We start from the raw sequence: 229,419 nt of genomic DNA, 5'->3' as shown, positions 1-229,419 counted from the left end.
AGCGGGACGGACACCGTGCCGCACTGCACGCTCGCCGGCAGTTCCAGCTTCTTGGGGCAGGGGGCGAAGGTGAGGCCGGCCGCCGCGGCGCGTTCGGCGGCCACCGCCGTGCCGTGTCTTTCGTCCGCGCCGGGCGCGGCGACGGCGCTGCCGGCCGGGGTGGCGGAGAGGGTGGTCAGGAGCATGGCCCCGGCGACCGAGTAGGCGGCGGCTCTCATCGCGTGTCCCTTCAGTGCACGGCAGCAACAAAAGGGATATTTGGTTCGTCTGTTGATGAAGGCAAGCACCGCCTGCCGGTGTCGGCGTCAATGCCCCCTATGCGTCACCGACTCCGGGGCGGTCGGTCCTGTCCGCGGGACGCCTGGTGGTGCGGCTCGCGGTGCCCGAAGGCCGCGCGTAGTTCCGGCTCACCGATCGCGCGCACGCCCCGTACGGCGACGGACGTCAGGTATCTGCGGTCGCCCTCGCCCCCGGAGTGCCGGACCAGGGCGCTGAGCATCCGCTGCCCGGCCGGGGAGGCCCACCGCGCGTAGGGATGGACCTCGATACGGGCGATGGCGAGGCAGCTCAGGGTGAGGACGAAGGGGAGCGCGAACCAGAGGGCGACCAGATGTGCCGGCATGTCCGACTGAATGGGTGTCAGCAGGGCGGCCGCCCCCAGCGCCAGGACGACCGCCCCGGCGAGCTGCACCTGCCGGATCGCCGCGGTGACACCACTGCGTGCTCCGTCCGGTACGGCGAGCCCCGCGCTGACCAGCCGGTCGGCGAGCGTGCCGACCGCGTCGGCGGCGGCCGCGGCGTCACGCACCGGCTCGATCCGGGACTGGCCCTCCGGCCCGATGGCCCCTATCACCGAGCGTTCCATCTCGTCGCGGCCACGCGGATCGACGACCGTCGCCCACCCGGTGTGCGCGAGCAGCAGCCGTCGCTGCCGTGCCATGGAGACGAGGGTCAGATCGGCGACCCGTCGCGGGCCGCCGGAGAGGAACGCCGCTTCGTACAGCGTCAGATCACGTCCTCGGCCTGCCATCGCCGCTCTCGTGTCCACGGCCGCGGCGCGGACGGCGGCCAGGCATAGCCGCGTGCACGCCGTGCCGGTGACGGCCCAGGCCAGCAGCAGAAGAAGCACCCAGAACATGCCGCGTTTCTATGCCAATGACTCCCGGAAACGCCATGCCTCGTTCACGATCCGGACGGAGCGTTGCCGGGACGTGACGTTCCGGATGGGTATGCGCAGGGTGTCAGGAGGCCGTCGACCGATCGGCGACGGCGGCGTCGTCCTCGGGGCGCGGGCTGGAGGCGGCCGGTGGCAGCGTGTAAGTGGGCGACGGGGGCGGGGTCATGGGCACCGCCGGAGCCGGATCGGCGGTCGGGCCGGGCGGCGCGGGGGCGGGCGTGAGCGGCGGCGTGCTGTCGGCGGCCAAGTCCCGTGCCAGGGCCTCGTAGTCGACGTAGCCGGTGGCCTCCAGGACCGTGATGTGGTCCAGCACGGTGGTGTTGGCGTCGTCGGCGAGCGCGCGGACCAGGGAGTTGCGGGTGCCGGCCCGCACCTGGGCCACGACGGAGAAGACCTTGCCGTGCGCGAGCCGCAGGATGTTGGCGAACTGCCGGTCGTACTCGACGCCCTGGGCGGCGTCCAGGGTCGCCAGCCACTCCTGCTGCTGCTCGGTCGGCTCGTTGGGCAGTTCGAGACTGAGCTTGGCCGCTACGTCGCGCACCCGCTCGTCGAGGAACGCGTGCCCCTCGATGAGGTGCTGCCCCGCGGTCCGCACGGCCGGCGTCGTGCCCTTGTGCTGCGCCTGCCGCCCGGCCGGCAGTTCCCACAGACCGGCCAGCCGGACCTTGGTGAGGAAGTCGCGGTCGAGACCGGACAGCGGACCGTATTCGGTCGACACGGTCTGGGCGCTGAGCACGTCGTAGCCGGTCCCGGAGCGGTCGGCGTACGACCAGATCGGGAAGATCATGGCCAGCAGCGTCGCGGTCAGACCCGTGATGATGAGTCCGGTGCCGCTGAAGATGCCTCGGCCGTCGACCGGGGGTCTCGGTCGCATGGTGCCTCCTGTCACGGCACCGCACGTCAGTGCGCTTCGTCGGGTCGGGTTGGCATATTACTTCGGCGTACTCCGACGCCTGCAGCAACTGCCGTACCCGGGCCGACGCGTGCCGTGCGGTCGAGGTGTCAATCCCGGCACCCGCGCGCCGGCCGTCGCGCGTACACCTCGATCTCCATCTTCATACGCGGGTCGGCGAGGCCGCACATGAGCATCGTGGCGGCCGGCCGGACCTCGCCGAAGCAGCGCCGCAGGACGGGCCAGCAGGGCTCGAAGTCCTCGCGGTCGGGCAGCAGGTAACGCACCCGCACCACGTCGGCGAAGGCGCACCCCGCCTCGGCCAGCGCGGCCGCGATGTTGCGCAGGCACTGCTCGGCCTGCTCCACCACGTCGTCCGAGATCGTCATGGTGGTGTAGTCGAACCCGGTGGTCCCCGACACGTGCACCCAGTCACCGTCGACCACGGCGCGGGCGTAGCCGATCTGCTCCTCGAAGGTCGAACCGCTGAGGATCGCACGTCGCTCCGTCATGCGTGGAACGCTAAGTGACCAGCATCGATACGTCCAATACGAAATGAGGGAGGGTCTGATATCTCTGTGCGTATGGAGCGCCCCGAACTCCCCCTGCCGCAGCTGTACGCGTTCGTCGTACTCGCCGAGGAACTCCACTTCGGCCACGCGGCCGCCCGCCTGGGCATCGCCCAGCCGCCGCTGAGCCAGCAGATCCGCCGCCTGGAGGACAGGGTCGGCCACGCCCTGTTCAGCCGCGCACCGGGACGGATAGCCCTCACTGCGGCGGGGCGGGAACTGCTGCCCGCCGCGCGAGGTGCCCTCACCGATCTGGCCGACGGCCTGGCCGCGGCCCGGGCCGTCGGCGGTGGCCGGGCCGGACGTCTGCGGATCGGCTTCGCCGCCTCCCTGGCACTGACCGTCCTGCCGGGCCTGCTGCGCACCTTCCGGGAACGGTTCCCCCGCGTGCGTCTGGACATCCGCGAGATGACCACGGCGCCGCAACTGGCCGCCCTGCGCGACCGGACCATCGACATCGGCCTGCTGCGCGAACCCCCCGCCGAGGAGACGGACCTGGGCTTGCGCACGGTGCTGAGCGAGCCGTTCGTGGCCGTGCTGCCGTCCACCCACCCTCTGGCCGTGCAACGGGTGGTACGACTGGAACAGCTGGCGGACTCCCCTTTCGTGCTGTTGCCGCGCGCGGAGGGCCCGCAGCTTCACGACCGGATCACGGCACTGTGCGCCGCGGCGGGTTTCACGCCCCGGGTGACCCAGCGCGCCGTGGAGTGGCAGACCGTGTGCGCCCTGGTGGAGACCGGTCTCGGCGTTTCCCTGGCCCCGGCGAGCATCCGGCGCATCCGCCTGAAGGGCGTCGCCTTCCGCGGGATCGAGCCCGGCGCCGCCCGCACCCGGGTCGCCGTCGCCTGGCGCAGGGACGATCAGAACCCCCTGGTCGCCCAGCTGTTGGCGGCCATCGGCCAGGACCCGTCGGACGGCCCCGGCCCGGGCGGCGGCTGACGACGCACCCGCCGCCCGCTCACCGGCGCAGCAGCACCCGGCGGGTGGCCCGGGCCAGCCGTACCCCCGGCCGCCGAGAGCGCGGCTTCGGCCCCGACCGCTCCAGCCACCACTCCCGCACCTGCGCCCGCACCCGGGCGTCCTCCAGCCGCCCCTCGGCCAGCAGGTACCCCGCGAAGTCCAACGCGTCGCGCCGATAGCCGTCGGTCATCGGGTGCCCGTGACCGTAGGCGAGGAAGGCCCGGCGATACCCGTCTCCGAGGATGACCGGCAGCTCGGGCGCGACCTTCGCCACGACGTCCGCCCGCTTCCCAGCGAGCGCCCGTGCCTGCACTCCCAGCCGCACCCGGTCGAAGCCCTCCGGCACCGGCGTCCCGGCGACCAGCGCGGACAGCAGGGCGGCCTGGGCGAGCGCGAGACGCTGGCGGGCGGGCTCGCCGGCCGGATGGACGGTCGACCGCTCGGCGCCCTGCGTCGGCCGCCTCCGAGGCGAGCTCGTACCCGCCGGCTCCGCGACCTCCGAGGACCCCGTGACCCACGAAGCCCCAGCGGGCTCCCCGGCCTTCGAAGGCTCCCCGGCCGCCCGCTGGACCGCCCCCTTCTCCAGCGCTTCCCGGATCGCCCCCAACTCCCGCTCCAGCTCGCCCGGTTCGGGGAAGTTCTCGTCCCGTTCCAACAGGACACCGGACGGGCGGACCCGGGAGGCGAGGTCGGTCAGGACGTCGAGGACCGGCTGCGGGACCGGGTGGGCGTGGCTGTCGTGCCAGACGCCGTCCCGCTCGAAACCGCCCGCGACATGGACGTACGCGATGGCCTCCAGCGGCAGTTCGGCGAGCGCCTTGGCCGGGTCCTCGCCCCGGTTGACGTGGTTGGTGTGCAGGTTGGCCACGTCGATGAGCAGCCGTACCCCCGTCCGGTCGGCCAGCTCGTACAGGAACTGCCCCTCGGTCATCTCCTCGCCGGGCCAGGAGATGAGCGCGGCGATGTTCTCCACGGCGAGCGGCACGGGCAGCGCGTCCTGGGCGACACGGACGTTCTCGCACAGCACGTCCAGGGCGTCCCGGGTGCGCGGCACGGGCAGCAGATGCCCCGCCTCAAGACGCGGTGACGCGGTGAGCGGCCCGCCCGCCCGTACGAACGCGATGTGCTCGGTGACCAGCGGCGCCCCCAGCGCCTCCACCCGCTCGGCGAGCGCGGCCAGCCGCCCGGCGTCGGGCCGGTCGGCGCCGCCCAGCCCGAGCGAGACGCCGTGCGGGATCACGGTGACACCGCGCTCCCGCAGCCGTACCAAAGACTCCGGAAGGTGTCCGGGGCAGACGTTCTCGGCGACCGTCTCGACCCAGTCGATGCCCGGCATGCGCTCCACGGCGTCCGCGATCTCCGGACGCCATCCGATCCCCGTGCCCAGTGGCTGCATCGTCCCCTCCCGGCCTCTTCCGTACCCGCTGTCGCGTCTCCTCGGACGTGTCGGACGTGACGGGGGTATGGCCCCGCGGGCTCCGCCCGAACCCCCGGGCGAGAACCTTCAGAGCAACATTTGAGGTTGGGGCCCGCGCTCCCGCCCCGCACGCCCGACCACGCTCCGCACACCGTGAAACGGTCACCGCCAGGTCGTACGCACGGGACGCCGGGGATGTTCACCCGCGCAGCGCGGGATGGTCGGCCACCACGGTGCAGGACCCGGGTGCGATCTCCGTGAACCCCGCGTCCCGCACCAACGGCAGCCCACCGCTCGTCAGCTCCCGCCAGCGCCCCGCGTCCGCGGTCCGCACGGCGAGCGGGAACCCCGCCTCCCGCCAGGCGTCCCGCTGCGCGTCCGACAGCTCCCACCAGGCGAGTTGGGCCGCATGTCCCGCCTGTGCCATCGCCTTGCCCGCGGACATGCCGAGTTCGGGGTTCATCCAGAGCACCGGCGCCGACGGATCTGCCGCCACCGGCGGCTCCGGGTCGTCGAGGTCGGTACCGGACACCTGGAGCTTCGCCAGTTCCTTGGGCCACCCGTCCAACGGCACGGGCACGAACACCCGCACCTCGGCCGACTTACCGGTGACGGTGACGCCCGGCAGCCCCTCGGCACGCCGCCACTCGGCCCCACGAGCCCGTCGCACGACCTTCCGGATCCTGGCGTCCTGCCAGTCCCGCACCGCCTGCGCCCACTCCCCGTCGCCGACGGACCGCTCGTCGCTCAGCATCACGAGCACCGCCCGGGCGGCGGTCTCCAGGGCGTCGGTGCGGGCCGGGGGAGCGGACCGCTCGATCCGCACGACGAGCGGCAGCACGAACTGGGGCGCCGCGTCGCGAGCGCCGGGCTCGGACCGGAAGGGGCTGTCACCGCTGGACGTCGCATCATGGCTCACGACAGCACCCTAAAGGGCGCGGGCCTGAGCCGGTTCTCGGGCTCCCGCGCCCGGCGGGCACGCCCGGCCCCGCCGGCCCCTGACCGCCGTAGGACAAGATGTCGCCCATGCGAAGTGATCTCCGCCTGGACGACGTGGGCCGTCGCTACGGCCTGCGCGGTCCATGGGTCTTACGAGGCATCCACCTCACCGTGCACCCCGGCACCCTGATCCGTGTCGAGGGACCGAACGGCACCGGGAAGTCGACCCTGCTGCGCCTCCTCGCCCGCCTGGACGCCCCCACGGAAGGCCGCATCACCGGCCGCCCGCGCACGGCCTACGTCCCCGAGCGCTTCCCCACCGCCCTGCCGTTCACCGCCCTCGGCTACCTCACCCACCTCGGCACGGTCCACGGCCTGTCCCGGCCGGCCGCGATACGCGCCGCGGGCGAATGCCTGGAACGCTTCGGTGCCGCCGCCCACGCCCGTACGCCGATGGCGCAGCTCTCCAAGGGCAGCAGCCAGAAGGTCGCCGTCGCGCAGGCGCTGCTCGCCGACCCGGAACTGCTCGTGCTGGACGAGGCATGGACCGGACTGGACGCCGCCGCGCGCACGGAGCTGGAGCGTGCCGTGGCCGAACGGACCGCGGCCGGCACCGCGGTGGTCTTCGTCGACCACGACCCGCGCCGCCTCGCCGGGGCGCCCGACGCCACGTACACCGTGCGCGCCGGCGGCCTCGACCGCCGCACCGCCCCCACGACTCCGTCCGCCGCCGGCCCGCGCGCGACCGTCGTCGTCCGAGGTCCGGACGGCGCGGACCTGCCCGCCGAGGCGAGCCGTGTCGTCACGAGCGTGGACGAGCCCGACCCCGGCACCCACCGCCTCACCGTCCCCGCCTCCCACTCGGACGTCCTGCTGCGTGCCCTGCTGACCGCCCGTCCGGCGTGGCACGTGGTGAGCGTGTGCCAGGAGGAGTCCACCCCCGACGAAGCCGAGAGCCGCCGATGACCGCCCTCTTCCGTTACCAGGCCGCGCTCCTTGCGCGCTCGCAGCGCTGGCTGCCGCCGGTCATCCTGTACGCCGTCTTCCTCGCCGTCGGCGTACAGGTCGGCCAGCCGGTGCTCGACTCCCTCGGCTACGCCGCCGCGGCCCTGCTGCCCGTCGCCGCCTGGCTGGTGCGGATCTGCGTCACCAACGAACCGCCCGCCGCCCGCACTTGCGTCGCCGCGGCGGCCGGCCCGGGGCGGGCACACCTCGCCACGCTGCTGGTGGCGCTGGCCGCGTCGGCGGCACTCGGTACGGCGGCGATCGTCGTCGTCACCCTGATCAGCGACCCGGTCAGTGCCGACCACCAGATCCGGGTGGCCCGGCTGCCCGCGGGCGCCGCCGGGCTGCTCGCCGCGCTGGTCTGTGCCCTGCTCGGCACCGCCGTCGGCGCGCTCACCAACTGGCCGCTGCTGCGCTCGACCGGCCGCGCGGTCCCGACGATGCTGCTCGCGGCCCTGCTGTCCGTGGTGGCGACCGGCTCCCCGGCCCAGGCGGCGGTCAGCGACCTGGTCAGCGGCTCCCGCTCGGGCACGGTCGCCCTGCCGCTGCTTCCCCTGGTGGCGGCGGCACTGCTCGCGGCGGCGGCGATCGCCGCGGCCTGTGCGCTGACCTCCCGCAGATCACCCTGAGCAGGCGGTGCGCTGCGCCTCCTGCCACTCGCACACCGGGCAGAGCGTGATCCCCTTGTACGACTCCGGATACTCCGTCGGTTCCCGGCACAGCACGCACTCGGCGTACGGCGGCCCGTCGGCCTTCGGCGGCCTGGTCGCGTCGATCAGGCAGTAGTCCTCGCTCATGACTCCAGCCTAGGTCGTGTCCGCAAAGTCCCGTCGTCCGCCCGCGGGGCAGGCGGGACTTTGCGGACACGACCTAGGACGTTCAGGCGCGGCGGGCCGCGGCCCCGATCAGCTCGGACACCTTCACGAACCGGAAGCCCTTGCGGCGCAGCTCGGGCACGATGCTGCGGACCGCCCGCTCGGTCGCCGGAGCGGCGCTGAGCGTGCAGTGCATGACGACCACGGACCCCGGCCGCACCCCGCGCAGCACCTGCCGGGCGACCGCGTCGGCGTCCGTCGCGAACGCGTCCCCGCTCACCACGTCCCACTGCACGGCCGTGACACCGACCGGGGTGAGAGCCTTCAGGGCGCGGCGGTCGTAGCAGCCGCCCGGAAACCGGAAGTACGGCATGGCGTCGCGCACCCCCACCTCGCGGAACGCGGCGTACGCCCGTTCCACGTCCGACCGCATCCGGCGCTCGGGGAGGTTCGGCAGGCCGTAGCAGTCGTCGGTGAAGGCGTAGTGGCTGTAGGAGTGGTTGGCGACCTCGAAGAGCGGGTTCCGCCCGATGGCCCGGGCCTGCGCGGGATACTCCTCGGCCCATCGGCCCGTCATGAACACGGTCGCCGGCACCCGCAGCTTCCGCAGCGCGGCGACGAGCCGCGGATTGTCGAACCGCTCGCCGCGATCCGCCCGTGGCCCCTGGCCGGCGGTCATGTCGGCGTCGAAGGTCAGCGCGACCGCCTTGTCCCGGGTGCGGGGGCCGTGCTCGAAGACGGGGGTCAGGCCGCCGGGCCCGGGAGCGAGGGTCGGTGGCCCGGCGGCGGGGGAGAAGGGGGAGGCTGCGGAGGCGCTCGGCGCGGGGCGGGGCGCGCGGGGCGCACCGGCTTCCTCGGTCGCCGCGCACGCGGCGAGAGCACTGAGCGCCGCCATCAGGGCGCAGACGGCGGTGGCGCGGCGGGCAAGAGTGATCACCGACCGAAGATATGGGGGTCATACGGGCATTTCACCCCGGCGGGGGGTGTGCTGGGCCGGTGTCACCCGCCCGGCGGTGCCTCCTCAGTCGTCCCGGGTGCAGCGGCCCGTCGGCGCGGCGGCCGGCGGTCGGCACTGGAGGGGGAAGTCGGCGGCGTCGGTGCTCAGATAGCGGCCGATGCAGGCGGTCGCCGTCGTCCGGCCGTGCGCGGCGCAGAAGGTCAGGGCGGCGCGGCCGTCGGCGAACGGGCCGGGGGCGTAGAAGACCCAGTAGCCGGGGCGCAGGGACGCGTAGTCACCGCTGCGCAGGACCGCCGCCTGCGGCACCGACCGCCGGATCGTCGCGAGGCGCTGGTCCCGGGCCGCGGCGCCGGTCCCGACCGGCTCCGAGTGCAGCTGGGCGATCCACCGGCCGGCCTCCGGTACGGGCGGCGGCGCGCTCGTCGGCGGCGAGGTCTTCGGGGTCGGAGTCGGCGACGGGTCCGGCCGCCGCGTCGCCGGGCCGGAGCCGGCCGTGGTGTCCGCCGGGCTCGTCGCGGCACCGGCCTTGTCGTCACGTCCTGCGGTGTCCCGGCCGTCGCCGCCGGGGCGCAGCGCGAGTGCCAGAGCCGTCGCCGCCGCGACGACCAGGACCGCGGTCGCCGCCGCCAGCAGCGGCGTACGGCGCCGGCCCCCGGGCGCCTGCTGCGGAGCCGTCGGGCGGGGGGTGTCCCTCTGGGTGGGGAACGGCGGCGCCGGCAACGGGTGCGGTGCCACGGCGGTCTGCGTCGGCCGCTCCCAGTAGGGTGCGGCCCCCGCCTCCACCTGCGCCAGCATCGCGTCCAGCCGCTCGGCGTCCGGGCGCGCCGCCGGGTCCCGGACCAGCAGGGCGTCCAGCACCGGCGTCAGCGGGCCGGAGCGGGCCGGGGGCGGCAGCGGGTCGTCGAGTACGGCGGCCAGGGTGGCGAGGGTGGTGGGGCGGCGCAACGGACTGACGCCCTCCACGCACACGTACAGCACCACCCCCAGGGACCACAGGTCGGCGGCCGGGTCGTCGGCGCGACCCCGGATCCGCTCCGGGGCCATGTACTCGGGGGAGCCGACGAGCTCGCCGGTCGCCGTGAGGGCCGTCGTGCCCTGGAGCGCCGCGATGCCGAAGTCGGTGAGGACGGCGTCGCCGTCGGGGCGCAGCAGGATGTTGGCGGGCTTGACGTCCCGGTGGTGGATGCCCGCCGCGTGCGCGGCCCGCAGTGCGGCGAGCACCTGACGGCCGGTCCGGGCCGCCGCTGCCGGGGCCAACGGACCGTCGTCCAGCCGCCGTTGCAGTGAGATGCCCGGGACGAGCTCCATCACGATCCATGGATGCGGGGCCGCGTCCACGATCTGATGGACCGTCACCACGTGCGGATGGCTGAGCCGGGCCAGCGCCCGCGCCTCGCGCATCACCCGCTCGCGCACCACCCCGACGGTGTCCGCGTCGGACCGGACCGCCTTGAGCGCGACCTCGCGCTGCAGCACCGTGTCCCGGGCCCGCCACACGGTGCCCATTCCTCCGCTGCCGAGCCGTTCGACCAGCTCGAACCGGCCGTCGACGAGGTCCCCCGGTGCGTTCATGCCGCACAGGTTAGAGGACGCGCCGGAGAGAGGGCTTCCGCTCGCGGGCCCGGGACGGCGGGCGTCACCTGCGCCAGGGCCCGGTTACCGCGAAAGTCGTACCCGGCGTGTAGCAGTTGACGTACATCGTCTCGCCGTCGGGCGAGAACGCGACCCCCGCGAACTCGCCCCACTCCGGCTCCTCGGGGGTGCCGATGTTCTGGGCGTTGCGCGCCATCGCGTAGACCTGGCCGCGTCGCGTCACGCCGTAGACGTGCTGGGCGCCGTTGCCGTCCTCGCACACCATCAGGCCGCCGCTGGGGGCGAGGCAGATGTTGTCCGGGGACTCGCCGGGCAGTTGCACGTCCGTGTCCGGGCCGAAGACGATCACCAGCGTGAGGCGGCGGGCGGCGGGGTCGTAGCGCCAGATCTGCCCGTAGTGGTCCGCCGCGGAACCCTCCGCGCTGCGGGCGAAGGAGGAGACGAAGTAGACGCAGCGACCGCCCCAGTAGCAGCCCTCCAGTTTCTGCGCGTGTGTGATGCCCTTCGCCCCGAAGTCCTGGAGACGGATGGGGGTCTGCACGGCGAGCGGGTCCGGCACGTCGACCCACTCCACCTTGTCGAAGCTCGCGCCCGTCTCCTGGATCGAGGACAGGTCGGGGACGCCCGGAACCCGCATGGCCTGGAGCCGGCCGCCCGCGCGCAGGGAGCCCAGGCCCCCGCGCGGCCGCTCCGGCAGGAAGCGGTAGAAGAGGCCGAACGGCTTCTGGAAGGCGTCCTCGGTCTCGTAGACGATGCCGCTGCGCGGGTCCACCGCGATCGCCTCGTGCTGGAAGCGGCCCATCGCGGTCAGCGGGACCGCGCCGGAGCGGTGCGGGTCGTCCGGGTCGACCTCGAAGATGAAGCCGTGGTCCTTGGTGTAGCCGTTGGTGCCCGCCTTGTCCTCGGTCTCCTCGCAGGTCAGCCAGGTCCCCCAAGGGGTCGGCCCGCCCGCGCAGTTGACGGCCGTACCCGCGATGGCGACACGCTCGGACAGCACGCGGTTGCGGGAGTCCAGCGTCAGCGCCGTGCAGCCGCCCTTGCCCGCCGGGTCGTAGGTGAGGCCGGGGACGGCCGGGACGGGGCGTGTGGCGGTGGTGCGGTTCTCGTGGTTGCGCACCAGGTGGACGCGGCGGCCGTGTCTGGGGGAGGGGCGCCCGGCGAAGGCGGCCATGCCGTCGTGGTTGGAGGGGACCGGCCCCTCCCCGGAGCGCAGCTGGTCGCCCTCGCGGGACAGGACCCGGTAGGAGAAGCCCCGGGGCAGGTCGAGCAGGCCGTTCGGGTCGGGGACCAGCGGGCCGTATCCGGAGTGGCCCAGGTTGTGCGCGGCGGCGGTGCCCGTGAAGAGCTGGGTGAGATCGCCGGCGAAGGCGATCGAGACGCCCAGGGCGCCGGTACGGGCCAGGACCTGACGGCGCGTCGAGCCGCCACCGGATGCCGGGGCGGTGTCGGACGCGGTGTCGGACGCGGTGTCGGACATGGGGAAACCTTCCTGCTGGCGGACAGGAACTGTGACCCCGCCGTGTCTATCACCTGTGACGAGCCGCGGGAACCACGCGCGTAGCACGTGTCACTTCTGGTCGGCGTCGTCGATGATGTCCTCGATCGTCCGCTCGACCGCACGCTCGGCCGGCGGTACGAGGGCGCGATCGGCGTCCCGGTCGCCCGAGCCCTGCGGGCCGCGATCCGCGAGTTCCCGCCGGGTGTCCTCCTCGCCCGGTTCCGAAGCCGTGTCCTGGCCCCGTTCCAGGAAGCGGAGCAGTTCCACCGGGATGGGCAGGACCAGGGTGGAGTTCTTCTCCGCCGCCACCGCCATCACCGTCTGCAGCAGCCGCAGTTGGAGCGCCGAGGGCGCGTCGGCCATCTGGTGGGCGGCCTCGGCCAGCTTCTTGGAGGCCTGCAGTTCGGCGTCCGCGTTGATGATCCGGGCCCGCCGCTCCCGGTCGGCCTCCGCCTGCCGTGCCATGGAGCGCTTCATCGTGTCCGGCAGCGACACGTCCTTGATCTCGACGCGGTCGACCTGGACGCCCCAGCCGACGGCGGGACTGTCGATCATCAGCTCCAGGCCCTGGTTGAGCTTCTCGCGGTTGGACAGCAGGTCGTCCAGGTCGCTCTTGCCGATGATCGAGCGCAGGGACGTCTGCGCCATCTGCGAGACGGCGTACTTGTAGTCCTCCACCGTGATGAGCGCGCTCGCCGCGTCGATCACCTTGAAGTACACGACCGCGTCCACCCGCACCGTCACGTTGTCCCGGGTGATGCCCTCCTGGGCCGGGACCGGCATCGTCACGATCTGCATGTTGACCTTGTGCAACCGGTCCACGACCGGAACGATCAACGTGAACCCGGGCGGTCGTACGTCTCCCGTCAGCCGCCCGAGCCTCAGGACCACCCCGCGCTCGTACTGCTTGACGACGCGGGCCGCCGCGACCAGGTAGACGGCGCCCGCGGAACCCGCGGCGACGAGCGCGGTCAGCAGGGCTTCGAGCATGACGACCTCCTCTGTCAGAGGTCCCTTACGTCTGTTCCTGCAACGATATGCCCGAGGTCCGGCCCGGGGCCATGGTGAGGCCCCGGGCCGGACCGCTCATCCGCGTGTGCCGGGTCCGGTCAGGACGCCGTGACCCGCTCCGGCTCGGGCTCGGCCTCGGTGACCCGAACCGGCTCCGTGCCCACCGCGCTGTGCCGCTCGGCCCAGTTCTCCAGAGCCGTACGACAGGCGTGGTCGAGGTGGTGCAGCCCGGACAGGTCCACCTCCACCGGGCGGTCCTGCGGCAGGTTCTCCAGGCTGTCGAGGATCTTCGGCAGCCTGAGGAAGGTCGCGTTGCCCGACAGGTACGCCTGGATCGGGCCGGCGCCCTTGTCGATGATCTCCAGCTTCACGTGCGAGGCCTCCCAGGCGGTCTTGACGACCGACAGGGCCAGACCGATCAGCACGCCCTCGAACATGTTCACCGCGACGATCGAGACGGCGGTGACGACGAGGATCAGCGCCTCGCCCCGGTGGCTGCGCCACAGCGAGACGACGCCCCGGAAGGGGATCAGCTTGAAGCCCGCGTGGACCAGGATGCCCGCCAGCGCGGGAAGCGGGATCAGTGCCAGCGCGGCGGGCAGCAGCGCCGCGAACAGCAGCAGCCATACGCCGTGCATGACACGGGACGCCTTGGTCTTCGCGCCCGCCTGGACGTTGGCGGAGCTGCGCACGATGACCGCGGTCATCGGCAGCGCGCCGAGCACACCGCACACCGTGTTGCCCGCGCCCTGCGCCATCAGCTCCTTGTCGTACTCGGTGCGCGGCCCGTCGTGCAGCCGGTCCACGGCCGCGGCGCTGAACAGCGACTCGGCCGACGCTATGAGCGTGAAGGCGACGATCGTGGTGAGCACGCCGACGCTCGCGAGTTCACCGAAGGCGTCCATGGACGGCGGCTGGACGGATCCCAGCAGGCCCTTGACCTCGACGGTGGCCACCGGCAGGGAGAACACGGCGGTCACCGCCGTCGCCAGACCGACCGCGGCGAGCGGACCGGGAACCGTGCGCACCCGGCGCGGCATCCGCTGCCACAGCAGGAGAACGGCGATGGTGCCCGCGCCGAGTCCGATCGACGCCAGTGCCTCGGCGTTCCCGGCGGCCTGGGCGAGCGCGCCGGGCAGTCCGGCTATCTTCTCCAGGCCCGAGGCGGGCGCCTTGGCGTCGGCGACCGCGTAGAGCTGCCCGGCGATGAGGACAAGGCCGATTCCGGCCAGCATGCCCTCGACGACCGAGACCGAGATGGCCCGGAACCAGCGCCCCATCCTCAGGGCGCCCATGAGGAGCTGGAGCAGCCCGGTGGCGAGCACGATCACACCGAGCACGGGCAGCCCGAACTCCTGGACGGCCTCGAAGACCAGCACCGTCAGACCGGCGGCGGGCCCGGAGACCTGAAGGCTGCTGCCGCGCATCATGCCGGTGACGATGCCGCCCACGATGCCGGTGACCAGCCCGACCTCGGCCGGGACTCCGGAGGCGACGGCCACACCGACACACAGCGGCAGCGCGACGAGGAAGACGACCAACGAGGCGGCGAAGTCCTGCCGCAGGTGGGGGAACTTGGTCATCATGGCGGTCACAGCGCCTCGAACGCGTCGGTCTCGGCGTCGTGGACGCGCACGGCGCCCTTGTGGACCTCGTAGTACCAGGCGTGCAAGGACAGCTGACGGTCCTTCAGCTTCTTTTCGATGAACGGGTACGAGCGCAGGCGCAGCACCTGTGTGAGCACATGCGCCTGGACACCCTCGGCGACCTCCGGATCCTCGGCGGCGCCGGTCGGGCGGGGGGTGGCGTGCGAGAGCCAGTCACGCACGGCCGGTACGGCGTCGAGGTCGTCGCCGCGCACCAGCGCGCCGACGGCGCCGCAGTGCGAGTGGCCGCAGACCACGATGTCACTGACGCCGAGGACCTCCACGGCGTACTCGATGGTGGCCGCCTCGCTGGTGGGGTGCTCGGAGGCGTACGGCGGGACGATGTTGCCCGCGGTGCGCAGCTCGAAGAGCTCGCCGGGGCGGGCGCCCGTGATCAGGGCCGGCACGACCCGGGAGTCGGAGCAGGTGATGAACAGGACCTGCGGGGACTGCCCGTCGGCCAGCTTGGCGAACTCCTCAGGGCGCTGTCCGAACATGCGGGCGTTGTCGATGAGGGGCTGCATATGTGGTGACTCCTCCTGGCGCGCCGCACTGGCGCGTCGGGGTTTACATGACAGAGGTGGGGGGACTGCTCTGCTCTCTCAGCAGCGGAAGACCTGAAGTGCGGCCGGGGTGTGGGACGTCCACGATCTCGGCCCGCTCTGCGCGGCGCCGGGTCTGGACGGCTCGTGCGAGGACGCGGGGTCCCGGGTCGGCAACGGTCGGTCGGGCGCCTGAGGCGCGGAGTCGGCGGGGCGCGGACGATCACGGTTGCCGAGCGGTCCGGTCGGGTCCCCATGGCCCGACGGAACGCAGTGGCGGGACGTGAAGATCTCGTCGCGCAACGCCTTCCCGGAGATCTTGCTTCCGGGATGGGCTTTGGCCTCTGCCTGACTGACCGTATGCGCGTGTGCGAAGGACGCGGTGAGTGCGAAGAACTGGAGGGCGAGCAGGACGGCGGTCAGCGCGGAAACCGCCGCGCGGGCCGTCGTACCTCGGAACATACGCCTCCCTCCAGCCCGTTCACACATCTAGCGCGCACCAACACTTGGTCAACCGTTGGTCAAGAAACACATTAGCCCGGCAAAGTTGTTTGCAGGGTTAACTTAACGTTTCGAGCTGAAGAGAGCCTGAAACCCGAGGGTGGCGTGGCGTGAACTGGCCCTTGACCCAAAGACGTTGGGTCGGGTAGCGCGCGTCAGTGCGACACGAGGCCCTTGGCGTCGCGGGCCAGGGCGGTGAGGCGCGAGATGGCGCGGAAGTACTTCTTGCGGTAGCCGCCCTTCAGCATCTCCTCGCTGAAGAGCCGGTCGAAGGGCAGACCTGAGGCCAGGACCGGGACTTCACGGTCGTAGAGCCGGTCGGCGAGCACCACCAGGCGCAGGGCGGTCGACTGGTCCGGCACCGGCTGCACGTCGGTCAGGCAGACCGCCGTGAGCCCGTCGGTGAGCGCGCCGTAGCGGCTGGGGTGGACGCGGGCGAGGTGGTCCAGCAGGTGCGGGAAGTCGTCGAGCGAGGCGCCCGCGGTGGCGTACGCCGCCTTCGTCACCTGCTCGTCGGAGAACGGCGCCGGGGCCTCGGGCAGGCCGCGGTGACGATAGTCCTCGCCGTCGATGCGCAACGCGCGGAAGTGGGCCGACAGGCCCTGGATCTCCCGCAGGAAGTCGGCCGCCGCGAAACGGCCCTCACCGAGCTTGCCGGGGAGGGTGTTGGAGGTCGCGGCCAGCGCGACGCCCGCGTCGACGAGCTTGCCGAGCAGGGTGGAGACGAGGACGGTGTCGCCCGGGTCGTCCAGCTCGAACTCGTCGATGCACAGCAGGCGGTGCCCGGAGAGGGTCTGCACGGTCTGCTGGAAGCCGAGGGCGCCGACCAGGTTCGTCAGCTCCACGAAGGTGCCGAACGCCTTGAGGGACGGCTCGGCCGGGGTGGCGTGCCACAGGGAGGCGAGCAGATGGGTCTTGCCGACGCCGTAGCCGCCGTCGAGGTAGACGCCGCGCGGTCCTGCCGGAGTCTTGGGCGCCTTGGGCCTGCCGAACCCGAGGAAACCGCGCCGGGCCTTCCCCGCGCCGCTCGCGTGCGCCCCGCCGAGTCCGCCCGCGAAGTCCTCCAGCACCCGGACCGCCTCGGTCTGGCTGGGCTGGTTCGGGTCCGGGATGTAGGTGCTGAAGCGGACCGCGTCGAACCGCGGCGGCGGCACCATCTCGGCGACCAGCCGGTCCGCGGGGACGTGCGGCTCACGGGCGCACAGGGACAGCGGGCTCGCTTCGGCTATCGGGTGCACACCGGAGGCTGCGGAGGAGGACGACACGGTTCACCATGCTAAACGCCGTGCCACACTCCATGACATGCGACGCCTGTTCCCTGTGACCGACGAGACAACATCGAGGGCCGCCGGCGGTGCCGCCGGGGAGGACGCGCTCGAAGGTGCCGGTGAGGGGGGTGTGGCCGGCGCATCCGCTGGTGTGCGTGATCTGAACGGCCGGGAGTGGAGTCTCGCCGAGCTCTCCGCCGCCTACGCCTACCCCGAGCTCGGCCCCGGCGGGCCGCAGGCCTGGCTGCGCGGGAACATGGTGTCCACGCTGGACGGGGCGGCCCAGCACGACGGCCGCTCCCAGCCCATCTCCAGCGCGGCCGACATGCGGGTCTTCGGCACGCTGCGGGGGCTGGCGGACGTCGTGGTCGTCGGTGCCGAAACGGTCCGTCGGGAGGGGTACCGCCCGGCACGCGCGCGTGCGGAGTTCGCCGAGGCGCGCGAGGCGGCCGGGCAGGCGCCCGCGCCGGCCATCGCGGTGGTCAGCGCGAGCCTGGACCTGGACTACGGCCTGCCGCTCTTCACCTCGCCCGTCGTACCCACCATGGTCCTCACCGGCGCCGCCGCGGCCCCGGACCGGGTCGCGACCGCCGAGAAGGCCGGTGCCCGGGTGGTGATCGCCGGTGACGGCGTCGGCGTGGACCCGGTACGCGCCGTCCAGGCACTCGCCGAGCTCGGGCACACCCGCCTGCTGACCGAGGGCGGACCCCGGCTGCTCGGGCAGCTGGTGGCCGCCGGGGTGCTCGACGAACTGTGCCTCACGATCTCCCCGATGCTGACCGCCGGGGACGCCCAGCGCATCGCCGGGGGGCCCTCGGTGGCCGTCCCCGAACGGTTCGAGCTGGTCTCCCTGCTGGAGGAGGAGGGCTTTTTGTTCGGGCGGTACCGGCGGACGTGAGATCGGCCCGGAAATGGGTTCTCTGAGAGCTGTGCCCCCGGAAATGGCGGAATCTATCGTTCCGGTTAGCTTCCGCCGGGCACACTGAAACTCGCAGTCCCCGTATGAGAGCGGGGCAGGATGGTTTCCGCAGAAGGGGCGCCCGGTGTTCACAAGCGTTTTGATGATCGAGAAGGCCCTGACGTCCGCAGACGTGGAGTTCGTCACCACGTTGCACGGGGAGGAGCGGGTCTCCTTCCACGTGCTGCTCCAGCCACGCGGTGAGCAGGCCGACAGACTGTTGCGCGCCATCGACGACATCGCCCTCGGTGAACTGGACGAGGCCGTCCGGGAGGGCAAGACCCCGGAGGGCGAGGAGGCGATGAGCACCGGGGAGCGGGCGCTGGAGGTGTCGCTGACCGCGTTGCGCGGGGCCGGGGCACAGGCCGAGGGGCGGCTGCTGGAGGACCATCCGCTCGACGCGCTGAAGGCCGTGGTGGACGAGGTGGGCGCTGACGAGGTGATCGTGCTGACCGACCCGCACTACGTGGAGGAGTTCTTCCACCGCGACTGGGCTTCGAGGGCCCGGCACAAGGTGGGGGTGCCGGTGCTGAAACTGTTCTCGCACAGCAAGGCGTAGGGCCTGATCCCCGCGCCCCTCGGGCCGGCCCGGCCGCGTACCCAATAGGCTGGGGCCTCACCGTCGTATCGCACTCCTGGGAGAACACGCATGGCACCCGGCATTCCCACCGCCATGGACCGACCGCACTTCATCGGCATCGGCGGGGCCGGGATGTCGGGGATCGCGAAGATCCTCGCGCAGCGTGGGGCCAAGGTGGCCGGCAGCGATGCCAGGGAGTCCGCGACCGCCGAGGCGCTGCGGGCGCTCGGCGTGACCGTGCACATCGGGCACGCGGCGGAGCACCTCGCCGACGACGCCAGCTGTGTCGTGGTGTCGTCGGCGATCCGGCAGGACAATCCCGAGCTGGCCCGCGCGGCCGAGCTGGGCATCCCGGTGGTGCACCGCTCCGACGCGCTCGCCTCGCTGATGACGGGGCTGCGCCCGATCGCCGTGGCCGGCACGCACGGCAAGACGACCACCACGTCGATGCTGGCGGTCTCCCTGTCCGAGCTGGGCCTTCAGCCCTCGTACGCCATCGGCGGCGACCTGGACGCCCCCGGCTCCAACGCCCTGCACGGCGACGGCGACATCTTCGTGGCCGAGGCGGACGAATCGGACCGCAGCTTCCACAAGTACGCGCCCGAGGTCGCCATCGTCCTCAACGTCGAGCTCGACCACCACGCCAACTACGCCTCGATGGACGAGATCTACGAGTCCTTCGTGACGTTCGCCGACCGCATCACCGAGGGCGGCACCCTGGTGATCTCGGCCGACCAGGACGGGGCGCGGGAGCTGACCCGGCTCGTCGCGGCCCGCGATGTGCGGGTGGTGACGTACGGCGAGGCGGAAGACGCCGACGTGCGCGTGCTGTCGGTGGTGGCGCAGGGCCTCAAGAGCGAGGTGACCGTCCTTCTCGACGGCGAGGAGCGCACCTTCACGGTGTCCGTCCCCGGCCGCCACTACGCGCTCAACGCCGTGGCCGCGCTGACCGCCGGCGTCGCCCTGGGCGTCCCGGCCGGCGAGCTGGCCCCGGCGATCGCGGCCTACACCGGAGTGAAGCGGCGCCTCCAGCTGAAGGGTGAGGCCGCGGGCGTCCAGGTGATCGACTCCTACGCCCACCACCCGACCGAGATGACGGCGGACCTGGAGGCCATGCGCGCGGCCGCCGGCGACGCCCGGATCCTGGTCGTCTACCAGCCCCACCTGTTCTCGCGCACCCAGGAGCTGGGCAAGGAGATGGGCGAGGCCCTCACCCTGGCGGACGCCTCGCTCGTCCTGGACGTCTACCCGGCCCGTGAGGACCCGATCCCGGGCGTCACCAGCGAGCTGGTCCTCGACGCGGCCCGGGCAGCCGGCGCCGAGGTGACGGCCGTGCACGACAAGGGCGAGGTGCCCTCGCTGGTCGCGGGAATGGCGAAGCCCGGTGATCTCGTTCTCACCATGGGCGCGGGCGATGTCACCGACCTCGGCCCGGCCATCCTGGACCGCCTGTCGAAGTGAGGGGCAAGGACTCATGTCGTACGACGTCGAAAAGCCGGACGAGCAGTGGCGCGCGGAGCTGACCCCGGCCGAGTACGCCGTTCTGCGCCAGGCCGGCACGGAGCCCGCCTTCACCGGTGAGTACACCAACACCAAGACGACGGGCGTCTACTCCTGCCGCGCCTGCGGGGCCGAACTGTTCACGTCCACCACGAAGTTCGAGTCGCACTGCGGCTGGCCGTCCTTCTACGACCCGAAGGACAGCGACGCCGTCGAACTCATCGAGGACCGCTCCCACGGGATGGTGCGCACCGAGGTGCGGTGCGCCCGGTGCGGGTCGCATCTCGGGCATGTCTTCGAGGGCGAGGGGTATCCGACACCGACGGATCAGCGGTACTGCATCAACAGCATCTCGCTGCGGCTGACGCCGGACGAGGGCTGACGCGGGAGGCGGCGCGGCCGGCGGGGACCCGGCCGCGCTGGCACGCCGGACGCCACCGTTCCTAGACTCGTAGGGGAGATCCGGCCCCGGCGGCACGTCCGGTGCGGGAAGGCGGTGGCGCTGCATGTCGTACGTCGCTGTGAGCGCGATCAGCCACCCCGGACTGCTGCGCGAGCGCAACGAGGACAGCCTCGTCGTCGGCCCCTGGACGCTGTGCGCGACCGTCACCGAGAACCCGCAGACCCTGATCTTCCCGCTCGGTACGCCCCTCGTCGTGGCCGTCGCCGACGGGCTCGGCGGGCATCCCGGCGGGGACGTGGCCAGTGCCCTGGTCGCCCGCAGGATCGCCTCGCTCGGTCCGGCCCTGAGCAGTGAGGTCGCCGTCCGTGACGCCCTGAACGTCTGCAACCGGGCCGTCCACCGGGCGGCCGGCGGTGATGAGGGGGGCGAGCTCGCCGGCATGGGCACGACGGTCGCCGGTGTCGTCGTGCGGCCCGACTCGCTGCTGGTGTTCAACGTGGGCGACAGCCAGGTCTTCGCGGTCTCCGCCGAAGGGCTGCGCCAGCTCAGCGTCGACGACAGCCCGCCGCATCCGGCCTGGCGCACCACGTCCCTCGTCACCCAGTGCCTGGGCGGCTCGCTCGCCTTCCGGGCCGTCGAGCCGCATGTCACGGCTGAGACCGTGGTCCCGGGCGAGCGCTTTCTCATCTGCTCGGACGGACTGACGGACCCGGTGCCCAGGGACGTCCTGGCGGAGATCCTCCAGGAGCACGACGACGGCAGGGCGGCCTTCGAGTGCTGGAAGGCGGCCATCGAGGCGGGCGGGCCCGACAACATCACGGTGGCGGTGGTACGGCTCGCGCAGGAGTAGGGCGCGGGCGGTGGGCCGCTCGCCGGCAGGGGCCGGGCTGCCGGTGCGTCAGTCCGACGCCAGGGGGTCGCGGTGGTCCGCCTCGTCGAGTTTCCAGTAGCCCTTCGCGTAGGCGTGCAGGCGGTCCAGGCCGAGGTTCTCCGTGAGGTGGCGGCGGATGTCCCGTACGGCGCCGGACTCGCCGGCCGCCCACGCCGCGAGCCCCTGCCGGGGAACGTCCGCCGCGAGCACGGCGTCCCGCAGCGCCTGGCCCTTGGGCCGGCCGGCCTCCCGGTGGACCCATATGACGTCCAGTCCGGCATGCCGGGGCACCGGGATCTCGGCCTCGGGGCCGGCGACCTCCAGATAGACGGCGCCGCGCGCCGTGGGCGGCAGGTGCTCGGCGATGGTGAGCACGGCGGGCTGGGCGCTCTCGTCGCCGGCGAGGAGGTGGAAGTCGGCGCCGGGGACCGGTCGGAAGGACCCCTTGGGGCCGCCGAAGGAGACCTCCTGTCCCGGACGCGCGGTCTCGGCCCAGCGCGCGGCCGGGCCCTTTCCGTGCAGGACGACGTCGATGTCGATGCATGGCCGTGACGGGGACTGGTGGCGGACGGTGTAGGCGCGGCCGGCCGTGCGGCCGTCGAGCGGGTCGGTGACGAACAGCTTCACCCACTGCGTCGGTTCGTCGCAGCGGAAGGCCGACATCCCCGGCCCTCCCAGGGTGATGCGCGCCATCCGTGGGGCGATACGGGTGACCGCCTCCACCGTGGCGGTGTAACGGGTTCGGCGTGCGCGGAACATGGGGCGACAACCTTTCAGGGGGTGGGGCCGGCGGTCGGCGCCCCGTCGGCGGGGGTGGCCTGTCGGCAGGTCAGGAGGGTGGAGACCAGGCGCTCGGCGATCCGTGGGTCGGTCGGCCGCCCCGTCATGAAGGCGCGGTGGAAGACGGGGCCGGCCAGCAGATCGAGAAGCCGGTCGGCCCCGTCCCGCGGCAGGGCGCCGGGGGAGCCGCAGGCCAGGGCGTCCAGCAGTCGTGCGCGGGAGTGGTCGCGCCGTCCCTTGAGCACCTGTTCCCGCAGCGGGGCCGCGGTCGTGGCGTCCTGGAGGGCGTGACCGATGAGCGCGAACAGGACGCGGCCCGTGTCGGACCGGGTGAAGACCCGGTCCAGATGCGTCACGTGCCCGGTCAGAGCCTCCTGCGCGCATCCCGTCCGGGGCGGCCAGGACGCCATGTCCCGCAGATCCTCCTCCAGGACGTCGAGGAGGATGTCGATCTTCGATCTCCACCAGCGGTAGATCGTCTGCTTGGAGACCCCGGCCCGCTCGGCGATCGAACCGACCGTCACGGCCTGGAACCCGGTCTCGGCCAGCAGGTCGTCCGCGGCTCTCAGGACGGCGACACGGGCCGCCTCACTGCGCCTCGGGCCGTTCCTGATGCGTCGTGGCGCGTCCATGGCGGGCCCTCCTCGATCCTCGATCGCCCGCGTCAGACTAGACGCAACGGTGCGTGTAGTCAAAGTGGAGCCGAGTGGGCGGACATCACCCGTTCCACCCGTTCCTCCTCGGGCAGGGGGAGGCCCGAGGAGGAACGGGCGTCCGGCCGCGGCGTCGGCTCAGCTCGGCTCGGACGCCGCCCGGTGCGCGGCGTCGACCGGGCGGGCGCAGGCGAACAGCAGCCGTGTACGCATCCGGTACACCGCCGTGCCCTCCTGGTTGACCGCCTCGACGAGGAAGCGGACCGTCCCCGTGTCAGGGCGCCGAGGATGCGGCGCGGCCTCTTCCACCGTGGCCCGCCCGCGCAGTTCGTCGCCGGGGCGTACCGGAGCGAGGAAGCGGACCTCGTCCATGCCGTAGGAGCCCTGGCAGGCGGAGTCCGCGAGCAGTGCGCGCACGAACTGCCCCATCACCACGGCACCGGTGTGCCAGCCACTGGCCACCAGCCCCCCGAACGGAGAGCGGCGGGCCGCCTCCGGGTCCAGGTGGAAGGGCATGGGGTCCCAGGCGCGCGCGTACTCGATGATGTCGTCGCCGGTCAGCAGGGTGGCGCCCAGCTCGTAGGCGGTGCCTGGGGGGAAGTGCTCGAAGTGCCGCACGTGGCTGTCCTCCGTAGATGAACCCGGGGCGGGGGCAGGGGTGGTGGTGCTCAGCCGGCGGTCGCCGCGTAGTCCGCATGCCGGGACGCGTCCGCCGGGCGGGCGGGCACGGGCCGGGGTCCGGGGCCGCGCAGACGGCCCTTCTCCGCGCCGTACCACTCGGCGATCCGGAAGGCGAGGTCCATCGACTGCGCCCGGTTCAGCCGGGGATCGCAGGCCGTCTCGTACCGCAGGTGCAGGTCGTCGGAGAGGACCTCCCTGCTGCCGCCCAGGCACTCGGTGACGTCCTCGCCCGTCAGCTCCACATGGACACCGCCGGGATGCGTGCCCAGTGCCCGGTGCACCTCGAAGAATCCGGTGACCTCGTCGAGGACGTCGTCGAAGCGCCGCGTCTTGTGGCCGCTCGGTGCGGTGCAGGTGTTGCCGTGCATGGGATCGCAGGCCCAGACCACCCGGGCGCCCTCCGCGCGTACGGCCTCGACCAGGGCGGGCAGCCGGTCGCGCACCAGGCTCCGCCCCATGCGGGCCACCAACGTCAGCCGGCCGGGCGTGCGCTGCGGATCGAGCCGGTCCAGCAGGCGCAGCACATCGTCGACCTGGGCGTGCGGACCGAGCTTGACGCCGAGGGGGTTGTGGACACCGGCGGCGAACGCGATGTGCGCGCCGTCGAGTTGGCGGGTGCGCTCGCCGATCCAGAGCATGTGCCCGGACAGGGCGTAACGCCGCCCGGTGTCGGGGTCGGTGCGCACCAGGGCGGACTCGTAGTCGAGCAGCAGGGCCTCGTGGCTGGCGAACACCTCCGTGGTGCGCAGCGTCGAGGCGCTCATCCCGCAGGCTCGGATGAAGGCGAGGGCTGCGTCGATCTCGTCCGCGAGCCGCTCGTACCGGCGTCCCGCGCCGGACAGGGCCACGAAGTCACGGTTCCACTCGTGCACCCGGGCGAGGTCCGCGTGCCCTCCCGCGGTCAGTGCCCGCAGCAGGTTCAGCGTCGTGGCCGACGCCTCGTACACGCGCCGCAACCGCGCCGGATCGGGGGTGCGGGCCTCGGCGGTGAACTCCAGCCCGTTGACCGCGTCGCCCCGGTACGAGGGCAGGGTCACGCCGTCCCGGGTCTCGGTGGCACGCGAACGGGGCTTGGCGTACTGGCCGGCGATACGGCCGACCTTGACCACGGGCACACCCGCCGCGTACGTCAGGACGGCGGCCATCTGGAGCAGGACTTCCAGCTTGCCGCGCACGGACTCGGCGCTCACCGCGTCCAGGGTCTCCGCGCAGTCGCCGCCCTGGAGCAGGAAGGCCCTGCCGAGAGCCACCTCGCCGAGCCGGTCGAGCAGGACGTCGCATTCGCGCGCGAACACCAGGGGCGGTGCGCAGGACAGGGCATCCACGGCGGCGCGCAGCGCGGCGGGGTCGGGCCAGTCCGGCTGCTGCGCCGCGGGGAGCGCGCGCCACGCTTCCCAAGCGGGTTCGGGGCCTGCGTTCCCGGCGTCCGCAAACGGCACGGGATTCGCCGGCGCATCCACTGCGGGATGCGCTGCGGGAGCCGCACAGGGATGTGCGACGGGATTCTCTCTGGCTTCCACAGAATTCACGGCGACAACCTCAACGCCTTCCGCCGACGACGGCAGGTGGGGGCAGATGGTGGGCGCAGCCTGTCATGCGCCGAGCCGGCGTGTGCAGTGCGTCATTGGGGCTAGAAGGGCGGATCTACTACCCGAGTACTAGCCCCAGTGGCCGACTGTCGGCGGAAGTCGCACTCCTGGAGCATTTCGGCAGGCGCAAACGTCCGCTCGAAAGGTGATCCCGTATGAGCCACACCGTCAACCCGTCCGGATCCGTGTCCCGCCCACAGACCGGGGACGAATACCTGGAGAGCCTCCGCGACGGCCGCGAGGTGCGGATCAACGGCGAGCGGGTGCAGGACGTCACCAGCCACCCGGCCTTCCGCAACAACTCCCGGATGGTTGCCCGGCTGTACGACGCGCTGCACGACCCCGAGCGCAACAGCGCCCTGGTCGTCCCCACCGACACCGGCAACGGCGGCTTCACCCACCCCTACTTCAAGGCCCCTCACACCACCGGCGACCTGCGCGCCGCCGCGCGGGCCATGACGGAGTGGGCCCGCATGACGTACGGCTGGATGGGCCGCACACCCGACTTCAAGGCCGCTTTCCTGTCCACTCTGGGATCGAACCGGGAGCACTACGCGCCCTTCGAGGACAACGCCGCCACCTGGTACCGCAAGGCCCAGGAGAACGTGCTGTTCATCGGCCACGGCATCGTCAACCCGCCGATCGACCGCAACCGGGGCCTCACCGAGCTCAAGGACGTGATGCTGACCGTCGACCGGGAGACCGACGCCGGCCTCGTCGTGTCCGGGGCCAAGGTCGTCGGCACCGGCGCCGCGCTCACCCAGCACATCTTCATCGGCAGCTACGGCGTGATACCGAAGGGCGCGAAGGAATTCTCCGCCTACTTCATCGTGCCGACGAACAGCCCCGGCCTGAAGGTCATCTCCCGGCCGTCGTACGAATTCGCGGCGGCCACCGTCAGCAGCCCTTTCGACCAACCGCTGAGCAGCCGCCTGGACGAGAACGACGGAATTCTCGTTTTCGACCAGGTGCTGATTCCCTGGGAAAACGTCTTCTGCTACGACGTCGACAAGGCCAACAACTTCTTCTACGGCTCCGGATTCTTCTACCGGGCCATGTTCCACGCGTGTGTCCGCTTCTCCGTGAAGATGGACTTCCTGACCGGCCTGCTGGCCAAGTGCCTGGAGACGACGGGCACGTCCGAGTTCCGCGGGGTGCAGAGCCGGCTCGGTGAGGTGCTCGCCTACCGCAACATGTTCTGGGCCCTGGTGGACTCCATGGCCGAGAACCCGACCAGGTGGCCCGACGGCACGGTCACCCCCAACGGCGAGACCGCGCTGGCGTTCCGGGTCCTGTCCTCCTCGATCTTCCCCAAGGTCCGCGAGATCTTCCTGCGCGACCTCGGCAGCGCCCTGATCTACAACAACTCCCACGCGCTCGACTGGTCCGACCCCGAGGTCCGGCCCCATCTCGACAAGTACGTCCGGGGCCTCGGCGTGGAGGCGGTCGACCGGGTCAAGCTGATGAAGCTCGCCTGGGACGCGGTCGGCACCGAGTTCGGCGCCCGCTGGGAGCTGTACGAGATGAACTACGCCGGCAACCACGAGCAGATCCGCTTCGAGGCGCTGCACGCCCAGCAGGCGTCGGGGAAGTTCGAGGACTACAAGCAACTCGTCGACCGCTGCCTGTCGGAGTACGACGAGAACGGCTGGACGGTCCCCGACCTGATCAACCCCAAGGACACGACCGTCATCGGCGGCGGGAGCCCCACCGAGGCCGCGCGGTGAGCAGCCGCGCCCTGTCGGAGCAGACCCAGCTGCGAAGCGTGCTCGGACAGTTCGTGACCGGCGTGTGCGCGGTGTCGACCCGGTTCGACACCCCGTCCGGAGTGCGGCACGACGCCATCGCGGTGAACTCGTTCACCTCCGTCTCCCTCGACCCGCCGCTGGTGTCCATGTACCTGCGGGACGACTCCACCTTCCTGGCACGGGTGCGCACGTCAGGCCAGTGGGCCGTGTCGTTCCTCGGCGACCGGGCGCGTGCCCTGGTCGGTGTCCTCACCGCACCCGCCGCCCGGCGCCCCGCCGTGGAGGACGCCGCCGACTGGACGGTCGGACCGCACACCGGCTGCCTGGTCCTGTCGGACGGGCCCGGAACGCTCGAATGCGCCCTGCACCTCACCCAGCCCCTCGGCGACCACGTGCTCGTCGTGGGGCGGGTGCTGGGCGCCGTGGCCCGCGACCACGAACCCCTGGTCTTCCACCGGGGCACCTTCACCGGAATCACACCGGCGCACTGATCGCGCCCCGCACACCGAACAGGAGGAGGCGCCATGGCGCCCAAGCGCCCGTACGTGGCCGTCGTCGGCGGTGGCATCGGCGGACTGGCCGTCGCCATCGGACTGCGGCGGCAGGGCATCGAGGCCGTCGTCCACGAACAGGCACGTGCACTGGACCACCAGGGCGCCGGGATCGCCATCGGCGCCAACGGTCATCGCGCCCTGCGCCACCTCGGTGTCGCGGGCCGGCTGGCCGGGGCGGCCGTCGAGCCGGTGCGCGCCGACTTCCGGCACTGGCGCACCGGGCGGTCCATGGTGACGCACACGCTGGCCGGTGGGTACGCGGACAGGTTCGGGGCGCCCTTCTGGACCGTGGAGCGGGCGGCCGTGCAGCAGGCCCTGCTCGCCGAGCTGGGGCCCGGCGCGGTCCGGCTCGGCGCGCGCTGCACCGAGGTGACGCAGACCGGCGCCGGCGCCGTCATCCGCTTCGCCGACGGCGCCGAGACCGAGGCCGACGCGGTCATCGGGGCGGACGGCATCCACTCCGCCGTACGCCACAGCGTGTTCGGGCCCGACGAGGCCGTGTTCTCCGGCACCAGCGGCTACCGCGCCCTCGTCCCCATGGACCGGCTCGGGCACATCCCCGAACTCGCCGAACGGGTGCTGTGGCTGTGGCTCGGTCCGGGCCGGCACTTCATCGCCTACCCGGTGGCCGACGGCGCGGCGCTGAACTTCCTCGCCGTCGTCCCCGACGCCGAGTGGACGGTCGAGTCCTGGTCCACCGAGGGCGAGGGCGCCGACCTGCTCGCCGCCTTCGAGGGCTGGCACCCGTTCGTCACCGAGATCCTCGCCGCCTGCGAACGGCCCGGCCGCTGGGCGCTGTACGACCGCGAACCGCGGCGCGTGTGGAGCACGGACCGGGTCACCCTGCTCGGCGACGCGGCACACGCGATGCTGCCGCACCACGGGCAGGGCGCGAACCAGTCGCTGGAGGACGCGGTGGTGCTGGCGCACCTCCTCGGCCGTGCCGGAGCCGACGGGGTCGCGGAGGCCCTGCGGTCCTACGAGCGGGTGCGCCGGCCGCGCACCCGTCTGCTCCAGGCGGGCTCCCGCAAGAACGCCGCCTGCTTCCAGCTGCCGGACGGCCCCGAGGCGCGGGCCCGCGACGAGCGGCTGACCCGGCTGCCCGACGACCTCGCCTGGATCCACGGACACGACGCCCTCGGTGCGCTGCGGGAGCAGACCGCGCCCGTCTGATCCCGGCGGCCGTGCCGACCCGCCCGACTCGACGAACGGTGAGAAAGACCATGGCAAGGACCTACTCCTTCGAAGGCAACGTCCCCGTCGTGCACCCCACGGCATACGTCCACCCCGACGCCGTACTGATCGGCTCGGTCGATGTCGGGCCCGGGTGCTACGTCGGCCCGCTGGCCAGCCTGCGCGGAGACTTCGGGCGTATCGAGCTGCGCGCGGGCTCCAATGTGCAGGACGGCTGTGTCCTGCACTGCTTCCCGGGCGCCGACACGGTCGTCGAGGAGGACGGCCACGTCGGCCACGGCAGCGTGCTGCACGGCTGCCGGGTCGGGCGCGACAGCCTCATCGGCATGAAGTCCGTCCTGATGGACGGGGTGGTCGTGGGCCGGCAGGCGTTCGTCGGCGCGGGCAGCTTCGTCAAGTCCCGCTTTCACGTGCCGGAACGGCACCTCGTGGCCGGCAGCCCGGCCAAGGTGATCCGGGAACTCACGGCCGACGAGATCGCCTGGAAGGGCAACGGGACGCTCCAGTACCAGAAGCTGGCCCAGCGCTGCCTCGCCGCTCTGCACCCGGCCGAACCCGCCACCGAGCCGGCCACCGACACGCCCCGTGCCCGCTCCGGCGAACCCGAGCACGTGACCCTGCACGAGTACCGGACCCGCTGAGGCGCGTCCCCGACCTCACCCGCACCCACTCCCGCGGCAGCGACCGCGGTTCCCACCCAGTCTGGAGGCAGTCCATGACCAGCACAGCCACCTCCCGCCTCGTCGTCGGCGACCGGTTCCGCGACTTCGCCGACGCCGTCGGGGCCGACACCCTCTCGGCCCTCACCCACGCGCTCGACTCCGGTGACCTGGACACCGTGGAAGGGCCGGTGCACGTGGTCACCGGCCAGGGGATAGGCGAGTTCGAGCTCTCCTATCTCAGGGACGCGATCACCCGCCGGCAGCTGGACGACCGGATCGTCCTGGTGCACTCCGCCGGGCGGCCGGCCCCCCGCCAGGAGCTGCACAAGGCCCGCGAGGACAACGTGCTCGTCGCCGGCCTCACCCGGGTCGACGACAGCACCTACGAGGCCGGGCTGCGGCTGCACGACCACAACGAACTCCTCGCCGACGTGCAGGACCGCGTCCATGTGCAGGGCATGGTGGCCATCGAGGCCGCACGCCAGATGTTCCTCGCGGTGATCGAGCACTACTTCACGTCGCGCTGGCCGCAGCAGCGCTACTACATCGTGCTCAACTCCATGAACACCTCGTTCTCCAACTTCCTCTTCCCCGTCGGCGCCACCCTGCGCCTGACCGTGGACGAGTCCGACCTGTCCGAGCCCAGCAGGCTCACGGTCCGTACGACGGTGCAGGTGGAGCAGGCCGGCAGGGTCGCCGCCGCCGTGACCATCGACGCAGCCGCCTTCGCACCGGGCCTGCTGGAGGAGAAGGAGCTGCGGCGGGCCAAGAGCGCCGTGGCGAGCACGGTGGACGCGGCTCTCGCGGCCGTCTGACGTGACACCGCCGGTGCAGGACCCACGGGCACGGCCCGCCACGGGCCGACTCCAGCGCCCGGGCCCGCTCCCCGACCCCGCCCGACTCCCGCTTCTGGAGCGCCGGTTCGCCTATCTGGGACCGCGGGGCACCTTCACCGAGCGGGCGCTGCGCTCGCTTCCCGAGGCCGCGGGCGCCCGGATGACGCCGGCCGGCACGGCCGCGCAAGCCCTGACGCTGGCGGTGCGGGGGGACGTCGACGCCGCCATGCTCCCCGTGCACAACACCGTCGCGGGGATGGTCCCGGACACCTTGCGGGCCATGGCCCAGTCGCCCGCGCTGACCGTGCTGCGCGAGGTCGTCCTCGGTATCGAGTTCGCCGTGCTGGTGCGTCCCGGCACCGAACTCCCGCGGGTTCGTACCGTGAGCGGGCACCCGCACGCGCTGCGGCAGGTCGGCGGCTGGCTCGGCCGCCGTGTCCCCCTGGCGCACCGGGTGCCCGCGGCGTCCAACGCCGAGGCGGCGCGCCGGGTCCGCGACGGGGAGTGCGACGCGGCGGTGGCCGGCGAGTTCACCGCGCCCCTCTACGGCTTGCGGGTCGCCGCCTCGGGGATACAGGACACCGCCGGTGCCACCACCCGGTTCCTGCTGTGCGCCCGCTCCGGCGGGCCCGGCCTGCCCGCCACCGCGCCGGCCGACCGCACCTCGCTGATCGGGCGGCTCCACGGACGGCCGGAGGACGTCGGCGAGCTGCTGGCGGAGCTGCGGCGGCACCCGTTTCTGCGGGCCGTCTCCCTGCAGCTGGTACCCGACGGCCTCAGGAGCTCGCTGCTGCTGGCCGACTGCCCGGGCCGGTCGGACCAGCAGTCCACGGCACGTGCCGTCGGCCTGCTGCGGCTGCGCGTCCCAGGACTGAGATCCCTCGGGTCGTACACCGCGGCCCACCAGCCGTGCCGCCCCACCGACCTCTGTCCCCCCACCGACCTTTGCCACCCCACCGACCTCTGCCACCCCCAAGACCTCTTCCACGCCCACGACTTGTGTCATCCGTACGACTCGTACGAAGGGAGCAGGACGATGAACACCGAGGCAGCCTCCGAGCCCACCACCGGGGCCGACGGCTCCGCGGAACCCGCACCCGAGGTCATCGAAGGCCTGCGGGAGCAGATCGACGAGCTGGACGGCTTCATCATCGGCACGCTCAAGGAGCGGCTGCGAACGTCCCGGGAGATCCAGCGCCTGCGCACGGGCGGTGGCGGCGCGCCGACGGACTCGGGGCGCGAGCACACCATACGGGGCCGGTACGCCGAGGAACTGGGTGAAGGCGGCGCCGGACTGGCCGAGGCGCTGCTCCAGTTGTGCCGGGGGCGGTCGGCACGGTGAGCGCACCCCGCAGGGCGGCGCCGCCCGCTCCCCGTCGTCGCGGTCGTGAGTTCGTCCTCGCGGCCGCGACGGCGCTGTTCCACGAGCGTGGCTACGACGCGACCAGCATGAGCGACCTCGCCGACCGCCTCGGCGTCACCAAGGCCGCGCTGTACCGCCATGTGAAGAGCAAGGAGGAGTTGCTGCACGCGGTGACCGCACCGGTGAGGAAAACCGTGCCGGAGCTGCTCTCGGCGAGCGCCCCCTCGCACGGCCGGCCGGTGGAGACCCTCGCCGCGCTGCTGCACCGGCTGGCCGAGGCGGTGGCGGGCGACCCGGCACGGCATGCCCTCTTCTGGGGGAGGCGCGGCGGGACGGGCCAGGACGGCCCCGACGCGCTCTGCCGTCAGGCCGTGGTCCGACGGCTGACGGAACTGCTGCAACTGGCCGCCGCCCAGGGCGACGTACGCGCCGACATCGAACCCGCTCTCGCCGCGCGGCTGCTTCTCGGCGCCGTCATCGGGCTCGGTGCCCCGGCGGACGGGCCGGGGGCGCCGCCCCCGCCCTCAGTCATCGGCCTCCTGCTCGACGGACCGGTCCGGGTCACGCTCGCCCGGGCCTCCTGAGACGTCCCGGCAGGCAGGACCGTGGGGTGTGGACCGGTCGAGCGCCGTGCGCACGGCGTCCCTGAGCCACAGGTGCACCGGCTCGGTGTCGTGGCGCGGATGCCATGCCTGACAGATGCTGATGGGGTCGGTCTCGACCGGGAGGTCGAACACCTCGATGCCCAGGGCCCCACGGGCGCTGCCGGCCAGTGAACGGGGCATCGCCGTCACGAAGTCGCCGGCGGGGATCATCAACAGCGCCTCGCCGTAGCTCGGCACGGCGGCGACGACGTCCCGGCTCAGCCCCCTGGCGCGCAGGGCGACGTCGATCGGACCTGTCATACGGCCCTTGCGGGAGACGCTGACGTGCCGCACCGACGCGAACGCCTGCGCCGTCACCTCGCCGTCGAGGAGGGGATGACCGGCCCGCGCCACTCCCACGAACCGGTCGTCGAAGAGCGGTTCGATGCGCAGCTCGGGACTGGGCTCGTCGATGATGCCCACCTCCAGGTCGACCGCGCCCTCCCGCAGGGGCGCGCTGCCATGGGAGCTCTCCACGGTGAAGGTGAACCGGGCGAGAGGCACCTCCGTGCGCGCCCGATTCAGCAGCACCGGTGCCAGGACCGCCGCGTACGCCTCGTCGGCGACGACGGTCAGCGTCCTGTCGACCCGGGTGAGGTCCTCCTGTCTGCTCGGCGCGAGCAGCATCTCGGCCTCCCGCATCAGGGCGCGGACCTTCGGCTGGAGTTCCAGCGCCCTCGGGGTGGGCACCAGACCGCGTCCGGCACGGACGAGGACGGGGTCACCGAGGGCGCGGCGGATCTTGGACAGGGCACGGCTCATGGCGGGCGGGGACAGCGCCAGTCGCTCGGCCGCTCCGGTCACGCTGCCCTCCTGGAGCAGGGCGTCCAGGGCCGGCAGCAGACGCATGTCCACGGCCGGCGAACAGGGGCCCGACAGCCCGTCGGTCCAGTCCCGGTCGTGACCGGGGTCTTCGGCACCGGTGGCGGTCAATGCTTCTCCCGAGAGGTGTTGCGGTGGGCGTCGTACGGTCGCAGCCACGCGATGACCAGCAGCGCCGCCAGCAGCCGGACGCCGATCACCCGCAGCGACTCGGCCATGCCGGTGCTGAACGCCTCGCGCACCTGAGCGGCGAGCCGCGCGCCGTCGCCGGAGCCGGGGTGCCCGGCTTCGCGCAGTGCGGTGCCCAGGGCCTGACCGCCGGCCGAGTCGTCCTTGAGGTGCCGCAGCCCGGCGGGGAGTGCGTCGGCGAACCGGATGTTGAGCAGCGTGCCGAAGACGGCGAATCCGAGCGCTCCGCCGATCTCCCGGCTGAAGCTGTTGACACCCGAGCCGACCCCGGCCTGATGCGCCGGCACGGAGGTCAGGACGGCGTGGGACAGAGGCGGATCCGACAGCCCCGAGCCGATGCCGACCACGACCACGCACCCGGCGGCCGTGCGTGAACCGGGACGGGCACCGCCCCGCGCGGCCGTGGACCGCGCGGGGCCGGCCGACGGGGTGGCGGTCATGAGACGGCCTGTGCGGACGGGCCCGTGTACGCGGAGAGTTCGAAGCCCTGCCCGTCGCTGACCCCGAGGGAGACGAAGCCGTTGGCGGGATCGCGGACGTGGTCGAGATAGGGGCGGGCTCCGGCCGCGAACCTCCCGGTGTCGTCCGCGTGCACCAGGGCACCTTCGCGGAGGTGGGGTTCGGCGGCCCGGACGACGTCGAGATAGAAATCCACCCAGCCGTCCAGATACAGGAAGTCGATCGGACGGGAGAACGAGGACGCCACGGCCACCGCCTCACCGGCGATGACTTCGGCGTATTCGCCGAGTCCGGCGGCCTTGAGATTGTCCCGGGCCGCCAGGCACTTTCCCGCGTGCAGGTCCACCGTGTAGAGCTTTCCCGATCCGTTGTCCCGCAGGGCGGCCGCGATATGGATGGCGGTGAATCCGTACGCGGTGCCGAACTCGAAGACGGTGCGCGGGCGTACGGCGCGGACACAGGCGTACAGCATCCGGCCGATGGCCGCCGGAGCGGCGTAGTAGCCGCCGGCACACGCGGCGACGAGTTCCTCGGGGGTCCAGGCGGCTTCGCGCCGCCTTATCTTTTCGAGCAGTTTCGGCTGCTCGGTCTCGTCCACCCGCTGTTGCTCGGAAGCGATGCGGTTCAGTACGTCCTGAATCTGCGGGGAGAAAAGAGATGAGGTCAATCTTCACACTTCCTTGAATGGGATCCGGCGGCGTGCGGAGCTATGGCTCCGAATGATCGGCGGGCGGGCTTATCAGAGTTCTCGGGAAGTGCGCCGCTGGGAATCCTGAACGTCTTCGAATGGACTTTCATAAAGGGCTGGATGAGTAGATCGACACCCATCAGAAAGCAGTTCGTGCCGATTTTCAGGGGGCTCCCATAAGAAATCCGAGGGTCATGAGAGAGATCTCGATGAGTCCTTTGGCGGCCCAGAACGGCCAACGCCATCTGCTGGTCATGGTGCGGGCGAGCAGATCGATGGCCCGGATTCCGAAGCCGCTCATGATGATGAGGGCCGAGCCGTACGCGCAGAGGAGCACCGCGCATGCGAGGGTCGCGGGGGCGGGGGATCGGCAGCCGGTGGGCCGGGTCCGACCAGCGGAGCAGGTCGATGACGCTGCCGCAGAAGAAAGAAGGTGAACAGAGGGGAGGGCAGGGGTCCGGTCCGGGTCCAGGCCGCCACGACGGCCAGGCAGAGCGCGGCCACCGTCGCCTGGGAGAGGCCCACGGTGACGGGTATGTGTTCCAGCAGGCCGAGCGCGAACACGTCGAGGGGATCGGTGCCCAGCTGCGAGTGGATGAAGGGATAGGCGCCCCCGGAGAAGACGAGGCACCCCGCGAGATAAAACGAGTGATTGTTTCGCCGTGCGCGGTGAATGAGCATCGCTCACCTCCGAGCTTCACTCTATTGACCGCGCGGTTATTAATCCAGTGCGTTGCGTGCAACCTACACTTTCACTGATGGGAATTACTTCGAGGCTAAGAAATTCAAGCCGCAACTTCACGTGTGAGGTAAGCCACGTTTAATGGCGTGATTGAATCCCGGCCATATAATTGTTTCGCGACGCGCAATCGTTGCCTTGGGGATAGATGACCATTGCATGACAGGGGGAACACATGTCTCGCGTATCCCGTCCGGGGATCGATGGGTTAGTGCCGAGGTCCGCTTCGGTGCTCACGCCGCGCGAGTGCCAGGTCCTTGACGGCATCAAGGAGGGATACTCCAACCGGATGGTGGGGAGGGTGCTGGGAATTTCCGAGCGCACCGTCAAGGTCCATCTGCACTCGATCTTCATCAAGCTCGGCGCCGCCTCGCGTACCGAGGCCGTCATCGAGGGAATCAGGAACGGTTGTATCAGCCTGCACTGAGCGTTGTGTGCGAGTGGCCCCCGGCGCAGCGCCGGGGGCCACTCGCACAACGGTCTGTCAGGACGATGTCGACGACGACTCGCGAGCGAGGGCCACGACGAGCCGGGTCGTGGAGTCCAGAAGTTCCTTGTCGCTGGGCGCGCCGAACACGAGCACCCGGTAGTACAGCGGGCCGAGCAGAACGTCCACCAGGTGGTCGAGGGTCCGGTCGTCCACGGTGATGTCGTCGCGCCCCAGGAGTGCGCGCAGGCCGGCCACGTCGCGTTCGCGTTGCTCCTTCAGGAAGCCCTCACGCAGCGAGGCGGCCGTCTCGCTGTCGAGTTGGGCCTGGCCGAGCAGCGCCTGCAGCACCTGACCCGCCGGCTCGTCGAAGAAGTCGGCCACGCGCCGCAGGTGGGACGCGAGGTTCTCCTCGGTGCTCGCGGCGTCGTCCGTCCGCCAGTCGAGGGCCTCGCGGGCGTCGTCGATGAGGGTGTCCAGGAGGATGTCGACCTTCGACTTCCACCAGCGGTAGATCGTCTGCTTGGCCACGCCGGCGCGCTGGGCGATGCCCTCGATGGTCAGGCCGGTGAACCCCCGCTCGACGAGGAGGTCGTCGGCGGCGTGCAGCACCGCGAGCCGGACGCTCTCACTGCGGCGTGGGCCGGTTCGGCTGATGACCGCGGTCTGTTCACAGGCCGGTCGTGGCTTCCGCGTGGCGCTGATGGTTCCGTCAACCTTTCGAGTCGTGCGTGTGGGGAGATTCTGGCACACGGGTCCAGGGGTCCACCGGTGTGCGGCGGGCCGGACTCAGGCGGTCTTCCTGCCGGTTCGCACCAGGCTGAGCAGAACGCCGAGGGAGAGCGCGGCGACCACCGCGCTGAACGTCTCCCCGGCGGGGCGCAGGCTGGTCTCGCGGATCAGGACGCCCACGCCGATCGCGGGTACCGCGAGCATCGAGTACAGGATGGCGAAGAAGGTCGACACCGACGCGCCGCGGTGCTGGGGGGCGCTGCGGGTGGTGATGCTGCCGATGCCGTGGCCGACGGCGATGCCGGTCGCCAGCCCGTTGACGGCGGCGCCGACGAGCAGCGGCGCCAGGGTGCCGGTGGCCATCGACGTGGCGATCAGGGCGGCGGCGACGATCAGCCCCAGGCAGGACGCCGGCAGCGCGGTGGCCGGTTTGAGGGTGCGGACCAGGAGCTGACCGAAGGCGGTGCAGGCGAAGGCGACGAAGACCACGAGGCCGGTCAGTGCGTGGCTGGTCTCGTGCAGCACCGTGCCCAGGAACAGGCCGGTCACGGCGGTCAGTACGCCGAGCACCGCGAAGCCCGAACCGGCCGCCATCGCGGAGCGCAGGAAGTCCGACCGGATCTCGCTCGGCACGTGCAGCGGCTGGAACTGGAGGGAGAAGCCGGACCGGTGTGCGGAGCTCTCCCCGTTCACCATGACCCCGAGCATGCCGATGGCGGCCAGGGCGAGCATGACGACCCAGGGCGTGCGCAGCGGGGACGGGGCGAGGTCGGCCAGGATGCCGGCCAGCAGGGTGCCGCACGCCAGGCCCCCCATGTTCGCGAACAGCGCGATCGTGGCGGGCTTCACGCGGGCGTCCGGCCCGAGTCGTTCGGCCAGTGAGGCGGTGGCGGCACCCGTCACCAGGGCCGCGGAGAAACCGGAGATGACTCGGGCGACCAGCATGGCGCCGACGTTCTCGGCGATGAGGAACACGGCCGCGGCGCACACGGACAGCAGTGTGGCCGCGATCAGGACGGGACGGCGGCCCACCTGGTCCGAGAGCCGGCCGAAGACCAGGAGGCCGAGGACGACGCCGAGCGCGTACACGGCGAACACCACGGTCACGGTGAAGGGTGTGAAGCCGAACTCCGCGCCGTAGAGCGGGTAGAGGGGGGTGGGCGCCGTGGTGCCCGCCATGGTGATCCATAAGGCGAAGGCCACGCTGAACACGGCGAGCCCACCGCCTTTCGCCCCCGCTGGTGTGCTGGTCCGGTCCATGGCCCGGACGGTCGGGTTCCCCACTGCTGTGGCCTCTCATGAGCGGTCGTGAAGACGTAGGACGCGGCATCGAGACAAGACTTACCGTTGCGTCTACCCTGAGACTAGACTAGTCGTCGCGTCTATTCAATGGGTCATGGCTGCCCCAGGCTCGTCGACCGTTCCGGTGCCGCCGCCCGGCGCGGCAGGTTCCGGGCAGCGGCCCGGGGAGATCGCCGAGCGGCGAAGGGGGACTACGGCACCGTGCCCGCCCGGCGTGACGTCGCGGTGTCCGCGAGCCGAAAGGGGACCGTCGGGCGGGCGACGCGACCGTTCACGCCGCGCGGCTGCCGCTCGGATGGGCGCCGAGGAACCGCCTGAGCGGCGCCGGCCTCGTCCGGGTGCGGCGGCGGGTCATCGAGTGTGACCGGATCCTGCGCGGCCCATGGCAGGTTGGCGCACACTGGAAGTGGTGCTGTCGGTGCTCAAGGGGGTGTCGGCATGGCTGCGTCGGAGTGCCCGAGGGTGCGGCTGTGGCGGTGGCGGAGCAGCCCGCTGAGGCGGCGCAGCGATGTCATCGAAGGCTGGGTCGTGCTGTGCGGATGGCTGTTCGCGTTGGTCGGGGCCGTGTGCGGAGGCTTGCTCGCGGCGGACGCGGTGGTCGCCTCCGCGGAGCGGCAACGGTCCGAGAGCCGCGAGGTGTCGGCCGTCCTGGTGAAGGACGCGGAGGATCCGGGTGCCTCGCGGGTCACCACCGACCACCTCGTCTGGGCGACCGTGCGCTGGACCGACGCCGAGGGCGACACCCGCACCGACGAGGCCCGGGTGTCGCCCCACACCCGGGCGGGCAGCAGGGTCGATGTGTGGACGGACCGCCACGGCGCCGTCGTCAACGAGCCGCTGTCCGAGAACGAGATGATGCTCCACTCGATCGCCGGAGGCGTCCTGGCCGCGGCCGGCGCCGGTGGCGTCGTGCTGGGGTGCACCTGGGTCGTGCGCCTGGGCCTGGAACGACGGCGGTTGGAGCAGTGGGGCGCTGAATGGGAGCGGATGGACACGCCCTGGGGGTGGAAGACCGGCTGACCCGGCGTCCTCCTCCGGCCGGCAGGGCACCGCGCCTCAGTCGCGGCCCACGGCTCGCGTCACTTGACGTCCGCGCTCGGCAGCGCCGTCGGGGAAGCGGTGTTCAGGTCCTCCAGACCCTTCGGAACGGCGAGCGTGAGCACCGGCGCGCCGGGCTGCGGCGCGGGCGGTGTGAGCTGCTCCTTCGGCAGCTTCGGCGGCGTGGTCTGCTGGAAGTTGTTCGTGTCGAAGTTCACCAGGCCGGTCTTCTCCAGGACCGTGATGTGGTCCAGCACCGTGTCGTTGGCCAGGTCGGCCAGCTGGCGGACCATGGTGTTCTGCGTGTTGGCCCGGATCTTGGCGATGGCCGGGAAGATCTGCCCGTGGGTCACCCGCATGATGGCGACACCGGTGGCGTCGAACTCCTTCCCGGTCTTGGAGTCCACGGTCGCCACGAACTGCTCCTGCTGCGGACTGGCCTGGTTCGGCAGCGTGATGTTCAGCTCGGTCGCGATCTTGCGGCACGCGAGGTCGAGCCGGGCGTGTCCGACGACCAGGTGCTGGCCCGCTTCCTTCATCTCCGGCGTCGTGCCCCGCTCCATCGCCATCAGGCCGAGCGGGTGCTCCCACAGACCGGCCGCGCGGACCTTGACGACGAAGTCCCGGTCGGCCTCGGTCAGCGGCCCGTACTGGGTGTTGGCGATGACACGGTCCTGCGTGGTGGACGTGTTCTCCACGCCGAGCATGGCGGGGTAGGCGAGAGCGGAGAGGGTGAGGACGAGGGCGCCTCCCACGAAGACGGTGCCTACCATGCGGCGCGAGACGGGCATCGTGCCTCCTGACGTGAACGACTTGGTCCCCAGGAGGTACGTACGGAACACCGGAAACAATCACCGCGGCACGCAAAAAGTTGAGGACCTGCTGTGCGGCGTACGTCACACTCGCGGGCTCAGCGCAGGTGGCGCTCGAAGAAGGCCATGGTGACCTCCATGGAATCCGGCCACCGCGGTCCGAAGGTGTGCCCCTCGCCCGGGTACGTCCGCAGCTCCACGTCCTTGCCGGCCGCCTCGAACGCGGCGGCGGTCCGCTTCGACCAGGCCAGGGGGCAGCTCGTGTCGGCGGTGCCGTGGTGGATCTGCAACGGCTCGGTGACCCGGTCGGCGTAGGTGACCGGTGAGACCTGCCGCCAGAACTCCGGATTCTGCTCGGGCGTGCCGTGCGCGGCCTCGATCTCGGCGACGATCGGATCGTCCTCGGGCCGCTGGAACCGGTCGATGTTCTCCTCGGGGCGCGAGCTGACCGGCGCGAAGACGACGGCGGCGTCGAACAGTCCGGGCGCGACGACCAGCGTGTTGTAGACGACCCCGCCGCCCATGGACCGTCCCATCAGGCCGATCCGCTCGTCGTCCACGTGCGGGCGGGCGGCGGAGCGCAGCGCGTGTGCGGCCGCAATGACGTCCTCGGTGTAGCCCAGTCGCAGGTTGACGTCGTTGTCCGGATCGTCGTCGGATCCCGCGTGGTTGCGGTAGTCGGTGTGCAGGACCACGTAGCCGTTGCGGGCGAGCAGGTCCTGTTCCCGGGGCATGCCCTGGCCGGTGGTGTAGACGTCCGGGTCGATGTAGCCGTGTGCCAGGACCAGTGCCGGGAACGGGCCGTCGCCTCGGGGGACGTTCATGATCCCCGAGATGGTCAGGCCGTTGGACTCGTAGGTGACGGCGTACTGGGTGTATGCCGCGGTGCGCAGGCGTACGGCGCCGAGGCGGAGGTCGCTGCCACGGTGCTCGCGCTGGATCAGGGCCGGGATCGAGACCGGATCGGCGGGAGAGGGGGAGGGGGGCGTCGAGGCGGGGGGTTCGGTCGCGGTCCGGGCCGAGGCCGCCGGGGTGCCGGTGCGCGCGGCGTCCCGGCCGCCGTCGCCCCCCGTGCAGCCGACGGCCGCCACCAGCATGAGCCCGGCGGCGAGGCAGGACATGCCGCGCAGTGAGCGCATGCCGTCAGTATCCCGCCGTCGGGCGTGGTCCGCGGGGTCGCCGGGCGCAGGTCGCGACCCGCCGCGCAGGGACCCGCCCCAGGTCATTGCCGCTCGGATCAGGTACGGCAACGCGGCAGATGCGCGTGCCGGGGCCCGCGCCGCCGGCATGACACGACCTAGGGGTGCTGTTCGGGGACGTTGGTGACGGGCCGGGCGGTGGCCTCGGCGAGCAGCGCGTGGATCTGGCGCACCGCCTCTCCGGGGTGCGAGGCCGGGGTGCCGAACGGCAGGCGGGTGTCGGCGTGGGAGTCCGGCGTCTGCGCGCGGAGCACCAGTCCGTACCGGTCGAGCCGCAATGGCCGTACGTCCCTCGTGCCGAGCCGCTGCCGGGCCGGGAGCAGACGGGCCAGCGGTGCCACGGTGTGGGCGTGGGCCGCGTCCAGCCGGGCCAGCATCTCCGCCTCGTGGGTGGCCAGGGGGTCGGGGGCGGCCTGGGTCAGTTCGTCGAGGTCGAGGAGGGTCGTCCCGTCGTGGTCGGTGAGCACGGCCCGGGCCGGGGCGAACACCAGCGCCTTCGGGCCGAGCGCGGTGAGCCGGCCTCCCAGCGTCACCCGGGCGCGCACCCGTTCCCGTACGGCGACCGGGGCCACGTCGGTGAGTTCCACGAGGGCGGTCAGGGCGCCCCGGGGCGCCACGGCGAGTTCTGCGGCGAGGTGCGCGTCCGGCGGGTTCTGCAGAAGCAGCCGTGCGGCGGCGTCGACGGTGTGCAGGCCGATCAGCTCGACCCGGTGGCCGTGCGTGGTGACGGTCAGCGAGCCGGCCGCCGCGAGCACCGAGCGGGCGCGCTCGGCGGGCGTCGGCTCAGGGCAGGTGACAGCAGACATGACGACCTCTCAACTTAGGTAAGCCTAACCTTAGCCTCTCTCCGTGTCCTGTCCACCAAGGCCAGCGGAATCGTCACCGTGAACACCGTCGCCCCCGGCTCACTGGTCACCTCGATCAGGCCCCCGTGAGCCTCGATGAGGGACCGGGCGACAGCCAGGCCCAGGCCGCTGCCGCCGCGGTCACGGCTGCGGGCCTTGTCGACCCGGTAGAAGCGGTCGAAGACCCGTTCCCGGTCGGCGGGCGGGATGCCGGGACCGGCGTCCGCGATCCGGACCTGTGCCGTGCCGTTCGCCACCGACACCGCCAGCGACACCGGTGTCCCGGCCGGAGTGTGCATCGCCGCGTTGGTCAGCAGGTTGTCCAGGACCTGCCGCACGCGCTGCGGGTCCAGGCGCAGCCTCAGGGAGGAGGGGCCGGGGGCCACCGTCAGGGGGTGGTCGGCGTGGGTGGCGCGGAACGCGTCCACGGCCTGCTCGGCGAGCTCCACCAGGTCCGCCTCCCGCAGGCGCAGCGGCGTCTCGACCTCGGCCGCGTCCAGACGGGCGAGCAGCAGCAGGTCGTCGAGGAGGAAGCCCATCCGGGCGGCCTCGGCGCGCAGCCGGGCCAGATGCCGGTCGCGCTCCTGAGGCGCGTTGGCGGCCGCGTACTGGAACAGATCCGCATAACCGCGTACCGACATCAACGGCGTACGCAGCTCGTGCGAGGCGTCCGCCACGAACCGGCGCAGCCGCTGCTCGGCCTCCGCGCGCACCGCGAGGGAGTCGTCGATGTGCTCCAGCATGGTGTTGAACGCGGTGCGCAGCTCCTCCACCTCGGGCCCGCCGCCGCGCGCGTCGTGCCGCACCGGCAGCCGCCCCGAGTCCGTCAGGTCGTGCGAGGTGATGTCGCGGGCCGTGTGCGCCATCTCGCTCAGCGGCTTCAGGCCGCGCCGCAGCATCGCCCGGCCGAACACCACGAGCGCCAGCAGCGCGAGCCCGAAGGTCACGACCTGGATCGTGACGAGCTGCCGCATGGTGTCGGAGATCTCGTCCATGGGCGCCGCGCTGACGAGGATCACGCCGGGCTCCACCTCGCAGGCGCGCAGCCGGTACAGGCCCGCGTCCCCGAGACGCTCGGTGGTCACCAGTTCCTTGTGCGCTGTGGTCTGCGCCCTGGCCAGCTCGGTGAAGTCGTCGACGTCCTTCGGCAGGTCGGCGGCGTCCTCGGGCCTGCGCAGCACGGGCGTGCCGTCCGCCACGTCGTACACGGCGTAGAACCAGCTGTAGTACTTCTTTCCCGTGAGCGTGCCGTAGTCCGAGATGCTCTTGGACTGGGCGATCTGGGCCTGCGCCAGCTGGGTGTCCAGCTGCGCCGACAGGTAGTCCCGCATGTACGTGGTCAGGGCCGTGCCGACGACCGCGAACACCACCAGCGACAGCGCGCCGAGACCCAGCGCGAGCCTGGTGCCCAGCCGCAGCCTGCCGTACGTCCGCCGCAGCCGCCCTCTCACTCGGCCGCCTGCCGGATCACGTACCCGAAGCCGCGCACGGTGTGGATCAGCGGTGCCCTGCCGTCGCCGGGCTCGTCGGGCTCGTCGAGCTTGCGGCGCAACCGGCTGACGACCAGCTCGACCACGTTCGAACGCCCGCCGAAGCCGTACTCCCACACATGGTCCAGGATCTGCGCCTTGGTCAGCACCGTCGGCGACTTGCGCATCAGATAGCGCAGCACCTCGTACTCGGTCGGCGTGAGCGTCAGCAGCCTGTCGCCGCGGCGGACCTCGCGGGTGTCCTCGTCCATCGTCAGGTCGCCCACCCGCAGCACGGAGCGCTGGAAACCGGGGCCGGCGGCGCGGCGCAGCACCGTGCGCAGCCGCGCCATCAGCTCCTCCACCGCGAACGGCTTGACCAGGTAGTCGTCACCGCCCCGGGTCAGCCCGGCCACCCGGTCGGCCACTCCGTCGCGCGCGGTCAGGAAGACCACCGGCACCATGGTCCCGGCACGGCGCAGCCGGTCCAGGACGCCGAAGCCGTCCACGTCGGGCAGCATCAGGTCCAGCACCACGATGTCCGGACGGAACTCGGCGGCCAGCCGCAGCGCCTCCTCGCCGGAGTTCGCGGTGACCGCCTCCCAGCCCTCGTAGCGGGCGACCGTCGCGACGAGGTCGGCGATGGGCGGGTCGTCGTCCACCACCAGAAGGCGTACTTTCTCCACCCGTTCATACTGCGGCACCCGGCACCCCTCCCCGGCAGCGGGGAGGGGCGCCGCGACCACATCGATAACCACTTGAAAGAAGTACGACAGCTTTTCGACAGCCTCCGCCGGACAAGCTCGGTGTCCCAGACGAGATCAAGGAGCTGCCGCCCGTGACGACGACCGTCCCATCGCCCCCAGCGCCGCCCAGGGCTGTACGCCCCAGGGTGGTCGCCCGCACGGGCCTGTACGCCGTGCTCGCCGCGAACGTGGCCGTGGTGCTCTACTTCTTCTTCGCCGCCGGCTTCGCCTCGAACGCGCTCATCGTGCTCGGCCGGCTGGCCGGCCTGTTCGGCGCCCTGCTCATGGCGTTCCAACTGCTGCTGGTGGCCCGGCTGCCCTGGCTGGACCGCCGGATCGGCATGGACCGGCTGACCTCCTGGCACCGCTGGACCGGGTTCAGCGTCCTGTGGGCCCTGCTCGCGCACGCCGTGTTCATCACCTTCGGCTACGCCCGATCCTCTTCGCTGGACCCGGTGAACCAGCTGATCGACCTCGCCGAGACGATCGAGGGCGTACTGCGCGCAGTCGTCGCACTGGGGATCATCCTCGTCATCGGGGTCGTCTCCGCCCGGTTCGCGCGGCGCCGGCTGGCGTACGAGACATGGCACTTCATCCACCTGTACACCTACGTCGCGGTGGTCCTGGCCTTCACGCACCAGGTCGCGGTCGGAACGTCCTTCACCTCGTCCTCCGCCGCCACGGCTTACTGGTACGGGGTCTGGGGGGTGGCGCTCGGCGCGGTGTTCGTGGGCCGCCTGGTCCTCCCGTTCCGGCGCAACCAACGCCACCGGCTGCGCGTGTCGGCGGTCGTCCCCGAGTCCGACAACGTGGTCTCGATCTACATCACCGGCCGCGACCTGGACAAGCTCCCGGCGCGGGCCGGCCAGTTCTTCCTGTGGCGGTTCCTGACGAAGGACCGCTGGTGGCAGGCCAACCCCTTCTCCCTGTCGGCCGCGCCCGACGGCACCCAGCTCCGGCTCACCGCCAAGGCGGCCGGCGACGGCTCCGCGGCTCTGCGGCACGTGGAGGTCGGCACCCGCGTCTTCGCCGAGGGCCCGTACGGCGCCTTCACCGCACTGCACCGCACCCGGCCGGAGGCCGTCCTCATCGCCGGCGGCGTCGGCGTCACCCCGATCCGGGCGCTGCTGGAGGAACTGCACGGCCACGCCGTCGTGATCTACCGGGTGGCGACCGAGCGGGACGCCGTCCTCTACGGCGAGCTGACGGAACTCGCCCACGCCAAGGGCGCCGAGCTGCACCTGGTGACCGGACCGTCGGTCCCCGACAAGCTGGGCCCGGCCGAACTGGCGCGGCTGGTGCCGGACATCACCGACCGGGACGTCTTCCTGTGCGGACCGCCGCCCATGATGAACGCCGTCATCGGCGGCCTGCGCGAGCTGGGAGTGCCCAAGCAGCAGGTTCACTTCGAGCGCTTCAGCCTGGCCGGCTGAGAGGACGAGGAAGACACCATGAAGCGAGCGATACCCGTCCTGGTCCTGAGCGTCGCGGGCCTCATCCCCGTCTGGCGCTACGAGCCCTCCCTCGGCACCCCCGCGACGCAGGCCGCGGCCCCCACCCCCGCACCGTCCTCGCCGGCCTCCGCCCCCGCCCCGGGCGGCACGGTCGTCAAGGGCCCGACGGTGCAGACGGACAAGGGCCCCGTGCAGGTCGAGGTGACCTTCGAGGGATCCAGGATCGCGTCGGTGAGGATGCTGCAGCAGCCGAACCATCCGCAGACGACGGCCGCGGTGCCGAAGTTGATCGCGGGGACCCTGGAGGCGCAGAGCGCGGACGTCGACTCGGTGTCGGGGGCGACGATCACGAGCGAGGGCTACAAGGAGTCCCTCCAGGCCGCCATCGACGCGAAGGGCGCCTGACGTGCACCGCGTGGAGCACGTGATGGGGTTCCCGGTGTCGTTGCGGGTCGACGACGAGCACATCGGGGCGGCGAGGGCGGACGCGGTGTTCGCGTGGCTGCGTGAAGTCGACGCCCGGTTCAGCCCGTTCAGGGCGGACAGCGAGGTGTGCCGACTGGACCGGGGCGAGCTGTCACCCGGTGACATCAGCGCGGACCTGCGTGAAGTCCTCGACCTGTGCGAGGAGTACCGGATCGCCACGGGCGGTGCCTTCGACGTACGGCTGCCCGGGCGCGGGCTGGATCCGTGCGCGGTGGTCAAGGGCTGGTCCGTGCAGCAGGCCGCCGAACTGCTGAAGGCGGCGGGCGTGCGGCGCTTCGTCCTCAACGCCGGGGGAGACGTGGTCGCTTCCGGCGGCCCCTGGCGGGTGGGGGTACGCCACCCCGAGCAGGCCGACAAGGTCTGCACGGTGGCCGAACTGACCGACCAGGCGATCGCGACGTCCGCCCGCTACGAGCGCGGCGACCACATCCTCGACGGCCGCACCGGCCGCCCGGCGACCGGCCTGCTCTCCCTGACCGTCGTGGCCCCGTCCCTGACGCTCGCGGACACGACGGCCACCGCCGCCTTCGCGATGGGCACGGAAGGCGTCGAGTGGGCCGCCGCACGGGCGGGCTGCGAGGTCTTCGCGGTGGACGCCGAGCGGCGGGTGCTGCGCACCGAGGGGTTTCCGGTGGCGGGGGCGCAGGTGCGGGCGGCGTGACCGACGCCTGACGAGGCGCTCGAACAGCGGCGGTCTAGACTCGGCCGGACGGCCCGCTCGGCCGACCGGAAGCGCGCCATGTCTGTCAGCCGCGAAGGGTGTTCGGCGTTTTGATACGGATAGAGTCAGTCACCAAGCGGTACCCGGACGGCACGGTGGCGGTCGACCGGCTCTCGCTGGAGATACCCGACCGCTCGATCACCGTTCTCGTGGGGCCCTCGGGCTGTGGCAAGACCACCACGCTGCGCATGATCAACCGGATGGTCGAACCCAGCGAGGGCACCATCCTCATCGACGGCGTGGACAGCCGGCAGCAACCCGTCAACACCCTGCGCCGGTCCATGGGTTACGTCATCCAGAACGCCGGCCTCTTCCAGCACCGCACGATCCTGGACAACATCGCCACCGTGCCCCGCCTGCTCGGCTGGGGCAAGGAGAAGTCCCGGGCGAGGGCGCGCGAGCTGATGGAACGGGTGGGCCTCGACGGGGCGCTCGCCAAGCGGTATCCGTACCAGCTGTCCGGGGGCCAGCAGCAGCGTGTCGGCGTGGCTCGGGCGCTGGCGGCGGACCCTCCGGTGCTGCTGATGGACGAGCCGTTCTCGGCTGTCGACCCCGTGGTGCGCAAGGGCCTCCAGGATGAACTTCTGCGTATCCAGGCGGAGCTGGGAAAGACCATCGTCTTCGTCACGCACGACATCGACGAGGCCGTCAAGCTCGGCACGATGGTCGCGGTGATGCGCACCGGCGGCCGGCTCGCCCAGTTCGCCCCGCCCGCCGAACTGCTGTCCCACCCCGCCGACGCCTTCGTGGAGGACTTCCTCGGCGCCGACCGCGGCATCCGACGGCTGTCCTTCTTCCCCTCGACGGGCCTGGAGCTGCTGACCGCGCCGATCGTGGCCGTCGACGCCACCGCCGAGCAGATCGCCGCCGCCGGCACGGACGACGCCCCCTGTCTCCTCGTCACCGACCCGGACGGCAGGCCCCTCGGCTGGAGCGAGCCGCACGACCTGGGCACGGGCGGGATCCGGACGGACCGACTGCTGCCGTACGGACGCCCGTTCGTCGCCGGCACCGACTCGCTGCGGGCCGCCCTGGACTGCGCCGTACTCTCGCCCACCGGATGGGCCGTCGCCGTGGACGACGAGGGCCGGGTCACCGGCGTCGTCTCCCAGCAGAGCATCGGCGAGGCCGTCCGCGGGGCGCACGCCGAGCGGCGACGTACGGACGACGACGTCCGGAAGGTCGCTCCGTGACCGAGTTCTTCGACATGCCGAGCTACCTGGAGCACAGCTACCTCGGCCTGGTCGCGCTGCACCTGCGCGAGGGCCTGCTCCCGGTGCTCGCCGGGCTGGTCGTGGCCCTGCCGGTGGCCCAGTTGTGCGTCCGCTTCCGCTGGCTGTACCCGCCGGTGCTGTGGGTGACGACCGTCCTGTACGCCATCCCGTCGCTCGCCTTCTTCGTCGTGCTCATCGACTACACCGGCCTCAGCGAGCTCACGGTGATGATCCCGCTGGCCGTCTACAGCCTGGTGGTGCTGGTCCCGGCCATCGTGGACGGCGTGCGCTCGGTGCCGCAGGAGACGCTGGCCGCCGCCACCGCCATGGGCTTCGGACCGGTACGGCGCTACGTCCAGGTGCAGTTGCCGATCGCGGCGCCCGCGATCCTCGCCGGGCTGCGGGTGGCCTCCGTGTCGAGCATCTCCCTCGTCAGCGTCGGCATGCTGATCGGCAACGAGGGCGCCCTCGGCAACATGCTCGACGCCGGCATGAGGTACGGTCAGCCGCGCCTGGTGTGGCTCTCGGTGGTGGGTACGGCCGTCCTCGCGATCCTCGTGGACGCCCTGCTGATCGGCGTGCGCACCCTGCTCACGCCCTGGATGCCGCGCGGCACCCGCACCTCCTCGCGTACCCGCGTCGCGAAGGAGGGCGCCCGGTGAACGTCCTCAGTCACATCACTGCCTTCTTCAGCGACAGCGCCCACTGGCAGGGCTACGACGGCATACCGTCGCGTGTCGGCGAGCACGTCGAGTACACGCTGATGGCGCTCGGCATCGCCGCCGCCGTCGCACTGCCCGTCGGCCTGCTCACCGGCCACACGGGGCGCGGCGGCAACACGCTCGCCCTCATCGCCACCTCGGCGCGGGCGCTGCCCAGCTTCGGCCTGATGGTGCTGATGTTCATCCTGCTGGGCCTCGGCATGGCCCCCGTGATGATCCCCTTGGTCGTGCTGGCCGTCCCGCCCATCCTGGTCACCACCAACGAGGCCATGCGCTCGGTCGACCCGGCACCGGTGGACGCCGCCCGCGGCATGGGCATGGCCGAGACCGGCATCCTGTTCCGGGTCGAACTGCCCGTCGCCCTCCCGCTGATCCTCAGCGGCCTGCGCTCGGCCGCCATCCAGATCGTCTCGACGGCCACCATCGCCGCGTACGTCAGCTTCGGCGGTCTCGGCCGCTACATCATCGACGGCCTCTACCAGCGCGACTACGAGAAGGTCGTGGGCGGCGCCACCCTGGTCGCCCTGATGGCCCTGGTGACCCTCGCGGTCTTCTGGCTGCTGGGACGGCTGGCGACGTCGCCGGGGGTGCGCAGGCGCACCTGAGGGGGACCACCGGGCCGTACGGGCCGCACGGTGAGACAGGACGGCGGGCGGGCTTCAGGCCTGTGCGCGGGCCAGCGCCAGTTCCAGTACGACGAGCAGGGCGTCCCGCACCGACCCGGTCTCGCGGGCGTCGAAGACGACGACCGGGATGCCGTCGCTGACGTCGAGCGCCCAGCGGACCTCCTCCAGCGTGTGCTCGACCCTGCCGTCGAAGGCGTTGACGGCGACGGCGAAGGGGATGCCCTTGTGCTCGAAGTAGTCGACGGCGGCGTAGCAGTCGTCGAGGCGGCGGGTGTCGACGATGACGAGCCCGCCGACCGCGCCCTCGACGATGTCGTCCCACATGAAGCCGAACCGCTCCTGACCGGGCGTGCCGAACAGGTACAGCTTCAGGGAGGGGTCGATGGTGATGCAGCCGAAGTCCATGGCCACGGTGGTCGTCGTCTTGCGCGGCGTGTGCGAGAGATCGTCCACGCCCGCCGCGACCTCCGTGATGGCGGCCTCCGTGGTGAGCGGCTCTATCTCGGATATCGAGCCCACGGCCGTGGTCTTGCCCACGCCGAAGCCACCCGAGACCACCATCTTCACCGGCAGCGGCGGTCGTACGGTGGCCGGTTCGGTCGGTGTCACTGGATACCTCGTGCGTCGGGGATGGCGCGCAGTCCGTCGATGACCCTGCGCAGTACGGAAGCGTCATGAACGAGACCGGCGTCGGGCACGTGCACCGTCAACTGCCCCGCGTCGCGCAGATCCTCGGCGAGGACACGCACCACGTTCAGGTGCAGCCGCAGCCGGGCCGCGATCTCCGCGATGGACTGCGGCAGCCGGCACTCGGCCACGATGTCGTGTTGTTCGAAGGCGAGCCGGTCGAGCGCGTCGAGTCCCTCGGCGGTGGCCACCAGCTGGGTCTCGACGGGCATCGACCGGCCGTCGGCGCCGTCCGCCACCCGGCCGGCGGTCAGCAGGAACGGCCGTACGGCGGAGGCGGGACCCACCGGGTCCGGGCCGCCGCCCGAATCCGGTGCTTCGGTGCCGTCCGCCATGGGGAGTCCTGTCGTCCGTACGGGGTCAGCGGGACGACGAGGCGCCGACGCTGTTCTTCAGCTCCAGCACGAGCTGCGGGCTGAGGGCGGCGCCGACACGGTTGGCGAACACGGTCATCTCGTAGGCGATGTTGCCCAGCTTGGCCTCCTTGTCGGTGACCACGCCGAGCACGGCGCCGCTGCCGATCGCGGAAACCAGGACATGTCCGCCCTCCAGGTCGATGATGACCTTGTTGAGGGCGCCGAGGCCGTAGTTGCCGGAGGCGCCGGCGGCCAGGCTGGTGATGCCGGAGACGATCGCCGCGAGCCGCTCGCAGTCCGCCTGCTCGCGCAGCTCGGACACGGCGATGAGCAGCCCGTCCGACGAGACGGCGATCGCGTCCACGACACCGGCCGTCTCGGTCGCGAAGCGGTTCAGCAGCCAGGTGAAGTCGGCTGCGGCGGCCTGCAGTTCGGCCGGTGTGACGCCTTCCGCCGGGGTGCCACCTGTCGACGTGCTCACTGCTGCGCTCCTTCCGGGAGGTCGTTCTGGTCGTGCGTACGGGGGGTCGGGTGGGGGACTGCGGTGGAATGGTCTGTGGTGGAACGGTCTGCGGTGCCGCCGTCGCGGCAGTCGCGGTGTGCGCGCTCCACGGCCGCTTCGAACTCCTCGATCGCGGCCCGCACGGCCTCCGCGTCCATGGTGCGCCCACCCTGCCGCCGCGCCGCCTGCGAGGCGGAGTCCCCGGCGTCGGCACGCAGGGTCGCGCCGCGGACGCGGCGCCGCAGGGGACGGGTGGCGGACGCTTCGCCGGAGGCCGGGGAGGCCGGGGAGGCCGGGGAGGCCGGGGGCGTCGTGCCGGCGCCGACCTGCCGCTGGGACACCCGGCGGGGGAGGGGCCGCGATGCGTTCGGGTCGGCCCGTACGGGGTCCGTGGGCGCGGCGGCCGACGTGCGAGGCCCGGACACCGGGCGCGACGGGGGCGTGCCGTGGGGCAGCGGGCCGCCCGGTGCGACGCTCGGGGAGGCTGTGTCTGCGTCCGCGTCCGCGTCCGCCCCGGCCTCCGCGGCGACCGCCGTGCCGCGGCCCGCGCCCCCGGCCACCGCCGCCAGCGCCGCCGTGGGCGTCCCCTCGGTCACGCTGTCCGTCACCAGCAGCTTCGACGGCACCGAAACCTCGGCGGTCACACCGCCGCCCGGCGTGCGCGACAGTGTGACCGCGATGTCCCAGCGGCGCGCCAGGGTGCCGACCACGAACAGGCCCAGGACCTTCGTCGGTACGAGGTCCAGGCGCTCCCGGCGGATCAGGCGGGCGTTCTCCTCGTCGAGGCGTTCGGGGCTCATGCCCAGGCCGTGGTCGGCGACGACGATCACCGCGTCCTTGCGCTCGCCGTCCGCAACCGTCACCTCGACCGGGCTGCCCTGCGGTGAGAACGACACCGCGTTCTCCACGAGTTCGGCCACCATCAGCGTCAGGTCGCCGATGACCTCCGGCTCCACCACGGCTCCGGTGCGGGCCCGCAGCTCCACGCGCCGGTAGCCCTCGATCTGCCCGAGTGAGGCGCGCACGACGTTGGTGAGCGCGGCGGGCCCTGCGTCGAAGTCCGCCTCGTGGATACCGGCGAGCAGCATCAGGCTGTCGGCGTTGCGACGCAGACGTACCGCGATGTGGTCGATGGAGTAGAGGCGCTCCAGGAGCGCGGGGTCCGTCTCGCCCCGCTCCACCGAGTCGATCAGCGCGAGCTGACGTGTCGTCAGGTTGCTGACCCTGCGGCCCACGTTGCCGAACATCTCCGCGATGTTGCGGCGGCTGAGCACCTGCCGCTCCAGCAGCGCGGCCGCCATCGCCTGCACCTGGTTGAAGGTCTCCGCGAGTTCGCCGATCTCGTCGCGTGCCGTGACCGGCATCGCGCGCAGCCGCGGCGGACCGTCGTCCTCGGCGTCGTCGTCGGCCACCCGGGCCAACTCGCGCTCGGCGACCTCGGCGACCTGCCGCGCGGCTCCCGTCAGGGCCTGCACGGGACGTACCACCGAGCGCCGCACCAGCATCGCCAGGACCAGCCAGACGGCGAAGCCGAACACGGCGAGCCCCAGCAGCAGCACGGCACGCCACGCCGCCTCCTCGGAGGCGTGGTCCGCCCGGTCGGCGATCTGGCCGATGAGCGAGGTGGTGATGGCCAGACGGGTGTCGGCCTGGTCGCGGTAGGCGGGGTAGGAGTCGAGCGCCGCCTTCAGCGACTCGCGGATCTCGGCGGCCGAACGGCCCTGCACGGAGCCGGGGTCGATCTTCAGCTCCGCGTACTGGCGGCTGATGGCGGCCTGCGCGGCCGTGTACTTGATCCCGTTGAGCTGGGCGGTCTGTGCCTCGGTGGCGAACCGGGCGAAACGGTCGGCCTGGTGGGTGTACTCGTCGTAGGAGCCGATCGCGCCGATGAACTCGATGAGCGCGTTGGAGTCCCCGGTCGACGCGGAGAAGACACCGGTCTCGAAGGCGCTGTGCGCGGCGCCCGCGCGCAGCAGGGAGTCCAGCAGATTGCCGGTGAAGGTGGTCGCGAGATCGGGGTTGCGGTCCAGCGCCAGGCCGTCGATCAGCCCCTGCGCGGCGTGGGTGTACGCGGGGTCGATGTTCTCGGCGGGCACATACCCCTGCTCGACGGTGTCGCGCAGGCTGCTCAGCCCCTCGACGGCCCGCAGCGCGTTCGCCTCGCTCTGCGGCAGGCGATCCCCGAACGCCTCACGCACCCGCTCGACCTGGGCGTTCACCAGGGACTGCGCGGTACGGAAGGCGGCGCTGGAGGGCCGGCTGCTCTCGGTCGCCTCGTGCCGTACGGAGAGCAGGACCGCCTGCTGGTGCTCGGCGGCCAGCTCGTCGACCAGGGTCGCGACCTCGGCGCTCTCGCGGACCAGCCAGGCGGCGTCCGCCGCGTTGCGCGACTGCACCGTCTGCTCGGCGATGAGGTAGGCGAGCAGCACCGCGACCGCGGTCAGCGGTACACCGACGAGCAGATTGAGCTTGCGCCGGAAGGGCCAGCGGTCGGCGAGACCGCGCAGACGACGCGGGCGGGGCGCGCCCGCCTCGTTCGTGGCCACCGAGTTGCCTCCTTCGTGGGCGTCGCACGGCGCGCGAGGTCTCACGTGACCGCAGTTGTTCGAGTAGGGTTCGGCTCTTTTCGGGGACAGTACCGCCCGTTGATCACCGTGACCGGAACTGTACGTCAAGATTCCGTCAAGGCCCCGCGCGCCTCCACCGGCCGCCTTCGCCCGGGAACACAACTGCCCGTTACCTTCCCATTTTTGAGGCCAATCGGTGACCTACATGCTCTTGACTGACAGAGAACCAGCTGGATTGGATCAGTTGAAGAGCTCTCCCAACCCCCTGAAATCGGAACGGGAATCGTGACTTTCACCGCCCCACGCAGCAGGTCCCTCAGGAACCATCCCGGCGCGGCCGCCGTCGCGCTCGCCGCCACGGCGGCGCTGCTGGCGGGATGTTCCTCCTCCGACAAGTCCGATCCGCTCGCCGAGGGCGAGGCGAGCGCGGACACGGTCGTCGTCGGCTCGAACAACTTCGCCGAGAGCGTCCTGCTCGCCGACATCTACGGCGAGGCTCTCAAGGCCAAGGGCATCAAGGTCAGCTACAAGCCCAACATCGGCAGCCGGGAGACGACCTACGGTCTGCTCAAGAACGGCTCCGTCACCGTTCTGCCGGAGTACAACGGCTCGTTGCTCGCCTACCTGGACCCGAAGGCGGAGCAGAAGTCGGCCGAGGCCGTGGACACCGCGGTGAAGGCAGCGCTGGACAAGAAGCTGACGATCCTGCAGTCCTCACCGGCCGAGAACAAGGACTCCGTCAGCCTCAACGCCGAGACGGCGAAGAAGTACGACCTGACCGCCGACTCCACCCTCGCCGACCTCAAGGACATCGCTCCGGACCTGGTCATCGGCGGTTCGCCGGAGTTCCAGACGCGTCACCAGGGCCTGAAGGGCCTGGAGACCGAGTACGGCCTGAAGTTCAAGTCGTTCAAGGCGCTGGACGCGGGCGGCCCGCTGACCCAGGCGGCGCTGACGAAGAACACCGTCCAGGCGGCGGACATCTTCACCACGGACCCGACCATCACCAAGGAGGGCTTCGTCGTCCTGAAGGACCCGAAGAACCTCTTCGGCTACGCCAACGTGACTCCGCTGGTCCACAAGAGCGGCCTCTCCCAGAAGGGCGTCGACGCGCTCGACGCGGTCTCGGCCAAGCTGGACACCAAGACGCTCCTGGAGCTGGACTCACAGGTCCAGCTGGAGAACAAGGACCCGCTCGACGTGGCCAAGGCCTGGCTGAAGTCGGCCGGCCTGGACTGACACCCGCCGCGTGTCGGGGTCGTGTCCGGCGGGTGCCGCCACGCCCCCGACGGGCGGCCGCCCAGTAGCCGCCGTGGAAGGTGGCGTCCTGCCGGTCGCTGGCCGTGAGACCGGGTCGATGCGCAGGGCGTGGTTCGCGTGCCTGATGTCGCGGGCCGGGTTGTTGTGCGCGCGCAACGACGCCCAGGAGGCGTCGGCGAGCCCGGCCGTGCGGTGGAAGGTGGCGTCCGCTTCGGATGCCGGTGTCTCGATGCCGCTCATACGTCAAGCCCCTCGGCCATCTGATGCCGTCCGGCGGCGATCAGCCGGGCCACGGAGAGCGGCTTGCACAGCGTCGCTGCCGACGGCATCGGCACCGACCAGTACGAGGCCACGGCGGTCGGGTTGAACTCGTCGCGGTACAGGGGAGGGATCCCGAGAATGGTGCCGCTGCCGAGGCAGTCCACGTCCATCTCCCGCCAGTCCTCAGCGGCCTGCCGCCAGGTCCGGGGCATACTGCCCGGGACGAGAGCGTAGTAGCGGTGATGGCGCGGGTCGCAGACGACCGGGCCGCCGTCGAGAGCTTCAGCGAGGAACTGGTCAACTTCTGCCGGGTTCCAACTGCTACAGGCGGCGGCGAGGACAAGGTCACCGGGAAGACGGACGGCGGAGAACCGGACCCCAAGGGGAAGCATGGCCACGCCGAACTGTCGCCACTCGACGCGGGCGCGGTCTCGGCCTTGCGCGTTCAGGTCGGCGAGGAGCCAGTGTTCGACGGCGAGCCGGCGGTCGGCGGTGGGGTGGACGAGTACGCCGGGTGCAATCTGGACGGGCCGTAGGGCCTGCTGACTGCGGTCGATGGTCATGCTCACGCCACCGCCGTCGTCTGGCATCCGCAGGTGACGATCGCCCATTCACGTCCGTTTTCGCCGAACTTGACCGTTCTGGCGGGCGTCAGGTCCTTGGCAACGGCGCCACAGCCCCAGCGCGCCCGGCAATGCAGTCGTGCAATGCTCACCGGCCCATCGAGGCGGACCGGTGAGGCGGTGCTTGTGTCGCTCATGCCCAGTTCCCATCTGCCTGTTTGCACGGACAGACAGATCATGGGACGCAGCAAGGGCGACAAGGGACACAAGCTGTGTCCCCCTGTGTCCCTCGGCTGGGTGGGTCAGACGGCGCCGACCCACTCGGCAAATGAGGTGAGCGTCTCGGCGTCCGCCCGCTTGAGGCGGCGCAGCGTGGCGGCGGTATCGCGGGCCCACGGGTGTTCACGCGTGTGCTGCGGAGCGATCAGCCGGGCGACCTTCAGCGACTCGAACGAGTCGTCGGCCAGCCCTGCCCAGAGCTGAGCACGCGCCAGTTCGATCCAGAATCCGGACTGCCGTTCCGCAGGTAGATCGGCTGGCGGTGACCACTCCTGGGCTACGTCCAGCGCGCGGGAGACGCGGTCGCTGCCCAAGCTGACCGCCACCGAGACTTCGTGGGCGCGGACCGAGTCCGGGCCGAATGCCGTCCCGTGATAATCCCCTTCGGGGATTCGGTCGCCGAGTCGGCGGGCCTCGCCCAGGTGGAGGTCTGCCGCGTCGCCGTCTCCGGCCCGCCCGGCGATGACCGCCGCCCGCATGTGCAAGGCACCGAGTGACGCGATGGTCTCCCTGCCGCGGGGGCTCGGGCTCGCGTCGATCGCGTGCTGGAGGGCGCGTAATCCCGCTGTGTGGGCGCGGGCCGCGAAGAACGTCTCCGTGCGTACGTAGGCCGCGGTTGCTTCAGTGAGCGGGTCTTCAGCCTGGCGGGCGGCCCACCGCATCAGCTCGATCAGCCGGGCGGAGAGGTCGTGGTGGCCGTACTTGTAGGCGGCGGCATCCGCGGTGCGGGCGGTGGAGGCCAGGAGCTGGGCGGCTTGGAGCCGTTGGGCTCCTGCGTTGTGGTGCAAGGTGCGCAATGTCTGGTCGAGCAGCGTGGGAATGTGTTTGGCGATGCGTGCGTACTGGGCGCCGAGGCGCCAGTTGACCGCTTCATGGACGGCGGAATGGAGCTCGTCGAGCGATAGGGCGGGCGGGTTTGTGGGGATGTCGTAGGCGGCGATCGCGGAGCTGATGGAGGGGATTGCTGCGTGTACGCGGCTGTCGGTGCGTGCGTTGCCGTTGACGATGTGGCTGGGGTCTACGGCTAGTGCTGCGGCGATGGAGTCGATGGCCTCGTCGCTCGGGTTCCGGGCCCCGCGCTCAATGGCTTTGACAGCGGAAAGGGACAGGAAGGCGGCGCGGGCGAGGTCGGCCTGCGTGAGCCGGCGGGCGTGCCGGATGGTGGCGATGCTCTTGCCGACATCGCGGGTGCTGGAGGCGGGCATACGGGCTCCCCGTTCGGTACGTCCACTGCGCACCGTACTCGCGTCGTAACTGCGTGGGTACGCGAACGGCCCCAACTGCAAGCTGCGGGTGGGGCCGTGCGGTTGACGATCAGTCCGCGATGATCGATGTGAGCTGGGTGAGGCCGTCGATCCGCCAGTCCGCGGCGGCCGCCACCTCTGGGTCGTCAGCCCACAGGTGGCCCCATGGGCCCCGGCGGATGTGCGCCGTCCGCAGGCCTGCGGCCTTCGCTGGGAACACGTCGTTGGCCGGGTGGTCGCCGACGTACACGGTCTCGCTCGGGGGGGCCTGTGCCACGTCCAGCACCCGGCGGAAGAAGTCGGGGTGCGGCTTGGCCACACCCCATTCTCCGGAGGTGACGATGAGGTCGGCCGGCAGGTCCAGGCCACGCAGCAGCTCGCCCGCCTGGGACGTCTGGTTCCCGGCGATGACGACTCGGACGCCGAGCTTGCGGAGGTCGGACAGGGCGGGGCGGACGTCGTCGTAGAGGTCGCTCTCGTCGATCACCTCACCGCGGCCGGCGGCTGTACGCGCTCGGTACTCGGCGCCGAGGTCGATGTCCGGGCGGGCGAGGCGCAGGGCGTCCGCGTTGTCGCGGCCCTGGGCGACGACGGCGCCGACAAGAGCGGAGAGTGTGTGCCGGGGGACGTCGAGCCAGTCGGCCCACGATCCCCAGTAACGGTCGTCGCGGGTGATGGTTTCGCCGACGTCGAAGACTGCAGCCCGAATCATGAGGGCACCGTATCCAGCGTGGTGCGGCTGCCCGTGCGCGCCCATAGGTTTGTGCTCTGTCCCCCGCCTCCCTGGCTTCTGGCCCTTCGCGGGCTGCTGCGGTCGTGAATGAGGCGATCCGCGCGCTGGCGCGGTCGTCGTGGGGCCGGCCGTTCACTGGCGTGCAGCGGGCCGCAGTCCTGCGTACGGCCACGGGGTCCCCTTCGTGTGCGAAAGCCCGGCCGCGCACGGGCGCGGCCGGGCCGGTCAGCGGGGTGTCGGTCAGCAGGCCTCGCCGTCCTTGACCGCGAACAGCGTCACGGGGGTGTCCGTGGGGTGCGTCCCGGGCGCGGGCTCCTGACTGCACACGACCCAGTTGCGGTCGAAGACCTGCAGGCGCTTCTGCCCGCTGGCGTCCTGGTCGTCCAGGACGAAGAACCCGGCAGCCTGAGCCTCGTCCTGTGCGGCCTGCAGGTCCTGCCCGACGAGGTCGGGCAGGACCGCCGTTTCCGCCTCGGGCTCAGCGGCGCCGGCGTCGTCCGCGGGCGGGTCCGTGTCGGCCTCAGTGGGAGCGGTGTCCTGCTTCGTCCGGTCGTTGGTGTCCTCAGCGGTGGGGCCCGGCTTGTTGGAGCTGCTGTCGTTGGTGCCTTCACAGGCGGTGAGCATGAGCAGCGAGGCGGCAGCGAGTGCCGCGGCGATGGCTCGGGTGCGCATGGTGTCCCCCAGGGTGGTGCGTGAGTTGAGAGAGCATCATGCGCCGTGAGGGGAAAGCGTGGAGGCGGAGTGATGTTCCTGTGACACGAACGGGTGGCTGGCGCGACTTGTCCGCGTCCGCGTAGCGGACGCGACCGTCAGTGGTCGACATGTCTGACCAACCGGGGAGACGGCTCCCGCTCAGTTCGCCTCGCTGGCGTCCGCGATCAGCTGGTCGATCAGGGCGATCAGTACGTCCCGGCACGACTCGCGCTCCCGCGCGTCGCACAGCAGCACCCGTACATGCGCCGGGAGCGCGAGGGCGTCCCGGATGTCCTCGGCGGGGTAAGGGTGTTCACCGTGGAAGCCGTTGACGGCGACGACGAAGGGGATGCCTCTGCGCTCGAAGAAGTCGATCGCCGCGAAGCTGCACCGCGGCCGCCGCACGTCCACCAGGACGACGGCCCCGAGCGCGCCGATCGCCAGGTCGTTCCACATGAACCAGAACCGCTGCTGCCCGGGCGTGCCGAACAGGTACAGCACCAGTTCCCGGCTGATGGTGATCCGGCCGAAGTCCAGGGCCACGGTCGTGGCCCGTTTCTCCTCGATGCCGTCGAGGTCGTCGATGCCCAGCCCGGCGGCGGTCAGCGGCTCCTCGGTGCGCAGCGGGGCGATCTCGCTGACCGACCCGACCAGGGTGGTCTTGCCGACCCCGAAGCCGCCGGCGATGAGGATCTTGACCGTGTCGGGCGGCGCGAGGGCCGTCGCGGTGGTGTCAGAGCCGGCCAAGGCCGTCCCTCACTTTCTGCAGCAGGTCCGGGTCCGGGGTGCGCGGGGTGACGGGGTGCGGTGGATGCACGGTGATCAGGCCCGCCTCCAGCAGATCGCAGAGCATGATCGCCACGACGCTCACCGGGAGGTCGAGGTGGGCCGCCAGCTCCGCCACGGCGAGCGGCCGGGCGCAGCGCCGCAGGATCCGCGTCTGCTCCGGCTGCGGACGCGGCGCCCGCTCCGGCGGCGGGTCCACCGCCGTCACCGTCGTGATGAGCGTGAAGTCGGTGCGGCTGGGCCGGGTCCGGCCGCCGGTCAGGGTGAAGGGACGTACCAGGCGGCCCGCCGTATCGTCAGCGCTCACCTCACGCGCCCGGGCCGACATTGGCCCGCGGCGCCGCCGACAGATGCTCGCCGATCTTCTTCACCAGCATGTTCATCTGGTACGCCACCACACCGACGTCCGCGCCCTGGTTGGTGAGCACGACGAGATGGGCGCCGGGCCCGGCGGAGGTGAGGATCAGATAGCTGTGGGCCATCTCGATCAGCGCCTGGCGCACCGGGCCGCCCCGGAAGTCCAGGCTGACGCCCTTGCTGAGGCTCATCAGGCCGGACGCGGTCGCGGCCAGCCGCTCGGCGTCGTCGCGCAGGAACCCGGTGGACTTGCTGACCACCAGCCCGTCCTCGGAGAGCACCACGGCGTGGTTGACGTCGGCGACCCGCTCCACGAGTCCGGTGAGCAACTGGTCGAGCTGGGTGTCCGTGGCGGGGGTGGGGCGTGTCATGGCGATGTCCTTCATGAACGGTCGGCGGGCGGGGTGCAGGACGTGGGGGAGGAGGCGGAGACCGAGCCGGACGCCGGGGGCTCCGCAGGGGTTCCGTCGGCACGCGCCCCCCGACCGGCCGGGAGCCCCGGGCCCGCGGCCTCGGTCGCGTCCGGCGCCCCGGTGTCACCGTCGCCGCTCTCGTCGCGGGCCTTGAGCGTGCCCCGCTGGAAGCAGGCCAGGGAGGAGGCGGCACGTTCGGCGGTGAAGTCGTCGGCGCCGTCGTCCGCTTCGGCGAGCGGCGCCTCCTCACGCAGTTCGGCGGCCAGGCAGGTCTGCGGCACCCGGCGCGGCAGCGGGGTCAGCCCGTCGGGCCGCGGCGCGGGCACGGGCGCGGCGGTCGGCTCGGGGACGGTGCGGGCCGGGACGACGGGGCGGGGCTCCCGTACGGGCTCCTCCGGCTCGGCGGCCCCGGCGTGCTCCGCCTCGTCGTGGTCCGGGGCGGGCATGTCCCGGACCACGATGTCGTGCGGGATCAGCACGATCGCCGTCGTGCCGCCGTACGGCGAGGAGCGCAGCGTGACCGTGATGCCGTGCCGGTGCGCGAGCCGGCCGATGACGAACATGCCCAGGCGCAGGTCGTCGGCGAGGGCCACCACGTCGAACTGCGGGGGCTCGGCCAGTTGGGCGTTGAAGGACTCGTAGTCCTCCTCGGACATGCCCAGGCCGCGGTCCTCGACCTCGACGGCCAGCCCCTTGGCCACCATCGAGGCCCGCACTCCGACCGGTGCGGGCGCGGGCGAGTACAGGGTGGCGTTCTCGATCAGCTCGGCCAGCAGATGGATCACGTCGGCCACCGCGGGCGGCGCGAGGTGCACCTCCTCCTCGGTGTCCACCTCCACCCGCTGGTACTCGGCGACCTCGCCGACCGCGCTGCGCAGGATGTCGATCAGCGCGACCGGCTCGCTCCAGCTGCGGCCGGGGCGCTCACCGCTGATGATGACCAGGTTCTCCTCGTAGCGGCGCAACTGGCTCGCCGTGGAGTCCAGTTCGTACAGGCCCTTGAGGACCTCGGGGTCCTGGTGCACGCGCTCCAGCGCGTCGAGCTTGGTGAGCTGGAGGTTGACCAGGTTCTGGCTCTGCCGGGCGATGCCCAGGATGATCTTCTGGAAGCCGCGCCGGGTGTCGGCGAGTTCGACGGCGGTGTGCACGGCCGTGCGCTGGGCGGTGTTGAACGCCTCGGCGACCTGGCCGAGTTCGTCGTGGCCGTAGTCCAGCGGCGGGGTCGCGAGTTCCACGTCCACCTTCTCGCCCCGCTCCAGCCGGGTCACCACGTCGGGCAGCCGCTCCTGAGCCAGGCTCAGGGTGGCCTCGCGCAGGCCGCGCAGCCGGCGGGACAGCGAGCGGGTGATCCGCCAGGACATCCACACGCACAGCAGCAGCGCGACCAGACCGCCCGCGCTCAGGGACGCGGCCTTGATCAGCAGGCTGCGCGATTCGTCGGCGCTGTGCTGCAGCAACGCCGCCGTCTGCCGCCGGATCAGCACCGAGTACGCGTCCGAGACCTCGATCAGCGCGGCCCGCCACTGCTTCTGCAGGTCCGGGATCACGATGTTCCCGGAGTCACCGGCCGCCGCCCGAGCCGCGAGCACCCGGTCCTCGACGGACTCCAGGGCGCGCCAGTGCGGGCTGCGCAGGATCCGTTCGGTCTGCGATTTCGCGCTCCCCGTGAGCGAGGGCAGGATCTGGTCCTCGACGAGCCAGCGATGCGTGTTCACCGACTTCGCGAACTCGCCCCAGGTCTTCTCGTCCATCCTGCCCTTCGGCCCCGCCAGGGTCAGCAGCGCGTCCTCCTGGGACACCAGCTCGGCCGCGTGCTCCAGCGAGACGAGCGGACCCGCCTGCGAGGTCAGGTCGCCGTCGTCGACCTGGGAGAGCTCCTGGAACGCGTGGATCTGGTCGTCGATGATCGACGTGTACTGGCCGAGGGCCTGCACGGCCGTGATGTCGGTGGGCTTGTCCACCTGGCCCCGGTAGTACTCCAGGCTGCTCACCGACGCGACGACCGAGTACAGCCGGTCCTTGATGCGGGGCGGCGCCTGCTGGATCTCGTCCGACCGGCGGAGGAGCTTCGCGACCGCCTCGTCGGTCTCGCGGCGCTGCGCCTCCAGCGCGGCGCGGGCCCCCTCCTCGCGGGAGGCGAGCCAGACGGCCGAGAAGCTGCGCTCCCGCTGGAGCGCGAGTGTGGCCTCCGTGCCCATGGCGCCCGTGGACCTGCTCAGCGCGGTCTGATCGCGCAGCCGCAGTCCCTCCGAGAACATCTGGATCGTCGTCACGCTCCAGACGGCGGCGAGCATGACGCTGGGCACCAGCGCGAGGAGGATCAGCGAGAGACGTATGGAGCCGAGGCGGCGCCGGGGACCTGTCCGTGCAGACATCGTCGTCCTAGGGCGATCAGCGGAGAGGGAGCGGATGGGGGACGGGCGCCGGGGGTGGCGGCGTGTCCGGTACGTCACCGGGGGTGCGCAGGATGCTAGCCGCACGAGTGAGCGCGCGCGTCATACGTGACCGAATCTTTGGGGACACGTTGGGGCGAAGCGACCCCGTCAACGGGTACCGGCGGCGGCCCGCTTCGCCACCGCGGCCACGTTCGCCTTGGTGACGAACGCCGGGCCGGTGAGGACGGGTTCCTCGCCGCCGCCGAGCGTGTTGCCGTTGGTCCGGTACAGCCACAGGGAGTCCACCGCGAGATAGCCCTGCAGATACGGCTGCTGGTCGACCGCGAACTGCACGTCCCCGTCCCGGACCGCCTTGACCAGGTCCTTGTTGAGGTCGAAGGTCGCGACCCGGGCCTTGCCGCCGGCCTCCCGGGCCGCCTTCGCGGCGACCAGCGCGAACTGCGCCCCGTTCGTGACCACTTCGTCGATGCTGGAGTCCTGCGACAGCCGGGCGGCGACGGCGTCGGTCACCGCGTCCATGTCGGTGCCGTCCACGTACAGGTTCTCGGTCCTGCCGCCGAACGCCTTCTTCACACCCGCACAGCGCGCCTCCAGGGAGACGTTGCCGCGCTCGTGGATGACGCACAGGGTGTGCCGGGCCCCGAGGCCGTCCAGTTTGTCGCCGACGGCCCGGCCCGCGACGCTCTCGTCCTGGCCGAAGTACCCCAGCAGCCCCGCGGACCGCCATGCGTCTATACCGGAGTTGAGACCGACCACGGGAATGCCGGCCGCCCGGGCCGCTCTGACCGGACCCGCCATCGCCGACGGCTTGGCGAGGGTCACGGCGATGCCGTCGACCCGCCGCTCGACGGCGTCCCGCACCAACTCGGCCTGACCCGCGGGGTCGGAGTCGTTCGCGAAGGTCAGGTCGATGCCGTCCTTGGCGGCCGCGGCCTGCGCGCCCCTGTGCACCAGCTCCCAGAAGGCGTCGCCCTTGCCGCCGTGAGTGATCAGCGCGATCTTCCATCGCGGGCCGCCTGCCTCCGCCCCCGATGCCTCCTCGGCCCCGCCGCCGGCGGAGCAACCGGTCAGCAGCAGACAGGTGGCGGCCGTCAGGGCCGCGACGCGAGCGCAGGCGGAGGAGGGGGATGGAGTCTTCATGAGGGTGCGGCACCTCGCTGTGCGGCCGAGCCGGAGGAACGAACGAGAGTACGGCCAAAACCGTACGCGAGTGCGCCGACCTGGTGAACTCCCGCTGGGGCGGAGCCAATCGTGTGTGACCAGCGGTAGTCAAGTGCGCAACCACGCCGTGTGAGTTGCCGCTGCCACATCGTGATGAACCGCTGGCGGGAAGGCGGACCGGAGTCGGCTCGTCCGCATCGCTTGCGCTCGCAAACCGGATCAACTCGGCGTGCGTACCACCCCCTGCGCACATCGCGATGTCCGCCTCCCGGAGCATCGCGGTGCCGGTGCCGGTGCCGGTGCCGGTGCCGGTGGCGGTGGCGGTGCGGGTGGCGGTGGCGGTGCGGGTGCGGGTGCCGTCCGGACGTCACGTGCGGGTCTGGACGGCTCCTGGTCCGACGAGGTCCAGACCGGTGAAGAAGTTCTCGGCCCCGGCGGGATCACGCGTCCGCATCGGCACGCCCCGCGCCGCGTACTCCCGGGCGACCCGGCCTGCCGCGTCCGGCGCGGAGTCGGCGCCGGCGGACGTCACGGGACAGCTGCGGCCCCCGGGCAGCGGGTCGAGCGGTCGCCGCACGAGCCCGACCGCGTCGTGCTCGTCCAGCGGGACGTGCACGACAGCGATGGCGGTCAGCGCGACCGGCTCACCGGGATCGCGCGTCCCGCGGAACGCCGGCGCGTCCAGCACGGCCACCGGGTCGCGCGGGTCGGCCTCGGCGTACGCCGACCCGCCCTCGGCTCCGCCGGACGGAGGAACCTCCTGGCGCGGGCGGGGCGTCCGCCCCGGGGTGCGGGGTGCGGGGTGCGGGGTGCGGGGTGCGGGGTGCGGGGTGCGGTCGTCGGCAGGGGCTCGGTCTCCCCGGCCCGCACGGACTGAGCCGAGTGGACGCGACCAGCGGTCTCGCATGTGCGCCCCGCTGTGCTCAACCAGCTCCCAGGGCGCTTCTGCGACGCTCCCGCCGGCTCCTGCGAGGTTCCTGGTCCGGCAGCCACCCGAAAGCGAGTGAACTCCCCACCACGCCCAGCAGCATCCCGACGAAGAACCCGCCCAGGTTCGACGTGGGCCAGGTCCCCAGCGAGACCAGGACCCCGGTGATCGAGTAGAAGAGCCTCTGCGTCGGATGGAACAGCGTCAGCAGTCCCAGCAATACCATCAGCGTCGGCAGCAGATAGCCCGCCAACCCCTGCATCCCGACATGAAGCACGACCTTCAGCGACGCCTTCATCGTGAGCAGGATCTCCGCCCCGCCCAGAGTGAGCAGCACCCCGCCCCAGAACGGCCGGTCGGCCCTCCAGCGCCGGAAGGCCGACCGCGCATCGGTACCCGCGCGCATCAGCAACCCGATTCGCTGAAGCGCAGCTTGAGGCCGGGGAGCTTGAACACGCCCGCCGTCGTGGCGTAGTTGGTCTGCCGCAGATTCGCGATGTACACCGTGTCCGCCTGCTGGCTGAACACACCGATCGGCCCCTTCACCCCGGCCTTGGTCAAGGTGCTCGCGTCATTGCCGATCTCGATGCCGCCGAACGCCGCGTCACCCGACAGCTCGGTGGAGTCGGTGGTCAGATCGGTGGCCGTCACCTTCTCCCTCCCGCCGCCCGCGGTGATGTGCAGGTTCGTGCCGCCGAGGTCGACGCTCTGGCACAGCTTGGTGAGTGTCGCGTTCTTGATCGCGGAGGTGACGACCAGTACCTGGCCGCCGGTGTCCCCCTCGTTGGGGCTGCCCGGCGCCATGTGGTCGAGCCCGCCGAACTGCTCGAACCCGGTGCCCTTGAGCTCGGTCGCGGTGACCGTGAAGGGCATGCCGGAGATCGCGAACTGCACGCCGAGCGCACCCTCGGCGGTGAGGACCGCGAGGGCGCCGGCCGCCAGGGCGGCGGGAACCGCCATCACGGCGGCCCGGCGCGCCCGGACCCGACCCCGTCTCGCGGGCCCGTCGGGGGCGCCGGAGGCTTCGGGGGCGGAACCGCTTTCCGGGTTCTCAGGGGTATGGGTGATGTCCGAGGACGAGGCCATGACTGCTCCCAGTGCAGGAAAGTGCGGGTAGGGCATCAGCGGCACGTTGTCCTGGCGCGGACAGCGCCCGCGGCGCACGCCCCTTGCCACTCCCGGCGGGGGCAAGGGCTTTCTCGTACTCCGCAGTAGCCGAGCCCGGAAGTTACCGGTGGTTACAGCCGAGGGTCAAGATGGTTGTGGAAAAAGGGTGTTGATTGTGTGCCGCCTGCGCGTCGCGCGTCACCGTGCCCCTGAAAAAGTGTCGTCGGGGCAGCAACTCCCTTGCCGGTCCTTGACGTTGACTGACACTCAGGTCTACAACTCTCCCTGGCTCCCCCCTGGATCCGTGGCGCCGGATCCGCCGCCGCGTGGCCTTCGCCCGCGTTCCCGGACCTGATGTCCTTCACGTCCCGCGAGTTCTCTCCCCGGCGCCGTCACGGTCGTTTCCCCCCTCGGTCCGTGCCGGGGCCCCCACCCGGTCCGGCCGGGATCCCCCCATGGTTCCGGCCGGTCACCGTCCGGCCGTCGTTGCCGGTCCGTGTCGTACGGAGAAGGCGTCACGGACCGGCAACGGCGCCCGTCGACCCACGGCCGCCACCCCCGAACCCCCTGATCCCCTCAGGGCACACCCCCGCAACGAAAGCCGAGGTAACCCGCATGCGTACGCGCACCCTCCTCACCCTCGCCGGCACCGTCGCCGCCCTCACCCTCCCCTTGGCCGGCCCCGCCTCCGCGGCCGACGGGGCCGTCCTGACCACCGGATCCGTCGGCGGTACGGCCGTCGCGGCCGGGGAGGTCCTCACGGCGCCGCTGGCCGGCGGCACGGCCGCCACCTTCTACTCCAGCGCGACCGGCACCAGCGGCATCTCCTGCACGAAGTCGCAGTTCACGGCCACCGTCACCGACAACCCCGGTGCGCCCGGCACCGCCACGGAGTCGGTCACCGCGCACACCTTCGACCCCGCCAGCTGCACCACCAACGTCCTCGGCGTGCTCGGCGTCACCAGCATCACCGTCAACAACCTGCCCTACAGCGCCGCCGTGTCCTCCGACGGCGCCGTCACCGTGACCCCGGCCGCGGGCTCCACCATCCAGACGACGGTCGTCCTGCGTACCCTGCTGGGCAGCATCAACTGCGTCTACCAGGCGCCGAGCCTGAGCGGCACGGCGAGCAACGCCGACAACAGCATCAACTTCACCGGCCAGCAGTTCGCGAAGGTCTCCGGCTCGTCCCTCTGCTTCGCCAACGGCTACTTCACCGCCAAGTACGCCCCGGTGACGGGCAGCGGCGAGGCCGTGTACGTCAACTGACGCCCGACCGGCCGGAGTTCACCTACGGCGCAGCCGCAGCGCCAGGGCGGCGCCCCCGGTGAGCACCAGCACCGCGGCGGCGCCGCCCGCCAGCAGTGGCGCAGAGACCCCCGTACCGGTACCGCCGGTGGACGCCACCGGCGTGCCGTCGGGGGTGTCCGCGCTCCGGGAGCGCGGCGTCCTCGCGCCGGCCGGCGCGGAGGGCGTCGGCGAGGAGGGCGCGCCGGCGTCGTCCGCCGCCGCCGGGCCGGCGGTCCGGCCGCCGGCGTCCCGGTCGGACTTTTCGGCCGGCGAGGCCGTACGGCCGCCGCCGTCCTCCTCGCCGCGCCCGCCGTCGTTGCCGTCCGCCGGGAACACCACGTCCGAGCAGGAGTAGTAGGTGTCCGGCGTGCTGCTGTTCTGCCAGATCGTGTACAGCACATGGCGCCCCGACCGGTCGGACGGGAGCCGCACCGTGAACCGGTACGCCCCGTCCCTCAACGCCGGGTCCTTGACCTCGGCGAACGGCCGCTCCGGCAGGTCGGACCAGGCCAGTGGTCTCGTCGGGTCGTACCCGGGCCTGGTCAGGTACATCCGGAAGGTGCCGGTGTGCGGGATCGTCGACACGTACCGCATCGTCAGGGCCGAGCCCGGCGCCAACCGGGTCGACGGCCAGTCGGCACGGGCGAGGTCGAGACCCCGGTAGGCGGGCAGTCCACCGCTGCACAGCCGACCGTCGGGGACCACCTGACGATCGCGTCCGTTCACATTCGCGATTCTGAGGTTGTCCCAGGCCGTGAAGGGCGCGCCGTTCGAGGTGACCGCCGCCCGGCACGCCGCCGAGCCGGAGGCACCGCCGCCTTCGGGGGAGCACGCGTACACGCGGCTGACCGGATCCGTCGGCGCGCCGTGCGCGCGGGCAGGGCTCGCCGTCCACACCGTGAGCAGCAGGGGCGTGACGGCGACGGCCGCCAGCGCGGTGCGATGCGATCTCATCCAGGGCATCCGGGACATCCGGAACGTCTCCTCGGCCGGCTCGGGAAGGGTCCTCGTGCAGTACGGGAGACGGGCCCGGCGCGTTCACCACGTGACGAGCCGGGTGAAGTCGGGTATAACCGGTCAACCCTGCGTCGTAGAGGGTGGTTTTCCAGCCGGATCGAGGGTTTCCCCTGTATCCCGCTGACCTTCTCTTTGCCTATCGTTCGACCACAGCCAACCCACGGGTAACCCCCAACGGGTCAGGTTCGCGCCAGGCCGGCCGCCGCGCCCCCGCACTTCGTAAGGCCCCCACCCGCCCTGGGCGGGGTCCGACCGCTCCCGCCTGCCCGGCGACGTCTGGCACGCACGCTCGCCCCACCGGACGCCGCCGAGCCCGCCCTCCGGACGGACAGGAACGGCCGGAAACCACCCGGTGGCGACACCCCCCTCCGCTTCGAGGACGAAGCGACATCGACCGCCGCTCCGCTCTGCACCGGAGTACGGCCGGCTACGAAAGGCAAGCCCTTGCGTACCTCCCCATCCTCCAGACGGAAGCTGATATCCGTCGCCGCGGCCTCCGCCGCCCTCCTCACCGCCGCCACCACGGTCGCCGTGGCCCAGGAGACCGCTCCCCAGGAAGCCGCCTCCGTCCCGGCGGCACAGACCGAGGCCGCTCCCGGCGCCCCGGCCGAGCGCCTGATCGTCGGCTACAAGTCCCAGGCCGCCGAGGCCAAGTCGAACAAGGCCGCGGAGGCCGACGCCGCGGCCAAGGGCAAGGAGGCCGGCGAGGACCTCGACTTCCGGCGCCGCCTCGGCTCCGGCGCGGCCCTCGTCGACCTGGGCGAGGACCTCACCAAGGCGGACGTCGCCGATGTCGTGGCCGAGTACCAGGCCGACCCGCAGGTCGCCTACGTCGTACCGGACCGGCTGAACAAGCCGCTGGCCACGCCCAACGACACCGAGTACGCCAAGCAGTGGGACCTGTTCGAGACCACGGCGGGCATGCGGGTGCCGGGCGCCTGGGACGTCGCGACCGGCACCGGCGTGACCGTGGCCGTCATCGACACCGGTTACGTCAGCCACTCCGACCTCGCCGCCAACATGGTCGCGGGCTACGACTTCATCTCCGACGCCACGGTCGGGAACGACGGCGACGGCCGCGACAGCAACCCGGCCGACCCCGGCGACTGGACCGCCGCGAGCGAGTGCCAGGCGGGCGACCCCGCCTCCTCGTCCTCCTGGCACGGCACCCACGTCGCGGGCACCATCGCCGCCGCCACCAACAACAGCAAGGGCGTCGCGGGCATCGCGTACGGCGCGAAGATCTCCCCGCTGCGTGTGCTCGGCAAGTGCGGCGGCTACGACTCCGACATCGTCGACGCCATCACCTGGGCGTCCGGCGGCACCGTCTCCGGGGTCCCGGCGAACACCAACGTCGCCAAGGTCATCAACATGAGCCTCGGTGGTGGCGGCGCGTGCTCCGCCGCGACCCAGAGCGCCATCAACGGCGCCGTGAACCGCGGCACCACGGTCGTCGTCGCGGCGGGCAACAGCAACGCCAACGCCGCCAACTACTCGCCGGCCAGCTGCAACAACGTCATCAGCGTCGCCGCGTCCGACCGCCAGGGGAACCGCTCCTACTACTCCAACTACGGCACGGTCGTCGACATCGCCGCCCCCGGCGGAGAGACCAACTCCGTCACCACGAACGGCATCCTGTCCACGCTGAACTCCGGCGCACAGGGCCCGTCCTCCGAGAACTACGACTACTACCAGGGCACCAGCATGGCCGCCCCGCACGTCGCGGGCCTCGCCGCGCTGATGAAGTCGGCCAACGCGTCCCTGACCCCGGCGCAGATCGAGTCGGCGATCAAGACCAACGCCCGTGCGCTGCCCGGGACCTGCTCGGGCGGCTGCGGTGCGGGCCTGGCGGACGCGGCCAAGACGGTGCAGGCGGTGAGCGGCTCCGGCGGCTCCACGGGGGGCACCACCTTCGCCAGCACGTCCGCCGTCTCCATCCCGGACAACGGCTCCGCGGTCGAGTCCCCGATCACCGTCAGCGGCCGCAGCGGCAACGCCCCTTCGGCGCTCCAGGTCGGCGTGGACATCACCCACACCTACCGCGGGGACCTGGTCATCGACCTCGTCGCCCCGGACGGAACGAGCTTCCGCCTGAAGGCCGCCAGCTCCTCGGACTCCGCGGACAACGTGATCACCACCTACTCCGTGAACGCCTCCGCCGAGAGCGCCAACGGCACCTGGAAGCTGCGGGTCCAGGACACCGCGGCCCAGGACACGGGCAGGATCAACAGCTGGAAGCTGACCTTCTGAGAAGAAGGTGAGCGCGTGCCCTGAGCGGGCGCGCACCACAGACGGGCGGGCCGGCCGGTGCGGATGGGGCATCGGCCGGCCCGTCATGTTTTCGCCGGCCGAACGCCCACCGAAACCGACTTCCCGGTCGGTCCCACGTGCTCAGCGCGCCGACAGGCGCACCCCGGCCTGTTCGTCGTCCCCGGCTTCCAACGCGGCCAGCACCCGGACGCCGCGGTCGGGATCCCGGTCGATGGCGGTCAGCATGCCCGGCACCGCGATGCTCGGCAGGAAGTGTCCCCACAGCACCGATATCCGCTGCGCCAGATCGCTGCGGTCGGTCAGCGCCCGGGACATCAGCTGCACACCGGCGAACGCACCGACCAGCAGCTCCACCGTCTGCCTCGCGTTCACGCTCGGCAGCAACTCACCCTGTGCAGCGGCCTGTTCGAGCACCTCGGTGAGATGGTCCGCCCACTGCCGGAACGGCCCGGCATGGTCGACACCGGGCGGCGCGCTCTGGTCCACCGCCAGTCGCACACTGCCCTTGAGCAGCGGGTTGTCGAGCAGTCGCTGCCCGAACACGAAGGTGATGTCGACGAGTTCCTGCAGCTTGCAGGGCTGCGGAGGGACCGCACCGAGCGAGAGCTGCTCGTCCAGCACGGCCTGGGCCAGGGATTCCTTGGAGGGGAAGTGGAAGTACAGGGCCCCTTTGGTCACTTCGGCCCGCTCCAGGACCATCGCGATGGTGGTCGCGGTGTACCCGTGTTCGTCGAAGACCGCGCCCGCGGCCTCCAGGATCAGCCTTCGCGTTCTGATGGCGCGCTCCTGCATCGCCACAACAGCCCCTCCGCCGCGCTGAGTCGACCCGGGTGCCCGGCGTGCGCCGGAGCGGCTTCGGGCACGGCCGGGCGACCCGAGGCCGCATTGAAAACAAACCGGTCGCCTCGTACTCTATCGCTCGCGGCACGGGAACCTCGCCGTCTGTCAACGCACACACGGGGGACCCAAGGAGGGGGACATGCCTCACTCGCAGCAGCTCGCCACGGCCCTGCTGGCCGACCCTGCGATCGGGGTGGAAGACCTGACCGCCACCGTACCGCGCCAGTTGGTGCATCGCGCCTCGGTGGCCGAAACACTGCTCGTAGGGGCCGCCCGCGACGGCACCGACCGGTACACGGTCTTCGCCCAGTGGCCGCGCGCTCACCAGTTACACGTGTCGCCGGACCGGTCGGCCTACGAACCGCTGCTCGTCGCGGAGACGGTCCGCCAGTGCGGCGCACTGCTCGCGCACACCGCGTACGGCGTCCCGCTCGGCCATCGGTTCGTACTCAAGGAACTGTCCCTGACCACCCGTCCCGAGCGACTGGCCGTCGGCGCCGCCCCCGCCGAAGCCGTCCTGCACATCACGGTCTCCGACCTCGACCACCGCGGCGGCCGCCTGGCCGGGTTCGGCTACGACGCCGACATACGGCTCGACGGGGAGCGCGTGGCGACCGCGCGCATAGTCACCACCTGGACGAGCGCGGCCGTGTACGGCCGGCTGCGCGGCGGCCGTACCGCGGACACGGTGGCCGCGCTGCCCGTGCCGCCCGGACTGCCGCCCGCCGTGGTCGACCGCGCCCTGCCCGCGGACGTCGTCCTCGCCCCGACCGGCCGAACCGACCGCTGGCAGTTGCGTGTCGATACCGCCCACGCTGTTTTCTTCGACCATCCGCTCGACCACGTGCCCGGGATGCTCCTCCTGGAGGCGGTGCGCCAGGCGATACGGGCCCGCAGCCCGCACGACCGCCGGGCACCTGTCTCGTTCCGTTCGGTCTTCCACCAGTACGCCGAACTCGACCAGCCCACCTGGATCGAGGCGGCCGACAGGCCGGGAGCGCGTGGCACCGAGACGCAAGTCGTGGCACGACAAGGGGGATCGACGGTCTTCGAGTGTGTCGCCGGAACCGAAGGGGAGTGAGTTATCGTGTACAGGGAGTAAAAAACAAACGGCATGACCCGTTCTTTTAAGTCCCCAGGAGTGTCCAGCCGATGGTGAGGCAGTTACGCGCCGAACAGACCCGCACCACGATCCTCACAGCCGCCGCCGAACTGTTCGACCGCCAGGGCTATGAGTGCACCAGCCTCAGCGACATAGTCGAGCAGGCCCAGGTGACCAAGGGCGCCCTGTACTTCCACTTCGCGGCCAAGGAGGACCTCGCCCAGGCCATCATGGAACTGCAGGCCAGGGCGTCGCGGCAGGTGGCGAGCGAGATGGACGTCAAGGGCCACTCCTGCCTGGAGAGCCTGATACGCACGACGTTCGGCATCACCCGTCTCTCCGTCGAGGGCCCGATCCCCCGGGCCGGTCTGCGCCTGGCCATCGGGGGAGTGGCGATTCGACCGCCCTTGCGGCACCCCTACCTCGAACTGCTGGAGCTCACCACCCGCAAACTCCTGGGCGCCGCCAAGGAGTCCGACATCCATCCGGACGTCGACATCGAGGCCGCCGCCCACTCCCTGGTCTGCTTCTTCGTCGGCACCCGCGTCGTGGGCCGCTCCCTCGAATCCGTCGCACGCCAGCCCCGCAGAGTGGCCGAGATGTGGCACATCACGATCCGCGGCCTGGTCCCGGTACCCCGCCGACCGCGCTACCTCGCGCTCGCGACACAGCTGGAGCGGGAGATCGGCCGTGTGGCGCCCGCGCTACCGTGAGCCGTATGCCCGACAGGCCCCACACCCCGATCGCGCCCGTACTCCTCGGCGACGAGCCCGGCTCGTTCCCGCACAGCGTCCTCGCCGAACGCCATCCCGCGATCATCCGGCAGGTGCGGGAGTCCTTCCCCTACGGCCCCGAGCAGCAGCGCGCGCTGGACGCGCTGCTCGCGAGCTGCGCCGAGGGCGTCATCGAACCGCTCCCCGTCGACGCGCACGACCATGACCGCTGGCAGGCCTGGGGCGCCGACGCCCACACCGGCCGGTCCTGGTTCGACGTACCGTGGCTGTGGTCGGAGAGCTACTTCTACCGCCGACTCCTCCAGGCCGTCGGCTACTTCACCGCCGGTCCCTGGCAGGGCATCGACCCCTTCCGGCCCGCCAAGCTGGCCGAACTCGACGCCCCGGAGACGGATCGGGAACTGGCCGCCCTCGACGTCCTGGACGGCCGCCCGGCCGACGAGCAGGACCGGGCGCTGCTGCACGGCTCCCTGTGGGGCAACCGCGCGGACCTCGGCTTCCGGTTGTCGGCCACGCACGGCGAGACCCCCTCGGACAGCCCGCCGCTGGTCGCCGACGACAGCGCGACCCTGTGGTCCCTGCTCCCGCCCGCGGGCACGGCCACCCTGTGCCTGATCGCCGACAACGCGGGCCGCGAACTCGTCCCCGACCTACTCCTCATCGCGCGTCTGCTCGCCCAGGGGCGCGTCGGGCGGGCGATCCTGCACGTCAAGCCGTACCCCTACTACGTCTCCGACGCCACGCACGCCGACGTCCTCGACGCCCTGCGCCGGCTGACGGCGGCGCAGGGAGCCGCCGCGACGTACGGGCGCGTCCTGTGGTCGGCCATGACCGACGGCCGTCTCGCCGTCCGCGCCCATCCCTTCTCCAGTGCGCCGCTGCCGTTCGCGGCGATGCCCGACGACCTGCGCGAGGAAGTCGCCTCCGCCACCCTGACCGTCGTCAAGGGCGACCTCAACTACCGCCGCCTCGTCGGTGACCGGCGCTGGCCGCCGACCACGCCGTTCGCCGAGGTCACCGCCTATTTCCCGGGCCCCGTCGCCGCTCTGCGCACCCTGAAGTCCGATGTGATCACCGGACTGGACGCGGGCACGGAGGCGGCACTGGTCGAGGCGGAGGGACACAAGTGGCGGACCGGTGGGACGCATGCCCTGATCCAGGTGCGGACGTGACGACCGCGCACCCCCGCCCGTACATCACATCAGCCGCACGGGCAGCGACTTCAGACCGTTGATGAAGTTCGACACCAGCCGCTCAGGGGACCCGGTGAGCCGCAGCACCGGCAGCGCCCGCAGAGCCTCCCGGTAGAGGACGCGCAACTGCAGCCGGGCGAAGTGCGCGCCCAGGCACACGTGCGGGCCGTCCCCGAAGGAGACATGCGGATTCGGGCTGCGGGACAGGTCCAGCCGGTCCGGGGCGGCGAAGACACGCTCGTCGCGATTGGCGGAGGCGTGGAAGACGACGACCTTGTCTCCGGCGCGGATGAGCCGCCCCGCCAGCACGGTGTCGTACGCGGCGGTGCGGCGGAAGGTGAGGACCGGCGGATGCCAGCGCATCAACTCCTCCACCGCCGGGCCGAGTTCCACGTCACCGGCACGCAGCCGCGCGTACACCTCCGGACGCTCGGCCAGCGCCAGCAGGCCGCCCGGCGCGGCGCTGCGGACGGTGTCGTTGCCCGCGACCGTGAGCAGGAAGAAGAACATCTCCAGCTCGGGGCAGCCGAGTTCGGCGTCCGGGGTGCCTCCCGGTTCGGACGAAGCCGGCGACCGGGAGTGCGCGAGGACGGTCATGACGTCGTCGTCGGGGAACCGCCTTTTGTGCGCGGCCAGTTGGCGCGCGTAGTCGAACATGTCCCGCAGCATCGCCGGTGAACGAGGATTGACGGGCCTGCCCTGCGCGTCGAGTACGGGGGAGCCCGCTTCGTCGGGGTCCTGGTAGCCGATGACCCGCTGCGTCCAGTGCAGCAGCAGTCCGCGGTCGGCCACCGGCACACCCAGCAGGTCGGCCAGGTTGAGCAGCGCGTAGTCGTCGGTCACGGCGGTGACCAGGTCGACGGTGCCGTCGGTGGCGCGAGCGGTGTCCACGGCTCGCGCGAGGAGCGTACGCGCCCGCCGCTGGGCGATCCGGGCGAAGCGCTCGACTCGGCCGGGGGTGAAGGCCCGGCTGATCAGCCGTCTCGACCGGCCGTGGTCCGGTGGGTCCTGGTTGAGCATCATGCGCCGCATGAACGGCAGGTCGTCCGGGTCCGGGTCGCGGATCTGGGTCGCGCCGAGGTGCGAGGAGTACGTGGTGGAGTCCTTGAGCACCCGCACCACATCCGCGTGCCGGGTGACCGCCCAGAACCCGGGCCCGCCCGGCCAGCCCAGCACCTCGGGCTCCTCCTGCCGGGCCACGGGGTGGTGGTCGCGCAGGACGCGATAGGCGTCGTAGGGCACGCCGGTGGCGTAACGCCGGGGGTCGAAGACGTCGGGGACCGCGGGAGCGTCGTGGACGCTCACTGCTCGCCCCCGGCCGCGTCGTCCGCGCGCAGGAAGTCCTCGACCACCCGGATCAGCTCCAGCGGTGTCTCGTCCATCGCGTAATGGCCCGCGGCGGGCAGTTCACACAACTCGGCCCGGGGGTACCAGGTCATCCACGTGCGGCGCAGCAGATCGGCCGAGAGGGCGGGGTCCAAGGCGCCGGCGACGGCGAGCGCGGGTACCGGGGAGCCCTCGACCCGGCCGTGGAAGTCCTCCGTGGCCCAGGAGTCCAGCCAGGCGCGGAACGCCTTCTGGTCGCTGACCGCGAGCGAACGGGCGACCATGCGGTCGAGCCAGGCGGCGGGGCGTCGGCCACCCGTGGTGACGTCGATGATGGCGCGCCGGTTCTCCGGCTTGTGCGCGGCGTCCGCGAACAGCTCCCACTGCTTGGGCGGCAGCGCCAGCCCCGACGCCGGCACCGGTGACACCCCGACCAGCCTGCGCAGCCGGTGCGGGGCGACCGCGAGGAGGCGCTGCCCGACGGCACCGCCCATGGAGTGCCCGACCACCGAGAACCGCTCCCAGCCGAGGCGGTCTGCCAGCTCCACCAGGTCGTGAGCGGCTTCGGCGGTGGTGCAGGCACCCGCCGCGTCCTTGGCGCCGCCGTAGCCGCGCAGATCGACGAGGACGTAGGTGAAGTCCGTACGGTCGAGGTCGGGGAGGACGGCGGCGTACGCGGACCGGTCGGCGAACCAGCCGTGCACGGCGAACACCTTGTGGGCGCCCTCACCGTGCACCTCGTGCGGAAGCGAGAAGGAGGTCATGCGACCAAGGTGGCGTACATCGGTGCGGACCGACAGATTGACGTGTGCCGGGCGGGTGTGCAGGCGAGCCCCGCTCGCGCGAAGCTCGAGAGGTTCGCTTGCGAAAAGTCCGCGTGCGTGGGGGAGGAACGCCACAAGGCCCGGTGAGGACTCCCCGGTTCACCGGTGATTCACGCGATGGTGTGATCATGTCCCGGGCCGTGGATGCCCGTCGAGGGCCGGGGGTAGGGCCCGGCCATGACGCAGCAGCCCTTCGAACTCCCGCACTTCTACATGCCGTATCCCGCGCGGCTCAACCCTCACGTCGACGAGGCACGCGCCCATTCGACCGCGTGGGCGCGCGAGATGGGCATGCTGGAAGGGTCCGGGGTCTGGGAGCGGGCCGACCTGGACGCGCACGACTACGGACTGCTGTGCGCCTACACCCACCCCGACTGCGACGGCCCCGCACTGTCCCTCATCACCGACTGGTACGTGTGGGTCTTCTTCTTCGACGACCACTTCCTGGAGCTCTTCAAGCGCACCCAGGACCGCGTCGGCGGCAGGGCCCACCTGGACAGGCTGCCCCTGTTCATGCCGATGGACCTGTCGGCTCCCATGCCGAAACCGCAGAACCCGGTCGAGGCGGGCCTGGCCGACCTGTGGACGCGCACGGTGCCCTCGATGTCGGTCGACTGGCGCCGTCGCTTCGCCGTCGCCACCGAGCACCTCCTCAACGAGTCGCTGTGGGAGCTGTCCAACATCAACGAGGGGCGCATCGCCAACCCCGTCGAGTACATCGAGATGCGCCGCAAGGTGGGCGGCGCCCCCTGGTCGTCCGGGCTCGTGGAGTACGCCACGGCCGAAGTGCCCGCCTCGGTCGCCGGGTCCAGGCCGCTCAGGGTTCTGATGGAGACGTTCTCCGACGCCGTGCACCTGCGCAACGACCTGTTCTCCTACCAGCGCGAGGTCGAGGACGAAGGCGAACTCAGCAACGGCGTGCTGGTCCTGGAGACCTTCTTCGGCTGCACCACCCAGGAGGCCGCCGACACCGTCAACGACGTCCTCACCTCCCGCCTCCACCAGTTCGAACACACCGCGCTCACGGAAGTCCCGGCCGTCGCACTGGAGAAGGGGCTGACCCCCCAGGAGGTCGCCGCCGTCGCGGCCTACACCCAGGGGCTGCAGGACTGGCAGTCCGGCGGCCACGAGTGGCACATGCGCTCCAGCCGGTACATGAACGGCCGGGCCGAACCCACCACGCCCTGGCGGGCCCTGACCGGCCCCGGCACCTCCGCAGCCGATGTCGGCGCCCTGCTCGCGGCGGCCGGTGCCGAACGGCTGCGCGCCTACACGCATGTGCCGTTCCAGAAGGTGGGCCCGTCCATCCTGCCCGAGTTCCACATGCCCTTCCAGGTGGAACTCAGCCCGCATCTGAACGACGCCCGCGGCCGTCTGACCGCATGGGCACACCGCATGGGCATCCTCCAGGAGGGCGTCTGGGACGAGGACAAGCTCGCCGCCTACGACCTCCCGCTGTGCGCGGCCGGCCTCGACCCGGACGCCACACCCGAGGAGCTCGACCTCAGCTCGCAGTGGCTGGCCTGGGGCACCTACGGCGACGACTACTACCCGCTCGTCCACGGCCACCGCCGCGACCTGGCCGCCGCCCGGCTGACCACACAGCGCCTCTCGGCCTGCATGCCCCTTGCCGGCGAGGAGGCGGTCGTCCCGGTCAACGCCATGGAACGCGGACTCGCCGACCTGTGGGCGCGCACCACGGCGGGCATGTCCCAGGAGCACCGGGGGTTCCTGAAGGACGCGGTCGACGTCATGACACAGAGCTGGGTGTGGGAGCTGTCCAACCAGCTCCAGAACCGCATCCCCGACCCGGTCGACTACCTGGAGATGCGCCGCGCCACCTTCGGCTCCGACCTCACCCTGAGCCTGTGCCGGATGGGCCACGGCCCCGCCGTCCCGCCGGAGGTGTACCGCAGCGGCCCCGTGCGCTCCCTGGAGAACGCCGCCATCGACTACGCCTGCCTCCTCAACGACCTCTTCTCGTACCAGAAGGAGATCGAGTACGAGGGGGAGATCCACAACGCCATCCTCGTCGTGCAGAACTTCTTCGGCATCGACTACCCGACCGCGCTGCGTGTCGTCCACGACCTGATGACCCAGCGCATGCAGCAGTTCGAGCACGTGGCAGCGCACGAACTGCCCATCATGTACGAGGACTTCGGGCTTTCCGACGAGGCCCGGGAGATCATGGGGAACTACGTCACCGACCTTCAGAACTGGTTGTCCGGGATCCTGAACTGGCACCGGGAGGTCGACCGCTACAAGGCTCCCTACCTGGCCCGCCGGGCCCACGGCTTTCTGCCGGACCGCCCGCCCGCCGTACCTGCCCTCGGCTGAGCCCTCGCGGTACCGCGAGCGCCGGGCACGTCGGTGGCCGCCCGGCGGGGGGCGGCAGTCCGTGCGCCCCCCTCGCCGTCGTCGTCTCCGGCCGTGTCGCCTGCCGCTTCCCGCGGTTGACCGCCGGGCAGTCTCACTCGATCGTGGCTCGTTGCGCACCGGTGCGCAGGGTAGTCACCAGCCGGAGGCGATCGGATGGAACAGACTGCGTTGCGACCCAAGCCCATGCCAGGTCAGCTGCCAGGTCAGCTGCCAGGTCAGCGGCCCGACGACGACACCGGCGCCGGCCCCGGCGCGCACCGCCCGCACGCCGTGCCCCGCCGGCGCTGCCGACGGCTCACCGCCGTCCTCGCGGCCCTGCTCCTCGGCATGGTCCTGCTCCTGTCCGGGATCGGACTCGGCACCGTAGGGGCGACCTTGATCGGAATGAGCCGACTCGCCGAGCTGCAGCGGCAGACCGGGCCCACGGTCCCCGTGAGCCCGACCACCTCGGCACAGCCCGGCTCCCCGGCCTCGCCGCCCCCGGCACCGGCGCCCGCCGTCGCGACCCTCGGTGTGGAGGCCGTGGACGACGAGAAGCCCGGTGCCCGACTCGTCGGCGTCCATGTCCCCGGCCCCGGATACGCGGCCGGCCTGATCCGAGGCGACGTGATCCTCGCGTTCGGCAGGACCCGCATCGACACGGCCGCGGACCTCGCGCGAGCGGTCGCCGAGGCCCGTCCGGGCCGCCGGGCCGTGCTGACCGTGCGCCACCGCAGCGGCGGCTACCAGCAGCTGACGGTGGTCCCGGGCGTCGTCGTCTGACCCGCGCCCCTCCGCCCGACGAGCCGGCGAAAACCGCTGGTCACGTCCGGCGGGCAGGGTCACCATGCCCCCATGCCGACCACGCTCCTCGCCTTCCTGGGGGCCTGCACCCTCGTCGCCGCCTCCCCCGGCCCCAGCCCCGTGCTGATCATCAAGCAGTCACTGCACAGCAGGCGCTCAGGATTCCTGACCGCGCTGGGCAACGAGACCGGTGTCTTCGTCCGGGGCGTCCTCGCCGCCTTCGGTCTGACCGCCCTGCTGGCCGCATCCGAGGTGGCCTACGACGTGATGCGGTTCGTCGGCGCGGTCGTGCTCGTCGGCATCGGCGTCCAGGCGCTGCGCCAGGCGCGCCGCGCCGAGCGGGACGGGGGATCGGACGACGTCGCCCGGGAGGGCACCCGCGGGAGCGGCTGGGCCGCCTACCGCGGCGGGCTGCTGCTGAACCTGGCCAATCCCAAGGCTGCCGTCTTCGCCATGTCCTTCCTCCCGCAGTTCGTGCCGGCTGGAGCCCCGCACCTGCCCACCATGGTCGGCCTCGCCGCGCTCTGGGCGGTCTGGGAGGTCGGCTACTACGGCCTGTACGTGTGGTTCGTCGGCCGTATGAAGAACGTGCTGTCCCGCGCGGGCGTGCGCAGGCGTCTGGAACAGGTCTCCGGCGGCGTGATGCTGCTCCTCGGTGTCCGCATGGCCCTGGAGAACTGACGCCGTACGAGGTCCGCCAGCCGAAAGACCCGTCGACCGGCTCGCGCCGCCCCCTCCGTCCGGGCAGGATGCTGCCCGTAGTCCTTATCAGCGCCCAGGGAGGCCCGGATGACCGGCACCGCACCCGCGCCCTTCACCGCCGACGACTACCGGGCCCGTAGGGAACGTGCCGCACGGACGGCCGCGGACGCCGGACTGGCCGGCCTCCTCGTGGCACCCGGCCCCGACCTCGTATGGCTCACCGGTTACGCGCCCCCCGCCGAGACCGAACGCCTCACCCTGCTGGTCCTCGTCCCCGGCCAGGACCCCGTCCTCGTCGTGCCCGCCCTGGAGGCCCCCGACGCCGCCGAGGCCGCCGGAGCCCCAGGTCTCACCCTGCGCGACTGGACCGACGGCCGGGACCCCTACGCCGCCACCGCCTCGCTCCTCGACGCGAGCGGCCGGTTCGGCATCAGCGACAACGCCTGGGCCATGCACCTGCTGGCCCTGCAGAAGGCGCTGCCGCGTACCTCCTACGCCTCCCTCACCGACGCCCTGCCGATGCTGCGGGCCGTCAAGGACGCCGCGGAACTGGAGCTGCTGGTGGCGGCGGGAGCGGCTGCCGACGCGGCGTTCGAGGAGATCCGGAAGGTTCCCTTCGGCGGCCGGCGCGAGTCGCAGGTCGCCGGCGACCTGGCCGACCTGTTGCGCCGGTTCGGCCACTCCCAGGTCGACTTCACCATCGTCGCCTCCGGCCCCAACGGTGCGAACCCGCACCACGAGGCCGGCGACCGCGTGATGGAACGCGGTGACATGGTCGTCCTCGACTTCGGCGGCCTGAAGGACGGCTACGGCTCCGACACCTCCCGCACGGTGCACGTCGGGGAACCCACCGACGAGGAGCGCCGGGTCCACGACCTCGTGCGCGAGGCCCAGCAGGCCGGCTATCGGGCGGTACGGCCCGGTGCCGCCTGCCAGGACGTCGACCGGGCCGCCCGCGCGGTCATCGCGGACGCCGGGTACGGCGAGTACTTCATCCACCGCACCGGGCACGGCATCGGCGTCACCACGCACGAGCCGCCGTACATGATCGAGGGCGAGAAGCAGCCCCTGGTGCCCGGCATGTGCTTCTCCGTGGAGCCCGGCATCTACCTGCCCGGCCGTTTCGGGGTGCGCATCGAGGACATCGTGACCGTCACCGAGGACGGCGGCCGACGGCTCAACGACACGACCCGGGAGATGGTCATAGTGGACTGACCCGGTGACCGATCCCGGCGCAAGGAGCCCCCGTAGACCCCCGAGCGACAACGGCGCGACCATGACCCAGGCACCGACACCCACCGCGGACACCGTCCGCCGACTGGTTCGTTCCCTGCTCAAGGAGGGCGCGTCCCACTCGGCCGGACCCGAGGTCCGCCCCGCCGCGCCGGGCGCCGAACCGGCCACCTGGCTGGTCGGCACCCGCCATGTGCTGCGCCTCGCCCCCAACCGCGAGGCCGCCGCCCGCCAGCGCCGCGAACTGCGCCTGCGCGACCTCGTCCGCCCGCACGTCCCGGTCGCCGTCCCGACGAGCGTCGCGCACGGGGAGTGGGCGCCCGGTCTCACCTACACGCTGGACACCAAGGTGCCCGGCGGGTCCGGCGGGGAGCAGGACGTCTCCGCCGTCGGCGAGGCCGACCTGGCCGGACTGCTCACCGGGCTGCGCGAGGTGCCGGTACGGCAGGCCGAGACGCTGGGCGTGCCCCGCGCCGCCCCGCGCTCCCTGGAGACCCTGCGCCGGGCCGCCGAGAACGCCGCCGGGCGCCTCACCGCCGCCGACGAGTTCGACGCCACCCGCCTGCGCCAGCTGACCCAGCAGGCCGCCGTACAACTCGCCGCCCAGCCCGGCGCCGCGATCCTCGTCCACCACGCCCTCACCGGCGACCACCTCGTCGTCAGCGGCGACGGCCGGGTGCGCGGTGTCCTCGGCTGGGCCGACAGCGTCCTCGGCGACCCCGCCGAGGACATCGCCGGCCTGGCGCTCGCCGTCGGCTCCCCGGCCGCGGTCCGCGCCGCCACCCTCGCCGGCTACGGCGCCCGCCCCTGCCTGCGCGGCCTCTGGCTGGCCCGCTGCGACGCGGTCCTTCGCCTCGCCGACCGTCTCGACGGCGGGGGCGGGACACCACTTCCGCTGCTGCGGGCACAACTCCAGCACGCCTGGGAGGCGATCCTGCTGGAGCGGGTGACGGAGTTCCGGGAGGACACGACCTAGGGATACGCCCCCTGCCGGCGAGCTCCCTCCGGTGGGCGGCTCACCCCTGCAGCAGCACCACGCCCGACTCCCCGGGCACATGCAGCACCCCGTCCGCGCCCGGTGCCTCCACGGGCTCCCACGCGGCCAGTACCGTGGCCTGCCGGGGCCCCAGCGGGATCGCGGCGGGCTCCTTGGACAGGTTCACGGCCACGCGTACGTCACCGCGCCGGAAGGCGAGCCACCGTTTCGGCTCGTCGTAGGCCACCTTGGTGTCGGACAGGTCGGGATCCGTCAGGTCGGGATGCTCGTGACGCAGGGCGAGGAGGCGGCGGTACCAGGCCAGCACGCGCGCGTGGGGCTCGCGGTCGAGCTCGGACCAGTCCAGGCAGGAGCGTTCCCTGGTCGCCGGGTCCTGCGGGTCGGGCACGTCCTCCTCCGCCCAGCCGTGCGCCGCGAACTCACGGCGCCTGCCCCTGCGTACCGCCTCGGCGAGCTCCGGATCGGTGTGGTCGGTGAAGAACTGCCAGGGCGTGCCCGCCGCCCACTCCTCGCCCATGAACAGCATCGGCGTGAACGGCGCGGTCAGCGTGAGGGTGGCCGCGCAGGCCAGCAGGCCGGGGGAGCCGGGCAGGAGGGCGGCCGCGAGCCGGTCGCCCTGGGCCCGGTTGCCCACCTGGTCGTGGGTCTGGCTGTAGCCGAGGAGACGGTGCCCCGCAACGCGCGTACGGTCCAAGGGGCGCCCGTGGCTGCGGCCCCGGAAGCTGGAGTACGTGCCGTCGTGGAAGTAGCCGCCGGTCAAGGTCTTGGCGAGGGCTGCCATGGGGGCGCGGGCGAAGTCGGCGTAGTAGCCCTGCGACTCGCCGGTCAGCGCCGTGTGCAGGGCATGGTGGAAGTCGTCGTTCCACTGGGCGTGCAGCCCCAGGCCGCCCTCGTCGCGCGAGGTGATCAGGCGAGGGTCGTTGAGATCGGACTCGGCGATCAGGAACAGCGGCCGGCCGACGCCGGCGGAGAAGGAGTCGACGGCCGTCGACAGTTCCTCCAGGAAGTGGCACGCGCGCGTGTCCACCAGCGCGTGCACCGCGTCCAGGCGCAGTCCGTCCAGCCGGTAGTCCCGCAGCCAGGCCAGCGCGCTCTGCACGAGGTACGCGCGCACCTCGTCCGAGCCCGGCGCGTCCAGGTTGACGGCGGAACCCCAGGGCGTGTGATGCGTGTCCGTGAGATAGGGACCGAAGGCGGGCAGGTGGTTGCCGGACGGGCCGAAGTGGTTGTGCACCACGTCGAGGATCACGCCCAGGCCCAGCTCGTGCGCCCGGTCGACAAAGCGTTTCAGCGCCTGTGGCCCGCCGTACGGCTCGTGCACGGCCCACAGCGAGACCCCCTCGTAGCCCCAGCCGTGCCGGCCGGGGAAGGGGGTCAGCGGCATCAACTCGACGTGGGTGACGCCCAGTTCCACGAGGTGACCGAGCCGCTCGGCGGCCGCGTCCAGCGTGCCCTCACGCGTGTACGTGCCCACATGCAGCTCGTACAGCACCGCACCCGGCAGTGGTCGCCCGGCCCATTCGCTCCGCCACGCGTACCGTTCGTGGTCCACGACCGCGCTCAGCCCGTCGGGGCCGTCCGGCTGCCGGCGGGAGCGCGGATCGGGCCGTACGGGGCCGTCGTCCAGCGCGAAGCCGTACCGCGTCCCGTCCCTCGCCTCTGCCTCCCCCCACCACCATCCGGCGCGATCCGGATCGCGCTCCAACGCGCGCGTGACGCCCTCGCAATGCAGCGTCACACGGCCGGCCTGCGGTGCCCACACCTCGAACTGCACGGACGGTTCCCCTTCGTCTGCTCACCGTGATGTAGCCCGTCCATGGTGCTCCAAAAGAGATCAATCCGCTTTTGAATCTTCCCTTTCGCGGCGGGTGTCGTGGCTCGCCCGCCCCTCACGCGCGCGTGGCGGCCGTTTCCCCGTTTTCTGGACAGGTCGGGTTCACTGACCGACAATCAGCACCGTGACGTCGTCCTTCGAGTTCAACACGTACCCCGCGCGGCTCTCCGACGCGGAGCGCGACAAGGCGCTGAAGGTGCTCCGTGACGGCGTCGCCATGGGCCGGCTGTCGCACGACACGTTCGTGCGGCGCATGGAACTCGCCCTGGCCGCCCGCCGCGTCGACGAGCTCGCGGTGCTCACCGCCGACCTGCCCGTCGAGAGCCGCATGTCGCGCGTGGTGTTCGGCACCGTCGAGGCGATCTCCGGGTTCACCGTACGGCTGCGCCGGGCATGGCAGGCCGAACGTCTGCCCAAGCTGCTGCTGCCCCACCCGGGGACCGGTCATCCGCTGCGTATCGGCCGGGACCCCGCCAACGGGTTGCGACTGACCCACGAGACGGTGTCCCGGGTGCACGCCGAACTGAGCCATCAGGCCGGCCTGTGGGTCCTGCGCGACCTGAGCTCCACCAACGGCACCACGGTGAACGGACGGCGGGTCGTCGGCGCCGTCGTGGTACGCGAGGGCGACCAGGTCGGCTTCGGCCGGATGTCGTTCCGCCTCGCCGCGCACTGAGCCGAACCTCGGCTCCGGCCTTGTCTCTACTTGACGCGCCGGGTCGAATCCCTTTGACCCGCTGCGGTGTTGACGTACCCGTCAAGTCGTGACTGACTGTGCGTACACCATGCACACCAGGTGAATCGACGGCACCACATTGTGGAGGTGTGCCCTGCCGCCACTCCTCCGCTACCCGACCGTCGACGAGCTGGGCGCCCGCGCGGCCGCGCTCGTCGGCCGCCGACCCCGTGACGCGCGGCTGCGCCGCGTGGGGACGTCCCGCGCCGGCAACCCCCTGTGGCTGCTGTCCGTCGGGCACGGCAGCCGTCAGACTCTCGTCGTGGCCGGCCCGCACGCCAACGAACCGGTCGGCGGCGCCACCGTGCTGCGGCTGGCCGAACGGGTCCTGGCCGACCCGCGCCTGCACGAGGGCGCCGACGCCACCTGGAACCTGCTGCTGTGCCTGGACCCCGACGGCCTGCGCCGCAACGAGGGCTGGCTGCACGGGCCCTACGCGCTCGGCGGCTACTTCCGGCACTTCTTCCGGCCCGGCTTCCTGGAACAGCCCGAATGGCTGCCCGACGGGGCCGACGCCGTCACCTTGCCGGAGACCCGCGCTCTGCTCGAACTGCAGGACGAACTGCGGCCCTTCCTCCAGTGTTCCCTGCACGGCGTGGACGTCGGCGGCGGCTTCGTCGAGCTGACCCACGACCTGCCCGGCCTCGCCCAGCGCGTCGCACACGCCGCCGCCCGCCTGGGCATACCGCGCGAACTCGGCCCGTACGACACCCTGTACTGGCCGGAACTGGGGCCCGCCGTCTACCGGATCCCGATCCCGCGCCGCGGCGATCTGGCCGCCGCCATCACCGAGGCGGCCGTCGAGTCGACCTGGTTCCACCCGCACCGGCACGGCACCGTCACTGCGGTCGTCGAGGCCCCCATGTGGGGCGTGCCCGCGGTGGAGGACGGTGCGGTACACGCCGATGAGGAAACGGTCCTGCGCAGGGTGAGCCACACCCTGCGCCACGACGCCCGGGTCCTGAACCGGCTGCTGGAGCGCCTGCGGCCCCACCTGCCAGCCGAGTCGGAGACGGCGCGGCTGCTCGCCCCGGTCGACGACTATTTACTGGTCTGCCCGGGGCTCGCCGACACCTGGGACCCCGACGTCCCGGTCCTCGTCGGGGCCCGCCCCCTTCCTCCGCTCAGCACCGCCCACCTGGCCGCCCTGCGCATCGCCGGGCGCCGCCTGGCCCTTCGCACGGCCGGGCTGCTGCACCAGCTCGTCACGGGCGCCGGGCGTGACCCGGCCGGGGTGCTGCCGGAACTGGACCGGCTCCTCGACGAATGGTGCGAGGACTACCGCGACGGCTGCGGAGCACGCTGGATCCCCGTCGCACGCCAGGTGGAGTACCAGTCGCGGGTCGTGCTCGCCACGTTCGAACTCGCCGGGCGGTACGCGCCCGCGTGCTCCCGTTCGGGTGAGTCGGGCTGGAATGCCGGGGCCGCCGTGCCGATGCATCGGGAATGACGCAACGCATCACCTCCGCATCGGGAATGCCCCGGCACATCGCAGCGCTGCGAGGCGGTCTGCTCGCCGCGGCCGCCACCGCCCTCGCTCTCGGTACGGCCCCGCCCCAGGCGGCGGCCCACAGCCACGACACCGGCAACTGGCTCTTCGTATCGGTCACCCAAGGAGAGGACCGCAACGCCGAGACGCCCGGCCGGCTGCTGCTCTGCGACCCGCCGCAAGGCCACCGGAAGGCGGCCGAAGCCTGCGCGGACCTCGACAAGGTCGGCGGCGACATCCGCCGGCTGGAGCGCAAGGACGCCTTCTGCCCGATGATCTACGCGCCGGTCACCGCCCACGCGCGCGGGGAATGGAACGGGCACCCGATCGAATACCACGAGACGTTCTCCAACGGGTGCGGGATGGCGGCCCGCACGGGCGCCGTGTTCGCCGTGGACGGCTGACCCCGACGACCTGCGGCACTGTGCGCGCGTGGCCGGAGCGCGTCACGCGGAACGGTCACGCGCGTGCAGCGCCGCAGCCAGGACCGTCCGGGACTGGTGCTCGATCTGGTGCTCCAACGGCACCCAGCGGGCCCGGAAGCGTTCGGCGAAGGCATCGCTCCAGGTCGCCACGAGGTGCTCAAGCCGTGGCGCCGCGCTGTCGTCGGCCTCCTGCAGGACGCGCAGCAGCATCGCCGCGGCGCGCAGCGGCAGCCGTCGCCCGAAGGCGTCCACGCTCCCGACGTACGCCATGGTGTCGTCGGCCGGAGGCGTGTGCATCCAGTCGGCGGCGAGCCCCGGCACCAGCTCCAGCGCCCATTTGGCGGCCCGCAACAGGGGCCCGTCGAAGCCGTCCAGGCGGGGGAGCGCCTCGCCGAGCACCCGCTCGACCTCCCGCGCGTCCCGCCGCAGCCGGACCGCCAGCCGCCGCAGCGCCCGGTCCGGCGCCGGATGCGGCGCCGGATCGTCCACCAGGTCGCTCGCCCACATCGGCACCTCGACGACCGCGGTCAGACCGCCGTAGCGATGCACGTGGTACCAGGTGCTGCTGCGCGCGTCGTCCGGCATGCTCGGGTACGCCGCGCCCGCGCCCGGCGCCGGCATCACATGCACACCGGGCCCGGATGCCGGCCAGCCCGCCGCGTCCGACGCCCCGGTCTCCACCGGGATGTGCAGCTCCGCCGCCGACTTCGCGAACGGCTCGGCCAGTCCCGGCACGTCCTTCGTCAGCTGCACCCAGCTGCCGCCCAGATCGGTGCCGTGCAGGGTCACCTGGAGGTAGGGACGCACCTCGTCGATGACGCGGGTCAGTGCGCGCGTCTCGGGCGGCAACCGGTCGCTCGGCAGTGCCGCCGGTGCCCACTCCGGCTGCTCCTCGGCGGCGGGCCGGAAGAAGCCGAGGTGGTAGTCGTAGAGGCTGCGGGGCGCCGGGGTGACGTGCAGGCACGCTCCGTCGGGATCGGCGCACAACAGGAAGTGCCAGGAGGTGTCGGCCCGTAACTCCGGTTCGTGCAGGACGCGTTCGGCGACCGCGAGGAGCGTGGAGCCTCCGGTCGGCTCGTTCGCGTGCGCTCCCGCCACCACCAGGACGGCCCGTCGGGCGCGGCCTATGGACAGCAGGTGGAGTGGCCTGCCGGCCCGGGAGGCTCCGACCTGTCTCAGCGTGCACAGGCCGGGTCGGTGCGCGGCCAGCGCCCGGGCGGCCACGACCAGTTCGGCAAGGGTGAGGTAGCGCAGCTCCGGCAGGAGACTCACCCCCGTCACGTCCGTCCGCCCGGCTTCGCAATCCGCAGTACCCCACGCTCTCGTTGAGCTGTCAAGTAGTTCGAGGGGCGCCCGGAGGGGGCGCCCAGATGCATTGACCGCCGGGACGCGGATGCCGCCGGCCGCAGGGGAGCGCCGGGGCCGTCCCGCCGTGTGACGAGCGTGGACGTGCGGTGCGGGAGCGAGCAGCGAGGCGTACGCCCGAGGAGGGCGCTGCCCCAGTCACCATGCGCCGACCGCACGGCACGCACCCCTGGAGCGTGCGCGGCCCGAGCCGGGCGCCTACGCCGAGTCAGGGCGCTCGGCGGGGCGTACGCGCCCGCGGGCGTTGCGGAGGGCCGGTGGAGGGCAGCGGGTGAGGAGGTGGGCAGCGAGCGCGCAGGCCGCATCACGGCGGACGAGCCGCCCGGTTCCCTACGGCGACTCCTCCACGACCCGCTCCAGCAACGCCACCGGCAGCCCCTCGAACAACTCCTCCACGCGCGCGTGTCCGGAGAACTCCCGCTCTGGATCCAGTACGTCGGCCCACCGCCCCGGAGGCAGTGGCAGCGTCGTGTCGCGCCAGCCGCCCGCCTCGGCCAACCGCAGCGACAGGCGCGTCACGGCGGTCACCACCTCCCCGGAGCGGACGAAGGCCAGACAGTGGGCTGCCGCCGGCCCCTCGGCGGTCAAGGGCGCGTACGACGCCGAGTCGCCGAACACCTCCGGGCGCCGCCCGCGCAACCGCAGCGCCGCCGCCGTCAGGGCACCCTTCTCGCCCGGATCCTCGTGCGGGAAACGCGCGGCCCGCCGGTTGTCCGGGTCCACCAGCGCCCGGTACTCGCCCTCGGTTCCCTGGTACACGTCCGGGACGCCCGGCATCGTCAGCTGGGCCAGGGCCATTCCCAGCACGTTGGCCCTGATGTGCGGTGCCAGGCGGCTGCGGAGAGCGGCCACGCGCTCGCCGGGGACCGAGCACGGCCCCGTCGCGACGAACGCCGCCACCGCCTCCTCGTACGGCGGCTCCTGCTCCGTCCAGCTGGTGTACAGCCCGGCCTCGCGCACATGCTTGAGCAGGGCCTCCTGCACCCGGTCCACGGCCGCCTCGCCCAGCCCGAACACCGTCTGCCAGGCGGCCCACGCCAGTTGCGCGTCCGGCACACCCTCGCCCTCCCGCGTCACCTCCGTCAGAACGTCCGCCCAGCGCTGCGGGCACTCGGTGAGCACGGCCAGCGCGGCCCGCACATCGGCGCTGCGCTTGGTGTCGTGCGTCGACGCGACCGTCCCGGTCAGCGGCCAGTCACGCTGCACGCGCGCGCAGTACGCGTGGAACTCGTCCGGCGGGACCGCGGGACTCCCGGGGTTCCCGCCCACCTCGGTCGCCGAAAGCAGCGGCACATAGCGGTAGAACGCCGTGTCCTCAACCGACTTGGCCCGCAGCGCCGACGCCGTCTGCGCGAACCGCGTCCGGAACTCCACATGGTCGGGCCCCTCACCGGCCCGCCCGAGCACCAGGTCGCGCACGACGTCGACGGCGCCGGCCTCCTCGGGCACGACGAAGGCGAGCCGGGCCTCGGCGGCGGCCTCCTCGGTGACCACGCGGGACGCGTCACCGGAGGCGTACGGCCGGTAGACCTCCAGCCGGACGAGGAGCTCCTGCAGAGCGGTGCGCAGCGCCCAGGGCGCCCGGTCGCGCAGCGCGAGCTCCGGGGACGCGGCACACACCCGGCTCGCCACCCGCGTCAGCCGGTCGGTCTCCGCGGCCAGCTCGTGCGTGAGCACTTTGTACGCCGCTCGCCGCACCGTCGCCTCCCAGTCCCCGCCCCGGTCCGTCTGCGGGGCCGCGAACCGCCGGTACTGGCCGAGGAGTTCCCCGAAGCCCGCCGGGTCGGTGAAGACGCCGTCGACGTGCCGCAGGGCGTCGTAGCCGGTGGTGCCCGCGACCGGCCAGGAGGCCGGCAGGTGCTCCCCGTCCGACAGGATCTTCTCCACGACCGTCCAGCGCCCGCCGGTCGCCTCGTGGAGGCGCTGGAGATAGGCGTCGGGGTCGGCGAGGCCGTCCGGGTGGTCGATGCGCAACCCGTCGATGACACCCTCGTGGAGCAGCTGGAGGATCTTGGCGTGCGTGGCCTCGAACACGTCCGGGTCCTCGACGCGCACCCCGATCAGCTCCGAGATGCTGAAGAACCGCCGGTAGTTCAGCTCCGTACGGGCCAACCGCCACCACGCGGGGCGGTACCACTGGGCGTCCAGGAGCTGCGGCAGCGGCAGATCCTCGGTGCCCTCACGCAAGGGGAACACCTGGTCGTAGTAGCGCAGCACATCGCCGTCGACCTCCAGGCGGCCGAGCTCCTCACCGAGCGGATGCCCCAGCACCGGCAGCAGCACCCGACCTCCCTGCGCCTCCCAGTCGATGTCGAACCAGCGCGCGTACGGCGACTTGGGCCCCTCGCGCAGCACCTCCCACAGGGCGCGGTTGTGACGCGGGGCCATGGCCATGTGGTTCGGCACGATGTCCACGACCAGACCCAGGCCGTGCTCACGAGTGGTGCGCGCGAGCGCGCGCAGCCCTTCCTCGCCGCCCAGTTCCGCACGCACGCGCGCGTGGTCCACGACGTCGTAACCGTGCCCCGACCCCGGGACCGCCTCCAGGACGGGGGACAGATGCAGATGCGACACGCCGAGCGAGGCCAGGTACGGCACGGCCGCCTCGGCGGACGCGAAGGGGAACGAGGGCTGCAGTTGCAGCCGGTAGGTGGCGGTCGGCAGCGTGGGGTCGGGTCGCTCAGGCGTCATGGAGAGCTACGTACCCGTCCTGCCGCCCTTCGTGTCATCGGCGCCGCCACGTGGACCCGAGTCCGGGGCTGGATTCGGGCGATGGTGCGGGAGGGGAGGGGAGGGGAGGGGGTGGGGACGACGCTGCGGTTCCGTCGGGACGCGGGCGGTGGGACGAGCCGGTTCCGTTCGGACGGCTTCGGGACGACGCTCCGGTGCCGTCCCGACGGCTTCGGCCCGACGCTCCGGTGCCGTCCCGACGCCGCCGGGACGACGCTCCGGCCCCGTCCCGACGCTCCGGTGCCGTCCCGACGCCGCCGACCCGACAAGCCGGTGCCGTCCCGACGCCCCGAACCTCCCTACACCGGCCGCTGCAACACCGTCAGACTCCGGTCCACCAGCGTCAACCGATCCCCGGCCTGCACCTTCGCCCCCGTCTCCGGCGGAACCATGTCCGCTCGGGCCGTGTCCACGACCACCTGCCACTGGCGGCCGTGGTTGACCGGCACGACGAAATCGAGGGTCTTGGGGGAGGCGTTGAACATCAGCAGGAACGAGTCGTCGCTGATGCGCTCGCCGCGTGGTCCGGGCTCCGAGATCGCGTTGCCGTTGAGGAACACCGTCAGGGCCGACGCCTGGGCCCTGTCCCAGTCCCGCTGGGTCATCTCCTTGCCCTGCGGGGTGAACCAGGCGATGTCCGAGAGGTCGTCGTGGGTGCCGTGCACCGGCCGTCCGTGGAAGAAGCGCCGTCGGCGGAAGACCGGGTGGTCCCGCCGCAGCCAGACCATCGCGCGCGTGAAGGCGAGCAGCTCACGCGACAACCCGGCTGCCTCGCCGTCCGGGCCGTCACCCCCGCCCCCTTCGTCCTGCGGCCACTCCACCCACGCCAGTTCACCGTCCTGGCAGTACGCGTTGTTGTTGCCGCGCTGCGTGCGGGCGAACTCGTCGCCGTGACTGATCATCGGCACGCCCTGGGACAGCATCAGCGTGGCGATGAAGTTGCGCATCTGCCGCTGGCGCAGCGCGAGGACGGCGGGGTCGTCGGTCTCGCCCTCCGCCCCGCAGTTCCAGGACCGGTTGTGGCTCTCGCCGTCGCGGTTGTCCTCGCCGTTGGCGTGGTTGTGCTTCTCGTTGTACGAGACGAGGTCGTGCAGCGTGAACCCGTCGTGGCAGGTCACGAAGTTGATCGAGGCCAGCGGGCGCCGCCCGTCGTCCTGGTACAGGTCGGACGAGCCCGTCAGCCGGGACGCGAACTCCGCCAGCGTGCGCGGCTCACCGCGCCACAGGTCCCGTACGGTGTCGCGGTACTTGCCGTTCCACTCGGTCCACAGCGGCGGGAAGTTGCCCACCTGGTAGCCGCCCTCGCCGACGTCCCACGGCTCGGCGATCAGCTTCACCTGGGAGACCACCGGGTCCTGCTGAACGAGGTCGAAGAACGACGACAGCCGGTCCACCTCGTGGAACTGCCGGGCCAGGGTGGCCGCGAGGTCGAAGCGGAAGCCGTCGACATGCATCTCGGTGACCCAGTAGCGCAGCGAGTCCATGATCAGCTGGAGCACGTGCGGGGACCGCATCAGCAGCGAGTTCCCGGTCCCGGTGGTGTCCATGTAGTAGCGCGGATCGTCGGTCAGGCGGTAGTACTGCGGGTTGTCCAGGCCCCGGAAGGACAGGGTGGGGCCCAGGTGGTTGCCCTCGGCGGTGTGGTTGTAGACCACGTCGAGGATGACCTCGATGCCGGCCTCGTGCAGCGCCCGCACCGCCGACTTGAACTCCAGGACCTGCTGGCCGCGGTCGCCCCAGGAGGCGTACGCGTTGTGCGGGGCGAAGAAGCCGATCGTGTTGTAGCCCCAGTAGTTGTTCAGGCCCATGTCGACCAGCCGGTGGTCGTTCACGAACTGGTGGACCGGCATCAGCTCCAGCGCGGTCACGCCCAGCTCGGTGAGGTGCTCGATGACCGCCGGGTGCGCGAGGGCGGCGTAGGTGCCGCGCAGCTCCTCGGGCAGCCCCGGATGCCGCATCGTGAGGCCCTTCACATGCGCCTCGTAGATGACCGTGTGGTGGTAGTCCGTGCGGGGCCGCCGGTCGTCACCCCAGTCGAAGTAGGGGTTGACCACGACCGAGGACATCGTGTGCGGCGCCGAGTCCAGGTCGTTGCGCCGCTCGGGTTCGCCGAAGTGGTAGCCGTAGACCTCCTCGCCCCAGCGGATGGAGCCGCTGATCGCCTTGGCGTACGGGTCGAGCAGCAGCTTCGCCGAGTTGCAGCGCAAGCCCCGCTCCGGGGCGTACGGGCCGTGCACCCGGAACCCGTACCGCTGTCCCGGCATGACGCCCGGCACGTACGCGTGCCGTACGAACGCGTCGCTCTCCCGCAGTTCCACCGCCGTCTCCGAGCCGTCGTCGTGCAGCAGACACAGCTCTACTCGGTCCGCGGCCTCGGTGAAGACCGCGAAGTTGGTGCCGGCGCCGTCGTACGTGGCACCGAGTGGATATGCCTCTCCAGGCCAGACCTGCATGGATACGACTCTTTCAGTTCGAGCGCGCCGTCGGGGGAGCCTTGAAGTCGAGTCTCCCCGAAAGTGAGGCAACCACCCATGACTTACGTCCCTCTTACCGGTCGACCAGTGCATACGCGGTATGCCGAACCAGTGTGGGGCCAACAGGTACTCCCGGGGACGTTTGGGGGAGTAAGGGGAAGATGTGCGCGAGATGATGCGCCGCCATCTGGGCAAGGTGGTGGCAGGTACGGCCATCGCGGTGGCCGGAACCGCCGTGATGGTCGGAATCACCCTGCCGGGGACAGCGGGGGCCGATGACAACGGCGGAAACAACAGTGGTCGGGCCGCCCAGCAGGCCGCCCAGGGGCAGGGAGCCGGCGCGGCGCCGCCCGGCGTCGTCGAAGAGGCCCCGACCGAGGGGGACAAGGGCACGGGCAACGACCCGCTGACCGACGACGAGATGGAACGGGCCGCCGAGCTTGCCGCGAGCCCGCGGATGCGCAGCGCCGGCGAGAACGTCGAGGGGGAGCGCGGCCCGCAGCGCATCGGCGTCGACCTCGCGGAGGCGGAGGCCGACGAGACGGACAGGGCTGACGCACCGCGTCGGGCCGAGGTGACGTTCTACGACTACAAGGCCGACGCGCTCGTCACCCGGACCGTCAACCTCGACACCGGGAAGGTCGAGCAGACCACCACCGAGCGTGGCGTGCAGCCGCCGCTGAGCCGTGCCGAGTACGCCGAGGCGGCCAAGCTGCTGATCGCCGACCCGCTGGGCGCGGACATGAAGGCGGACTACAAGGACGCCACCGGCAAGGAACTCACCTCGCCGGACCAGCTGCTGCTCAACGGCGCCGTGTACCGGGCAGTCGCGGGCGCCCAGCCCGCCGTCCTCGACAAGTGCGGCGACCACCGGTGCGTGCGGCTCTTCCCGAAGGTCAAGAACGGGCCCTGGATCGACGCCCGGTCCTTCGTGATCGACCTGAGCGCCCGCAAGGTCGCCAGGCTCGACATCGGCTGAGACGCCTCCGTTCGCTTTTCCAACTCGCATCTCATGTACTTGCACCTCCTGTAAGGGAGTCATTTCTTCATGCGCGTGAACAGAATGAGTCGTGCCCGCAAGGGCGCGGCCGTAGGCCTGTCCCTGGCGGCCCTGGCGGCCGGCGCGACGACCGGCGCGGGATCCGCCTCGGCCCAGCCGAAGGCCGCCCCGGCGCCGGCCGCCGACTGCAGCGACGCCTACCGCATCGAGCAGAAGCTCACCGGCGGTACGACCTGGCGGATGTGCTGGCGCTACGACGGCAAGGCCGGGCTCGTCCTGGAAAAGATCTCCTACCAGCCCAAGGGGGAAGCCCAGCCGATCAAGGTGCTCAACAGCGCCAGGCTCGGCCAGATCCACGTCCCGTACGACGACGGAAGCGTCGAGTACGACGACCTGACCGGCTTCGGATTCGCCCAGGGGCTCATGACCCTGGCGCCGAGCGAGTGCCCGGGCGGAACCATCAAGTCCGTCAAGGTCCCCGAGGCATGGGACCCGCAGAACGCGAACGTCAAGGGCCTGTGCACGACGACACGCGCGCGTGGCCACGCCTACCGCATGCAGGGCGACAGCGCGAACAAGGTCTACCAGGCCCAGAGCAAGGACCTGCTCGTCTACACGGTCAACCAGGTCGGCTGGTACGAGTACATGACCGAGTGGCGCTTCCAGGACGACGGCACGGTCACCATGAACGTCGGTGCGACCGGCAGCCTCTCCTACGACGACTACGACGCCGGTGACGGCCGTGGCTGGCCCATCGGCAAGGGGGACCGCGCCAAGGCCACCAGCCACAGCCACAACGTCTTCTGGCGGCTCGACTTCGGCCTGGACGGCTCCACCAAGAACAAGGTCGAGCAGTACGACTCCGCGGTCAGCGCGCCCACCGCCGGCGACCGCGCCCCGACGACCAAGACGACCCGCACCAAGGTCACCAAGGAGCTCGCGGGCGACGCCAAGGCGTACCGCTGGTGGCGCATGGTCAGCGCGACCGGCAAGAACAAGGACGGCCACGCGCGCTCGTACGAGATCGTGCCCGGCGTCAGCACCAAGTACCCGGGCCGCAGCTACACCAAGCACGACGTGTACGTCACCGAGTACAACAAGTGCGAGAAGTTCGCCACCCACAACCCGGGTTGTGGGGACACCCATCCCAAGTCCGTCGACAAGTGGGTCGGCGGTCAGGCGCTGACGCACCCGATCGTCTGGACGAACGTGGGCTTCCACCACATAGCCAGGGACGAGGACCAGCAGCCCATGCCGGTCCACTGGCAGGGATTCTCCATCGTCCCGCGGGACGTGACGGCTATGAATCCGCTCACTCCGAGCGAGCTCGCCTGGCAGAACGGGCACTGGCGTCCGCGTAGTTGAGAAACGACCCTGTCCATCCGGCTGCACCGCCGACCGCTCCCGGAGTACCCTTCCTTGATCGTTGGGACGGGAAGTGCTCGGGGGAGCGGAAGGCGGTGCGCGGGTGGGCTCGGGAGGGCTGGAGCTGCCCCCTGGTGACGAGGGTCACGAGGGGGGCTCCACAGAGGTCCCACCCGGTGCGGTGTCCCTGGCCAGGCCGATGGAGACCAGTTCCATCGGCCCGGAGCTGGACTGGGACACCGACTCCTGGCGCGAGGTGCGTACGCGCGCCCAGCGAGCCGGCCGGGCGTACATCTGGCTGAACCTCGTCGAACAGCGGCTGCGCGCGGTCGTGGCCGCGGTGCTGCGCCCCATCTACGAACCGGTCCACGGCGACGACTGGGTGGTCGCGGCGGCCGGCCCGGCCGGCCAGGAGTGGGTGAACCGCGCGGTCGCCGTCCGCGAGGTGAGCCGTCGCAAGGGCTACCTGCTCGACCCGGCCGACGACAACGTCCTCAGCTTCCTGACGCTGCCGCAGCTGCGTGAGCTGATGGTGCAGCACTGGCCGTGCTTCGAGCCGTACGTCGACGACCGCCGCGATGTCGAACTTGCGCTGGACGAACTCGAAGTGGCCCGCAACGTGGTCTCACGCAACCGGGCCCTGTCCGAGGCGGTGCTCAACCAGGCCGAGCGGGCGTCCGCGCGTCTGATCGAGGTCCTCGGTGCCGGCGGCGACGTCCCGTCCGCCCGGCGGTTGCCCATCGACGCCGTCGAGGACCTGGTCGGCGACCGGTACGCCGACGTGGTCGCCGTGCACCCCGACCGGGTCCGGCTGCTGCGCCGGTTCCCGGCCGAGGACATCTTCGGTGGGGCGCGCCGTCTCGACGCCATCGGCATCGGCCTCAACCTGCTCGTGCAGAACTTCTCCGGGCGGCGACTGGTACGGCTCGCCGAGACCGGCTGCCGGGTACGGCTGCTGTTCCTGAACCCGGCCTCCAGCGCGGTCAAGCGACGCGAGCGTGAACTGGGCATCAAGCGAGGCGAGCTGAGCCGCGCGGTCGAGATGAACATCCTGCACATGCGCCGGGTGCGGTCCCGGCTGCGGGACCCGGGCGCCTTCGAGATCCAGGTCTTCGACGAGACGCCCCGCTTCACGGCGTATCTCGTCGACGGCGACGGTTCCGACGGCATCGCGGTCGTGCAGTCCTATCTGCGGCGGACACGCGGACTGGAGGCCCCGGTCCTGGTGCTGCGCAACGCCGGCAGACTGGTCAAGTCGGACGAGATCGACGAAGGTGGGCTTTTCCCCACATACCGCGAGGAGTTCGAGTTGATGTGGGCGGATTCGAGGCCGGTGTCCTGAACCGTCCGGTCCCGAACCGTCTCGTGGACTGGTGTCGACATGGAAGCGGAATGCGGTCCTCTGATTGTCAGTGGCCCATGGGAAGGTGGAGACCACTGGGGGAACGCACCACCAAGAAGGGGGACCGCCCATGGGCTGGCACCGTGAGCTGCTGATCGGCTTCGACCTGGAGACGACCGGGACCGACCCGCGCGAGGCGCGCATCGTCACAGGCGCCGTGATCGAGGTCAGGGCCGGGCAGCCGCTGGGTCACAAGGAGTGGCTGGCGGATCCCGGGGTGGAGATTCCCGCGGACGCGGTGGCGGTCCACGGGATCAGCACCGAGCGCGCGACGGCGGAGGGCCGCCCGGCCGACCAGGTGGCCGATGCCATCGCGGACGTCCTGACGGCGTACTGGAAGACGGGCGTACCGGTCGTCGCCTACAACGCGGCCTTCGACCTGAGCCTGCTCTCCGCCGAACTGCGACGGTACGCACTGCCGTCCCTGCGCGACCGCCTCGGTGGCCTCGCCCCCGCTCCGGTCATCGACCCGTACACCATCGACCGCTGGGCCGACCGCTACCGCCGCGGCAAACGCAACCTCGAAGCGGTCTGCCGGGAGTACGGCGTCGTCCTCGACTCCGCGCACGACGCGTCCGCCGATGCCCTCGCCGCGGCCCGTCTGGCCTGCGCCATAGCCACCCGACACCCCAAGATCGCGACCCTTGGCCCGGCCGAGCTGCACCGCCGCCAGATCGAGTGGTACGCCGAGTGGGCGGCGGACTTCCAGAACTTCCTGCGCCGCAAGGGCGACCCGACCGCGGTGGTCGACGGGACGTGGCCGCTCAGGGAGCCGGCCGGGCAGCCGCTGGGGGAGCCGGTGGCGGGCGAGACGCACTGACGGCCCACGACTCCCGTCGTCCGACGGCGCGACCCGTCCGCCGAGCCGACCGGTCCGGGGCCCGCCGACCCCGCCACCCCTACACCTACACCTACACCTACACCTGCGCCTGCGCCTGACCGGAGGCGGTCGCCGGTGCCGCGATGCGCTCGACGCGGGGTTGGGCCGACCGCGCGTAGTCGGCACCGGAGATGAGCAGCGAGCGGTCGAGCCGGGCGGCGTTGAAGTACAGCCTGGGCCGGGCCACGACGTCAGGATCGGCGACCAGTTCCAGCTCCGGGTCGAAGCTGAACGGCAGGACGGTGCCGGGGACTGCGCGCGCGAGCCGCTCGGCGGTACCGGGATCGCTGAAACCGACGTAGCGGGCCGCGAACAGCGTCCGGACGGCGTCCAGGTCCACGCGCCGGTCACCGGGGACGACCGCGAGGACATGCCGGGTGGTGCGACGGTCCACCTTCACCCGCAGCACGAGGCACTTCGCGGCCTCGGAGGCCGGGTGCCCGCGCAGCGCGCAGACGGCCTCTGTGGCGCCCTCGGGTTCGTGGTCGAGGAGGCGGTAGTCGACGTGGCAGGAGTCGAGCAGGAAGATCAGGTGGTCGTAGGTGTCGTGACGGGTGTGGTCGGGCATGGGGAGTCCTTGTCGAGGTCGGAAGGGCGGACCGGGGAGGGCCGGGGGTGCGGTGCGTTCCGGTGGGCGCGTTCCACCGCCTGACCCCAGTAGGTGCCGGCGACCATCAGGGCCGCCCCGAGGCCGGTGAGCGGCGTGAGGTGCTCACCGCCGAGGGCCGCGCCCACCGCGACGGCCCAGACCGGCTCGGTGCCCAGCAGCAGGCTGGCCCGGCTTGCGGAGGTGCGTTGCACGGCCCAGGTCTGGGCGAGGAAGGCGAACACACTGCAGAACAGGGCGAGATACAGCAGCTGCGCCCAGGTCGCCGGTTCCGCGTGGGCCAGCGTCGGCAGGTCCCCTGCGGCGGCCGGCAGGAACAGGGCGGTGCCGACGAGGGTCTGCACGGTCGTCAGGTGCAGCGGCCGGACGGCCCGCCCCACGGTGAGGCGGCCGACGAGCGCGACATGGGCGGCCCGGACCACCGCGGCACCGAGCATCAGCAGGTCACCGAGGCGGGGGGCCTGGAAGCCGTTGCCGGACATCAGCAGCCCGACGGCCACCGTGCAGACACCGGTCGCGACGAAGAAGGCGGGAGGCAGCGGCCCGCGCCGGCCACCGCGGTCGAGGAGCGGGGTGAGGACGATGGTCAGGCTGATGATGAGTCCGGCGTTGGCGGCGCTGGTGTGGGCCACGCCGTACGTCTCGACGAGCAGGACCGCGGCCTGGGTCACGCCCAGGGGCACACCGGCCCGCCACTCGTCTCGCGTCCACCGGCGCGGCCCGCGCCGCCGCGCGGCGACGACGCCGAGGCAGGCCGTCGCGGAGAGGGCGTAGCGGGCGAACAGCACGAGCAGGACGGGGAGCGCGGCGGTGGCCGTCTGGGCGGACAGGTAGCTGGAACCCCAGACGAGCGCGACAAGGAGGAGTACCGCATCGGTACGGCGGACGTCGGACACCGCTCCACGGTGCACCGGAGACGTTCTTGAAGCCCAGTACCACCTTCTAAAACGATCATTCAGTTGCGCTACATCGTCGGCCTAGACTGCGGCCATGGACGAACGGCAGCTGCGGATCCTTCGGGAACTCGGCGAACTGGGCAGTGTCACGGCGGTCGCCGAGGCGCTGCTGGTGACGCCCTCGGCGATCTCGCAGCAGCTGCGGCTGCTGCAGCGCGCCCTCCCGGTCCCGCTCACCGAGCGGCAGGGACGCCGACTGGCGCTGACCGACGCCGGGCAGGCGCTGGCCGCCGCGGCCGTGGACGTGGAGACGGCGCTGGCGCGGGCGCGGCACACGGTCGAGGAGTTCGTCGAGCGGCCGGACGCGGAGGTGTCCGTGGCGGCGTTCCACAGCGCGGGCGCCGCGTTCTTCCCGCTGTTGCTCCGTGAGCTGGCCGGACCGGGGAGACCGGTGCCGAGGCTGGCCGACGAGGACGTACCGCAGGAGGACTTCCCCCGGCTCACCAGGGAGTACGACATCGTGCTCGCCCACCGGCTGGACTTCGCCCCGCCCTGGCCGGACACGGTGGCCGCGTCGACGCTGCTGCGTGAGCCGCTGGACGTGGCGATGCCGGCCGGCCATCCGCTGGCCGCCAAGCGCCGCGTCACCCCGCGCGATGTGGCCGACGAGCCGTGGATCACCGTGCATGACGGCTTCCCGGTCCTCGCGGTCATCGAAGCCGTCGCCGCGGCGGCCGGCCGCCGACTCCGTCTCGCCCACCGCATCAACGAGTTCGCGGTGGTGTCCGAGGTGGTGGCCGCCGGGGGCGGCATCGCGCTGATGCCGCGCTGGACGATGCGCCCCCATCCCGCCCTGGTCCTCAGACCCCTCAGCGGGGTCCAGGCCAGACGCCACATCGACGCCCTCTACCGCCCCGAGCGCACGGCCCGCACAGCGATCCGCACGGTCCTGGCCGAGCTGCGCCGCGCCGCGCGAACGATCCGGGAACGGGACGCGACCGCCCCGGGCGCGCGGGCGACCGAGGGCCCCGCCACTTGACCCCTGCGGCCGTCCGGCAACGCGAAGCCGGCCGACTCAGCTGCCGCGCCCGAGGACCGTCGCCACACCATGGCCCGGCGCGCGACGACCGGAGCGAACGGTCCGGGCCCCCGGCGGCTCAAGTCGCCTGGCCCGTGCGGTAACAGGCGCTCAGAACGGATACCACCGCACCGCCTCGTCCCCGTCCCGCAACGAGGCCACCCGCCGCTCGAACTCGACCCGGGCCTTCGGGTTGCTCGGCGCGTGCTGCGCCACCCAGGCGCAACTGGCCGTCTCCCGTGCGCCCCGCAGCACCGCGCAGCCGTCCCAGCCCCGGACGTCCCAGCCGTACGCCTCGACGAACGACTCGTAGGCCGCAGCGGGCAGGCCGTACCGGTCCCGGGAGAGGGCCATGACCACCAGGTCGTGCTCCCGCAGATCGGCCGAGAACGTCTCCAGGTCGATCAGCACCGGACCGTCCGGCCCGACGTGCACATTGCGCGGCAACGCGTCCCCGTGGATCGGGCCCGGCGCCAGACGTGGCGTCAGCCCGGCCGCGGCCGCCGCGAACCCGTCCCGCCGCTCCCGCAGATACGCCGCGTCGGCCGGGTCGATCGCGTCACCGGCGAGCCGCAGCCATCGCTCCACGCCTCCCAGCAACTCACGCGGCGGCAGCGGGAACGAGGGCGCGGGCAGGGCGTGCACCAGGCGTAGGAGTTCGGCCAGATCCCGGGGCTCGGCGGGGCGTACCGGATCGGGCATCCGGTGCCACACGGTCACCGGATGCCCCTCGACCAGCAGCGCCTCGGGCCCGGCCGCCCGCACGGCCGGAACGCCCGCGCCGGCCAGCCACACGGCGATGTCCAGCTCGCGCCGCGCCCGGTCCAGGACTTCGGCGTCGCGGCCCACCTTGACGACCAGGTCACCGGCGGCGAACACCGCGTTCTCACCGAGGGCGAGCAGACGGGCGTCCCGCGCCGGACCGGGCAGTACTCCCGCCGCGGCCAGTACGTCCCGCGCCCGCGCCTCGTCCATCGTCCGCCTCCGTGTTCCGCCCGGCCCGCCGCCGCGTCGATCCGTACCCAGGCGCCGGCCACCCGTCGGCCGACTGTCCTGATCCCACCGCATGCGGGCGTCCTGATCCCGCCACTCGCCCGACAGTGTCGCATTCCCACAGGTCGGACCGTGTGCGTCCGGCCTTGACGGGGCACAGCCCCTTCACGACCATGACGGGGCCGTCCCAGCCGGGCTGCGCAAAAGGGGCTGATCACGTGACATCGGTGACCGAGGCGGAGAGGTCGGTGGGGCAGGCGCCCGACGCGGACAGGCGCCGGAGGGTCGCGGACCACGGCGCCTGGTTCCTCGTGCTGCCCGCGCTCATCCCCATCCTCGTCCTGAGCGTCGGACCGCTGCTCTACGGCATCCTGCTGTCCTTCACCGACGCCCAGTCCGGACGCACCCAGCCCACCCGGTGGATCGGCGGTCTCAACTTCCGGGACCTGCTGGAGGACACCCTGTTCTGGGAGTCGTTCCGGATCGGACTGGTCTGGGCCGTCGGGGTCACCGTGCCGCAGTTCCTGCTGGCGCTCGGCCTCGCCCTGCTGCTCAACCAGGAGTTGCGCCTGAGATGGCTGGCCCGCGCCCTCGCGATCGTGCCCTGGGCGATGCCCGAGGTCGTCGTCGGCGTCATGTGGCGGCTGGTCTACAACCCCGACGCGGGCATCCTCAACGAGACGCTCCGGAGCCTCGGACTCGGCGACGGCCGCGACTGGCTCAGCGGGCTCGGCACCGCCCTGCCCGCCGTGGTCGTCGTAGGGATCTGGGCCGGGATGCCGACCACGACGGTCGCCCTGCTCGCGGGCCTGCAGAACACCCCGCGCGAACTGCACGAGGCGGCGGCCGTGGACGGCGCCGGTGCCTGGCGCCGCTTCCGCACGGTCACCTGGCCCGCGATCAGGCCGGTCGCCCTCTCCATCACGGCACTCAACCTGATCTGGAACTTCAACTCCTTCGCCCTGGTCTACGTGCTCACCGGCGGCGGCCCCGGCGGACGCACCCGGCTGCCCATGCTCTTCGCCTACGAAGAGGCCTTCCGCTACGGGCAGTTCGGCTACGCCGCGGCCATGGGATGCGTCATGGTCGCGGTGATCTCGGTATGTCTCGCCCTGTTCCTGGTGGGCCGGCTCCGGGGAGGTGACGACGCGTGAGGACCAGCCGGACCGGCCGCGCCGGTCAGTACGCCGCCCTGCTCGCCTATCTCCTCTTCCTCGCCTTCCCCTTCCTCTGGCTGATCTCCACCGCCTTCAAGCCACCCCGTGAACTGGGCAGTCTGCACCCCACGTGGATCCCGAAGGACCCCACGCTCGCCAACTTCCGTCAGGCCTTCGACGAACAGCCTCTGCTGCACGCCGCCCTCAACTCCCTGGTCGCCGCGCTGGGCGCCGCACTGATCGCCGTACTGCTCGCGACTCCGATGGCCTATGTCATGGCCCGCCGGCGCACCCGGCTCACGCGCGTGGCGACCGGCTGGGTGGTGGTCAGCCAGGCGTTCCCGCTCGTGCTGGTGATCATTCCGCTGTTCCTGGTGCTGAAGAACCTGCGGCTGATCAACTCCGTGCCGGGGCTGATCCTGGTGTACGTCGTGTGGGCGCTGCCGTTCGCGCTGTGGATGCTGACCGGATACGTCCGCGCCGTGCCGACCGAGTTGGAGGAGGCGGCGGCGGTCGACGGGGCCGGGCGGGTGCGGACCCTGGTGTCGGTGACCGCGCCGCTGCTCGCGCCGGGGATCGTGGCGACGGCACTCTTCGCGTTCGTCACCGCCTGGAACGAGTTCTTCTTCGCGCTCGTCCTGCTGAAGACACCGCAGAAGCAGACCCTGCCGGTCGTCCTCACCCACTTCATCGGCGCGGAGGGAGTGGCCGACCTCGGCCCGCTGGCCGCCGCCGCGTTCCTCGCGACGCTGCCCTCCCTGGTGGTGTTCGCGCTCATCCAGCGGCGGATCACGGGCGGCATGCTCGCCGGGGCGGTGAAGAGCTGATGCGTACGAGACCGCTGTCGGCCCTCGTCGCCGTCCTCGCCCTGCTGCTCGCCGGATGCACCGGCGACGACGACCGGGGTTCCGGCGGGCCCATCACTCTGCGCTTCCAGTCCCTGGCCTGGCAGGAGGAGTCCGTCGAGGCCGGCAAAGCACTCGTGAAGGAGTGGAACGCCGGCCATCCCGATGTCAAGGTCCAGTACGTCCAGGGAAGTTGGGACAGCGTCCACGACCAGCTGCTCACCTCCTTCGAGGGCGGTGAGGCCCCGGACATCATCCATGACGCCTCGGACGATCTCGCGGACTTCGCGTACGGCGGCTACCTCGCCGACCTGACCGGCCTGCTGCCCGAGCGGCTGAAGTCCGACATTCCGCAGCGCAGTTGGGAGACGACGACCTTCGGCGACGGGGTCTACGGTGTGCCCTTCCTGCAGGAGCCACGTGTGCTCGTCGCCAACGCCGAGTGGCTGAAGCGGGCCCGGGTACGCGTTCCCACGCCCGAACACCCCTGGAGCTGGGCGGAGTTCCGGGAGATCACCGAGCGGCTGAGCGGGAACGGCCGGTACGGCGTGGCCTGGCCGCTCAAGGAGCCCGTCTCCGCCACCCTCAACCTGTCCCTGTCGGCCGGCGGACAGCTGTTCCACCGGGACGCCGACGGCAAGGTGACGATCCGGTTCGGCACCGAGGACCAGGTCGTGCCGCGCACGATCCACGACCAGGCGAACACCGACCGCAGCGCCTCACCCACGACGCTCGGCAGCGGTGGCGCCGATACCCTGCCCGGCTTCTTCGGGGGGAGGTACGCGATGGTGCCGCTCGGCTTCTCCTACCGCCAGCAGATCGTGCAGCAGGCGCCGAAGGGCTTCGACTGGCAGGTGCTGCCCGCCCCGGCGGGCGCCGACGGCCTCGCGCAGGGTGTCAGCCCGCAGACCCTGTCCATCGCCGAGGACAGCCCGCACCAGCGGGAGGCAGCCGAGTTCATCGACTTCCTGCTGCGGCCGAAGAACATGGTGCGTCTGGCGCTGGGCGACTGGATGCTGCCGACCGGGACCGAGGCGCTGAAGGACCCGGCCCTGCACACCTCCGAGCACGACTGGGCCACCGGGACGGCCCTCGCCGAGCATCTGCGCCCGGCGCCCGCGCAGTCCGTCCGGGGCTATCCCGAGTGGAAGGACAAGGTGGCCACGCCCGCCTTCCAGGAGTACTACAGCGGAGCGATCGGACTCGGGGAGCTGCGCGAGCGCCTGGAGCGCGACGGGAACCTGGTGCTGGCGCGGTACCAGCGCTGAGGCCGTGCCGGTGCGAGCCGGCCGCCGTAGGGCGTGAGCCGCGCGGCCGCCCGTCGCGCCGGTGCAATTCGGTTGTACGCGCCCGCCCACGGCACCTAGCGTGCGGTACGTGGCAGCGAACAACGCGATCTGCGTCACCGGTCACGGCCGGGCCTGCGCGCACTCCGTACGATGCGCCGTGGCCCCGTCGCCCTGACCGGCCCGGAGAGCCGCCCCCGCCGCTGAGCACCTGTTCCACGCGGGTCCCGCTGTTTCCCGCTTCCTCCTGTCTTCCGGTCAGGGCCTCTGTTCGCCCTTTCCCTCTCCACGGAAGACAAGGACCGCAGGCCATGGCCCGCCCCACCCGCGCATCCCGCGCGCTCTCCCAGAACTTCCTCGCCGACCGCGCCGCCGCCGGGCAACTCGCCCGGCTCGCCGTACCGCACGGACGCGAGACTCCTCTGCTGCTCGAAGTCGGCGCGGGCAAAGGCGCGTTGACCGATCTGCTGGCCCCGCGCTGCCGCCGCCTCCACGCCTACGAGATCGACCCACGGCTCGTCGCCGCACTGCGCACGCGCTTCGCGGACACCCCCCGGGTCCGGGTCGTCGGCGCCGACTTCCTCACCGCACGGGCCCCGCGCACGCCGTTCTCCGTCGCCGGCAACGTGCCCTTCTCCCGCACCGCCGCCATCGTCGACTGGTGCCTGCGGGCGCCCGCCCTCACCCACGCCACGCTGCTCACCCAGATCGAGTACGCCCGCAAGCGCACCGGTGACTACGGCAGTTGGACCCGGCTGACGATCCGCACCTGGCCCCGCTACGACTGGCGCCTGGTGGGCCGGGTCGGCCCGGCGCAGCTTCCGGCCCGTACCGCGTGTGGACGCCGGGATCGTACGGATCGAGCGCCGCCGCACCCCGCTGCTCGACGCCGGCGCGTACGCGGACTGGGGGCGGCTGGTCGAGGTCGGCTTCTCGGGCGTCGGCGGCTCCCTGCACGCGTCGCTGCGCCGGGTCCACCCGAGGCGACGGGTCGAGGCGGCGTTCCGCGCGGCGCGTCTGGACACGGGGGTCCTGGTGGGTGAGGTACCGCCGGAGGCGTGGCTGAGGCTGTACGGGGTGCTGGCACCCGGAAACAAGTTGCACGAGACGTATCGTCTCGCCTAGGGTGGGCATCATGACCAGTGCCGCTCACATAGCCATGTTCTCCATCGCCGCCCACGGCCACGTGAACCCGAGCCTTGAGGTGATCCGCGAGCTCGTGGCGCGCGGCCACCGGGTCACGTACGCGATCCCGCCGGTCTTCGCCGAGAAGGTCGCCGAGTCCGGTGCCGAGCCGAAGCTCTGGAACTCCACGCTGCCCGGCCCGGACGCCGACCCCGAGGCCTGGGGCGAGACGCTTCTGGATCATGTGGAGCCGTTCCTCGACGACGCGGTCCAGGCGCTGGAGCAGCTCGTCGAGGCGTACGAGGGCGACGAGCCCGACCTCGTGCTGTACGACATCGCGGCCTATGGAGCACGCGTCCTCGCCCATCGCTGGGGCGTGCCCGCCATCTCGCTCTCGCCCTGCATGGTCGCCTGGGAGGGCTACGAGCAGGAGGTCTCCGAACCGATGTGGCAGGAGCCGAGGAAGACCGAACGCGGCCAGGCCTACTACCAGCGGTTCCGGTCCTGGCTGGAGTCGAACGGGATCAGCGAGCACCCGGATCCGTTCGTCGGCCGCCCGTCCCGCTCGGTCGTCCTCATCCCCAAGGCCCTCCAGCCGAACGCCGACCGTGTGGACGAGGCCGTGCACACCTTCGTCGGTGCCTGCCAGGCCGACCGCACCGCCGAGGGGAGCTGGCAGCGTCCGGCGGGCGCCGAGAAGGTCGTGCTCGTCTCCCTCGGCTCGGCCTTCACCAAGCAGCCGGCGTTCTACCGGGAGTGCGTGAAGGCGTTCGCAGACCTGCCGGGCTGGCACCTGGTGCTCCAGGTCGGCCGGCACGTGGACCCGGCCGACCTGGGGGACGTACCGGCCGACGTCGAAGTGCGCTCCTGGGTACCGCAGCTGGCGATCCTGAAGCAGGCCGACCTGTTCGTCACCCACGCCGGCGCCGGCGGCAGCCAGGAGGGTCTGGCCACGGGCACCCCGATGATCGCCGTACCGCAGGCCGTGGACCAGTTCGGCAACGCCGACATGCTCCAGGCGCTCGGTGTCGCCCGCCACATCCCGGCGGAGGAGGCCACCGCCGAGATCCTGCGCGAGACGGCCCTCGCCCTCGTCGCCGACCCCGACGTCGCCCGCCGCCTGGAGGACATCCGCGCCGAGATGGCCAAGGAGGGCGGCACCAGGCGGGCCGCCGACCTGATCGAAGCCGAACTGGCCGCCGTACGCGGCGCACGGGCGCACCCTTGAGGCGCCGCCGTCCCGCTCCGCCGCCCTCGGCCACGCGCCTGCGTGGCGTGGTCGAGGCGGCTCGCCTGCCAAGCGGCGACCGCGAACGGGCGGGGAACCTCCCGGTCCTGCCGGGCGTCGGCAAGATCGTGACGGAAACCAATGGCACACCCCTCCACGACCTGGTGCAGTCCTGGGAGGAGATCCAGGACGAGTACGACTTCTGGGCCCCCGACGGGGAACACGACCGGACGGTCCTCGACTGCGCCGCCCGGCTCGCCGCCGATCCCGGCGCCGGGGACGCGTACGTGTGGGTCCTGGGGCTGACGATGATGGCCCCCTATACGAACCGGTCGGGCGTGGACTCCCGGGCGCAGGCCGAGGCGGCGCTGCGGGCCGCGGACGCCGCGCAGCGTGTCCGCACCTGTGACCACGACAGCCACCCGTACGAGTCCCACGAGGGCCACCACGCCGACGCCGCACTGCCCGACCTGCTGCCGCGCATCGCCGACGAGCGCGCCGAGTGGGACGAGCAGGACCACACCCGCGAGACGTGGCGCTGTCCGCGCAATGTGGCCGGGTTCGCGCGGATCGCCCTCGACATCCTGCGTCCGGGTGAGGTCGACGACGTCCCACCCCGGCTGTCCCTGCAGGACCGCGAGGACATCGAGGCGCTGGAGGCGTTGCTGGAGCTGTACCCCAAGGCGGGGACGGACGTCGCCGAGGAGATCGCCTCGCAGGGCGGGAACCTCTACCACGCGCAGCCCGCGGAGCGTCCCGGACGCCTCCAGGTCGTCAGGGCCGTGAGCTGGCACGCCGTCTCCGGCATGATCCAGGACAGGTCCGTGCTCGACCGCCTCATCAGCGGCGTGGAGAAGGTGCTGCCGGACCTCGCCGGAGCGACCTGCGACCACGCACAGCACCCGAAGCTGAGCGACCACAGCACGAACGCCGCCGAACTCGGGATCGTCCTCAGCAGTCCCGCCGGACGCCGCCTGTACGAACGCAACCCCGGCCACTACGGCGACGGCGCCCCACTGGAGCAGTTGGTGTGCCCCGCGTTCATGGCGGAGGTCGCCCGGCAGACGCTGACCGAACTCCGCGCGGGCCGCGACAGACTCTTCAGCCCGCGCGACACCTCCCACCTCGACGCCGAGTATCTCCGCGCGGACGGCCTTGTGGACATCCAGAAGATCACCGAGCGGCTCAGGAACGTGAGCTGGAACGAGCGGTACGCCGACGAGTTGGGTCTGTGGGCGGCACGCCGGTACGACCGGCTGGGGCGGTCCGGGGACCTCTGCCAGGGCCTCGAAACGGTTCGGCAGGTTCGTGAGCGGGCCGTCCTGCTGCTGACGGTCCACCAGGCCATGACCATCTCCTACCCGGCCCCGCCCTACGCCGTCGCCCGCGACATCCTCGCGATCATGCGTACGGCCGCCGCCGCTCCCCGCCCCGAGCGCTGCGCCCACACCGACGCACACCCGCCGCTGGACGCCGGGGGTTTCCGTGACGGCCTGCCGCACTTCTACGCCCCCGACGAGTTCCCGCCCGCCGGTGGAGCCCACAGCGTGGAGGCGTGGACGTGCGCGCGGTTCGCGGGAACCGTCGCCGAGAAGTGCGTCGGCGGCCTGGAGAACCTCTACGGGAGGGACGACGAGGACGTCTGGTAGCAGCCGGCGCGGTGCGGCCGAAGCGGTGCCGGACGGAAGGGGCCCGTCGACTCCCGCAGTCGACGGGCCCCTCTGCGGGCGGGTGGGATCAGGCGTGCACCCGCTCGCCCTCACCTTCCCGAGTCGCCTCCCGCGTCACGGCCTCCGGCGCCTCGTCGTGCGTCAGGTCCGGCAGGCGGTTCAGCCACTTCGGCAGATACCAGTTGCGCTCGCCCAGCAGCGCCATGACCGCCGGGAGCAGTACACCCCGGATGATCGTCGCGTCGATGAGGACCGCGGCCGCCAGGCCGACGCCCATCTGCTTCATGGACTGCATGGACAGGGTGCCGAAGATCGCGAACACGGCGACCATGATGACCGCCGCGCTGGTGACGACACCGGCCGTGGTGACCACACCGTGCTGGATCGCGTCCTTCGTGCTGCGGCCCCGCAGACGCGCCTCGCGGATCCGCGAGACCACGAACACGTGGTAGTCCATCGACAGGCCGAACAGGATCACGAAGAGGAACAGCGGCAGCCACGTGATGATGGCGCCGACGCCCTCCGCGCCCACCAGGGACGCACCCCAGCCGTGCTGGAAGACGGCGACGAGGATGCCGTAAGCGGCGCCCACCGACAGCAGGTTCAGCACGATCGACGTGACGGCGATGGTCAGCGAGCGGAACGACAGCAGCATCAGCCCGAAGGCGAAGACCACGACGAACGCGAAGACCGGGACGACCGCTCCGGCCACCTGGTCGTTGAAGTCCTTCGAACCGGCGACCTGCCCGGTGATCGGCGACTCGACGCCGGCGACCTTGCCGAGTGTGGCCGGCCGCACCTCGTCGCGCAGCTTCTCCAGGCTCTCGCCCGCCTTGTCCAGGTCGGAGCCGCCCACCAGCGGGACGTACACGAAGGCGATGTTCTTGTCGTCGTGCAGCTTGATCTCCACCGGGCCGCGCGAGGCACCCGAAGTGATCGCCCGCTCACGGAAGTCGGCGAGCGCGGACTTCACCTCGGGGGCGTTGATGTCGTTCGCCTTGACGACGACCTCGGCCGGTTCGGAACCGCCCGGGAAGGCCTCGTTGAGCCGGTTGTACGTCTGGACGATGGGCAGCGAGTCGCCGAACTCCTGGTCCAGGGTGAGCTGCTGTGTCTTCATGCCGAGCGCGGGAGCCGTGATGGCGAGCAGCGCACCGGCGGCGACGACGACCGAGATGACGGGCTTGGCGAGCACACCCTTCAGCACGGCCGTCCAGAACCGGCTCTCGCGGGTGCCGCGCCCGCGCTTGCGGCGGAGCTTGCTCTCCGGGTGCAGGTAGGGGATCTTGCCCTTCTCGACCCGCTCGCCCAGCAGCGACAGCAGCGCCGGCAGCACGGTCACCGAGCCGACCATGGCGACCGCCACGACCATCAGCGAGGCCAGGCCCATCGCCTCGAACTCGGCGAGACCGGTGAACAGCATGCCCGCCATCGCCACGCACACGGTGACGCCGGAGACGATGATCGCGCGGCCGCTGGTGGCGGCGGCGACCCGGAGGGCGGTCTGCGCGTCCCGGCCGGCCTCGCGCTCCTCACGCTCGCGGCGCAGGTAGAACAGGCAGTAGTCGACGCCGACGGCCAGGCCGACCAGGAGCATCACCGAGTTCGCGGTGTCGCTCATCGGCATCACATGGCTGACGACACCCATCAGGCCCATCGTCGCCATGATCGCGGTGATCGCCAGCAGCACCGGCAGCAGGGCCGCCACCACCGCGCCGAAGGCGATGAGCAGAATGCCGAGGGCCACCGGCACCGCGGAGTACTCGGCCTTCTGGAAGTCGTCCCCGAACGCGTCGTCGAACGTCTTCATCATGCTCGCGCCGCCGATCTCCTCGATCCGCAGCGACTCGTGGTCCTTCTGGACGTCCTCGACGGCCTTCAGCACGGGCTCCACACGCTCGCCCGCGGTGTCCGACTCGCCGCGCATGTCGAACTGCACCAGCGCGCTGCGGCCGTCCTTGGAGATCGTCCGTGTGTCGTACGGCGACGTCACGTCCGTGACCTCGCCGGTGCCCTCGACCGCCTTCACGACCGCGGTGACCGCCGCCCGGAACTCGGCGTCCGTGGCCTTGGGACCGCCGTCCTTCGCCTGGATCAGGACGGTCTCACCGGCGGGCTCCTCGATCCCCGCGTCCTCGATGATTTTGGCTGCGGTGTGCGTCTCACCCTTGAGCTGGTCGCTGTTCTTGACGTCGACCCGGCCGGCCGCCGAACCGAGCCCCATCGCCAGGGCGACGAACAGCACCCAGATGCCGACGGCAGCCCATCGATGGCGGGCGCTCCAGCCCCCGGCGCGGGCGGCGAGGCCCCGCACTCGCTTGTCTCCGTTCCCCATGACGGGCTTGCCCCCTTGGTTGCGGTGGCGGCCCCCTGCCGCCTCCTTCTGTTCGAAGGTATGGGGCAGATAAAGCCATCTCGTCGTGCTGCCCGGTGAAGTACGGCGGCCGGAACTCATCCCCTCGGTGCGCGGCTTCTCGTCACTGGGGAGGATGAGGGTCCCTTACATCTATCCGGCCATGTCGGGGGCGAAGATCAGGGAGGAGGACGAGGGTTGTCACAGGGCCGTCCTAAGGTGGCCGGATGACGACGACGTATGCGGCGCTGCTGCGCGGAATCAACGTGGGCGGCAGCAGGAAAGTGCCGATGGCCGACCTGCGCGCCCTGCTGACCGGCCTCGGCCACGACGGCGTACGCACCTACCTCCAGAGCGGCCAGGCGGTGTTCACCTCCGACCACGGCGACGAGGAGTCACTGGCCGCGGAACTCGCGTCGGCGATCGAGAAGCACTTCGGCTTCGCGGTGGACGTGATCGTGCGCGACCACGCCTACCTCAAGGCGATCGCCGACGACTGCCCCTTCCCGGCAGCCGAGTTGGAGCCGAAGCAGCTCCATGTCACCTACTTCTCGGCTCCGGTCGACGCCGACCGCTTCGCGGAGATCGACCGGAGTGCCCACCTCCCGGAGGAGTTCCGTCTCGGCGACCGAGCGCTGTACCTGTACGCCCCTAACGGCCTCGGCCGCTCCAAGCTCGCGGAAATCCTGTCGCGGCCCCGGCTCAACAAGGGATTGATCGCCACCAGCCGCAACTGGAACACCGTCGTGAAACTCGTGGAGATGACACGTGAGTGACCATGGTGCCGCCGTGCGGGCAGCCATCGAGGGCGAGCTCAGCCTGCTCGACCCCCGAGTCCGAGGCTCGGCCGAACTGCTCGGGTCGCTGCTGCACCCCGACTTCCACGAGTTCGGTTCGTCCGGGCGGCGTTGGGACCGGGCGTCGACCCTGGCCCGTCTGCCGGTGGACACCGAGCCGTCCGATCCCACGGACCGATACGTCGTCACCTCCGAGATCCAGGGCGTCCGGCTGGCCCCGGACATCGTCCATCTGACCTTCGACACGGAGTACGACGGCGTGCACGCGCACCGCAGTTCACTGTGGCTGCGGACCGACGACGGGTGGCGGATGTACTTCCACCAGGGGACGCCCTTCGACCCCGCCTTCGACGCCGGGGAAGCGTGACCGATGCGCCGTACGGCTGTGCGAAGCTCTCCGTATGCGCTACATCATCATCGGGGCGGGAGCGGTCGGCGGCGTCATCGGGGGACGGCTCGCGGGTTCGGGACACGAGGTGGTTCTGGTCGCGCGGGGCGCGCACTTCGAGGCGCTGCGGGACCGCGGGCTGCGGCTCAGGGTGCCGGAGGGCGAGCTGACCCACCGGCTCCCGGTCGTCGACGGTCCGTCCGCACTCGGGGAACTGCGCCCCGACGACGTCCTCGTCCTCGCGGTGAAGACCCAGGACAGCGTGGCCGCGCTGCAGACCTGGGGGCCGGTCCCGGTCGCGGGCGGGGGTACGGCCGCCGAGCGGCTGCCGCTGGTGTGCGCGCAGAACGGCGTCGAGAGCCAGCGCCTCGCGCTGCGGCTGTTCCGGCGGGTGTACGGCGTCTGCGTCTGGCTGCCGTCGACATATGTCGAACCCGGCGTCGTCTCCGCGGCCGGCAGCCCCCTGACCGGCATCCTGCACCTCGGCCGCCACCCGCACGGCACCGACGAGACCGCCCGTCTCATCGCCGCCGACCTGGAGAAGTCGCACTTCGAGGCACCGGTCGTGCCGGACGTGGCCCGCTGGCAGTACGCCAAGCTGCTGGGCAACCTCGGCAACGCGCTGGAGGCGGTGACCGGTCCCGTCGACAGCGAGGAGGCCGCGGCTCTGCTGCGGCGCGTGCGGGCCGAGGGTGCTGCCGTGCTCGACGCCGCCGGGATCGCCTATGTGGACGCCGGGGAACAGGGGGCGGCACGCGGCGACAAGGTCACCCTGGTCCCCCTCGACGGCGCCTCGCGCGGCGGGGGTTCCTCTTGGCAGTCCCTCGCCCGAGGCACCGGCACCATCGAGGCCGACTACCTCAACGGCGAGATCACCCTCCTGGGCCGCCTGCACGGTGTACCGACGCCGCTGAACGACCTCCTCCAGCGCCTCGCCAACACCTTCGCCCGTGAACGGCGGCCCGCGGGCTCGATGCCGGTGGCGGAGGTGGTGCGGCTGGCGGAGGAGACGGCCGTCCCCGGCTCCCACCGTGTGACCGGCACCGGCTGATCAGGCGCCGCCGGCATGCGCCCCCCACGGGCTCCGCCGACGGGATGTCGACTGGCCTCGGTCCCGGAGCCGGAGCGGTCGGACCGCGACGCGCCCCGCCCAACCCCGACCTCTGCCGTTCGGCGGGGTCTCGGGGCTCTGCAGGGGTCCCTAGGTCGTGTCCGCAAAGTCCCGCCTGCCCCGCGACGCCTGGCACGCACTCTCGCCGCACCGGGCGAAAGCCCACGTACAACCAGTACGAGGGCTTCCGCCCGGCACGCCGAGAGCACGCACCATACGCCGCGGGGCCCGCCCTCCGGGCGGACGACGGGACTTTGCGGACACGACCTAGGACCGTCGGTGTCGGCCCCGCTGACCGGGGTGTTCCGCTCCGTCGGCACCGGCGTCGGAGCGGGGCCGCGCCGACGCCGGGCACGCCGCCTCCGACTGGGCTGGGCCCCGGAGGCCCTGTCAGGCCCCCACGGCCGTCAAGACAGGCACCGCCGCCGCGTCGTACCGCTCCAGCAGCACCCGCGCCACCTCGGGCGCCGCGCCGAGCACGTCGCCCGACACGTCCGCCTCCGCCGCGCCGCGGGCGATCCGGTCGGGGAGGAACCCGGGCGCCAGGACGTACGGGGCGACGGCGACACGCTCGCAGCCCAACGCCCGCAGTGCGCGCACCGCGTCCTCGGTCCGGGGCAGAGATGCGGAGGCGAACGCAGGCCGCACGGCGCACCAACCGGTGTGCCGCCACTCCCGCGCGATTTCTGCGATCACTGCGATCGCCTCCGGGTCGGTGGACCCCGCCGAGGCAAGCACGACCCCGGTCGAGGACTTGTCGGCGGGCGTCAGCCCCGCCTCGTACAGCCGGCGTTCCAGGGCGGACAGCAGCAGCGGCGACGGCCCCAGCACCTCCGCCTGCCGTATCCGCAACTGCGGCGGCGCGTCCCGCAGCACCGCCGGGATGTCGGCCTTCGCGTGGAAGGCCCGCGTCAGCAGCAGGGGCAGCGCCACGACATCCCGCACGCCCTGCGCGGCCAGCGATTCCAGCACCCCCTGCACCGACGGGATGTTGAAGTCCAGGAAGCCGGTTTCCACCCGCACGTCCGGGCGCATCGACCGCACCCGGCGTACCAGGGCGTGCACCGTTGCGGCATGCCGTGGGTCACGGCTGCCGTGGGCGATGACGAGAAGGACCGGCTTGGTGAACACAGGCACTCAGCTCCTGGCCAGCAGACCGCGGCTGCGCAGCACCCACCGCTCCAGCGGGCTGAAGATCAGCAGGTCGATGGCGATACCGACGATCAGGATGAGCAGGATCGCGAAGAAGACCATGGACATGGAGCTGGTGTTGCGGCCGTTCTCCAGCAACTGACCCAGACCCACGCCCAGGTCGGGCGAGGACGCGATGATCTCCGCGGCCATCAGCGAACGCCACGAGAAGGCCCAGCCCTGCTTCAGACCCGCCAGATAGCCGGGCAGCGCGGCCGGCATCACGATGTGCCAGGTGCCCTTCAGACCGGTCGCGCCCAGGGTGCGGCCCGCCCGCAGGAACAACGGGGGCACCTGGTCGACACCGGAGACCAGCCCGTTGGCGATCGAGGGCACCGCGCCCAGCAGGATCACCGCGAACATCATCTGGTCGTTCAGGCCCAGCCAGATCACGGCCGGCGGCACCCACGCGACCGACGGCAGCGACTGCAGACCGGACAGGATCGGCCCGATCGCCGCCCGCACGAACCGCACGCGCGACACCAGCAACCCCAGCGGCGTACCGATGGCCAGCGCCAGCAGGAAGCCGAGCAGACCGCGCGAGACGGACGTCCACACGTACTCGTGGAGCGTGCCCTGCAGCCAGGACTCGCGCAGCTCGCCCCACACGTCGGACGGTGCGGGCAGCTTGGTCGGGTCGCCGGCGATCCCGGACGACACCAGGAACTGCCACACCGCCAGCACCAGGGCGACGGCGACGACCGGCGGCAGGACCTTCTGGGTCAGGGTCCGCCGCAGCGGTGTACGCCCGGTCTGGACCGTCTCCAGGGCGTCGAGCCCCGCTTCGAGCCCGGCGAGATCGCCGCTGTCCTTGGCGGCGCTCGTCTCAGTGCTGGCCATGTCGGCGGATCTCCCCACGCAGTTCTTCGGTGATCTCCCTGGACAACTCCGCCACCGCGGCGTCCTCGATGCGGCGCGGCTGCGGGATGCCCACCGTCCACTCGCGTGCGATCCGCCCCGGACGGGAGGACAGCAGGACGACCCGCTGGGCCAGCCGCACCGCCTCGCGCACGTTGTGCGTGACGAACAGGACGGACAGCTGCGTCTCGCGCCAGATCCGGGTCAGCTCGTCGTGCAGGACGTCCCGCGTGATCGCGTCCAGCGCGGCGAACGGCTCGTCCATCAGCAGCAGCCGGCTGTCCTGGGCGAGAGCGCGGGCCAGGGCGACCCGCTGCCGCATACCGCCGGACAGCTCGTGCACCCGCTTGCCGTAGGCGCCCTTCAGCCGGACGAGTTCGAGCAGCTCCTCGGCCCGGCCGCGCCGCTCGCCCTTGGGCACGCCCCGGAGCTTGAGGGCGAGTTCGATGTTCTTGCCCGCGGTCAGCCACGGGAACAGCGCGTGCTCCTGGAACATCAGCGCCGGACGGCCGTCGGTGGTGATGCTGCCCGCGCTGGGCCGGTCCAGCCCGGCCACCAGGTTCAGCAGGGTCGACTTGCCGCAGCCGGACGCCCCGAGGAGGGTGACGAACTCGCCGGGCGCGACATCGAGCGTGATGTCGTCGAGGACGAGCTGCTGCCCGGCAGGGCCGGCGAAGGACTTCGAGACATGCTCGATGCGCGCGGCGTGCTCCACGGACACACCCGTGTCGGCGGCCTTGGCGAGGGCGGTTGCCATGGTCGTCACCTCCTGGAACTCATCGGGATCAGTACGTTGCTCACGACGTCACGCCGAGCCCGGCGTCGTCGACCTCGGGCTCGCCCTCGGCCTTGAGGACCCTGTTCAGCGGGGTCAGGTCGTAGATGCCGGTCAGATCCGGCTTCTGGAGCAGGCCCGCCTTCACCGCGTGCTCGGCCTCGGCGCGGAGCGTGCCGGCCAGGGGGTCGTCGGTCACCTGGATGGACCGCCACGCCGGATCGAGGACACCGGCCGGCAGCGGCTTGCCGGTGTCGGCCTTCAGCTGGGCGTTCGCCGCGGCCTTCGCCCGCTCCGGGTGGTCCTGGATCCACGCGTTGGTCTTCACCGAGGCCCGCAGCACGGCCTCCACGGCCTTCGGGTGCTCCTTCAGGAAGCTCTGCGACACGATCACGTTCGTGATCACGAACTTCTCGTCCGGCCACAGGTCGGCCTCGTCGAGCAGCACCTTCGCGCCCTCGGCGACCAGCTTGGAGGCCGTCGGCTCGGGAACCCAGGCACCGTCGATCGAACCGGACCGGTAGGCGTCCGGGGTGATCTTGTTGTCGGTGCGGACGACCGAGACATCACCCTGGCCGCTCTCCGCATCGACCTTCCAGCCCTGTTCGGAGATCCAGTTGAGGAACGCCACGTCCTGGGTGTTGCCGAGCTGCGGCGTGGCGATCTTCTTGCCCTTGACGTCCTTCAGGGACTTGATCTTCTCCGGGTCGACGACCAGCTTCACACCACCGGAGGCCGAGCCGGAGACGATGCGCAGGTTCTGGCCGCCCGACTTGATGTAGCCGTTGATGGCGGGGGAGGGGCCGATCCAGCCGATGTCGATGGACTTGGAGTTCAGCGCCTCGATCTCCGAGGGCCCGGCGTTGAAGGTGGAGTACTCCGCCTTCGTCCCGCCCAGTTCCTTCTGGAACAGCCCCTCGTGCCGGCCGACCAGAGCGGTGGCGTGCGTGAGGTTCCCGAAGTAGCCGATCTTCACCGAGTCCAGGCCGTCCACCTTGGGTGCCCCGGCGATGGCCTGCTCGGTGTTCTCCTTCGCCTGCGATCCGTAGCCGCAGGCCGCGAGGGCGAGCAGCGGGAACGCGGCGAGGACGGCGAGCGTCCGTCGCAGGGCGGGGGTGGCAGGCACGGGAGGGGTTCCTCTCGGTGGCCCGGCTCTCACGCCCTTACCAGGGCGTGGCCGGGGAGTCGGCAGGTTCGTCCGCAGCGGCGCGCATCCGGTGCGCGCGGGTCAGCGCGCACATCGCGGCACTCCGCCCTGCCCTCCTCCGAACTTCGTTCGGGGGGACCCCCACCCGAGTGCGCCGCTGCCGACGCGGCCGCCCTCCTTCGCGAACGTGGAGTAGTGGTCCAGGACCCTCATGTCAGAAGTCCCACCCGTCGTCCTCGGCCTCGTCCTTGACCGGCTCCGGCGAGGCGAAGGACTCGCCGACCATGCCCGCGGTGAGCGTGGTGCCGTCGTTCGGGTCGATCAGGATGAAGGAGCCGGTGCGGCGGGAGTCGGCGTAGGAGTCGACGGGCAGCGGCTCGGCGGTGCGGATCTTCACCCGGCCGATGTCGTTGGCGACGAGCTGTCCGGGGTGCGGGTGCAGGGACAGGTCGTCGAGCGTGAGACGGGAGGGGATGTCCTTGACGATCGCCTTGACCGTGCGGGTGCCGTGCTTGAGCAGCACCCGGTGGTTGACCACCAGCGGCTGGTCGGCGACGTGGCAGACCGTGGCCTCGATGTCCTGCGTGGTCGCGGGCGCGTCCTTGGCCGGCACGATCAGGTCGCCGCGCGAGATGTCGATGTCGTCCTCCAGCAGGACGGTCACCGACTGCGTGGTCCAGGCGACGTCGACCGCTTCACCCAGCAGGTCGATGCCGGAGATCTTCGAGGTGCGGCCCGACGGGAGCACGGTCACCGACTCCCCGACCCGGAACGAACCGGCGGCGATCTGCCCGGCGTAGCCCCGGTAGTCGGGGTGCTCGGCGGTCTGCGGCCGGATCACGTACTGCACGGGGAGGCGCGCGTGGCAGTGGCTCAGGTCGTGGCTGACCGGGACCGTCTCCAGGTGCTCCAGGAAGGTCGGTCCGCCGTACCAGTCCATGTTCGCGGACGGGTCCACCACGTTGTCGCCGGCCAGCGCCGAGATCGGGATCGCGGTGATCTCCGGGACGCCGAGTTCGAGCGCGTACGCGGTGAACTCCTCGGCGATCGCGGCGAACACGGACTCCCGGTAGTCGACCAGGTCCATCTTGTTCACGGCGAGCACGACGTGCGGGACCCGCAGCAGGGCCGCGATGGCGGCGTGCCGGCGGGTCTGCTCGACGACGCCGTTGCGGGCGTCGACGAGGATCACCGTCAGCTCGGCCGTCGACGCGCCCGTGACCATGTTGCGCGTGTACTGCACGTGGCCGGGGGTGTCGGCGAGGATGAACCGGCGCCGGGGAGTGGCGAAGTAACGGTACGCCACGTCGATCGTGATGCCCTGCTCCCGCTCGGCCCGCAGACCGTCGGTGAGCAGCGCGAGGTCGGGGGCGTCCTGGCCGCGGCTGGCCGAGGCGCGCTCCACGGCCTCCAGCTGGTCGGCGAGCACCGACTTGGAGTCGTGCAGCAGCCGGCCGACGAGGGTGGACTTGCCGTCGTCGACGGAGCCCGCGGTGGCGAACCGCAGCAGGGTCGTGGCCGAGAGTTCCTCGGTCGTGATGGTGCTCATGCTTAGAAGTACCCCTCGCGCTTACGGTCTTCCATCGCGGCCTCGGAGAGCTTGTCGTCGGCGCGGGTGGCGCCGCGCTCGGTGAGCCGGGATGCGGCGATCTCGGTGATGACCTGCTCCAGCGTCACCGCGTCCGAGTCGACGGCCCCGGTGCAGGACATGTCGCCCACCGTCCGGTACCGCACGAGCCGCTTCTCGACGGTCTCGCCGTCCTTGGGCCCGCCCCACTCCCCGGCGGTCAGCCACATCCCGGACCGCTTGAAGACCTCGCGCTCGTGCGCGAAGTAGATCTCCGGCAGCTCGATGCCCTCACGGGCGATGTACTGCCAGACGTCCAGCTCGGTCCAGTTGGACAGCGGGAACACCCGGACGTGCTCGCCGGGCGCGTGCCGACCGTTGTACAGGTTCCACAGCTCGGGGCGCTGGCGGCGCGGGTCCCACTGCGAGAACTCGTCGCGCAGGCTGAACACCCGCTCCTTGGCCCGGGCCTTCTCCTCGTCCCGGCGCCCGCCGCCGAAGACCGCGTCGAACTTCTCGCTCTGGATCTTCTCGGTGAGCGGCACGGTCTGCAGCGGGTTGCGGGTGCCGTCCGGGCGCTCCTTGAGCACCCCGCGGTCGATGTAGTCCTGCACCGAGGCGACGTGCAGCCGCAGGTTGTACTTGGCGACGGTGCGGTCCCGGTAGTCGATGACCTCGGGGAAGTTGTGCCCGGTGTCCACGTGCAGCAGCGAGAAGGGGACCGCCGCGGGGGCGAACGCCTTCAGCGCCAGGTGCAGCATGACGATGGAGTCCTTGCCGCCGGAGAACAGGATCACCGGCCGCTCGAACTCGCCCGCGACCTCGCGGAAGATGTGCACCGCCTCGGACTCCAGCGCGTCCAGGTGCGAGAGGGCGTACGGGGAGTCCGTACCGTCCTCGCCCCCCTTGACCGTGGCAACCGTGGTCGTCATGCCAAACCCCTTTCGCTGAGCAGGGCGTACACCGACGCCGCGGACTCCTGCACGGTCTGGTCCTGGGACTCGATCCGCAGATCGGGCGACTCGGGCTCCTCGTAGGGGTCGTCGACCCCGGTCAGCCCGGTCAGCTCGCCCGCGGCCTGCTTGGCGTACAGGCCCTTCACATCCCGTACGGAGCACACCTCGACCGGCGTGGCCACGTGCACCTCCAGGTACGGCGTGCCGCTGTCCTGGTGGCGCTTCCTCACCGCGTCCCGGCTGTCGGCGTACGGCGCGATGACCGGGACGAGCGTCTTGACGCCGTTGCGGGCCAGCAGGTCGGCGAGGAAGCCGATGCGCTGCACGTTGGTGTGCCGGTCCTCGCGGCTGAAGCCGAGGCCCGCGGAGATGAACTCGCGGATCTCGTCGCCGTCGAGCACCTCGACGCGGTGGCCCTCGGCGCGGAGCCGGCCGGCCAGCTCGTGGGCGATGGTGGTCTTGCCGGCGCTCGGCAGACCCGTGAGCCAGACGGTGGCTCCGCTCGTCACCTGGTTCTCCTGAGTCGCAGTGGTCGTGGTGGTCGTCGTCATCCGTGCAGCCCGCACTCGGTCTTGGCGCGGCCCGCCCAGCGGCCGGCGCGTGCGTCCTCGCCCTGAAGGACCCGGCGGGTGCAGGGCGCGCAGCCGACGGAGGCGTAGCCGTCCATCAGCAGCGGGTTGGTGAGGACGCCGTGCTCGGCGACGTACGCGTCCACGTCGTCCTGGGTCCAGCGGGCGATCGGGGAGACCTTGACCTTCTGCCGCTTGTCGTCCCAGCCGACGACCGGGGTGTTCGCCCGGGTCGGGGACTCGTCGCGGCGCAGACCGGTCGCCCAGGCCACGTAGTCCTTCAGGCCCCGCTCCAGCGGCTCCACCTTGCGCAGCCTGCAGCACAGGTCCGGGTCGCGGTCGTGCAGCTTCGGGCCGTACTGCGCGTCCTGCTCGGCGACCGTCTGACGCGGGGTGAGCGTGATGACGTTGACGTCCATCACGGCCTCGACCGCGTCACGGGTGCCGATGGTCTCCTCGAAGTGGTAGCCGGTGTCGAGGAACACCACGTCGACGCCGGGCATGGCGCGGGAGGCGAGATGGGCGACCACCGCGTCCTCCATCGACGAGGTCACACAGAAGCGCTTGCCGAACGTGTCGGCCGCCCACTGGAGGATCTCCAGCGCGGAGGCGTCCTCCAGGTCACGGCCCGCCTGCTCGGCGAGCGCCTTGAGTTCCTCGGTCGTGCGCTCTTTCCGAGTCGTCGTCATATCGCGTCTCCCCCCGCGTCGTTGGGCTGAAGGCCCCGGGCCAGCAGCCCGAGGAACTTCAACTGGAATGCGCGGTTGCAGGCAGCGCATTCCCAGGCGCCGTGGCTGCCTTCGAGGGCCTCGCTCGGACGGAGGTCCTCGTCGCCGCAGTAGGGGCAGTAGAAGGGGGCGGCCCGCTCGCTCACGACAGGGCCTCCTCGGAGGCGCGCGCGGCCCACGTCGCGAACCGCTCGCCGTCCTCGCGCTCGGCCTGGAACCGCTTCAGGACGCGCTCGACGTAGTCGGGCAGTTCGTCGGCGGTGACCTTCAGACCGCGCACCTTGCGGCCGAACCCGGCCTCCAGGCCGAGCGCGCCGCCCAGGTGCACCTGGTAACCCTCGACCTGCTCGCCCTGGTCGTTCAGGACCAGCTGGCCCTTGAGACCGATGTCCGCCACCTGGATACGGGCGCAGGCGTTCGGGCAGCCGTTGAGGTTGATGGTGATCGGCTCGTCGAAGTCCGGGATGCGGCGCTCCAGCTCGTCGATGAGCGAGGAGCCGCGCGCCTTGGTCTCGACGATGGCGAGCTTGCAGTACTCGATGCCGGTGCAGGCCATGGTGCCGCGCCGGAAGGGGGAGGGCTTCGCGGTGAGGTCCAGCGCCTCCAGGGACTCGACGAGCGAGTCGACCCGGTCCTCCTCGACATCGAGGATGATCATCTTCTGCTCGACGGTGGTGCGGACCCGGCCGGAGCCGTGTGCCTCCGCCAGGTCGGCGATCTTCGTCAGGGTCGTGCCGTCGACACGGCCGACACGCGGGGCGAAGCCGACGTAGTAGCGGCCGTCGTTCTGCCGGTGCACGCCGACGTGGTCGCGCCAGCGCTGCAGAGGCTGGGCGGGTGCGGGGCCGTCGGCCAGCTCGCGCTTGAGGTACTCGTCCTGCAGCACCTGGCGGAACTTCTCCGCGCCCCAGTCGGCGACCAGGAACTTCAGGCGGGCGCGGGTGCGCAGACGCCGGTAGCCGTAGTCGCGGAAGATGCCGATCACGCCCGCCCACACGTCCGGGACCTCGTCCAGCGGTACCCAGGCGCCGAGCCGGACGCCGATCTTCGGGTTGGTGGACAGGCCGCCGCCGACCCACAGGTCGAAGCCGGGGCCGTGCTCGGGGTGGTCGACGCCGACGAAGGCGACGTCGTTGATCTCGTGCGCCACGTCGAGCAGCGGGGACCCGGAGATCGCCGTCTTGAACTTGCGCGGCAGGTTGGAGAACTCCTTGCTGCCGATGTACCGCCGGTGGATCTCGTCGATCGCGGGGGTGCCGTCGACGATCTCGTCCTCGGCGATGCCGGCGACCGGCGAGCCGATGACGACACGCGGCGTGTCCCCGCACGCCTCGGTGGTGGACAGGCCCACGGCCTCCAGCCGGTCCCAGATCTCGGGCACGTCCTCGATCCGGATCCAGTGGTACTGGACGTTCTGCCGGTCGGTGATGTCCGCGGTGCCGCGCGCGAACTCCTGCGAGATCTCGCCGATCACGCGCAGCTGCCGTGTGGTCAGCCGGCCGCCGTCGATCCGCACCCGCAGCATGAAGTACTCGTCGTCCAGCTCCTCCGGCTCCAGGATCGCCGTCTTGCCGCCGTCGATCCCGGGGCGGCGCTGCGTGTAGAGCCCCCACCAGCGCATCCGGCCACGGAGGTCGTTGGGGTCGATGGAGTCGAAGCCGCGCTTGGAGTAGATCGTCTCAATGCGTGTCCGCACATTGAGACCGTCATCGTCCTTCTTGAACTGTTCGTTGCCGTTGAGCGGGGTGAAGTGCCCCGCGGCCCACTGACCCTCGCCGCGGTGACGGCTCACCTTGCGGCGGGGAGTCGCGGCGGCAGGCTTCTGCGGGGTGGCGGCCATGGTTGTTACGTCCTTCGGGACAGGCGGAAAGCGGCTCTGACCTGCGCGTACGGGCGCATGGGCATACGTGCGCTTCATTGCGCAGGAATGAGGCGAAAAAAAGGGGAGGTCGGGCGCAGCTGGCTTGCTCAGCGCGCCGGACAGATGGCGCTGGACATGCGGCCGAGGTCGACGTGCCGCCGACTCACCAAGGCAATTCCAGTTCCAGGCATGACGGAAGCGTGTCACGGCGATCTGGACACAGTCCAGCTTCGTCCGCCATGCGGACACCTTTGTCCCGAGCTGTGAGACAAGAGTGGTGTCGGTCACATGGCCCGTTGAGGGCCTTGTCCGTCCAGCTCAGGCGAGGTAGGCACCCGGCCATGGACCGGGCGTGGCCACCTCGGTCTCCTCCTCCACCTTGGTGTCGAACAGCTTGAAGCCCCGGCGCAGGTAGTTGTCCATGGCGTGCTCGCCGTCCTTGCTGCAGGTGTGCAGCCACACCCGCTTCGTCTGCGCGACCCCCGGCCAGCGGTCCGCGAGGTCCCAGGCGCGGGCGGCGCCGTACGCCAGCAGGTGACCGCCGATGCGCCGGCCGCGGAAAGCCGGAATCAAGCCGAAGTAGGCGATCTCCACGACCCCGTCGTCCTGGGGGTCCAGCTCCACGTAGCCCGCCGGGGTCCCGCGCTCGTAGGCGACCCATGTCTCCACGCCGGGCCGCTCCAGGTACTCCCGCCACCGTGCGTACGTCCAGCCGAGCCGGTCGATCCACCGGATGTCCCCGCCGACCGAGGCGTACAGGAACCGACTGAACTCGGGCGAGGGCACCTCGGCCCGGACGATCCGCACGTCACCCTCCGGGGCGGCGGCCGGGAGGACGTCGGTGGCGGAGGTCTGCTCGAGGGACCAGGTGGTCACGGGGACACTGCTCATGGCGGTCAGCGAATCATCCGAATGGCCGATCTGTCGACCGGCGTCCGCGGGTGGCTCGGCGAGGCATCGCCCAGCCGCCCGGCTACCCCAGCGCCCGGTCGATCGACGTCAGCGGAACGGCGAACAGCATCCGCCCCGACTGGGACCACACCTCGCCGGTCGCCTCCCAGTAGGACAGCGGACCGACCTGGGCCCCCCAGCAGCGCGGGGCGTCCTGCGAACCGCAGCGGGTCGCCTCGGCGCCCTCAATGTCCTGGCGCCACAGACTGCCCTGCCGGTCCGTGGTGCCCGGGGCCCGGCCCAGATACCAGTCGGCGCGGTCCGCCCCGGTGGCCCGGCGTGACAGGACGCCCCGTACGCCGGAGGCCTCCGTCTCGTACGCCTCCACGACGGGGGAAAAGCCGGTGGCGTCGGTGGCCAGCAGACCGGGGCGCTTCGGGTCCTTGCTGAAGTCGTAGCGCCACAGACGGGCGTGCCGCTCACTGTCCGCCGGGGTCCACTCGCCCGCGACCAGGCTGTCCGGCGCCGTACTGCGGTCCAGCGAGACGGTACCGAGCCGAGGAGCACCGCCCGTGCCGGTCAGACGGTACGAGCCGACGGCCGGCAGCACGAAGCGCTCGCCGTGGGCCGACCAGCCGCCCGCGACCCGGCCCACCGAAGCGCTGTCGACCGTGGTGCGCTGGACGCGGTTCATGTCGTACACGTACAGCCCGTCCGCGGCGGTGACCAGCAGCTTGTCCTGGTACCAGACCATGCCGGACAGCCGGGAGCCCAGGGCGCGGTAGTCCCGCCCCCCGTCCACCGGCACGACGAGGAGGGCAGAGGCGTACCGGAGGTGATCCATGTCGTTCGCGTCGACGAAGGCGACCCGGGCGAGACCCCGGCCGGCGCCTCCCTGGCTCCAGCCGGCAAGGATCACCCGCCGGTCGTTCCACCAGCCGTCGTCGTCGGCGTCACCCGAGGTGGTGACCGCGCCCGCCCGCCAGGACCCGGTGTCGGCGGCGTCCCAGCAGTAAGCGCGCGTGGCGGCCGGCGCGACGGGCAGCGCCTTGCGGTCCTCGGCCGTACAGCCGGATCCGGCGCGCAGGCTGCGGTCGGCGCTCTCCAGGACCGCGCGTACCCCGACCGGCTTGCCCATCCGGGAGGCGAGTTCGTCCAGTGCCGGCTGCGGAACCAGCTGCTCCCGCAGCCCCAGCGGGCGTGTCTCGCCCGACCTGGTGAGGGGTTGCAGCGCCCCCGGGTCGTCGCCGACGGTGGCCTGTGAGGCGCTGATCATCGTGGCCGCTGCGGTGAGTGCGAGGGCGGTTCCGGCCAGGAACGCGCGAAGCGCGCGCCCCTGCTTGCGTCGACGGTGTCTGCCGCGGTGCTTCATCAAACCTCCCGAGACGAGCCAACTGCCCCCAAAGGTCTGTGTGTTGACCAAAAGAGCAGGTGGGGTGGCTCGTAGGGGGATGCTACGGCAGTGGAGCACCCTGGCGGACCAAGACCCCGCAAATATGCGGAAGATGCCACTCTCGCTCAGGACCCTCAGGGCCCTCAGGGCGCTCAGGGCGCTCAGGATGCTGAGGGCGCCCCGGCCGAGGCGCGCCGCACCACCGCCGGTGCCGTCGAGTGCGGCAGCAGATCGCGCGGGTCGTCCGGCAGCGCCACCCCGACCTCGGCGTCCTCGCGGAACCGGTACGGGCGGTGCTCCAGGAAGGCCCCCAGATAGCGCCGTACACGGGACATCTCGGCCCGCACCGTCACCGTGCGGCCCGCGTCACCGAACATGTCCTCGGCCAGCTCCGCGGCGCTGCGGCCGGTGCGGTGCAGGACCAGGAGATAGAGCAACTCGGCGTGCCGGGGACTGAGTTCATGGCTCCAGGAGCCCGCGCCGCCGGACACGGTCACCGACCAGCGGCGCGGCTGCGTCAGATCCAGCGTGATGCGCGTGGCCCCGATCGGTACCGGCTCGTCGGCCGCCCGCAGCAGCCAGCCGCCCGCCAGCGGCTCCACCGCGCACAGACCCAGCGGCGGCAGCCACCGCCGCCCCGGCGACAGGGACTTGGGCAGCGCGACACGGTTCTGGTACGGCATCCCGGTCACCGCGGCCGTCCAGCCGTCCCGGTCCACCACCAGCGCCCGTCCGGTGATCCGGGCCAGCACCGGCGCCGCCACCGCCCGCAACCGCTCCAGCGAGGTCAGATGCAGCTCGCGCAGCCGGGCCTCGGCGAGCTTGGCCACCGAGTCGACCCACGCCAGCGTGGCCGGATGCATGGTCTCCAGCGGCCCGCTGACGTCCACCACGCCGATCAGCCGGCCGTCGCGTGGATCCGTGATCGGCGCGCCGGCGCAGGTCCAGGAGGTCTGGGAGCGCTGGAAGTGCTCGGAGGCGAACACCTGCACGGGGCGGCGCACCACAGCCGGAGTGCCCACGCCGTTCGTGCCGACGACGCTCTCCCGCCAGTCGGCCCCGAGTTCGAAGCCCAGGCTGTCGGCCTTGCGCAGCACGGAGGGGTGGCCCTCCCGCCACAGCACCCGGGCCTCGTGGTCGGCGACGACCATGATGTGGTGGGCGACGTCCGCGACCGACAGCAGCCCCTCACGCAGCACCGGCAGAACATGCCGCAGGGCGGTGGTCTCCCGGCGCCGCTGCACCTCCTCGCGGGACAGCAGACCCGAGCGGACGTCGACGTCCGGATCGAGCCCGCTGCGCATCACGCGTTCCCAGGACTGCTCGATCACCGGTCGCGGGGGCACGGGCCCGCGCCCCCCGGAGAGCGTGGCGGCGCGGACCTCGCTGAGCACCCGCGCCGCCCGCCCCGCGTCCACGGCGGCCAGCTGCGTCACGTCTGTCGGCGAGAGCGCCAAGGGTCCTCCGGTTCGACTCGTTGCGGCTGCGCGAAACGACTGTGCAATTTCATAGTGCCGCCCGCCGCTCGCGGAAGGACGCAGTCCGCCCACAGACACCCACGAGTTGCAACCCCTTGCAACCCTGGTGGACCGCCCTGACCTCATCGAAACTTGAGCAACGCCGTCCCGAGCGGCGTTCGCGGCCTCGAACAGGCCATGAGCGGGGGTGGTGCCGTGTCGGCGCAGCACCACCCCCTACCCCGGTGGCCGGGCGCCTGCAGTTCCTCCCAGCCGGCCTGATCCGAACGACAGACCCTAGGCGGGCAGGCGAACCGCGGCTCGATCCACGATCGGCGTCACGGCGAGGGTGTGGGGCAGGGTGCCGAAGGCCGCCCCTCCGTCGCCGCCCAGCCGGGTCGCGCAGAAGGCGTCGGCGACCTCGGGTGGGGCGTGGCGGACCAGCAGGGAGCCCTGGAGGACCAGGGCGAGGCGTTCGGTGAGGCGGCGGGCTCGCGCCTCGACGCCCTCCAGGTCGGCGAGTTCGGTCAGGAGCGCCTTGATCGCGGCGTCCAGGCGGTGGTCGGCGCCGCGTGCCCGGCCGACCTCCTGGAGATAGGCGTCGAACGCGGTGGGCTCCCGTTGCAGGGCCCGCAGCACATCCAGGGCCTGGACGTTGCCCGCGCCCTCCCAGATGGAGTTCAGCGGTGACTCCCGCACCAGGCGGGGCATACCGGACTCCTCCACGTATCCGTTGCCGCCCAGGCACTCCGACGCCTCGATCGTCACCGGCGCGCACCGCTTGGTCACCCAGTACTTCGCGGCCGGTACCGCGATCCGCAGCAACGCCCGCTCCTGATCACCGCCCTCGTCGTAGGCCGCCGCCAGGCGCAGCGCGAGGGTGGTCGCCGCCTCGGACTCGACGGCCAGGTCCGCCAGGACGTTGCGCATGAGCGGCTTGTCGACGAGCCGCCCGCCGAACGCCTCGCGGTGCGTGCAGTGGTGGACCGCCTGCACGACCGCCTGCCGCATCAGTCCCGCGGAACCCAGCACACAGTCCAGACGGGTCGCCGCGACCATCTCGATGATCGTGCGCACCCCGCGGCCCTCCTCGCCGACCCGGCGGGCCCACGTCCCGTCGAACTCGACCTCGGCGGACGCGTTCGAACGGTTGCCCAGCTTGTCCTTGAGCCGCTGGATGAGGAACACGTTGCGGCTGCCGTCCTCCAGGACGCGCGGCACCAGGAAGCAGGTGAGGCCGTCCGGGGCCTGCGCCAGCACCAGGAACCCGTCCGACATCGGTGCCGAGCAGAACCACTTGTGCCCGGTCAGCGTGTACGTCCCGGCCTCGGCGAGCGGTGTGGCGGTCGTCGTGTTGGCGCGGACGTCACTGCCGCCCTGCTTCTCCGTCATGCCCATCCCGAACAGCGCCCCGGCCTTCTGCCCGGCCGGCCGCAGCTCACTGTCGTAGATCACGGAGGTCAGCCGCGGCTCCCACTCGGCGGCCAGCGCGGGGTCCGTGCGCAGGGCGGGGACCGCCGCGTGGGTCATGGACAGCGGGCAGCCGTTGCCGGCCTCCACCTGCGTCCACATCAAGAACGCGGCCGCCCGCCGCACATGCCCGCCCGGCCGCGCCCAGGCCGCGGTCATCCCCGCCGCGACGCCCTTGCCGAGCAGCCGGTGCCAGGACGGGTGGAACTCGACCTCGTCGACCCGGCGGCCGTAACGGTCGTGCGTGCGCAGCCGCGGCGGGTGCGCGTTGGCCAGCGCCCCCCACTCCTGGAGCTGTGCCGAGCCGCAGGACCGGCCGAGCGCCGCCAGCTCCGAGCGGGCCTCGTCCAGCAGCTCAGGGTCGAGATGGCGTTCGACGGCCTCCGTCAGGGCCCGGTCGGAGCTGTAGACGTCGTACTGGACCAAGGGCGGGGGCTGGTTGGTCACGGTGTGCGTGCTGCCTGCCATGGCTGTGAACCTACCCCGGGACGGGGTGGTGCTCTCCTTCCTGGCGGCCGCGGCGCGGACGGTCCGGCAGGTGGTGCGGGCGCGTGACCGGCGCCGCGACGATCGCGCCCCCGCGCGACGGATACCGTTAGGTCGTGCAGCCAGCAAGTGAAACCCCCGAACGGCCCTCCGGCCGTCTCCACAGGGCACGTGTCCTCTACCGGAACGTCTCCAAGCGCAGGACCGCCTGGCTGCTGCTCAAGGACACCGTCAACTCCTGCATCGAGTACCGCATCCTGGGCCTCGCGGCCGAGGCCGCCTTCTTCACGCTGCTGTCCGTGCCGCCGCTGCTGCTCAGCCTCATCGGCCTCCTCGGCTACGTCGACGACTGGACCGGCACCGACACCATCGACAGCCTGGAGACCAACCTCCTCGAAGCCTCGCGCACCGTCCTGTCCGACAAGGGGGTGCGTCAGATCGCCCAGCCGATCCTGGACGACGTGATGAACGGCGGCCGCCCCGACGTGATCTCCGTCGGCTTCCTGTTCGCGCTGTGGTCGGGGTCGCGCGCGGTGAACGTCTTCATAGACACGATCACCGTGATGTACGGCCTCGACGGTGTGCGGGGCATCGTCAAGACGCGGCTGGTGGCGTTCCTGCTGTTCATCGCGGCGCTGCTGATCGGCTCGGTGGCGCTGCCGCTGATGGTGGCGGGGCCGGACGCGGTGGTACGGATCGTGCCGTGGTCGGAGACCTTGGTGCAGGTTCTGTACTGGCCGGTGGTGATCGTCCTGTCGATCGCGTTCCTGACGACGCTGTACCACGTGTCCGTGCCGGTGCGCTCGCCCTGGATCGAGGACGTGCCCGGCGCGCTGGTCGCCCTCGGGATGTGGGTGCTGGGCAGCTTCCTGCTGCGCATCTACCTGACGAACACGATCGAGGGCGCGTCGATCTACGGCTCCCTCGCCGCCGCCGTCGCCGTGATGCTGTGGATCGGTGTGTCCGCGTTCGCGGTGCTCGTCGGGGCGGCGGTGAACGCCGCCATCGACCGGGTCTGGCCGGCCGCCGCGACGGCCGCGGCCCGCGCCGCGAACGAGCGGATGCGTGAGGCGCAGGTCGCCGAGTACGTGGCCCGCGCCGCCGCCCACCGCGAGTCGGACCCCGACGACCCGGACATGCCGTCGGAGTTCCCCGAGCGGTGGTCCCGCTTCCTGCCGCCCGAGGACGTGACGTCCCGGCTGCGCACCCATGTGAAGAGCCCGCATCACCACCACCCGCCGCACAAGCCGGAGGACTCCTAGGGGGCGCCCGTACGCCGGCTCACGCCCGCCACGTACCGGCCGCCGCGGCCTCCCGGGCGAAGTCCGCGAAGTCGCGGGGCTCCCGGCCCAGCACCTCGCGGACGCCGTGCGTGACGTGGGCGTTGCGGCCGTCCATGAGGGTGTCGAAGACCTCGATCAGGAGCTCGACCTCCTCGGGCGGCACCCCGAAGCCGGTCAGGGCCTCGCCGTAGGCCCGGGTCGGGACCGGTGTGTACGTGAGCGTCCGTCCGGCCGCCGCGGAGATCTCCGCCACCGCCTCCCGCCACGTCAGCAGCCGCGGCCCGGTCAGTTCCACCAGCCGCCCGGCGTACCGGTCGCCGCACGTCAGGACGGCCGCCACCACGTCCGCGACGTCCCGTACGTCGACGAACGGCTCCTGCACCTCGGCCGCCGGAAAGACCAGTTCCCCCTGGCGCATCCCCGGCACCAGCGGCCCCTCGCTGAAGTTCTGCGCGAACCACGCGGCCCGCACGATCGTCCAGTCCGCGCCGGACGACGTCAGCGCCTCCTCGGCCGCCAGCGCCTGGTCCTCGCCGCGCGCCGACAGCAGCACCAGCCGCCGTACACCGAGCCCGACCGCCTCCCGGGCCAGCGCCCCGACGCCCTCGGCCGCCGCCGGGGCGCCGATGTCGGACGGGTACACCAGGTACGCGGCGTCCGCGTCCCGCAGAGTCCCGGACCAGGTCGCCGGGTCCTCCCAGTCGAAGCCCCGCGCCCGCGACGCCGGCCGCACCGTCAGCCCCGCCGCTCGGACCGCTTCCGCCACCCGGCTGCCCGTACGACCCGAGGCACCGGTCACCACCACCGTCATCGCTGGCTTCTGCGCCGTTTCCGCCGTGTTCTGCGTCATGGGTCCAGTCAACGGCGCGGTGCCGGGACGCCCCATCGCTGAACGGCTCATTCCCATAAGCGGACGTCTACGCTGACGCCATGGACGCTCTCGCAGGTCTGCTGGAGGGCCCACGCGCGCGTGGCGCCTTCATGATCCGTGCGTGCTTCGAGCCGCCCTGGTCCGTCCGCGTCGAGGACCGCGCCCCGCTCACCGTCATGGTCATGGTCCGCGGCGACGCCTGGGTGGTCCCGGACCGGGGGGAGCGGATCCGGCTGCGTCCCGGCGACCTCGCGATCGCCCGCGGCCCGGACCCCTACAGCTGCGCCGACGACCCCGGCACCGCACCCCAGGCCCTCGTCCTCCCGGGCGCCGAGTGCCGCTACCCCGACGGCCGCCCCCTCAACGGCTCCATGGACCTCGGCGTACGCACCTGGGGCGACCGGCCGGACGGCTCGGCCGTCATGCTGATCGGCACGTATCTGTGGCAGGGCGAGATCAGCGGGCGGCTGCTGAACGCGCTGCCGCCGCTGCTGTCCCTTGCGGCGGAGGCGTGGGACTGCCCGCTCACGCCGTACCTCATGGAGGAGATCGTCCGCGACGAGCCCGGCCAGGAGGTCGTCCTGGACCGGCTGCTCGACCTGCTGGTCATCGCCGCGCTCAGGACCTGGTTCGCACGTCCGCAGGCGGAGGCGCCCGCCTGGTACCGGGCGATGGCGGACCCGGTCGTCGGCCGTGTGCTGCGGCTCGTGCACGACGACCCCGCGCATCCCTGGACGGTGGGCTCGCTGGCGGCGAAAGCAGGGGTGTCGCGGGCCGCGCTGGCCCGGCGGTTCACGGACCTGGTGGGGGAGCCGCCGATGACGTATCTGACGGGGTGGCGGCTGGGACTTGCGGCGGACGCCTTGCGGGACGGCGACGACACCCTGGAAGCCATCGCCCGGAGGGTGGGGTACGGGAGCGCGTTCGCCCTGTCCAGCGCGTTCAAGCGGGTGTACGGGGTCAGTCCGCAGGAGCACCGGGGGCGGGTGGCGGCGGGGCAGGCTCCCTGAGGGCGTCGCGGCGTAGCCTGGCCCCCATGTACGCGGAGCGGTCTTCCCGGCTGCCGGGTGCCGTCCTGTGGACGAACACCCCTGAGGGGCCCGGCGCGGGGCGCGTGCTGCCCGACGGGTGCATGGACCTGCTCTGGAAGGACGGGCGGCTGCTCGTCGCCGGGCCCGACACGCGCGCGTACCTCACGCCGGGCGACGGCGGCACCTGGACCGGCATCCGCTTCTACCCCGGCACCGCGCCGGCCTTCCTGGGAGTTCCGGCGCACGAACTGCGCGACCGACGCGTGGACCTCGCCGAGCTCTGGCCGGCCTCGCGGGTACGGCGCCTGCGTGGCCGTGTCGCGGCCGCGGCCGACCCGGTCACCGCGCTCGAAGACGTGGCATTGGAGCGCGCCGCCGACGCGGAACCGCCCGACCCGCTGCTGCGGCGGGTCGTCGCCGCCCTCGACTCGGGCCGCGCCGTCGCCGCCACGGCCGACGAACTCGGCCTCGGCCCACGGCAGTTGCACCGCCGATGCCTCGGCGCGTTCGGGTACGGCCCCAAGACGCTGGCGCGGATCCTGCGGATGCAAAGGGCCCTCGATCTCGTCCGCCGGGGTGTGCCGTACGCGGACGCGGCCGCCCGCGCCGGGTTCGCCGACCAGGCCCACCTGGCGCGGGACGTCAAGGAGTTGGCGGGCGTGCCGCTGGGTGAGCTACTGGCCCGGCGGAGCGACTAGCGGCGCGAACAGGTCGACGCCGTTTCCGTCCGGGTCCTGCACACTGGCGTACCGCTGGCCCCAGAAGGCGTCCCACGGCTTGAGTTCGCCGTGGTAGCCGGAGGCCACCAGCGCCTCGTACACGGCGTCGACCTCCGCCGGGCTCTCGCACCGCAACGCCAGCGAGTGCCGGCCGTCTCCCGTCGGGGGCTGCCACCCAGGGAGGAAGGACCGCACGGTCTCCTCGGTGTCGAGCATCAGCCGCAGCCCGCCCGGCAGCGCGGCCTCGGCGTGCGGCTCGCCCTCGGAGCCCTCGGGGAAGGCGAAGCCGAGGCGGCGGTAGAAGGCGACGGAGGCGGCCATGTCGGAGACGACGAGGCCGATGGCGTCGAATCGTGGAGTCATGCCGCCACCGTAGGCACCGGGGAAGCGGCCGGTCTTGAAGGTTTCGGACAGACCTCAGTGGAAGGTCACCGGCCCCAGCGGTGTGTCCAGCGTGCAGGAGAACCCCACCGGGCCCGTCGTGAGGTCGAGGTCCGTGCCCAGTGCCGCCAGCAGGGGCCGGATCTCGTCCGGGTCGGGGGCGCGGGCCGACAGGGAGAGCAGGGGAGTGGTGGGCAGGCCCGTGGCGGTGGGGTGCACCGAGCCGCCCCAGTCGATGAGGAAGGGGACGAGGCCGCAGGGGTGGGCGTCTTCGCCGTCGGTGAGCCGCCATTCCAGCAGCGTGCCGTCGGGCCGGCGGCGGCTCATCGCCTGGGCCGGCCCGGGGTCGTAGCCGTGCGCCCGCGCGTACGCGATCGCCGCGTCCAGGTCGGGCGGGCTGATCGCCCAGGTGACCATGCGCGCCGCGGTGAGCCCGTCGACGGCGAACGGGCGGGGCGATCCGGGCGGGCACTGCTCGGGGTCGGGGCCGATGATCTCCAGATAGCTGGTGCCGCCCAGCGACACCAGGTGGTTGCGCGTGCCGAGCCCGACATGCACACCGCCCGGGGCGGGCGTCACGCCGGTGCGCCGGGCGAAGTCGGCGACGGTGGCGGCCAGATCGGGGGTCGCGAGGACGAGATGGTCCAGGAGCGCGGGGATGGCGTTCATCGCAGCCGAGGCTACGCAGGCCGGGCCACGCACGGAACACCTGTGCGCCGCCGGGCGGGACGGCGGCCGCGCGGGACGGTCGCCGGGGGCGACGGTGCCGTCGTCGAGCGGCGTCGGACGGATCCTCATGGGCGCCGTCCGCGGGTGCCGGGCCTTCTTCCTTGCTGCCCGGCGTCGCCGGGCCGTTCCTCACGTACGCGGCGCTGCCGGGCAGGCACCCGAGACACCCTCGGCCACGCCTGCCACCAGCTCGGCGACCGTACGAACGCCGTCGATGCAGCGGTTTCGCCGGCATCGCCGACGGCACCTCAGCGGGAGCCGGCGTGCGGGACGGCCGTGCTGGACCGCTCCACCAGTCGCGTCGACAACTCCGTCCGCGTACTCTCCGGCCGCTCTCCGTCCATCATCCGCACCAGCAGCCGCAGCGCCGTCGCCGCCATCTCCGACAGCGGCTGGCGGACCGTGGTGAGCGCCGGGGTGATCCAGCGGGCCTCGGGCAGGTCGTCGAAGCCGACGACGCTCATGTCGTCCGGCACGCGCATACCCCGTTGCGCCAGCGCCTCGCAGACCCCGAGGGCCATGCCGTCCGAGCACACGAAGACGGCCGTCGGCGGCTCGGGCAGATCGAGCAGTTCCAGCATCCGGCGGTGGGCGACGTCCTCGTCGAAACCCGCGTGCCGGACGTACTCGGGACGGTGCCGTATCCCGGCCGATGCGAGCGCCGAGCGGTAGCCGGCCACGCGGGCGACGCTGCACATCTTGCGCTGGTGCCCGGCCACGACCGCGACGCGCTCGTGGCCGAGCGAGAGCAGGTGCTCCGTCGCCGTCACCCCGCCGTGCCAGTTCGCCGCGCCCACCGACACCACCCCGGGCGGGGGCTCCAGCACCGGGTCGATCATCACGAACGGGATGCGGTGCTGCTCCAGCCACGCGAACTGAGAGGCCGTCAGCTCGGCCAGGTTGAACAGCACGCCGGACGAGCCCCGGGCGATCAGCTTGTCCAGCCAGCCGCGTTCGGGACGCCCGCCCCGGGTACGGGTCAGACCCGCGGAGACCACCACCTCCAGTCCCGCGTCGTGCGCCGCCTCCTCCACTCCGTGCAGCACCGCCCCCGACCAGGAGCTGTCCAGCGAGTGCACGACGAGGTCGACCAGTCCGGGGGCCTTCGCCACGTCGAAGCGGGGTCTGCGGACGTATCCGAGCCGGTCCAGTGCCTCGGTGACCCGGCGGCGGGTCTCGGGCGCCACGTCCTCGCGGCCGTTGACCACCTTGGACGCGGTCGGCACGGACACTCCGGCCTCGCGGGCGACGACCGCCAGGGTCGGCCCGGCCGCCACGCTCGCACGGCCCGCACGGACCATCGGGAACCACCTCTCCGGCCCGCCCGAGGGCCATGAAAGTTTCGACCGGCGCGCAAACAGTAAGCGCTTCCTCAGCCTAGGTTCGCCGGCATGACTCCGGAAGGGGCCGAGTGCGCGGGACGGCACGGGACGCCGACGCACCACAAGGTTCTCGAAACGTCGAACAGGCGCCCGGCCACCAGCAGGTGAGGCGGAGGCCCGTGACCCGGCCGTGCCGGCGGAGACGACGGGATCCAGGGCACGGATCCCGGCCGTCGCCCGGTCGAACGCAGCTTGGGACCCGCAGTCGTCGCAGAGCCGGGTGAAGCCCGGCGCCGGACCGGCCGGCGTACGCAAGCCCTCCCGGACGCGAAGGAGCCGGGTACGCCGAACGGCCCCTCACATCAGCCCGTGCGCCGGAATACCGGGCCACAATGAAGTGCTCTGATCTTCACGGTGCACGAGCGCGGTGAGGAGGCTGGTGGACGTATGGCAGCAGTCCGGACAGACCCTGTGGTGAACACGCCGTACGGTGCCGTACGGGGCCGGTACGAGAACGGCGTCGCGGTGTTCCGGGGCATCCCCTACGCGGCACCCCCCTTCGGCCCCCGGCGGTTCCGGCCGCCCGTGCCGCCCCAGCCGTGGGACGGTGTGCGCGACGCCGGGTCCTTCGGGCCGACCGCGCCGAAACCGCCGTACTCCGATGCCTTCGCTCAGTACCTGTCCGACCCCGTCGTGCCCGGCGACGACTGCCTCAACCTCAACGTCTGGACACCCGAACCGGGCCCCAACGCCCGGCTCCCGGTCCTGGTGTGGTTGCACGGCGGCGCCCTGACCAGGGGATCATCGGGCATACCCGTGTACGAGGGGCAGACCTTCGCCCGCGACGGCGTCGTCTGCGTCTCGGTCAACTACCGACTGGGAGTGGAGGGCTACGGACTGTTCCCGGACGCCCCCGCCAACCCCGGGCTGCGCGACCAGCTCGCCGCCCTGCACTGGGTCCATGAAGCCGTCGCGGCCTTCGGCGGCGACCCGGGCCGCGTCACCCTCGCCGGCCAGTCCGCCGGGGCCATCAGCGTCGGCGCCCTGCTCGCGGCACCGCAGGCCCAGGGCCTGGTGCGGCGGGCCGTCCTGCAGAGCGGGCCGCCCGAGGCGGCCGAGCGGGACAAGGTACGGCGGATGGTGCGCCGGATGGCCACCCGGCTGAGGACACCGGCCACCGCCGCCGCCTTCGCCGAGGTCGACCGTGACCTGCTGCTGCGCACCCAGGCCGAAGTGGGCAGGCTCAGCAGCCCCGTGCTGGGCGGACCCGCCTTCGGCATCGTCGTGGACGGCGACCTCGTCCCCCGCGACCCCCTGGAAGCGCTCACGCAGGGCGGTGCGGCCCGGGACGTCGACCTGCTGATGGGCTGGACCCGCGACGAGTACCGGCTGTGGCTGGTGCCCGGCGGCCTCATGGAGCGCGTCGACCGGCTCGGCGCCGTCGCCCTCGCCGGCGCGATGGCCCGCTGCCGCGCGGGCGCCGACGTGCCCCGCGGCTACCGCGCCCTGCACCCCGACGCCGGCACCGCCGAGATCGTCGGCCAGATGGTCACCGACCACCTGCTGCGCCGTCCCCTGCACCGCCTGGCCGACGCCCGCCCCGGGTCGTCGTACCTGTACGAGTTCGCCTGGCCCTCCGGTCTCCCCGGCCTCGGCTCCTGCCACGCGCTGGAACTCGGCTTCGTCTTCGACAGCGGCACGGCCCCCGAGTCCCGCAAGCTGGCCGGTGAGGACGCCCCGCAGGAGCTGGCGGAGGAGATGCACGGGGCGTGGGTGCGGTTCGTGGCGGAGGGCGACCCCGGGTGGCCGGCGTGGGACGACGCGCATCCGGTGCGCATCTTCGGCGACGGCGACACGCACACGGCGCACGGCCCGCGCGACGCGGAGCTCGCCCTGTGGGCGGCCACCACCCCGCCCGCGCAACCCGTACCCGCGCCCGCTCTCGTCGACGGTTCCCCCCTCCGCAGTACGGATGCGCGGTCGGTCGTACGGCGGCTGCGGCTGCCCGGCTCCGTGCGCCGGCGCTGACGACGCCTCGCCCCGCCCCACGGCCACGGCTCTGCAACTCGACGGCGCGGTGGGTCGGTTCCGTGTCTGCGAGGCGGCGGGCGAGCGGCCCGCGGCGGCCCGCGACCCGTCGACGACGCGAGCGGCGGTCACCGGACGCGGGCCGGTCCGCGCCTCGGCGGCCGTGCCGGTGGCGGCGACGACCGCCGTGAGGCCCAGCCACCCGCTTCAGCCACCGGCTTCAGCGCCTCGCGCATCAGCGAGAGCTTCGGCTCGCGCACCTCGTCGTACGGCAGTCACGGCAACCGTCGACCACTGCTCCTCGTCCTTCCCCGTGCCGTGCGCGCAGAAGAGGTCGGACACGTCGCGGACCCGGGAGATCGACGTCCGGTCACTTTCGAGGTGTTCCGCCCACCGCCACGGCGGCTTCGGTTTGCTGGTTCTGATCCGTCGACGAGGATTGCGTCAATGCGCTCAACTATGGTGCTGCCATGGTAATTCCCACTCCGACCTTCGCCCGGCCGACGCCGTCGAGAGGGCTTCAGCCGGTCGCGAACGCCGCCCGGCAGACGGGCCGCAAGCCCGCCGCTGGAGGTGCTCCCGCGTGAACAAGCCGTTGAGACGCATAGCCATCTTCTGCGGGCTGCTGATGCTCGCGCTGCTGATCCGGGCCAACTGGCTCCAGTACGTGCAGGCGGACGAACTCGCCACCGACGACGAGAACCGCCGCGTGCTGATCGACCGGTACGCCACGGAGCGTGGCGACATCATCGTGGGTGCGAAGGCCATCACGGACTCGGTGGAGTCCGAGGGGTCGGACCTGAAGTTCGTACGCAAGTACAAGAACGGCCCCATGTACGCGCCGGTCACCGGATACGCCTCCCAGTCCATGGGGATGACCTTCCTGGAGGGCACGTACGACAGCGTGCTCAGCGGCCAGGACGACCGGCTGGCGTTCGAACGCTTCACGGACGTCGTCACCGGCAAGGAGCGGCGCGGTGGGGACGTGATCACGACGATCGACCCCCGGGCTCAGGAAGCCGGATACAAGGGCCTCATGGAACTGGGTGCCCGCGGCTCGGTCGTGGCACTGGACCCGGCGACGGGCAAGGTGCTCGCCCTCGTCTCGACTCCGTCCTACGACCCCTCGACGTTCGCCGGCAACTCCCTCAAGGAGAGCGAGAGGTTCCGCAAGCTCGGCGCCGACAAGGCGAAGCCGCTGGCCAACCGCGCGCTGCGGGAGACCTTCCCGCCCGGCTCGACCTTCAAGATCCTCACCGCCGCCGCGGCGCTGGAGCACGGCGTGGTCACGGACATCGACGCCGCCTCGGACGCCGCCTCGCCGTACAAACTGCCGCAGTCGACCAACAGGATCGGCAGCCAGGCCGGTGACGGCGTCTGCGACAAGGCGTCCATGAAGACGGCCATGCAGTACTCCTGCAACAACGTCTTCCTCGACGCGGCCGTGAAGGTGGGCGCGGACAAGATGCGCGAGACCGCCGAGAAGTTCGGGTTCAACGAGGACGTCTACTCGTCCGACCTCGGTGACCTGCGGGCCACCAAGAGCCTCTACCCGGAGGTGCTGGACAAGCCCGGCACCGCGCTGACCGGCATGGGCCAGGGCAGCCTCACCAGCACCCCGATGCAGATGGCCATGGTGACCGCCGCGATCGTCAACGACGGCAAGGTGATGCAGCCCTACATCGTCGACGAGTTGCGGTCCCCCGACCTGACCGCGCTGGAGGAGCACGAGCCCCAGGTCATGAGCGAGGCGGTCTCCGAGTCCACGGCCGAGAAGGTCCGGGAGATGATGGAGCACACCGCCAAGGAGGGCAGTGCCCGCAAGGCCCTGATCGACGGCATCACGGTGGGGGGCAAGACCGGAACGGCCCAGCGCGGCGTGAACGTGCGCGACCAGGTTCCCTTCGGCTGGTTCGTCTCGTACGGCGTGAAGCCCGACGGTCAGTCCGTCGCGGTGGCCGTCTTCATCGACCCCACCGACATGGACATCTCGCGTGAGGACATCTCCGGTGGCAGCCTGGCCGGCCCCATCGCGCGGGACGTGATGACGGCCGTCCTGCAGAAGTGAACTGAGGAACGTCCGGCACCGGCCGCGACGGCCCCCTCGCACGGGGGCCGTCGGGCGCCGGGACCGTGGGCGATGTCCGCACGGACGGCAGTGGCACGGTCCCGGCCCGCCTCAGCCGATCCGGGTCAACTTCGCCCCGAGAGACGGTTCCTGAAGCTCCGACTCCAGTGCCACCGGGACGCGTTCCGCCCCCGTGACGCCCTCCAGGGTGAGTTCGCCGACGACGGTCCCGGCCTTCATCCCGCCGACGAGGTCCTTGTCGCCCTCGCGGAACGTGAGCTTCAGCTTCTGTCCCGGAGTTCCGACCACCTTCAGGTCCTTGGTGGCCACCACCGGCGTACGGCCGCCGAGGCCGTCGTCGACGTGTCCGACGACCTGGCCCTTGCGTACCGCCGTCGCGGACGTGAGGGCGTCACGGACCGCCTTGATGACCTTCTTGCTGTTGGCCAGCACCAGCGCGAGGCTGTTCGAGCCGTTGGGGTCCGGACCCGTGACGTGCTGGTCCATCATCGTGCCCAGGATCAGCCGGTCCTCGCCGTCCACCGTCTTGTACGCCGCCCAGGACAGCGTGCCGCCGGCGGGGGTGTTGGAGCCGGTCTTGATGCCTCTGACGCTCAGCCCGGCCGTGGTCAGACTGTTGTTGTTGTAGATGCGCCCGACCCCGGGAATCTCGGCGTCCGGCAGGGCGACGACCATCCGGAAGGAGTCGAACCTCATGACCGCCTCGGCCAGCTTGAGCTGGTCGACGGCCGTGCTGACGGTCCCCTTGTCCAGACCGCTGGGGTCGGTGTACGTCGTGTTCTTCATGCCGAGCGACCTGGCTGCCTCGTTCATCTTCCGGACGAACGCGGTCTCGTCCTCGGCTCCGGTGGCCCACCGCGCGAGCAGCCGGGCCACGTTGTTGCCCGACGGGATCATCAGCATCTTCAGCATGTCCTGCAGGGTGTACTTCTGTCCGACCCGCAGCCCCACGATGCGTGACTCGTGCTTGGCGTTGCCCTCCTCCACGGTCCTGGCGTCGACCGTGACGGTGGGGCCGGGCTCGTCCCGCTTGATCGGGTGCTCACGGAGGACCACGTACGCCGTCATGATCTTGGCGACGCTCGCCGTCGGAACGGGCTTCTGCTCCCCGAACGCCCCGATGCTGCCCGAGCCCGCGACCATGACCGCGGCCTGCCCCTTCTCGGGCCACGGCATGCTGAACGTACCGCCGCCCACGGTGAACGACGCCGCCTTCGTGTCGACCACGAGGCTCGGCTCGGGCAACGGGCGCACCACCTGCACGACCAGCGCGACCAGCGCCAGCAGCGCCACGAGGGGCGACCAGATCTTGACCCGGCGCAGGGCCGTGCGGGCCGGAGTGTTCGGTGGCGGCGGCGTGTTGGTGAGCTGCGCGAGCAGGTCGATGGGCGAGGCCGGGGGAGTGCGCGGCTCCACGGGCGGCAGGTCGGCGACGCCGAGCGTCATCGTCCTGTCGGATCCCGCCACGTCCTTCGGCGGCCGCAACGCGACCGTCCGCGTGCTCTCGGAGGACTCCGCCGGGGTGGCGTCGCCGGGCTCGTCGGCGGCAGCCGAACCGGAGCTCTTGTCCTCGGCGGGGCGTTCGGTGTCCTCGTCCGGTTCGGCGCCGTCGTCCACAGGGGCCGGTCCGGCTTCGTCACCCGGCTCGGAGTCGTCCGCTTCGGCGTCCGCGCCGGACTTCGTGCCGTCCTGGGCGGCTTCCTGGGCATCGTTGTCCGTCGCGGTGCCGGCGTCCTCGGGGGCCGGTTCGGTGTCCTGGCCGGACTTCGTGTCGCCCTCGGGGGCTTGCTGGGCATCGTTGTCCGTCGCGGTGCCGGCGTCCTCGGCGGTCGGTTCGGCGTTCTTGCCCGGCTCCGTGCCGTCGCCCTGGGAGGTGGCCTTGGCGCCGTCGTCCGGTGCCGTGTTCTCGTCCCCGGCGGTCGGTTCGGCGGTCTCGTCCGAGGCCGTGGCGCCGCTTCGGGCAGCCGCGTCGAGGCCCGCCTCCGGCGAGGTGGTGTCGTCTTCGGCGGTGGCTTCGGTGATGTCTGTGCCTCGGCGGGGCGCTGTGTCGGCGTCGGCGTCGGCGTCGCCGTCGTCGACGTCCGAGGACTCGTCCGCGGCGTCCGTCGTCCGCTGAGGCTCCTGCGCAGCTTCCGACGCATCCGCTGCCTCGGGCTCTTCCGGCTCGTCGGCGGTGCTGTGCGCCTCGGGCTCTTTCGGCCCGTCGGATATGCCCGCTGCCTCGGACCCCTCCGGATCCTCAGGCTCTGCCGCCCCCGCGGCTGTCTCCCGCGTCCCTGCCGGCTCCTCCGGCGCGGACTCGTCCGGTTCCCCCGATTCCCCCGACTCGGCCGCCTCACCCGGCGTCTCCACCCGTGCCGAGTCCGACGCCGGTTCATCCGACGACCGGTCGGTGTCCGGGCCGGCCGGAGTGCGGGCCTGATCGCCTTCCGCGCGGGAGCGCTGCGTCGGTGGGTCGTCCTGGTCGAGGACGCTGGTGTCGGGCGTTCGGTCCCCCATGGCTGTCTCCTTCGTGCGCGCTCGCGACACATGCATCCCCACGGGACGGGTGGACGGGCACGTCACGCGTCCTGACGCAGATGCCGGTGGTTCCGCCGGGCGATCAATGGCCCCCAGGGTTTGCCCGGCGATCGTCACACGGCGGCGCGGTCAGAGTATCCGATCATCGTTCGAGGACGGCGGCGAGGCGCGGTCGGCGATGTCCGGAAACTGACGTGACGGCAGCGTCACCGCCGATCCAGCCGGTTGCCGGCATGACGCGCGTCCGGGCCGGCGCCGGAGCCGGCAGGGCACCCGGCTCCGGGCGCGTCACGCCCACCGGCGGCTACGGCGCCTGAGCCAACGTACGCGCGATGGAGCCGATGGCCTCCGGCCCCACCCGGCAGCACCCGCCGATCAGCCGGGCCCCGGACTGCCGCCATCCGCGCACCTGCTCGGTGGCGAAGGAGGAACGCCCGTCCCACGCACGGGCCTCGGCGTTCCAGGCCTCGCCGCTGTTGGGGTAGACGACGACCGGCTTGCCCGTGACGCGCGCCGCGGTGGCGATCGCACCGTCGACATCCTCGGGGGCACAGCAGTTCACGCCGACCGCGATCACCTCGTCGGCGTCGGCGGCCAGGGCGAACGCCTGCTCCAGCGGCTGCCCCGCGCGGGTACGGTCACCGGCGACGGAGTACGACAGCCAGGCCGGGACGCCGAGCCCGCGCACCGCCCGCAGCAGTGCCTCGGCCTCGTCGGCGTCCGGGACCGTCTCCAGCGCCAGCACGTCGGGCCGGGCGCCGGCCAGTACCTCCAGACGGGGTCGGTGGAAGCGCTCCAGCTCGTCGACGCCGAGGCCGTACCGCCCCCGGTACTCGGAGCCGTCCGCCAGCATCGCCCCGTAAGGCCCGACGGACGCGGCCACCCACAGCGGCCGGGTGACACCCTCGGCGCCTGCCTGTCGTACCGCCTCGCGCGCCAGCTCCACGCTCGCAGCGAGGAGCTCCGCCGCCCGCTCCGGCTCGATACCGCGCTTGGCGAAGCCCTCGAAGGTGGCCTGGTAACTGGACGTGATCGCCACGTCCGCCCCCGCCTGGAAGTACGCCAGGTGCGCCTCGGTGATCGCCTCGGGCCGCTCCGCGAGCAGCCGCGCCGACCACAGTTCGTCACCGAGATCGTGCCCCGCGGCTTCCAGCTGGTTGGACATGCCGCCGTCGAGTACGACGGTCCCGGCGGTGAGGGCTTCGGCGAGGGTGATGGCGCTGGTCATGCTGACGACGGTAGTCGAGAGCAGGCCGGTGCCCGGAATGCGGGACGAGCCCCGGGCACCCCCGGCCCCGCTAAGCCGTGTGCCGTCCGCCCCGACGGCCACCGCGTCGTCTCCTGCCCAGCCTCGTCGCCGGTACCGCGAGCCCCACCAGCAGCCCCGAGGCCAGGACGTACGGCCACCAGCCGAGGCCGCCGGTCGTGGTGCCCGCGGTCCGGGCGCCGGGGGAGACGAGGGTGCCCGCCGCTGCGCGGGGCGTGCCGGAGGAGGGGCTCGCGCTGACGGCGGTCAGGACGACGTCGTTGCCGTCGCCGCCCCGGTAGCTGATCCGGTACGTCGTGTCGTTCAGTTTCAGCGGCTCGCCCTCCGCCAGACCGTCGAAGGCGCCGGTCGTCCTCGACCGGCCCCTGTGGTCCAGGACCGTGATCCTCCCGGCGGGCCCGGCCGCGGTCGTGACGGAGGCGAGGTCCAGGTCCCCGGCCAGCCGGACCGCTCCCGTCACCGTCAACGGAGCGTCACGCAGTACCAGTTCGCCCCGCGCCGACTGCGAGTACGAGCCGGACACGGTCAGTCCGCCCGTCACCACACCGTCGTTCGTCACCGCACCCTTCACGGTGCCCTTGCCGGTCAGTGCCGAGGTCACCCGCAGCCCCGAGGCGCCCGCGTCCAGACGCGACCGAGCCGACGTCAGCCGGATCGCCCTGCTGTGGCCCAGGGTCGCCCCGGCGCGCAGTGCCAGCGTGCCCTTCCTGACCGTGGTCGGGCCGGTGTACGTCACCGCGCTCCCCGTCAGGGTCGTCGTCGCCGCGCCCGCCTGCGTGAGCGACCCGCTGCCGCTGATCCGCGACAGCGACAGCGCCCTGCGGGTGTTGTTCAGCACCAGCGAGCCGTCGTTGACGACCCTGTGGTGCCCGCCGCGCGTGTAGAGCCCGCCGTCACCGCCGGACCTGCCGCTGCCCAGCCGCAGCACGGCGCCCTTCTCCACGGTCGTCGAGCCGTCGTAGTACTGGACGGCGGCGAAGGTGACGTCGTTGCCCCGTGTCCCCTTGATGACGACGTCCCCCGCGCCCGGTGCCGCGAGCGTGTCGTGGAACCGGCCGCCGCCGATGGGGGCGCCCAGCGTCACCGGGCCGTTGTAGTCGAACGTCAGGCGGGACCGGGAGCGCGCCGCCAGCAGGTTGATGTAGACCGTCTCGGCCGTGCCCGGCATGAAGATCCTGTCGGTCGTCCCGTCGCCCCACTGGACGTCGGCGCCCTTGATGTTGGTGCCGCGCTTGTTGACGTTCTTCCGCGCGGGCGTCCAGTTCAGGGACGGGTCGCTGAGCGAGGGGTCGGTGTCCCCGCCCCGGTCCGACCAGCTGTACTGCCCGGTCAGCACGACCTTGCCGCCCGGCCGGGACTGGACGTTGATGTCGCTGCCGTACTCGCGCTGGTAGAAGTCCATGCCCAGGGTGACGGTCTTGCCCAGCGGGGTGTCCACGGTCCAGGTCCCCTGGTTGAGGACCTTGCGTACGTGGGGCAGCGCGGTCGCGTACTCGGGCCGCCCGGCGTTCGTCTGTGTGCCGTTGTCGATCACCCCGGAGAAGGGGTGGGCGCCCGCCAGGTCCCACGTGCCCCACAGGAACCGCGGCTGGGTGATCAGGCCGGAGCCGCTGATGGTGCCCAGGTTGTAGGCGCTCCTGAGAGCCAGGCGCAGTGTGCCGTCGACCCGGATGTTGTTCTGGTTGAGCCGGAACGCCGGGGTGCCGTACGGGAAGTGGCCGATCAGCCCGGTCGTGCCGCCGTCGCCGTACTGGAGGGTCGCCCCGCGCGAGACCGTGATCGCGGGCGGGTCCGGGTCCGTCGTGGTGACGTACGGGTGGTTCCCGCCCTGGACCCGTACGTGCTGCCGCTGCCGGGACCGGGGCAGCGTGAAGTCGCTGTCCCTGGTCAGGATCAGCGTCCCGGTGCCCCGGACGGTGAGCGTGCCCCGACCGCTCAGGACGCCGTCGTAGGTGGTGGTACCCGGTGGGACGGTGATCACTGTGTCGCCGTCGAGGGTCACGTTCCGGCCGGCGAGTACGTCGGCCGTCGCGTCCCGGGTGGCGGCGGCCGCCGGGGGAGCGGCCACGGTCAGGGCGGCGACCGCGGCGAGAGCGCCGGCGGCCGCTGCTGCGGTGTGGATGAGGCTGCGCACGTATCGGAGACGCGGCCGTGGGTGGCGGATAACAGAAAGACAGAAAATCGGATGGCTGATCGGGCGCCGGGCTCGTGGTGGGCGGAAGCGGTGGGCCTGGCCGACCACCGGCGGCCGCAGGGCCGGCCGTGTCGAGCCGTGTTCACCCCGTCGGACCCGTTGACCTCCTCTTGTCACACCCTTACCTTTTCGGCGTTCGTAATCACAGATGATGTACGAAATCCCGGACAGCGGCAGATGTCTGGCGAGGCATCAGGTGATGACGCCGTGTGTCCCCCATGGAGAGGCAGGCCCCCCGCATGAGCCGCGACCGCGACCACGCTCTGCCCGACCCCCCCCCAGCCGCAGGGTGCTGCTGATGGGCGCCGCAGCCGCCGGTGCCCTCGTCGCCGTCCCCGGTGCCGCCCAAGCCGCCACCGCCGCCACGACGGCCCCACCGGACGGGCGGCCCGGGCCGGCCCCCTTCGTCAACCCGCTCGTCCGCAACCGGGCCGACCCGCACATCCACCGGCACAAGGACGGTTTCTACTACTTCACCGCCACCGCACCCGAGTACGACCGGATCATCCTGCGCCGCTCCCGCACCCTGGGCGGACTCGGCACGGCGGACGAGTCCGTCATCTGGAGGGCCCACCCCACCGGCCCCATGGGCGCCCATGTCTGGGCGCCCGAACTGCACCGCGTCGGCGGCAAGTGGTACATCTACTTCGCCTCCGCGCCCGCCGAGGACGTCTGGGCGATCCGCATATGGGTGCTGGAGAACGCCCACCGCAACCCCTTCAAGGGCACCTGGGTGGAGAAGGGCCAGGTCAAGACGGCCTGGGAGACCTTCTCCCTGGACGCCACCACCTTCACCCACCGGGGCAGGCGCTACCTCGCCTGGGCCCAGCACGAGCCCGGCACATCCGGCAACACCGGCATCTTCCTGTCCGAGATGGCCAACCCGTGGACCCTGAAGGGACCTCAGGTGCGCCTGTCCACACCGGAGTACGACTGGGAGTGCATCGGCTTCAAGGTCAACGAGGGACCGTACGTCCTCAAGCGCAACGGTCGCCTGTTCATGACGTACTCGGCCAGCGCCACCGACTCCCACTACTGCATGGGCCTGCTGACCGCCGACGCCGACAGCCACCTCCTGGACCCGACGAGCTGGACCAAGTCGCCGACGCCGGTCTTCACCAGCAACGACACCACCAAGCAGTACGGCCCCGGCCACAACTGCTTCACCGTCGCCGAGGACGGCCGCACCGACGTCCTCGTCTACCACGCCCGCCAGTACAAGGAGATCAACGGCGACCCCCTGAACGACCCCAACCGCCATACCCGCATCCAGCAGCTCGGCTGGAAGCCGGACGGGACCCCCGACTTCGGCATCCCGGTCGCCGACACCGCGCGGTCAGGAGAATGACATGAGACGCGCGTACGCCACCCTTCTCGCCCTGTGCCTCGGTCTGTTCGGCGCCCTCGCCACCGCGGGCCCCGCCCAGGCGGCGCCGCAGACCCTCATCAACGGCACGCAGTTCAAGGACACCGCGGGCAACCCGGTGCACGCCCACGGCGGCGGCGTCCTCAAGGTCGGCTCCCACTACTACTGGTAACGGCACCGACTACAGCGAGGCCCGCGCCGCGGTCGCCGTCTCCGACACCGTCGACGGGAACTACACGTGGCAGGGCAGCTTCCGGCCGCTCGGCCAGCACATGTCCCGCGACATCACGGTCTTCGTCGACACCGACGGCGCCGGTTACATGATCTCCGCGGCCCGCGAGAACCAAGACCTGCAGATCTACCGCCTCACCGCCGACTACACCGGCATCGCTAGCCTGGCCGCCAACCCCTGGCCGGGCGGTCACCGCGAGGCCCCCGCGCTGTTCAAGCGGAACGGCGTGTACTTCATGCTGACCTCGGGCGCCACCGGCTGGAACCCCAACCAGCAGCAGTACGCCACGGCCACCAGCATCACCGGCCCCTGGTCGGCCATGAGGAACATCGGCGACTCCACGACGTACGGTTCGCAGACCGCCTACGTCCTGCCGGTGCAGGGCGGTTCCGGAACCTCGTACCTGTACATGGGGGACCGCTGGGGCAACTCCTTCGGCGGCACCGTCAACGACTCGCGTCACGTGTGGCTGCCGCTGACCTTCTCCAACTCGACGACGATGGCGATGTCCTGGTCGCCGGAGGTCACCGTCGACACGGCCGCCGGGACCGTATCCGGCGTCAGCGCCACGTACCACACCCTCGTCGCCCGCCACTCCGGCAGGTGCGCGGACGTGACCAGCCGGTCGCTGTGGCAGGGGGCCCAGGTCAAGCAGTACGACTGCAACGGCGGCACCAACCAGAAGTACTGGTTCAGATCCGTCGGCAGCGGCTCCTACCAGCTGATGGCCAGGAACAGCAGCCTGTGCCTGCAGGAGAACGCGAGCACGGTCACGCAGGAGAACTGCGACGCCTCCGCGACCGGCCAGCACTGGTCGGTCACCGCCGGCGGCTCCTACGTGAACGTCAGGTCCCGCGCCAGTGGCGAGTGCCTGGACGTGAACGGCGCGTCCACCGCCAACTCCGCCGCCATCATCACGTACACCTGCAACGGAGGTACCAATCAGCAGTGGACGCGCGGGACATGACCGCTGTTCCTACGCCAGCAGGTCGATCGCGTCGATCGCCGTGCCGGCGCTGAGATAGCCCGTCGTCCCCGAACCGCTCACCACGTCGATCCTGAGCACGTTGTACCGGCCGGTGTCCGTCTGCCAGGCGGACGCCGGCACGCTGTACGTGAAGGTGTGGTTGTTGCCCCGGTAGGAACCGTTGGTCAGCGAACGGGTGCTCGGCTGAACGGGCGGGGCCGGGACGGCCGACGTCCAGCTGTCGTTCACCGTGACCTGAGGCCGGCCGTTGGCGTAGGCCGTCGTCACCCCGATCCGCAGGGTGTGCGCGGCCGCCGCCTGGGCCGCCGTCAGCCTGAAGTACACCAGAATCCCGCTGTTGACGTCCTTCCAGAGGTAGCAGGGGAAGGACGCCGTCTCGTTGCTGCCGATCACCACGTTGCCGGTCCAGGGGGCGGCCCGTACGTCGGAGGGGTGGGCGTACGTCATCAGGTCGGCGTTCTTGAAGCCGCTCGGCGTGCCGTTCCAGTCACCGATCCGCCAGATCGCGGAGGCGTCGGCCGGGTCGGCCGAGGCCGGGACGGCGATCGTGTGGAGGGCGGTCGTGGCGCCCGCGGACACGCTCACCGGCGTGCCGTACACCGCCAGCTCACCCTTGAAGACGGTCAGCGTGTACGTCCCCGGCAGCACACCCGGGACGGAGAACCAGCCGTCCGAGGCGCGCGCCGAACCCCAGTACTGGGCGGACGCGTTGGCCAGTCCCACCGTGTACGGGTGGGCGGGGTTCCGGCCGGAGATCCCGACGCCCGTCACCCTGCCCCGGCCGCCCGCCCCCACATATCCCGGGATGCCGAGCGAGTCCGCCCACGGCGTCGTGAGCGTGCCCGGGTACAGCGCCGAGGAGGGCGCACCGCCGTCCGTGAAGGCGATGACGTACGGGCCCTGGAGGCCGAACCGCTGGGCCTCGGTCTGGTTCTGGCCGTAGTAAAGGATCTCGTACAGGCCGCCGCCGTCCGCGCTCTGGTGCCGCAGCAGCGAGCGGTAGAACGGGCCGCCGGACGCCTTCTCGTGGTTGCTGCGCACCATCCACAGGCCGACGCTCGCGGTCCGCCAGCCGATGTAGTCGTAGTCCTTGACCCGCACCTTCGAGTAGTGCTTGGAGCGGGTCTGGCCGTCGGCCTTGCGGAAGACGTCCGCGGCCTCGATGGCCGTGGGCGCGTAGGTGTAGGAGTCGGGCTCGTCGTTGAGGAACAGGCCCTTGCGCACGCGCAGGATGAAGCGGGTCGCCGAGACCGAGTCGTCGGCCTTGTTCGTCCAGAGGTAGATGTTGTTCTCGCCGCTGCGGGCCGCGTAGTAGTGCCGCAGGGTGCCGTAGGCGACCGAGATCAGGACGGTCGGCCCCGACTGCCGGATCGACACGGCGGAGGTGCCGAGCCCGGACTCGATGTGCGAGTTCTTGCCGCCGTAGCCCTGGTACTCCGTGCCGCGGTGAACGAGCGAGGTCAGGTCGCCGTTGGTCTTGCCGACCTTGAAGACGAGGTCGGCGCCGGTGTCGACGACGTAGTTCGAGCCGTCGTCCCTCCAGCCGAAGGCCGCGGCGGACGCGGTGCCGCCGAGGGCCGCTGAGCCCACCGCGGCCGCGGCTCCCAGGACGAAGGTGCGGCGTCGGACCGGTCTGTCGGTGGATCCGGGCATGGGGGTGCCTCCTTCGGGACGTGGGGGTTGCGGGTGTGAGTGAGAGTGACAGTTGAATCGATTTCGCGAAAGGGCTTTCACTTGGGGAAGTTGGCGAGGTCGCGAAATCAGGGAGAGGGGCTAGAAAGCGCTTGCCGTACCCGGTACGGTCCACCGCCAGGCCTTGTCGTCCGTGGAGGAGCCGACCGAATGAGACGTTTCAACCTCACCGTCCTGGCGGCGGTGGTCCTGAGCGCCGTCCTGTCGGCCGTACCGGCCCACGCGTCCGGGCCGTACTGCGGTCAGCGTGCGCTCGGCATCGAGAACTGCACCGCCGGCGTCTGCCACTTCGACGTCCCGCCCGGCACCTACGACGTGAAGGTCCTCCTCGGCGGCCAGAGCGCGTCCGGCACCAGCGTCACCGGTGAGACCCGCCGCGCCCTGATCCCGCAGACGGCGGTACCCGCCGGGGAGCGCGTCGCCCGCAGCTTCACCGTGGACGTCCGCACCCCCGAGGGCGAGCCCACCGGCCCCGCCGGAACCCCCGGCCTCGACCTGCGACTCGGCGGCTCGGCCCCCGCGCTCGCCGGCGTCCAGGTCACCCCGGCCCGGCACGCCCGCCGGATCTTCCTCGTCGGTGACTCCACCGTCTGCGACCAGCCCGGCGACCCGTACGCCGGCTGGGGGCAGCAGCTGCCGCGGTTCCTGCGCAAGGGGCTGTCCGTCGCCAACCACGCCGACTCCGGCGAGAGCACGGTCACCTATCTCGCCGACCCCCGGCTGTGGGCCACCGTCCAGCCGCGGATCCGCCCCCGCGACCTGGTCCTGATCCAGCTCGCCCACAACGACAAGACGACCGACGAGGCCACCTACCGCGCCAATCTGGAGACACTGGTGGCCGGTGTCCGCGCGCAGGGCGGTGAACCCGTCCTCGTCACTCCGGTCGTGCGCCGCTGGTTCAACGCCGACGGCACGCTGGACAACGGCACGGCCCTGCTGGTGAACGGTCTCGGCGTCAACCACCCGGCCGTCGTCCGCTCGGTCGCCGCCACCCGGGACGTCCCCCTGATCGACCTCACGGCCAGGACGAAGGCGCTGGTGGAGTCCCTGGGAGTCGAGGCGTCCAAGGCGCTGTACCTCTCCGACGAGAAGCGGGACAACACCCACACCTCGGTGCACGGCGCGACGGCGTACGCCGGCCTGGTCCGTGACGAACTCCTCGCCCTGCATCTGGTGCCCAAGGGCCTGGTACGGGTGGGATGAAACCCCTGGGGCGCCCCGACCGGAACCGGGGCGTCCCAGGTCTGAACCGAGCCGGCGAGAAAGAGAACCGATGCACCTGCCCCCCGACGACCGCGCCCTCAGCCCGCGCACCGGCTACACCCGCGCCCACTGGGAGGCGGCGGCCGACGCCCTGCTCGCCGCCGTGGAGCCGTACGCCACCGAGGACCGCGCCCTCTACCACCTCCCCGGTGACCGCCAGAGCTGGTCGGGACGCCTCTCCGACGGACTGGAGGGCTACGCCCGCACGCTCCTGCTCGCGGCCTTCCGCCGCGACGAGACCGCGCTGGAGCGCTACGCCGACGGGCTCGCCGCCGGTGTCTCGGGCGTCTGGCCCCGCATCGAGGACCGCGGCCAGCCCCTGGTCGAGGCCGCCTCGATCGCGCTCGCCCTGCGGCTGACCCGGCCGCTGCTGTGGGACCGGCTGGACGACTCGGTACGGCAGCGGGCAGCGGCCTGGCTCACCGACGCCGTGACCGCCGAAGCCTGGCCCTGCAACTGGGAGCTGTTCCCGGTGACGGTGGGCGGCTTCCTCCAGGAGATCGGCCACGCGGCCGAGGAGTCCCGCAAGGCGATCGACCGAGGACTGGAGCGGATCGAGGACTGGTACGTCGGCGACGGCTGGTACACGGACGGCGACGGCCGCAAGTTCGACCACTACAACGGCTGGGCGATGCACCTGTACCCGGTGCTGCACGCCTGGCTGGCGCGGGACGAGCGGCTGCTGGAGCTGTACGGGGGCCGCCTCTCGCGCCACCTGGAGGACTACGCCCGCCTGTTCGGCGGCGACGGCGCCCCCATGCACCAAGGGCGCTCCCTGACCTACCGCTTCGCGACCACGGCCCCCCTGTGGCTCGGAGCCCTCACCGGCCGTACCCCCCTCACCCCGGGGGAGACCCGGCGGCTGTCCTCCGGCGCGCTGAGGTACTTCCTGGAGCGGGGCGCGGTCGACGCACGCGGTCTGCTGACCCTCGGCTGGCACGGCCCCGACGAGACGATCCTGCAAGGCTATTCGGGCCCGGCCTCCCCGTACTGGGCGAGCAAGGGCTTCCTCGGCCTGCTGCTGCCGCCGGACCACGAGGTGTGGACGGCACCGGAGGAACCGGCCCCCGTCGAGCGCGCGGACGCCGTCACCGCGATCGCCGCCCCCAACTGGCTGGTGCAGTCCACGCGCACGGACGGTCTGGTCCGCCTCCACAACCACGGCAGCGAGGACGTCCGCTACGACCCGTACTACACGCGGCTCGCCTACTCGACCGCGACGGCGCCCACTGCGTCGTACGACAACAGCGTGATCGTCGGCGACGACCCGAGCCGCACGGACATCGTGCCGCTCGGGGTGGGAGAGGGCTGGGTGGCGTCCCGGCACGCGGCCGGTGACGGGGTCCGTGTCACCAGTGTGGTGGTGGTCGAGGGCGCGGTGGAGGTGCGTGTCCACCAGGTCGAGGGCGCCGCCTGCGGGACGCCCGTGCGCGTCACCGGGTGGGCGGCGGGTGAGGGCGTGCACGCCGAGATCGCCCCCGTCCTCGGTCTGTCGGGGGACGGGGAGCCGGCCGGTGTCACCGCCGACGGGCCCACCGTGTTCGTCGTCCTCGCCCGCCTCACGGCCGAGACCGACCCCGCACCGCTTCACGAGCTGGCGCAGGTGCGTCTCGTGCGGGCCGGTGAGGTCCACGTCCGCTGGAGCACGGGACGCGAGGTGCTGGTCCGGCCGGGGGCAGCGGCCGAGGACCGGCCGGTCACGGAGCCGACGGGGCGGACCGCGAGGGCGTAGGCGTGGGGGAGGGGACCTCACCGAGGCCGACGGTCCCCCGACCTCCTCCACAGCCCGGCCGGACCCGTCCTCCCCGCCTCGCCGGCTCCGGCGTCCACCGCGTCAGCCTCGGCTCACCGCTCCACCGGCGGGCGCCGGGGGCGGAATCGGGCGGCGAACCCGCCGGAGGCGAGCCGTCCGCGGGGTCCTCGTCGGAGGGGGGAGCCAGGAGACGGGCGCGGCTCGCGGTCCGCGTCGTCAGCGGGTCGGCTGGGGCGGCCGCAGGCCGTGCTCCTTGCGGGGCCAGTTCACGAGCGCCGTGTGCAGCGCGTCGACGGCACGCTCCCAGGACCGCCTTACGTCACGGGGGGCGCCGAAGGCACCGGTCGACTCCAGGGAGCAGTAGCCGTGGAAGGTGCTGCGCAGCAGACGGACGGCGTCGGTGAGGTCGGGTTCCTCCAGGCCGTAGGCGCGCAGCATGCCGTAGGTGATCTCCGCGGTGCGGCGCACGGCGGGGGAGTCGGCGACGAGGGCCTGGTCGATCCGGATCTGGGTCGCCGCGTACCGCCCGGGGTGCGCCAGGGCGTAGTCCCGGTAGGCGTCCGCGAAGGCGGTGAGCGCGTCCTTGCCGGCGCGTCCGGCGACGGCGGCGGCGATCCGGTCGATCATCTCGCCGCCGGCCAGCAGGGCGACCCGCGTCCGCAGGTCCTGAAGATTCCTCACGTGCGAGTACAGGCTCGCGTCCTTCACGCCGAAGTGCCGGGCCAGCGCGGACAGGCTGACGTTCTCGAACCCGACCTCGTCGGCGAGTTCCGCGGCGGCCGCGGTGAGGCGGTCGGCGGTCAGTCCTGCGCGGGCCATGGGGTCCTTCCGGCCGGGGAAACCTGGGGTGACTGGGCAGGATGCTAATGCCCGCCCCCAGCCCCGCCGCCGTGGCCGGGGCGGACCAGTCCCGTCTCATACGCCAGTACCACGGCCTGGGCGCGGTCGCGCAGGGACAGCTTGGCGAAGATCCGTGCCACGTGCGACTTCACCGTGGCCTCGCTCAGCGTGAGGTGCGCCGCGAGTTCCGTGTTGGACAGGCCACGGCCCAGGAGCGTGAGGACCTCCCGTTCGCGGGGGGTCAGGGACTCCAGGTCGGAGGGGACGGCGGAGGGCGCCGCGGCGGGGTCCGGGGCGAAGCGCTCCACCAGGCGGCGGGTGATGGAGGGAGCCAGCAGGGCGTCCCCCGTGCTGACCAGGCGTACGGCCGCCGCCAGATGCTCGGGCGTGACGTCCTTGAGCAGGAAGCCGCTCGCACCGATCGACAGGGCCGTGTAGACGTAGCGGTCCAGGTCGAAGGTGGTGAGCATCAGCACCCGGCAGCCCGGGCTCTCCCGGAGGATGCGGCGGGTGGCGTCCAGGCCGTCCATGGCCGGCATGCGGATGTCCATCAGCACGACGTCCGGAGCGAGTTCACGCGCCTTCGCCACCGCCTCCACCCCGTCCGCCGCCTCACCGACCACCTCGATGCCGCGTACGGTCAGGATCAGCCGGAACCCGGTCCTGATCAGCGTCTGGTCGTCGACGACGAGCACACGAGGAGACCGCTCGGGCAGGGGCGCCGCCATGGGCGGCCCGGCTGTCGTCACGGCCGGTCCAGGGGGATGCGGGCCCGCACCCGGTAGCCCCCGCCGAGCCGGCGCCGGGCGTCCAGGTCACCGCCGTAGACCGCGACCCGTTCGCGCAGCCCGAGCAGGCCGCGCCCGGCGCCGTCCCGGTGCCGCGGCGCCGGGTGCGGCCCTCCGGGCGGCGGGCCGCCGGTGAGCACGCTCGGCCCGCTGTTCAGCACCTCCACGCGCAGCGCGTGGTCCGCGTACCGCACGGTGACCTCGGCCCTGCCTCCGTCGCCGTGCTTGAGCGCGTTGGTGAGCGCCTCCTGGACGATGCGGTACGCCGTCACGTCGATCCCCTGGGGCAGGGGGCGCGGGTCACCGGAGATCCGGACCTCGACCGGCAGCCCCGCGAAGGACACCCGGTCGACGAGTCGGCCGAGCCGGTCGAGGCCCGGCTGCGGGGTCAGGCCGGCGGTGGTGTCGTCGCCGTAGGGGTCCGGGCCCTTCCGCGGCCCCGCGTCGAAGTCCTCGTCCGCGCCGCTGGGCGACGGCGCCAACAGCCCCAGCAGATGCCGCAGGTCCGTCATCGCGCCCCGTCCCGCGTCCTCGACCGCCCGCAGGGCCGCCACGGCCTCGTCCGGCATGGTGCCCAGCACCTCCCGGGCGGCACCCGCCTGGACGACCATGAGGCTGACGTTGTGGCTGACGATGTCGTGCAACTCGCGGGCGATGCGGTCGCGTTCGGCGGCGATGGCGGCACGGGCCGCGCTCTCCCGCTCCCGCTCCAGCAGCCAGCCGCGCTCCCCGACGGCTTCCCGCCAGCGCCGCCGCGTCCGCAGCAGGGCCGCGGTCAGCGCCATCACGGCCGCGCACGCCACGGCCAGTGCCGCCGTGACCCCGCTCGTCTCCCAGTCCCCCATGGGGTTCACCTTGGCAGACGATCACCGGGTCCGCATCAGCCCCGGGATGCAGGTGCTGCATCTGCGGGATGAGACGCGGCGCCGGTTGCCACCCGCCGGGGGATGCCCCGCCCCGGGCCCGCCTCGTAGCGTCCTGCCCATGGTCACTGAGGACAACAGGGCAAACGCGCACGACGGGGAAGAAGTCGTCGTACGGCTCGACGGCGTGCGCAAGGAGTACGGCGAGACGACGGCGCTGGCCGGGGTGTCGCTGCGGATCCGAGCCGGGGAGGCGGTCGCGGTGATGGGGCCCTCCGGGTGCGGGAAGTCCACGCTCCTGAACATGATCGCCGGGCTGGACAGGCCGACGGGCGGCACGGTCGTCGTCCACGGGGAGAACGTGGGGGAGTTGAGCGAGAAGCAACTCGCCCTGTACCGGCGGCGCCGGATCGGGATGATCTTCCAGTTCTTCAACCTCATCGACGACCTCTCGGCGCTCGACAACGTCGCCCTGGCCGCCCAGCTGACCGGCACGCCCGCCCGGCAGGCCCGGCGCCGCGCGCTGGAGCTGTTCGAGGAGCTCGGCATCGCCGACCGCCGCAACGCCCATCCGGCGGTGCTCAGCGGCGGGGAACGCCAACGCGTCGCCGTGGCACGCGCGTTGATGAACCGCCCGGCCCTGCTGCTGGCCGACGAGCCGACCGGCGCCCTCGACAGCCGCGCCGGAGAGCAGGTGATGGACCTGCTCCTCGACCTCAACCAGATCGGGCAGACGCTGGTCCTGGTGACCCACGACGAGCATCTCGCCCGGCGCTGCGCAAGCCGCCTGTTCGAGTTCGCCGACGGCCGGGTGACCGGCGAGTACACCCTGGAGCCGTCCGCATGAGGGCCGTGTGGCGCGCCGCCCGCGCGGCGGTACGGCGACGCAGGCTCCAGACCCTCGTGATCGCACTGGTCACCCTGACCTCCACGACGGCCGTGGTGGTCGCCCTGGGCCTGCTCGACGCGGCCTCCGCCCCCTTCGACAAGACGTTCGCCGACCAGCGGGGCCCCCACGTCGTGGCCCTCTTCGATCCCGCGAAGGTCTCGGACGCTCGGCTGGCCGAGACGGTACGGCGGCCCGGCGTCGAGGCGGCCGCCGGGCCGTTCGCCCAGGCCACCGTCCGACTCCCCGACGACACGGCGAACTTCGGCCTGGGCATCGGCAGCGAGATCACGGTCGTCGGCCGCCCGGGGCCCGGCGGCCCGGTGGGCCGGCTGGACCTGTGGGCGGGCCGGTGGGCGACCCGTCCCGGCGAGGTCGTCCTGCACCGGCAGCCCGACTGGGCGCCGGACGACCTGGGCAAGCAGCTCAGACCGGCGTCGGGCGGCCCCGCCCTGATCATCGTCGGGTTCGCCTTCGACCTGAGCCGGACCGCGGACGCCTGGGTCGCGCCCGCACAGATCGACGCCCTGCGCCCTACGGCCGCCCAGATGCTGCTGCGCTTCCCCGACGCCTCCTCGGACGGTCGGCTGCGCGCACAGACGGCCGCCGTGACCGAAGGGCTCCCGTCGGGCGCGCTCACGGCCTCACGGTCGTATCTCGCCCTCAAGCACCAGGTGAGCGCCGCGGCCCGGGCGTACACGCCCTACCTGATGGCCTTCGGCATCCTCGGCATCGCGGTCGCGGTCCTCATCATCGCCAACGTCGTCAGCGGTGCCGTGATCTCCGGCTTCCGGCACATCGGCGTGCTGAAGGCCCTGGGATTCACTCCCTGGCAGATCGTCGCCGTCCACCTCACGATGGTCTGCGTACCCGCGGTGCTCGGCTGCGTGCTCGGCACCGTCGCGGGCAACCTGCTCGCACGGCCCTTGTTCGGTTCCGTGTTCACCGGCCCCGACGCGGGGGTGTTCCACGACACCGTCACCGTCCCGCCGTGGATCGACGCCCTCACCCTGCTCGGGATGCCCGGCGTCTGCGTGCTCGCCGCGCTGGTGCCCGCGCTGCGGGCCCACCGGATGTCGGCGGCACGCGCGATCAGCGCGGGCAGCACCCCGCGTGCCGGCCGCGCCCTGCGCATCCAGCGCCGGCTGGCGGGCAGCCGGCTGCCGCGCTCGGTGAGCCTCGGCATGGGACTGCCGTTCGCCCGGCCCGGACGCAGCGTCCTGACGCTCGCCGCCGTCGTCCTCGGCGTGACCACCGTGACGTTCGCCTCCGGACTGGCCACCACGATGACCCGGTTCGGGGAGGCCGGAACGGACGCCTACCAGGTGACGGTGTACGCCTCCCGCCACCAGGACGGCAAGGAGATCCAGCCGGAGCACGACGACCGTGAACTCGCCTCGCTCCTGCGCCGGTTGCCGGGCGCGAACGCGGTCACCGCCCGCGGGAACATCGACGTACGCCTGGCCGGCTCCGCGCACCCGGTGATGCTGGAGGGGCGCCGCGGTGACCGTCCGCAGCTGGACAGCGTGCTCACCCGGGGCCGGTGGACGCGCGACAGCGGTGAGGTCGTGGCCGGTTCGGCCTTCCTTCGCCAGAACGGCGTACGGGTCGGTGACCGGGTCGGCCTGGAGCACGGCGGGCGTACCGAACGGGTCCGTGTGGTCGGGGAGTTCATGCAGAGCAACGCCCGGGTCGTGGTCGCCGGCTGGGCCACGCTGACGGCGCTGGCGCCCGACGAGAAGCCCATCGCCTACCACGTGGGCCTGCGGGACGGCGCCGATCCGGACGCCTACGCCCGCGCGGCCCGCGCCGCGGACGGCGGTGTCTCCCCCGACGTGCGGGGCCCCGATCCCGTCACCCGGACCATCGTCGGCTCGGCCTCCGCGCTCACCTTGCTGCTCGCCGCGGTGGCCGCCCTCGGCGTCTTCAACACGGTCGTCCTCAACACCCATGACCGCCGACGTGACCTGGGGATGCTGAAGTCCATCGGAATGACGCCGCGGCAGGTCACGGTGATGACGGTGACGTCGATGGCCGTCCTGGGCGCGATCGGCTCGCTGCTCGGCATCCCGCTGGGCGTGGCGGGCCACCACCTGGTCGTCCCGCGCATGGCGGACGCCGTGGACATCACCCTGCCCGCCCACATGACGGACGTCTGGAACCTGCCGGCCCTGGCCGGACTCGCCCTCGCGGGCCTGGTGATCGCGGTGCTGGGCGCGTTCGTTCCGGCGCGGCGGGCCGGACGGTTGACGATCGCGCAGGTGCTGCGGAGCGAGTAGCGGGGCGGTGCCCCGGCACACAGCGCCCTCACCGAGCGGCTGCGGCACGCGGGTGCCGCAGCCGCTCGGTGCCGAGCGAGCGGGGCTTCAGCCGATCGGCGCGTACAGCACGCTCAGCTTGTCCACCTCGCTCCCCGAGCGACCCGTGAACCCGACGATCTGCCGGCCGGCCGGTGCCGTGAAGGTCCTGGTCGCCGAGGTGGGCGTACCGGCGGAGAGGGTGCGGCCCTTGTCCGTCGTGAAGGACGCCGAGAAGATCCGGGTGCGGCCGTCCTTCTGACCCTGGCTCAGCTTCACGGAGGTCAGGTGCTCGCCGGCGGCCAGGGTGAGTGACGTGGCCGTTCCTCCGCTGCCGCCGTGGGTGAGGGTCGTGCCGCCGTCATGCGTGAGGGACACCGCGTCGAGACGGGAGCCGCCGCGCAGCGTCAGGGTGCGGGGGGAGACCGAGGCGGGCAGGTCGTCGGCGTCGTTGAAGGCCGTGCCGTGCGGGCCGCCGAAGAAGTCGCTCGCCCGCAGGGACGGGTTCAGGGTGTAGGAGAAGTCGACCGCGTGCGGGAAGTGGTCGGAGAGGTGCTTGCCGTCGTCGCGGCGGAACTTCGCCCAGTCGTTGCGGTAGCGGGTCGCGTCGAGGGTCAGCAGGTCGCTGCCGCGGTACAGGACCTTGTCGACGACCTCGCAGTCGTCGGTCGGAGCCGTGGCGTCGCACACCAGCGCGTCGCTGCCGGCCGCCGGGGGCGTACCGCCCCTGACCAGCTGGACCCAGGCGTCCCGCAGCCCGTTCTCGCCGGTCAGCGTGCGGATGTTGTCGCCGGTCCGCGTGTAGCGGGTGTTGGTGTCGCCCATCACGATCACCGCGTTGCCCGACGAGTTCGCCCGGATGAAGTCCGACAGCTGCTGGATGTTGGCGCGCCGGGCGGCGAACGCGGCGTCGTCGCTGTCCGCGTTGGTGTGCACGTTGTACAGGTCCAGGAACACGCCCTCGGCGAGCCGTACCCGCGCGAGTGTGAACCCCTTCGGTGTCAGGCAGTTCGTTCCGGTGCAGTTCTTCCACCTCACCCGCTCGAAGTCCTCGAAGGAGTGGTCCGACAGGGTGTTCAGGCCGTCGCCGATGCCGGCCCCGCCGCTGGTGGCCGTGCGGTACGGGTGGGTGTCGTTGGCGTACAGCGAGGCATGGTAGTTGAAGTCCTCCTGGACGTTGACGATGTCGTACGGGGCCAGCCGCTGACCGATCAGCGGCGTGTTCGTCCCGGGATCGCTGTCGCCGAGGCCGAGGGGGAGGCCCGCGATGTTGTACGTCAGGACGTCGAAGGAGCCCGAGTCCGCCGCGGTGGCGGGCGGCGCGCCCGCGGTGGTGAGGCCGGTGAGTGCCAGTACGGCGGCGGTGAGGGCGCCGGTCAGTCTTCTCATGGGGTCCTGTCTTCGGTGGGGGAGGCCGGGCAGGGGACAAGCCGAGCAGGGATGGAAGAAGTGAACAGTGCTCAGGTTCGAGCCCAACCCCGATGCGGCGCAAGGGAAGTCGAGAAAACAGTGGGGGACGAGTGCCGTCACCGGGAGACGGCGTCCCGGTGACGCGCCGGCTCCCCGTCCCCGCCCCGGGAGTCGCGCACCCGGTCGTGAACGGCGCCCTTCAGGTTGCCGTGACCGGGTCAGCCGTTCACTCCCGTGTAGTGCCGCAGCGACCACCGCCACACCAGCCGCGCCCCCACGTACCCGGCGACGCCGAGCAGCGGAGAGGCGGCCGCCAGCCAGTACGGCACCCCGATGTCGTGGTCGTGGCCGGTCAGGACGGCCGTCGGGAGATAGGCGACGAACGCGAGGGGGAGGGCGTACGTCAGGAAGCCGCCCACGGCACGCGGCAGGACGTTGAGCGGGTAGCTGCCGAACGTGCCGAGGAGCTCCTCCAGCCAGCGGCCCCAGTGGTCGGCGGCCGGGAAGCGCAGGGCCGCACCGGCCACGAGCGTGAACAGCGCCGCCTCCAGGAGCATGCCGCCCAGCACGGCCGCGATCAGGTAGGCGACGCGGCCCGCCGTCCAGTCCAGGTCGCTGCGGGACAGAGCGCCCACCATCAGGCCCGCCGCGACCGTCAGGTCACCGATGGCGTTGGTGGGGAAGTAGGCGAGCTGGATCTGGCGGTGCACCGGCATGGGGCGCATCAGGTAGATGTCGACCCGGCCTTCCTGGATCTGCCGGCCCGCCCAGTGCATCCGCCCCAGGAACAGCACGAACAGCCCGTGCGCCAGCATCCGGACAGCCGGGATCAGCAGCACGTCCGAACTGTCCCAGCCGCCCATCCCGGTGAACCGGGACAGCAGCACCGTGGCGAAGACGATCACCGACACCTGCCAGATCGCCCCGATCGCGATCATCAGCAGGAACTCGGTGCGGTACTCCATCTGCGCGCGGAAGTTGAGCGCGGTCACCCGCCGGACGATCCGCAGAGCCTTCAGCGACATCTCAGCCTCCCTGCGAGATCACGCGCCGGGCGGCCCGCCGCCACAGCAGCCGGGTGAACAAGGCCAGCACCACCACCCACGCCGCCTGGACGCAGAGCTGGAACGCCGCGTCGGAGAGCGGGATCCGTCCCACGTACAGCGACAGCGGCACGCTCAGCGTGGCCTGGAAGGGCAGGAAGGCGCTCATCGTCACGAACCAGTCCGGGAAGAACCACAGCGGCGCGTACACCCCGGACAGCAGGTTCTGCGCGAACATCAGGATGAGCATGGCCGCGTTGTTGCGGATCGTCCAGAAGCACAACTGGTCGAGCACGAGCATCACGTAGTACAGCACCCACTGCCCCAGCAGCATGCTGACCACGAAGACCCCGGCCACCGCCGCCGAACGGGGCGGCTCGACGATGCCCGCGGCCAGGCAGATCACGTACCCGGTCAGGGCCCACGCCAGCCCGTAGACCTGCTCCCCGGCGGCCCGCAGGGCGTAGTAGCGCTGCGGGGGCAGCGGGCGCAGGTACCAGTAGACGATGGTGCCGAAGTGCATGTGCTGCAGGACGGTGTCCCGGCCCGCGTGCTGGTCCAGCTCCCTGAGCCGGGAGGCGAGTACGGCCAGCACCGCGTACGTGACCGCCTGGTCGCGGCTCAGGCCCGCGGTCGTGCCGGTCTGGGCGTACAGACCGCGCCACAGCGACCAGACCAGCACCACCTGCACGGTCAGCCGGAGCGCGACGGCGGTCATCCGGGGCGGGGCGTTCAACTCGCCGAGCGGGGTGACGCGGGCGGCGCGCCACGCGTGCAGCACCGCCATCTCAGGCATCCCCGGCATGCACGTAGGCGGCCCGCATCACGTCTTCGAGGTCGGCCTCGTCCAGCGCGATGTCCGTCACCTCGAACCGCTCGATCACCGCCTTCAACGCCTGGTGCACCGTGGGGGCGTCCGACCCGTCCGGGCCGAAGACCACCTGCGCGCCGGTGTGCCGCAGCAGCGTGATGCCCGGCGGCGGCACGACGTCGGCGTGCGGGTCGGCGAGCGTGGCCCGCACCTGCCAGGTCGAGCCGAATTTCCGGCGGATCTCGTCGAGGGTGCCGTCCAGCACCAGCCGCCCGTGGTTGACGAGCACCACCCGCTCGGCGAGCCGCTCGACCTCCGTCATGTCGTGCGTGGTCAGCAGGACCGTACGGCCGCGCTGCTCCACCTGGTGGCGCAGGAACTCCCGCACCTGCTCCTTGACGACGACGTCCATGCCGATGGTCGGCTCGTCGAGGAAGACCACCGGCGGGTCGTGCAGCAGGGCGGCGGCCAGATCGCTGCGCACCCGCTGGCCGAGGGAGAGGTGACGGACCCGGGTGTCCCAGAAGGCCGACAGGTCCAGGATGTCGTCGAACTCGGCCAGCCGGGCGGCGTGTTCGGCTCCGGGCACCTCGTAGATGTCCCTCAGGATCGCGAACGACTCGCGCACCGGCAGGTCCCACCACAGCTGGGTGCGCTGCCCGAACACAGCGCCGACGTTACGGGCGTTGCGTTGCCGTTCCCGGTACGGCACCACACCCGCGACCCGGGCCTCGCCGGAGGTGGGGGTGAGGATGCCGGTGAGCATCTTGATGGTGGTGGACTTGCCGGCGCCGTTCGGGCCGAGCAGGGCGAGGAGCTCGCCCTGGGCCACGTCGAAGGTGATGTCGGTGACGGCGTGTCTGGCGACCCGCTCGGGGTTGACCAGGGAGCGGACGGCGCCCAGGAAACCGGGGCGACGGACAGTGGTGTGGAAGGTCCGGGACAACCCGCGGACCTCGATGGCGACACTCAATCGACCCACCAACTTCCTTTGGAGTGAAACGGTCACGGCCGGTCGGCTGCGAGGGCCGACCGGCCGCGGATGACATCCCGGCCCTGTCGGAATGTCGATCAATCGGTCAATCGATCAACCGGTTTTCTCACCTGGTGGCCGAGAACACGAACGAGAACTCCGCGGGCTCGGCCGCCAGGAAGTACCGCGGCAGCGGGCCCGGGCCGCAGGACTGCGAGCCGATGCCGTGCTGCCCGTGGTCGAGGTTGACCCACACGGTGTCCCCGGGCACCAGATCGGTGAGGTGCCGCGCGGCGTCCAGCTGTTCGCTGGTCCAGCGCCGGGCGCTGAACCAGAACTCCGGATCGCCCTCGATCCGCAGCCCGCCGAGTTCCACCCAGCGGACGTCGGCGCGGGCGCCGTTCTCCTGCGGACGCACGTACGGCGTCTGCAGCTCGTCCACGGTGGAGTGCCAGCGACCGAGCATCGAGGCCGCCTTGGTGTCCGGGTAGGCCTCACCGGGGCCGCCCCCGAACCACCGCACCGCGTCCGCCTGCGCCAGCCCGAAGCGGATGCCGAGCCGGGGCAGCGGCACCCTCCAGTCGCCCTCCGGCGTCACGGACACGGTGAGCCGCAGCCGGCTGCCGTCGGAGGTCCAGCGGTACACGGTGGCGAGGCCCACCTCCCAGGCGGCGGGCGCCACCCGGGTCCGTACCGTCAGCGCGTCGTCGGTCAGCTCCACGGCGTCCAGGCGGTGCCGCATGCGGTGCAGGCCGTACTTGCGCCACAGCATCCCGTAGCGGGTGTCGGTCTGCCACTCGGCACCGTCGTCGTTGTCGGTGGGCGCCCGCCAGACGTCCAGGCGTGCGGCGGTCACCTCCACGTCGCCGATGGTCCGCAGCGCCCCGGTGCGGGCGTCGAAGGAGGCCGGGCCGAGGGTGATCAGGCGATCCCCGGTCCTCGGACGGTCGCTCGCGGCGACCGACGGCGACCGCCGTGCGGACACCGGGAACTGGCCCCAGGCGACCACGTGGCCCTTCGGCGCCCAAGCCGAGTCGGCCCCGAGCAGCGCCCGTACGGTCCACCCGGTCTCGCCGCCGCTCTCGTGGCCGGGCGGCTCCGGCAGCTTGACCTCCGCCGACTCGCCGGGCGCGAGGGCCGGCACCGACAGGCTGCCGGCCTCGACCGTCTCACCGTCGACCTGGTACGACCACTCGAAGGCGAGCGCCGACAGATCGGCGAAGTCGTACGCGTTGGTCACCCGTACGGTGCCGCCCGCGCCGTCGCCCTCGATGCGGACCGGCTCGATGACCTTCTTGTACTCGACGAGCCCGGGGGAGGGCCTGCGGTCCGGGAAGACCAGCCCGTCGCAGACGAAGTTGCCGTCGTGCAGTTCCTCGCCGAAGTCGCCGCCGTAGGCGTAGCCCAGCTCGGGGTGCTTGACGCCGTGGTCGATCCACTCCCAGATGAAGCCGCCCTGGAGCCGGTCGTACCTCTCGAACAGCTCCTGGTAGTCGGCGAGCCCACCGGGCCCGTTGCCCATCGCGTGCCCGTACTCGCACAGGATGAAGGGGAGTTCGCGGCGCTTGCGGGTGCCGCCGTCGAGCTTCTGCCCGATCTTCTCCACCTCGTCGTGGAAGGCGTACATCCGCGAGTACATGTCGGTGTCCCGGCAGTCCCAGTCGCCCTCGTAGTGCACGAGCCGGTCGGGGTCCCGGCCGTGGATCCACTCTGCCATCGCGGTCAGGCCGCGCCCGGTGCCGGCCTCGTTGCCGAGGGACCAGATCACGATCGACGGGTGGTTCTTGTCGCGCTCGACCATCCGGGCGGCCCGGTCCAGCAGGGCCGGGGTCCAGCGGTCGTCGTCGACGGGGTTGTCGCGCCACGCCTGCTCGGTGAAGCCGTGTGTCTCCAGGTCGCACTCGTCGACGACCCACAGGCCCAGCTCGTCGCACAGGTCGAGGAAGGCGGGATGCGGCGGGTAGTGGGAGGTGCGCACGGCGTTGAGGTTGTGCCGCTTCATCAGCAGCACGTCCTCGCGCATGGTCTCCAGGTCGAGGGCGCGGCCCCTCTCGGGGTGCCACTCGTGCCGGTTGACGCCCTTGAACAGGACCGCCCTGCCGTTGACCTTGATCAGGCCGTCCTCCAGGACGACCGTGCGGAAGCCGATGCGCAGCGGCACGCGCTCGCCGGGCGTGATCAGCTCCCCGTCGTACAGCTTCGGCGTCTCCGCCGACCACGGCTCGACGGGGACCGTCACCGGCTCGCCGGTGGCGACATCGATGTCCAGGGCGGGCACGGACACCCGCCCGTCGACGCCGGAGTCGACGCGCAGGGTGCCCTCGCCCGTGGTGTGGTCGTAGGAGGCGTGCACGAAGAAGTCGCGGGCGCTGTCCTCGGGGCGGTGCAGCAGGGTGACGTCACGGAAGATGCCGGGCAGCCACCACTGGTCCTGGTCCTCCAGGTACGAGCCCGCCGACCACTGGTGCACGCGGACGGCGAGCACGTTGCCCTTCGGCTTCAGCAACCGCCCCACGGCGAACTCGTGCGGCAGCCGGGAGCCCTTGAACTCGCCCAGCTCCGTGCCGTTCAGCCAGACGCGGGCGCAGGACTCGACGCCGTCGAAGCGCACGACGGCGTCACCGTCGTCCGGCCAGTTGGCCGGGAGGTCGAAGGACCGCAGGTGGTCGCCGGTCGGGTTCTCCGTCGGGACGTGCGGCGGGTCGACCGGGAACGGGTAGAGGTGGTTGGTGTAGATCGGCGAGCCGAACGCTCCGTCGCCCTGCAGGACCCAGTGGCCGGGCACCGTGACCTCGGCCCAGTCCCCGGCGTCGTAGCCCTCCTCGGCGAAGGAGTCGTCCTCGGCGTCGGCGGTGGCCGACAGACGCAGGCGCCAGCGGCCGTTCAGGGAAAGGGACTTCGCGTCCGAGCGGGCGTACCAGGCGCGGGGCGGCAGGGCCCCGCTGCCCGGGGAGACGTCCTCGACGTAATCGACGGATGGGGTCGTGCGGAAAGACATCGGTCTCCTAGGTCAGCCCTTGATCCCGGTCTGCGCGATCCCCTGGACCAGCCAGCGCTGGAGGAAGAGGAACACGAACACCAGGGGCAGGATGGAAATGGCCGTGGCCATGAAGATCAGGTGGTAGTTGACGGTCTGGTTCGTCATGTACGACGAGAGCGCGACCTGAACGGTCCAGGCGCTCGGGTCCTGGCCGATGACCAGCGGCCACAGGAAGGCGTTCCAGCCGTTGATGAAGGTGATCGTGGCGATCGCCGCGAAGAAGTTCAGCGAGTTCGGCACCACGACACGCCAGTACGCGCCCCAGTAGCCGAGCCCGTCCACGCGTGCCGCCTCCTCCAGCTCCTTGGGGAACCCCAGGAAGTACTGCCGGAACAGGAAGCAGGTGAAACCACTGAACAGGCCGGGGATGATGAGACCCCGGTAACTGTCCACCCAGCCGAGGGACGAGACCAGGACGAAGCTCGGCACGAAGGTGACCGCGGTCGGAACCATCAGGGTGGCCAGGACGGCGTAGAAGACCTTGTCGGCGTGCTTGTAAGGGATCCGGGCCAGTCCGTAGCCGGCCATCGAGCAGATCAGCAGGATGCCCACGGTGTGCAGGACGGCGACGACGACGGAGTTCCACAGGGACCGGGCGAAGTCGACGGTGACGTCGTCGAACGGCTCGGCGATGTTGCCCCACTGGATGGAGGTGGGCAACCACTTCCACTCCTCGCCCGTGATCTCCGGGTCCGTCATGAAGGCGTTGCGGACGATCAGGTAGAAGGGGATCAGGAACAGGAGGGCGGCGACGCCGGTCGCGATGTACAGACCGGTGCTGCCCATGACGCCGCCGCGCCTGGTGCCGGCCGGCTCCGTCGCCTTCCCGAGGCCGGGTGCTGTGGTGGTCACTTGGACTCCTCACCCCTTCCGAAACCCATGATCTTGCCCTGGAACAGGGTGACGACGCAGATGAGGACGGTCAGGACGACCGCGCCCGCGCTGCCCACGCCGTAGTTCTGGTTCTCGCCCAGCGCCATCTTGTACAGCTCGACCAGCGGCGGCTGGCCCCAGGTCGCCTTCTGCAGCAGGTTGAAGAACTCGTCGAAGGCCTGGTAGGCGGCGATGAGCAGGAGCAGGATCACCGCGGTCGAGGTCGCCCGCAGCTGCGGCAGCGTGATGTACCGGAAGGTCTGCCAGCCCGGCTTGGCGCCGTCGATGGCAGCCGCCTCGTACAGCTCCCGCGGGATGTTCTGCAGCGCCGCGAGGAACAGGATCATGTAGAAGCCCGACTGGAGCCACAGCCGGACGGTCACGATGACCAGCCAGTACCAGGGCGGATCGGGATTCGCCAGCCACGCGATGTTCTCGATGCCGAACCAGTCGAGAACGGTGTTGGCCAGGCCGAAGCGGACGCCGTTGAAGAGGGACATCTTCCAGATCAGCGCGGCGGCGACATAGCTGACGGCGGTGGGCAGGAAGAACACCGACCGGAAGAACGCCCGCATGAACCGCAGCCGGTTGACCAGCAGTGCCAGACCCAGCGAGAGGGCCCAGGTGGCGGGCACGATGAACGCGGCGAACACGGTGAACGTGACGAGGGAGTTCAGGAAGTCCTCGTCCGTCAGGATCGACCGGTAGTTGTCGAGACCGACGAACTCGCTCGGCGTGACGGTGAAACGAGCCTCGAAGAAGCTGAGCCAGATGCTCCAGCCGATCGGCACGAAGACGAAGATCAGCAGGCCGATCAGGAACGGCCCGGTGAAGAGCCAGAAGTTGAAGGTGCTGCTCGCCCGAAGGCCCCGCCGCGGCCGGTCCTGGGAGACCTCGGCCGGGGCGGGGTCCCTGGCGACCCCGGGTGTGGTGGTGGTCGACATGTCGAGATCCGTCCGGCGGCCTATCCGAAGAGCTTCTTGAGCTCGGCGCCGACCTTCTTCTCACAGGCGTCGAGCTGGGCCTTCGGGTCGCCGTTCTTGCGGACGGCGTTGGCCATCACGTCGTTGAAATAGGCGATCATGGCCTGGGTCCAGCCGATGTTGTCGAAGTGGCCGAACTCGTTGAACAGCTTCACACCCTCGGCCGGCAGGCCGGTCTTCAGCTTGCTCGCGGACTCGGCGAGGGAGGTGCGCGGCGGGATGTGGAATCCGTAGGAGGTGGCGAAGTCCTCCTGGTACTCCTTCTTGTCGATCCACAGCCACTTGACGTACGCCTTGGCCGCCTCGACGTTCTTGCTCTTGGCGTTGACGAACATCGACCAGCCGCCGTTGTACACCGACTCCTTGCCGGCCGAACCGACCTTCGGGAACGGGAAGATGCCGATGTCGTCGCCGAGCGCCTGCTGCATGGCCGGCATCGCCCACATGCCGCACCACTGGATCGCGGTCAGGCCCTGGGTGAAGGCCGACGGGTCCCACCAGTCGGCGGGGGCGTCGAGCAGCAGGTTGCCGCTGGTGAACAGGGACCGCAGCTGCTTCAGGCCGTCGGCGACGGCGTCGGTGTTGAAGGCGGGCTTGTTGTCCGCGGTGAGGGTGTCGGCGCCGGCCGACCAGATCAGGTTGTGCTGGACCGGGGTGAGGTTGTTGCCGAGGTAGGCGCCCTTGACCTTGTTGGTGGTGAGCTTGTCGGCGGCCTCCACCAGTTCTTCGAGCGTGGTCGGGACCTCGACCTTCGCCTTCTCGAACAGCGAGGGCCGGTAGAAGAAGAACTGCGGGTCGTCGATCATCCGGACGCCGTATATCTTCCCGTCCACCGTGTGCGACGTGATGTCGGCCGCGTTGAAGTCGTCCTTGACCGGCTCGATGATGTCGGTCAGGTCCGCCACCTGACCGCTCTTGATGAGCTGGATCTGCGGGTGGAACTCGAAGACGTCCGGCGCGTTCTTGGTGAGCAGCGCGGCGAACAGCTTCTGCTCGAAGTTGGAGCCGGTGATCCACTGTGTGGTCACGTCGGTCTTGTCGTACGCCTTCGCGTACCTCTTCACGGCCTGCTCGACGCCGGCCTCGCCGTAGGCGTGGAAGTACTGGACGAGACCGTCGCCCGACCCTCCGCCGCTGCGCCCGGTGTTGCTGCCGCACGCGGCGAGCCCGCCCGCGGCGGCCAGGCCCATAGCGGCCCGCAGAACGTTTCGGCGGTCCCAGGTGGTGTTGCTCGATGCCGACATGCTGACGTCCTTGTCTCGAGTGCGGCTGCGCCCTGTGCCCGTGGCTGGAGCGGCTCAGCGCCAGGTGGCTCAAACGGGTTGCGGTGCGGGACGTTAACCTTCGGCTAAGGCTTCGGCAAGGGGTTGGACGAAGTCTGTGCGAAGCGTTGTGCAACGTTCGGAATGCCGGACGTGACGGGCTCACGGTTCCGCCGCACCAGCGACCGCGAGCCCTCCCTCAGCTCCTCCCGTCGTCACGGGTGCGGCGCGGTACGGCTCCTCGCCGGGGCGGCACGCTTGGCCGAGGCCCGCTGCCCCACCGACTGCAGCGCCCCTTCCAGCGCGAACGTCGCCGCGCCCAGACACACCGGGTCGCTGGGGATGGGGGACAGGACGATCTCGGTGGCGGCCATCGGCCGCGGCAGCGCGTGCCGGGCGACGGCCTCGCGCACCTCCGCGACCAGGGGCTCACCGAGGGCGGTCGCGACCCAGCTGCTGAGCACGACGACCTCGGGGTTGAACAGGTTCACCAGGTCCGCGATGCCCGCGCCCAGGTAGCGGACCGTGTCGCGCACCGCCCGGAGCGCCACCGGGTCGCGTGTGCGCAGTCCCTGGGCCAGCGCGGCGATCGTGGCCGTCTGGTCCTCCGGGTGCAGCAGCGCGCTGTCGGCGCTCAGCTCCCGCAGCGTCAGCATGATCCCGGACGCCCCGACGTACGCCTCCACGCACCCCTGCCTGCCACAGCGGCACAGCCGGCCGTCCAGGACGATCGTCGTGTGACCCCACTCGCCGGCGCTGTTGCTCACGCCCCGGTGCAGCCCACCGCCCAGGACCAGCCCGGCACCCACGCCGGTCCCCAGGTTGACCACCACGGCGTCCCCGCGCCCGCGCGCCGCCCCGAACCACAGCTCGGCCACCGCGGATGCGCGCAACGGGTTGTCCAGGTACAGCGGGTAGGCGATGTGCTCGGTGAGCAGGTCGAGCAGCGGCACGTCGTGCCAGTCCCAGTTGGGCGCGTACTCCGAGATGCCCGTCGCCCGGTCCACCTGCCCCGGCACGCTCACCCCGACGCCGAGCACCCGGGCGCCCTCCACGCCGGCCTGCGCCACGACCGAGCCGACCGCCGCGGCGACATGGCCGACGACCTGCTCGGGCAGGCTCTCGCCGGGCCGGACGTCCTCCTCGGCGCGGGCCAGCACGTTCAACGCCAGGTCGAAGAGCTCGACATGGACGTACGTCTCCGCGATGTCGACGCCGATCAACGCCCCGCCGGGGGCGTTGACCGCCACGAGTCCCCGGGGGCGGCCACCGGCCGAGTCCTCGAACCCGACCTCCGTGATCATCCGCAGGTCGAGCAGCTCGCCCACGAGAGTGGCGACGGTGGCGAGACTGAGACCGGTGGCGGCCGCCAGCTCCTGCCGGGAGGTGGGTGACGCGGCGATGATCTGGCGCAGCACCTCGTAGCGGTTCGCCGTGCGGATGTCGCGTGATGTGCGCTTCACCGGACCTGCCCCCGTCCTTTCGCTCGGGCACCGGAGCGTCATCGGCCCCGGCGCGCGGCAAGGCTATGGCCTGGGGGGACTTTCGACAAGGGGTTAGGAAAGGGGCTTTATAAAGTCTGTCAGGGCCTCAGTCCCCCAGTATCTCCCGCACGAAGGCGTTGGCGAATTTCCGCCCCGGGTCCAGCTCCCGCGCGAGCGCCCTGAAGTCGTCCAGCCGCGGATACCGCCCGCGCAGCACCTCTGCCGGCACGGCGAAGACCTTCCCCCAGTGCGGCCGCGGCCCGAACGCGTCCAGGGCCTCCTCCAGCCGCCGCACCACCGGCATCACGGCAGCGGTGTCCTCGATCCAGGTGAAGTGCAGGGCCACCGAGTCCCGCCCGTGGGCGGGGCTGAGCCACTGGTCGTCGGCGGCGACCGTCCGCACCTCGCAGGTCTGCAGGACGGGCGCGACGGTCTCACGGATCGCGTCCAGCGCACGCAGCGCGTCCACGGCGTACCCGCGCGGCAGCAGGTACTCCGACTGCAACTCCACCCCGCTGCTGGGTGTGAACTCCGCCCGGAAGTGCGGCAGCCGCTGATGCCACGGGCCGGCCACCCCGAACTGCTCCGTGCAGTTGACGGCGGGCATCCCCGGTACCGGGTGCATCTTCTCGGTGGCGGGCGCCGCCCACGGGAAGCCGGGCAGCGGCTGGTCGGTGCGCCGCTTGAGCCAGGCCTGCCGGAACCCCGGAGCCCGCCAGTCGGTGAACAGGCTCACGCTGTACGCCGACGCCATCACCGTCTCGAACACGGCCGGGTCCAGTCCGTCGAGGGGGAGTTCGGTGAAGACGTACTGCTCGACGTCGAAGGACGGCTCCAGATCGAGGGTGAGCGCCATGACGACGCCGAGGGCGCCCAGCGAGGTGACGGCGCCGCCGAACCGGCGGTCGTCCCGCCCGACGGTGAGTGCCGACCCGTCCGCCGTGATGAGCTCGACCTGCCGTACGGACGTGGCGAGCGGGCCGTTGCCGACCCCGGAGCCGTGCGTCCCGGTCGCGACCGAGCCGGCCACCGAGATGTGCGGCAGGGAGGCCATGTTGGGCAGGGCGAGGCCGTGCGCGTGCACGGCGCGGGCGAGTTCGGCGTACCGTACGCCACCCGAGACCCGTACCGTCCGCGCCTCCCGGTCCACGTCGACCACCGGCGGCAGTCCGGCGATCGACAGCAGGACACCCTCGGGGCCGGGCTCCGCGATCTCGTTGAAGGAGTGCCCGCTGCCCAGCACCCGCACCCTGGGGCCTGCGGCCACCAGGGCGCTGACGGCGCCGGCCGAGTGAGGCCGGTGCAACTCCTTGGCGGAGTAGGTGATGTTCCCGGCCCAGTTGGTGATCGTCTCCATCATCCCTGCCCGTCCTTCGAGGTGCCCGCGTGTGCGTTGACCCTCTCATCCGCGCCCGCCTACCGTAGAGATCGCTTTCTCGCCCCCACCCCGCCGAACCGGAGGCCACGTCCGTGACCCAGCGGCCGTACGCAGTCTTCGCCATGTCCGCCGAGAACGTGCCGCAGGTCTTCCCGCCGGACGTGCTCGCGCGGCTGCGCGCCTCGCTGGACATCGACCCCGCCCTGGTGGCCGAGGACCTCACCGACCCACGGCTGAAGGACGTGCTCGCCCGCACCGAGATCCTCGTCACCGGCTGGGGCTGCCCCCGCCTCGACGCGGCCGTGCTGGACGCGGCGCCGAAACTGCGCGCGGTGCTGCACTCGGCCGGCTCGGTCAAGGGCTTCGCCACACCCGAACTGTGGCGGCGCGGCATCGCGGTGAGCTCGGCCGCCGCCGCCAACGCCGTCCCGGTCGCCGAGTACACGCTCGCCATGATCCTGCTCACCGGGAAGGACCTTCTCGCGGCCCGCGACCGGCTGCGCACCGAGCGCGCCTTCCCCGGCTGGGGGCTCGTGGCCGGCATCGGCAACCACGGCCGCCGGGTCGGCGTCGTCGGCGCCTCCCGCATCGGCCGCAAGGTGATCGAACTGCTGCGCCCGTTCGACCTGGGCGTGAGCCTCGCCGACCCGTACGTCGACGAGGCGGGCGCCGCCGCACTGGGCGTACCGCTGCTGCCGCTGGACGACCTCCTGCGCACCTCGGACGTCGTCACCGTGCACGCCCCCGAAACCCCCGAGACCCGCCACCTCGTCGGACGCCGCGAACTGGCCCTGATGCCCGACGGAGCCGTCCTGATCAACACGGCGCGCGGCGCCCTGGTCGACCACGAGGCCCTGATCGCCGAACTGCGCACCGGCCGCCTCTCCGCGATCCTCGACGTCACCGATCCCGAGCCACTGCCCGCCGACTCACCCCTGTTCGACCTGCCGAACGCTTTCATCACCCCCCACCTCGCGGGCTCCCAGGGCAACGAGGCGGCCCGCCTGGGTCTCGCCGTGGCGCGGGAGGCGGAACGCCTGGCGGCGGGTGAGGAGCTGGCACACCCCGTGGACCCCGGGGCGCTGGAGCGGGAGGCGTGAGGGGGAGCGGCACGGTGTGGTGAGTCGTCCCGGCGGGGGCTTTCGGAGGGTCTCCCCGGCGCCGAGCGGCTCTCAGGGGGCCCCGGCGCGGCTCACGTCCGGGCGGGGGCATACCGTGAGGAGTCGTACGCCTGAGCCGGGAGGAGATTACGGATGGTCAGCCGAACCGCGCTGGTCGAGGATCTGATGGAGCGCTTCCCGCACGTGCCGCGGGAAGCCGTCTTCAAGGAGGACCTGCTCCGGGGCGGCGTGGCCTTCGACCCGTCCGCCCTCAGCGACAACGAGGGCGGCGAGGTCAAGCCGAAGTCGTACTTCATCTTCTCCTTCGATCACGGCACGCTGCCCGAGCTGGGCGAGGCCGCGCTGCGCCGCCCGCCGGAGGAGATCATCCTCACCGGCGGCCCGTACGACCTGCGGCGCACCGTGGTGTCCGTACGTGTGAACCCGTCCTCGCCGTACCGGGTCGCCGCGAACGAGGACGGCGTGCTCGGGCTGTATCTCGACGGCAAGCGGATCGCCGATGTCGGCGTGCCGCCGATGCCCGAGTACTACCGCCACACCCTCGCGAGCGGGAAGTCGGTGATGGAGGTCGCCCCGACCATCCAGTGGGGCTACCTCATCTATCTGACCGTCTTCCGGGTCTGCCAGTACTTCGGCGCCAAGGAGGAGTGCCAGTACTGCGACATCAACCACAACTGGCGCCAGCACAAGGCCGCCGGGCGGCCGTACACCGGCGTGAAGGACGTCGAGGAGGTCCTCGAGGCCCTGGAGATCATCGACCGCTACGACACCGCCAAGGCGTCCACCGCCTACACGCTCACGGGCGGCGCCATCACCAAGACGGTCTCCGGCCGCGACGAGGCCGACTTCTACGGCCACTACGCCAAGGCCATCGAGGAGCGCTTCCCCGGCCGCTGGATCGGCAAGGTCGTCGCCCAGGCCCTGCCGCGCGACGACGTCCAGCGGTTCAAGGACTACGGGGTGCAGATCTACCACCCCAACTACGAGGTGTGGGACGAGTACCTGTTCAAGATGTACTGCCCCGGCAAGGAGCGGTACGTCGGCCGCGACGAGTGGCACAAGCGCATCCTGGACTCCGCCGAGGTCTTCGGCGCGCGCAACGTCATCCCCAACTTCGTGGCGGGCGTGGAGATGGCCGAGCCCTTCGGCTTCAAGACGGTCGACGAGGCGATCGCCTCCACGACCGAGGGCCTGCGCTTCTTCATGTCCCACGGCATCACCCCCCGCTTCACCACGTGGTGCCCGGAACCCACGACGCCGCTCGGCAAGGCCAACCCGCAGGGCGCGCCGCTGGAGTACCACATCCGCCTGCTGGAGGCCTACCGCGCCACCATGGAGGACTTCGGCCTCTCCTCACCCCCCGGCTACGGCCCGCCCGGACCCGGCCGCGCCGTCTTCTCGGTCAGCTCCTTCATGGACAGCCTTCCGGCGGAGGACACCGCGGCGGTGTAGGCGGGGACGCACGGCGGAGAAAACACGGCGGTGCCGTTGAGACGGGCGGGGCCGGCGTCCGTACAAGAAGGCGGAGTTGCGGACGCGGCCGCCCGTCCTGACATGTGAACACAGCGCTTGTCAGTTGTGTCCAATACGTGAAAGGCTCCTGTCCTGCCGCGAGGGTTCCCCTCAACTCCACTGCCAATATGGCGAGTTGACCTCGCATGTGGATGCAGGAGACCCATGCCCGACCTGCCGACCCCCCAGGACGCCACCGAGGCCGCGCTGTTCTCCGAGTGCTGGGACGCCGTGCTGTCGTACGCCGATCTGTGCACGGCCGGCTCCGCCGCCGCCGGGCAGCTCGCCAGGGAGGCGTTCTCCGCCGGTATACGCGAGGCACGCGAGACCGAGGCCGGGCCCCTCAGAAGCGCCGGCCGCCGCCCGACCGCCCGGCTGCCCCGCGTCCCCCTGCTGCTGACCGCCGTACGCACCACGGCGGCCGACTGGGAGGAGAGCGGTCAGGGCCACAAGCTCGACCCCGACCTGCGCCTGTGGCTCAACTCCGAGAAGGCGGCCCGCTACACCGGCCCCCCGCTGCAGCGCCCGCTCGCGCTGCGCGGACTGCGCGACCTGCAGGAACCGGACGCCGCGCTGCTGTGGCTGGCGGAGGTGGAGGCGCTGCCGCCCGCCGTGGTGGCCCGGCGGCTCGGCCTCGACCCGGCCACCCTGTCCGAGGAACTCGCCCAGGTACGGGGCCTGTTCCGGGACCGCTGCCAGCGCAACCATCTCGACACGCCGATGGACGCGGGGTGCCGCAGCTACGCCCGCCTCCTCGACGCCGTCACCCGCTCGACCGCCACCGACACCCCCGGCGACCTCTCCCGCCACCTCGCCACCTGCGTGCAGTGCGCGGAGGCCGCCGCCTGTCTGCGGCTGCACGGCGGCGGGCTGCCCGCGGCCCTGGCCGGGGGCGTGCTGGGCTGGGGCGGGCTCGCCTACCTGGAGCGGCGCCGCCGAGCCGCCGACGTGCGCCTCGGCACCGGACGCCCCGACCGGCCGGACACCGACGCCTACCCGGACGAGCCAGGCGCGCAGAAGGCGCGCGTCGTGCGCAGCGGCCTCCTCGTGGCCGCCGTCCTCGTCTCCCTGCTGGCCCTCGCCGTGTCGATGATGCCGGGCGGCACCACCGTCGACGGCGCCACCGCCGGCGGCGACCCGTCCGACCGCCAGCCGGTCGCCGACCCCGGCTTCTCCCTGCCGGTCGCCGATGCCCCCCGGCCCTCCGAGGAATCCCCGGAGCCGTCCCGGAGCGCTCCGTCCGACGACCCCTCGCCCGAACCGAAGAGCCCCGGCCCCGGCCCGCAGGGCACCTCGTCGGCGACGGCCGGCGAGGACGACCCGGAGCCGTCGGCGAGCGCACCGCCCACGTGCAGCGTCGAGTACGAACTCGTCAACGAATGGCCCGACGGCTTCCAGGCCACCATCACCGTCACCACCGAACGGGCCCTCGACGACTGGCGCGTCGCCTGGTCCTTCCGCAACGGCCAGGAGGTCGGCCAGATGTGGGACGCGCGCTTCGCCCAGGACGGCTCCCGCGTCACCGCCACCGCCGCCGACTACAACAGGAAGGTCGCCGCGAACGGCACCCTCTCCTTCGGCTTCCTCGCCTCCAGGGACGGGGAGAACGCGGCGGGTTACGACTTCGCGCTGAACGGGCACGACTGCGCGAAAACCGGTTGACGGGCCTTCCAGGGGCCCGGCTAGAGTGACGGCAGTTCCGAGCGGTGGCCGAGGGCCGCCGCTGCCGATCAGACCTGTGCGAGGAGGTGTTGACCCGATGGCTGTCTTTGCGATGAGCGCTATCCGCATCCAGTTCGTCAAGTCCACCTCCATGGCCGCCGGCTGATCCCACCTGATCCCTCCGCGTCCCTCGTACGCGGCTGCCGGGGCCACCCTCGTGAAGGGTCACCCGTTGACTTCCACCTCTGTTTTCTCCGCGTTGGCTCCCTACGGCTGGGACTCCGCCTGGGCCGACGCGTTCATCCCGTACGACGCCGAAGGGCTGCTGCCCGGACGGGTCGTGCGGGTCGACCGCGGGCAGTGCGACGTCGTCACCGCCGACGGCGTCGTGCGGGCCGACACGGCCTTCGTCACACCGCACGATCCGCTGCGGGTCGTGTGCACCGGTGACTGGGTCGCCGTCGAGCCCGCGGGGAACCCGCGGTACGTCCGCGCGTATCTGCCGCGCCGTACCGCCTTCGTCCGTTCCACCTCCTCCAAGCGGTCCGAGGGGCAGATCCTCGCGGCCAACGTCGACCACGCCATCGTGGCCGTGTCCCTCGCCGTCGAGCTCGACCTCGGGCGCATCGAGCGGTTCCTCGCGCTGGCCTGGGAGTCGGGCGCGCAGCCGGTCGTGGTGCTCACCAAGGCGGACCTGGTGCCGGACGCGGTGACGCTGTCGTACCTCGTCCAGGACGTGGAGACCACGGCCCCCGGCGTGCCCGTGCTGACGGTCAGCGCGACGCGGGGCGAGGGGCTGGACGTCCTCACCGCCGTCGTGAGCGGCGGTACGTCCGTGCTGCTCGGCCAGTCCGGCGCGGGTAAGTCGACGCTCGCCAACGCGCTGCTCGGCGAGGACGTCATGGAGGTCCAGGCCGCACGTGACGTCGACGGCAAGGGCCGGCACACGACCACCACGCGCAACCTCCTCGCCCTGCCGGGCGGCGGGGTCCTGATCGACACACCCGGGCTGCGCGGCGTCGGGCTCTGGGACGCCGGGACCGGGGTCGGGCAGGTCTTCTCCGAGATCGAGGAACTGGGCCGGCGGTGCCGGTTCCACGACTGCGCGCACGACAGCGAACCCGGGTGCGCCGTACTGGCCGCGATCGACTCGGGCGCGCTTCCGCTGCGCCGGCTGGAGAGCTACCGCAAGCTGATGCGCGAGAACCAGTGGATCGTGGCCAAGACCGACGCGCGGCTCCGGGCCGAGATCCGCAAGGACTGGAAGCGCAAGGGTGCCGAGGGGAGGGCGGCGGTGGAGGCGAAGCGGCGCGGTTGGCGCTAGGTCGGTCCGCAAAGTCCCGTACAGCACCACGTCCGATTTCCGCCAGCCCCGCGTCCCGGCAGGGCGGAGACTGGACGTCGTGATGGACGAGGACACCAGGTACGAAGCGGTGCGCAGCCGTGACGCCCGGTTCGACGGCGCGTTCTTCTTCGCCGTCGAGACGACCGGGATCTACTGCCGCCCCAGCTGCCCGGCGCTCACGCCGAAGCGGCGCAACGTACGGTTCTTCGCGACGGCCGCCGCCGCGCAGGGCTCGGGTTTCCGGGCCTGCCGGCGGTGCCGGCCGGACGCCGTGCCGGGGTCCGCCGAGTGGAACGTGCGGGCCGACGTGGTGGGGCGGGCCATGCGGCTGATCGGTGACGGGATCGTCGACCGGGAGGGCGTCGCCGGGCTCGCCGCGCGGCTGGGGTACAGCGCGCGGCAGGTCCAGCGGCAGCTCACCGCCGAGCTCGGGGCCGGGCCGGTCGCGCTGGCCAGGGCGCAGCGGGCGCACACCGCGCGTGTGCTGCTGCAGACGACCGAGCTGCCGATCACCGAGATCGCTTTCGCCTCGGGGTTCGCCAGCGTGCGGCAGTTCAACGACACCGTCAGGCAGGTGTACGCCTCGACGCCGAGCGGGCTGCGGGCCGCCGCGCCCAGGGGCGGCCGTGGCGCCCGGCACGCGGGCACACCGTCGGCCGGGATACCGCTGCGCCTGGCGTACCGGGGCCCGTACCAGGTCGGTGCCGTCTTCGACCTGCTGGCGCAGGAGACCGTACCCGGCATCGAGGATCTCACCGGGCCGGTCGGGCGCCGTACCTACCGCCGTACCCTCCGGCTGCCGCACGGCACCGGCATCGTGGCGGTGCAGGAGCGACTCGGCGGTACGGGCAGGCAGCGGTCCACGCCCCCGGCGCTCGACGTGGGCCCCGGCCCGACCGCCCCGGCCGGCGTCGGTGGCTGGCTCGACGTCCGGCTTCACCTCACCGACCCCCGTGATCTGACCACCGCCGTCCACCGGCTGCGCAGGCTGTTCGACCTGGACGCCGACCCGTACGCCGTCGACGAGCGGCTCGGCGCCGATCCCGGGCTGGGGCCGAGGGTCGCCGCCCGGCCGGGGCTGCGCTCGCCCGGCGCCGCCGACCCGGACGAACTGGCCGTACGGGCCCTGGTGGGGCCGGCGGAGGCCGAGCGGCTGGTGCGGCGGTACGGCAAGGCGCTCGACGCGCCCTGCGGCAGCCTCACCCACCTGTTCCCCGAACCGGCCGTCCTCGCCGAGGCCGAGCCCGACGGCCCGCTGGGCGCGCTCGCCGCCGCCCTCGCCGACGGTGTCGTACGGCTGGACCCGGGTGCCGACCGGGCCGCGGCACCGGCCGCGCTGCTCGGCGTGCCCGGACTGGACGACCGGACCGTCGCCCGTATCCGCACCCGTGCCCTCGGTGACCCGGACGTCGCCCCGCCCGGCGTCGACGTCCCCGACAGCTGGCGCCCCTGGCGCTCCTACGCCGCACAGCACCTGCGCGCAGCAGGGGAGTTGGAGCACTGATGACCACCGGGACCACCACGGCGGGAGCGACCCGCTGGACCGAGCTCGACAGCCTTGTCGGCCCGCTCCTGCTCACCGCCGATCCCGCCACCGGCGCCCTGGCGTCCCTGTCCGTGCCCGGTCAGAAGGGCGGCCGTACCGTCCAGGACGGCTGGCGGCGCGACCCCGCGCTCTTCCGCGCGGCCGAGGAACAGCTCGCCGCCTACTTCGCCGGTGAACTGAAGGAGTTCCGGTTGGAGACGGCCACCCACGGCACCGCGTTCCGTGAGCGGGTCTGGGCCGCCGTGGACGCCGTTCCCCACGGGGCCACCACCACGTACGGCGAGATCGCCGCGCGGATCGGCGCCTCCCGGGCCGCGGTACGGGCCGTCGGCGGCGCGATCGGCGCCAATCCGCTCCTGATCGTCCGCCCCTGCCACCGGGTCATCGGCGGGGACGGTTCACTGACCGGGTACGCGGGTGGCATCGAGCGCAAGGTACGGCTGCTCGCCCTCGAAGGCACGCTCCCCTGAGGGGTCACCCCCAGATCACCGCCCCCACCCAGGCCCCCGCGATCAACAGGCAGGTGTACAGCTCCGTCAGGACGCTCGACCCGCCCGACCGCATCGCCGTCCGCAGCGCGGCCATCGCCTCTCCGTGGCGGCCGAGCCGAAGGCGTGCCTCGACGTAGAGGCCGGCCATGAAGCCGGGGATCGCGCCGAGCACGGGGATCAGGAGGAAGCCCAGCAGGGAGCCCGCACCGGCGTACACGGCCGCACGAGGGCTCGCCCAGTTCGGGCGCAGTCGGCGAGGCGGCAGCGCCCAGCGGACCACCTGGGAGAGGAACAGCACGACGGTCGCCCCCACGAGCACCCACCACGCGACCGGCTGGGGGTCCTGCAGCGCCCACCACATGACCGCGGCCCACACCAGCCACGACCCCGGCACCCCGGGGACCAGCACTCCGCACAGGCCGAGCAGGAGGACCAGGCCGACCAGCACGAGGTCCCACACTCCCATCTGACCAGAGTGCCGGAGCTCAGGAGAACCCGCAGATCAGCCTTGTCACCGGGGGTGCGGCACGGAACGCGCCCCCGTCATCCCCGCCGCTCCCGCGCCACCCACCCCCGCTCGTACGCGTGCCATCCGAGCTGCAGCCGTGTCGTCACCCCGGTCAGCTCCATGAGCCGCTTCACCCGGCGCTGCACGGTCCGCAGGCCCAGGTCCAGGTGCTTGGCGACGCTGGCGTCGGTCAGGCCGGCCAGCAGCAGGGACAGCACCTCCAGGTCGGTGTCGTCGGGCCCGTCCGGCTCCTCCTCGGTGATGCCGGCCGCCCCGAGGCGTACCGGCAGCGCCTCCCGCCACACCGACTCGAAGAGGCCGCACAGCAGCTCCAGCAGGCCGCTCGCATGGACGACCAGCGCGGCGGGCTCCGCGGTGTGCGAGGTCAGCGGCACCAGGGCCTGCGTCCGGTCGGCGATCACCAGCTTGGTGGGCACCCGGTCCATCACCCGGACCTCCTCCTCGCGGCCGAGGGCGGCGGACAGCTCGGTGATGCCGTGCGGCTGGTCGAGGACCGAGCGCTCCAGGACCACCCGGTAGCGCACGCCGCGGCCGGCGGCCTGCTCCTCGGCGTCGTTCTCCATGCCGGTGACGGCGACCGGATCGCCGGTGACCAGCGCGCACACCTCCTTGCCCGCCCCGAGCTGGAGCTGCAGGAACCGCTGGGCCACCGCGGCCGCGCCGATCACCACCTCCACCAGGTCGTGCACCGCGGGTTCGGCGGCCGCCGCCCGGTACTCCTCGGCGAGCTTCGCGGCCGCCAGCTCGGCCTTCTCCAGCTCGTGCCGCCGCTGGGTGAGCAGCGCGCCCAGCGCCACCCCGGGCGGTGCGGCGACCCAGCGGCCGGGCCGGGCGGAGGACTGGGCGGCGAGGCCGTGCCGTTCCAGGCGGCGCAGGGCGCGCTCGGTGTCGTACTCGCCGAGCGTCAGCCGTCGCGCCAGATCGGGTACGTCGGCGGCGCCCACGGACACCAGCGCCCGGTAGGCCGACTCGTGTGTCTCGTCGAGACCGATCACTGACAGCATCAGGCTGCGCCCTTCCCCAGCGAACACCGGCGTTCGGCCCATGGCGGAAAACGGCCACGGCGCAAAACCGCCTCGGCACATCATCGTCGTATCACCCGTCACTCTGCCAAGGTGCCGCCACCGCAGTATCAACCGCCTTCCCCTTTGCCCGACTTGACCTGCCGTGGCCGCGGGTGACCTGCAACCAAGACGTCCCTGGCGGCGGCAGAGGACCCGGGCGTTCGACCCTCAGTGGTCCCCGCCGCTGTCGGTGACGTGTGCGCCGAGTGCGCGCAGGTGGGTGGCGGCCTCGGCCAGGCGGGGGTTCTTCAGTTCGACGAGCCCGTCATGGGCGGCGAGCAGGGTCTGCCGTGCCTCCTGGTCGCGGGCCAGCCCGCACAGGACGATCCCCAGGTCGAGGCGGGCCGGTTCGCTCCAGGCGGGCATCCTCGCGGCCTCGAAATGAGCCAGGGCCTGACGCAGCGGTGGCTCCGCCTCGTCCAGGAGGCCCAGTGCCGCGAGGTCGTTGCCGATCTGCTGACGTGCGCTCGCGAGGTACAGCGTGATCAGGCCGGCGCGCTGGCCGGGCAAGCCCGCGCGGCAGACGGCCTCGATACGCCGGTGGATGGCCAGGGCCTCCTCGATGCGCCCGTACTGGCGCAAGTTGTGGCCCAGGGCGTTCAGCAGGGTGAGTTCACCGAGGCGGGCCTGCGAGGAGGTCTGGGCACGCAGACAGGACGCCGCTGCGCGGAACCGTTCGAGGGACTCGTCGGTCCGGCCGAGCCGGTGCAGCGCCGCCGCTCCGTGGCCCAGCGCCCAGCCGGTCTGCAGTTCGTCGCCGATCCCGCGCGCCACCTCCAGGGCCGCATCGGCGGTCGCAAGTGCGGCGTTGTAGTCGTAGACGCAAAGATTGTGGGCCCAGGCGAGGTAGTTGAGGTGAACGGCTTCGTCCCGTCTGCTGCCCATGGCACGGGCCGCGTCGACGGCTCGGCGGAACACCTCGCCCCACTGCTCCCAGTGCTGATTCAGGTCGGAGAACCAGTGCATGGCCTCCGCCGTGTCGACGACCTGACGGTGGTGTCCGCTCGCACCCGCCCGCCGCAGCGCGGCGAGCCACTGGTCCCGTTCGGCCTCCAGCCAGGCCCGTGCCTCCCCGCGGTCGGCGGGAGCGGACGCTGGATCGGGGTCTGCTTCGGGCGAGTCCTGGTGACGGTCGGCGTCGAAGCGGAGGGCTGCCGCGGTGGCCCTGCGCAGCATCCACCGGGCGGCCCGGTCCTGGGCGTCCTCGCAGGTCGCGGTGTCGTCCTCGGCGGCCAGCCGCTCGGCGGCGAACAGCTTGAGGAGGTCGTGGAACCGGTAGCGCTCGGTTGCCGGGTCGGGCTGCAGGAGGCCGACGTCCGCCAGTACCTGCGCGCATGCGGCCGCCCGGGCTGTCGGCAGACCCGCCAGCAGGCCCGCGGTCTCCGGGCTGAAACTCGTGCCGGCGGCCAGGGCGGCGCGGCGGAAGAGTTTCCTGGCGGCCGGGGAGAGCCGCTCGTACGACAGGGCGAAGGCCGCGCGTATCCGCAGATCGCCAGCCTGGAGGGTGTCCAGTCGGCGTTCCTCGACGGCGAGTTGGGCTGCCAGCTTGCCGAGGCGCTCGTCAGGTCTTGCGGCGAGGCGCTGACCGGCGATCCGCACGGCCAGCGGCAGGTGCCCGCACAGGTCCGCGAGGTCGCGGGCGGCCTGGGCCTCCCGCGCGACCCGCTCGGGACCGACGATTCTGGCCAGCAGTTCGATCGTCTCCTCGCGCCGCAGGGGCGCGAGGTGCGTCCGGTGGACCGCTTCGAGACCGGCCAGGGCGTGGCGGCTGGTGACGAGTGTCAGCGAGGGGCCGGTGCCGGGGAGCAGGGGGCGGACCTGGTCCTCGTCCGCCGCGTTGTCGAGCAGGAGCAGGATGCGCTGATCACGGATGACGGACCGTAAGAGCCCCGCCCGGTCGTCCGTTCCGGCCGGGATGGCCCCCTCGGCCACCCCCACCGCCCGCAGAAGGCGGGCGAGCGCGTCTCGGGGCGTGGTCGGCTCCGGGTCCATGCCGCGCAGGTCGAGGGCGAACTGCCCGTCCGGGAAGCGCGGCGCCAGACGGTGAGCGGCGTGCACCGCGAAGGAGGTCTTGCCGAGCCCCGGGGCACCGTGGACCACACTGACCGGCGGGTGGGCGGGGTCGGTGTTCTCCACCAGGGTGGTCAGCCGGGCGAGAGCCGTTGCGCGAGCGGTGAAGTCGCCCAGGTCGCGCGGCAGGGCCAGCGTGCTGTGGGGCAGGGCCCGCGCACTCCGTCGGGGGCGGGCCCGTCCGGGGCGAGCCGCCTCCTCCAGCTGCTCGGCACCGGCGGCGTCCAGCCCGAGCCCGTCGGCGAGCGCCTGGACCGTGCGGCGCTGGGGGCCCCGGGTCCGCCCGTTCTCCAGGTCCGCGAGGGCGCGGACGCTGACGCCCGAGGCGTGCGACAGCTCCTCCTGGCTCAGTCCGGCCCGTTGGCGCAGTTCCAGCAGCCGCTGTCCCAAGGTCCCCCTGCTCGGCGTGCCAGCGGCCATGGTCGGTACCCCCTGATCGACGTGGCGCGGTCGGCGCACGGCCCCCGGCAGAAGTATGCCGGTCGCCACTTCTGCCGGTGAAACAGCCTGGAGGCTCCGCGGCGGCCGTGGTCGACTCGGTCCCGGCGAGGCGTCGTCCCGGGTGGGGGCCCGGGGACGGCCCGTCGGGCGCGCGTCGCCTGACGGGCGGTCACTCGTACGGCGCCGCGCACCTGCCCGCCCGCTCTGTGCCGGTACCGATCACCGGCCCGTGCCCGTCGCCGGGCGGCAGCCACACGACCACCGTCAAAGGGAACCCACATGACCGAGCGCAAGGACCCCACGACCGCCGTCTCCAGGCGCCGCGCCCTGGCGGCCGGGGCGCTGACCGCGGCCGCGGTGGCACACAGCAGCCTGTGGACGCCGTCGAGGGCCTCCGCCGCAGCCGCGCCCCCGGCCATCTTCTACTCCCCTCACCAGGACGACGAGGCCATCGGCATGGCCGGGTCCATCCTGGAGCACAAGGCGGCGGGCAGGCCCGTCTACCTGGTGCTGGTGAGCCTGGGGGAGAACGACGGGCTGGCCCACCACATGAACTCCGGGGAGTGCTACCTCCGCACGAGGTGCGCGGCGCCGGGTCACCGGCACAACCTGAACTGGCCGACCGACGGCACGAGCAAGGTCGTTCCCGCGCGGACCGCCGAGTTCATGGCGTCGGCCAAGGCGCTCGGCGTCGACAAGGTCATCAACTTCAAGGTCCCCGACTCCGCGCACGACAAGGCCACGTACCCCCGGTTCGTGGACGCGGTCGCCGCGAAGGTCACCTCACTCGCCCGGCAGTACCCCGGGGCGTCGCACAAGTTCACGGCGGGCTGGCTGGAGATCACGGGCACCCACAAGGCGCTCAGCGACGTGGCCTACCGGCTCATGAACGACGGCAGGATCTCCGACGTGCGCTTCAACCACATCTACGCGTACCAGAATCCGATCGAGACCCGCGCCCGAGGCGCGGCGTACGTGCTGAACATCCCCTCCGCGCACATGCGGCTCAAGCGCAACGCGATCTACGCCTACAACACCTGGGACCCGAGCCGGAACCTCTACGCCCTCGGGTACCACAGCGTCCCCGACATGATGGAGTCGGCGCACGCGGATCCCCGGGAGTTCGTGCACACCCTTCCGTCCAACTACCGGCCCGGAATGATCGGCTAGGTGCTCCACGACCGAAGGCCCAGGTCAGCGACCTGGGCCTTCCTGTGTGTCCGGACCCGTGCACCCCACTCGGCGGCGCACCGGCAGACTCCAGCAGTGACGCGGCCCCGGAGCGACCGAACCGGCCGCTCACGGGCTCTTGGACCCGGCCGTGTGATGCGGGTCACGGGAAGGCGCTGGGCGGTGCCGGACAGCTCATGGAGGTGAGCACTCTCATGCGTACCCGGATACGGTCCGGGGATCCGAGCGCCTTCGCGGAGCTCTTCGACAGCTATGCCCGCGCGGTCTACAACCATGCCTTCCGGCTGACCGCCGAATGGTCGACGGCCGAGGACGTGATGGCCGCGACCTTCATGGAGGCCTGGCGCCTGCGTCACAAGGTCGATCCGGAAGGCGGCTCCCTGCGGCCGTGGTTGCTGGGCATCGCCACCAACACCGCGCGGAACCAGTACCGGAGCAACCGGCGGTACCGGGCGGCGGCGACAGCGGCGGCGTCGGCCGAGCTGTCCGTCCCCGACCACGCGGAGGAGGTGGCCGCACGGGTCGACGACCGCCGTCGGCTCGCGCGGGTCCTGACCGCCCTCGCCTCACTGCGCAGGACGGAGCGGGAGGTGGTCGCGCTGTGCCTCGGGGAGGGACTGGACTACGAAGCCGCGGCCGAGGCCCTGGGGATCGCGGTCGGCACTGTGGGATCCCGTCTGTCCCGGGCCCGGAAGAAGCTGCGCGGACTCGTCGACGACGACCCGGCCGCCATGCCCGAGCGAACGGCCCGCGAAGTCACGTACGAAAAACAGGAAGGCGGTCGCCCGGCCCGACAGACAAGAGGCGATCACGCACACGTGGTCCGGCCCGCGCAGGAAGGAAACCGATGAACGCGAACACGTCCCGGCAGAGTCCGGCCGAGGGGGAAGAGGGCGCTCAGCTGCTCTCCCTGACGGCGCGTGACCTGCCGGCGGGCCGCCACCAGTTCCACAAGGAGCGTCTGATGGCCCACATTCAGCAGGAACGGCGTACGCAGACGGCAGCCCCGGCGAAGGCCCGGCGGTTCCGGATGCCCCGCCCGTCGATCACCGTCCCCCTGGTGGCCGCCGCCCTGGCCGCCGCGATCGCCGCCCCCATGGTGATGACCGGCGGTGAGGCAAACCCTGACATCGCCTCGGGGAAGGTCCTCACCACGCCGGTCGGCGCCGCGACCACCAAGGGGGTCCCGCAGCTGCTCGACCGGCTCTCTCGGGCGACGGCCGGGACGAGCCACCCGAACGTCGAGCCCGGCCAGTACATCTACATCGAGTCCCAGTCGGCGGAGACCTACCTCAAGTCCGTCGGCGGCCACAAGTCCCTGGCGAGCCACGAACTGCACCGCCGTCAGCTCTGGGCCTCCCCCGACGGCACGAAGGGCTGGCTGATCGACCCGGCCGTCAACGACAAGCCGGAGGGAGAGACCCTGACCCTTCCCGACGAACTGGGCAACACCCCGGTCGCCGACCTGAACGCTCCCTCGTACGACTACCTCGCCGAGCTGCCCACCGACCCCGACGCCCTGCTGGCCAAGATCTACGACGAGACCGATGGAAGGGGCAACTCCCGGGACCAGCAGGCCTTCACGACCATCGGGGACCTGCTCGGCGAGAGCTACCCGCCCGCGGCACTGCATGCGGCCCTGTTCAAGGCCGCCGCGAAGATCCCCGGTGTCGTCGTGGTGCAGGACGCCGAGGACGCGGTGGGACGGCACGGAGTGGCGGTGGCCCGGTTCGACGAGAGCAGCGGTCGGCGCGAGGAATGGATCTTCGACAGGAAGACCCACGTGTACCTGGGCCAGCGCACCGTCCAGGTGAGGGCGAAGAACGACGGTGACGACGCCCTGTTCAAGCCCGGCACAGTGATCTCCACCAGCGCCGTCACCGGCCGCGCTGTCGTCGACGGCATCAAGCGGACGCCGTCGCAGGCGGGCTGACGCCCCGTGGCATGGCAGGACGGCCGGCCCCGGTCCCGGGGACCGGCCGTACCGGGGACCGGCCGTGCCACGGGTGTCGCGGGTCGCCCTCGGCGAAAGGCAGGTGCAGGGGAGAGCGCCGCCGCGTACGCCCCGGGACGACGGCGGCCACTCGCGAGGCATACCTGTGCCGTCCCGCGGTACACGCTGCGGGAGGGCGAGGACGGTCGGCCGTCCAGGACGTGACCCGGGTTCACCACGTGCGCCGACGCGCGCGAAGGGGATCGGGGCCCGGGTCACCCGACAGTCGCCGGGCGGTTCTCCCGTGGGGGGTGGGACCGCCCGGCGACCTGTGCCGCCTGTTTCGTACGGCTGTTCACCACCTCACCCGACCCGCCGTTTTCGACGCCGTGTACAGGGTCGGATTTTCCGGATGCCCCGTTTTCATCCGGCCCGTGCGGTGGAGAATCGGAGGATGAGCCAGCAGGGGGGAAGGCCCACCGGTCACGAGGACGACTGGTGGGGGCAGCTGTACGGCGACGCCACCGAGGACACGGGCCCGACTGCGGCCGCGGACTCACTGGACGACCGGTTCGCCTCGGCGGCGGGGACGGTGAACGGGGTGCCGGGGAAGGGCACCGCGGTGCCACCGCAGCGCGGCGCCCCGGACGCCGCGGAGCGGCCCTCGACGGCGTCGGCCTTCCCGGCGGGCTTGCCGAAGCCACCGGGCTTCACGGTGAAGGCACCGCAGGAGGACGGCCCCCACCCGCCCCGGGAACGCACCGAGCCGGGGAGTGAGGACCCACGCCGGCCCGCGGCCGCGCCCCCACCCCCTTCCGCGCGCCCCGCCCCCCGGGAGGACCTCCCCGCCTCGCCCCCGGCGCCCCTCGACTACGTGGGAAGCGGCCCGCCCACCTACGCCGCCGAACCCACCGCCCTGCCTCCCGCGGACCCCGACGACCTCGACGACCTGGTCGCCGACACCGTCCTGGACGGCGCCCACTACGGCGCCTGCACCCTGCGCGCCGTCTCCCTGCGCGGCGACTCCGCGCGCTACCGCGGCGAACCCCGCCGCGACTGCCTTCTCACGGCCCGCTTCGGCACCGGCGACCATGCCCTGGTCCTCGTGGCGATGGCCACCGGCGCCCGCGCCACCCCGAACGCCCATCGCGCGGCGGCCGAGGCCTGTCACTGGATCGGCCGGGCCGTCGGCCGCAGCCACCCGAGGCTCGCGGAGGACATCAGGGCCGCACGGCGCTGCGACCTCAAGTCCGGGCTGCACCGCCTCACCGACCGCAGCCTCGGCAAACTCCGCGCCAGCGCCGCCGAGCAGGGCATCGAACCGGAGGAGTACGCGGCCACCCTGCGCTGCCTGCTGCTGCCCGCCGACCCCGAGTGCCGTACCCGTGTCTTCTTCGGCGTCGGCACCGGCGGGCTCTTCCGGCTGCGGGACGGGGAGTGGCAGGACATCGAGCCCCGTGTCACCGAGGCCGGCGGCGGCCCCGTCGCCGCGCCTCCCGCCGAGACCCCCGACGGTGACCGCCTCACCATGGACCTCGGCATCACCACACCGCCGAGCCCCTACGATCCCGCGCCGGAGCCGCCCCGCGAGCCGTTCCGCTTCCGTGCCTCGGTGGCCCGCCCGGGGGACACCCTGCTGATGTGCACCGGCGGCCTCGCCGACCCACTGCGCGGCGAGCCCGACCTGGCCGCCTATCTGACCCGACGGTGGGCGGCGCCCGAACCACCCGGTCTCGCCGCGTTCCTCGCCGACGCACAGGTCCGGGTCAAGGGGTACGCCGACGACCGCACGGCCGCCGCCGTCTGGGAGGCGTGAGAGCGCTCGCGGTCGTACGGCAGGCTCAGGAGTACGGCACCCAGCTGCGGGTCGAGGTGTCGAACGCGTAGCTCGTCCTGCCCTCGATGCTCGTCGTACGGAACGGACGGCCGTGGTCGTCGATGCGGACCGTGCCGGTGCGGCCCTGCGAGGACCAGTCCAACTCCAGGTACCAGTCGCAGTCGCAGGACTTCGTACGCGCGTCGACCAGCAGCACCTCCGGGTCCTCGGCGGACACGCGGTACGGCAGCCTCATCGCCGGGATCGGGGTGCCCGTGTCGTTGCCGTCGGCCGGGCGGGCGATGGGCCGGTCCTTGTCCAGGTCGACGTCGAAGTAACGGGGCGTCAACGCTCCACCGCAGCCGTGGTCCATGGCGTACGCGGCGGCGCTCCGCGAGGGGGTCGAGCGGCCGACGACGCGCACCCGCAGGGCCTCCAGGACGACGGCCGTCGACGAGCGTCCCTGCACGGTGATCTTCACCATCGTCTGCCCGCCGTGCACCGCGTTCTGCGTCGCCGCCCAGGTCTCGGCGTGCTGCGGGGCCGGGGGCGGCGGGACCTGCCGCGGAGGCCTGGCGATGACGTAGTCGTGGCCGCAGCCGGCCTGCCAGACGTGCGAGTCGGTGCTCCAGGTGAGAGGGACGCCGGTGGCGGGCGGCTTCCCGCCGGGCTTCTTCGCGAGGCCGCCGACGGGCCGGCTCGGCTCGGCCGAGGACTTCTTCGAGGAGTCCGGCGACGGGGACGGCGTGCTGGGCGTGGGGCTCGGGGACCTCGTCGGCGTCGGCCGGGGAGCGCCCGCCTTCGTCGTACGGGAGGGACCGGCGCCCTCGACGGAGTCGCTCGCCCGGGGACGGTCGTCCGGCAGGGCGGACAGGGCGCCCAGCGTGGCCAGGAGCGTGGTCACCACGGCGGCGGAGACCAGCAGACGCCGACGGCGCAACCAGGGGCGGCGGCCGGACCCGGCAGGGGCAGGCTCGACGGGCGGGGACGCGGGGGAGCCGGCCGCCGCCGCGGGGGCGTCGTCCGGCGTGACCGGATCCACCGCGGGGGGCGGCGCCGTGTCAGGAACGGGGGTTTCGCGAGCCGGGGCGTCGGACGTGGCCGTCCGTGCCCGCCGACGTGCCGCCACCGCGTCGATCCACAGCCGGTGCAGCTCCAGCCGCTCCTGCGATGTCGCCCCGCACAGGGCGGCGAAGCGTTCCACGGGCGCGAAGTCCAGGGGCACCGCGTCACCTGCGCAATAGCGGTGCAGGGTGGAGGTGTTCATGTTCAGGCGGCGGGCCAGCTGACCGTAGCTGCGGTCCGTGCGCTCCTTCAGGCGGGTGAGCAACGCCGCGAACCGACGCACTTCGTCGTCCTGTAATGCCGACACTGGTTCTCCCGTGTCCTCCCCGTCCCGGGACGGCATCCCAGGCACTCCATATATCTGCACGTCAGAAGGGCTGGGATGGTTCCACGGTGGTGGATCGGGCGGCGGCCGTTGCGCGGTGCCACCGTGACGTCCGATGCTCTTGGTGTCGCACCGACCAGGCCGGACGGACCACCCGGCGTCGGTGTCGCGACATCGCACCGTTCATGTACTCATCTCATCCACGGGGGACACCCATGCCCAAGCACACCCGAGCCGGCGCGCTCACCGCACTCGTCGTCGCGGGCCTCGCCGCGAGCACCGCACTCGCCGCCGCGCCGGCCGGCGCCGCGACGAAGGCGCCGGCACCGAAGTTCCTGTCGGCGTCCGAACTGCCGCCGCACCCCTCCTCCGGCTGGGTCGCCGACAAGGTCACCGACGGCGTCCCGGAGGAGATGCAGTACTGCTTCGGCGAGGCGCTGCTCGCCTACGACTCCCGCTACCGCACCTTCCGTACCGACCTCGAAACCGGTGCCGAGCAGCTCAACGTCGTCGTCGGCGACAACGCCAAGGCCAAGGCCCTCGCCACCCGCCTGGACAAGGAGGTCCGGCGCTGCGTCGCGCGCATGGACGCCGCTGCGGACATCGAGGCCGACTACAAGAGCTACGGCAGCCTGCCGGTCGAGGAGGGCGCCCGCGTCCACGGCTTCGCGACCCGCGCCTCGTGGGGTGCGATGGACATCCACCTGGTCTCCGTCGGCCGGGACGGCGGCACCGTCACCGTCGTGCAGTGGGGGCAGATGGGGGACTTCGCGGACGCGCCGGTGAAGGCCTTCAAGAAGACGACCACCACCGCCGTCGACAAGCTCTACTGACGGGCGCGCCACCGGACCACCGCACCAGCGGGGCCGCCCTCCCGGACGGGGGTCGGGCGGGCGGCCCCGCAGCACCGTGCCACCGGACCAGCGCCGAGCCGGCTCGGATGCACAAGATCATCCGCGTCGGAACGGGACCGGCCGAGGGCCGCCGGACAAGCGAGTTCCGGCCAGTTTCTCCCCCCTGAGTGCCGTGGCCCGGTCCGTTCTCGGCGCCGGTCCCCGGCCACCTGCCGTCCGCGTCCGGTACGGCCGTGGCGGCAGCGCGGGGTCCGTGGATGAGCCGATCCCGCACGGTCAAACCGGCGCCGTGCGCGTCGGCCGCCGGCCGCGCGGACCGCTCTGGTCGGCCGCCTCTGCAAGGAACACCCGTACCGCCCACTCTCCCGCCGCCGCGGCTCCGCCTCGCTCGGCGGCCGGGCTCGCCGCCGGTGGCCGACACGGTTCGGTCACGGCGCACGGCGCCGCCGGAGCGCCCGGTGGGTCCCGTTCCGGTTCTCGTCCACCCGGCGTGCGCCGCCACCACCATGGCCGAACTCCTGGCCGTCGACGCCCCGGTATGACTGGCGCCGGTTCGACTGGGAATGGTTCCCGTGAACGTGTTCGAGCTGGAGGGGCACCGACATCGGCACGCAGGCGGGGGTCATGAAGAGGCAGGCACGAGGAGGCGGTCCCATGGTGGTCGGGGCCTCCTCGGTCAAGACGGTGGAGGACGGGGCCGCGAGCGCCGGGGAGCACGCGCAGACGCCTCAGCTCAGTCGCAGACTCGGGCGGGCGGACCTGCGGGCCGTACCGGAGACGCGCAGGGCGCTGCGCGAGCTGTTGCGGCAGTGGGGGAGACCCGGACGATCGGACATAGCGGAGCTGCTCACCAGCGAACTCGTCACCAACGCGCTGGTTCACACCGACCGTGAGGCGGTCCTGACGGCCACCGTCGGACCCGGCGGACTCCGGGTGGAGGTGAGGGACTTCGTGGCCCGCCGGCCCCGACTGCGCGTACCGATCGCCGACGACGGTACGAACGGCAGAGGCCTGTTCCTGGTCCAGTCCCTCGCGGACGCCTGGGGGGTGCGGGCGCACGGCGTGGGGAAGGCGGTGTGGTTCGAACTCGACGCGGGCGCCGCGTGACGAGGGCGTTCCCCAGGGCAACGCGAAGGGGCGCGACCCGGGTTGCGGGTCACGCCCCTTGCCGTCGATGAGAGGCGGGCGTCCTCGGTCTCAGCCGAACTGCTGCTCCAGGTCCTTGAGCTTGCGCTCCAGGGAGTCGAGCCGTGGCAGTGCCATGGTGTCGTCCTCCGCGGTGAGGTCGACGGTCACCGGATCAGAACCGGGGCGGACGGGCTGCAGGGACGGACGCGAGCGGACGGGCAGCTGCTCCGGCGTGGATATGGCAGGCTCCGCGGTGACTCGGTCGGCGCGTTCCAGCGCCTGCGGCTCGGCCTGGCGTCCGGCGACCCGGCCGACGAAACCCCGGTGCCCCCGGCTGATGGCCTTCAACTGGGCGCGCTCCATGCGCTGCTGCTCGCGCCGACGCAGGCGGGCGGCGTCCTTCTGGCGCTTGTCCTCACGCACCTCGTCGACCGCCTCGTCCAGGCTGCGCACGTTCTCCAGGAGCATCAGCGACCAGGCCCTGTAGGTCTCACGGGGAGCCCGCAGCCAGCGGACGATCCGGATCTGCGGGAGCGGCCTGGGCACCAGGCCCTGCTCGCGCAGGGCGGCCCGCCGGGTCTGCTTCAGCGCCCGGTCGAACAGCACGGCCGCGGACAGGGACATGCCGGCGAAGAAGTGGGGGGCGCCGTCGTGGCCGAGGCCCCTGGGCGCGTGCACCCAGTTGAACCAGGCGGCGGCGAAGGCGAAGGTCCATACGAGTATCCGGGAACCGAGCGCCGCGTCACCGTGGCTGGCCTCGCGGACGGCGAGGACGGAGCAGAACATCGCCGCGCCGTCGAGGCCGAACGGCACCAGGTACTGCCAGCCGCCCGACAGGCCGAGGTTCTGCTCGCCGAAGCCGACCAGACCGTGGAAGGAGAGTGCCGCGGCGACCGCCGCACAGCAGAACAGCAGGACGTAGGAGACGGTGCCGTATATGGCCTCCTTGCGCCTGCGGCGCTCCTCGCTGCGCTCCCACGAGTCGTCCGCGCTCGTGTCCTTCCCCGAGGCCTTCCCGCGCCGCAGCACCGCTATCGCCGCCAGCAGGCCCAGGAGCAGGACGGCGCCCGGAAGCAGCCAGTTCAGCGATATGTCGGTCAATCTCATCTGGGGTCCCTTGCATTGGGATAGGGCGTAACGCCCGCCATAGTGGCCCAATCCCGACGGCCCTCAGGGGGTTTCGGGGCAAGAGGCCGCCAAGGAGGTGCAAGGGGATGCCCAGGGCGACGATCTGCTCGAACTGCCGCTTGAGGGGCGGGAGTTGAGTTCGAACAAGACTACCCGTACGGGTGGTTCCACGAAAAGTTCCTGTGCCACGTGAGGAAAATGTGAAACGCCTGTAACCGTAACGAGGGTCGCGCTCGCGGGTGATCGTACGGCACGAAGCCGTACGCCCGGATCTGAGGCCCCCTCAACCCGCCGCTGCCACAAGCCTGGTGACCCGGTCGGCGTCGCAGGTGCGGGGGCATGTGGCGCAGGCGTCCGCCGGGCGCAGCGTGTAGAACATGCAGCAGCTCGCCCGGTCCCGGGTGGGCAGCGACTCGCCGTTCGGCCCGGTCAGTTCACGGAAGGCCGCGGAGCCGACGTACGGCTTCGTCGCGCCCGGCAGCAGCAGCTCCAGCTCACGCCTCGCCCGGTGCCGCTCGTCGTCGCCGAGCAGGTGGGCGACGTACCACAGGCCCTCGACGACCTCGTCGGTCACCATGCCCCACAGGGCCCGCCCGCGCCGCCGCATGCGGGGTCCGAAGCCGCCGAGGACGGGTTCGAGGTGCTCGGCGACGGCGGCCCGCACCTCCGCGCGCAGCGCCTCCTCGTCGGGGACGATCCTGGCGCCGTGCAGCGTGGCCGCCGGATCGCCGGGCAGGCAGGCGAAGCCGGCCGGGCGGGCCGCCAGGCGGCCCATGGACAGGCCGGGGGCCGTGCGGTCGTACGAGACATGCGTCACGGGGTAGCGGGGGACGCGGCGGAGCAGGAACCACGGCACGGTGATCAGCAGGCAGGCCGGCCAGGCGTAGCGGTGGAGGCCGAAGCTCGCGATCACATCCGGGCGGCCCGACTGCCCGTAGTCCCGTCGCACCTGTGCGTCATCCCAGGCCAGGAACTTGTCGAGGCCGCTGTCGCCCGAGGCGAGGGAGGTGGCGGCGACCCAGCCGGCGTGGAGCGGGAGCTGCTCGCCGGGCGGTGGCTGGACGATGTCGAGCCCCGGCAGGACCTCGGCGAGACGGGTGTAGGCGTCCGCGAGGGCCGAGGAAGGCACGGGCATGGGGGACCGCCGATCCGCGAGGCTTGAAGGTAAGGCTTACCTTACCTGAGATCGGTGCGGTTTGAACTGTCGAGTTCTGCGCCTATGGTGCTTGACGGACGAGTAACAACACGCAGTAATGACCCCGAGTGCCGACACATCCGCAGGAGGACCCGTGAAGCAGGGCGCGCAGGGCTCCGCGGCCACGGGCACTCCTCAGCACCACGAGGCCCCGCGGGCTTGTACCGGCCCGCCCCGGGTGCCGTCGCAGGGGACGGCCGCACCGGCCGCCGACCTGGACCCGGGCCCGGCCGTCCCGGCGCCGACGGCCCGTGGCGAGCACACGCACAGTGAGCAGCCCCTCCCGCGACCCCGGCCGGTCGTCCAGCGGGCCTCCGTGCGGGGGCAGATCCTCGACGCCCTGCGCACCGCGCTCGTCACCGGCGAGCTGACCCCCGGAGCGGTCTACTCCGCCCCCGCCCTGGGTGAGCGCTTCGGCGTCTCGGCGACCCCGGTCCGCGAGGCCATGCAGCAGCTGACGCTGGAGGGCGCCGTGGAGGTCGTCCCCAACCGGGGCTTCAGGGTCGTGGAACGCGGCGCCCGGGAACTGGCCGAACTGGCCGAGGTCCGCGCGCTGATCGAGATCCCGGTGATGCTCCGCCTCGCCCGCAGCGTCCCCGCCGAACGCTGGACGGAACTACGCCCGTTGGCCGAGGCGACGGTGCGCGCGGCGTTGACCGGCTGCCCGGCGACGTACGCCGAATCGGACCGTACGTTCCACCGCGCCGTGCTCTCCCTGAGCGGCAACGAGCAACTCGTCCGGATCGCCGACGACCTCCACCGCCGCTCCCAGTGGCCCCTGGTGCGGCCGGTCCGCCCCGCCGCCCGCGGCCACGCCGACCTCATCGCGGACGCGGCGGAACACACCGCGCTCCTGGACGCGTTGATCGCCCGCGAGGAGGACGTGGTGCGGTCGCTGGTGGGGGAGCACTTCGCCGGGGCCCGCTGACGGCCGGCTCAGGGCCTGTCGTTCGGATCAGCCGGCGTCCCCGCGCCGGCGCGCGCTCCCGGAGGGGGTGCCGCCACTCGCGACGTCGTCCCTGGCCGCCGCGCGGCCGCACGCGCCGGAACCCGCTCGGGTCGGCTGAGTGGAGCCGTTCGCCTCAGCCGACCCGATGCGAACGGCGGGCCCTGTGCCGCCGGGTCACGCCGTGGCCGCCCCCGCGGCGGGTGGCGCCGGTGCCAGCTGGCGGGACAGCCACGTCGGGACACCGCCCAGCAGGCGGAACAGCCGTCCGGCCTCCTCGCGCAGCCGTGCGGCCTCAGGTTCCGGCTCCGTCTCGGCCAGGGAGACCAGGGCCGGGGCCGTACCCACCAGGTATCCCAGCTCCTCGCGGATCCGCAGGGACTCGGCGAAGCCGTGCCGTGCCTCCGCCAACTCCCCGTCGCGCAGGGCGAGTCCGGCCAGGTGGCGCCAGGTGAAGGACAGCAGGAGGGGATCGGCGTGCGCGGTCGCGCCCGCGTGCGCCCGGCGGTAGGCCGCCCGCGCCGCCTGCGGGGAACGCGCCAGGTTCTCCGCCAGCAGCCCCCGCCGGAAGTCCAGCAGGGCCCGCCCCGCCGCCCCCGGCGGGATCAGCGCCGCCGCCCGCCCGAGCGCGGCCCGCGCCTCGTCGGCCCGGTCGCGCACCGAGTGCAGGGTCGCCGCATACGCAAGTTGCCCGCGTTCACAAGCGGCCGCGCCCCGCTCCTCGTCGCTGTGGGCGAGCGCCTCGGCCGTGCGCAGCGCGTCCTCGGCCTCCTCCCAGCCCTGCTCGGTGTACAGACACCGCTCCACCAGCAGCGCCGCCCGCTGGAGCGCGGCCGACGCGGTCACCGGCTGGAGCAGGGCCGCCGCGTCCGCCCAGCAGGCGCGGGAGCGCAGCCGCCATACCGCGGTCTGGAGTGGATCGTCGCCTGCGGTCGTTCCGTTACCAGACATGGCGGTATGCGCCACCTCGCCCTCCCCGAGCACGCCATCGAGCTGTTGAGTGGTGGCGGCATCTCAGCACGAATCGGCGCGCCCGGCCAAGAGGGTGGGTGAAGGATTTCACAAAGTCGTGGGACAGCGGCGGCACTTGGTACCGTCCGCGCCCCGGTTCCCTCGGGCTCCCCCGGGGTCAACTCATCCGCAATGCCAGGAAGAAGTCCAGCTTGTCCTCCAGGCGCGAGAGGTCCCGGCCCGTCAACTGCTCGATCCGCCCGACCCGATAGCGCAGCGTGTTGACGTGCAGGTGCAGCCGGGTCGCGCAGCGCGTCCAGGAGCCGTCGCACTCCAGGAACGCCTCCAGGGTGGGGATCAGCTCGGCGCGGTGACGGCGGTCGTAGTCGCGCAGCGGGTCCAGGAGGCGGGCCGTGAAGGCCCGGCGCACGTCGTCCGGGACGAAGGGCAGCAGCAGGACGTGCGACGCCAGTTCCTGGTGACCGGCCGCGCAGACCCGGCCGGTGCGCGCCGCCGCCACCCGGCGGGCGTGACGGGCCTCCTCCAGGGCGCCGCGCAGCCCCTCCGCCGAGTGCACGGCGGCGCTCACGCCGAGCGTGACCCGGCCGTCGTCGTCCAGGCCCGCCGACAGCGGGCCGCGGACCGCCTCCAGGAGCGCATCGGCGAGGATCCCCGCCTCCGAGCCGTCGTGCTCCGCGGAGACCGCGGGGAGAGGGACCAGCGCGATGGCCTCGTCGCCGGTGTGTGCCACGGCGATGCGGTCGGAGGGTTCCGGGCCGGTCGCCAGCGGGTCGACCAGGATCTCCTCCAGCAGCGACTGGGCGACCGGGCCCGCCTCGACGTCCCCGCCCTCCCATTCCACGCGGGCCACGACCACCTGCCAGTGCGGGGCCGCGCCCAGGCCCGGCAGCAGCACCGGCGCCGCGACCCGCAGGCGCGCGGCGATCTCGGCGGGCGCCGCGCCCGTCTGCACCAGCTCCAGCACCTCCTGCGCGAGACGCCGGCGGACCGTGCGTGCCGCGTCCCTGCGGTCCCGCTCCACCGCGATCAGCTGGGTCACGCCCTGCAGGAGGTCGAGGCGCTCCTCGGGCCAGTCGCTCGCGTCCGCGTCCACGGCCAGCAGCCAGTCCGACAGGACCGTCTCGCGCACGTCCAGCGCGGCCTGCGGGGAGCGGCCTCCCCCAGCTGCCGCTGGGCGGTGCCCCCAGCTGCGGATCGGGAAGAGGGAGTACGGGGTGCCGCCGAGGGCCACCCGGTGCGGACCGCGCCGGCCCGTGCGGGCGGCCGCCAGATGCTCCGAGGCCAGCCGTGCGCACAGTTCGGCCGGCAGCGCCGGGCCCGACACCTTGGAGCCCGCGATGAGCCGCCCCGTCGGCGACAGCACCCACGCCCGCAGGTCCAGGTCGGAGCCGAGCAGGTCGAGCACCACGTCCGGGCCGCCGCCCGCCGGGCCCGACGTCATCATGCGGCGGTGCCGGTCGACGACGGCCGCGAGGTCCCCGGCCCGCTCGCCGCTGACCTGCCGTACGACATGCTCGGTGATCGTCGCGAACGCCACCGACTCGTGCACCGCGAAGAGCGGCAGCCGGTGCCGGGCGCAGGCCGTCACCAGGTCGTCCGGGACGTCCCCCAGCTCGGCCTCACCGGCCGCCAGAGCCACCACCCCGGCCTGCGCCAGGATGCGTACGAACGGCTCGGAGTCCGCGGGGCCCCGGCGCCAGGCCAGCCCGGTGAGCACCAGCTCGCCGCCCGAGAGGTAGCGGCTGGGGTCCCGGAGGTCGGTGGTCATCACACCGCGCACGGTGCGGTCCAGCTCGTCCTCGCCGCCGAGCAGCCTGAGGCCCAGCGCGTCGGTGTCCAGCAGTGCGCGCAGCCGCATTCTCGTCGCCGCCGTTCTTTGTCTCGAAATCTACGATGGATCCAGTGGCTCGCGTGGTGAGCGGCCCGCACTGCGGGCCGCTGAGTGATGACCGCCGTCCGCCGGGCCGGGTGCCGGCTGTGTCCCTGGTCACAGGGTGTGTGTCTCACGTTTCCACCGAAAAACGGGGAGGTTACTGGTGGCCCCTGTTCATACGAATCTACAAGATGACCTCCGTGGCCAGCCAACTCCTTCATGGTTTCCGTGACTGACCCCGGTGGAGGACGGCGCTGTGTACTGACGTCGATCCGCGTGAACAGCACATGAACGAGCCGGGCCCGCCGCACCTGATCTGGCTCAAACCGTACGACCCACGAGACGAAGAAGAAGAGAGCCGGTCATGGACTTCCTTCGCCCCGCCAGCTGGGAGGAGGCGCTCGCCGCTAAGGCCGAGCACCCCACCGCTGTGCCGATTGCGGGTGGCACCGATGTGATGGTCGAGATCAACTTCGACCACCGCCGGCCCGAGTACCTGCTCGACCTGAACCGCATCGGCGACCTCTACGAGTGGGAGGTCGGCGAGGACAGCGTGCGGCTCGGCGCCTCCGTCCCGTACACCCAGATCATGGAGCACCTGCGGGCCGAGCTGCCGGGCCTCGCCCTGGCCTCGCACACGGTCGCCTCCCCGCAGATCCGCAACCGCGGCGGCGTCGGCGGCAACCTCGGCACCGCCTCCCCGGCCGGAGACGCCCACCCCGCCCTGCTGGCGGCCGGCGCCGAGGTCGAGGTCGAGTCGGTACGCGGCAGCCGCCGTATCCCGATCGACGAGTTCTACACCGGCGTCAAGCGCAACGCGCTCGCCGCCGACGAGCTCATCCGGGCCGTGCACATCGAGAAGGCCGACGGGCCGCAGCAGTACTCCAAGGTCGGCACCCGCAACGCCATGGTCATCGCCGTGTGCGCCTTCGGGCTCGCGCTGCACCCGCGGACGCGGACCGTCCGTACCGGGATCGGTTCGGCCGCTCCCACGCCCGTCAGGGCCAAGGCCGCCGAGGAGTTCCTGAACGCGGCGCTCGAAGAGGGCGGCTTCTGGGACAACGGAAAGATCATCACGCCGTCGGTCGCCAAGCAGTTCGCGGACCTGTGCTCCGCCGCCTGCAACCCGATCGACGACGTCCGGGGCACGGCGAGCTACCGCCGCCACGCGGTCGGCATCATGGCCCGCCGCACGCTGACCTGGACCTGGGAGTCGTACCGCGGCACTACCGATCAGGAAGGGAGTGTCGCCTGATGCGCGTCAACTTCACTGTCAACGGACGTCCGCAGGAAGCCGACGACGTCTGGGAGGGCGAGTCCCTGCTGTACGTGCTGCGCGAGCGGCTCGGTCTGCCGGGCTCGAAGAACGCCTGTGAGCAGGGCGAGTGCGGGTCCTGCACGGTCCGGCTGGACGGGGTGCCGGTGTGTTCGTGCCTGGTCGCCGCCGGGCAGGTCGAGGGCCGTGAGGTCGTCACCGTCGAGGGGCTCGCGGACTACGCCAAACAGCGCGCGGAACAGGGCGGTTGCGCCACCGGCGCCTGCGGCACCTCGCTCCAGGACGCCCAGCAGTGGGCCGCCAAGGGCCACGACTCCCAGACCGGTGAAGGCACCGAACTCTCCCCGATCCAGCAGGCGTTCATCGACGCCGGCGCCGTCCAGTGCGGCTTCTGCACCCCGGGTCTGCTGGTCGCCGCCGACGAGATGCTGGAACGCAACCCCAACCCGACCGACGCGGACATCCGCGAGGCCCTGTCGGGCAACCTGTGCCGCTGCACGGGCTACGAGAAGATCATGGACGCGGTCCGCCTGGCGGCCGCCCGGCAGGGAGAGGCGGTCTGAGCATGCCCACCAACGGCGCTCCAACGAAGATCACGCAGGGCTCTCCCACCAAGGGCGGCATCGGCGAGTCCACGCTCCGTCCGGACGGCACCCTCAAGGTCACCGGCGAGTTCGCGTACTCGTCCGACATGTGGCACGAGGACATGCTCTGGGGCCAGATCCTGCGGTCCACCGTCGCGCATGCCGAGATCGTGTCCATCGACACGAGCGAGGCCCTCGCCATGGCGGGCGTCTACGCCGTCATGACGTACGACGACCTGCCGACCGACGTGAAGAACTACGGCCTGGAGATCCAGGACACCCCGGTCCTCGCGCACGGCAAGGTACGCCACCACGGCGAGCCGGTCGCGATCGTCGCCGCCGACCACCCGGAGACCGCGCGCCGCGCCGCCGCCAAGATCAAGGTCGAGTACCGCGAGCTGCCCGTCATCACCGACGAGGCCTCCGCGACCGCCCCCGACGCGATCCTCGTCCACGAGAACCGCGACGACCACCACAGCGGTCACGTCCCGCACCCGAACATCGTGCACCGCCAGCCCATCATCCGCGGCAACGCCGAAGAGGCAGCCGCGCGGGCCGACTTCGTCGTCAAGGGCGAGTACACCTTCGGCATGCAGGACCAGGCCTTCCTCGGCCCCGAGTCGGGTCTCGCGGTGCCGGACGAGGACGGTGGCGTCCACCTCTACATCGCCACCCAGTGGCTGCACTCCGACCTGCGGCAGATCGCGCCCGTGCTCGGCCTGCCCGAGAGCAAGGTCCGCATGACGCTGTCCGGCGTCGGCGGCGCCTTCGGCGGCCGCGAGGACCTGTCGATGCAGATCCACGCCTGCCTGCTGGCGCTGCGCACCGGCAAGCCGGTCAAGATCGTCTACAACCGGTTCGAGTCCTTCTTCGGGCACGTCCACCGCCACCCCGCCAAGCTCTACTACGAGCACGGCGCCACGAAGGACGGCAAGCTCACCCACGTCAAGTGCCGCATCGTGCTGGACGGCGGCGCGTACGCCTCCGCCTCCCCGGCGGTCGTCGGCAACGCCTCCTCGCTGTCGATCGGCCCGTACGTGGTCGACGACGTCGACATCGAGGCCATCGCCCTCTACACCAACAACCCGCCGTGCGGTGCCATGCGCGGTTTCGGCGCGGTCCAGGCGTGCTTCGCCTACGAGGCGCAGATGGACAAGCTGGCCGACGCGGTCGGCATGGACCGGGTGGAGTTCCGGCAGCTGAACGCCATGGAGCAGGGGACGATCATGCCGACGGGCCAGCCCGTCGACTCCCCGGCTCCGGTCGCCGAACTCCTGCGCCGCGTCAAGGCGATGCCCCTGCCGCCGGAGCGCCAGTGGGAGTCCAGCGAGGGCGCGGACGTACGGCAGCTGCCGGGCGGCCTGTCCAACACCACGCACGGCGAAGGCGTCGTCCGCGGCATCGGCTACGCGGTCGGCATCAAGAACGTCGGCTTCTCCGAGGGCTTCGACGACTACTCCACCGCCAAGGTGCGCATGGAGGTCATCGCCGGTGAGCCCGTGGCCACCGTGCACACGGCCATGGCGGAGGTCGGCCAGGGCGGTGTCACCGTCCACGCGCAGATCGCCCGTACCGAGCTCGGCGTCACCCAGGTGACCATCCACCCCGCCGACACCCAGGTGGGCAGCGCCGGCTCCACGTCCGCCTCCCGGCAGACGTACGTCACCGGCGGCGCGGTCAAGAACTCCTGCGAGCTCGTCCGCGAGAAGGTCCTTGAGATCGGGCGCCGCAAGTTCGGCTCCTACCACCCCGCCTGGGCCACCGCCGAACTGCTCCTGGAGGGTGGCAAGGTCGTCACCGACGGCGGCGAGGTCCTCGCCGACCTCGTGGACGTCCTCGAAGGCGAGAGCGTCGAGGTGGAGGCCGAGTGGCGGCACCGCCCGACCGAGGCCTTCGACCTGCGCACCGGCCAGGGCTTCGGCCACGTCCAGTACTCCTTCGCCGCGCACCGCGCCGTCGTCGAGGTCGACACCGAACTCGGCCTGGTGAAGGTGATCGAGCTGGCCTGCGCCCAGGACGTCGGCAAGGCGCTCAACCCGCTGTCCGTCATCGGCCAGATCCAGGGCGGTACGACCCAGGGCCTCGGTGTGGCGGTCATGGAGGAGATCATCGTCGACCCCAAGACGGCCAAGGTCAGGAACCCGTCCTTCACGGACTACCTGATCCCCACGATCCTCGACACGCCGACCATCCCCGTCGACGTGCTCGAACTCGCCGACGACCACGCCCCGTACGGGCTGCGGGGCGTCGGGGAGGCCCCCACCCTCTCGTCGACCCCGGCCGTCCTCGCGGCGATCCGGAACGCGACCGGGCTGGAACTCAACCGCACGCCGGTACGGCCGGAACACCTCACCGGTACGGCGTAAGGAAGAACCCGCAATACCCTCCGGGCGGCGCCGGGAACGTCACACACTCCGCCGCGCCGCCCGGAGTACTCGGCGCGCCGCACCGCTCGCGGCCGGTCGAGGAGCAAGTACCCGTGCTAGAGATCCCTTTCGTTCGCCTCGGGCCGTCCCCCGGGTCGTGCGGCCGAAGCACCTTCCCAAATCCCGCAGCCCGTCGGGGCTTTGATGCGGGTGCCCCTTTGAACCTTGGGAGCAGGCCCACATGACCCAGCAGTCACTGGAGCCCACGACCTCAGCCGAAGACGCGGGAGAAGGCACCCGCGTCCCCGCCGGCAGGTCGTGGCTCGACCGGTACTTCCACATATCCCACAGAGGATCCACCGTCGCGCGCGAGGTGCGCGGCGGCGTCACCACCTTCATGGCGATGGCATACATCCTCCTGCTCAACCCGCTGATCCTGTCCGGCAAGGACTCCGCGGGGGACACCCTCGCCCAGCAGGCCCTGATCACCGCGACCGCGTTCGCGGCGGCCCTCACCACGCTGCTGATGGGCTTCTTCGGCAAGGTGCCGCTCGCCCTCGCCGCCGGGCTGTCCGTCTCCGGTGTGCTCGCCTCGCAGGTCGCCCCGCAGATGACCTGGCCGCAGGCCATGGGCATGTGCGTGATGTACGGCGTCGTCATCATGCTGCTGGTCGTCACCGGCCTGCGCGAGATGATCATGAACGCCATCCCGCTCGCCCTCAAGCACGCCATCACCATGGGCATCGGCCTGTTCGTCGCCCTGATCGGCTTCTACAAGGCCGGCTTCGTGCACCAGGGCGAGGCCACCCCGGTCACCCTCGGCCCCGCCGGCGAACTGGCCGGCTGGCCCGTGCTGCTCTTCGCGGTCACCCTCCTCGCGATCTTCATGCTGCAGGCCCGCGGCATCCCCGGCGCCATCCTGATCGGCATCGTCGGTGGCACCGTCCTCGCCGTCAGCCTCAACGCACTCGGCGTCATCGACCCCGAGCAGTGGGCCGGCGGAGCCCCCGAACTGCACGGCAGCGCCGTCTCCATGCCCGACTTCTCCATCTTCGGCAACGTCGAGTTCGGCGGCTGGGGCGAGGTCGGCGCGATGACGGTCGGCATGATCGTGTTCACCCTGGTGCTCGCCGGGTTCTTCGACGCCATGGCGACCATCATCGGCGTCGGCACCGAGGCCAAGCTGGCCGACGACAAGGGCCGGATGCCGGGCCTGTCCAAGGCGCTGTTCATCGACGGCGCGGGCGGCGCGATCGGCGGCGTGTCCGGTGCCTCGGGCCAGACCGTGTTCGTCGAGTCGGCGACCGGCGTCGGCGAGGGCGCCCGTACGGGCCTCTCCTCGGTCGTCACCGGCCTGTTCTTCGCGGCCTGCCTCTTCTTCACCCCGCTGACGGCGATCGTGCCGGGCGAGGTCGCGGCGGCCGCCCTGGTGGTGATCGGCGCCATCATGATGATGAACGCGCGGCACGTGGACTGGACCGACCGGGGCACCGCGATCCCGGTGTTCCTCACCGTCGTGATCATGCCGTTCACGTACTCGATCACCGCCGGTGTCGCGGCGGGGGTCATCAGCTACGTCGCCATCAGGATCGCGCAGGGCAAGGCACGGGAGGTCGGGGCGTTCATGTGGGTGCTGACAGGCATCTTCCTGGTCTTTTTCGCCCTCAATCCCATTGAGAGCTGGATGGGCGTGCACTAGTCCCGTTCTTCAGCACCGGTTCACAGGGCTCAGTTCGTGAACCACCCTCCACACATCCGCCGTTAAGGAGACCGAGAGATGCTGGACATCGCCGCAGAGCTGCACCGGTGGGTCGAGCAGGGACGTGACTTCGCCGTGGCCACCGTGGTGGCCGTCGGCGGCAGCGCACCCCGCCAGCCCGGCGCCGCGCTCGCGGTGGACGCCGACGGCACGGCGATCGGCTCGGTGTCCGGCGGCTGTGTGGAGGGCGCGGTCTACGAGCTGTGCCAACAGGCGCTCAGGGACGGCGAGACGGTCCTGGAACGCTTCGGCTACAGCGACGAGGACGCCTTCGCGGTCGGCCTGACCTGCGGGGGCGTCATCGACATCCTGGTCACGCCGGTACGGTCCGCCGATCCGGCCCGCCCGGTACTCGCGTCCGCGCTGCGGGCGGCCGCGGGCTCCCAGGCGGCGGCGGTGGCACGGATCGTCCGGGGCCCCGCCGAGTTGACGGGCCGTGCCCTGCTGGTCCGCCCCGACGGCTCGCACGAGGGCGGCTTCGGCGCCCACCCGGAACTGGACCGCACGGTCGCGGCGGAGGCGGGAGCGTTCCTCGACGCGGGCCGCACCGGCACCCTGGAGATCGGCGAGCAGGGCTCGCGCTGCGGCGCCCCGCTCACGGTGCTGGTCGAGTCCTCGGTCCCGCCGCCCCGGATGATCGTCTTCGGCGCGATCGACTTCGCGTCCGCGCTGGTGCGGATCGGCAAGTTCCTCAACTACCACGTGACGGTGTGCGACGCCCGCCCCGTCTTCGCCACGAAGGCCCGCTTCCCGGAGGCGGACGAGATCGTCGTGGAATGGCCGCACCAGTACCTGGAGCGCACGGAGGTCGACGGACGCACCGTCCTGTGCGTCCTCACCCACGACGCCAAGTTCGACGTACCGCTGCTGCGGCTCGCCCTGCGGCTGCCGGTGGCGTACGTGGGCGCGATGGGCTCGCGCCGGACCCATCTCGACCGCAACGAGCGGCTCAGGCAGGTCGGCGTCACGGACCTGGAGCTGGCGCGGCTGCGCTCCCCGATCGGCCTCGACCTCGGCGCCCGCACGCCGGAGGAGACGGCCCTGTCGATCGCCTCGGAGATCGTCGCCGCCCGACGCGGCGGCAGCGGGGTGTCACTGACCGGCGCCCACACGCCGATCCACCACGACACCACGTCGACGTCCGAGCCGGCGGGGCGGATCGGGTCGGTGGCTTGATCACACGGCGCCACCGGAAAGCCCCCTACCGGGCGGCGGCGCGGGTCCACGTACGACCCGTCGACCGGTTCCCGGAACCGCTCGGGCGACGGCCGCTCAGGAGAGGGCACTGACAACGACCGGTCAGGCTCCGCGCAGCAGGCGGTTCACGGCTCGCCCGAACACATACCGCGCCGTACGCTCCAGCACACCGTCGAAAAGCCCCGGCAGCCGGCGCACCTGCAGCTCCTCCCGCCACACGACCCGCGCACGCCCTCCCGGTCCGGGCCGTACCTCGATCTCGGCCCAGCCCCTGACCACCCGGCCCCGCTTCTCGAGCCGGCAGAGCCCGGGCGTGTCGTCGCCGGGCGGCTGCCACACGGTCACCTCCATCGGGTCGTCGACGCAGAGCGGGCCGACCCCCGAGCGGGCCACGACGAGGGTGCCCTCGTGGGTGGGTTCGGGGGTGGTCACCGTGACGCGGGTGAGGGGGACCGCCTCGCTGTGCCGGGGCCACTCCGTCAGGCGACGCCATGCTTCGTCGAGAGGGAGCGGAACCGTACGTTCGAGGAGGAAGTCGACCACGGAACGATCTTAAGGAATCAATGGGCGTAGAACGTGGCGTCCGCCCGGTCCGTGGCGGTGCTCGGCGTCTGGACGTACAGCAGGTACGCGTAGTGCCCTGATGCAGCGCCCCGCGACGTTGTACGACTCGTAGGACACCCCGGCCGAGTCGGCCGGCCCGGCCCGCCTGTAGAAGCTTCCACCCTCACGACTCGGCCGGCGCGTCCGTCGATCCGTCCGGCAGCGGCTGTTCCGTCCAGATCACCTTGCCGCCCGCCATGTACCGCGTGCCCCAGCGTTCGGCGAACTGGGCCACCAGGAACAGTCCCCGGCCGCCCTCGTCCGTGGTGGCCGCGCTGCGCAGGTGCGGGGCGGTGCTGCTGCCGTCGGAGACCTCGCAGATCAGCACCCGGTCGCGAAGGAGGCGGACGCGGATCGGCCCGGTGGCGTGGCGCATGGCGTTCGTGACCAGTTCGCTCAGGATCAGCTCGGTCGTGAACGCCTCCTCCGCCAGCCCCCATTCGTCCAGCGTCCGCGCGGCCGCCGCCCGCACCCGGGCCACGGCCGAGGGGTCGCCCGGGACGTCCCACGCCGCCGTACGGTCGGCGGGCAGCAGCCGGGTCCGGGCGACGACGAGGGCGACGTCGTCACGCGGGCGCTCCGGCAGCAGCGCCTCCAGAACCGCCTTGCAGGTCTCCTCCGGAGTCCGGCCGCCCGTCGGCGGCGCCGAGGCGAGCGCCCCGCGCAGCAGGGCCAGCCCCTCGTCGATGTCCCGTCCCTGGTCCTCGACCAGCCCGTCCGTGTACAGGACCAGCCCGCTGCCCTCGGACAGCCGCAGCTCGACCGACTCGAACGGCAGGCCGGAGGCCAGGCCCAGCGGCGGTCCGCCGGGCACCGCCGGGAACTCGACATCCCCGTCGGGGCGCACGAGGGCCGGTTCGAGATGGCCGGCACGGGAGAGGGTGCACAGCCCGGAGGACGGGTCGTACACCGCGTACAGACAGGTCGCCCCGGTGACCGGCGCGGCCTCCCCGTCGCCCTCGTCCTGGTCGATACGGGCGACCAACTCGTCCAGATGGCCGAGCAGTTCCTCGGGTGGCAGGTCCAGCTCGGAGAAGTTGTGGACCGCCGTTCGCAGCCGCCCCATCGTCGCCGCCGCGTGCAGCCCGTGCCCCACCACGTCCCCCACGACCAGCGCCACCCGCGCGCCCGGCAGCGGGAGGACGTCGAACCAGTCCCCGCCGACCCCGCCCTGCGTGGCGTGCGCGGGCAGGTAGCGGTAGGCGACGTCGAGGGCGCTCTGGTCGGGCAGCGCCCGCGGCAGCAGACTGCGCTGGAGCGTCACCGACAGGGTGTGCTCGCGGGTGTAGCGGCGGGCGTTGTCGATGCTGACGGCGGCCCGGGCCACCAGCTCCTCGGCCAGCGAGACGTCGTCAGGCTCGAAGGGCTCCGGCCGGTCGGCCCGCCAGAAGGTGGCCATGCCCATGATGACGCCGCGGGCCCGCAACGGCACCGTCAGCATCGAGTGGATCCCGAAGCCGACGATCCGGCGGGCGTTCACCGGGTCCTGCTCCTGCCAGCCGGAGAAGGCGGGCATGTCCGCCTCCAGCACCGACTCGCCGGTGCCGAAACCGAAGGCCTGCGGGGTGGACGGAGCGAAGTGGATCAGCTTGCCGACGGGATAGAGCGGACTGCCCTCCCGCACACCCCGGAAGGCGACCCGGCGCATGTCGGTACGGCCCACCTTGGGCTCCTCGCCCCGCAGGACCGGATCCGCCAGATCGACGCTGACGAAGTCGGCGAACCGCGGCACCGCGAAGTCGGCCAGCTCCTGAGAGGTGCGCGTGACATCGAGGACGGTGCCGATCTCCAGCCCCGCGTCGTACAGCAGCTTCAGCCGCTCCTGCGCCACATCCGCCCTGCCGGTCATGGTCCGCAGCTCGGTGGTGTCCCGCAGGGTCGCCACGCTGCCGGGCGGCCCGCCGTCCCGGTCGGTCGACCGCTGGCTCACCGCCAGCAGCCGGCCCCGCGCCACATGCACCTCGTCGGTGGCCTCCCGGCCCGAGTCGAACAGCCGGGCCAGATCGGGGCCGATGCCCAGGTCGGCGCAGAGCCGCCCCTCCGCGTCCGCGGGGAGCCCCAGCAGCCGGCGCGCCTCGTCGTTCGCCAGCGCCAGCCGCCGCCCGCCGTCCAGGATCAGCACGCCCTCCCGTACGGAGTGCAGCACGGCGTCGTGATGCTCGTACATGCGGGTCATCTCGGCGGGCCCCAGCCCGTGCGTCTGCCGCAGCAGGCGTCGGCTGACCAGCGCGGTCCCGCCGGTGGCCACGACGAGGGCGGCCGCCGCCGAGCCGAGCAGCACCGGCAGGTGATGGTCGACCAGCCCGCTCACGCTCGCCAGGGTCACCCCGGCCGCCACCAGTCCGACGACCCGGCCGTCGTCCGTCACCGGCACCACCGCCCGTACGGACGGCCCCAGGGTGCCGGTGTACGTCTCCCGGACGACCCCGCCCGCCGCGGCCGGGGCGATCGTGCCGACGAACTGCTTGCCGATCTGCTCCGGGTCGGGGTGGGTGTACCTGAGCCCCTGCGGGCTCATCACCACGACGAAGTCCACGTCGGTCGCCTCGCGCGCCGCCTCGGCACGCGGCTGGAGCACGACTGTCGGATCCGATTCGGACAGGGCCTCGACGACACCCGGCGCATTCGCGAAGGACTCGGCCACGGCCAGCGACCGGTTGCGGGCCTCCCGCTCGGTGTCGGTGCGGATCTGCAGCACCAGCGCCACCACCGCGGCGACGACGAGGAGCACGACGATCGCCGCCTGCATCACGAAGACCTGCCGGGCGACGGTAGGCGCGCTCCACAGCGAGCGCAGGCGGCCGAGGATTCCGGCCATGCCCTCATTTCTAGCACCGTTCGGCGCAGGGGGGCACGGCACGGTCACCGACCGCCGGTACCGTCCCGGCGCCGCACGGACAGGCGGCGGACCGTCGTCACGGACAGGCGGCGTACCGCCGTCGTGCTACGGCGAGCAGGTCCCCACCCGATCGGTGCCGGCGTCGGCGGGCGAGGAGGTGACCGGCGCCTCGGCGGCCGGTATGCGCAGCAGGAGCAGCGCCGCGTCGTCGTGCAGCCGGCCGCCCACGTGGGCCAGGAGCTCGTCGTGGAGCGCCGTGACGGTGCGGGCGGGCTCGTCGCAGGCGTGTCGCGCCAGGCCCTCGGCGAGGGGGTAGAACTCCCTGGCGTCGTCGCGGGCCTCGGTGACCCCGTCGGTGTACAGCAGCAACTGGTCGCCGTCGGCGAAGGGCAGTACCTGGAGCACAGGCGTCTCCCCCGAGAGCGCGCGCAGTCCGAGGGGCGGCGTCGGACGGTCCGGTTCGACCGGGACGACGTCCCCGTCGCGCACCAGCAGCGGCGGGGCGTGGCCGCAGTTGACCACCTCCAGCCGGCCCGACCGCGGGTACCCGGCGACCACGGCGGTGACGAAGTCGTCACTGTCCAGGTTGCGCGCCAGGCTGCGCTCGATCCGGGCGACGACGGTGAGCAGGTCGGGCTCGTCGAAGGCGGCCTCGCGGAAGACGCCGAGCACCAGCGCGGCGGTCCCCACGGCCGGCAGCCCCTTGCCGCGCACGTCGCCGACGATCATCCGCACGCCGTACGGCGTGGACACGAGCGCGTAGAGGTCGCCGCCGATCCGGGCCTCCGCCGCGGCGGCGCTGTAGCGCACCGCCACCCGGAACGGCCCGACGGTCGTCGGCACCGGTTGGAGCAGCGCGTGCTGGGCCGCCTCGGCGACGGAGCGGACCGCCGCCAGCACCCGTTCGCGCCGTCCGCGCAGCGCGCTGCCCAGGCAGCCCGCCAGCGTGACGGCCGTCAGGGCGGCCAGGACGACCGCCAGATCGCTGTGCGCGGCGCCGTCCCGGATGCCGAGGACCGCGCCGACGGCGGCGGTGAGCACTCCCACGCTGAGCACACCGCGCGGCCCGTTGGTGGTCGCCGAGAGCGCGGGTGCCGTGGCGAGCAGCGGCAGCCACGTCATCCCCGAGCCGCCGATCACATCGGTCAGCACGATGGCGGAGACGATCAGTATCGGAAGGGGGGGCAGTATGGGCAGAGCGGCGACCCATAGCCTGGGCCAGTGATCAGGACCCTGGTCTGCAGCCTGGCTCATGTCTTGTCCGCTGTCCTCACCTGTACGCAGGGGCATGTAGCCCGTAAATGTCCGTTTCGTCTAGGGAATAGGTTCGACCCCTGCTGCGACAAGGCGTTGATTTTCAGATAGTGAACGACAGCCCTCTGGTCACCCGGCTCGCGGTCGGGATCAGTCGTGCCCTGATCTCCGGCAGACGGGAGAGCTGGTCGGCCCGCAGCGAGACACCGAGCGAGCCGAGTGTGCTCCCGCTGTACACCGGCACCGCGACACACACCGTGCCGAGGGCGTACTCCTCCATGTCCGTGACGGCCGGCGCCAGCGGCGAGGATTCCAGCCGCCGGAGCAGCTCCGGAGTGCGGGTGATCGTCCTGGGCGTCAGGTCGGCGAGGGTGTGCCGGGACAGGTAGTCCTTGCGTGCCTCGTCGTCGAGCTCCCGCAGCACCGACTTGCCGAGCGCCGTGGCGTGCCCGGCGTCCTCGAACCCCACCCACAGGTCGACCCTGGGGGTGCGGGGCCCGTCGACGATCTCGGCGACCCTGATCTCGCCCTCCTCGTAGAAGGTGAGGTAGGCGGCGGTCGACAGCTCGTCCCGCAGTGCCGCGAGCGTCGGCCGGATCCGGCTCAGCAGCGTCTGTGTCCGGCCCGCCGTGTGCAGCGTCCGGAGCCGGTCACCCAGGATGAACCCGCCGTCGTCGAGCTTGCGCACATACCCGTCGTGGACCAGCGTGCGCAGCAGGTGGTACGTCGTGGCCAGGGGCAGGTCCGCCTCCCGGGCCAGTTGCTTCGCCGGTGCACCGTTCTCGTGCGCGCTCACCACCTCCAGCAGCCGGAAGGCCCGCTGCACGGAGCTGATCAGCGTCGGGCCGTCACTCGCACCCATACGAACAGCGTGCGCCCGGCGCACGGTACGGGCAACTACAGGACCCGCGCGACGAGCAGGGCGACGTCGTCGTGGTCGTCGGGGTGGCGCAGACCGTACAGAAGGAGGTCGCAGCTCTCCTCCAGGGGGCGGCGGGGCTCGTCCAGGAAACCGAGGAGCACGTCCAGGCGATCGTCGATCGGGTGGTGGCGGGTCTCGACGAGGCCGTCGGTGTACAGGACCAGCAGATCGCCGGGGCCCAGGTCGACGGTGGTGGCCCCGAAGGGGACTCCCCCGACGCCGAGCGGAGCTCCGGCGGGCAGTTCCAGCAGCTCGGGCGGGCGGTCGGGGCGGGCCAGCGCGGGCGGCATGTGTCCGGCGTTGGCGATGTGGCACTGCCTGGTACGCGGGTCGAACACCGCGTACAGACAGGTGACGATGTAGTGCTCCAGATCGCAGGTGATCTTGTCCAGGTGCTGCAGCACGGAGGCCGGCTCCAGGTCGAGGTCCGCGTAGGCGCAGGTCGCGGTGCGCAGCCGGCCCATGGTCGCGGCGGCGTCGATGCCGTTGCCCATGACGTCACCGACGACCAGGGCCGTCTTGTCGTCGGTCAGCGGGATCACGTCGTACCAGTCGCCGCCGACCTCGCTGGTGGCCTGGGCGGGCTGGTAACGGGAGGCGAGTTCCAGACCCGTGTGGTGGGGCGGGTGGTCGGGCAGCAGGCTGCGCTGCAGGGTCAGCGCGGTGTTGCGCACGCTCTGGAACCAGCGGGCGTTGTCGATGGCCACCGCGGCACGGCTGGCCAGCTCACTGGCCAGGACCACGTCGTCCTCGTCGAACGGCACCGGATTACGGGTGCGCTTGAGGTCGAGTGCGCCGAGCACCTCGCCATGCGCGATCAACGGCACGGCGAGATACGAGTGCACCCCGGCCCGCGCCAGCAGCGTCGTGGCCTCGGCGTCCCGGGCGATACGCGGCAGATCCCGTTCGCCGACATGGCGCACCAGGACCGGCCGGGCCGTGTGCACGCACAGGGTGACCAGGCGATCCCCTTCATAGGCGGCCAGGTCACCCGGCGGGTCGGCGGCACGCAGGGCCACGCTGGGATACGCCGCCTTGAGGGCGAGGGCCCGGAAGAACTCGGGCCCGTTGTCGGGCCGGCGCTTGCGGCGGCAGGCCAGCGCCGAGTCGAGGACGTCCACGGCGACCACGTCCGCCAGCTCCGGAGCGGCGACCTCGGCCAGCTCGTGGGCGGTCTGCTCCACCTCCAGCGTGGTGCCCACGCGCGTGGAGGCGTCGGCGATCAGCGCCAGCCGCCGCCGGGCCCGGTCGGCCTCGGCGGAGGCGCGGTGCCGCTCGGTGACGTCGACGAACGAGATCGCCGCGCCCAGGACCCGACCGCCGGGATCCTCCAGCCGGTAGAAGGACAGGGACCAGGCGTGCTCGGTGTCCGGGTCGGCCGGCGGGCGGCCCACGTGGTACTGGTCGAGCAGCGGGGTGCCGGTGGTGAGCACCTGACGCAGACTGGACTCGATGGTGTCGATGTCGGGCAGGGGCAACGTCTCCCGGAGCCGGCGGCCGATGTGCTCCTCGGCGGGGGTGGCGTCGATCCGCTCCAGTGCCCGATTGACCAGCAGATAGTGCAGATCGGGGTCGAGCAGGGCGATGCCGATCGGGGACTGGCTGATCAGCCGCTCGCACAGGGCCAGATCGGTCTCCACCCGCTGGAGCAGCGAGTGGTCGGCCGCGATGCCGAGGGCGTAGACGTCCCCGAGGTCGTCCAGCAGCCGCATGTTGCGGAACTCCGTCAGCCGGGTGCTGCCGTCCTTGTGCCGCACCGGGAAGGCCCCCGCCCAGCTGCGGCCGGTCTCCAGCACCTCGGCGAACAGCTTCGCCACGGCCGGCAGGTGCTGGGGGTGGATGAACAGCCGCGCCGCGTACGTGCCCAGCGCCTCCTCGGAGGTGTAGCCGAACAGCTCCTCGGCCTGCGGCGTCCAGAACACGATGCGCCCGTCGGCATCCACCACCACCGCGGCCACACTCAGCATGTCCAGCAGACCGGTCGGCCGGGGCGACTCCGCGCCGTACCCGCCACCGCCGGACTGGAAGGATTCGGATCCCGCTGTCATCGCAGCTCCCTGGCCACCGGCCGGCAGGCCTTGCCACTCGGCCACAGCCGGTACCCGACTGCGACGACCGGTACCTCCATGCTCCCTCCGCCCCGCCGCCTTGCCCAGTCCGGACGGGGCGGGAGGGACACGACCGCCCGGTACGCGAGGACGGAACCGGGCCCGCCACGCCCGAGCGCCCCGGGACGGCCCGGTCCCGTACGGCGGGAGGAGTCTGCCGGGCCCGTGCACATCGGGCGCACAAGCAGGAACATGGTCCTGTAGAGCCGGGACCCAGGAACGCTCCGTGAGGACCCATGGATGCTCCGCGAGAAGGGCTGGCGGCGCCCGCGTCCGCAGGACAGCGCGCTGCCTTCGACGCGTCCACCGACGCCGCGGCGGTGGTCGACGCGCGCGGCGTCGTGATCGGCTGGACCCGGGCCGCCGAGGACCTCCTCGGCGTCCCCGCCGAAGAGATCGTCGGCGCCTCGGCCGCACGCCTGCTGGCGATGCCCGGCGATCCGGTACGGGTGGCCCGCGTCGCGGAGCGCTGCCGGGCCGGCAAGGGATGGAGCGGTCTCATCCCGCTGCGGCACCGCGACGGCCGCAGCGTCGAGGCGGACCTGCGGATCTCCGCCTCCTTCCGGCTGGGCGCCGACGAGTGCTTCCTGATCTCGGCACGCGAACAGCGCCCGCAGTGGACCGCGGGCCAGTCCCTCCTCGACGGTTTCCTGACCCGCGCCCCGGTCGGCATGGCCGTGCTGGACACCCAGCTGCGCTACCTCTGGCTGAACGACACCCTGGAACGCTTCGGCGGGGTGCCCCGCGCGCAGCGGCTGGGCCGCCGGCTGAGCGAACTGCTGCCCGGCCTGCAGGCGGACACCATCGAGGGCCTGATGAGCAAGGTCCTCGAGACCGGCGTCCCGGTCACCGACTACGAGTACGTGGGATGGAGCTGGGCCGACCCGCACCGCCAGCACGCCTACTCCACCTCGTTCTTCCCCTTCGTGGACGCCGACAACTCGATCACCGCCGTCGGCTACATGGTCTTGGACGTCACCGAGCGGTGGAACGCCCGCCAGCTGCTGGCGCTGGTCAACGAGGCCGGCACCCGCATCGGCACCACGCTGGACGTGCTGCGCACCGCTCAGGAGCTCGCCGATTTCGCCGTACCGCGCTTCGCGGACTTCGTGGTCGTCGACCTCCTGGAGCCGGTCCTCAGCACCGACGGGCACGGCACGTGGCTCCCCGACGCGGGCCCCGCACCCGCCAGGCCGGTGATGCGCCGGGCCGGAATGAGCTCGGTGCGCGAGGGCTGCCCGGAGGCCGTGGCACGGATCGGGGATCCGGTGGACTTCGTGCCCCCGCCCCACGACGCCCATATGATCGTCGACGGCGACCCGATCCTGATCCCCGTCCTCGACCCGTCCGACGAAGTGTGGGCCACCGAACAGCCCGCGCGAGCGGCCAGCATCCGCGAGTTCGGGCTGCACTCGCTCATCTCCGTGCCGATGCGGGCCCGCAACACCGCCCTCGGCCTCGCCACGTTCATCCGGTCCCTCAACCCCGCCTCCTTCCAGCCCGACGACGTCCTCGTCGCCCAGGAACTGGTCGCCCGCGCCGCACTGTGCGTCGACAACGCCCGCCGCTTCACCCGGGAGCACACGGCCGCGGTCACCCTGCAACGCAGCCTGCTGCCCCAGGCCCTGACCGGCGGTACGGCACTGGAGGTGGCCTCCTCCTACCTCCCGGCGGACCCGAGCGACGGGGTCGGCGGCGACTGGTTCGACGTCATCCCGCTGTCCGGCGCCCGCGTGGGTCTCGTCGTCGGTGACGTCGTCGGCCACGGGATCACCGCGGCGGCCACCATGGGCCGGCTGCGCACCGCCGTACAGACCCTCGCCGACATGGAGCTGCCGCCCGACGAACTGCTGGCCCACCTCGACGACCTCGTGCTCCGGCTCAGCGAGGAGCAGGCGGACGGCGGGACGGCCCACAGCGCGACCGCCTTCCAGGGCGCCACCTGCCTGTACGCCGTCTACGACCCGGCCACCCGGCGCTGCACCATGGCCCGCGCCGGCCATCCGCCCCCGGTCGTCGTCGCACCCGACGGCCAGGTCTCCTTCCCGGAACCCCCTGCCGGACCACCGCTCGGGCTCGGCGGCATGGGGTTCGAGGCCGGCGAGATCGAACTCGCCGAGAACAGCCTGCTCGGCCTGTACACCAACGGCCTGGTCGAGTCCGCCGACGGGGACATGGAACGCGGCATGACCCGGCTCGGTGAACTGCTGTCCCGGGGCGGCCTCGACCTCGACACCCTGTGCGCGACCGCGGTGCGCCACCTCCTGCCCGTACCGCAGCCCGACGACATCGCCCTTCTCCTCACCCGCACCCACGCCCTGGGGCCCGATCACATCGTCTCCTGGGACGTACCCGTGGACCCTGCGGCCGTCGCCGACATCCGGGGCCTGGCGACCCGACAGGCGGAGGCGTGGGGGTACGGGGAACTGGCCATGACGACCGAGCTGATCGTCAGCGAACTGGTCACCAACGCGATCCGCTATGCCGAACCACCCATCCGCGTACGGCTCCTGCGCGACTCCCGGCTGACCTGCGAGGTCGCCGACGGCAGCAGCACCGCGCCGCGGCTGCGCCACGCCCGCAGCATGGATGAGGGCGGACGCGGCCTGTTCCTGGTGGCCCAGCTCACCCACCGCTGGGGAGCCCGCTACACGGCCGGAGGCAAGGTCATCTGGGCCGAGCAGGAGACCCCCTGACGGGCGGTCACGACAGCGTGCCGTACGCCGACCGCAGCGCCGCCGCCTGCAGACCACCGACACGCCGCCGCCCTCGGCCGGGGCGTTGCCTACGACGACGCAGCGGTGAGCCGGGCCCGAGTGCCCCGGGCCCGGCTCGGTGGCCGAACTGGATCAGCTACCGCTGATGGCCGTCAGCCGTGGTGCTCGTTCGAGTGGTGCTCGCCCTTCTTCGAGTGGTGCTCGCCCTTCTTCGGGTGGTCGGGCTTCTTGGGGTGGTCGGGCTTTGACGGCAGGTGGGGCTTTGACGGGAGGTCGGGCTTTGCCGGGAGGTGTGGCTTCGAGGGGAGGTCGGGCTTCTTGGGGAGATCCGGCTTGGCGGGGAGTGCGGGCTTGGCGGGCAGTTCCGGCTTGGCCGGCAGGGCGGGCTTGGCGGGAAGTGCGGGCTTGGCGGGCAGTTCCGGCTTCGCCGGCAGGGCAGGCTTGGCAGGAAGTGCGGGCTTGGCCGGCAGGGCGGGCTTGGCGGGCAGTTCCGGCTTGGCCGGCAGGGCGGGCTTTGCGGGGAGTGCGGGCTTGGCGGGCAGTTCCGGCTTGGCGGGGAGTGCGGGCTTTGCGGGGAGTGCGGGCTTGGCGGGCAGTTCCGGCTTGGCGGGGAGTGCGGGCTTGGCGGGGAGTTCCGGCTTGGCCGGCAGGGCGGGCTTGGCGGGGAGTGCGGGCTTGGCGGGCAGTTCCGGCTTGGCCGGCAGGGCGGGCTTGGCGGGAAGTGCGGGCTTGGCCGGCAGTTCCGGCTTGGCCGGCAGGGCGGGCTTGGCGGGAAGTGCGGGCTTGGCGGGCAGTTCCGGCTTGGCGGGGAGCGCGGGCTTCGCGGGCAGTTCTGGCTTGGCCGGCATCGCGGGCTTGGCGGGAAGGACAGGCTTCGCCGGCATCGCGGGCTTTGCGGGAAGTACGGGCTTGACGGGGTGAGCCGGCTTGACCGGAAGAACGGGCTTGGCCGGGAGTTCGGGCTTGGTGGGCTTGACCGGGTGGACCGGGTAGGCGGGCTTGGCCGGGAGTTCGGGCTTGGTGGGCTTGACCGGGTGGACCGGGTAGGCGGGCTTGGCCGGGAGTTCGGGCTTGACGGGCTTGACCGGGTGGACCGGGTAGGCGGGCTTGGCCGGGAGTTCGGGCTTGACGGGCTTGACCGGATGGACCGGGTAGGCGGGCTTGACCGGGTGGACCGGGTAGGCGGGCTTGACCGGGTGTACGGGGTGAGCGGGCTTCCCAGGGTGCACGGGGTGAGCCGGCTTCGCATGGTGGATCGGGTGGGCCGGCTTCGCCGCGTGCGCGGGGTGGGCGGGCTTCGTTCCGTGGGCCGGGTGGGCAGGCTTCGCCGGGTACGGGGGGTGCGGGGTGGTGTGGTCTCCTGCGGAGGCAGTACTCGCGCTCCCCAGCGCGGCTGCGGCCAGCGCGGCAGCCATGGCCGCCGGCACCAGAACAGATCGCCATCTCGGCGATGGTGTCATCTTCTCCACTCTCCTCGACTTGGGTCAGGGCCTAGTGACAACTCGTCAGCACCAAGAGCCGGACAGTGGAATGAATAGGAAATCGGTTGATATGAATAACGCGGCGGCGCCCATTAGTCACCGGATGGTGTAGTACTCCGAGCCCTGGTTGACCCGGGCGGCGGCGAACCCCCGCCTCGTCCCACGGCGCCGATGGCCCATCGGGTGATGCCATCGCGGTCCGCCCGCAGCCGGCCGGTCGCACGGGCGAGGTGAACGGCCCGTACTGCGCCATGGATTACTGCCGCCCCGACGTCCAGGTGGCCACGTACAAGGGCTGTGCGGTCGCCGAGATGCCGGACGGCGAGCCGCAGGCCCCGAGGTCGGTCCCCGTCCCGTTCTGCAGCGGGACCGGGCCGATCTCCTGCCGTCGGCGGCGTCCGCTTCAGGGCCGAGAACCCCGGGGCATTGCCGCGCGTACCTGTCCGACAACGGTGTTTCCACGGACGATCTTTAATGACACCCTGACGAACGCCCGGGATCCCGCATCACCGGGACGGGGACACCGGAAGGAAGCGCAGGCATGATTGAGTGGGTGTCACTCGGTACCGGAGCCCGGCCCGTTCCCCAACCCGCGGCCACGCCGCTGGTGTGGGCCGCCGCGTCCGGCGGCGCGCTGCTCCTGGTGGCCCTGCTGAACTTCCTCGTCGGCATCGGACGCCCCTCGCTCGCCCTGGTCGTGCTGTCCCTGCTCGCGGCGTTTCTCGGGCTGCGCGCCCACTTCGCCGCGGCGCCCGGTACGGCCGTCCTGTGCTGGCTGTTCCTCAACGGCTTCGCCATTCCGCCCGCCGGCACCCTCACCTGGGCCGGGCACCGCGACACGTTCTGGCTCTCCTGTCTGCTCGCCGCCACCCTCCTCGGCACGACCCTGGCCCGCCTCCTGCACGCCCGTGCCGCCTACCGCCGCGTCCGGGCGGGCGGCGACGTCCCGCCCGACCCGTACCACGACCCGATCGACCACTGAACCCGCCCTCGGGGCGGGCGGTCGAGGACGGCACGACGGAATGACGCCTTGGGCCACACAGGAGCTCCCATGCGGACCGTCCAGGACACGCCACAGGGCGTTCACGCCGCGTCACGCGGCTCAGTGGGTCGGCCGCCGCGAGCACCTGTCCGTTCGTGACGGCGATGAAGGCCGGCGCCCACACCTCAGGGCGCGCTGCCGTCCTGCCCGTCCATCACCTGGCACCCGCCCTCGTCGTCGGCGCAGTGGTGGCCAGCGCCGCATGGCCGGCCTCGCGCCCGCGCGCGTAACGGCGGTGCGCGGGGGCGACCCGACCGAGGAAGCGCAGGCCACCGCCCCGTAAAGTGCCTCTTCGTTGCCCTGCCGAGCCCGAGGAACCGAGCCGTGACCTCCGTGAACCCCGCCGATGCCGCCGGACCCGCCGGAGCCGGAACCGCCCGGCCCGTCGCCGTGACCGTCGTCGGGATCGGAGCCGACGGCTGGGCGGGTGTCCCGGACGCCTCCCGTACCGCGCTGCTCGACGCCGAGGTCCTCATCGGGGGGCCACGCCAACTGGACCTGCTGCCGCCCGAGTGCCCGGGGGAGCGGATCTTCTGGCCCTCACCCCTGCGGCCGGCCGTCCCCGGCCTGCTCGCCGCGCACGCAGGCCGCCGTATCGCGGTCCTCGCCAGCGGCGATCCGATGTTCTACGGCATCGGCCGCGCCCTCACCGAGGTGCTCGGCGCCGGTGCCGTACGTGTCCTGCCGCATCCCTCCTCCGTGTCGTACGCCTGTGCCCGCCTCGGCTGGCCGCTGGAGGACGTGGAGGTCGTCACACTGGTCGGCCGGCCCGCCGCCCGCCTGGCCGCCGCCCTGCACGAGGGCCGCCGGCTCCTGGTGCTCAGCGCCGACGCCACCACCCCCGGGGAGGTCGCCGCCCTGCTGCGGGACCGCGGCTTCGGGCCGAGCAGGATGCGCGTGCTGGAACAACTCGGCGGCCCTGGGGAACGGATCACGGCCGAGGACACCGCCGACACGTGGTCCCAGCCGCCCGGCGACCCCCTCAACCTGGTCGCCGTCGCATGCCGGCGCGCCCCGGACGCAGCCCGCCTGGGCGCCGTACCCGGACTGCCGGACGCCGCCTACGCACACGACGGCCAGCTCACCAAGCGCCATGTCCGCGCCGCCACGCTGGCCGTTCTCGCGCCCGCCCCCGGGGAACTCCTGTGGGACATCGGCGGCGGTTCCGGCTCGATCGCCGTGGAGTGGATGCGGACGCACCCCTCGTGCCGGGCGGTCACCGTGGAGCGCGACCCGGTGCGGGCCGAGCGCATCGGACGCAACGCCGAGCGGCTGGGCGTCCCGGGACTGCGCGTGGTCACCGCTGCCGCACCCGCCGTCCTGCCCGAACTCCCCGTTCCCGACGCCGTGTTCATCGGCGGCGGGCTCACCGCGCCCGGCCTCCTCGACGCCTGCTGGGAGGCGCTGCCCGTCGGCGGGCGGCTTGTCGCCAACACCGTGACACTGGAGTCGGAGGCGCTGCTGACCGACGCCTACCGGCGCCTCGGCGGCGAACTGACCAAGCTCGCGGTGGCCCACGCCGTCCCGGTGGGCGGCTTCACCGGCTGGCGGCAGGCGATGCCGGTGACGCAGTGGGCCGTGGAGAAAACCCTCGATTCCCTTCCTGGAGCAGACAGATGACCGTGTACTTCATCGGTGCCGGCCCCGGCGCCGCCGACCTGATCACGGTGCGCGGCGCCCGTACGCTCGCCGCCTGCCGGGTCTGCCTGTACGCGGGCAGCCTGGTGCCGCGCGAGCTGCTGGCCGAATGCCCGCCGGACGCACGGCTGGTGGACACCGCGCAGCTCAACCTCGACGAGATCACCGCCGAGTTGCTGCGCGCGCACGAGGAGGGGCACGACGTGGCCCGGCTGCACTCCGGGGACCCGTCGGTGTTCAGCGCGGTCGCCGAGCAGATGCGGCGGCTGGACGCGGCCGGGGTGCCGTACGAGGTGGTGCCCGGCGTGCCCGCCTTCGCCGCCGCCGCGGCATCCCTGAAGCGTGAGCTGACCGTGCCGACGGTCGGCCAGAGCGTCATCCTCACCCGCGTCGCCAACCGCGCCACCGCCATGCCCGAGGGCGAGGACCTGGCCACCCTCGGCCGCAGCCGGGCGCTGATCGTGCTGCACCTGGCGGCCAAGTACGTGGACCGGGTGGTCGAGGAGCTGCTCCCGCACTACGGCGCCGACTGCCCGGCCGCCGTGGTCGCCTACGCCTCCCGCCCCGACGAACTGATCATCCGCGGCACGCTCGACGACATCGCCGGGCAGGTGAAGGAGGCCGGCGTCCTGCGCACCGCCGTGATCATGGTCGGCCGGACGCTGGGCGCGGAGCAGTTCCGCGACAGCCACCTGTACTCGCCGGAGCGGGAGCGGCATGTCTGCTGACCCCCTGATCCGGCGGGCCGCGGCAGGGGACGCGGAGCGCCTCACGGCGATGGTCCGGGAGTCCGGCGCCTACCAGGGGCCGTACGCCTCGATCGTCGCCGGCCACCGGGTCACCACCGCATATCTCGCCCGGCACCCGGTCTTCCTCGCCGAGGACCCGGCCGGGCGGCTGCTCGGCTTCTACGCCCTCGTGCTGGATCCGCCGGAGCTGGACCTGGCGTTCGTCGCCGACGACGCCCAGGGCGGCGGTGTCGGCCGACTCCTGATCGCCCACATGCTCGACCGGGCCCGGGAGGCCGGCCTGGCCGGGGTGCGTGTGGTCTCGCATCCGCCGGCCGAGGGGTTCTACCGGCGGATGGGCGCCGAGCGCGTCGGCACGATCGCACCGTCGCCGCCGGCGGTCACCTGGGAGCGCCCGGAGCTGTGGTTCGCGCTGTCCTGACCCCCGCCTACCGCACCGCGCTGCGGCCCACGATCGTCCCCTCCCGGTCGATGCAGATCACGTCGACCGCGACGGGGGCGCCCCGCAGCACGGCCAGGGCCTCGTCGCGGGCGGTGACCGCCACGAGATCGCCCAGCGGCACGCCGGCCGCCGCGCACGACTGGAGGGCGGCCAGGCCGGTGTTGGCGCGCGCGACCTCGGCGACCAGCGCCTCGTCGGCACCGCCCCGGCGGGCCAGCTCGGCCAGGAAGCCCTTGTCCACCTGGGAACGGGCGGAGTGCAGGTCCAGGTGGCCCGCGGCGAGCTTCGACAGCTTGGCGAAGCCGCCGCAGATGGTGAGCCGGTCGACCGGATGGCGGCGTACGTACTTCAGGACCGCGCCCGCGAAGTCGCCCATGTCGAGCAGGGCGTCCTCGGGCAGCCCGTACGTGGCCACGACGGTCTTCTCCGAGGTGGAGCCTGTGCAGCCGGCCACATGCGTGCGCCCGGCGGCCCGTGCCACGTCCACCCCGCGCCGGATGGAGTCGATCCACGCCGAGCACGAGTACGGCACCACGATGCCCGTCGTGCCCAGGATGGACAGCCCGCCCAGGATGCCGAGACGGGGGTTCCAGGTGGAGCGGGCGATCTCCTCGCCGTGGTCGACGCCGACGGTGATCTCGACGTCGCCGCTGCCGCCGTACCGCCCCGCGACCAGGGCGACATGGTCGCGCATCAGCTGCCGCGGCACCGGGTTCACGGCCGGTTCACCGACGGCCAGCGGCAGTCCGGGGCGGGTGACCGTGCCGACGCCGGGGCCCGCTCTGAAGACGACGCCGGCTCCGGCGGGCAGCGCCCGCACGGTGACCCGGACCAGCGCGCCGTGGGTGACGTCCGGATCGTCGCCGGCGTCCTTCACGATTCCGGCCGTCGCGAACCCGTCCGCGAGTTCCTCGACCGCCAGCGCGAAGGACGGTGTGTGGCCCTTGGGCAGCGTGATCGTCACCGGATCGGGAAACTCGCCGGTCAGCAACGCCGTGTACGCGGCCGTCGTCGCCGCGGTCGCGCAGGCACCCGTGGTCCAGCCGTGCCGCAGCCCGGTGTGCTTCAGTTGGGCGCCACGGCCGCCCTTGGCCTCGCTGCTCATGCCTCACTCTTGGGGACTTCTCGGAACTCTTCGGAACCCTGGGAAATCTGGGAAATCTGGGAACTCTTCGGAAGGAAACCGGACTTCGTGCACGTACTGATCCTGGGTGGAACCACCGAGGCCCGTCGCCTGGCCGAACTCCTGGCGGCCGCCGCCCGGCCCGGGCTGCGGGTGACGAACTCCCTGGCCGGACGCGTGACCGCGCCCCGGCTGCCGCCCGGCGAGGTACGGGTGGGCGGCTTCGGCGGGCCCGAGGGGCTGGCCGCGTGGCTGCGTGAGCACGAGGTGGACGCACTCATCGACGCCACCCACCCCTTCGCTCGGACGATCAGTTTCAACGCGGCGCGGGCCGCCGCCACCGCCCATGTTCCCCTGCTCGCGCTGCGGCGTCCCGGCTGGGTCCCGGTGGAGGGCGACCAGTGGCACGAGGCCGGCTCACTGGAAGAGGCGGCCGGACTGCTGCCCGCACTCGGCCGACGGGTGTTCCTGACCACCGGACGCATGGGCCTGGCGGCCTTCGCGGCCCTGGACGACCTGTGGTTCCTCGTGCGCTCCGTCGACGCGCCCGAGCCGCCGCACCCACCCCGGATGGAGGTGCTGCTCGACAGGGGCCCGTTCACCCTCGACGGTGAACGCGAGCTGCTGCGCCGGCACCGCGTCGACGTCGTGGTGACCAAGGACAGCGGGGGAGCGGCCACCGCGCCGAAGCTGACCGCTGCCCGCGAGGCCGGGCTGCCCGTGGTCGTGGTGCGCAGACCACCGGTGCCCGAAGGGGTGCGGGTGGTGGCCGAACCCGAGCGGGCCGCCGAGTGGATCGCGCAGCGGTAGCGCCCACCGGCCGGTGACGAGGGGCGTCCACCCGCCGTGCCGCCGACGGCTTTGCGAACGCCTCCCGCACCTGGCGCGTCAGTACACGCCCGTCGCTCTCAGACCTCCGGGTAGCGGCGTGGCGTCCAGACGACCTCCTCGCCGTCCCCGCGCCGTACGACCCGCGACTGGGAGGAACCGACCAGCAGGATGGTGCGCATGTCGACCTCGGCCGGGTCGAGGTCCGCCAGCCGTACGATCCGCACCCGCTCGCCGGATCCGCCGACGTCCCGCGCGACGACGACCGGCGTGTCGGGCGCCCGGTGTTCCAGCAGCAGTTCGCGAGCCTTGCCCACCTGCCAGGTGCGGCTGCGCGAGCCGGGGTTGTACAGGGCCAGCACCAGGTCCGCCGAGGCGGCGGCGCGCAGCCGTTCGGCGATGACCTCCCAGGGCTTGAGCCGGTCGGAGAGCGAGAGGGTGGCGTAGTCGTGCCCGAGCGGGGCACCGGCGCGCGCGGCGGCGGCGTTGGCCGCGGTCACCCCGGGCAGCACCCGCACGGGAACGTCCGCGTACTCCTTCTGCGAGGCGACCTCCAGCACGGCCGTGGCCATCGCGAAGACCCCCGGATCGCCGCCGGAGACGACGGCCACCCGCCGCCCCCGCTGGGCGAGTTGCAGCGCGAACTCGGCGCGCTCGGCCTCCACCCGGTTGTCGGAACCGTGCCGGTGCTGACCGGGACGGACCGGCACCCGGTCCAGGTACGTCGTGTAACCGACGAGATCGTCCGCGGCGGCCAGCGCGCCCCGCGTCTGAGGCGTCAGCCACAGCGGGCCGGCGGGCCCGGTGCCGACCACCACCACCTCCCCCCGCTCCCGCACGGGGGGCTCGGCGTCGACCCGGCTGGGCAGCACGGCCACCGAGAAGTACGGCACCGACTCCGCGTCCACGTCGGCCAGTTCGGCGAGCCGCTCCCCGGCCATGGTGGCCCGCTCGACGTACCGTGCCTCGTCCAGCCGCCCCGAACTCGCCAGGGCGCCACGCACCTTGGTGAAGGTACGGCCCAGCTTCATCACCACCGCCGCGTCCGTCGCGGCGAGTCGCGCGGTCAGCTCCTCCTCGGGGAGGGTGCCCGGCAGGATGGTGAGCACCTCCTCGCCCTCGGCCAGCGGGGTGCCCAGCCGGGCCGCCGCGGCGGACACCGAGGTGACACCGGGGATCACCTCGGTGTCGTAGCGGTCGGAGAGCCGCTTGTGCATGTGCATGTAGGAGCCGTAGAAGAGCGGGTCGCCCTCCGCGAGGACGGCGACCGTCCGGCCGGCGTCCAGGTGCGCGGCCAGCCTCTTCGACGCCTCGGCGTAGAACTCCTCCATGGCGCCCTTGTAACCGCCGGGATGGTCCGTGGTCTCCGTGGTGACGGGGTAGACCAGCCGTTCCTCGATGTGGTCGGCCCGGATGTGCTTCGCCGCGATCGAGCGGGCGATGGACCGGCCGTGCCGGGCGCTGTGGTACGCGACCACGTCCGCCTCGGCGATGACCTCGACGGCCCGCACGGTCATCAGGGAGGGGTCGCCGGGGCCGAGCCCGACGCCGTACAGCTTCCCGCTCACTCTTCCTCACTCGCGATCGCGTTGAGCGCGGCGGCGGCGATGGCGCTGCCCCCACGACGGCCCCGTACGACCAGGTGCTCCAGGCCCGACGGGTGGTCGGCCAGGGCGTCCTTGGACTCGGCGGCGCCGATGAAACCGACCGGCACGCCTATGACCGCGGCGGGGCGGGGCGCGCCCTCCTCGATCATCTCCAGCAGCCGGAACAGGGCGGTGGGCGCGTTGCCGACCGCGACGACCGAGCCCTCCAGCCGGTCCCGCCACAGCTCCAGCGCGGCGGCGCTGCGGGTGGTGCCGAGCCTCGCCGCGAGCTCCGGGACGGCCGGGTCGGACAGGGTGCACAGCACGTCGTTGCCGGCGGGCAGCCGCTTGCGGGTCACGCCGCTGGCCACCATCTGCACGTCGGTGAAGATGGGCGCGCCGGCGCGCAGGGCCGCACGGGCCCGGGACACGACCGCGGGGGTGTAGGCCAGGTCCCGTACCAGGTCGACCATCCCGCAGGCGTGAATCATCCGGACCGCGACCTGGCTGACGTCGGCGGGCAGGCCCGCGAGGTCCGCCTCCGCGCGGATCGTGGCGAAGGACTGGCGGTAGATGGCCGCGCCGTCCTTCTCGTAGTCGTACGTGGTCACGGTGTTCTTCTCGCTGCTCTCGGTCGTGATACGGCTCATGAAGTGATCGCCGCCAGGGCGGCGGCGAGGTCGCGGCTGTCGTCCAGTAAGGCCGCACGCGGCGGTCGTCCCGCCGTGACGGCGGTGAGCTGGTAGCCGTCCTCCCGGGTGGCCACCACGTCGATCCGGTCGCCCCGGGGATGTCCGCAGCGCCGCTCGCATCCGGACCAGTACAGCGGCACGGGCGCACCGCCCGCGGCGGCCAGGCCACGTTCCGCGTCGGCTCGTACGTCGGCCCGGGACTTGGCGCAGCCGGGCCGGCCGATGCACGCGCCGACCCGCAGCCAGGGGGAGGCGGGGTCGGTGACGAGACCGGCGGCGGCGAGCCGGGCGAGCGCGCCCGCGGCGTCGTCCGGGCCCACTCCCGGGAGGGGGACGACGACACCGCGCCAGGGCGTCAGCCGCAGCTCGTCCACCGCGGCACCCCTCAACTCCCGCCACTGCCGCGGCGTGAGCCGGCCGAGCGGAACGTGTACGCACAGGGCGGCCCCGACGACCCCGGGAGGCGGCCCCTGCCCGCCGTCCGCGCCGACCGAAGCCCGCAGCGGGGCGCGGATGCCGTCGGCGGCCAGCGCGCGCCGGACCTCCCGCACCAACTCGTCCTGGGGGAAGGGCAGTTCACTGATCCGCCAGACACGTGCCCCGCGGCCTTGGGCCAGCGCGAGGAACGTCTGCGCCGCCACCAGCGCGGCACGTGGCGCGTCCTCGCCGGACACGTACAGACACTCGCCCGCCGAGCCCAGGCCGAGCAGCGCGCCCCCGTCCGCGACGGCCCGTACGGTCACGTCGGCGCCGAGCCCGGCCACGTCTGCGCGCCCGTCGTCCAGCGCGAACAGGAACCGCCCCGACAGCGCCCGTGCCGCCGGGCTCGCGCACAGCGCCTCGTCGAGCGCCGACAGCCACGGCCGTACATCGCGCACACCGCGTCCGTCGAGGCCGGACAGCGGCGAGGCGACGATGTTGCGGACCCGTTCGTGCTCGTGCGAGGGCAACAGGCCCGCCGCGTCGAGCACCTCGGTGAGCTGCGCACCGCATGACTCCCGAAGTCCGCGCAGCTGCACATTGCCCCGCGAGGTGAGATGAAGATCACCATCGCCCAGCCGTCCGGCCGCGTCCGCGAGCGCCTCGGCCTGCGCGACGGTCAGCACTCCGCCGGGAACCCGGACCCGCGCCAGGGCGCCGTCGTCCGCCGTATGCAGCCGCAGCGTCCCCGGGCAGGCATCACCGCGGCCCCGTGAGGCCGCTGTGGCCTGGGGCGATGAGGGGACGGCAGGCGTGGACATGGCGGCGAGCATACCGACCGCCGTACGAGCGGTACGCCCCGCCCTTTTCAGGCGACCCTTACTATGCTCCTCGGCGGATCATCCGGTCCGCCATCGCCAAGACGGCGAGCAGGGGAGGAAGCCCGGTGCGAATCCGGCGCGGTCCCGCCACTGTGAGCCCGCCCCGCAAGGCGGGTGAGCCAGGAACTCCCTTCCCCGAGCGCTCGGCTGCGCACGAGCAGGGGAGACCCCAACCCGACACCGCCCGGGGCGCGGACACCCCGAGGAAGGCCGACGCCGCATGCTGCATTCTTCCGGGGGTCGCTCCCCGCACCCCCGCATCCTGCTCCTGTCGACGTCCGACACCGACCTGCTCAGCGCCCGCGCGGCCGGCGGCCCGGTGCCCTACCGCTTCGCCAACCCGGCGCGCCTCCCGCTCGACGACCTGCCCGGCCTCCTCGACGGCGTCGACCTCGTCGTCGTACGCCTTCTCGGCGGCATCCGTGCCTGGCAGGACGGCCTCGACCTGCTCCTCGCCGACGGCCGCCCGGTCGTCGTCCTCACCGGCGAACAGGCCCCGGACGCCCAGCTGATGGCCGCGTCCACGGTGCCGGTCGGCATCGCCGCCGAGGCCCACGCCTACCTCGCCCACGGCGGCCCCGCCAACCTGGAGCAGCTGGCCCGCTTCCTGTCCGACACGGTCCTGCTGACCGGGCACGGCTTCGAGGCCCCGGCGCCCGCGCCGAGTTGGGGCCCGCTGGAACGCCAGTCCCGCGCGACGGACGGCCCGACGGTGGCCGTGCTCTACTACCGCGCCCACCACATGAGCGGCAACACCGCCTTCGTGGACGCCCTGTGCGGCGCGATCGAGGACGCGGGCGGCCGTGCGCTCCCGCTGTACGTGGCGTCCCTGCGCGCCCCCGAACCCGAGCTGATCGACGAACTCCGCGCCGCCGACGCCCTCGTCACCACGGTCCTCGCCGCCGGCGGCACCAAGCCCGCCGAGGCGTCCGCGGGCGGCGACGACGAGTCCTGGGACGCCGGCGCGCTCGCCACCCTGGACGTGCCCATCCTGCAGGCCCTGTGCCTGACCGGCTCGCGCGCCGACTGGGAGGAGAACGACGAGGGCGTCTCCCCGCTCGACGCGGCCAGCCAGATCGCCGTCCCCGAGTTCGACGGCCGCCTCATCACCGTCCCGTTCTCCTTCAAGGAGTTCGACGAGGACGGGCTGCCCGCGTACGTCGCCGACCCCGAGCGCGCGGCCCGCGTCGCCGGGATCGCCGTACGCCACGCCCGTCTTCGGCACATCCCGGCCGCCGACAAGCGTCTCGCGCTCGTGCTGTCCGCCTACCCGACCAAGCACTCCCGCATCGGCAACGCGGTGGGCCTCGACACCCCCGCCAGCGCGGTCGCGCTGCTGCGCAGGCTGAAGGCGGAGGGCTACACCTTCGACGACGTCCCGGGGCTGGTCTCGGGCGACGGCGACGAACTGATCCGCGCGCTGATCGAGGCCGGCGGCCACGACCAGGACTGGCTCACCGAGGAGCAGCTCGCCCGCAACCCGGTCCGGATCCCGGCGGCCGACTACCGCCGTTGGTTCGCCACGCTCCCCGAGGAGCTGCGGTCGGCCGTCGAGGAGCACTGGGGCCCGCCACCCGGTGAGATGTTCGTCGACCGCAGCCGCAACAAGGAGGGCGACATCGTGCTCGCCGCCCTCCGCTTCGGGAACCTGCTGATCCTGATCCAGCCGCCGCGCGGTTTCGGTGAGAACCCGATCGCCATCTACCACGACCCGGACCTGCCGCCCTCCCACCACTACCTGGCCGCCTACCGCTGGATCGCGGCCCGTGCGGAGGACGGCGGCTTCGGCGCCGACGCGATGATCCACCTGGGCAAGCACGGCAACCTGGAGTGGCTGCCGGGCAAGAACGCCGGTCTGTCCGCCGCCTGCGGTCCCGACGCGGCCCTCGGCGACCTCCCCCTGATCTACCCCTTCCTCGTCAACGACCCCGGTGAGGGCACCCAGGCCAAGCGCCGCGTGCACGCCACCCTCGTCGACCACCTCGTGCCGCCCATGGCCCGCGCCGACTCCTACGGCGACATCGCGCGCCTGGAGCAACTGCTCGACGAGTACGCCCAGATCTCCTCCATGGACCCGGCGAAGCTCCCGGCGATCCGCGCCCAGATCTGGACCCTCATCCAGGCCGCCAGGCTCGACCACGACCTCGGCCTGGAGGACCGCCCCGACGACGACGGCTTCGACGACTTCCTGCTGCACGTCGACGGCTGGCTCTGCGAGGTCAAGGACGCCCAGATCCGCGACGGCCTGCACGTCCTGGGCAACCCGCCGGCGGGGGAGGACCGCGTCAACCTCGTCCTGGCCATCCTCCGCGCCCGCCAGATCTGGGGCGGTACGACGGCCCTGCCCGGCCTGCGCGAGGCCCTCGGCCTGGACGAGTCCGCCGCGACCCGCACCACCGCCGACGAGGCCGAGGCCAAGGCCCGTGCCCTCGTCCAGGCGATGGAGGACGCGGACTGGGACCCGGCCGCCGTCCCCACCGGGCACGGCGAACAGGTCGCGGCCGTCCTCGAGTTCGCGGCCCGCGAGGTGGTCCCGCGCCTGTCGGCGACCACCGCCGAACTCGACCACGCCGTCCACGCCCTGGCGGGCGGCTTCGTCCCCGCGGGCCCCTCCGGGTCTCCACTGCGCGGCCTGGTGAACGTCCTTCCGACCGGCCGCAACTTCTACTCCGTCGACCCCAAGGCCGTCCCCTCCCGACTCGCCTGGGAGACCGGTCAGGCCCTCGCGGACTCGCTCCTGGAGCGCTACCGCGCCGACAACGGTGAATGGCCCACCTCCGTGGGTCTGTCGCTGTGGGGCACGAGCGCGATGCGCACGGCGGGCGACGACGTGGCCGAGGCCCTCGCCCTCCTCGGCGTCCGCCCGGTCTGGGACGACGCCTCCCGCCGGGTGACGGGCCTGGAGCCGATCCCGTACGAGGAACTGGGCCGCCCGCGCATCGACGTGACCCTGCGCATCTCGGGCTTCTTCCGGGACGCGTTCCCGCACACCATCGGCCTGCTGGACGACGCCGTACGTCTGGCCGCCTCCCTCGACGAACCGGCGGAGGCCAACCACGTACGCGCCCACGTCCAGGCCGACCTGGCCGCCCACGGCGACGAACGCCGCGCCACCACCCGTATCTTCGGCTCCCGCCCCGGCACCTACGGCGCCGGCCTGCTCCAGCTCATCGACTCCCGCGACTGGCGCACCGACGCCGACCTCGCCGAGGTCTACACGGTCTGGGGCGGCTACGCCTACGGCCGCGAACTGGACGGCCGTCCGGCCCGGGACGAGATGGAGACGGCGTACAAGCGGATCGCCGTCGCGGCGAAGAACACCGACACCCGCGAACACGACATCGCCGACTCGGACGACTACTTCCAGTACCACGGCGGCATGGTGGCGACCGTCCGTGCCCTGCGCGGCACGGCCCCCGAGGCGTACATCGGCGACTCCACCCGCCCCGAGACGGTCCGCACCCGCACCCTGGTCGAGGAGACCTCCCGCGTCTTCCGCGCCCGGGTCGTCAACCCCAAGTGGATCGAGGCGATGCGCCGCCACGGCTACAAGGGCGCCTTCGAACTCGCCGCCACGGTCGACTACCTCTTCGGCTACGACGCCACCACCGGCGTGGTCGCCGACTGGATGTACGACAAGCTCACCGAGACCTACGTCCTGGACCCGGCCAACCGCGAGTTCCTCCAGCAGGCCAACCCCTGGGCCCTGCACGGCATCGCCGAGCGGCTGCTGGAGGCCGAGTCCCGCGGGATGTGGGAGAAGCCGGACCCGGCGGTGCTGGACGCCCTGCGCCAGGTGTACCTGGAGACGGAGGGGAACCTCGAAGGGGGCGAGGACTGAGGGCTGCGGGCGAGCGCGCCGCCAGGACCTCCGCGACACGGCGGAGGTCCTAGGTCGTGTCCGCAAAGTCCCGCCTGCCCCGCGACGCCTGGCACGCACTCTCGCCGCACCGGGCGAAAGCCCACGTACAACCAGTACGAG

The 229,419-nt window shown here is 72.1% G+C and carries 195 protein-coding genes, 6 pseudogenes and 1 riboswitch (1 of these 202 only partly in view); of the genes and pseudogenes, 87 read left to right on the top strand and 114 right to left on the bottom strand.

Features of this window, described 5'->3' with window-relative positions:
- From ACWCPI_RS01005 to ACWCPI_RS00990, 4 genes are all read right to left on the bottom strand, one after another.
- Positions 1–218 carry the 5' end (the start) of an alpha/beta hydrolase gene (locus ACWCPI_RS01005; protein ID WP_451036082.1) on the bottom strand. Its footprint begins 1,453 nt before the window's first position, so only the first 218 of its 1,671 coding nucleotides appear in the window; the start codon lies at positions 216–218; its stop codon lies off the left edge, out of view.
- Positions 219–322: 104 nt separating this feature from the next.
- Positions 323–1,138: a TIGR04222 domain-containing membrane protein gene (locus ACWCPI_RS01000; RefSeq protein WP_451036081.1), complete on the bottom strand. Its 816-nt coding sequence runs from the start codon at positions 1,136–1,138 to the stop codon at positions 323–325.
- A gap of 103 nt (positions 1,139–1,241) precedes the next feature.
- Positions 1,242–2,051 carry a DUF4142 domain-containing protein gene (locus ACWCPI_RS00995; RefSeq protein WP_451036080.1) on the bottom strand — a complete coding sequence of 270 codons (810 nt, stop codon included), beginning with the start codon at positions 2,049–2,051 and terminating at the stop codon, positions 1,242–1,244.
- 128 nt (positions 2,052–2,179) lie between these two features.
- Entirely contained in the window at positions 2,180–2,581 is a 402-nt protein-coding gene (locus ACWCPI_RS00990; RefSeq protein WP_451036079.1) for a RidA family protein, read from the bottom strand.
- Positions 2,582–2,653: 72 nt separating this feature from the next.
- On the opposite strand from ACWCPI_RS00990, the gene ACWCPI_RS00985 reads away from it, so the two are divergent.
- Positions 2,654–3,577, top strand: a complete 924-nt coding sequence (locus ACWCPI_RS00985) for a LysR family transcriptional regulator (RefSeq protein WP_451036346.1) — start codon at positions 2,654–2,656, stop codon at positions 3,575–3,577.
- Between the two features lie 19 nt (positions 3,578–3,596).
- Here ACWCPI_RS00985 and ACWCPI_RS00980 read toward each other — a convergent pair whose 3' ends face one another.
- Positions 3,597–4,994: a DUF692 domain-containing protein gene (locus ACWCPI_RS00980; protein WP_451036078.1), complete on the bottom strand. Its 1,398-nt coding sequence runs from the start codon at positions 4,992–4,994 to the stop codon at positions 3,597–3,599.
- A gap of 220 nt (positions 4,995–5,214) precedes the next feature.
- Complete coding sequence (locus ACWCPI_RS00975; protein ID WP_451036077.1) at positions 5,215–5,934, bottom strand: peptidyl-tRNA hydrolase; 720 nt, start codon at positions 5,932–5,934, stop codon at positions 5,215–5,217.
- Positions 5,935–6,041: 107 nt separating this feature from the next.
- Here ACWCPI_RS00975 and ACWCPI_RS00970 point away from each other — a divergent pair, with 107 nt between their 5' ends.
- Together ACWCPI_RS00970 and ACWCPI_RS00965 are read left to right on the top strand one after the other, a co-directional pair.
- Positions 6,042–6,920, top strand: coding sequence for an ABC transporter ATP-binding protein (locus tag ACWCPI_RS00970; RefSeq protein ID WP_451036076.1), 879 nt, complete (start codon positions 6,042–6,044; stop codon positions 6,918–6,920).
- Positions 6,917–7,588 (top strand): ABC transporter, encoded by a 672-nt coding sequence (locus ACWCPI_RS00965; RefSeq protein WP_451036075.1) that lies wholly within the window; start codon positions 6,917–6,919, stop codon positions 7,586–7,588. Before ACWCPI_RS00970 ends, ACWCPI_RS00965 begins: the two co-directional genes overlap by 4 nt.
- Here the strand turns inward: ACWCPI_RS00965 and ACWCPI_RS00960 are convergent.
- From ACWCPI_RS00960 to zapE, 9 genes are all read right to left on the bottom strand, one after another.
- Positions 7,580–7,756 carry a hypothetical protein gene (locus ACWCPI_RS00960; RefSeq protein WP_451036074.1) on the bottom strand — a complete coding sequence of 59 codons (177 nt, stop codon included), beginning with the start codon at positions 7,754–7,756 and terminating at the stop codon, positions 7,580–7,582. The genes ACWCPI_RS00965 and ACWCPI_RS00960 overlap by 9 nt on opposite strands.
- Positions 7,757–7,838: 82 nt before the next feature.
- Entirely contained in the window at positions 7,839–8,711 is an 873-nt protein-coding gene (locus ACWCPI_RS00955; RefSeq protein ID WP_451036073.1) for a polysaccharide deacetylase family protein, read from the bottom strand.
- A gap of 84 nt (positions 8,712–8,795) precedes the next feature.
- Complete coding sequence (locus ACWCPI_RS00950) at positions 8,796–10,304, bottom strand: serine/threonine-protein kinase (protein ID WP_451036072.1); 1,509 nt, start codon at positions 10,302–10,304, stop codon at positions 8,796–8,798.
- Between the two features lie 64 nt (positions 10,305–10,368).
- Positions 10,369–11,802: a PhoX family protein gene (locus tag ACWCPI_RS00945; RefSeq protein WP_451036071.1), complete on the bottom strand. Its 1,434-nt coding sequence runs from the start codon at positions 11,800–11,802 to the stop codon at positions 10,369–10,371.
- 90 nt (positions 11,803–11,892) lie between these two features.
- Positions 11,893–12,813 (bottom strand): slipin family protein, encoded by a 921-nt coding sequence (locus ACWCPI_RS00940; RefSeq protein ID WP_451036070.1) that lies wholly within the window; start codon positions 12,811–12,813, stop codon positions 11,893–11,895.
- Between the two features lie 119 nt (positions 12,814–12,932).
- Positions 12,933–14,420: a SulP family inorganic anion transporter gene (locus tag ACWCPI_RS00935; protein ID WP_451036069.1), complete on the bottom strand. Its 1,488-nt coding sequence runs from the start codon at positions 14,418–14,420 to the stop codon at positions 12,933–12,935.
- Between the two features lie 5 nt (positions 14,421–14,425).
- Positions 14,426–15,004, bottom strand: a complete 579-nt coding sequence (locus tag ACWCPI_RS00930; RefSeq protein WP_451036068.1) for a carbonic anhydrase — start codon at positions 15,002–15,004, stop codon at positions 14,426–14,428.
- A 78-nt stretch (positions 15,005–15,082) separates the two neighbouring features.
- Entirely contained in the window at positions 15,083–15,484 is a 402-nt protein-coding gene (locus tag ACWCPI_RS00925) for a hypothetical protein (RefSeq protein WP_451036067.1), read from the bottom strand.
- Positions 15,485–15,678: 194 nt separating this feature from the next.
- Complete coding sequence (zapE, locus tag ACWCPI_RS00920; protein WP_451036066.1) at positions 15,679–16,788, bottom strand: cell division protein ZapE; 1,110 nt, start codon at positions 16,786–16,788, stop codon at positions 15,679–15,681.
- 37 nt (positions 16,789–16,825) lie between these two features.
- Here zapE and ACWCPI_RS00915 point away from each other — a divergent pair, with 37 nt between their 5' ends.
- From ACWCPI_RS00915 to ACWCPI_RS00895, 5 genes are all read left to right on the top strand, one after another.
- Positions 16,826–17,689, top strand: a complete 864-nt coding sequence (locus ACWCPI_RS00915; protein WP_451036065.1) for a pyrimidine reductase family protein — start codon at positions 16,826–16,828, stop codon at positions 17,687–17,689.
- Between the two features lie 163 nt (positions 17,690–17,852).
- Positions 17,853–18,308 (top strand): indole-3-glycerol phosphate synthase, encoded by a 456-nt coding sequence (locus tag ACWCPI_RS00910; RefSeq protein ID WP_451036064.1) that lies wholly within the window; start codon positions 17,853–17,855, stop codon positions 18,306–18,308.
- Positions 18,309–18,398: 90 nt separating this feature from the next.
- The gene (murC, locus tag ACWCPI_RS00905; protein WP_451036063.1) at positions 18,399–19,790 is read left to right on the top strand and encodes a UDP-N-acetylmuramate--L-alanine ligase; all 1,392 of its coding nucleotides are present in this window, start codon (positions 18,399–18,401) and stop codon (positions 19,788–19,790) included.
- Positions 19,791–19,803: 13 nt separating this feature from the next.
- Positions 19,804–20,211, top strand: coding sequence for a peptide-methionine (R)-S-oxide reductase MsrB (gene msrB / locus ACWCPI_RS00900; protein WP_451036062.1), 408 nt, complete (start codon positions 19,804–19,806; stop codon positions 20,209–20,211).
- A 124-nt stretch (positions 20,212–20,335) separates the two neighbouring features.
- A complete protein-coding gene (locus ACWCPI_RS00895) occupies positions 20,336–21,082 on the top strand; it encodes a PP2C family protein-serine/threonine phosphatase (RefSeq protein WP_451036061.1) in 747 nt (248 codons plus the stop codon).
- 48 nt (positions 21,083–21,130) lie between these two features.
- Here ACWCPI_RS00895 and ACWCPI_RS00890 read toward each other — a convergent pair whose 3' ends face one another.
- From ACWCPI_RS00890 to ACWCPI_RS00875, 4 genes are all read right to left on the bottom strand, one after another.
- A complete protein-coding gene (locus ACWCPI_RS00890; protein ID WP_451036060.1) occupies positions 21,131–21,862 on the bottom strand; it encodes a siderophore-interacting protein in 732 nt (243 codons plus the stop codon).
- Positions 21,863–21,876: 14 nt separating this feature from the next.
- Positions 21,877–22,515, bottom strand: a complete 639-nt coding sequence (locus ACWCPI_RS00885; protein ID WP_451036059.1) for a TetR/AcrR family transcriptional regulator — start codon at positions 22,513–22,515, stop codon at positions 21,877–21,879.
- 159 nt (positions 22,516–22,674) lie between these two features.
- The gene (locus ACWCPI_RS00880) at positions 22,675–23,154 is read right to left on the bottom strand and encodes a MaoC family dehydratase (protein WP_451036058.1); all 480 of its coding nucleotides are present in this window, start codon (positions 23,152–23,154) and stop codon (positions 22,675–22,677) included.
- 50 nt (positions 23,155–23,204) lie between these two features.
- Positions 23,205–24,656 carry a class II 3-deoxy-7-phosphoheptulonate synthase gene (locus ACWCPI_RS00875; protein WP_451036057.1) on the bottom strand — a complete coding sequence of 484 codons (1,452 nt, stop codon included), beginning with the start codon at positions 24,654–24,656 and terminating at the stop codon, positions 23,205–23,207.
- A 305-nt stretch (positions 24,657–24,961) separates the two neighbouring features.
- On the opposite strand from ACWCPI_RS00875, the gene ACWCPI_RS00870 reads away from it, so the two are divergent.
- The 7 genes from ACWCPI_RS00870 (at position 24,962) to ACWCPI_RS00840 (ending at position 31,747) form a co-directional block, all read left to right on the top strand.
- Positions 24,962–26,533: a 4-hydroxyphenylacetate 3-hydroxylase N-terminal domain-containing protein gene (locus tag ACWCPI_RS00870; RefSeq protein WP_451036056.1), complete on the top strand. Its 1,572-nt coding sequence runs from the start codon at positions 24,962–24,964 to the stop codon at positions 26,531–26,533.
- A complete protein-coding gene (locus ACWCPI_RS00865) occupies positions 26,530–27,045 on the top strand; it encodes a flavin reductase family protein (protein ID WP_388808888.1) in 516 nt (171 codons plus the stop codon). The genes ACWCPI_RS00870 and ACWCPI_RS00865 overlap by 4 nt, the downstream gene beginning before the upstream one ends.
- Positions 27,046–27,078: 33 nt before the next feature.
- The gene (locus ACWCPI_RS00860) at positions 27,079–28,281 is read left to right on the top strand and encodes an FAD-dependent monooxygenase (RefSeq protein ID WP_451036055.1); all 1,203 of its coding nucleotides are present in this window, start codon (positions 27,079–27,081) and stop codon (positions 28,279–28,281) included.
- A gap of 50 nt (positions 28,282–28,331) precedes the next feature.
- The gene (locus ACWCPI_RS00855; protein ID WP_451036054.1) at positions 28,332–28,943 is read left to right on the top strand and encodes an acyltransferase; all 612 of its coding nucleotides are present in this window, start codon (positions 28,332–28,334) and stop codon (positions 28,941–28,943) included.
- Positions 28,944–29,017: 74 nt separating this feature from the next.
- On the top strand, positions 29,018–29,779 hold the full coding sequence (locus tag ACWCPI_RS00850) for an AfsA-related hotdog domain-containing protein (protein ID WP_451036053.1): 762 nt from the start codon (positions 29,018–29,020) through the stop codon (positions 29,777–29,779).
- A gap of 13 nt (positions 29,780–29,792) precedes the next feature.
- Positions 29,793–31,142 carry a prephenate dehydratase domain-containing protein gene (locus ACWCPI_RS00845; protein WP_451036052.1) on the top strand — a complete coding sequence of 450 codons (1,350 nt, stop codon included), beginning with the start codon at positions 29,793–29,795 and terminating at the stop codon, positions 31,140–31,142.
- Entirely contained in the window at positions 31,139–31,747 is a 609-nt protein-coding gene (locus ACWCPI_RS00840) for a TetR family transcriptional regulator (protein ID WP_451036051.1), read from the top strand. Before ACWCPI_RS00845 ends, ACWCPI_RS00840 begins: the two co-directional genes overlap by 4 nt.
- On the opposite strand, the gene ACWCPI_RS00835 is transcribed toward ACWCPI_RS00840, so the two are convergent.
- Genes ACWCPI_RS00835 through ACWCPI_RS00825 form a run of 3 tightly spaced genes read right to left on the bottom strand, consistent with a single transcriptional unit; the run spans position 31,688 to position 33,944 of the window.
- A complete protein-coding gene (locus ACWCPI_RS00835) occupies positions 31,688–32,740 on the bottom strand; it encodes a LysR family transcriptional regulator (protein WP_451036050.1) in 1,053 nt (350 codons plus the stop codon). The two genes, ACWCPI_RS00840 and ACWCPI_RS00835, sit on opposite strands and share 60 nt — an antisense overlap.
- Entirely contained in the window at positions 32,737–33,258 is a 522-nt protein-coding gene (locus ACWCPI_RS00830) for a hypothetical protein (protein ID WP_451036049.1), read from the bottom strand. Before ACWCPI_RS00830 ends, ACWCPI_RS00835 begins: the two co-directional genes overlap by 4 nt.
- Positions 33,255–33,944, bottom strand: a complete 690-nt coding sequence (locus tag ACWCPI_RS00825) for an O-methyltransferase (protein WP_451036048.1) — start codon at positions 33,942–33,944, stop codon at positions 33,255–33,257. The genes ACWCPI_RS00830 and ACWCPI_RS00825 overlap by 4 nt, the downstream gene beginning before the upstream one ends.
- A gap of 989 nt (positions 33,945–34,933) precedes the next feature.
- Between ACWCPI_RS00825 and ACWCPI_RS00820 the strand changes: the two genes are divergently transcribed.
- On the top strand, positions 34,934–35,131 hold the full coding sequence (locus tag ACWCPI_RS00820; RefSeq protein WP_451036047.1) for a response regulator transcription factor: 198 nt from the start codon (positions 34,934–34,936) through the stop codon (positions 35,129–35,131).
- A gap of 57 nt (positions 35,132–35,188) precedes the next feature.
- Here ACWCPI_RS00820 and ACWCPI_RS00815 read toward each other — a convergent pair whose 3' ends face one another.
- Both ACWCPI_RS00815 and ACWCPI_RS00810 read right to left on the bottom strand, forming a co-directional pair.
- Positions 35,189–35,743: a TetR/AcrR family transcriptional regulator gene (locus ACWCPI_RS00815; RefSeq protein WP_451036046.1), complete on the bottom strand. Its 555-nt coding sequence runs from the start codon at positions 35,741–35,743 to the stop codon at positions 35,189–35,191.
- Between the two features lie 177 nt (positions 35,744–35,920).
- On the bottom strand, positions 35,921–37,123 hold the full coding sequence (locus ACWCPI_RS00810) for an MFS transporter (protein ID WP_388808864.1): 1,203 nt from the start codon (positions 37,121–37,123) through the stop codon (positions 35,921–35,923).
- Positions 37,124–37,603: 480 nt separating this feature from the next.
- On the opposite strand from ACWCPI_RS00810, the gene ACWCPI_RS00805 reads away from it, so the two are divergent.
- Positions 37,604–38,185 (top strand): Rv1733c family protein, encoded by a 582-nt coding sequence (locus ACWCPI_RS00805; protein ID WP_451036045.1) that lies wholly within the window; start codon positions 37,604–37,606, stop codon positions 38,183–38,185.
- A 59-nt stretch (positions 38,186–38,244) separates the two neighbouring features.
- Here the strand turns inward: ACWCPI_RS00805 and ACWCPI_RS00800 are convergent, their stop codons facing one another.
- The 5 genes from ACWCPI_RS00800 to ACWCPI_RS00780 form a co-directional block, all read right to left on the bottom strand.
- Positions 38,245–38,994, bottom strand: a complete 750-nt coding sequence (locus ACWCPI_RS00800; protein WP_451036044.1) for a DUF4142 domain-containing protein — start codon at positions 38,992–38,994, stop codon at positions 38,245–38,247.
- A gap of 119 nt (positions 38,995–39,113) precedes the next feature.
- A complete protein-coding gene (locus ACWCPI_RS00795; protein ID WP_451036043.1) occupies positions 39,114–40,154 on the bottom strand; it encodes an alpha/beta hydrolase family protein in 1,041 nt (346 codons plus the stop codon).
- Between the two features lie 158 nt (positions 40,155–40,312).
- Positions 40,313–41,020 carry a DUF2470 domain-containing protein gene (locus ACWCPI_RS00790; RefSeq protein ID WP_451036042.1) on the bottom strand — a complete coding sequence of 236 codons (708 nt, stop codon included), beginning with the start codon at positions 41,018–41,020 and terminating at the stop codon, positions 40,313–40,315.
- 14 nt (positions 41,021–41,034) lie between these two features.
- Positions 41,035–42,510: a sensor histidine kinase gene (locus tag ACWCPI_RS00785; RefSeq protein WP_451036041.1), complete on the bottom strand. Its 1,476-nt coding sequence runs from the start codon at positions 42,508–42,510 to the stop codon at positions 41,035–41,037.
- A complete protein-coding gene (locus tag ACWCPI_RS00780; protein WP_451036040.1) occupies positions 42,507–43,214 on the bottom strand; it encodes a response regulator transcription factor in 708 nt (235 codons plus the stop codon). The genes ACWCPI_RS00785 and ACWCPI_RS00780 overlap by 4 nt, the downstream gene beginning before the upstream one ends.
- Positions 43,215–43,420: 206 nt before the next feature.
- Here ACWCPI_RS00780 and ACWCPI_RS00775 point away from each other — a divergent pair, with 206 nt between their 5' ends.
- The 6 genes from ACWCPI_RS00775 to ACWCPI_RS00750 all read left to right on the top strand — a co-directional run bounded on the left by ACWCPI_RS00775 (position 43,421) and on the right by ACWCPI_RS00750 (position 48,476).
- Complete coding sequence (locus ACWCPI_RS00775) at positions 43,421–44,707, top strand: ferredoxin reductase family protein (protein WP_451036345.1); 1,287 nt, start codon at positions 43,421–43,423, stop codon at positions 44,705–44,707.
- Positions 44,708–44,725: 18 nt separating this feature from the next.
- Complete coding sequence (locus ACWCPI_RS00770) at positions 44,726–45,133, top strand: FMN-binding protein (protein ID WP_451036039.1); 408 nt, start codon at positions 44,726–44,728, stop codon at positions 45,131–45,133.
- Between the two features lies 1 nt (position 45,134).
- Positions 45,135–45,875, top strand: a complete 741-nt coding sequence (locus ACWCPI_RS00765; RefSeq protein ID WP_451036038.1) for an FAD:protein FMN transferase — start codon at positions 45,135–45,137, stop codon at positions 45,873–45,875.
- 110 nt (positions 45,876–45,985) lie between these two features.
- A complete protein-coding gene (locus ACWCPI_RS00760) occupies positions 45,986–47,128 on the top strand; it encodes an ABC transporter ATP-binding protein (RefSeq protein ID WP_451036037.1) in 1,143 nt (380 codons plus the stop codon).
- Positions 47,125–47,811 (top strand): ABC transporter permease, encoded by a 687-nt coding sequence (locus ACWCPI_RS00755; protein ID WP_451036036.1) that lies wholly within the window; start codon positions 47,125–47,127, stop codon positions 47,809–47,811. Before ACWCPI_RS00760 ends, ACWCPI_RS00755 begins: the two co-directional genes overlap by 4 nt.
- A complete protein-coding gene (locus tag ACWCPI_RS00750) occupies positions 47,808–48,476 on the top strand; it encodes an ABC transporter permease (RefSeq protein ID WP_451036035.1) in 669 nt (222 codons plus the stop codon). Before ACWCPI_RS00755 ends, ACWCPI_RS00750 begins: the two co-directional genes overlap by 4 nt.
- A 54-nt stretch (positions 48,477–48,530) precedes the next feature.
- On the opposite strand, the gene ACWCPI_RS00745 is transcribed toward ACWCPI_RS00750, so the two are convergent.
- From ACWCPI_RS00745 to ACWCPI_RS00730, 4 genes are read right to left on the bottom strand one after another with little or no spacing between them, the layout of a single operon-like run.
- Positions 48,531–49,106, bottom strand: coding sequence for a GTP-binding protein (locus tag ACWCPI_RS00745; protein ID WP_451036034.1), 576 nt, complete (start codon positions 49,104–49,106; stop codon positions 48,531–48,533).
- Positions 49,103–49,519, bottom strand: coding sequence for a DUF742 domain-containing protein (locus ACWCPI_RS00740; protein WP_451036033.1), 417 nt, complete (start codon positions 49,517–49,519; stop codon positions 49,103–49,105). Before ACWCPI_RS00740 ends, ACWCPI_RS00745 begins: the two co-directional genes overlap by 4 nt.
- Before the next feature lie 25 nt (positions 49,520–49,544).
- Entirely contained in the window at positions 49,545–50,021 is a 477-nt protein-coding gene (locus ACWCPI_RS00735) for a roadblock/LC7 domain-containing protein (protein ID WP_019757973.1), read from the bottom strand.
- Complete coding sequence (locus ACWCPI_RS00730; RefSeq protein WP_451036032.1) at positions 50,018–52,588, bottom strand: ATP-binding protein; 2,571 nt, start codon at positions 52,586–52,588, stop codon at positions 50,018–50,020. Before ACWCPI_RS00730 ends, ACWCPI_RS00735 begins: the two co-directional genes overlap by 4 nt.
- A gap of 306 nt (positions 52,589–52,894) precedes the next feature.
- On the opposite strand from ACWCPI_RS00730, the gene ACWCPI_RS00725 reads away from it, so the two are divergent.
- Positions 52,895–53,848: an ABC transporter substrate-binding protein gene (locus ACWCPI_RS00725; protein ID WP_451036031.1), complete on the top strand. Its 954-nt coding sequence runs from the start codon at positions 52,895–52,897 to the stop codon at positions 53,846–53,848.
- A 64-nt stretch (positions 53,849–53,912) separates the two neighbouring features.
- Here the strand turns inward: ACWCPI_RS00725 and ACWCPI_RS00720 are convergent.
- From ACWCPI_RS00720 to ACWCPI_RS00655, 14 genes and pseudogenes are all read right to left on the bottom strand, one after another.
- Positions 53,913–54,079: pseudogene (locus ACWCPI_RS00720) on the bottom strand (AbfB domain-containing protein); the annotation flags it as partial.
- 26 nt (positions 54,080–54,105) lie between these two features.
- Positions 54,106–54,693, bottom strand: coding sequence for a hypothetical protein (locus ACWCPI_RS00715; protein ID WP_451036030.1), 588 nt, complete (start codon positions 54,691–54,693; stop codon positions 54,106–54,108).
- 2 nt (positions 54,694–54,695) lie between these two features.
- Entirely contained in the window at positions 54,696–54,890 is a 195-nt protein-coding gene (locus ACWCPI_RS00710) for a hypothetical protein (protein ID WP_451036029.1), read from the bottom strand.
- A gap of 105 nt (positions 54,891–54,995) precedes the next feature.
- Positions 54,996–56,177 (bottom strand): helix-turn-helix domain-containing protein, encoded by a 1,182-nt coding sequence (locus ACWCPI_RS00705; protein ID WP_451036028.1) that lies wholly within the window; start codon positions 56,175–56,177, stop codon positions 54,996–54,998.
- 109 nt (positions 56,178–56,286) lie between these two features.
- Positions 56,287–56,928: an HAD family hydrolase gene (locus tag ACWCPI_RS00700; RefSeq protein ID WP_451036027.1), complete on the bottom strand. Its 642-nt coding sequence runs from the start codon at positions 56,926–56,928 to the stop codon at positions 56,287–56,289.
- A 261-nt stretch (positions 56,929–57,189) separates the two neighbouring features.
- Complete coding sequence (locus ACWCPI_RS00695) at positions 57,190–57,621, bottom strand: PASTA domain-containing protein (RefSeq protein ID WP_451036026.1); 432 nt, start codon at positions 57,619–57,621, stop codon at positions 57,190–57,192.
- Positions 57,622–57,801: 180 nt separating this feature from the next.
- Positions 57,802–58,389, bottom strand: coding sequence for a GTP-binding protein (locus tag ACWCPI_RS00690; RefSeq protein ID WP_451036025.1), 588 nt, complete (start codon positions 58,387–58,389; stop codon positions 57,802–57,804).
- Positions 58,376–58,756 carry a DUF742 domain-containing protein gene (locus ACWCPI_RS00685; protein WP_451036024.1) on the bottom strand — a complete coding sequence of 127 codons (381 nt, stop codon included), beginning with the start codon at positions 58,754–58,756 and terminating at the stop codon, positions 58,376–58,378. Before ACWCPI_RS00685 ends, ACWCPI_RS00690 begins: the two co-directional genes overlap by 14 nt.
- On the bottom strand, positions 58,737–59,156 hold the full coding sequence (locus ACWCPI_RS00680; RefSeq protein WP_451036023.1) for a roadblock/LC7 domain-containing protein: 420 nt from the start codon (positions 59,154–59,156) through the stop codon (positions 58,737–58,739). Before ACWCPI_RS00680 ends, ACWCPI_RS00685 begins: the two co-directional genes overlap by 20 nt.
- Positions 59,157–59,167: 11 nt before the next feature.
- A complete protein-coding gene (locus ACWCPI_RS00675) occupies positions 59,168–61,573 on the bottom strand; it encodes a nitrate- and nitrite sensing domain-containing protein (protein ID WP_451036022.1) in 2,406 nt (801 codons plus the stop codon).
- 168 nt (positions 61,574–61,741) lie between these two features.
- A complete protein-coding gene (locus ACWCPI_RS00670; protein ID WP_451036021.1) occupies positions 61,742–62,734 on the bottom strand; it encodes a substrate-binding domain-containing protein in 993 nt (330 codons plus the stop codon).
- A gap of 388 nt (positions 62,735–63,122) precedes the next feature.
- Positions 63,123–63,662, bottom strand: a complete 540-nt coding sequence (locus ACWCPI_RS00665; RefSeq protein ID WP_451036020.1) for an SAM-dependent methyltransferase — start codon at positions 63,660–63,662, stop codon at positions 63,123–63,125.
- Positions 63,663–63,678: 16 nt separating this feature from the next.
- Positions 63,679–64,089, bottom strand: coding sequence for a DUF6114 domain-containing protein (locus tag ACWCPI_RS00660; protein ID WP_451036019.1), 411 nt, complete (start codon positions 64,087–64,089; stop codon positions 63,679–63,681).
- Complete coding sequence (locus ACWCPI_RS00655; protein WP_451036018.1) at positions 64,089–64,769, bottom strand: DUF6230 family protein; 681 nt, start codon at positions 64,767–64,769, stop codon at positions 64,089–64,091. Before ACWCPI_RS00655 ends, ACWCPI_RS00660 begins: the two co-directional genes overlap by 1 nt.
- 636 nt (positions 64,770–65,405) lie before the next feature.
- Here ACWCPI_RS00655 and ACWCPI_RS00650 point away from each other — a divergent pair.
- Positions 65,406–66,059: a Tat pathway signal sequence domain protein gene (locus ACWCPI_RS00650; protein WP_388808801.1), complete on the top strand. Its 654-nt coding sequence runs from the start codon at positions 65,406–65,408 to the stop codon at positions 66,057–66,059.
- An 18-nt stretch (positions 66,060–66,077) separates the two neighbouring features.
- Here the strand turns inward: ACWCPI_RS00650 and ACWCPI_RS00645 are convergent, their stop codons facing one another.
- On the bottom strand, positions 66,078–67,043 hold the full coding sequence (locus ACWCPI_RS00645; RefSeq protein WP_451036344.1) for a lytic polysaccharide monooxygenase auxiliary activity family 9 protein: 966 nt from the start codon (positions 67,041–67,043) through the stop codon (positions 66,078–66,080).
- Between the two features lie 498 nt (positions 67,044–67,541).
- On the opposite strand from ACWCPI_RS00645, the gene ACWCPI_RS00640 reads away from it, so the two are divergent.
- On the top strand, positions 67,542–69,347 hold the full coding sequence (locus ACWCPI_RS00640) for a S8 family peptidase (RefSeq protein WP_451036017.1): 1,806 nt from the start codon (positions 67,542–67,544) through the stop codon (positions 69,345–69,347).
- A 141-nt stretch (positions 69,348–69,488) separates the two neighbouring features.
- On the opposite strand, the gene ACWCPI_RS00635 is transcribed toward ACWCPI_RS00640, so the two are convergent.
- Entirely contained in the window at positions 69,489–70,166 is a 678-nt protein-coding gene (locus ACWCPI_RS00635) for a ScbR family autoregulator-binding transcription factor (RefSeq protein WP_451036016.1), read from the bottom strand.
- 181 nt (positions 70,167–70,347) lie between these two features.
- On the opposite strand from ACWCPI_RS00635, the gene ACWCPI_RS00630 reads away from it, so the two are divergent.
- The 3 genes from ACWCPI_RS00630 to ACWCPI_RS00620 all read left to right on the top strand — a co-directional run bounded on the left by ACWCPI_RS00630 (position 70,348) and on the right by ACWCPI_RS00620 (position 73,216).
- Positions 70,348–71,289: a ScbA/BarX family gamma-butyrolactone biosynthesis protein gene (locus ACWCPI_RS00630; protein ID WP_451036015.1), complete on the top strand. Its 942-nt coding sequence runs from the start codon at positions 70,348–70,350 to the stop codon at positions 71,287–71,289.
- A 71-nt stretch (positions 71,290–71,360) separates the two neighbouring features.
- The gene (locus ACWCPI_RS00625; protein WP_451036014.1) at positions 71,361–72,023 is read left to right on the top strand and encodes a ScbR family autoregulator-binding transcription factor; all 663 of its coding nucleotides are present in this window, start codon (positions 71,361–71,363) and stop codon (positions 72,021–72,023) included.
- 5 nt (positions 72,024–72,028) lie between these two features.
- Complete coding sequence (locus ACWCPI_RS00620; protein WP_451036013.1) at positions 72,029–73,216, top strand: damage-control phosphatase ARMT1 family protein; 1,188 nt, start codon at positions 72,029–72,031, stop codon at positions 73,214–73,216.
- 24 nt (positions 73,217–73,240) lie between these two features.
- Here the strand turns inward: ACWCPI_RS00620 and ACWCPI_RS00615 are convergent, their stop codons facing one another.
- Both ACWCPI_RS00615 and ACWCPI_RS00610 read right to left on the bottom strand, forming a co-directional pair.
- Positions 73,241–74,542, bottom strand: a complete 1,302-nt coding sequence (locus ACWCPI_RS00615) for a cytochrome P450 (protein WP_451036012.1) — start codon at positions 74,540–74,542, stop codon at positions 73,241–73,243.
- Positions 74,539–75,327, bottom strand: coding sequence for an alpha/beta fold hydrolase (locus ACWCPI_RS00610; protein ID WP_451036011.1), 789 nt, complete (start codon positions 75,325–75,327; stop codon positions 74,539–74,541). The genes ACWCPI_RS00615 and ACWCPI_RS00610 overlap by 4 nt, the downstream gene beginning before the upstream one ends.
- Before the next feature lie 237 nt (positions 75,328–75,564).
- Here ACWCPI_RS00610 and cyc2 point away from each other — a divergent pair, with 237 nt between their 5' ends.
- The 5 genes from cyc2 to ACWCPI_RS00585 all read left to right on the top strand — a co-directional run bounded on the left by cyc2 (position 75,565) and on the right by ACWCPI_RS00585 (position 81,460).
- Entirely contained in the window at positions 75,565–77,724 is a 2,160-nt protein-coding gene (cyc2, locus tag ACWCPI_RS00605; RefSeq protein WP_451036010.1) for a germacradienol/geosmin synthase Cyc2, read from the top strand.
- Positions 77,725–77,919: 195 nt separating this feature from the next.
- Positions 77,920–78,528 (top strand): PDZ domain-containing protein, encoded by a 609-nt coding sequence (locus ACWCPI_RS00600; RefSeq protein ID WP_451036009.1) that lies wholly within the window; start codon positions 77,920–77,922, stop codon positions 78,526–78,528.
- 72 nt (positions 78,529–78,600) lie between these two features.
- Positions 78,601–79,230, top strand: a complete 630-nt coding sequence (locus tag ACWCPI_RS00595; protein WP_451036008.1) for a LysE family translocator — start codon at positions 78,601–78,603, stop codon at positions 79,228–79,230.
- A 108-nt stretch (positions 79,231–79,338) separates the two neighbouring features.
- On the top strand, positions 79,339–80,466 hold the full coding sequence (locus ACWCPI_RS00590; RefSeq protein WP_451036007.1) for a M24 family metallopeptidase: 1,128 nt from the start codon (positions 79,339–79,341) through the stop codon (positions 80,464–80,466).
- Positions 80,467–80,527: 61 nt separating this feature from the next.
- Positions 80,528–81,460, top strand: a complete 933-nt coding sequence (locus ACWCPI_RS00585; RefSeq protein ID WP_451036006.1) for an aminoglycoside phosphotransferase family protein — start codon at positions 80,528–80,530, stop codon at positions 81,458–81,460.
- A gap of 40 nt (positions 81,461–81,500) precedes the next feature.
- Here ACWCPI_RS00585 and treZ read toward each other — a convergent pair whose 3' ends face one another.
- Entirely contained in the window at positions 81,501–83,255 is a 1,755-nt protein-coding gene (treZ, locus tag ACWCPI_RS00580; RefSeq protein ID WP_451036005.1) for a malto-oligosyltrehalose trehalohydrolase, read from the bottom strand.
- Positions 83,256–83,439: 184 nt separating this feature from the next.
- On the opposite strand from treZ, the gene ACWCPI_RS00575 reads away from it, so the two are divergent.
- The 3 genes from ACWCPI_RS00575 to ACWCPI_RS00565 all read left to right on the top strand — a co-directional run bounded on the left by ACWCPI_RS00575 (position 83,440) and on the right by ACWCPI_RS00565 (position 85,944).
- Positions 83,440–83,991 (top strand): DUF1707 and FHA domain-containing protein, encoded by a 552-nt coding sequence (locus tag ACWCPI_RS00575; protein ID WP_451036004.1) that lies wholly within the window; start codon positions 83,440–83,442, stop codon positions 83,989–83,991.
- 139 nt (positions 83,992–84,130) lie between these two features.
- Entirely contained in the window at positions 84,131–85,501 is a 1,371-nt protein-coding gene (locus tag ACWCPI_RS00570) for a M14 family zinc carboxypeptidase (RefSeq protein ID WP_451036003.1), read from the top strand.
- A complete protein-coding gene (locus ACWCPI_RS00565; RefSeq protein ID WP_451036002.1) occupies positions 85,498–85,944 on the top strand; it encodes an SSI family serine proteinase inhibitor in 447 nt (148 codons plus the stop codon). The genes ACWCPI_RS00570 and ACWCPI_RS00565 overlap by 4 nt, the downstream gene beginning before the upstream one ends.
- 42 nt (positions 85,945–85,986) lie before the next feature.
- On the opposite strand, the gene ACWCPI_RS00560 is transcribed toward ACWCPI_RS00565, so the two are convergent.
- The 3 genes from ACWCPI_RS00560 to glgX form a co-directional block, all read right to left on the bottom strand.
- A complete protein-coding gene (locus ACWCPI_RS00560; RefSeq protein WP_451036001.1) occupies positions 85,987–87,237 on the bottom strand; it encodes a M14 family zinc carboxypeptidase in 1,251 nt (416 codons plus the stop codon).
- 423 nt (positions 87,238–87,660) lie between these two features.
- Positions 87,661–90,021, bottom strand: coding sequence for a malto-oligosyltrehalose synthase (gene treY, locus ACWCPI_RS00555; protein WP_451036000.1), 2,361 nt, complete (start codon positions 90,019–90,021; stop codon positions 87,661–87,663).
- Positions 90,022–90,359: 338 nt separating this feature from the next.
- A complete protein-coding gene (gene glgX / locus ACWCPI_RS00550; RefSeq protein WP_451035999.1) occupies positions 90,360–92,513 on the bottom strand; it encodes a glycogen debranching protein GlgX in 2,154 nt (717 codons plus the stop codon).
- Between the two features lie 184 nt (positions 92,514–92,697).
- Between glgX and ACWCPI_RS00545 the strand changes: the two genes are divergently transcribed.
- From ACWCPI_RS00545 to ACWCPI_RS00530, 4 genes are all read left to right on the top strand, one after another.
- A complete protein-coding gene (locus ACWCPI_RS00545; protein WP_451035998.1) occupies positions 92,698–93,513 on the top strand; it encodes a Tat pathway signal sequence domain protein in 816 nt (271 codons plus the stop codon).
- A gap of 69 nt (positions 93,514–93,582) precedes the next feature.
- A complete protein-coding gene (locus ACWCPI_RS00540; protein ID WP_451035997.1) occupies positions 93,583–94,899 on the top strand; it encodes a copper amine oxidase in 1,317 nt (438 codons plus the stop codon).
- 103 nt (positions 94,900–95,002) lie between these two features.
- Positions 95,003–96,241, top strand: coding sequence for an SAV2148 family HEPN domain-containing protein (locus ACWCPI_RS00535; RefSeq protein ID WP_451036343.1), 1,239 nt, complete (start codon positions 95,003–95,005; stop codon positions 96,239–96,241).
- Between the two features lie 130 nt (positions 96,242–96,371).
- Positions 96,372–97,121 (top strand): exonuclease domain-containing protein, encoded by a 750-nt coding sequence (locus tag ACWCPI_RS00530; protein WP_451035996.1) that lies wholly within the window; start codon positions 96,372–96,374, stop codon positions 97,119–97,121.
- A gap of 97 nt (positions 97,122–97,218) precedes the next feature.
- Here ACWCPI_RS00530 and ACWCPI_RS00525 read toward each other — a convergent pair whose 3' ends face one another.
- Positions 97,219–97,749: a YbaK/EbsC family protein gene (locus ACWCPI_RS00525; RefSeq protein ID WP_451035995.1), complete on the bottom strand. Its 531-nt coding sequence runs from the start codon at positions 97,747–97,749 to the stop codon at positions 97,219–97,221.
- On the bottom strand, positions 97,710–98,684 hold the full coding sequence (locus tag ACWCPI_RS00520) for a DMT family transporter (RefSeq protein WP_451035994.1): 975 nt from the start codon (positions 98,682–98,684) through the stop codon (positions 97,710–97,712). Before ACWCPI_RS00520 ends, ACWCPI_RS00525 begins: the two co-directional genes overlap by 40 nt.
- 94 nt (positions 98,685–98,778) lie before the next feature.
- On the opposite strand from ACWCPI_RS00520, the gene ACWCPI_RS00515 reads away from it, so the two are divergent.
- Positions 98,779–99,723, top strand: coding sequence for a LysR family transcriptional regulator (locus tag ACWCPI_RS00515; protein WP_451035993.1), 945 nt, complete (start codon positions 98,779–98,781; stop codon positions 99,721–99,723).
- A gap of 150 nt (positions 99,724–99,873) precedes the next feature.
- On the opposite strand, the gene ACWCPI_RS00510 is transcribed toward ACWCPI_RS00515, so the two are convergent.
- On the bottom strand, positions 99,874–100,737 hold the full coding sequence (locus tag ACWCPI_RS00510; RefSeq protein ID WP_451035992.1) for a phosphotransferase enzyme family protein: 864 nt from the start codon (positions 100,735–100,737) through the stop codon (positions 99,874–99,876).
- Between the two features lie 236 nt (positions 100,738–100,973).
- On the opposite strand from ACWCPI_RS00510, the gene ACWCPI_RS00505 reads away from it, so the two are divergent.
- The 6 genes and pseudogenes from ACWCPI_RS00505 (at position 100,974) to ACWCPI_RS00480 (ending at position 108,045) form a co-directional block, all read left to right on the top strand.
- Positions 100,974–101,909, top strand: coding sequence for a carbohydrate ABC transporter permease (locus ACWCPI_RS00505; RefSeq protein ID WP_451035991.1), 936 nt, complete (start codon positions 100,974–100,976; stop codon positions 101,907–101,909).
- On the top strand, positions 101,906–102,739 hold the full coding sequence (locus tag ACWCPI_RS00500; protein WP_451035990.1) for a carbohydrate ABC transporter permease: 834 nt from the start codon (positions 101,906–101,908) through the stop codon (positions 102,737–102,739). The genes ACWCPI_RS00505 and ACWCPI_RS00500 overlap by 4 nt, the downstream gene beginning before the upstream one ends.
- A complete protein-coding gene (locus ACWCPI_RS00495; protein ID WP_451035989.1) occupies positions 102,739–104,025 on the top strand; it encodes an ABC transporter substrate-binding protein in 1,287 nt (428 codons plus the stop codon). Before ACWCPI_RS00500 ends, ACWCPI_RS00495 begins: the two co-directional genes overlap by 1 nt.
- Positions 104,026–104,354: 329 nt before the next feature.
- A pseudogene (gene erm, locus ACWCPI_RS00490) lies at positions 104,355–105,117 on the top strand (ErmE/ErmH/ErmO/ErmR family 23S rRNA (adenine(2058)-N(6))-methyltransferase); the annotation flags it as partial.
- A 6-nt stretch (positions 105,118–105,123) separates the two neighbouring features.
- Positions 105,124–106,396: pseudogene (gene mgt, locus ACWCPI_RS00485) on the top strand (macrolide-inactivating glycosyltransferase).
- Positions 106,397–106,443: 47 nt separating this feature from the next.
- A complete protein-coding gene (locus ACWCPI_RS00480; RefSeq protein ID WP_451035988.1) occupies positions 106,444–108,045 on the top strand; it encodes a hypothetical protein in 1,602 nt (533 codons plus the stop codon).
- 88 nt (positions 108,046–108,133) lie between these two features.
- Here the strand turns inward: ACWCPI_RS00480 and ACWCPI_RS00475 are convergent, their stop codons facing one another.
- Positions 108,134–110,401: an MMPL family transporter gene (locus tag ACWCPI_RS00475; protein ID WP_451035987.1), complete on the bottom strand. Its 2,268-nt coding sequence runs from the start codon at positions 110,399–110,401 to the stop codon at positions 108,134–108,136.
- A 245-nt stretch (positions 110,402–110,646) separates the two neighbouring features.
- On the opposite strand from ACWCPI_RS00475, the gene ACWCPI_RS00470 reads away from it, so the two are divergent.
- From ACWCPI_RS00470 to ACWCPI_RS00460, 3 genes are read left to right on the top strand one after another with little or no spacing between them, the layout of a single operon-like run.
- A complete protein-coding gene (locus tag ACWCPI_RS00470; RefSeq protein ID WP_451035986.1) occupies positions 110,647–111,195 on the top strand; it encodes a DUF1697 domain-containing protein in 549 nt (182 codons plus the stop codon).
- Complete coding sequence (locus tag ACWCPI_RS00465; protein WP_451035985.1) at positions 111,188–111,583, top strand: nuclear transport factor 2 family protein; 396 nt, start codon at positions 111,188–111,190, stop codon at positions 111,581–111,583. The genes ACWCPI_RS00470 and ACWCPI_RS00465 overlap by 8 nt, the downstream gene beginning before the upstream one ends.
- A gap of 34 nt (positions 111,584–111,617) precedes the next feature.
- On the top strand, positions 111,618–112,655 hold the full coding sequence (locus ACWCPI_RS00460) for a ketopantoate reductase family protein (protein ID WP_451035984.1): 1,038 nt from the start codon (positions 111,618–111,620) through the stop codon (positions 112,653–112,655).
- A 450-nt stretch (positions 112,656–113,105) separates the two neighbouring features.
- Here the strand turns inward: ACWCPI_RS00460 and ACWCPI_RS00455 are convergent, their stop codons facing one another.
- From ACWCPI_RS00455 to ACWCPI_RS00385, 15 genes are all read right to left on the bottom strand, one after another.
- Positions 113,106–113,846: a sirohydrochlorin chelatase gene (locus tag ACWCPI_RS00455; protein WP_451035983.1), complete on the bottom strand. Its 741-nt coding sequence runs from the start codon at positions 113,844–113,846 to the stop codon at positions 113,106–113,108.
- Between the two features lie 6 nt (positions 113,847–113,852).
- Positions 113,853–114,746, bottom strand: a complete 894-nt coding sequence (locus ACWCPI_RS00450; protein WP_451035982.1) for an ABC transporter permease — start codon at positions 114,744–114,746, stop codon at positions 113,853–113,855.
- Positions 114,733–115,521 carry an ABC transporter ATP-binding protein gene (locus ACWCPI_RS00445; RefSeq protein WP_451035981.1) on the bottom strand — a complete coding sequence of 263 codons (789 nt, stop codon included), beginning with the start codon at positions 115,519–115,521 and terminating at the stop codon, positions 114,733–114,735. The genes ACWCPI_RS00450 and ACWCPI_RS00445 overlap by 14 nt, the downstream gene beginning before the upstream one ends.
- A 40-nt stretch (positions 115,522–115,561) precedes the next feature.
- Positions 115,562–116,665, bottom strand: a complete 1,104-nt coding sequence (locus ACWCPI_RS00440) for an aliphatic sulfonate ABC transporter substrate-binding protein (RefSeq protein ID WP_451035980.1) — start codon at positions 116,663–116,665, stop codon at positions 115,562–115,564.
- Positions 116,666–116,900: 235 nt separating this feature from the next.
- A complete protein-coding gene (locus ACWCPI_RS00435; protein ID WP_451035979.1) occupies positions 116,901–118,235 on the bottom strand; it encodes a sulfate adenylyltransferase subunit 1 in 1,335 nt (444 codons plus the stop codon).
- A 2-nt stretch (positions 118,236–118,237) separates the two neighbouring features.
- Positions 118,238–119,185 carry a sulfate adenylyltransferase subunit CysD gene (cysD, locus tag ACWCPI_RS00430; protein ID WP_451035978.1) on the bottom strand — a complete coding sequence of 316 codons (948 nt, stop codon included), beginning with the start codon at positions 119,183–119,185 and terminating at the stop codon, positions 118,238–118,240.
- Complete coding sequence (gene cysC / locus ACWCPI_RS00425; RefSeq protein WP_451035977.1) at positions 119,182–119,760, bottom strand: adenylyl-sulfate kinase; 579 nt, start codon at positions 119,758–119,760, stop codon at positions 119,182–119,184. Before cysC ends, cysD begins: the two co-directional genes overlap by 4 nt.
- Positions 119,757–120,467: a phosphoadenylyl-sulfate reductase gene (locus ACWCPI_RS00420; RefSeq protein WP_451035976.1), complete on the bottom strand. Its 711-nt coding sequence runs from the start codon at positions 120,465–120,467 to the stop codon at positions 119,757–119,759. The genes cysC and ACWCPI_RS00420 overlap by 4 nt, the downstream gene beginning before the upstream one ends.
- Entirely contained in the window at positions 120,464–120,652 is a 189-nt protein-coding gene (locus ACWCPI_RS00415; protein ID WP_451035975.1) for a hypothetical protein, read from the bottom strand. Before ACWCPI_RS00415 ends, ACWCPI_RS00420 begins: the two co-directional genes overlap by 4 nt.
- A complete protein-coding gene (locus ACWCPI_RS00410; protein ID WP_451035974.1) occupies positions 120,649–122,346 on the bottom strand; it encodes a nitrite/sulfite reductase in 1,698 nt (565 codons plus the stop codon). Before ACWCPI_RS00410 ends, ACWCPI_RS00415 begins: the two co-directional genes overlap by 4 nt.
- 128 nt (positions 122,347–122,474) lie before the next feature.
- Entirely contained in the window at positions 122,475–122,558 is an 84-nt protein-coding gene (locus tag ACWCPI_RS00405; protein WP_310887545.1) for a putative leader peptide, read from the bottom strand.
- Positions 122,559–122,685: 127 nt separating this feature from the next.
- Positions 122,686–123,258 carry a GNAT family N-acetyltransferase gene (locus tag ACWCPI_RS00400; RefSeq protein ID WP_451035973.1) on the bottom strand — a complete coding sequence of 191 codons (573 nt, stop codon included), beginning with the start codon at positions 123,256–123,258 and terminating at the stop codon, positions 122,686–122,688.
- An 82-nt stretch (positions 123,259–123,340) separates the two neighbouring features.
- Positions 123,341–124,630: a hypothetical protein gene (locus ACWCPI_RS00395; protein ID WP_451035972.1), complete on the bottom strand. Its 1,290-nt coding sequence runs from the start codon at positions 124,628–124,630 to the stop codon at positions 123,341–123,343.
- 182 nt (positions 124,631–124,812) lie between these two features.
- Entirely contained in the window at positions 124,813–126,108 is a 1,296-nt protein-coding gene (locus ACWCPI_RS00390; protein ID WP_451035971.1) for a GAF domain-containing protein, read from the bottom strand.
- Between the two features lie 297 nt (positions 126,109–126,405).
- Positions 126,406–128,046 (bottom strand): acyl-CoA dehydrogenase family protein, encoded by a 1,641-nt coding sequence (locus tag ACWCPI_RS00385; RefSeq protein ID WP_451035970.1) that lies wholly within the window; start codon positions 128,044–128,046, stop codon positions 126,406–126,408.
- Between the two features lie 134 nt (positions 128,047–128,180).
- Here ACWCPI_RS00385 and ACWCPI_RS00380 point away from each other — a divergent pair, with 134 nt between their 5' ends.
- Positions 128,181–129,326, top strand: coding sequence for a YihY/virulence factor BrkB family protein (locus ACWCPI_RS00380; protein ID WP_451035969.1), 1,146 nt, complete (start codon positions 128,181–128,183; stop codon positions 129,324–129,326).
- 19 nt (positions 129,327–129,345) lie between these two features.
- Here ACWCPI_RS00380 and ACWCPI_RS00375 read toward each other — a convergent pair whose 3' ends face one another.
- Positions 129,346–130,197: an NmrA family NAD(P)-binding protein gene (locus ACWCPI_RS00375; RefSeq protein ID WP_451035968.1), complete on the bottom strand. Its 852-nt coding sequence runs from the start codon at positions 130,195–130,197 to the stop codon at positions 129,346–129,348.
- Positions 130,198–130,277: 80 nt separating this feature from the next.
- On the opposite strand from ACWCPI_RS00375, the gene ACWCPI_RS00370 reads away from it, so the two are divergent.
- On the top strand, positions 130,278–131,228 hold the full coding sequence (locus ACWCPI_RS00370; protein WP_451035967.1) for a cupin domain-containing protein: 951 nt from the start codon (positions 130,278–130,280) through the stop codon (positions 131,226–131,228).
- A 26-nt stretch (positions 131,229–131,254) separates the two neighbouring features.
- Entirely contained in the window at positions 131,255–131,947 is a 693-nt protein-coding gene (locus ACWCPI_RS00365; RefSeq protein ID WP_451035966.1) for a helix-turn-helix domain-containing protein, read from the top strand.
- On the opposite strand, the gene ACWCPI_RS00360 is transcribed toward ACWCPI_RS00365, so the two are convergent.
- The 3 genes from ACWCPI_RS00360 to ACWCPI_RS00350 form a co-directional block, all read right to left on the bottom strand.
- The gene (locus ACWCPI_RS00360) at positions 131,924–132,331 is read right to left on the bottom strand and encodes a VOC family protein (protein ID WP_451035965.1); all 408 of its coding nucleotides are present in this window, start codon (positions 132,329–132,331) and stop codon (positions 131,924–131,926) included. The genes ACWCPI_RS00365 and ACWCPI_RS00360 overlap by 24 nt on opposite strands.
- A 54-nt stretch (positions 132,332–132,385) precedes the next feature.
- A complete protein-coding gene (locus ACWCPI_RS00355) occupies positions 132,386–133,018 on the bottom strand; it encodes a VOC family protein (RefSeq protein WP_451035964.1) in 633 nt (210 codons plus the stop codon).
- A 308-nt stretch (positions 133,019–133,326) separates the two neighbouring features.
- The gene (locus tag ACWCPI_RS00350) at positions 133,327–134,379 is read right to left on the bottom strand and encodes a LacI family DNA-binding transcriptional regulator (RefSeq protein ID WP_451035963.1); all 1,053 of its coding nucleotides are present in this window, start codon (positions 134,377–134,379) and stop codon (positions 133,327–133,329) included.
- Between the two features lie 468 nt (positions 134,380–134,847).
- On the opposite strand from ACWCPI_RS00350, the gene ACWCPI_RS00345 reads away from it, so the two are divergent.
- Positions 134,848–136,428 carry a carboxylesterase/lipase family protein gene (locus tag ACWCPI_RS00345; protein WP_451035962.1) on the top strand — a complete coding sequence of 527 codons (1,581 nt, stop codon included), beginning with the start codon at positions 134,848–134,850 and terminating at the stop codon, positions 136,426–136,428.
- 583 nt (positions 136,429–137,011) lie between these two features.
- Positions 137,012–138,496 carry a peptidoglycan D,D-transpeptidase FtsI family protein gene (locus ACWCPI_RS00340; protein WP_451035961.1) on the top strand — a complete coding sequence of 495 codons (1,485 nt, stop codon included), beginning with the start codon at positions 137,012–137,014 and terminating at the stop codon, positions 138,494–138,496.
- A 111-nt stretch (positions 138,497–138,607) separates the two neighbouring features.
- Here the strand turns inward: ACWCPI_RS00340 and ACWCPI_RS00335 are convergent, their stop codons facing one another.
- The 3 genes from ACWCPI_RS00335 to ACWCPI_RS00325 all read right to left on the bottom strand — a co-directional run bounded on the left by ACWCPI_RS00335 (position 138,608) and on the right by ACWCPI_RS00325 (position 144,438).
- The gene (locus ACWCPI_RS00335; protein WP_451035960.1) at positions 138,608–141,016 is read right to left on the bottom strand and encodes a serine hydrolase; all 2,409 of its coding nucleotides are present in this window, start codon (positions 141,014–141,016) and stop codon (positions 138,608–138,610) included.
- A 325-nt stretch (positions 141,017–141,341) separates the two neighbouring features.
- Positions 141,342–142,265 (bottom strand): homocysteine S-methyltransferase, encoded by a 924-nt coding sequence (gene mmuM / locus ACWCPI_RS00330; protein WP_451035959.1) that lies wholly within the window; start codon positions 142,263–142,265, stop codon positions 141,342–141,344.
- A 70-nt stretch (positions 142,266–142,335) separates the two neighbouring features.
- A complete protein-coding gene (locus ACWCPI_RS00325) occupies positions 142,336–144,438 on the bottom strand; it encodes an autotransporter-associated beta strand repeat-containing protein (protein ID WP_451035958.1) in 2,103 nt (700 codons plus the stop codon).
- A 299-nt stretch (positions 144,439–144,737) separates the two neighbouring features.
- On the opposite strand from ACWCPI_RS00325, the pseudogene ACWCPI_RS00320 reads away from it, so the two are divergent.
- Together ACWCPI_RS00320 and ACWCPI_RS00315 are read left to right on the top strand one after the other, a co-directional pair.
- Positions 144,738–145,846: pseudogene (locus ACWCPI_RS00320) on the top strand (glycoside hydrolase family 43 protein).
- Position 145,847: 1 nt separating this feature from the next.
- Positions 145,848–147,063 (top strand): annotated as a pseudogene (locus tag ACWCPI_RS00315) (RICIN domain-containing protein).
- A 9-nt stretch (positions 147,064–147,072) separates the two neighbouring features.
- Here the strand turns inward: ACWCPI_RS00315 and ACWCPI_RS00310 are convergent.
- A complete protein-coding gene (locus ACWCPI_RS00310) occupies positions 147,073–148,737 on the bottom strand; it encodes a rhamnogalacturonan lyase B N-terminal domain-containing protein (protein WP_451035957.1) in 1,665 nt (554 codons plus the stop codon).
- A gap of 189 nt (positions 148,738–148,926) precedes the next feature.
- Between ACWCPI_RS00310 and ACWCPI_RS00305 the strand changes: the two genes are divergently transcribed.
- Together ACWCPI_RS00305 and ACWCPI_RS00300 are read left to right on the top strand one after the other, a co-directional pair.
- On the top strand, positions 148,927–149,979 hold the full coding sequence (locus ACWCPI_RS00305; RefSeq protein WP_451035956.1) for a rhamnogalacturonan acetylesterase: 1,053 nt from the start codon (positions 148,927–148,929) through the stop codon (positions 149,977–149,979).
- A 70-nt stretch (positions 149,980–150,049) separates the two neighbouring features.
- Entirely contained in the window at positions 150,050–151,771 is a 1,722-nt protein-coding gene (locus ACWCPI_RS00300) for a DUF2264 domain-containing protein (RefSeq protein ID WP_451035955.1), read from the top strand.
- Positions 151,772–152,008: 237 nt separating this feature from the next.
- Here ACWCPI_RS00300 and ACWCPI_RS00295 read toward each other — a convergent pair whose 3' ends face one another.
- From ACWCPI_RS00295 to ACWCPI_RS00285, 3 genes are read right to left on the bottom strand one after another with little or no spacing between them, the layout of a single operon-like run.
- The gene (locus ACWCPI_RS00295; RefSeq protein ID WP_451035954.1) at positions 152,009–152,611 is read right to left on the bottom strand and encodes a TetR/AcrR family transcriptional regulator; all 603 of its coding nucleotides are present in this window, start codon (positions 152,609–152,611) and stop codon (positions 152,009–152,011) included.
- A 44-nt stretch (positions 152,612–152,655) separates the two neighbouring features.
- Positions 152,656–153,360 (bottom strand): response regulator, encoded by a 705-nt coding sequence (locus ACWCPI_RS00290; protein WP_451036342.1) that lies wholly within the window; start codon positions 153,358–153,360, stop codon positions 152,656–152,658.
- Positions 153,361–153,377: 17 nt separating this feature from the next.
- Positions 153,378–154,265, bottom strand: coding sequence for a sensor histidine kinase (locus ACWCPI_RS00285; RefSeq protein ID WP_451035953.1), 888 nt, complete (start codon positions 154,263–154,265; stop codon positions 153,378–153,380).
- 139 nt (positions 154,266–154,404) lie between these two features.
- Here ACWCPI_RS00285 and ACWCPI_RS00280 point away from each other — a divergent pair, with 139 nt between their 5' ends.
- Together ACWCPI_RS00280 and ACWCPI_RS00275 are read left to right on the top strand one after the other, a co-directional pair.
- Positions 154,405–155,130 (top strand): ABC transporter ATP-binding protein, encoded by a 726-nt coding sequence (locus tag ACWCPI_RS00280; RefSeq protein WP_451035952.1) that lies wholly within the window; start codon positions 154,405–154,407, stop codon positions 155,128–155,130.
- Positions 155,127–157,448 carry an ABC transporter permease gene (locus ACWCPI_RS00275; RefSeq protein ID WP_451035951.1) on the top strand — a complete coding sequence of 774 codons (2,322 nt, stop codon included), beginning with the start codon at positions 155,127–155,129 and terminating at the stop codon, positions 157,446–157,448. The genes ACWCPI_RS00280 and ACWCPI_RS00275 overlap by 4 nt, the downstream gene beginning before the upstream one ends.
- Before the next feature lie 87 nt (positions 157,449–157,535).
- Here the strand turns inward: ACWCPI_RS00275 and ACWCPI_RS00270 are convergent, their stop codons facing one another.
- From ACWCPI_RS00270 to ACWCPI_RS00225, 10 genes are all read right to left on the bottom strand, one after another.
- Positions 157,536–158,855: a jacalin-like lectin gene (locus ACWCPI_RS00270; protein ID WP_451035950.1), complete on the bottom strand. Its 1,320-nt coding sequence runs from the start codon at positions 158,853–158,855 to the stop codon at positions 157,536–157,538.
- Between the two features lie 239 nt (positions 158,856–159,094).
- Entirely contained in the window at positions 159,095–159,901 is an 807-nt protein-coding gene (locus ACWCPI_RS00265) for an ABC transporter permease (RefSeq protein ID WP_451035949.1), read from the bottom strand.
- A gap of 1 nt (position 159,902) precedes the next feature.
- Positions 159,903–160,706, bottom strand: a complete 804-nt coding sequence (locus ACWCPI_RS00260; protein ID WP_451036341.1) for an ABC-2 family transporter protein — start codon at positions 160,704–160,706, stop codon at positions 159,903–159,905.
- A gap of 1 nt (position 160,707) precedes the next feature.
- Positions 160,708–161,703, bottom strand: coding sequence for an ABC transporter ATP-binding protein (locus ACWCPI_RS00255; RefSeq protein WP_451036340.1), 996 nt, complete (start codon positions 161,701–161,703; stop codon positions 160,708–160,710).
- A gap of 127 nt (positions 161,704–161,830) precedes the next feature.
- On the bottom strand, positions 161,831–164,701 hold the full coding sequence (locus ACWCPI_RS00250) for a glycoside hydrolase family 2 TIM barrel-domain containing protein (protein WP_451035948.1): 2,871 nt from the start codon (positions 164,699–164,701) through the stop codon (positions 161,831–161,833).
- A 12-nt stretch (positions 164,702–164,713) separates the two neighbouring features.
- Positions 164,714–165,595 (bottom strand): carbohydrate ABC transporter permease, encoded by an 882-nt coding sequence (locus tag ACWCPI_RS00245; protein ID WP_451035947.1) that lies wholly within the window; start codon positions 165,593–165,595, stop codon positions 164,714–164,716.
- Positions 165,592–166,560, bottom strand: coding sequence for a carbohydrate ABC transporter permease (locus ACWCPI_RS00240; protein WP_451035946.1), 969 nt, complete (start codon positions 166,558–166,560; stop codon positions 165,592–165,594). The genes ACWCPI_RS00245 and ACWCPI_RS00240 overlap by 4 nt, the downstream gene beginning before the upstream one ends.
- Positions 166,561–166,580: 20 nt before the next feature.
- The gene (locus ACWCPI_RS00235) at positions 166,581–167,843 is read right to left on the bottom strand and encodes an ABC transporter substrate-binding protein (protein WP_451035945.1); all 1,263 of its coding nucleotides are present in this window, start codon (positions 167,841–167,843) and stop codon (positions 166,581–166,583) included.
- A gap of 233 nt (positions 167,844–168,076) precedes the next feature.
- Entirely contained in the window at positions 168,077–169,366 is a 1,290-nt protein-coding gene (locus ACWCPI_RS00230) for an ROK family protein (protein WP_451035944.1), read from the bottom strand.
- Between the two features lie 85 nt (positions 169,367–169,451).
- Complete coding sequence (locus tag ACWCPI_RS00225) at positions 169,452–170,705, bottom strand: D-arabinono-1,4-lactone oxidase (RefSeq protein ID WP_451035943.1); 1,254 nt, start codon at positions 170,703–170,705, stop codon at positions 169,452–169,454.
- Between the two features lie 110 nt (positions 170,706–170,815).
- Here ACWCPI_RS00225 and ACWCPI_RS00220 point away from each other — a divergent pair, with 110 nt between their 5' ends.
- The 6 genes from ACWCPI_RS00220 to ACWCPI_RS00195 all read left to right on the top strand — a co-directional run bounded on the left by ACWCPI_RS00220 (position 170,816) and on the right by ACWCPI_RS00195 (position 178,379).
- Complete coding sequence (locus tag ACWCPI_RS00220; RefSeq protein ID WP_451035942.1) at positions 170,816–171,823, top strand: hydroxyacid dehydrogenase; 1,008 nt, start codon at positions 170,816–170,818, stop codon at positions 171,821–171,823.
- A gap of 153 nt (positions 171,824–171,976) precedes the next feature.
- The gene (locus tag ACWCPI_RS00215) at positions 171,977–173,296 is read left to right on the top strand and encodes a radical SAM protein (RefSeq protein ID WP_451035941.1); all 1,320 of its coding nucleotides are present in this window, start codon (positions 171,977–171,979) and stop codon (positions 173,294–173,296) included.
- Between the two features lie 225 nt (positions 173,297–173,521).
- On the top strand, positions 173,522–175,018 hold the full coding sequence (locus tag ACWCPI_RS00210; RefSeq protein WP_451035940.1) for a cellulose binding domain-containing protein: 1,497 nt from the start codon (positions 173,522–173,524) through the stop codon (positions 175,016–175,018).
- Between the two features lie 232 nt (positions 175,019–175,250).
- A complete protein-coding gene (gene rsgA, locus ACWCPI_RS00205; RefSeq protein WP_451035939.1) occupies positions 175,251–176,342 on the top strand; it encodes a ribosome small subunit-dependent GTPase A in 1,092 nt (363 codons plus the stop codon).
- Between the two features lie 82 nt (positions 176,343–176,424).
- Positions 176,425–177,867, top strand: a complete 1,443-nt coding sequence (locus ACWCPI_RS00200) for an AlkA N-terminal domain-containing protein (RefSeq protein ID WP_451036339.1) — start codon at positions 176,425–176,427, stop codon at positions 177,865–177,867.
- A complete protein-coding gene (locus ACWCPI_RS00195; protein WP_451035938.1) occupies positions 177,867–178,379 on the top strand; it encodes a methylated-DNA--[protein]-cysteine S-methyltransferase in 513 nt (170 codons plus the stop codon). The genes ACWCPI_RS00200 and ACWCPI_RS00195 overlap by 1 nt, the downstream gene beginning before the upstream one ends.
- 4 nt (positions 178,380–178,383) lie before the next feature.
- On the opposite strand, the gene ACWCPI_RS00190 is transcribed toward ACWCPI_RS00195, so the two are convergent.
- The 3 genes from ACWCPI_RS00190 to ACWCPI_RS00180 form a co-directional block, all read right to left on the bottom strand.
- Positions 178,384–178,866, bottom strand: coding sequence for a DUF456 domain-containing protein (locus ACWCPI_RS00190; RefSeq protein WP_451035937.1), 483 nt, complete (start codon positions 178,864–178,866; stop codon positions 178,384–178,386).
- 77 nt (positions 178,867–178,943) lie between these two features.
- Positions 178,944–179,933 carry a helix-turn-helix domain-containing protein gene (locus ACWCPI_RS00185; RefSeq protein WP_451035936.1) on the bottom strand — a complete coding sequence of 330 codons (990 nt, stop codon included), beginning with the start codon at positions 179,931–179,933 and terminating at the stop codon, positions 178,944–178,946.
- Positions 179,934–180,161: 228 nt separating this feature from the next.
- Positions 180,162–182,483: an ATP-binding protein gene (locus ACWCPI_RS00180; protein ID WP_451035935.1), complete on the bottom strand. Its 2,322-nt coding sequence runs from the start codon at positions 182,481–182,483 to the stop codon at positions 180,162–180,164.
- 300 nt (positions 182,484–182,783) lie between these two features.
- On the opposite strand from ACWCPI_RS00180, the gene ACWCPI_RS00175 reads away from it, so the two are divergent.
- The 4 genes from ACWCPI_RS00175 to ACWCPI_RS00160 all read left to right on the top strand — a co-directional run bounded on the left by ACWCPI_RS00175 (position 182,784) and on the right by ACWCPI_RS00160 (position 187,444).
- Complete coding sequence (locus ACWCPI_RS00175) at positions 182,784–183,674, top strand: PIG-L deacetylase family protein (protein WP_451035934.1); 891 nt, start codon at positions 182,784–182,786, stop codon at positions 183,672–183,674.
- Between the two features lie 215 nt (positions 183,675–183,889).
- A complete protein-coding gene (locus ACWCPI_RS00170) occupies positions 183,890–184,546 on the top strand; it encodes an RNA polymerase sigma factor (protein ID WP_451035933.1) in 657 nt (218 codons plus the stop codon).
- A complete protein-coding gene (locus ACWCPI_RS00165; RefSeq protein ID WP_451035932.1) occupies positions 184,543–185,628 on the top strand; it encodes a CU044_5270 family protein in 1,086 nt (361 codons plus the stop codon). Before ACWCPI_RS00170 ends, ACWCPI_RS00165 begins: the two co-directional genes overlap by 4 nt.
- A gap of 454 nt (positions 185,629–186,082) precedes the next feature.
- Positions 186,083–187,444: a PP2C family serine/threonine-protein phosphatase gene (locus ACWCPI_RS00160; protein WP_451035931.1), complete on the top strand. Its 1,362-nt coding sequence runs from the start codon at positions 186,083–186,085 to the stop codon at positions 187,442–187,444.
- Positions 187,445–187,469: 25 nt separating this feature from the next.
- On the opposite strand, the gene ACWCPI_RS00155 is transcribed toward ACWCPI_RS00160, so the two are convergent.
- A complete protein-coding gene (locus ACWCPI_RS00155) occupies positions 187,470–188,816 on the bottom strand; it encodes a helix-turn-helix domain-containing protein (protein WP_451035930.1) in 1,347 nt (448 codons plus the stop codon).
- A 233-nt stretch (positions 188,817–189,049) separates the two neighbouring features.
- Between ACWCPI_RS00155 and ACWCPI_RS00150 the strand changes: the two genes are divergently transcribed.
- Both ACWCPI_RS00150 and ACWCPI_RS00145 read left to right on the top strand, forming a co-directional pair.
- Positions 189,050–189,667 (top strand): hypothetical protein, encoded by a 618-nt coding sequence (locus tag ACWCPI_RS00150; RefSeq protein ID WP_451035929.1) that lies wholly within the window; start codon positions 189,050–189,052, stop codon positions 189,665–189,667.
- A gap of 675 nt (positions 189,668–190,342) precedes the next feature.
- Positions 190,343–190,795 (top strand): ATP-binding protein, encoded by a 453-nt coding sequence (locus ACWCPI_RS00145; RefSeq protein WP_451035928.1) that lies wholly within the window; start codon positions 190,343–190,345, stop codon positions 190,793–190,795.
- Between the two features lie 90 nt (positions 190,796–190,885).
- On the opposite strand, the gene ACWCPI_RS00140 is transcribed toward ACWCPI_RS00145, so the two are convergent.
- Together ACWCPI_RS00140 and ACWCPI_RS00135 are read right to left on the bottom strand one after the other, a co-directional pair.
- Positions 190,886–191,923 carry a DUF2637 domain-containing protein gene (locus ACWCPI_RS00140; protein WP_451035927.1) on the bottom strand — a complete coding sequence of 346 codons (1,038 nt, stop codon included), beginning with the start codon at positions 191,921–191,923 and terminating at the stop codon, positions 190,886–190,888.
- A 304-nt stretch (positions 191,924–192,227) separates the two neighbouring features.
- A complete protein-coding gene (locus ACWCPI_RS00135) occupies positions 192,228–193,079 on the bottom strand; it encodes a (2Fe-2S)-binding protein (RefSeq protein ID WP_451035926.1) in 852 nt (283 codons plus the stop codon).
- Positions 193,080–193,233: 154 nt separating this feature from the next.
- On the opposite strand from ACWCPI_RS00135, the gene ACWCPI_RS00130 reads away from it, so the two are divergent.
- A complete protein-coding gene (locus tag ACWCPI_RS00130) occupies positions 193,234–194,067 on the top strand; it encodes a GntR family transcriptional regulator (RefSeq protein WP_451035925.1) in 834 nt (277 codons plus the stop codon).
- 195 nt (positions 194,068–194,262) lie between these two features.
- Here the strand turns inward: ACWCPI_RS00130 and ACWCPI_RS00125 are convergent, their stop codons facing one another.
- Both ACWCPI_RS00125 and ACWCPI_RS00120 read right to left on the bottom strand, forming a co-directional pair.
- The gene (locus ACWCPI_RS00125; RefSeq protein WP_451035924.1) at positions 194,263–195,051 is read right to left on the bottom strand and encodes a hypothetical protein; all 789 of its coding nucleotides are present in this window, start codon (positions 195,049–195,051) and stop codon (positions 194,263–194,265) included.
- Positions 195,052–195,214: 163 nt separating this feature from the next.
- The gene (locus tag ACWCPI_RS00120) at positions 195,215–196,915 is read right to left on the bottom strand and encodes a PucR family transcriptional regulator (RefSeq protein ID WP_451035923.1); all 1,701 of its coding nucleotides are present in this window, start codon (positions 196,913–196,915) and stop codon (positions 195,215–195,217) included.
- Positions 196,916–197,294: 379 nt separating this feature from the next.
- Between ACWCPI_RS00120 and ACWCPI_RS00115 the strand changes: the two genes are divergently transcribed.
- The 5 genes from ACWCPI_RS00115 (at position 197,295) to ACWCPI_RS00095 (ending at position 204,091) form a co-directional block, all read left to right on the top strand.
- On the top strand, positions 197,295–198,185 hold the full coding sequence (locus tag ACWCPI_RS00115; protein WP_451035922.1) for an FAD binding domain-containing protein: 891 nt from the start codon (positions 197,295–197,297) through the stop codon (positions 198,183–198,185).
- Positions 198,185–198,769 carry a (2Fe-2S)-binding protein gene (locus ACWCPI_RS00110; RefSeq protein WP_451035921.1) on the top strand — a complete coding sequence of 195 codons (585 nt, stop codon included), beginning with the start codon at positions 198,185–198,187 and terminating at the stop codon, positions 198,767–198,769. The genes ACWCPI_RS00115 and ACWCPI_RS00110 overlap by 1 nt, the downstream gene beginning before the upstream one ends.
- Before the next feature lie 2 nt (positions 198,770–198,771).
- Positions 198,772–201,156, top strand: coding sequence for a xanthine dehydrogenase family protein molybdopterin-binding subunit (locus tag ACWCPI_RS00105; protein WP_451035920.1), 2,385 nt, complete (start codon positions 198,772–198,774; stop codon positions 201,154–201,156).
- Between the two features lie 241 nt (positions 201,157–201,397).
- On the top strand, positions 201,398–202,855 hold the full coding sequence (locus ACWCPI_RS00100) for an NCS2 family permease (protein WP_451035919.1): 1,458 nt from the start codon (positions 201,398–201,400) through the stop codon (positions 202,853–202,855).
- A gap of 78 nt (positions 202,856–202,933) precedes the next feature.
- Positions 202,934–204,091: an XdhC family protein gene (locus tag ACWCPI_RS00095; RefSeq protein ID WP_451035918.1), complete on the top strand. Its 1,158-nt coding sequence runs from the start codon at positions 202,934–202,936 to the stop codon at positions 204,089–204,091.
- 123 nt (positions 204,092–204,214) lie between these two features.
- Here the strand turns inward: ACWCPI_RS00095 and ACWCPI_RS00090 are convergent, their stop codons facing one another.
- The 6 genes and pseudogenes from ACWCPI_RS00090 to ACWCPI_RS00065 all read right to left on the bottom strand — a co-directional run bounded on the left by ACWCPI_RS00090 (position 204,215) and on the right by ACWCPI_RS00065 (position 211,778).
- Complete coding sequence (locus tag ACWCPI_RS00090; protein ID WP_451035917.1) at positions 204,215–204,655, bottom strand: SRPBCC family protein; 441 nt, start codon at positions 204,653–204,655, stop codon at positions 204,215–204,217.
- 17 nt (positions 204,656–204,672) lie between these two features.
- Positions 204,673–204,832: pseudogene (locus tag ACWCPI_RS00085) on the bottom strand (AbfB domain-containing protein); the annotation flags it as partial.
- Between the two features lie 7 nt (positions 204,833–204,839).
- On the bottom strand, positions 204,840–207,533 hold the full coding sequence (locus ACWCPI_RS00080; protein ID WP_451035916.1) for a SpoIIE family protein phosphatase: 2,694 nt from the start codon (positions 207,531–207,533) through the stop codon (positions 204,840–204,842).
- A 126-nt stretch (positions 207,534–207,659) separates the two neighbouring features.
- Positions 207,660–208,808 (bottom strand): PP2C family protein-serine/threonine phosphatase, encoded by a 1,149-nt coding sequence (locus ACWCPI_RS00075; protein WP_451035915.1) that lies wholly within the window; start codon positions 208,806–208,808, stop codon positions 207,660–207,662.
- 103 nt (positions 208,809–208,911) lie between these two features.
- Positions 208,912–209,670, bottom strand: coding sequence for an IclR family transcriptional regulator (locus ACWCPI_RS00070; protein ID WP_451035914.1), 759 nt, complete (start codon positions 209,668–209,670; stop codon positions 208,912–208,914).
- A gap of 35 nt (positions 209,671–209,705) precedes the next feature.
- Entirely contained in the window at positions 209,706–211,778 is a 2,073-nt protein-coding gene (locus ACWCPI_RS00065) for a SpoIIE family protein phosphatase (RefSeq protein ID WP_451035913.1), read from the bottom strand.
- A gap of 296 nt (positions 211,779–212,074) precedes the next feature.
- Between ACWCPI_RS00065 and ACWCPI_RS00060 the strand changes: the two genes are divergently transcribed.
- Positions 212,075–214,534: a SpoIIE family protein phosphatase gene (locus tag ACWCPI_RS00060; protein WP_451035912.1), complete on the top strand. Its 2,460-nt coding sequence runs from the start codon at positions 212,075–212,077 to the stop codon at positions 214,532–214,534.
- Positions 214,535–214,707: 173 nt separating this feature from the next.
- On the opposite strand, the gene ACWCPI_RS00055 is transcribed toward ACWCPI_RS00060, so the two are convergent.
- A complete protein-coding gene (locus tag ACWCPI_RS00055) occupies positions 214,708–215,784 on the bottom strand; it encodes a hypothetical protein (RefSeq protein WP_451035911.1) in 1,077 nt (358 codons plus the stop codon).
- Between the two features lie 793 nt (positions 215,785–216,577).
- Here ACWCPI_RS00055 and ACWCPI_RS00050 point away from each other — a divergent pair.
- The 4 genes from ACWCPI_RS00050 (at position 216,578) to ACWCPI_RS00035 (ending at position 219,886) form a co-directional block, all read left to right on the top strand.
- Entirely contained in the window at positions 216,578–217,018 is a 441-nt protein-coding gene (locus ACWCPI_RS00050; RefSeq protein WP_451035910.1) for a hypothetical protein, read from the top strand.
- Positions 217,019–217,411: 393 nt separating this feature from the next.
- On the top strand, positions 217,412–218,698 hold the full coding sequence (gene cbiE, locus ACWCPI_RS00045; protein WP_451036338.1) for a precorrin-6y C5,15-methyltransferase (decarboxylating) subunit CbiE: 1,287 nt from the start codon (positions 217,412–217,414) through the stop codon (positions 218,696–218,698).
- Positions 218,695–219,444: a precorrin-4 C(11)-methyltransferase gene (gene cobM, locus ACWCPI_RS00040; protein ID WP_451035909.1), complete on the top strand. Its 750-nt coding sequence runs from the start codon at positions 218,695–218,697 to the stop codon at positions 219,442–219,444. The genes cbiE and cobM overlap by 4 nt, the downstream gene beginning before the upstream one ends.
- Positions 219,434–219,886: a GNAT family N-acetyltransferase gene (locus ACWCPI_RS00035; protein WP_451035908.1), complete on the top strand. Its 453-nt coding sequence runs from the start codon at positions 219,434–219,436 to the stop codon at positions 219,884–219,886. Before cobM ends, ACWCPI_RS00035 begins: the two co-directional genes overlap by 11 nt.
- 7 nt (positions 219,887–219,893) lie before the next feature.
- Here ACWCPI_RS00035 and ACWCPI_RS00030 read toward each other — a convergent pair whose 3' ends face one another.
- The gene (locus ACWCPI_RS00030; protein ID WP_451035907.1) at positions 219,894–221,012 is read right to left on the bottom strand and encodes a cobalt-precorrin-5B (C(1))-methyltransferase; all 1,119 of its coding nucleotides are present in this window, start codon (positions 221,010–221,012) and stop codon (positions 219,894–219,896) included.
- A gap of 87 nt (positions 221,013–221,099) precedes the next feature.
- On the opposite strand from ACWCPI_RS00030, the gene ACWCPI_RS00025 reads away from it, so the two are divergent.
- Positions 221,100–221,840, top strand: coding sequence for a cobalt-precorrin-6A reductase (locus ACWCPI_RS00025; protein WP_451035906.1), 741 nt, complete (start codon positions 221,100–221,102; stop codon positions 221,838–221,840).
- Positions 221,841–221,938: 98 nt separating this feature from the next.
- Here the strand turns inward: ACWCPI_RS00025 and ACWCPI_RS00020 are convergent, their stop codons facing one another.
- From ACWCPI_RS00020 to cobG, 3 genes are read right to left on the bottom strand one after another with little or no spacing between them, the layout of a single operon-like run.
- A complete protein-coding gene (locus ACWCPI_RS00020) occupies positions 221,939–223,426 on the bottom strand; it encodes a precorrin-2 C(20)-methyltransferase (protein WP_451035905.1) in 1,488 nt (495 codons plus the stop codon).
- Positions 223,423–224,094: a precorrin-8X methylmutase gene (locus tag ACWCPI_RS00015; protein WP_451035904.1), complete on the bottom strand. Its 672-nt coding sequence runs from the start codon at positions 224,092–224,094 to the stop codon at positions 223,423–223,425. The genes ACWCPI_RS00020 and ACWCPI_RS00015 overlap by 4 nt, the downstream gene beginning before the upstream one ends.
- Entirely contained in the window at positions 224,091–225,389 is a 1,299-nt protein-coding gene (gene cobG, locus ACWCPI_RS00010; protein ID WP_451035903.1) for a precorrin-3B synthase, read from the bottom strand. The genes ACWCPI_RS00015 and cobG overlap by 4 nt, the downstream gene beginning before the upstream one ends.
- A gap of 102 nt (positions 225,390–225,491) precedes the next feature.
- A riboswitch (cobalamin riboswitch) is annotated at positions 225,492–225,566 on the top strand.
- A 91-nt stretch (positions 225,567–225,657) separates the two neighbouring features.
- On the opposite strand from cobG, the gene cobN reads away from it, so the two are divergent.
- A complete protein-coding gene (gene cobN / locus ACWCPI_RS00005) occupies positions 225,658–229,278 on the top strand; it encodes a cobaltochelatase subunit CobN (protein ID WP_451035902.1) in 3,621 nt (1,206 codons plus the stop codon).
- The last annotated feature ends 141 nt before the right edge of the window (positions 229,279–229,419 follow it).

The organism is Streptomyces sp. NPDC001920 (genome assembly GCF_053594495.1).
This window is presented reverse-complemented; position numbering and strand designations above follow the sequence as displayed.

Coding starts and splice junctions, on each gene's coding strand:
- ACWCPI_RS01000 (WP_451036081.1), bottom strand. CDS start 1,138: ATGTTCTGGGTGCTTCTTCTGCTGCTGGCCTGGGCCGTCACCGGCACG.
- ACWCPI_RS00995 (WP_451036080.1), bottom strand. CDS start 2,051: ATGCGACCGAGACCCCCGGTCGACGGCCGAGGCATCTTCAGCGGCACC.
- ACWCPI_RS00990 (WP_451036079.1), bottom strand. CDS start 2,581: ATGACGGAGCGACGTGCGATCCTCAGCGGTTCGACCTTCGAGGAGCAG.
- ACWCPI_RS00985 (WP_451036346.1), top strand. CDS start 2,654: ATGGAGCGCCCCGAACTCCCCCTGCCGCAGCTGTACGCGTTCGTCGTA.
- ACWCPI_RS00980 (WP_451036078.1), bottom strand. CDS start 4,994: ATGCAGCCACTGGGCACGGGGATCGGATGGCGTCCGGAGATCGCGGAC.
- ACWCPI_RS00970 (WP_451036076.1), top strand. CDS start 6,042: ATGCGAAGTGATCTCCGCCTGGACGACGTGGGCCGTCGCTACGGCCTG.
- ACWCPI_RS00965 (WP_451036075.1), top strand. CDS start 6,917: ATGACCGCCCTCTTCCGTTACCAGGCCGCGCTCCTTGCGCGCTCGCAG.
- ACWCPI_RS00960 (WP_451036074.1), bottom strand. CDS start 7,756: ATGAGCGAGGACTACTGCCTGATCGACGCGACCAGGCCGCCGAAGGCC.
- ACWCPI_RS00950 (WP_451036072.1), bottom strand. CDS start 10,304: ATGAACGCACCGGGGGACCTCGTCGACGGCCGGTTCGAGCTGGTCGAA.
- ACWCPI_RS00945 (WP_451036071.1), bottom strand. CDS start 11,802: ATGTCCGACACCGCGTCCGACACCGCGTCCGACACCGCCCCGGCATCC.
- ACWCPI_RS00940 (WP_451036070.1), bottom strand. CDS start 12,813: ATGCTCGAAGCCCTGCTGACCGCGCTCGTCGCCGCGGGTTCCGCGGGC.
- ACWCPI_RS00935 (WP_451036069.1), bottom strand. CDS start 14,420: ATGATGACCAAGTTCCCCCACCTGCGGCAGGACTTCGCCGCCTCGTTG.
- ACWCPI_RS00930 (WP_451036068.1), bottom strand. CDS start 15,004: ATGCAGCCCCTCATCGACAACGCCCGCATGTTCGGACAGCGCCCTGAG.
- ACWCPI_RS00925 (WP_451036067.1), bottom strand. CDS start 15,484: ATGTTCCGAGGTACGACGGCCCGCGCGGCGGTTTCCGCGCTGACCGCC.
- ACWCPI_RS00915 (WP_451036065.1), top strand. CDS start 16,826: ATGCGACGCCTGTTCCCTGTGACCGACGAGACAACATCGAGGGCCGCC.
- ACWCPI_RS00910 (WP_451036064.1), top strand. CDS start 17,853: ATGATCGAGAAGGCCCTGACGTCCGCAGACGTGGAGTTCGTCACCACG.
- murC (WP_451036063.1), top strand. CDS start 18,399: ATGGCACCCGGCATTCCCACCGCCATGGACCGACCGCACTTCATCGGC.
- msrB (WP_451036062.1), top strand. CDS start 19,804: ATGTCGTACGACGTCGAAAAGCCGGACGAGCAGTGGCGCGCGGAGCTG.
- ACWCPI_RS00895 (WP_451036061.1), top strand. CDS start 20,336: ATGTCGTACGTCGCTGTGAGCGCGATCAGCCACCCCGGACTGCTGCGC.
- ACWCPI_RS00890 (WP_451036060.1), bottom strand. CDS start 21,862: ATGTTCCGCGCACGCCGAACCCGTTACACCGCCACGGTGGAGGCGGTC.
- ACWCPI_RS00885 (WP_451036059.1), bottom strand. CDS start 22,515: ATGGACGCGCCACGACGCATCAGGAACGGCCCGAGGCGCAGTGAGGCG.
- ACWCPI_RS00870 (WP_451036056.1), top strand. CDS start 24,962: ATGAGCCACACCGTCAACCCGTCCGGATCCGTGTCCCGCCCACAGACC.
- ACWCPI_RS00860 (WP_451036055.1), top strand. CDS start 27,079: ATGGCGCCCAAGCGCCCGTACGTGGCCGTCGTCGGCGGTGGCATCGGC.
- ACWCPI_RS00855 (WP_451036054.1), top strand. CDS start 28,332: ATGGCAAGGACCTACTCCTTCGAAGGCAACGTCCCCGTCGTGCACCCC.
- ACWCPI_RS00850 (WP_451036053.1), top strand. CDS start 29,018: ATGACCAGCACAGCCACCTCCCGCCTCGTCGTCGGCGACCGGTTCCGC.
- ACWCPI_RS00830 (WP_451036049.1), bottom strand. CDS start 33,258: ATGACCGCCACCCCGTCGGCCGGCCCCGCGCGGTCCACGGCCGCGCGG.
- ACWCPI_RS00810 (WP_388808864.1), bottom strand. CDS start 37,123: ATGGACCGGACCAGCACACCAGCGGGGGCGAAAGGCGGTGGGCTCGCC.
- ACWCPI_RS00805 (WP_451036045.1), top strand. CDS start 37,604: ATGGCTGCGTCGGAGTGCCCGAGGGTGCGGCTGTGGCGGTGGCGGAGC.
- ACWCPI_RS00800 (WP_451036044.1), bottom strand. CDS start 38,994: ATGCCCGTCTCGCGCCGCATGGTAGGCACCGTCTTCGTGGGAGGCGCC.
- ACWCPI_RS00795 (WP_451036043.1), bottom strand. CDS start 40,154: ATGCGCTCACTGCGCGGCATGTCCTGCCTCGCCGCCGGGCTCATGCTG.
- ACWCPI_RS00790 (WP_451036042.1), bottom strand. CDS start 41,020: ATGTCTGCTGTCACCTGCCCTGAGCCGACGCCCGCCGAGCGCGCCCGC.
- ACWCPI_RS00770 (WP_451036039.1), top strand. CDS start 44,726: ATGAAGCGAGCGATACCCGTCCTGGTCCTGAGCGTCGCGGGCCTCATC.
- ACWCPI_RS00740 (WP_451036033.1), bottom strand. CDS start 49,519: ATGGCGGACGGCACCGAAGCACCGGATTCGGGCGGCGGCCCGGACCCG.
- ACWCPI_RS00715 (WP_451036030.1), bottom strand. CDS start 54,693: ATGACCATCGACCGCAGTCAGCAGGCCCTACGGCCCGTCCAGATTGCA.
- ACWCPI_RS00710 (WP_451036029.1), bottom strand. CDS start 54,890: ATGAGCGACACAAGCACCGCCTCACCGGTCCGCCTCGATGGGCCGGTG.
- ACWCPI_RS00705 (WP_451036028.1), bottom strand. CDS start 56,177: ATGCCCGCCTCCAGCACCCGCGATGTCGGCAAGAGCATCGCCACCATC.
- ACWCPI_RS00700 (WP_451036027.1), bottom strand. CDS start 56,928: ATGATTCGGGCTGCAGTCTTCGACGTCGGCGAAACCATCACCCGCGAC.
- ACWCPI_RS00695 (WP_451036026.1), bottom strand. CDS start 57,621: ATGCGCACCCGAGCCATCGCCGCGGCACTCGCTGCCGCCTCGCTGCTC.
- ACWCPI_RS00685 (WP_451036024.1), bottom strand. CDS start 58,756: ATGTCGGCCCGGGCGCGTGAGGTGAGCGCTGACGATACGGCGGGCCGC.
- ACWCPI_RS00680 (WP_451036023.1), bottom strand. CDS start 59,156: ATGACACGCCCCACCCCCGCCACGGACACCCAGCTCGACCAGTTGCTC.
- ACWCPI_RS00675 (WP_451036022.1), bottom strand. CDS start 61,573: ATGTCTGCACGGACAGGTCCCCGGCGCCGCCTCGGCTCCATACGTCTC.
- ACWCPI_RS00670 (WP_451036021.1), bottom strand. CDS start 62,734: ATGAAGACTCCATCCCCCTCCTCCGCCTGCGCTCGCGTCGCGGCCCTG.
- ACWCPI_RS00665 (WP_451036020.1), bottom strand. CDS start 63,662: ATGCGAGACCGCTGGTCGCGTCCACTCGGCTCAGTCCGTGCGGGCCGG.
- ACWCPI_RS00660 (WP_451036019.1), bottom strand. CDS start 64,089: ATGCGCGCGGGTACCGATGCGCGGTCGGCCTTCCGGCGCTGGAGGGCC.
- ACWCPI_RS00655 (WP_451036018.1), bottom strand. CDS start 64,769: ATGGCCTCGTCCTCGGACATCACCCATACCCCTGAGAACCCGGAAAGC.
- ACWCPI_RS00650 (WP_388808801.1), top strand. CDS start 65,406: ATGCGTACGCGCACCCTCCTCACCCTCGCCGGCACCGTCGCCGCCCTC.
- ACWCPI_RS00645 (WP_451036344.1), bottom strand. CDS start 67,043: ATGCCCTGGATGAGATCGCATCGCACCGCGCTGGCGGCCGTCGCCGTC.
- ACWCPI_RS00630 (WP_451036015.1), top strand. CDS start 70,348: ATGCCTCACTCGCAGCAGCTCGCCACGGCCCTGCTGGCCGACCCTGCG.
- ACWCPI_RS00625 (WP_451036014.1), top strand. CDS start 71,361: ATGGTGAGGCAGTTACGCGCCGAACAGACCCGCACCACGATCCTCACA.
- ACWCPI_RS00620 (WP_451036013.1), top strand. CDS start 72,029: ATGCCCGACAGGCCCCACACCCCGATCGCGCCCGTACTCCTCGGCGAC.
- ACWCPI_RS00610 (WP_451036011.1), bottom strand. CDS start 75,327: ATGACCTCCTTCTCGCTTCCGCACGAGGTGCACGGTGAGGGCGCCCAC.
- cyc2 (WP_451036010.1), top strand. CDS start 75,565: ATGACGCAGCAGCCCTTCGAACTCCCGCACTTCTACATGCCGTATCCC.
- ACWCPI_RS00600 (WP_451036009.1), top strand. CDS start 77,920: ATGGAACAGACTGCGTTGCGACCCAAGCCCATGCCAGGTCAGCTGCCA.
- ACWCPI_RS00595 (WP_451036008.1), top strand. CDS start 78,601: ATGCCGACCACGCTCCTCGCCTTCCTGGGGGCCTGCACCCTCGTCGCC.
- ACWCPI_RS00590 (WP_451036007.1), top strand. CDS start 79,339: ATGACCGGCACCGCACCCGCGCCCTTCACCGCCGACGACTACCGGGCC.
- ACWCPI_RS00585 (WP_451036006.1), top strand. CDS start 80,528: ATGACCCAGGCACCGACACCCACCGCGGACACCGTCCGCCGACTGGTT.
- ACWCPI_RS00565 (WP_451036002.1), top strand. CDS start 85,498: ATGACGCAACGCATCACCTCCGCATCGGGAATGCCCCGGCACATCGCA.
- treY (WP_451036000.1), bottom strand. CDS start 90,021: ATGACGCCTGAGCGACCCGACCCCACGCTGCCGACCGCCACCTACCGG.
- glgX (WP_451035999.1), bottom strand. CDS start 92,513: ATGCAGGTCTGGCCTGGAGAGGCATATCCACTCGGTGCCACGTACGAC.
- ACWCPI_RS00540 (WP_451035997.1), top strand. CDS start 93,583: ATGCGCGTGAACAGAATGAGTCGTGCCCGCAAGGGCGCGGCCGTAGGC.
- ACWCPI_RS00530 (WP_451035996.1), top strand. CDS start 96,372: ATGGGCTGGCACCGTGAGCTGCTGATCGGCTTCGACCTGGAGACGACC.
- ACWCPI_RS00525 (WP_451035995.1), bottom strand. CDS start 97,749: ATGCCCGACCACACCCGTCACGACACCTACGACCACCTGATCTTCCTG.
- ACWCPI_RS00515 (WP_451035993.1), top strand. CDS start 98,779: ATGGACGAACGGCAGCTGCGGATCCTTCGGGAACTCGGCGAACTGGGC.
- ACWCPI_RS00510 (WP_451035992.1), bottom strand. CDS start 100,737: ATGGACGAGGCGCGGGCGCGGGACGTACTGGCCGCGGCGGGAGTACTG.
- ACWCPI_RS00495 (WP_451035989.1), top strand. CDS start 102,739: ATGCGTACGAGACCGCTGTCGGCCCTCGTCGCCGTCCTCGCCCTGCTG.
- ACWCPI_RS00475 (WP_451035987.1), bottom strand. CDS start 110,401: ATGGGGAACGGAGACAAGCGAGTGCGGGGCCTCGCCGCCCGCGCCGGG.
- ACWCPI_RS00470 (WP_451035986.1), top strand. CDS start 110,647: ATGACGACGACGTATGCGGCGCTGCTGCGCGGAATCAACGTGGGCGGC.
- ACWCPI_RS00460 (WP_451035984.1), top strand. CDS start 111,618: ATGCGCTACATCATCATCGGGGCGGGAGCGGTCGGCGGCGTCATCGGG.
- ACWCPI_RS00450 (WP_451035982.1), bottom strand. CDS start 114,746: ATGGCCAGCACTGAGACGAGCGCCGCCAAGGACAGCGGCGATCTCGCC.
- ACWCPI_RS00445 (WP_451035981.1), bottom strand. CDS start 115,521: ATGGCAACCGCCCTCGCCAAGGCCGCCGACACGGGTGTGTCCGTGGAG.
- ACWCPI_RS00435 (WP_451035979.1), bottom strand. CDS start 118,235: ATGAGCACCATCACGACCGAGGAACTCTCGGCCACGACCCTGCTGCGG.
- cysD (WP_451035978.1), bottom strand. CDS start 119,185: ATGACGACCACGGTTGCCACGGTCAAGGGGGGCGAGGACGGTACGGAC.
- cysC (WP_451035977.1), bottom strand. CDS start 119,760: ATGACGACGACCACCACGACCACTGCGACTCAGGAGAACCAGGTGACG.
- ACWCPI_RS00420 (WP_451035976.1), bottom strand. CDS start 120,467: ATGACGACGACTCGGAAAGAGCGCACGACCGAGGAACTCAAGGCGCTC.
- ACWCPI_RS00410 (WP_451035974.1), bottom strand. CDS start 122,346: ATGGCCGCCACCCCGCAGAAGCCTGCCGCCGCGACTCCCCGCCGCAAG.
- ACWCPI_RS00405 (WP_310887545.1), bottom strand. CDS start 122,558: ATGCCTGGAACTGGAATTGCCTTGGTGAGTCGGCGGCACGTCGACCTC.
- ACWCPI_RS00400 (WP_451035973.1), bottom strand. CDS start 123,258: ATGAGCAGTGTCCCCGTGACCACCTGGTCCCTCGAGCAGACCTCCGCC.
- ACWCPI_RS00395 (WP_451035972.1), bottom strand. CDS start 124,630: ATGAAGCACCGCGGCAGACACCGTCGACGCAAGCAGGGGCGCGCGCTT.
- ACWCPI_RS00385 (WP_451035970.1), bottom strand. CDS start 128,046: ATGGCAGGCAGCACGCACACCGTGACCAACCAGCCCCCGCCCTTGGTC.
- ACWCPI_RS00375 (WP_451035968.1), bottom strand. CDS start 130,197: ATGACGCAGAACACGGCGGAAACGGCGCAGAAGCCAGCGATGACGGTG.
- ACWCPI_RS00370 (WP_451035967.1), top strand. CDS start 130,278: ATGGACGCTCTCGCAGGTCTGCTGGAGGGCCCACGCGCGCGTGGCGCC.
- ACWCPI_RS00365 (WP_451035966.1), top strand. CDS start 131,255: ATGTACGCGGAGCGGTCTTCCCGGCTGCCGGGTGCCGTCCTGTGGACG.
- ACWCPI_RS00360 (WP_451035965.1), bottom strand. CDS start 132,331: ATGACTCCACGATTCGACGCCATCGGCCTCGTCGTCTCCGACATGGCC.
- ACWCPI_RS00355 (WP_451035964.1), bottom strand. CDS start 133,018: ATGAACGCCATCCCCGCGCTCCTGGACCATCTCGTCCTCGCGACCCCC.
- ACWCPI_RS00350 (WP_451035963.1), bottom strand. CDS start 134,379: ATGGTCCGTGCGGGCCGTGCGAGCGTGGCGGCCGGGCCGACCCTGGCG.
- ACWCPI_RS00345 (WP_451035962.1), top strand. CDS start 134,848: ATGGCAGCAGTCCGGACAGACCCTGTGGTGAACACGCCGTACGGTGCC.
- ACWCPI_RS00335 (WP_451035960.1), bottom strand. CDS start 141,016: ATGGGGGACCGAACGCCCGACACCAGCGTCCTCGACCAGGACGACCCA.
- mmuM (WP_451035959.1), bottom strand. CDS start 142,265: ATGACCAGCGCCATCACCCTCGCCGAAGCCCTCACCGCCGGGACCGTC.
- ACWCPI_RS00310 (WP_451035957.1), bottom strand. CDS start 148,737: ATGCCCGGATCCACCGACAGACCGGTCCGACGCCGCACCTTCGTCCTG.
- ACWCPI_RS00305 (WP_451035956.1), top strand. CDS start 148,927: ATGAGACGTTTCAACCTCACCGTCCTGGCGGCGGTGGTCCTGAGCGCC.
- ACWCPI_RS00300 (WP_451035955.1), top strand. CDS start 150,050: ATGCACCTGCCCCCCGACGACCGCGCCCTCAGCCCGCGCACCGGCTAC.
- ACWCPI_RS00295 (WP_451035954.1), bottom strand. CDS start 152,611: ATGGCCCGCGCAGGACTGACCGCCGACCGCCTCACCGCGGCCGCCGCG.
- ACWCPI_RS00290 (WP_451036342.1), bottom strand. CDS start 153,360: ATGGCGGCGCCCCTGCCCGAGCGGTCTCCTCGTGTGCTCGTCGTCGAC.
- ACWCPI_RS00285 (WP_451035953.1), bottom strand. CDS start 154,265: ATGGGGGACTGGGAGACGAGCGGGGTCACGGCGGCACTGGCCGTGGCG.
- ACWCPI_RS00280 (WP_451035952.1), top strand. CDS start 154,405: ATGGTCACTGAGGACAACAGGGCAAACGCGCACGACGGGGAAGAAGTC.
- ACWCPI_RS00275 (WP_451035951.1), top strand. CDS start 155,127: ATGAGGGCCGTGTGGCGCGCCGCCCGCGCGGCGGTACGGCGACGCAGG.
- ACWCPI_RS00270 (WP_451035950.1), bottom strand. CDS start 158,855: ATGAGAAGACTGACCGGCGCCCTCACCGCCGCCGTACTGGCACTCACC.
- ACWCPI_RS00265 (WP_451035949.1), bottom strand. CDS start 159,901: ATGTCGCTGAAGGCTCTGCGGATCGTCCGGCGGGTGACCGCGCTCAAC.
- ACWCPI_RS00260 (WP_451036341.1), bottom strand. CDS start 160,706: ATGGCGGTGCTGCACGCGTGGCGCGCCGCCCGCGTCACCCCGCTCGGC.
- ACWCPI_RS00250 (WP_451035948.1), bottom strand. CDS start 164,701: ATGTCTTTCCGCACGACCCCATCCGTCGATTACGTCGAGGACGTCTCC.
- ACWCPI_RS00240 (WP_451035946.1), bottom strand. CDS start 166,560: ATGTCGACCACCACCACACCCGGGGTCGCCAGGGACCCCGCCCCGGCC.
- ACWCPI_RS00235 (WP_451035945.1), bottom strand. CDS start 167,843: ATGTCGGCATCGAGCAACACCACCTGGGACCGCCGAAACGTTCTGCGG.
- ACWCPI_RS00230 (WP_451035944.1), bottom strand. CDS start 169,366: ATGACGCTCCGGTGCCCGAGCGAAAGGACGGGGGCAGGTCCGGTGAAG.
- ACWCPI_RS00225 (WP_451035943.1), bottom strand. CDS start 170,705: ATGATGGAGACGATCACCAACTGGGCCGGGAACATCACCTACTCCGCC.
- ACWCPI_RS00215 (WP_451035941.1), top strand. CDS start 171,977: ATGGTCAGCCGAACCGCGCTGGTCGAGGATCTGATGGAGCGCTTCCCG.
- ACWCPI_RS00210 (WP_451035940.1), top strand. CDS start 173,522: ATGCCCGACCTGCCGACCCCCCAGGACGCCACCGAGGCCGCGCTGTTC.
- ACWCPI_RS00200 (WP_451036339.1), top strand. CDS start 176,425: ATGGACGAGGACACCAGGTACGAAGCGGTGCGCAGCCGTGACGCCCGG.
- ACWCPI_RS00195 (WP_451035938.1), top strand. CDS start 177,867: ATGACCACCGGGACCACCACGGCGGGAGCGACCCGCTGGACCGAGCTC.
- ACWCPI_RS00190 (WP_451035937.1), bottom strand. CDS start 178,866: ATGGGAGTGTGGGACCTCGTGCTGGTCGGCCTGGTCCTCCTGCTCGGC.
- ACWCPI_RS00185 (WP_451035936.1), bottom strand. CDS start 179,933: ATGCTGTCAGTGATCGGTCTCGACGAGACACACGAGTCGGCCTACCGG.
- ACWCPI_RS00180 (WP_451035935.1), bottom strand. CDS start 182,483: ATGGCCGCTGGCACGCCGAGCAGGGGGACCTTGGGACAGCGGCTGCTG.
- ACWCPI_RS00175 (WP_451035934.1), top strand. CDS start 182,784: ATGACCGAGCGCAAGGACCCCACGACCGCCGTCTCCAGGCGCCGCGCC.
- ACWCPI_RS00170 (WP_451035933.1), top strand. CDS start 183,890: ATGCGTACCCGGATACGGTCCGGGGATCCGAGCGCCTTCGCGGAGCTC.
- ACWCPI_RS00165 (WP_451035932.1), top strand. CDS start 184,543: ATGAACGCGAACACGTCCCGGCAGAGTCCGGCCGAGGGGGAAGAGGGC.
- ACWCPI_RS00160 (WP_451035931.1), top strand. CDS start 186,083: ATGAGCCAGCAGGGGGGAAGGCCCACCGGTCACGAGGACGACTGGTGG.
- ACWCPI_RS00150 (WP_451035929.1), top strand. CDS start 189,050: ATGCCCAAGCACACCCGAGCCGGCGCGCTCACCGCACTCGTCGTCGCG.
- ACWCPI_RS00145 (WP_451035928.1), top strand. CDS start 190,343: ATGGTGGTCGGGGCCTCCTCGGTCAAGACGGTGGAGGACGGGGCCGCG.
- ACWCPI_RS00140 (WP_451035927.1), bottom strand. CDS start 191,923: ATGAGATTGACCGACATATCGCTGAACTGGCTGCTTCCGGGCGCCGTC.
- ACWCPI_RS00135 (WP_451035926.1), bottom strand. CDS start 193,079: ATGCCCGTGCCTTCCTCGGCCCTCGCGGACGCCTACACCCGTCTCGCC.
- ACWCPI_RS00120 (WP_451035923.1), bottom strand. CDS start 196,915: ATGCGGCTGCGCGCACTGCTGGACACCGACGCGCTGGGCCTCAGGCTG.
- ACWCPI_RS00115 (WP_451035922.1), top strand. CDS start 197,295: ATGGACTTCCTTCGCCCCGCCAGCTGGGAGGAGGCGCTCGCCGCTAAG.
- ACWCPI_RS00110 (WP_451035921.1), top strand. CDS start 198,185: ATGCGCGTCAACTTCACTGTCAACGGACGTCCGCAGGAAGCCGACGAC.
- ACWCPI_RS00105 (WP_451035920.1), top strand. CDS start 198,772: ATGCCCACCAACGGCGCTCCAACGAAGATCACGCAGGGCTCTCCCACC.
- ACWCPI_RS00100 (WP_451035919.1), top strand. CDS start 201,398: ATGACCCAGCAGTCACTGGAGCCCACGACCTCAGCCGAAGACGCGGGA.
- ACWCPI_RS00095 (WP_451035918.1), top strand. CDS start 202,934: ATGCTGGACATCGCCGCAGAGCTGCACCGGTGGGTCGAGCAGGGACGT.
- ACWCPI_RS00080 (WP_451035916.1), bottom strand. CDS start 207,533: ATGGCCGGAATCCTCGGCCGCCTGCGCTCGCTGTGGAGCGCGCCTACC.
- ACWCPI_RS00075 (WP_451035915.1), bottom strand. CDS start 208,808: ATGAGCCAGGCTGCAGACCAGGGTCCTGATCACTGGCCCAGGCTATGG.
- ACWCPI_RS00070 (WP_451035914.1), bottom strand. CDS start 209,670: ATGGGTGCGAGTGACGGCCCGACGCTGATCAGCTCCGTGCAGCGGGCC.
- ACWCPI_RS00065 (WP_451035913.1), bottom strand. CDS start 211,778: ATGACAGCGGGATCCGAATCCTTCCAGTCCGGCGGTGGCGGGTACGGC.
- ACWCPI_RS00060 (WP_451035912.1), top strand. CDS start 212,075: ATGGATGCTCCGCGAGAAGGGCTGGCGGCGCCCGCGTCCGCAGGACAG.
- ACWCPI_RS00050 (WP_451035910.1), top strand. CDS start 216,578: ATGATTGAGTGGGTGTCACTCGGTACCGGAGCCCGGCCCGTTCCCCAA.
- cobM (WP_451035909.1), top strand. CDS start 218,695: ATGACCGTGTACTTCATCGGTGCCGGCCCCGGCGCCGCCGACCTGATC.
- ACWCPI_RS00035 (WP_451035908.1), top strand. CDS start 219,434: ATGTCTGCTGACCCCCTGATCCGGCGGGCCGCGGCAGGGGACGCGGAG.
- ACWCPI_RS00030 (WP_451035907.1), bottom strand. CDS start 221,012: ATGAGCAGCGAGGCCAAGGGCGGCCGTGGCGCCCAACTGAAGCACACC.
- ACWCPI_RS00015 (WP_451035904.1), bottom strand. CDS start 224,094: ATGAGCCGTATCACGACCGAGAGCAGCGAGAAGAACACCGTGACCACG.
- cobG (WP_451035903.1), bottom strand. CDS start 225,389: ATGCTCGCCGCCATGTCCACGCCTGCCGTCCCCTCATCGCCCCAGGCC.
- cobN (WP_451035902.1), top strand. CDS start 225,658: ATGCTGCATTCTTCCGGGGGTCGCTCCCCGCACCCCCGCATCCTGCTC.